The 230,686-nt window shown below is 59.9% G+C and carries 183 protein-coding genes and 2 pseudogenes (1 of these 185 running past the window's edge); 97 read left to right on the top strand and 88 right to left on the bottom strand.

Annotated elements, in window-relative coordinates; translation table 11 throughout:
• Nucleotides 1-384, top strand: partial view of a histone deacetylase family protein gene (locus tag OZ911_RS16970; protein WP_023047754.1) — the final stretch only. Its footprint begins 648 nt before the window's first position; the window shows 384 of its 1,032 coding nt (coding positions 649-1,032); its start codon lies off the left edge, out of view; the stop codon is at nucleotides 382-384.
• Nucleotides 385-471: 87 nt separating this feature from the next.
• On the top strand, nucleotides 472-1,878 hold the full coding sequence (locus tag OZ911_RS16965; RefSeq protein ID WP_023047753.1) for an amino acid permease: 1,407 nt from the start codon (nucleotides 472-474) through the stop codon (nucleotides 1,876-1,878).
• A 115-nt stretch (nucleotides 1,879-1,993) separates the two neighbouring features.
• On the opposite strand, the gene catR is transcribed toward OZ911_RS16965, so the two are convergent.
• Entirely contained in the window at nucleotides 1,994-2,866 is an 873-nt protein-coding gene (gene catR, locus OZ911_RS16960; RefSeq protein ID WP_016487551.1) for an HTH-type transcriptional regulator CatR, read from the bottom strand.
• Nucleotides 2,867-3,001: 135 nt separating this feature from the next.
• Here catR and OZ911_RS16955 point away from each other — a divergent pair, with 135 nt between their 5' ends.
• The 5 genes from OZ911_RS16955 (at nucleotide 3,002) to OZ911_RS16935 (ending at nucleotide 8,415) form a co-directional block, all read left to right on the top strand.
• A complete protein-coding gene (locus OZ911_RS16955) occupies nucleotides 3,002-4,123 on the top strand; it encodes a muconate cycloisomerase family protein (RefSeq protein WP_023047752.1) in 1,122 nt (373 codons plus the stop codon).
• A gap of 21 nt (nucleotides 4,124-4,144) precedes the next feature.
• Nucleotides 4,145-4,435: a muconolactone Delta-isomerase gene (gene catC, locus OZ911_RS16950; protein WP_016487549.1), complete on the top strand. Its 291-nt coding sequence runs from the start codon at nucleotides 4,145-4,147 to the stop codon at nucleotides 4,433-4,435.
• 43 nt (nucleotides 4,436-4,478) lie between these two features.
• A complete protein-coding gene (catA, locus tag OZ911_RS16945; protein WP_016487548.1) occupies nucleotides 4,479-5,414 on the top strand; it encodes a catechol 1,2-dioxygenase in 936 nt (311 codons plus the stop codon).
• Nucleotides 5,415-5,660: 246 nt separating this feature from the next.
• Complete coding sequence (locus OZ911_RS16940) at nucleotides 5,661-6,155, top strand: GNAT family N-acetyltransferase (protein ID WP_016487547.1); 495 nt, start codon at nucleotides 5,661-5,663, stop codon at nucleotides 6,153-6,155.
• Between the two features lie 163 nt (nucleotides 6,156-6,318).
• On the top strand, nucleotides 6,319-8,415 hold the full coding sequence (locus OZ911_RS16935; protein ID WP_016487546.1) for a putative bifunctional diguanylate cyclase/phosphodiesterase: 2,097 nt from the start codon (nucleotides 6,319-6,321) through the stop codon (nucleotides 8,413-8,415).
• Nucleotides 8,416-8,565: 150 nt separating this feature from the next.
• Here the strand turns inward: OZ911_RS16935 and OZ911_RS16930 are convergent, their stop codons facing one another.
• Nucleotides 8,566-9,390: an aldo/keto reductase gene (locus tag OZ911_RS16930; RefSeq protein WP_016487545.1), complete on the bottom strand. Its 825-nt coding sequence runs from the start codon at nucleotides 9,388-9,390 to the stop codon at nucleotides 8,566-8,568.
• Between the two features lie 247 nt (nucleotides 9,391-9,637).
• Between OZ911_RS16930 and OZ911_RS16925 the strand changes: the two genes are divergently transcribed.
• From OZ911_RS16925 to OZ911_RS16910, 4 genes are all read left to right on the top strand, one after another.
• Nucleotides 9,638-10,516 (top strand): DMT family transporter, encoded by an 879-nt coding sequence (locus OZ911_RS16925; protein ID WP_016487544.1) that lies wholly within the window; start codon nucleotides 9,638-9,640, stop codon nucleotides 10,514-10,516.
• 244 nt (nucleotides 10,517-10,760) lie between these two features.
• Complete coding sequence (gene katG / locus OZ911_RS16920; RefSeq protein ID WP_023047751.1) at nucleotides 10,761-13,016, top strand: catalase/peroxidase HPI; 2,256 nt, start codon at nucleotides 10,761-10,763, stop codon at nucleotides 13,014-13,016.
• Between the two features lie 154 nt (nucleotides 13,017-13,170).
• Nucleotides 13,171-14,382, top strand: coding sequence for a creatinase (creA, locus tag OZ911_RS16915; RefSeq protein ID WP_268968376.1), 1,212 nt, complete (start codon nucleotides 13,171-13,173; stop codon nucleotides 14,380-14,382).
• A gap of 180 nt (nucleotides 14,383-14,562) precedes the next feature.
• Nucleotides 14,563-15,897, top strand: a complete 1,335-nt coding sequence (locus tag OZ911_RS16910) for an MFS transporter (protein WP_023047750.1) — start codon at nucleotides 14,563-14,565, stop codon at nucleotides 15,895-15,897.
• 129 nt (nucleotides 15,898-16,026) lie between these two features.
• Here the strand turns inward: OZ911_RS16910 and cahR are convergent, their stop codons facing one another.
• On the bottom strand, nucleotides 16,027-17,034 hold the full coding sequence (gene cahR / locus OZ911_RS16905; RefSeq protein ID WP_016487540.1) for a transcriptional regulator CahA: 1,008 nt from the start codon (nucleotides 17,032-17,034) through the stop codon (nucleotides 16,027-16,029).
• 181 nt (nucleotides 17,035-17,215) lie between these two features.
• On the opposite strand from cahR, the gene pssA reads away from it, so the two are divergent.
• Nucleotides 17,216-18,544, top strand: a complete 1,329-nt coding sequence (gene pssA, locus OZ911_RS16900; RefSeq protein WP_268968375.1) for a CDP-diacylglycerol--serine O-phosphatidyltransferase — start codon at nucleotides 17,216-17,218, stop codon at nucleotides 18,542-18,544.
• 275 nt (nucleotides 18,545-18,819) lie between these two features.
• On the top strand, nucleotides 18,820-19,965 hold the full coding sequence (locus OZ911_RS16895; protein WP_031312520.1) for a GGDEF domain-containing protein: 1,146 nt from the start codon (nucleotides 18,820-18,822) through the stop codon (nucleotides 19,963-19,965).
• A gap of 742 nt (nucleotides 19,966-20,707) precedes the next feature.
• Here OZ911_RS16895 and ppnN read toward each other — a convergent pair.
• Both ppnN and OZ911_RS16885 read right to left on the bottom strand, forming a co-directional pair.
• The gene (gene ppnN, locus OZ911_RS16890; protein ID WP_268968374.1) at nucleotides 20,708-22,081 is read right to left on the bottom strand and encodes a nucleotide 5'-monophosphate nucleosidase PpnN; all 1,374 of its coding nucleotides are present in this window, start codon (nucleotides 22,079-22,081) and stop codon (nucleotides 20,708-20,710) included.
• 148 nt (nucleotides 22,082-22,229) lie between these two features.
• On the bottom strand, nucleotides 22,230-23,291 hold the full coding sequence (locus tag OZ911_RS16885; protein ID WP_016487536.1) for a YeiH family protein: 1,062 nt from the start codon (nucleotides 23,289-23,291) through the stop codon (nucleotides 22,230-22,232).
• A 111-nt stretch (nucleotides 23,292-23,402) separates the two neighbouring features.
• On the opposite strand from OZ911_RS16885, the gene OZ911_RS16880 reads away from it, so the two are divergent.
• Nucleotides 23,403-24,290 (top strand): LysR family transcriptional regulator, encoded by an 888-nt coding sequence (locus OZ911_RS16880; protein ID WP_016487535.1) that lies wholly within the window; start codon nucleotides 23,403-23,405, stop codon nucleotides 24,288-24,290.
• Between the two features lie 56 nt (nucleotides 24,291-24,346).
• Here OZ911_RS16880 and OZ911_RS16875 read toward each other — a convergent pair whose 3' ends face one another.
• The gene (locus OZ911_RS16875) at nucleotides 24,347-24,967 is read right to left on the bottom strand and encodes a response regulator (protein ID WP_023047051.1); all 621 of its coding nucleotides are present in this window, start codon (nucleotides 24,965-24,967) and stop codon (nucleotides 24,347-24,349) included.
• A 278-nt stretch (nucleotides 24,968-25,245) separates the two neighbouring features.
• Here OZ911_RS16875 and OZ911_RS16870 point away from each other — a divergent pair, with 278 nt between their 5' ends.
• Nucleotides 25,246-26,796, top strand: a complete 1,551-nt coding sequence (locus tag OZ911_RS16870) for a PAS domain-containing protein (protein ID WP_023047052.1) — start codon at nucleotides 25,246-25,248, stop codon at nucleotides 26,794-26,796.
• Between the two features lie 30 nt (nucleotides 26,797-26,826).
• Here OZ911_RS16870 and OZ911_RS16865 read toward each other — a convergent pair whose 3' ends face one another.
• Nucleotides 26,827-27,420 carry a helix-turn-helix domain-containing protein gene (locus OZ911_RS16865; RefSeq protein ID WP_016487532.1) on the bottom strand — a complete coding sequence of 198 codons (594 nt, stop codon included), beginning with the start codon at nucleotides 27,418-27,420 and terminating at the stop codon, nucleotides 26,827-26,829.
• Nucleotides 27,421-27,764: 344 nt separating this feature from the next.
• On the opposite strand from OZ911_RS16865, the gene glnT reads away from it, so the two are divergent.
• From glnT to OZ911_RS16845, 4 genes are all read left to right on the top strand, one after another.
• Nucleotides 27,765-29,099 carry a type III glutamate--ammonia ligase gene (glnT, locus tag OZ911_RS16860; RefSeq protein WP_016487531.1) on the top strand — a complete coding sequence of 445 codons (1,335 nt, stop codon included), beginning with the start codon at nucleotides 27,765-27,767 and terminating at the stop codon, nucleotides 29,097-29,099.
• Nucleotides 29,100-29,164: 65 nt separating this feature from the next.
• Nucleotides 29,165-30,070 carry a class II glutamine amidotransferase gene (locus tag OZ911_RS16855; protein ID WP_070086917.1) on the top strand — a complete coding sequence of 302 codons (906 nt, stop codon included), beginning with the start codon at nucleotides 29,165-29,167 and terminating at the stop codon, nucleotides 30,068-30,070.
• A gap of 27 nt (nucleotides 30,071-30,097) precedes the next feature.
• The gene (locus OZ911_RS16850) at nucleotides 30,098-30,772 is read left to right on the top strand and encodes a GltB/FmdC/FwdC-like GXGXG domain-containing protein (RefSeq protein ID WP_023047053.1); all 675 of its coding nucleotides are present in this window, start codon (nucleotides 30,098-30,100) and stop codon (nucleotides 30,770-30,772) included.
• Between the two features lie 15 nt (nucleotides 30,773-30,787).
• Nucleotides 30,788-32,113, top strand: a complete 1,326-nt coding sequence (locus tag OZ911_RS16845) for an FMN-binding glutamate synthase family protein (RefSeq protein ID WP_016487528.1) — start codon at nucleotides 30,788-30,790, stop codon at nucleotides 32,111-32,113.
• A 188-nt stretch (nucleotides 32,114-32,301) separates the two neighbouring features.
• Here OZ911_RS16845 and OZ911_RS16840 read toward each other — a convergent pair whose 3' ends face one another.
• Together OZ911_RS16840 and OZ911_RS16835 are read right to left on the bottom strand one after the other, a co-directional pair.
• Nucleotides 32,302-33,714: a purine-cytosine permease family protein gene (locus tag OZ911_RS16840; protein WP_016487527.1), complete on the bottom strand. Its 1,413-nt coding sequence runs from the start codon at nucleotides 33,712-33,714 to the stop codon at nucleotides 32,302-32,304.
• A gap of 351 nt (nucleotides 33,715-34,065) precedes the next feature.
• On the bottom strand, nucleotides 34,066-34,518 hold the full coding sequence (locus OZ911_RS16835; protein ID WP_016487526.1) for an Lrp/AsnC family transcriptional regulator: 453 nt from the start codon (nucleotides 34,516-34,518) through the stop codon (nucleotides 34,066-34,068).
• Between the two features lie 111 nt (nucleotides 34,519-34,629).
• Between OZ911_RS16835 and OZ911_RS16830 the strand changes: the two genes are divergently transcribed.
• Nucleotides 34,630-35,244 carry a LysE family translocator gene (locus tag OZ911_RS16830; RefSeq protein WP_016487525.1) on the top strand — a complete coding sequence of 205 codons (615 nt, stop codon included), beginning with the start codon at nucleotides 34,630-34,632 and terminating at the stop codon, nucleotides 35,242-35,244.
• On the opposite strand, the gene OZ911_RS16825 is transcribed toward OZ911_RS16830, so the two are convergent.
• From OZ911_RS16825 to OZ911_RS16780, 10 genes are all read right to left on the bottom strand, one after another.
• The gene (locus OZ911_RS16825; RefSeq protein WP_268968373.1) at nucleotides 35,237-37,438 is read right to left on the bottom strand and encodes a GAF domain-containing hybrid sensor histidine kinase/response regulator; all 2,202 of its coding nucleotides are present in this window, start codon (nucleotides 37,436-37,438) and stop codon (nucleotides 35,237-35,239) included. The two genes, OZ911_RS16830 and OZ911_RS16825, sit on opposite strands and share 8 nt — an antisense overlap.
• 122 nt (nucleotides 37,439-37,560) lie before the next feature.
• Complete coding sequence (locus tag OZ911_RS16820) at nucleotides 37,561-38,124, bottom strand: NUDIX hydrolase (protein ID WP_016487523.1); 564 nt, start codon at nucleotides 38,122-38,124, stop codon at nucleotides 37,561-37,563.
• A gap of 2 nt (nucleotides 38,125-38,126) precedes the next feature.
• The gene (locus OZ911_RS16815) at nucleotides 38,127-38,879 is read right to left on the bottom strand and encodes a GntR family transcriptional regulator (protein WP_016487522.1); all 753 of its coding nucleotides are present in this window, start codon (nucleotides 38,877-38,879) and stop codon (nucleotides 38,127-38,129) included.
• 88 nt (nucleotides 38,880-38,967) lie between these two features.
• Nucleotides 38,968-39,357 (bottom strand): carboxymuconolactone decarboxylase family protein, encoded by a 390-nt coding sequence (locus tag OZ911_RS16810; RefSeq protein WP_023047056.1) that lies wholly within the window; start codon nucleotides 39,355-39,357, stop codon nucleotides 38,968-38,970.
• Nucleotides 39,358-39,419: 62 nt separating this feature from the next.
• Nucleotides 39,420-39,905: a flavin reductase family protein gene (locus OZ911_RS16805; protein WP_016487520.1), complete on the bottom strand. Its 486-nt coding sequence runs from the start codon at nucleotides 39,903-39,905 to the stop codon at nucleotides 39,420-39,422.
• Nucleotides 39,906-39,917: 12 nt separating this feature from the next.
• Entirely contained in the window at nucleotides 39,918-41,399 is a 1,482-nt protein-coding gene (locus OZ911_RS16800; protein WP_070086915.1) for an aldehyde dehydrogenase, read from the bottom strand.
• On the bottom strand, nucleotides 41,396-42,229 hold the full coding sequence (locus OZ911_RS16795; RefSeq protein ID WP_016487518.1) for an alpha/beta fold hydrolase: 834 nt from the start codon (nucleotides 42,227-42,229) through the stop codon (nucleotides 41,396-41,398). The genes OZ911_RS16800 and OZ911_RS16795 overlap by 4 nt, the downstream gene beginning before the upstream one ends.
• 68 nt (nucleotides 42,230-42,297) lie before the next feature.
• On the bottom strand, nucleotides 42,298-42,894 hold the full coding sequence (locus tag OZ911_RS16790; RefSeq protein ID WP_003256068.1) for an amino acid synthesis family protein: 597 nt from the start codon (nucleotides 42,892-42,894) through the stop codon (nucleotides 42,298-42,300).
• Between the two features lie 323 nt (nucleotides 42,895-43,217).
• Complete coding sequence (locus OZ911_RS16785; protein WP_016487517.1) at nucleotides 43,218-44,258, bottom strand: LLM class flavin-dependent oxidoreductase; 1,041 nt, start codon at nucleotides 44,256-44,258, stop codon at nucleotides 43,218-43,220.
• A 75-nt stretch (nucleotides 44,259-44,333) separates the two neighbouring features.
• Entirely contained in the window at nucleotides 44,334-44,819 is a 486-nt protein-coding gene (locus OZ911_RS16780) for a flavin reductase family protein (RefSeq protein ID WP_023047057.1), read from the bottom strand.
• A 317-nt stretch (nucleotides 44,820-45,136) separates the two neighbouring features.
• On the opposite strand from OZ911_RS16780, the gene OZ911_RS16775 reads away from it, so the two are divergent.
• Nucleotides 45,137-46,540: a purine-cytosine permease family protein gene (locus tag OZ911_RS16775; RefSeq protein WP_023047058.1), complete on the top strand. Its 1,404-nt coding sequence runs from the start codon at nucleotides 45,137-45,139 to the stop codon at nucleotides 46,538-46,540.
• Nucleotides 46,541-46,678: 138 nt separating this feature from the next.
• On the opposite strand, the gene OZ911_RS16770 is transcribed toward OZ911_RS16775, so the two are convergent.
• Together OZ911_RS16770 and OZ911_RS16765 are read right to left on the bottom strand one after the other, a co-directional pair.
• Nucleotides 46,679-48,304: a methyl-accepting chemotaxis protein gene (locus tag OZ911_RS16770; RefSeq protein ID WP_023047059.1), complete on the bottom strand. Its 1,626-nt coding sequence runs from the start codon at nucleotides 48,302-48,304 to the stop codon at nucleotides 46,679-46,681.
• Between the two features lie 229 nt (nucleotides 48,305-48,533).
• Nucleotides 48,534-49,733 (bottom strand): NAD(P)/FAD-dependent oxidoreductase, encoded by a 1,200-nt coding sequence (locus tag OZ911_RS16765; protein ID WP_023047060.1) that lies wholly within the window; start codon nucleotides 49,731-49,733, stop codon nucleotides 48,534-48,536.
• A gap of 544 nt (nucleotides 49,734-50,277) precedes the next feature.
• Between OZ911_RS16765 and OZ911_RS16760 the strand changes: the two genes are divergently transcribed.
• The gene (locus OZ911_RS16760; protein WP_023047061.1) at nucleotides 50,278-51,657 is read left to right on the top strand and encodes a trimethylamine monooxygenase; all 1,380 of its coding nucleotides are present in this window, start codon (nucleotides 50,278-50,280) and stop codon (nucleotides 51,655-51,657) included.
• Between the two features lie 209 nt (nucleotides 51,658-51,866).
• Here the strand turns inward: OZ911_RS16760 and OZ911_RS16755 are convergent, their stop codons facing one another.
• The 6 genes from OZ911_RS16755 to OZ911_RS16730 all read right to left on the bottom strand — a co-directional run bounded on the left by OZ911_RS16755 (nucleotide 51,867) and on the right by OZ911_RS16730 (nucleotide 59,524).
• Entirely contained in the window at nucleotides 51,867-54,413 is a 2,547-nt protein-coding gene (locus tag OZ911_RS16755; RefSeq protein WP_158246729.1) for a TniQ family protein, read from the bottom strand.
• Nucleotides 54,406-55,353, bottom strand: a complete 948-nt coding sequence (locus OZ911_RS16750; RefSeq protein ID WP_012314154.1) for a TniB family NTP-binding protein — start codon at nucleotides 55,351-55,353, stop codon at nucleotides 54,406-54,408. The genes OZ911_RS16755 and OZ911_RS16750 overlap by 8 nt, the downstream gene beginning before the upstream one ends.
• Before the next feature lie 93 nt (nucleotides 55,354-55,446).
• A complete protein-coding gene (locus OZ911_RS16745) occupies nucleotides 55,447-57,327 on the bottom strand; it encodes a TnsB C-terminal domain-containing protein (protein WP_012314155.1) in 1,881 nt (626 codons plus the stop codon).
• Nucleotides 57,324-57,959, bottom strand: a complete 636-nt coding sequence (locus tag OZ911_RS16740; RefSeq protein ID WP_042111387.1) for a hypothetical protein — start codon at nucleotides 57,957-57,959, stop codon at nucleotides 57,324-57,326. Before OZ911_RS16740 ends, OZ911_RS16745 begins: the two co-directional genes overlap by 4 nt.
• A 432-nt stretch (nucleotides 57,960-58,391) precedes the next feature.
• Complete coding sequence (locus OZ911_RS16735; protein WP_012314157.1) at nucleotides 58,392-58,643, bottom strand: hypothetical protein; 252 nt, start codon at nucleotides 58,641-58,643, stop codon at nucleotides 58,392-58,394.
• Between the two features lie 179 nt (nucleotides 58,644-58,822).
• Nucleotides 58,823-59,524, bottom strand: a complete 702-nt coding sequence (locus OZ911_RS16730; protein ID WP_012314158.1) for a hypothetical protein — start codon at nucleotides 59,522-59,524, stop codon at nucleotides 58,823-58,825.
• Between the two features lie 1,015 nt (nucleotides 59,525-60,539).
• Here OZ911_RS16730 and OZ911_RS16725 point away from each other — a divergent pair.
• From OZ911_RS16725 to OZ911_RS16715, 3 genes are all read left to right on the top strand, one after another.
• Nucleotides 60,540-61,688 (top strand): hypothetical protein, encoded by a 1,149-nt coding sequence (locus OZ911_RS16725; protein WP_012314159.1) that lies wholly within the window; start codon nucleotides 60,540-60,542, stop codon nucleotides 61,686-61,688.
• A 1,572-nt stretch (nucleotides 61,689-63,260) separates the two neighbouring features.
• Complete coding sequence (locus tag OZ911_RS16720; RefSeq protein WP_012314161.1) at nucleotides 63,261-63,449, top strand: antitoxin Xre/MbcA/ParS toxin-binding domain-containing protein; 189 nt, start codon at nucleotides 63,261-63,263, stop codon at nucleotides 63,447-63,449.
• A 135-nt stretch (nucleotides 63,450-63,584) separates the two neighbouring features.
• Nucleotides 63,585-63,743 (top strand): hypothetical protein, encoded by a 159-nt coding sequence (locus OZ911_RS16715; protein ID WP_173857510.1) that lies wholly within the window; start codon nucleotides 63,585-63,587, stop codon nucleotides 63,741-63,743.
• A gap of 136 nt (nucleotides 63,744-63,879) precedes the next feature.
• Here OZ911_RS16715 and OZ911_RS16710 read toward each other — a convergent pair whose 3' ends face one another.
• Both OZ911_RS16710 and OZ911_RS16705 read right to left on the bottom strand, forming a co-directional pair.
• Nucleotides 63,880-64,302, bottom strand: a complete 423-nt coding sequence (locus OZ911_RS16710) for a hypothetical protein (protein ID WP_042111389.1) — start codon at nucleotides 64,300-64,302, stop codon at nucleotides 63,880-63,882.
• Between the two features lie 340 nt (nucleotides 64,303-64,642).
• Nucleotides 64,643-65,617: a DNA-binding protein gene (locus tag OZ911_RS16705; RefSeq protein ID WP_012314163.1), complete on the bottom strand. Its 975-nt coding sequence runs from the start codon at nucleotides 65,615-65,617 to the stop codon at nucleotides 64,643-64,645.
• A gap of 172 nt (nucleotides 65,618-65,789) precedes the next feature.
• Here OZ911_RS16705 and OZ911_RS16700 point away from each other — a divergent pair, with 172 nt between their 5' ends.
• The 5 genes from OZ911_RS16700 to OZ911_RS16680 all read left to right on the top strand — a co-directional run bounded on the left by OZ911_RS16700 (nucleotide 65,790) and on the right by OZ911_RS16680 (nucleotide 76,684).
• Nucleotides 65,790-66,698, top strand: coding sequence for a site-specific integrase (locus tag OZ911_RS16700; RefSeq protein ID WP_042111950.1), 909 nt, complete (start codon nucleotides 65,790-65,792; stop codon nucleotides 66,696-66,698).
• Between the two features lie 404 nt (nucleotides 66,699-67,102).
• Nucleotides 67,103-69,265: a DEAD/DEAH box helicase gene (locus tag OZ911_RS16695; RefSeq protein ID WP_012314165.1), complete on the top strand. Its 2,163-nt coding sequence runs from the start codon at nucleotides 67,103-67,105 to the stop codon at nucleotides 69,263-69,265.
• Entirely contained in the window at nucleotides 69,262-69,942 is a 681-nt protein-coding gene (locus tag OZ911_RS16690) for a DUF2290 domain-containing protein (protein ID WP_012314166.1), read from the top strand. Before OZ911_RS16695 ends, OZ911_RS16690 begins: the two co-directional genes overlap by 4 nt.
• A gap of 415 nt (nucleotides 69,943-70,357) precedes the next feature.
• Nucleotides 70,358-72,442, top strand: coding sequence for a hypothetical protein (locus OZ911_RS16685; protein WP_146018917.1), 2,085 nt, complete (start codon nucleotides 70,358-70,360; stop codon nucleotides 72,440-72,442).
• Between the two features lie 30 nt (nucleotides 72,443-72,472).
• Nucleotides 72,473-76,684: a DEAD/DEAH box helicase gene (locus tag OZ911_RS16680; RefSeq protein WP_012314168.1), complete on the top strand. Its 4,212-nt coding sequence runs from the start codon at nucleotides 72,473-72,475 to the stop codon at nucleotides 76,682-76,684.
• Nucleotides 76,685-76,746: 62 nt separating this feature from the next.
• Here OZ911_RS16680 and OZ911_RS16675 read toward each other — a convergent pair whose 3' ends face one another.
• Nucleotides 76,747-77,688 (bottom strand): SMEK domain-containing protein, encoded by a 942-nt coding sequence (locus OZ911_RS16675; RefSeq protein ID WP_012314169.1) that lies wholly within the window; start codon nucleotides 77,686-77,688, stop codon nucleotides 76,747-76,749.
• Nucleotides 77,689-78,192: 504 nt separating this feature from the next.
• On the opposite strand from OZ911_RS16675, the gene OZ911_RS16670 reads away from it, so the two are divergent.
• Nucleotides 78,193-79,113, top strand: a complete 921-nt coding sequence (locus OZ911_RS16670) for a hypothetical protein (protein ID WP_012314170.1) — start codon at nucleotides 78,193-78,195, stop codon at nucleotides 79,111-79,113.
• A gap of 3 nt (nucleotides 79,114-79,116) precedes the next feature.
• Entirely contained in the window at nucleotides 79,117-82,779 is a 3,663-nt protein-coding gene (locus OZ911_RS16665) for a DEAD/DEAH box helicase (RefSeq protein ID WP_012314171.1), read from the top strand.
• Nucleotides 82,780-83,366: 587 nt separating this feature from the next.
• Here the strand turns inward: OZ911_RS16665 and OZ911_RS16660 are convergent.
• From OZ911_RS16660 to OZ911_RS16645, 4 genes are all read right to left on the bottom strand, one after another.
• Entirely contained in the window at nucleotides 83,367-85,328 is a 1,962-nt protein-coding gene (locus OZ911_RS16660; RefSeq protein WP_012314172.1) for a methyl-accepting chemotaxis protein, read from the bottom strand.
• 1,168 nt (nucleotides 85,329-86,496) lie between these two features.
• Nucleotides 86,497-87,888 (bottom strand): aspartate aminotransferase family protein, encoded by a 1,392-nt coding sequence (locus OZ911_RS16655; protein ID WP_012314173.1) that lies wholly within the window; start codon nucleotides 87,886-87,888, stop codon nucleotides 86,497-86,499.
• A gap of 21 nt (nucleotides 87,889-87,909) precedes the next feature.
• A complete protein-coding gene (locus OZ911_RS16650) occupies nucleotides 87,910-89,382 on the bottom strand; it encodes an NAD-dependent succinate-semialdehyde dehydrogenase (RefSeq protein ID WP_102667722.1) in 1,473 nt (490 codons plus the stop codon).
• A 124-nt stretch (nucleotides 89,383-89,506) separates the two neighbouring features.
• On the bottom strand, nucleotides 89,507-90,097 hold the full coding sequence (locus tag OZ911_RS16645; protein WP_012314175.1) for an amino acid synthesis family protein: 591 nt from the start codon (nucleotides 90,095-90,097) through the stop codon (nucleotides 89,507-89,509).
• A gap of 142 nt (nucleotides 90,098-90,239) precedes the next feature.
• On the opposite strand from OZ911_RS16645, the gene OZ911_RS16640 reads away from it, so the two are divergent.
• The 12 genes from OZ911_RS16640 to OZ911_RS16585 all read left to right on the top strand — a co-directional run bounded on the left by OZ911_RS16640 (nucleotide 90,240) and on the right by OZ911_RS16585 (nucleotide 103,181).
• Nucleotides 90,240-92,033, top strand: a complete 1,794-nt coding sequence (locus tag OZ911_RS16640; RefSeq protein ID WP_012314176.1) for a helix-turn-helix domain-containing protein — start codon at nucleotides 90,240-90,242, stop codon at nucleotides 92,031-92,033.
• Nucleotides 92,034-92,192: 159 nt separating this feature from the next.
• On the top strand, nucleotides 92,193-93,164 hold the full coding sequence (locus OZ911_RS16635) for a flavin reductase family protein (RefSeq protein ID WP_012314177.1): 972 nt from the start codon (nucleotides 92,193-92,195) through the stop codon (nucleotides 93,162-93,164).
• Between the two features lie 25 nt (nucleotides 93,165-93,189).
• Nucleotides 93,190-94,701 (top strand): aldehyde dehydrogenase, encoded by a 1,512-nt coding sequence (locus OZ911_RS16630; RefSeq protein ID WP_012314178.1) that lies wholly within the window; start codon nucleotides 93,190-93,192, stop codon nucleotides 94,699-94,701.
• 39 nt (nucleotides 94,702-94,740) lie between these two features.
• Nucleotides 94,741-95,805, top strand: a complete 1,065-nt coding sequence (locus tag OZ911_RS16625) for an LLM class flavin-dependent oxidoreductase (protein WP_012314179.1) — start codon at nucleotides 94,741-94,743, stop codon at nucleotides 95,803-95,805.
• Nucleotides 95,806-95,823: 18 nt separating this feature from the next.
• Entirely contained in the window at nucleotides 95,824-96,651 is an 828-nt protein-coding gene (locus tag OZ911_RS16620) for an alpha/beta fold hydrolase (RefSeq protein ID WP_012314180.1), read from the top strand.
• A gap of 233 nt (nucleotides 96,652-96,884) precedes the next feature.
• Nucleotides 96,885-98,063 carry a quaternary amine ABC transporter ATP-binding protein gene (locus OZ911_RS16615; protein WP_012314181.1) on the top strand — a complete coding sequence of 393 codons (1,179 nt, stop codon included), beginning with the start codon at nucleotides 96,885-96,887 and terminating at the stop codon, nucleotides 98,061-98,063.
• Nucleotides 98,056-98,970, top strand: coding sequence for an ABC transporter permease (locus OZ911_RS16610; RefSeq protein ID WP_012314182.1), 915 nt, complete (start codon nucleotides 98,056-98,058; stop codon nucleotides 98,968-98,970). Before OZ911_RS16615 ends, OZ911_RS16610 begins: the two co-directional genes overlap by 8 nt.
• Before the next feature lie 75 nt (nucleotides 98,971-99,045).
• Nucleotides 99,046-100,059, top strand: a complete 1,014-nt coding sequence (proX, locus tag OZ911_RS16605) for a glycine betaine/L-proline ABC transporter substrate-binding protein ProX (RefSeq protein WP_102667721.1) — start codon at nucleotides 99,046-99,048, stop codon at nucleotides 100,057-100,059.
• Between the two features lie 61 nt (nucleotides 100,060-100,120).
• Complete coding sequence (pcaC, locus tag OZ911_RS16600) at nucleotides 100,121-100,492, top strand: 4-carboxymuconolactone decarboxylase (protein WP_012314184.1); 372 nt, start codon at nucleotides 100,121-100,123, stop codon at nucleotides 100,490-100,492.
• Nucleotides 100,493-100,589: 97 nt separating this feature from the next.
• Nucleotides 100,590-101,609 (top strand): aldo/keto reductase, encoded by a 1,020-nt coding sequence (locus OZ911_RS16595; protein ID WP_012314185.1) that lies wholly within the window; start codon nucleotides 100,590-100,592, stop codon nucleotides 101,607-101,609.
• Between the two features lie 451 nt (nucleotides 101,610-102,060).
• Nucleotides 102,061-102,462 carry a CidA/LrgA family protein gene (locus OZ911_RS16590; protein ID WP_012314186.1) on the top strand — a complete coding sequence of 134 codons (402 nt, stop codon included), beginning with the start codon at nucleotides 102,061-102,063 and terminating at the stop codon, nucleotides 102,460-102,462.
• A complete protein-coding gene (locus tag OZ911_RS16585) occupies nucleotides 102,459-103,181 on the top strand; it encodes an LrgB family protein (protein WP_042111395.1) in 723 nt (240 codons plus the stop codon). The genes OZ911_RS16590 and OZ911_RS16585 overlap by 4 nt, the downstream gene beginning before the upstream one ends.
• 14 nt (nucleotides 103,182-103,195) lie before the next feature.
• Here the strand turns inward: OZ911_RS16585 and OZ911_RS16580 are convergent, their stop codons facing one another.
• The 7 genes from OZ911_RS16580 to glcD all read right to left on the bottom strand — a co-directional run bounded on the left by OZ911_RS16580 (nucleotide 103,196) and on the right by glcD (nucleotide 113,002).
• Nucleotides 103,196-104,440: a malic enzyme-like NAD(P)-binding protein gene (locus tag OZ911_RS16580; RefSeq protein WP_004577328.1), complete on the bottom strand. Its 1,245-nt coding sequence runs from the start codon at nucleotides 104,438-104,440 to the stop codon at nucleotides 103,196-103,198.
• Nucleotides 104,441-104,501: 61 nt separating this feature from the next.
• Nucleotides 104,502-106,187 (bottom strand): lactate permease LctP family transporter, encoded by a 1,686-nt coding sequence (locus tag OZ911_RS16575; RefSeq protein ID WP_012314188.1) that lies wholly within the window; start codon nucleotides 106,185-106,187, stop codon nucleotides 104,502-104,504.
• Between the two features lie 216 nt (nucleotides 106,188-106,403).
• Entirely contained in the window at nucleotides 106,404-108,581 is a 2,178-nt protein-coding gene (locus OZ911_RS16570) for a malate synthase G (protein WP_012314189.1), read from the bottom strand.
• Nucleotides 108,582-108,626: 45 nt separating this feature from the next.
• Nucleotides 108,627-109,025: a heme-binding protein gene (locus tag OZ911_RS16565; RefSeq protein WP_004577331.1), complete on the bottom strand. Its 399-nt coding sequence runs from the start codon at nucleotides 109,023-109,025 to the stop codon at nucleotides 108,627-108,629.
• Nucleotides 109,026-109,223: 198 nt separating this feature from the next.
• Nucleotides 109,224-110,441 (bottom strand): glycolate oxidase subunit GlcF, encoded by a 1,218-nt coding sequence (glcF, locus tag OZ911_RS16560; protein WP_012314190.1) that lies wholly within the window; start codon nucleotides 110,439-110,441, stop codon nucleotides 109,224-109,226.
• Between the two features lie 9 nt (nucleotides 110,442-110,450).
• A complete protein-coding gene (gene glcE, locus OZ911_RS16555; RefSeq protein WP_012314191.1) occupies nucleotides 110,451-111,503 on the bottom strand; it encodes a glycolate oxidase subunit GlcE in 1,053 nt (350 codons plus the stop codon).
• Nucleotides 111,503-113,002 (bottom strand): glycolate oxidase subunit GlcD, encoded by a 1,500-nt coding sequence (glcD, locus tag OZ911_RS16550; protein WP_004577334.1) that lies wholly within the window; start codon nucleotides 113,000-113,002, stop codon nucleotides 111,503-111,505. Before glcD ends, glcE begins: the two co-directional genes overlap by 1 nt.
• Before the next feature lie 259 nt (nucleotides 113,003-113,261).
• Here glcD and glcC point away from each other — a divergent pair, with 259 nt between their 5' ends.
• Entirely contained in the window at nucleotides 113,262-114,041 is a 780-nt protein-coding gene (glcC, locus tag OZ911_RS16545) for a transcriptional regulator GlcC (RefSeq protein ID WP_012314192.1), read from the top strand.
• Nucleotides 114,042-114,089: 48 nt separating this feature from the next.
• Here the strand turns inward: glcC and pyk are convergent, their stop codons facing one another.
• The 5 genes from pyk to gcl all read right to left on the bottom strand — a co-directional run bounded on the left by pyk (nucleotide 114,090) and on the right by gcl (nucleotide 120,483).
• Nucleotides 114,090-115,511: a pyruvate kinase gene (gene pyk / locus OZ911_RS16540; protein WP_004577336.1), complete on the bottom strand. Its 1,422-nt coding sequence runs from the start codon at nucleotides 115,509-115,511 to the stop codon at nucleotides 114,090-114,092.
• Nucleotides 115,501-116,781: a glycerate kinase type-2 family protein gene (locus OZ911_RS16535; protein WP_004577337.1), complete on the bottom strand. Its 1,281-nt coding sequence runs from the start codon at nucleotides 116,779-116,781 to the stop codon at nucleotides 115,501-115,503. Before OZ911_RS16535 ends, pyk begins: the two co-directional genes overlap by 11 nt.
• 181 nt (nucleotides 116,782-116,962) lie before the next feature.
• The gene (locus tag OZ911_RS16530; RefSeq protein WP_004577338.1) at nucleotides 116,963-117,847 is read right to left on the bottom strand and encodes a 2-hydroxy-3-oxopropionate reductase; all 885 of its coding nucleotides are present in this window, start codon (nucleotides 117,845-117,847) and stop codon (nucleotides 116,963-116,965) included.
• A 76-nt stretch (nucleotides 117,848-117,923) separates the two neighbouring features.
• Nucleotides 117,924-118,694 carry a hydroxypyruvate isomerase gene (gene hyi, locus OZ911_RS16525; RefSeq protein ID WP_012314193.1) on the bottom strand — a complete coding sequence of 257 codons (771 nt, stop codon included), beginning with the start codon at nucleotides 118,692-118,694 and terminating at the stop codon, nucleotides 117,924-117,926.
• A 13-nt stretch (nucleotides 118,695-118,707) separates the two neighbouring features.
• Nucleotides 118,708-120,483 carry a glyoxylate carboligase gene (gcl, locus tag OZ911_RS16520; RefSeq protein WP_004577340.1) on the bottom strand — a complete coding sequence of 592 codons (1,776 nt, stop codon included), beginning with the start codon at nucleotides 120,481-120,483 and terminating at the stop codon, nucleotides 118,708-118,710.
• A 112-nt stretch (nucleotides 120,484-120,595) separates the two neighbouring features.
• Here gcl and OZ911_RS16515 point away from each other — a divergent pair, with 112 nt between their 5' ends.
• Complete coding sequence (locus tag OZ911_RS16515; RefSeq protein WP_004577341.1) at nucleotides 120,596-121,501, top strand: LysR family transcriptional regulator; 906 nt, start codon at nucleotides 120,596-120,598, stop codon at nucleotides 121,499-121,501.
• Between the two features lie 43 nt (nucleotides 121,502-121,544).
• Nucleotides 121,545-122,450 (top strand): LysR family transcriptional regulator, encoded by a 906-nt coding sequence (locus tag OZ911_RS16510; RefSeq protein WP_004577342.1) that lies wholly within the window; start codon nucleotides 121,545-121,547, stop codon nucleotides 122,448-122,450.
• 16 nt (nucleotides 122,451-122,466) lie between these two features.
• Here the strand turns inward: OZ911_RS16510 and OZ911_RS16505 are convergent, their stop codons facing one another.
• Entirely contained in the window at nucleotides 122,467-123,537 is a 1,071-nt protein-coding gene (locus tag OZ911_RS16505; RefSeq protein ID WP_268968372.1) for a cupin domain-containing protein, read from the bottom strand.
• Between the two features lie 363 nt (nucleotides 123,538-123,900).
• On the opposite strand from OZ911_RS16505, the gene OZ911_RS16500 reads away from it, so the two are divergent.
• From OZ911_RS16500 to OZ911_RS16480, 6 genes and pseudogenes are all read left to right on the top strand, one after another.
• Nucleotides 123,901-125,316: a sensor histidine kinase gene (locus OZ911_RS16500; protein ID WP_012314195.1), complete on the top strand. Its 1,416-nt coding sequence runs from the start codon at nucleotides 123,901-123,903 to the stop codon at nucleotides 125,314-125,316.
• Nucleotides 125,313-125,942: a response regulator transcription factor gene (locus OZ911_RS16495; RefSeq protein ID WP_004577345.1), complete on the top strand. Its 630-nt coding sequence runs from the start codon at nucleotides 125,313-125,315 to the stop codon at nucleotides 125,940-125,942. Before OZ911_RS16500 ends, OZ911_RS16495 begins: the two co-directional genes overlap by 4 nt.
• An 81-nt stretch (nucleotides 125,943-126,023) precedes the next feature.
• Complete coding sequence (locus tag OZ911_RS16490) at nucleotides 126,024-126,401, top strand: response regulator transcription factor (protein WP_004577346.1); 378 nt, start codon at nucleotides 126,024-126,026, stop codon at nucleotides 126,399-126,401.
• A gap of 160 nt (nucleotides 126,402-126,561) precedes the next feature.
• Nucleotides 126,562-127,296, top strand: a pseudogene (locus tag OZ911_RS29035) (MCP four helix bundle domain-containing protein); the annotation flags it as partial.
• Between the two features lie 33 nt (nucleotides 127,297-127,329).
• A complete protein-coding gene (locus OZ911_RS29030; protein WP_371918318.1) occupies nucleotides 127,330-128,202 on the top strand; it encodes a methyl-accepting chemotaxis protein in 873 nt (290 codons plus the stop codon).
• A gap of 4 nt (nucleotides 128,203-128,206) precedes the next feature.
• Nucleotides 128,207-130,459, top strand: a complete 2,253-nt coding sequence (locus OZ911_RS16480; RefSeq protein WP_102667719.1) for a putative bifunctional diguanylate cyclase/phosphodiesterase — start codon at nucleotides 128,207-128,209, stop codon at nucleotides 130,457-130,459.
• Here OZ911_RS16480 and OZ911_RS16475 read toward each other — a convergent pair.
• Nucleotides 130,456-130,590, bottom strand: coding sequence for a hypothetical protein (locus tag OZ911_RS16475; RefSeq protein ID WP_256587412.1), 135 nt, complete (start codon nucleotides 130,588-130,590; stop codon nucleotides 130,456-130,458). The genes OZ911_RS16480 and OZ911_RS16475 overlap by 4 nt on opposite strands.
• Nucleotides 130,591-130,675: 85 nt before the next feature.
• On the opposite strand from OZ911_RS16475, the gene OZ911_RS16470 reads away from it, so the two are divergent.
• Together OZ911_RS16470 and OZ911_RS16465 are read left to right on the top strand one after the other, a co-directional pair.
• Nucleotides 130,676-131,332 (top strand): DUF6791 domain-containing protein, encoded by a 657-nt coding sequence (locus OZ911_RS16470; RefSeq protein WP_233100425.1) that lies wholly within the window; start codon nucleotides 130,676-130,678, stop codon nucleotides 131,330-131,332.
• A complete protein-coding gene (locus tag OZ911_RS16465; RefSeq protein ID WP_052293016.1) occupies nucleotides 131,325-132,308 on the top strand; it encodes a DUF2220 family protein in 984 nt (327 codons plus the stop codon). Before OZ911_RS16470 ends, OZ911_RS16465 begins: the two co-directional genes overlap by 8 nt.
• A gap of 69 nt (nucleotides 132,309-132,377) precedes the next feature.
• Here the strand turns inward: OZ911_RS16465 and OZ911_RS16460 are convergent, their stop codons facing one another.
• The gene (locus tag OZ911_RS16460; RefSeq protein WP_012314205.1) at nucleotides 132,378-132,740 is read right to left on the bottom strand and encodes a histone-like nucleoid-structuring protein, MvaT/MvaU family; all 363 of its coding nucleotides are present in this window, start codon (nucleotides 132,738-132,740) and stop codon (nucleotides 132,378-132,380) included.
• 580 nt (nucleotides 132,741-133,320) lie between these two features.
• Here OZ911_RS16460 and OZ911_RS16455 point away from each other — a divergent pair.
• A protein-coding gene (locus OZ911_RS16455) for an IS5 family transposase (protein ID WP_085984877.1) occupies nucleotides 133,321-134,177 on the top strand; the annotation gives its coding sequence in 2 pieces (ribosomal slippage) (nucleotides 133,321-133,662 and nucleotides 133,665-134,177; 855 coding nt in all).
• A 69-nt stretch (nucleotides 134,178-134,246) separates the two neighbouring features.
• Here OZ911_RS16455 and OZ911_RS16450 read toward each other — a convergent pair.
• Entirely contained in the window at nucleotides 134,247-135,005 is a 759-nt protein-coding gene (locus tag OZ911_RS16450) for an SIR2 family NAD-dependent protein deacylase (protein WP_012314208.1), read from the bottom strand.
• Between the two features lie 191 nt (nucleotides 135,006-135,196).
• Complete coding sequence (locus OZ911_RS16445; RefSeq protein WP_173857497.1) at nucleotides 135,197-135,658, bottom strand: hypothetical protein; 462 nt, start codon at nucleotides 135,656-135,658, stop codon at nucleotides 135,197-135,199.
• A gap of 142 nt (nucleotides 135,659-135,800) precedes the next feature.
• On the opposite strand from OZ911_RS16445, the gene OZ911_RS16440 reads away from it, so the two are divergent.
• Nucleotides 135,801-136,076 (top strand): helix-turn-helix domain-containing protein, encoded by a 276-nt coding sequence (locus OZ911_RS16440; RefSeq protein ID WP_012314210.1) that lies wholly within the window; start codon nucleotides 135,801-135,803, stop codon nucleotides 136,074-136,076.
• Between the two features lie 354 nt (nucleotides 136,077-136,430).
• Here OZ911_RS16440 and OZ911_RS16435 read toward each other — a convergent pair whose 3' ends face one another.
• A complete protein-coding gene (locus tag OZ911_RS16435; RefSeq protein WP_012314211.1) occupies nucleotides 136,431-136,871 on the bottom strand; it encodes a hypothetical protein in 441 nt (146 codons plus the stop codon).
• 872 nt (nucleotides 136,872-137,743) lie between these two features.
• Between OZ911_RS16435 and OZ911_RS16430 the strand changes: the two genes are divergently transcribed.
• The gene (locus OZ911_RS16430) at nucleotides 137,744-138,070 is read left to right on the top strand and encodes a hypothetical protein (RefSeq protein WP_102667843.1); all 327 of its coding nucleotides are present in this window, start codon (nucleotides 137,744-137,746) and stop codon (nucleotides 138,068-138,070) included.
• Here the strand turns inward: OZ911_RS16430 and OZ911_RS16425 are convergent.
• Nucleotides 138,008-138,145: pseudogene (locus OZ911_RS16425) on the bottom strand (NAD(P)-dependent alcohol dehydrogenase); the annotation flags it as partial. The gene OZ911_RS16430 and the pseudogene OZ911_RS16425 sit on opposite strands and share 63 nt — an antisense overlap.
• A 526-nt stretch (nucleotides 138,146-138,671) precedes the next feature.
• On the opposite strand from OZ911_RS16425, the gene OZ911_RS16420 reads away from it, so the two are divergent.
• The gene (locus tag OZ911_RS16420; RefSeq protein WP_012314214.1) at nucleotides 138,672-139,526 is read left to right on the top strand and encodes a glycoside hydrolase family protein; all 855 of its coding nucleotides are present in this window, start codon (nucleotides 138,672-138,674) and stop codon (nucleotides 139,524-139,526) included.
• 624 nt (nucleotides 139,527-140,150) lie between these two features.
• Nucleotides 140,151-142,175 carry a CHAT domain-containing protein gene (locus OZ911_RS16415; protein WP_190273322.1) on the top strand — a complete coding sequence of 675 codons (2,025 nt, stop codon included), beginning with the start codon at nucleotides 140,151-140,153 and terminating at the stop codon, nucleotides 142,173-142,175.
• 201 nt (nucleotides 142,176-142,376) lie between these two features.
• Here OZ911_RS16415 and OZ911_RS16410 read toward each other — a convergent pair whose 3' ends face one another.
• The 3 genes from OZ911_RS16410 to OZ911_RS16400 all read right to left on the bottom strand — a co-directional run bounded on the left by OZ911_RS16410 (nucleotide 142,377) and on the right by OZ911_RS16400 (nucleotide 146,193).
• Nucleotides 142,377-143,600, bottom strand: coding sequence for a S1 family peptidase (locus tag OZ911_RS16410; RefSeq protein ID WP_158246725.1), 1,224 nt, complete (start codon nucleotides 143,598-143,600; stop codon nucleotides 142,377-142,379).
• A gap of 133 nt (nucleotides 143,601-143,733) precedes the next feature.
• Nucleotides 143,734-144,516, bottom strand: coding sequence for a CHAP domain-containing protein (locus OZ911_RS16405; RefSeq protein WP_012314217.1), 783 nt, complete (start codon nucleotides 144,514-144,516; stop codon nucleotides 143,734-143,736).
• A gap of 759 nt (nucleotides 144,517-145,275) precedes the next feature.
• Nucleotides 145,276-146,193, bottom strand: coding sequence for a hypothetical protein (locus OZ911_RS16400; protein WP_012314219.1), 918 nt, complete (start codon nucleotides 146,191-146,193; stop codon nucleotides 145,276-145,278).
• A 202-nt stretch (nucleotides 146,194-146,395) separates the two neighbouring features.
• Between OZ911_RS16400 and OZ911_RS16395 the strand changes: the two genes are divergently transcribed.
• Complete coding sequence (locus tag OZ911_RS16395) at nucleotides 146,396-147,442, top strand: hypothetical protein (RefSeq protein WP_146018910.1); 1,047 nt, start codon at nucleotides 146,396-146,398, stop codon at nucleotides 147,440-147,442.
• A 58-nt stretch (nucleotides 147,443-147,500) separates the two neighbouring features.
• Here OZ911_RS16395 and OZ911_RS16390 read toward each other — a convergent pair whose 3' ends face one another.
• Nucleotides 147,501-148,055, bottom strand: a complete 555-nt coding sequence (locus tag OZ911_RS16390) for a hypothetical protein (RefSeq protein ID WP_012314220.1) — start codon at nucleotides 148,053-148,055, stop codon at nucleotides 147,501-147,503.
• 836 nt (nucleotides 148,056-148,891) lie between these two features.
• On the opposite strand from OZ911_RS16390, the gene OZ911_RS16385 reads away from it, so the two are divergent.
• Entirely contained in the window at nucleotides 148,892-149,431 is a 540-nt protein-coding gene (locus OZ911_RS16385; protein WP_023047062.1) for an RrF2 family transcriptional regulator, read from the top strand.
• 155 nt (nucleotides 149,432-149,586) lie between these two features.
• On the opposite strand, the gene OZ911_RS16380 is transcribed toward OZ911_RS16385, so the two are convergent.
• A complete protein-coding gene (locus OZ911_RS16380; protein ID WP_023047063.1) occupies nucleotides 149,587-152,448 on the bottom strand; it encodes a hypothetical protein in 2,862 nt (953 codons plus the stop codon).
• Between the two features lie 650 nt (nucleotides 152,449-153,098).
• On the bottom strand, nucleotides 153,099-154,010 hold the full coding sequence (locus OZ911_RS16375; protein ID WP_016487508.1) for an AraC family transcriptional regulator: 912 nt from the start codon (nucleotides 154,008-154,010) through the stop codon (nucleotides 153,099-153,101).
• A gap of 102 nt (nucleotides 154,011-154,112) precedes the next feature.
• On the opposite strand from OZ911_RS16375, the gene OZ911_RS16370 reads away from it, so the two are divergent.
• The 5 genes from OZ911_RS16370 (at nucleotide 154,113) to OZ911_RS16350 (ending at nucleotide 158,602) form a co-directional block, all read left to right on the top strand.
• A complete protein-coding gene (locus tag OZ911_RS16370) occupies nucleotides 154,113-154,673 on the top strand; it encodes a carboxymuconolactone decarboxylase family protein (RefSeq protein ID WP_024717863.1) in 561 nt (186 codons plus the stop codon).
• A 99-nt stretch (nucleotides 154,674-154,772) separates the two neighbouring features.
• Nucleotides 154,773-155,837, top strand: coding sequence for an acyl-CoA dehydrogenase family protein (locus OZ911_RS16365; protein ID WP_070086790.1), 1,065 nt, complete (start codon nucleotides 154,773-154,775; stop codon nucleotides 155,835-155,837).
• On the top strand, nucleotides 155,834-156,655 hold the full coding sequence (locus OZ911_RS16360) for an ABC transporter ATP-binding protein (protein ID WP_016487505.1): 822 nt from the start codon (nucleotides 155,834-155,836) through the stop codon (nucleotides 156,653-156,655). Before OZ911_RS16365 ends, OZ911_RS16360 begins: the two co-directional genes overlap by 4 nt.
• Entirely contained in the window at nucleotides 156,642-157,847 is a 1,206-nt protein-coding gene (locus tag OZ911_RS16355; RefSeq protein ID WP_016487504.1) for an ABC transporter substrate-binding protein, read from the top strand. The genes OZ911_RS16360 and OZ911_RS16355 overlap by 14 nt, the downstream gene beginning before the upstream one ends.
• Nucleotides 157,847-158,602, top strand: a complete 756-nt coding sequence (locus OZ911_RS16350) for an ABC transporter permease (protein ID WP_016487503.1) — start codon at nucleotides 157,847-157,849, stop codon at nucleotides 158,600-158,602. Before OZ911_RS16355 ends, OZ911_RS16350 begins: the two co-directional genes overlap by 1 nt.
• Before the next feature lie 224 nt (nucleotides 158,603-158,826).
• On the opposite strand, the gene OZ911_RS16345 is transcribed toward OZ911_RS16350, so the two are convergent.
• Complete coding sequence (locus tag OZ911_RS16345; RefSeq protein WP_016487502.1) at nucleotides 158,827-159,513, bottom strand: GNAT family N-acetyltransferase; 687 nt, start codon at nucleotides 159,511-159,513, stop codon at nucleotides 158,827-158,829.
• Nucleotides 159,514-159,594: 81 nt separating this feature from the next.
• A complete protein-coding gene (argC, locus tag OZ911_RS16340; RefSeq protein ID WP_016487501.1) occupies nucleotides 159,595-160,533 on the bottom strand; it encodes an N-acetyl-gamma-glutamyl-phosphate reductase in 939 nt (312 codons plus the stop codon).
• Between the two features lie 120 nt (nucleotides 160,534-160,653).
• Here argC and OZ911_RS16335 point away from each other — a divergent pair, with 120 nt between their 5' ends.
• Nucleotides 160,654-161,535: a LysR family transcriptional regulator gene (locus tag OZ911_RS16335; protein ID WP_070086789.1), complete on the top strand. Its 882-nt coding sequence runs from the start codon at nucleotides 160,654-160,656 to the stop codon at nucleotides 161,533-161,535.
• Between the two features lie 111 nt (nucleotides 161,536-161,646).
• Entirely contained in the window at nucleotides 161,647-161,919 is a 273-nt protein-coding gene (locus OZ911_RS16330) for a PA2433 domain-containing protein (RefSeq protein ID WP_016487499.1), read from the top strand.
• A 47-nt stretch (nucleotides 161,920-161,966) separates the two neighbouring features.
• Here the strand turns inward: OZ911_RS16330 and OZ911_RS16325 are convergent, their stop codons facing one another.
• Nucleotides 161,967-162,617 carry a TIGR04211 family SH3 domain-containing protein gene (locus tag OZ911_RS16325; protein ID WP_016487498.1) on the bottom strand — a complete coding sequence of 217 codons (651 nt, stop codon included), beginning with the start codon at nucleotides 162,615-162,617 and terminating at the stop codon, nucleotides 161,967-161,969.
• A gap of 271 nt (nucleotides 162,618-162,888) precedes the next feature.
• On the opposite strand from OZ911_RS16325, the gene OZ911_RS16320 reads away from it, so the two are divergent.
• Together OZ911_RS16320 and OZ911_RS16315 are read left to right on the top strand one after the other, a co-directional pair.
• A complete protein-coding gene (locus tag OZ911_RS16320) occupies nucleotides 162,889-164,232 on the top strand; it encodes an OprD family porin (protein ID WP_070086788.1) in 1,344 nt (447 codons plus the stop codon).
• Between the two features lie 125 nt (nucleotides 164,233-164,357).
• Nucleotides 164,358-164,837, top strand: coding sequence for a VOC family protein (locus OZ911_RS16315; RefSeq protein WP_016487496.1), 480 nt, complete (start codon nucleotides 164,358-164,360; stop codon nucleotides 164,835-164,837).
• A 128-nt stretch (nucleotides 164,838-164,965) separates the two neighbouring features.
• Here OZ911_RS16315 and OZ911_RS16310 read toward each other — a convergent pair whose 3' ends face one another.
• Nucleotides 164,966-166,714, bottom strand: a complete 1,749-nt coding sequence (locus tag OZ911_RS16310) for a BCCT family transporter (RefSeq protein ID WP_070086787.1) — start codon at nucleotides 166,712-166,714, stop codon at nucleotides 164,966-164,968.
• Nucleotides 166,715-167,024: 310 nt separating this feature from the next.
• Between OZ911_RS16310 and OZ911_RS16305 the strand changes: the two genes are divergently transcribed.
• From OZ911_RS16305 to OZ911_RS16290, 4 genes are all read left to right on the top strand, one after another.
• Complete coding sequence (locus OZ911_RS16305) at nucleotides 167,025-167,342, top strand: hypothetical protein (protein WP_016487494.1); 318 nt, start codon at nucleotides 167,025-167,027, stop codon at nucleotides 167,340-167,342.
• Nucleotides 167,343-167,350: 8 nt separating this feature from the next.
• Nucleotides 167,351-167,548, top strand: a complete 198-nt coding sequence (locus OZ911_RS16300; RefSeq protein ID WP_016487493.1) for a DUF1289 domain-containing protein — start codon at nucleotides 167,351-167,353, stop codon at nucleotides 167,546-167,548.
• A gap of 51 nt (nucleotides 167,549-167,599) precedes the next feature.
• The gene (locus OZ911_RS16295) at nucleotides 167,600-168,241 is read left to right on the top strand and encodes a LysE family translocator (protein WP_016487492.1); all 642 of its coding nucleotides are present in this window, start codon (nucleotides 167,600-167,602) and stop codon (nucleotides 168,239-168,241) included.
• A gap of 169 nt (nucleotides 168,242-168,410) precedes the next feature.
• Nucleotides 168,411-169,199, top strand: a complete 789-nt coding sequence (locus tag OZ911_RS16290) for a substrate-binding periplasmic protein (protein WP_023048921.1) — start codon at nucleotides 168,411-168,413, stop codon at nucleotides 169,197-169,199.
• A gap of 1,332 nt (nucleotides 169,200-170,531) precedes the next feature.
• Here the strand turns inward: OZ911_RS16290 and OZ911_RS16285 are convergent.
• The 3 genes from OZ911_RS16285 to OZ911_RS16275 are packed head-to-tail and all read right to left on the bottom strand — an operon-like array spanning nucleotide 170,532 to nucleotide 174,598.
• Nucleotides 170,532-171,875, bottom strand: coding sequence for a c-type cytochrome (locus tag OZ911_RS16285; protein ID WP_070086986.1), 1,344 nt, complete (start codon nucleotides 171,873-171,875; stop codon nucleotides 170,532-170,534).
• Nucleotides 171,876-171,893: 18 nt separating this feature from the next.
• On the bottom strand, nucleotides 171,894-174,143 hold the full coding sequence (locus OZ911_RS16280) for a xanthine dehydrogenase family protein molybdopterin-binding subunit (protein ID WP_070086985.1): 2,250 nt from the start codon (nucleotides 174,141-174,143) through the stop codon (nucleotides 171,894-171,896).
• Nucleotides 174,143-174,598, bottom strand: a complete 456-nt coding sequence (locus tag OZ911_RS16275) for a (2Fe-2S)-binding protein (RefSeq protein ID WP_023048054.1) — start codon at nucleotides 174,596-174,598, stop codon at nucleotides 174,143-174,145. The genes OZ911_RS16280 and OZ911_RS16275 overlap by 1 nt, the downstream gene beginning before the upstream one ends.
• 343 nt (nucleotides 174,599-174,941) lie before the next feature.
• Between OZ911_RS16275 and OZ911_RS16270 the strand changes: the two genes are divergently transcribed.
• Both OZ911_RS16270 and OZ911_RS16265 read left to right on the top strand, forming a co-directional pair.
• Entirely contained in the window at nucleotides 174,942-177,128 is a 2,187-nt protein-coding gene (locus OZ911_RS16270) for an OsmC domain/YcaO domain-containing protein (protein ID WP_023048053.1), read from the top strand.
• A 283-nt stretch (nucleotides 177,129-177,411) separates the two neighbouring features.
• Nucleotides 177,412-178,224, top strand: coding sequence for a class I SAM-dependent methyltransferase (locus tag OZ911_RS16265; protein WP_023048052.1), 813 nt, complete (start codon nucleotides 177,412-177,414; stop codon nucleotides 178,222-178,224).
• Here the strand turns inward: OZ911_RS16265 and OZ911_RS16260 are convergent.
• The 4 genes from OZ911_RS16260 to OZ911_RS16245 all read right to left on the bottom strand — a co-directional run bounded on the left by OZ911_RS16260 (nucleotide 178,211) and on the right by OZ911_RS16245 (nucleotide 183,774).
• Nucleotides 178,211-179,089 (bottom strand): DUF6708 domain-containing protein, encoded by an 879-nt coding sequence (locus tag OZ911_RS16260; protein ID WP_031312006.1) that lies wholly within the window; start codon nucleotides 179,087-179,089, stop codon nucleotides 178,211-178,213. The genes OZ911_RS16265 and OZ911_RS16260 overlap by 14 nt on opposite strands.
• A 196-nt stretch (nucleotides 179,090-179,285) precedes the next feature.
• Complete coding sequence (locus OZ911_RS16255; protein WP_031312005.1) at nucleotides 179,286-180,179, bottom strand: DUF6708 domain-containing protein; 894 nt, start codon at nucleotides 180,177-180,179, stop codon at nucleotides 179,286-179,288.
• A gap of 2 nt (nucleotides 180,180-180,181) precedes the next feature.
• Nucleotides 180,182-183,172, bottom strand: a complete 2,991-nt coding sequence (locus tag OZ911_RS16250; protein ID WP_268968371.1) for a T6SS effector BTH_I2691 family protein — start codon at nucleotides 183,170-183,172, stop codon at nucleotides 180,182-180,184.
• A 314-nt stretch (nucleotides 183,173-183,486) separates the two neighbouring features.
• Nucleotides 183,487-183,774, bottom strand: coding sequence for a DUF4189 domain-containing protein (locus OZ911_RS16245; RefSeq protein ID WP_016487480.1), 288 nt, complete (start codon nucleotides 183,772-183,774; stop codon nucleotides 183,487-183,489).
• Nucleotides 183,775-183,940: 166 nt separating this feature from the next.
• Between OZ911_RS16245 and OZ911_RS16240 the strand changes: the two genes are divergently transcribed.
• The 3 genes from OZ911_RS16240 (at nucleotide 183,941) to OZ911_RS16230 (ending at nucleotide 186,391) form a co-directional block, all read left to right on the top strand.
• Nucleotides 183,941-184,369 (top strand): DUF2231 domain-containing protein, encoded by a 429-nt coding sequence (locus OZ911_RS16240; RefSeq protein ID WP_016487479.1) that lies wholly within the window; start codon nucleotides 183,941-183,943, stop codon nucleotides 184,367-184,369.
• Nucleotides 184,366-185,658 carry a PQQ-dependent sugar dehydrogenase gene (locus tag OZ911_RS16235; protein WP_023047721.1) on the top strand — a complete coding sequence of 431 codons (1,293 nt, stop codon included), beginning with the start codon at nucleotides 184,366-184,368 and terminating at the stop codon, nucleotides 185,656-185,658. Before OZ911_RS16240 ends, OZ911_RS16235 begins: the two co-directional genes overlap by 4 nt.
• A gap of 151 nt (nucleotides 185,659-185,809) precedes the next feature.
• Nucleotides 185,810-186,391 carry a hypothetical protein gene (locus OZ911_RS16230; protein ID WP_016487477.1) on the top strand — a complete coding sequence of 194 codons (582 nt, stop codon included), beginning with the start codon at nucleotides 185,810-185,812 and terminating at the stop codon, nucleotides 186,389-186,391.
• A gap of 4 nt (nucleotides 186,392-186,395) precedes the next feature.
• On the opposite strand, the gene OZ911_RS16225 is transcribed toward OZ911_RS16230, so the two are convergent.
• Nucleotides 186,396-187,160 (bottom strand): hypothetical protein, encoded by a 765-nt coding sequence (locus OZ911_RS16225; protein ID WP_023047720.1) that lies wholly within the window; start codon nucleotides 187,158-187,160, stop codon nucleotides 186,396-186,398.
• Between the two features lie 220 nt (nucleotides 187,161-187,380).
• Here OZ911_RS16225 and OZ911_RS16220 point away from each other — a divergent pair, with 220 nt between their 5' ends.
• Nucleotides 187,381-187,899 carry a DMT family transporter gene (locus tag OZ911_RS16220; RefSeq protein WP_016487475.1) on the top strand — a complete coding sequence of 173 codons (519 nt, stop codon included), beginning with the start codon at nucleotides 187,381-187,383 and terminating at the stop codon, nucleotides 187,897-187,899.
• Here OZ911_RS16220 and OZ911_RS16215 read toward each other — a convergent pair whose 3' ends face one another.
• Nucleotides 187,900-188,808 (bottom strand): LysR family transcriptional regulator, encoded by a 909-nt coding sequence (locus OZ911_RS16215; protein WP_016487474.1) that lies wholly within the window; start codon nucleotides 188,806-188,808, stop codon nucleotides 187,900-187,902.
• A gap of 168 nt (nucleotides 188,809-188,976) precedes the next feature.
• Here OZ911_RS16215 and OZ911_RS16210 point away from each other — a divergent pair, with 168 nt between their 5' ends.
• A complete protein-coding gene (locus OZ911_RS16210; protein ID WP_024717475.1) occupies nucleotides 188,977-190,191 on the top strand; it encodes a YeeE/YedE family protein in 1,215 nt (404 codons plus the stop codon).
• Nucleotides 190,192-190,357: 166 nt separating this feature from the next.
• Here the strand turns inward: OZ911_RS16210 and OZ911_RS16205 are convergent, their stop codons facing one another.
• Complete coding sequence (locus OZ911_RS16205; protein WP_016487472.1) at nucleotides 190,358-190,687, bottom strand: hypothetical protein; 330 nt, start codon at nucleotides 190,685-190,687, stop codon at nucleotides 190,358-190,360.
• Nucleotides 190,688-190,761: 74 nt separating this feature from the next.
• Nucleotides 190,762-191,412, bottom strand: coding sequence for a DUF998 domain-containing protein (locus OZ911_RS16200; RefSeq protein WP_070086702.1), 651 nt, complete (start codon nucleotides 191,410-191,412; stop codon nucleotides 190,762-190,764).
• A gap of 198 nt (nucleotides 191,413-191,610) precedes the next feature.
• On the opposite strand from OZ911_RS16200, the gene OZ911_RS16195 reads away from it, so the two are divergent.
• The gene (locus OZ911_RS16195) at nucleotides 191,611-192,360 is read left to right on the top strand and encodes a FadR/GntR family transcriptional regulator (RefSeq protein WP_016487470.1); all 750 of its coding nucleotides are present in this window, start codon (nucleotides 191,611-191,613) and stop codon (nucleotides 192,358-192,360) included.
• A gap of 141 nt (nucleotides 192,361-192,501) precedes the next feature.
• On the opposite strand, the gene OZ911_RS16190 is transcribed toward OZ911_RS16195, so the two are convergent.
• The 11 genes from OZ911_RS16190 to OZ911_RS16140 all read right to left on the bottom strand — a co-directional run bounded on the left by OZ911_RS16190 (nucleotide 192,502) and on the right by OZ911_RS16140 (nucleotide 205,178).
• A complete protein-coding gene (locus tag OZ911_RS16190; RefSeq protein WP_070086701.1) occupies nucleotides 192,502-194,082 on the bottom strand; it encodes an aldehyde dehydrogenase (NADP(+)) in 1,581 nt (526 codons plus the stop codon).
• 159 nt (nucleotides 194,083-194,241) lie between these two features.
• Nucleotides 194,242-195,795: a galactarate dehydratase gene (gene garD, locus OZ911_RS16185; protein ID WP_070086700.1), complete on the bottom strand. Its 1,554-nt coding sequence runs from the start codon at nucleotides 195,793-195,795 to the stop codon at nucleotides 194,242-194,244.
• Between the two features lie 79 nt (nucleotides 195,796-195,874).
• Nucleotides 195,875-197,239 (bottom strand): MFS transporter, encoded by a 1,365-nt coding sequence (locus tag OZ911_RS16180; protein ID WP_016487467.1) that lies wholly within the window; start codon nucleotides 197,237-197,239, stop codon nucleotides 195,875-195,877.
• Nucleotides 197,240-197,343: 104 nt separating this feature from the next.
• Complete coding sequence (gene kdgD, locus OZ911_RS16175) at nucleotides 197,344-198,255, bottom strand: 5-dehydro-4-deoxyglucarate dehydratase (protein WP_023047718.1); 912 nt, start codon at nucleotides 198,253-198,255, stop codon at nucleotides 197,344-197,346.
• Between the two features lie 388 nt (nucleotides 198,256-198,643).
• Nucleotides 198,644-199,453 carry a gamma-glutamyl-gamma-aminobutyrate hydrolase family protein gene (locus OZ911_RS16170; protein ID WP_016487465.1) on the bottom strand — a complete coding sequence of 270 codons (810 nt, stop codon included), beginning with the start codon at nucleotides 199,451-199,453 and terminating at the stop codon, nucleotides 198,644-198,646.
• Between the two features lie 440 nt (nucleotides 199,454-199,893).
• Nucleotides 199,894-200,676 (bottom strand): amino acid ABC transporter ATP-binding protein, encoded by a 783-nt coding sequence (locus OZ911_RS16165; protein WP_016487464.1) that lies wholly within the window; start codon nucleotides 200,674-200,676, stop codon nucleotides 199,894-199,896.
• 22 nt (nucleotides 200,677-200,698) lie between these two features.
• A complete protein-coding gene (locus OZ911_RS16160; RefSeq protein WP_268968370.1) occupies nucleotides 200,699-201,943 on the bottom strand; it encodes an NAD(P)/FAD-dependent oxidoreductase in 1,245 nt (414 codons plus the stop codon).
• Nucleotides 201,944-201,959: 16 nt separating this feature from the next.
• Nucleotides 201,960-202,670, bottom strand: a complete 711-nt coding sequence (locus OZ911_RS16155; RefSeq protein ID WP_016487462.1) for an ABC transporter permease — start codon at nucleotides 202,668-202,670, stop codon at nucleotides 201,960-201,962.
• Nucleotides 202,667-203,386, bottom strand: coding sequence for an ABC transporter permease (locus OZ911_RS16150; protein ID WP_016487461.1), 720 nt, complete (start codon nucleotides 203,384-203,386; stop codon nucleotides 202,667-202,669). The genes OZ911_RS16155 and OZ911_RS16150 overlap by 4 nt, the downstream gene beginning before the upstream one ends.
• A 144-nt stretch (nucleotides 203,387-203,530) precedes the next feature.
• Nucleotides 203,531-204,283, bottom strand: coding sequence for a transporter substrate-binding domain-containing protein (locus OZ911_RS16145; RefSeq protein WP_016487460.1), 753 nt, complete (start codon nucleotides 204,281-204,283; stop codon nucleotides 203,531-203,533).
• Nucleotides 204,284-204,305: 22 nt separating this feature from the next.
• Nucleotides 204,306-205,178, bottom strand: a complete 873-nt coding sequence (locus OZ911_RS16140) for a MurR/RpiR family transcriptional regulator (RefSeq protein ID WP_016487459.1) — start codon at nucleotides 205,176-205,178, stop codon at nucleotides 204,306-204,308.
• Between the two features lie 143 nt (nucleotides 205,179-205,321).
• Between OZ911_RS16140 and OZ911_RS16135 the strand changes: the two genes are divergently transcribed.
• The 9 genes from OZ911_RS16135 to OZ911_RS16095 all read left to right on the top strand — a co-directional run bounded on the left by OZ911_RS16135 (nucleotide 205,322) and on the right by OZ911_RS16095 (nucleotide 221,696).
• Nucleotides 205,322-206,347, top strand: coding sequence for an Ldh family oxidoreductase (locus OZ911_RS16135; RefSeq protein ID WP_023047932.1), 1,026 nt, complete (start codon nucleotides 205,322-205,324; stop codon nucleotides 206,345-206,347).
• Nucleotides 206,348-206,580: 233 nt separating this feature from the next.
• Nucleotides 206,581-207,777: an amino acid aminotransferase gene (locus OZ911_RS16130; protein ID WP_016487457.1), complete on the top strand. Its 1,197-nt coding sequence runs from the start codon at nucleotides 206,581-206,583 to the stop codon at nucleotides 207,775-207,777.
• A 242-nt stretch (nucleotides 207,778-208,019) separates the two neighbouring features.
• Nucleotides 208,020-209,300 (top strand): serine/threonine transporter, encoded by a 1,281-nt coding sequence (locus OZ911_RS16125; RefSeq protein WP_016487456.1) that lies wholly within the window; start codon nucleotides 208,020-208,022, stop codon nucleotides 209,298-209,300.
• Between the two features lie 167 nt (nucleotides 209,301-209,467).
• The gene (gene tpx, locus OZ911_RS16120) at nucleotides 209,468-209,968 is read left to right on the top strand and encodes a thiol peroxidase (protein WP_016487454.1); all 501 of its coding nucleotides are present in this window, start codon (nucleotides 209,468-209,470) and stop codon (nucleotides 209,966-209,968) included.
• A 341-nt stretch (nucleotides 209,969-210,309) separates the two neighbouring features.
• Nucleotides 210,310-211,620, top strand: coding sequence for an MdtA/MuxA family multidrug efflux RND transporter periplasmic adaptor subunit (locus OZ911_RS16115; protein WP_023047931.1), 1,311 nt, complete (start codon nucleotides 210,310-210,312; stop codon nucleotides 211,618-211,620).
• Complete coding sequence (locus OZ911_RS16110; RefSeq protein WP_016487452.1) at nucleotides 211,617-214,715, top strand: MdtB/MuxB family multidrug efflux RND transporter permease subunit; 3,099 nt, start codon at nucleotides 211,617-211,619, stop codon at nucleotides 214,713-214,715. The genes OZ911_RS16115 and OZ911_RS16110 overlap by 4 nt, the downstream gene beginning before the upstream one ends.
• Complete coding sequence (locus tag OZ911_RS16105) at nucleotides 214,712-217,819, top strand: efflux RND transporter permease subunit (protein ID WP_023047930.1); 3,108 nt, start codon at nucleotides 214,712-214,714, stop codon at nucleotides 217,817-217,819. The genes OZ911_RS16110 and OZ911_RS16105 overlap by 4 nt, the downstream gene beginning before the upstream one ends.
• Nucleotides 217,816-219,306, top strand: a complete 1,491-nt coding sequence (locus tag OZ911_RS16100; RefSeq protein ID WP_016487450.1) for an efflux transporter outer membrane subunit — start codon at nucleotides 217,816-217,818, stop codon at nucleotides 219,304-219,306. The genes OZ911_RS16105 and OZ911_RS16100 overlap by 4 nt, the downstream gene beginning before the upstream one ends.
• Before the next feature lie 302 nt (nucleotides 219,307-219,608).
• On the top strand, nucleotides 219,609-221,696 hold the full coding sequence (locus OZ911_RS16095; RefSeq protein WP_016487449.1) for a putative bifunctional diguanylate cyclase/phosphodiesterase: 2,088 nt from the start codon (nucleotides 219,609-219,611) through the stop codon (nucleotides 221,694-221,696).
• Here the strand turns inward: OZ911_RS16095 and OZ911_RS16090 are convergent.
• Together OZ911_RS16090 and OZ911_RS16085 are read right to left on the bottom strand one after the other, a co-directional pair.
• Nucleotides 221,693-221,953: a DUF1652 domain-containing protein gene (locus OZ911_RS16090; protein WP_016487448.1), complete on the bottom strand. Its 261-nt coding sequence runs from the start codon at nucleotides 221,951-221,953 to the stop codon at nucleotides 221,693-221,695. The genes OZ911_RS16095 and OZ911_RS16090 overlap by 4 nt on opposite strands.
• A 273-nt stretch (nucleotides 221,954-222,226) precedes the next feature.
• Nucleotides 222,227-222,874: a DUF1345 domain-containing protein gene (locus OZ911_RS16085; RefSeq protein WP_023047929.1), complete on the bottom strand. Its 648-nt coding sequence runs from the start codon at nucleotides 222,872-222,874 to the stop codon at nucleotides 222,227-222,229.
• Nucleotides 222,875-223,056: 182 nt separating this feature from the next.
• Between OZ911_RS16085 and pgm the strand changes: the two genes are divergently transcribed.
• From pgm to OZ911_RS16065, 4 genes are all read left to right on the top strand, one after another.
• A complete protein-coding gene (gene pgm / locus OZ911_RS16080) occupies nucleotides 223,057-224,694 on the top strand; it encodes a phosphoglucomutase (alpha-D-glucose-1,6-bisphosphate-dependent) (protein ID WP_070086541.1) in 1,638 nt (545 codons plus the stop codon).
• Nucleotides 224,695-224,771: 77 nt separating this feature from the next.
• On the top strand, nucleotides 224,772-225,284 hold the full coding sequence (locus tag OZ911_RS16075) for a sigma-70 family RNA polymerase sigma factor (protein WP_016487445.1): 513 nt from the start codon (nucleotides 224,772-224,774) through the stop codon (nucleotides 225,282-225,284).
• The gene (locus OZ911_RS16070; protein WP_268968368.1) at nucleotides 225,281-226,240 is read left to right on the top strand and encodes a FecR domain-containing protein; all 960 of its coding nucleotides are present in this window, start codon (nucleotides 225,281-225,283) and stop codon (nucleotides 226,238-226,240) included. Before OZ911_RS16075 ends, OZ911_RS16070 begins: the two co-directional genes overlap by 4 nt.
• A gap of 66 nt (nucleotides 226,241-226,306) precedes the next feature.
• Entirely contained in the window at nucleotides 226,307-228,712 is a 2,406-nt protein-coding gene (locus OZ911_RS16065) for a TonB-dependent receptor (RefSeq protein WP_145914084.1), read from the top strand.
• A 45-nt stretch (nucleotides 228,713-228,757) separates the two neighbouring features.
• Here the strand turns inward: OZ911_RS16065 and OZ911_RS16060 are convergent, their stop codons facing one another.
• The gene (locus OZ911_RS16060) at nucleotides 228,758-229,687 is read right to left on the bottom strand and encodes a LysR family transcriptional regulator (RefSeq protein WP_016487442.1); all 930 of its coding nucleotides are present in this window, start codon (nucleotides 229,685-229,687) and stop codon (nucleotides 228,758-228,760) included.
• Between the two features lie 146 nt (nucleotides 229,688-229,833).
• Between OZ911_RS16060 and OZ911_RS16055 the strand changes: the two genes are divergently transcribed.
• Nucleotides 229,834-230,661 carry an amidohydrolase family protein gene (locus OZ911_RS16055; RefSeq protein WP_023049345.1) on the top strand — a complete coding sequence of 276 codons (828 nt, stop codon included), beginning with the start codon at nucleotides 229,834-229,836 and terminating at the stop codon, nucleotides 230,659-230,661.
• Nucleotides 230,662-230,686 lie beyond the last annotated feature (25 nt).

Genomic DNA, 230,686 nt, shown 5'->3' with positions numbered 1-230,686 from the left:
CTGCATGGCGACCCGCACGTGTCCTACCCGTATTTTTCCGGCTACGCCCATGAACAAGGCGCAGGCGCTGGCGAAGGTTTCAACGCCAACTACCCGATGGGCAAGGGCACCCGCTGGGCCCAGTACCAGCCGGCTTTGCAGGATGCACTCAAGCGCATTGTCGCGCACAAGCCGCAGTTTCTGGTTGTGTCGCTGGGGGTCGACACCTTCGAGGATGACCCGATCAGCCACTTCAAGCTTACCAGCGACGACTTCCTGCGCATGGGCGCCGAGATCGCCAGTGCCGGTATCCCGACCCTGTTCGTGATGGAGGGCGGTTACATGGTCGACGAAATCGGCATCAACGCAGTGAACACCTTGCAAGGTTTTGAAAGCGCGCGCTAACCCGCCTGAGAAGCCGTGACGAAGCCAGTAATGGGCGTCGCCACGGCACCGCGACATGTGACAGGCCAACAATAACAAGAGGTCGCCATGCAAGACATGCCCGCAAGCCTTGAGCAAAGCAAACCGGTAACGCCCGACCGTGACGGGCACCTGCAACGCACGCTGGAAAACCGCCACATCCAGCTGATTTCCATAGGGGGCGCCATTGGCACCGGCCTGTTCATGGGCTCGGGCAAGGTGATCGCGCTGTCCGGCACCTCGATCCTGTTGGTCTACGCCATCCTCGGGTTCTTCGTGTTCTTCGTCATGCGCGCCATGGGCGAGTTGCTGTTGTCCGACCTGCGCTTCAAGTCGTTCGCCGATATCGTTGCCCATTACCTGGGCTCGCGCGCCGGCTTTGTGCTGAGCTGGTCGTACTGGCTGAGCTGGAGCGTGGCGGTGGTGGGGGACGTGGTCGTGGTGGCCGGTTTTTTCCAGTACTGGTACCCCGATGCACCGGCCTGGCTACCCGCGTTCTTCACCCTGTTCGTGCTGCTGGGGCTGAACATGCTGGCGGTGAGGATTTTTGGCGAGGTAGAGTTCTGGTTCGGCATCATCAAGATCGTCGCCATCGTGCTGTTGATCATCACGGCAGCGGTCATGATCGCCACGTCCTATACCTCGCCCAATGGCGTGGTTGCCTCGCTGTCGCACGTGGTCGCGCCGGGTGCGGTGCTGCCCCATGGCATCAGCGGTTTCTTTGCCGGGTTCCAGATTGCCGTGTTTTCCTTTGCCGGTACCGAGCTGATCGGCACCACCGCAGCGGAAGCGAAGAACCCTCATCGCTCGCTGCCCAAGGCCATCAACACCATCCCCTTGCGCATTCTGCTGTTCTACATCCTGGCGCTGGTGTGCATCATCAGCGTGGTGTCGTGGGCCGAGGTGCCGGCCAACCGCAGCCCCTTCGTCGAACTGTTCCTGCTGGCCGGCTTTCCGGCGGCGGCCGGCATGATCAACTTTGTGGTATTGACCTCGGCTGCCTCTTCGGCCAACAGCGGTGTCTACTCGGGCTGCCGGATGCTGTTCGGGCTGGCCGAGCGGCGTAACGCGCCGGCCCTGTTCGCCAGGCTTTCGGCACTGAGCGTGCCGGTGTACAGCCTGGTGTTTTCCGGCGTGTGCATGCTGATCGGGTTGAGCCTGCTGTTCATCATCCCGGAGGTGATGACGGTGTTCACGCTGATTTCGACCGTGTCGGCAATCCTGGTGATCTTTACCTGGTCGATGATCCTTGCTGCGTACCTCGCCTATCGCAAACGCAACCCGGCTGCGCACAATGCTTCGGTGTTCAAGTTGCCGGGCGGGGTGCCGGTGGCGGTCACGACCCTGGGCTTTCTCGGCTTTGTGCTGGTGTTGCTGGCACTGCAGCCGGATACCCGCCTGGCATTGTGCGTGATGCCGTTGTGGTTCGTGTTCCTGTTGCTGGCCTACCGCCGCCGCGCTCAAGCGCATTCCTGAGCACAACACATACTCTGTGGGAGCGGGCATGCCCGCGAAGCAGGCGACGCGGTGGATGGCACGGGCTCTGCCCGTGATCGCGGGCGCGCCCGCTCCCACAGGGTGCAAGTTTTGTTCATAGTGCCTGTTGCTCGATCAACCCCAGGCACCGCTGCACGATCGGGCTCACATCACCCTTGCGCCGGCTCAGAATGATCGGGCTGACGGCGCTGCTATCGAGCAAGCCGACATATTCGATATCGGTGCGGTGTTGCTGTTGTACCGACGCCGGCACCAGCGTTACCCCCACGCCGACGGCCACCAGGCCGATGGCCGTCTGCAATTCGTTGGCCCACTGGCTGACGCGGATGCTCATGCCATGCTGGGCAAACAGCGCCAGCACGTGGTCGGCATAACTGGGCCGGGGGTTGGCCGGGTAGAGGATGAACGCCTCGCCAGCCAGCTGCGCCAGGCTGACCGGGCTGCCCGCCAGCGGGTGGCCCTTGGGCAGCACGGCCACCAGCGGGTCCTCCCGCAGAACCTCTTGGTGGATGGCCGCGTCGTCGATGCGAATGCGCCCGAAGGCGATGTCGATGCGCCCGCTCTTCAAGGCTTCCACCTGCTGCAGCGTGGTCATCTCGCTCAGGCCCAGTTCCAGCTCGCTGTCCTGGCGCAGCTCGCGGATCAGCTCTGGCAACACGTTGTACAGGGTCGAGGGGGCAAACCCGATGCCCAGCCACTGGCGCTGGCCCTGGCCAATGCGGCGGGTGTTGTCGCTGATGTTCTGCAGTTGCTGCAGCACGGTGCAGGTCTGTTCGTAAAAAAAACGACCGGCCTCGGTCAGCCGCAGCGGGCGTTCGCGCACGACCAGCAGGGTGCCGAGCTGGTCCTCCAGCTGGCTGATCTGCCGGCTCAAGGGGGGTTGGGCAATGTGCAGCAGCTCGGCGGCGCGGGTGAAGTTCAGGGTCTCGGCCAAGACTTTGAAGTAACGCAGGTGGCGCAGCTCCATCAGACCTCCAGGGTATGGTGGGAGATTCATTTGATATTGGACGGTCATCAGGGTCTCGCGCAATCCTTGAGCAATCAAGTAAATGCACCATTCGGGCCTGCAGCTGGCAGCCCGACCTGACGGGACCTGGCCACAATGACAAGCGCGCTGATTGAACGTATTGATGCAATTATCGTCGACCTGCCGACCATTCGCCCGCACAAGCTGGCAATGCACACCATGCAGCAGCAGACCTTGGTGGTATTGCGCGTGCGCTGCAGCGATGGCGTGGAAGGTATCGGCGAGGCCACCACCATCGGTGGCCTGGCCTATGGCTACGAAAGCCCCGAGGGCATCAAGGCCAACATCGACGCGCACCTGGCTCCGGCGCTGATTGGCCTGGCGGCAGACAACATCAATGCGGCCATGCTCAAGCTGGACAAGCTGGCCAAGGGCAACACTTTTGCCAAATCGGGTATTGAAAGCGCCTTGCTCGACGCCCAAGGCAAACGCCTGGGGCTGCCGGTGAGCGAGCTGCTGGGCGGCCGAGTGCGTGACAGCCTGGAAGTGGCCTGGACCCTGGCCAGCGGCGACACCGCCCGTGATATCGCCGAAGCGCAGCACATGCTGGAAATTCGCCGTCACCGGGTGTTCAAGCTGAAGATTGGCGCCAACCCGGTGGAGCAGGACATCAAGCACGTGGTGACGATAAAACGCGAACTGGGCGACAGTGCCAGCGTGCGGGTCGACGTCAACCAGTACTGGGACGAGTCCCAGGCCGTGCGTGCTTGCCAGGTGCTTGGCGACAACGGTATCGACCTGATCGAGCAACCGATCTCGCGCATCAACCGTGGCGGCCAGGTGCGCCTGAACCAGCGCAGCCCGGCCCCGATCATGGCCGATGAGTCGATCGAAAGCGTCGAGGACGCCTTCAGCCTGGCCGCCGACGGCGCGGCCAGCATCTTCGCCCTGAAAATCGCCAAGAACGGTGGCCCGCGAGCTGTGTTGCGCACTGCGCAAATCGCCGAGGCCGCCGGTATAGCGCTGTATGGCGGCACCATGCTCGAAGGCTCTATCGGCACCCTGGCCTCGGCCCATGCCTTCCTTACCCTGCGCCAACTGACCTGGGGCACCGAGCTGTTCGGCCCGCTGCTGCTGACCGAAGAAATCGTCAACGAGCCGCCGCAGTACCGCGACTTCCAACTGCACATCCCCCGCACCCCAGGCCTGGGCCTGACCCTGGACGAACAGCGCCTGGCGCGCTTCGCCCGTTGCTGATCAGCCAACAAGGAGATAATCATGCTGTTCCACGTGAAGATGACCGTGAAACTGCCGGTCGACATGGACCCGGCCAAGGCCACCCAGCTCAAGGCTGATGAAAAGGAACTGGCCCAGCGCCTGCAACGTGAAGGGACCTGGCGCCACTTGTGGCGCATTGCCGGGCACTACGCCAACTACAGCGTGTTCGACGTGCCCAGCGTCGAGGCGCTGCACGACACACTGATGCAGCTGCCGCTGTTCCCGTACATGGACATCGAGGTCGACGGCCTGTGCCGGCATCCCTCGTCGATTCACAGCGACGACCGCTGATCCGCACCTGTCTGCCTGACAAGAACAATATGAGGTACGCACGATGACCGTGAAAATTTCCCACACTGCCGACATTCAAGCCTTCTTCAACAAAGTGGCTGGCCTGGACCACGCCGATGGCAACCCGCGCTTCAAGCAGATCATCCTGCGTGTGCTGCAGGACACCGCGCGCCTGGTCGAAGACCTGGAAATCACCGAAGACGAGTTCTGGCACGCCATTGATTACCTCAACCGCCTGGGGGGCCGTAACGAGGCTGGCCTGCTGGCCGCAGGCCTGGGTATCGAGCACTTCCTCGACCTGCTGCAGGACGCCAAGGATGCTGAGGCCGGCCTGAGCGGTGGCACCCCGCGTACCATCGAAGGCCCGCTGTACGTCGCCGGGGCGCCGTTGGCACAAGGCGAAGCGCGCATGGACGACGGTACCGACCCCGGCGTGGTGATGTTCCTGCAGGGGCAGGTGTTCGATGCCGACGGCAAGCCGCTGGCCGGCGCCACCGTCGACCTGTGGCACGCCAACACCCAAGGTACCTATTCGTACTTCGACTCGACCCAGTCCGAGTACAACCTGCGCCGCCGCATCATTACCGACGCCGAGGGGCGCTACCGTGCGCGCTCCATCGTGCCGTCGGGTTATGGCTGCGACCCGCAGGGCCCGACCCAGGAGTGCCTTGACCTGCTCGGCCGTCATGGTCAGCGACCGGCGCACGTGCACTTCTTCATCTCGGCACCGGGGCACCGCCACCTGACCACGCAGATCAACTTCGAGGGTGACAAATACCTGTGGGACGACTTTGCCTACGCCACCCGCGACGGTTTGATCGGCGAGCTGCGGTTTGTCGAGGACGCTGCTGCGGCGCGTGATCGCGGCGTGCAAGGCGAGCGTTTTGCCGAGCTGGCGTTCGACTTCCACCTGCAGGGGACCACGGCGCCGGAGGCCGAGGCCCGCAGCCACCGGCCGCGTGCGTTGCAGGAAGGCTGAGACCTTTGGGGCTGCTGCGCAGCCCATTCGCGGCACAAGGCCGCTCCCACAGGGATCGCGCGCGACAGTGCCATCGTGCAATCCCTGTGGGAGCGGCCTTGCGCCGCGAATGGGGCGCGTAGCGCCCCCACAATGCTGACCATTTTTCGCTGTGTTTTTGCCTGGGCCTTTCCGTGCGGGGAGGGCCCGGGCTTTTTGCTGCCGGGGCCGGTGATCTAGAATCGATCTTTTGCCCGAGCCCCGCCCATGCTGCCCATCGCGCTGCTGCCAACCACCGCTGACCAGGCTCCGCTGGTCCGCAACCTCTACCAGTTCTATGCCTACGAGTCCTCCGACTGGGAGCAGGAAGACGTCGAAGTGGATGGTCGTTTCTACATCCACGACGAGCACCTGCAACGCTACTGGCAGGACGAGGGCTGGGGCGCGTACCTGGTGCTGGCGGACGGTTTCATCGCCGGTTTCGTGCTGGTGGAACGCAGTGAGCTGCCGGGCATTCACGCGCTTGAACTGGCTGACCTGTTCATCCTGAAAAAGTACCGCCGCCAGGGCATCGGCCAGGCGGTAGCGTTGCAGCTGCTGGGCGGCGAGGGCGACTGGTTGCTGCGGTGCTACGCACACGACGCACCGGCCGTGGCGTTCTGCAGCGCCGTACTGGCGAACCTGTCGCGCCCGGCACAGGCCATTACGCTGACGGATGAACCGGACCTGCTCAGTTTCCTGGTGAGCGGCGCCCGGCATTGAGGATTGGCCGGCCGTTGTGCGACGTTGAAGCGGAATAGCGACATTTTTGTGAGCTACTTCACAAAATCGTCATGGGCGGCATAATGCCATCAACGCCTCCCTAGACCTGGCAACCGCTTGCCGGGGTCCTTTTTCTTGCGCTTCGAAGGTTCAGGTAAAGTTCATGTCGCTAGCTGCAAACCCCGACATCATGTACCGGCTGTTGATTCAGAGCGTGGTGGATTACGCCATCTACCTGCTCACCCCCGAGGGTATCGTCGCCAACTGGAACCCCGGTGCCCAGCGCGCCAAGGGCTACCTTGCCGATGAAATCGTCGGCCAGCATTACTCGTTGTTCTACCCCGATGCCGAGCGTGCAGCCGGGCGGCCAGCGCTAAACCTTGAACAGGCGCGGCGCACGGGGCGTTTTGAAGAAACAGGCTCCCGCCTGCGCAAGGACGGCACGGCGTTCCACGCCCATGTAGTGATTGAAGCCGTGTACGACGATGCCGGGCAACTGGTGGGGTTCGCCAAGGTCACCCGCGACATTTCCGAACGCCGCCGCCAGGAACTGGAGCTGCTGCAGGCCAAGGAGCTGGCCGAGCAGTACAGCCAGGAAATGGCCAAGCTGTCGCAATTCCTGGACTCGGTCATTGCCAATATTCCCGCCAGCGTCATTGTCCAGGACCTGGAAAGCCAGCGCATCCTGTTGGCCAACCAGCAGGCCGAGCGCCTGTTCGGCGGCCCAGGGCGCAGCATGATCGGCCAACTGCCTGGCGAATGCCTGAGCCCGGCGGCCGCCGACTACCTTGAGCAGCAGCTGGCCCGTGGTGCCCGTAACACCAAAGGCCATGCTGCCGAGACCCGGGTCGAGACCGCCCGTGGTCCACGGACCCTGCGCAGCCGTACCTTGCTCAGCCAGCACTCCGAGGGCCAGGCGGATTACGTGCTGTTTGTCGCCGAAGATGCCACCGAGGAACTGGCGGCCCACGCACAGATTCACCACATGGCGCACCATGATGCGCTTACCGGGCTACCCAACCGCACCTTGTTCCACGAACGCCTGCGCCAGGCGCTGGTGCGTGGCAGCGAGAACGCCAAGCTGACCGCCGCCCTGTGCCTGGACCTGGACAACTTCAAGAACATCAATGACTCCCTTGGCCATGCCTTCGGCGACAAGCTGCTGCGCGAGCTGGGCAAACGCCTGCGCCGCGAGCTGCGCGAGCACGACACCCTGGCCCGGCTGGGTGGTGACGAGTTTGCCGTGGTACTGACCGGGCTCGATGGCCGCGATGCTGCGTGCAACACTGCGCAGCGGCTGATCAACGCGATCAGCCCGCCGTTCCGGATCGAAGGGCACCAGTTCTCCGTGGGGGTAAGTATCGGCATCGCCATCGCCCCGGATGACAATGATCAGGCCGAGCAGCTGCTGGGCTACGCCGACATGGCGTTGTACGAGGCCAAGCGCAACGGCCGCAATCGCTACGAATGCTTCGACGTGGAGCTTGACGTCGCTGCCCGCCAGCGCCGCCTGGTGGAAACCGACTTGCGCACAGCGCTGCACCTGGGCCAGTTGCAGCTGCATTACCAACCCGTGGTGGACCAGAAAACCAGTAGCGTGACCGGTTATGAGGCATTGCTGCGCTGGGAGCACCCGACCCGGGGCATGGTCATGCCCATGGACTTCATCCCTATCGCCGAGGAAACCGGGCTGATTCATGAACTGGGTATCCGGGCCTTGAACCTGGCCTGCCAGGAAGCGGCCAGCTGGGACAGTGAGCAGACGGTGTCGGTCAACCTGTCGCCGGTGCAGTTCAAAAATGCCAACCTGGTGCAGCTTGTCGCCTTGGCCCTGGCCGACTCGGGCCTGCCGGCGCAGCGCCTGGAGCTGGAAATAACCGAGTCGGTGTTGCTGGGTAACAGCGACGAAAACGTGCGCACCTTGCGCGCGCTGAAGGACTTGGGGGTATCGATTTCGCTGGACGATTTTGGAACCGGCTATTCATCGCTCGGCTACTTGCGCTCGTTCCCGTTCGACCGGATCAAGATCGACAAGTCGTTCGTGCATGACATGTGCGACAGCCGTGAAGCAATGTCGATCATCCGCGCCATTACCGACCTGTCCAACAGCTTGATGATCAAGACCACGGCCGAAGGGGTGGAGTCGCAAGAGCAGATGCGCCGGCTGGCGGCGGAGGGGTGCTCGCATTTCCAGGGCTACCTGTACGGGCGGCCGGCACCGGCGAGCGAGCGGTTGAAGCAGGTCATTACGCCAGGCTGATGGCTCACGCAGCCTCAAATTTTAAGAGCTTGTGCAATCCTTGTGGGAGCGGCCATGCCCGCGAACACCGGCGCAGCCGGTGCCAGCCACCGAGTTGGCTTCTTCGCGGGCACGCCCGCGCCCACAAGGTCCGTGTCGCGCTTACGAATTTCAGCTATTCCAGTCTGGCGCAAACGGCGGGCTTACCACGCGCTGGTCTTTCGGCAATTGGGCAATCGCCGTGCGGTCTTCGTCGTCCAGTTGCACGTTCAATGCAGCCAGGTTGGCCAACTGGTTCTCGCGGCTGCTGGCTTTGGGGATCGCCGCCACACCGTCCTGGTCCAGCAACCACTTCAGTGCCACCTGGCTGGGCAGCACGCCATGCTTGCGGGCAATCGCCTGGATCACTGGCTGCGCCGCCGCCTGGCCCCGGGCCAGCGGGGTGTAGGCGGTGAGCAACAGGTCATGGCGGCGGGCGTAGTCGAGCAGCGGTTGCTGGCCGAGCAGCACGTGGTATTCCACCTGAATCGCCGACAACGGCGCACCCAGGGTTTCCACCACCTGGCGCAGCAGGCCCAGCGGGAAGTTGGCCACGCCAATATGCCGTGCTTTGCCCTCGTCACGCAGCGCAACCAGGGTGTCGATACTGCGCGCCAGGTCCCAATCCTTGCCGGGCCAGTGGATATGGAACAGGTCGACCTGCTCGGTGCCCAATGCGCGCAGGCTGTCTTCCAGCGACTGGCGCATGGCCTTGGGCTCCAGGCGGTCCCACCACACCTTGGTGGTGAGGTGGATCTGTTCGCGTGGTACGTCGCTGTCGCGCAGGGCCTGGCCAACGGCCGCTTCGTTTTCGTAGGCTGTGGCAGTGTCGATGTGCCGGTAACCCAGGTCCAGCGCCTGGTGCACGGCCTGGGTGCATTCGGTGCCGGTCATCGGCCAGGTGCCCAGGCCGATTGCAGGCAGGTCCAGACCGTTTCGGGTGGTGAGCCTTTGCATGTAAATTCCTTGTAGGGTGTGCAGGGTTCGCACTCGATGGTCGGCGATCAGCGAAGCGCGGGCCATGCGTTCGAGGCACAAACTGGTCGATCAGCGAACAGTATTTGCCGTCAGCGTGGGCAAGCGGCAATTGAACTTCCTTATCCTGCGGCATCTCTTCTAGAATTCGAGCTGTTGCATCCGCCGGGCCACGCCTGCGCGGCCTTCCCTGGGCGTGGCATGTCGCCGCGCCGTCATCGAGAGAGCCATGAGTTCCAGCACACCGCTGTCCGGCGTCAACCAACCCTTGCGGGGTATCGCACTGGTGGTGGGAGCGACGTTCCTGTTCGCCAGCCACGATGCCCTGTCCAAATTCCTCGGCGGCCTTTACCCGATCGTGATGGTGGTGTGGGCACGTTATGTGGTGCATACGCTGCTGATGGCCGGCATTTTTCTGCCCAAGTCTGGCCTCAACGTATTGCGCACCCGCCGGCCGGTATTGCAGACCTTGCGGGCCTTGAGCCTGCTGAGCACCAGCTTGCTGTTCACCAGCGGCCTTCAGTACCTGCCGCTGGCTGAGGCGACGGCGGTCAACTTCCTTGCCCCGGTGCTGGTCACCGCGTTGTCGGCGCCGCTGCTCAAAGAGCGGGTGACGGTGGGGCAGTGGGTGGCGGTAGTGCTGGGTTTCATCGGCGTGCTGGTGGTGGTGCACCCGGGTGGTGCGATGTTTACCCCGGCCATTCTGTACCCGTTCGGTTCGGCGTTGGGCTTCTGCTTCTATCAGCTGCTGACGCGCATTCTGGCTGCACATGACAGCCCGACTACCAGCAACTTCTATGCAGGGCTGTGCAATACCCTGGCAATGAGTGCACTGGTGCCGTTCTTCTGGGAGGTGCCGCGGTGGGACCATGCCCTGCTGATGCTGGCACTGGGCGGCTTTGGCATGACTGCGCACCTGCTGCTGACCCAGGCCTTCCGCCATGCGGCACCGGCGTTGCTGGCGCCGTTCAGCTACTGCCAGATCGTGTTTGCCGGTTTGCTTGGGCTTGTATTCTATAGCCAGGTGCCGGATACCTTGAGCCTGGTGGGGATTTCGGTGATCTGCCTCAGTGGGCTGGGGGCGGCGTGGATGCAGCGGCGCAAGTAAAACCTGTACCGCCTGTTCGGATTGATGCGCGGGTTTACCTGCGAAGAGGCCGGTACAAGCAAACCTGACAGAGCCAGCCTATCACCCTCTAACAGCCACTCTATTAGAACTCTGCCCAAGCTCGTCTAGTCTTTCCCGTGGCCCCGTGTAGACCTGATGAGGGGTAGCACGACCCCCTCGCTCGGCTGAAAGAACACCTGGCATAGACCGGAAATCTGGATAACCGACCCAAAGGTACCCGCAGATGTCGAACGAATCGAAATGCCCGTTCCATCAAACCGCAGGTGGCGGCACCACCAACCGTGACTGGTGGCCTGACCAGCTCAACCTTCGAATTCTTCACCAGCATTCGTCGAAGTCCAGCCCCGATCCGGACTTCGACTATGCCAAGGCGTTCAAAAGCCTCGACTTCCAGGCCCTGAAGAACGACCTGACTGCCCTGATGACCGACTCGCAGGACTGGTGGCCTGCCGACTTCGGCCACTATGGCCCGCTGTTCATCCGCATGGCCTGGCACAGCGCCGGCACCTACCGCATTGGCGATGGCCGCGGCGGCGCGGGCTCGGGGCAGCAACGTTTCGCCCCGCTCAACAGCTGGCCGGACAACGTCAGCCTGGACAAGGCCCGGCGGCTGCTGTGGCCGATCAAGCAGAAGTACGGCAACAAGATTTCCTGGGCCGACCTGATCGTGCTCACCGGCAACGTTGCTCTCGAATCCATGGGCTTCAAGACTTTCGGCTTCTCGGGCGGGCGCGCTGATGTATGGGAGCCGGACGAAGATGTGTACTGGGGTTCGGAAAAGGTCTGGCTGGGTGGCGATACCCGCTACGGCAAGGAACAGGTCAAGGCGCAGCCACCCGGGCAGGGTGACCTGGTGGCCGAGCCGGCCAAGCATGGTGAAGAGCAGAACCGCGACCTGTCGGCTGAGCGTAACCTGGAAAACCCGCTGGCCGCCGTACAGATGGGCCTGATCTACGTGAACCCGGAAGGCCCGGAAGGCAACCCAGACCCGGTGGCCTCTGGCCGGGACATCCGTGAAACCTTTGGCCGCATGGCCATGAACGATGAAGAAACCGTGGCGTTGATCGCCGGTGGCCACGCCTTCGGCAAGACCCACGGTGCCGGCCCCGCCGACAACGTCGGCCCCGAACCCGAAGCGGCAGGCCTGGAGTTGCAGGGCCTGGGTTGGCCCAACAAGTTTGGTTCAGGCAAAGGTGGGGATACCATCACCAGCGGCCTGGAAGTGACCTGGACCTCCACCCCGACCAAGTGGAGCAACGAGTACCTGAACAACCTCTTCAACTTTGAGTGGGAGCTGACCAAAAGCCCGGCCGGCGCGCATCAGTGGCAGCCGAAAGAGGGCAAAGGCGCAGGCACAGTGCCAGATGCCCACGATCCAGGTAAAAAACATGCACCGTCCATGTTGACCTCTGACCTGGCGCTGCGCTTCGACCCCATCTACGAGCCGATCGCTCGCCGCTTCAAGGACAACCCTGACCAGCTGGCGGATGCCTTCGCCCGCGCCTGGTACAAGCTCATCCACCGCGACATGGGCCCACTGGCGCGCTACCTGGGCCCGGAAATGCCCAATGAAGAGTTGCTGTGGCAAGACCCGTTGCCCAAGGCCGATCCAGCCGCGATCAGCGAGCAAGACATCGCAGACCTCAAAACCAGGATTCTGGCTTCGGGCTTGACTGTGGGTGAGCTGGTCTCCACCGCGTGGGCATCCGCGTCGACCTTCCGTGGCTCCGACAAGCGCGGGGGGGCCAATGGCGCACGTTTGCGCCTGGCGCCGCAGAAAGACTGGGCTGCCAACCAGGGTGTAGACAAGGTGCTGGCGGCGCTGGAGAAGATACAGGGCGAGTTCAATAGCGGCGGCAAAAAGGTCTCCCTGGCCGACCTGATCGTACTGGCCGGTACTGCAGCCGTTGAAAAAGCTGCCCGGGATGCTGGCTACAGTGGCAGCGTCGGGTTCCGCCCGGGCCGCGTCGATGCGTCCCAGGCGCAGACCGACGTCGAGTCGTTCGCCGTGCTGGAGCCGTTGGCCGATGGCTTCCGCAATTTCGCCAAGGCTCGCTACAGCGTCAAGGCCGAAAAGCTGTTGCTGGACAAGGCCCAGTTGCTGACCCTGACTGCGCCGGAACTGACCGTGCTGATCGGCGGCCTGCGGGTGCTGGGTGCCAACCATGGCGGCAGCCAGCAGGGCGTGTTCACCGACAAGCCCGGCACCTTGAGCAACGACTTCTTCCGCAACCTGCTGGACATGGGCGTGGAATGGAAGTCGACGTCGCCGGACGACGAAACCTTCGAAGGCCGCGACCGCAAGACCGGGCAGGTTAAATGGAACGCTAGCCGGGTTGACCTGGTGTTTGGTTCGCATGCCCAGTTGCGGGCGCTGAGCGAGGTGTATGGCAGCAGTGACGGGGGTGACAAGTTCGTTCGGGACTTTGTGGCCGCCTGGCAGAAGGTCATGGAGCTGGACCGTTTTGACCTGAAGTAAAGGTGTTATGGGGGGCGCAAAGCGCCCCCTTGGCCCTGGTGATCCCGCCAATTCCAGGTCGGATAGGTACAAAAGCGTCCTCGTCGGTTCTGTTGCAATGCTTCTCAGGCAGCCAGCCTGAACAGCGTGCTTACAACGACAAGGAACCCCGACCATGCAAATGCCAAAGACCCTCAAAATCCGCAATGGTGACAAGGTGCAGCCGACCTTTTCGGCGCAGGAGTATGCGGCTCGACATGCGCGGCTGCGGGCCTACATGGCAGACCAGGACATTGAGGCGGCGATCTTCACCTCGTACCATAACGTCAATTACTACAGTGATTTCCTCTACTGCTCGTTTGGCCGTCCCTATGCGCTGGTAATCACCCAGGACAAGGTTGTCTCTATCAGCGCCAACATTGATGGCGGCCAGCCATGGCGGCGTACCGTCGGCACTGACAACATCGTCTACACCGACTGGCAACGCGACAACTACTTCGTTGCCATCCAGCAGGCGCTGCCGCTGGCCTCGCGTATTGGCGTCGAATACGACCACCTCAACCTGCAGAACCATGCCAAGCTGGCCGCCTGCTACCCCAAAGCCGAGCTGCTGGACATTGGCGCGCCTTGCATGCGTATGCGCATGATCAAATCGGCCGAGGAACAGGCGCTGATCCGCCATGGTGCACAGGTCGCGGACATTGGCGGCGCGGCAATTGTAGAGGCGCTGCGCGACCAGGTGCCTGAGTACGAGGTGGCGCTGCATGCCACCCAGGCAATGGTCCGCGAAATCGCCAAGCGCTTCCTCGATGCGGAGCTGATGGACACCTGGACCTGGTTCCAGTCCGGGCTCAACACCGATGGCGCACACAACCCAGTGACCAGCCGCCGCGTCGGCAAAGGTGAAATCCTGAGCCTCAACTGCTTCCCGATGATCGCCGGCTACTACACCGCGCTGGAGCGCACACTGTTCCTCGACCACTGCCCGGATGAATACCTGCGCCTGTGGCAGGCCAACGTGGAAGTGCACGAGGCGGGGTTGAAACTGGTACGCCCGGGCATGCGCTGCAGCGACATCGCCCGTGAACTGAACGAAATCTTCCTGCGCCATGACCTGCTGCAGTACCGCACCTTCGGTTATGGCCATTCGTTCGGCACCCTGAGCCACTACTACGGGCGCGAAGCGGGGCTGGAGCTGCGCGAAGACATCGACACAGTGCTGGAGCCTGGCATGGTGGTGTCGATCGAACCGATGATCATGCTGCCCGAAGGGCGACCGGGGGCGGGTGGGTATCGCGAGCATGACATCCTGATCGTCAACGACAAAGGCGCCGAGAACATCACCAAATTCCCGTATGGGCCGGAGCACAACATCATTCGCAAATAAACACCGAAGCTGGCCTCATCGCCGGCAAGCCAGCTCCCATAGCTACTGCATAGCACGCAATACCTGTGCAGTCCCTGTGGGAGCGGGCTTGCCGGCGATGAGGCCAGCCCGGACAACAAAAATATCACTGTATGACCACCAGACCCTGCCTCCAATTAAAAGAACCAGAGGGTACCCGTCATGTCCAGCACCACACTTGACCCATCCGCCGTCGCCGGCCCCACATACAACGCCGAACGCCAGGCCCTGCGCAAGGCCGCCCGGGCCAGTTTCATGGGCAACTTCGTCGAGTGGTTCGACTACGCCGCCTACGGCTACCTGGCCACCATCATCGCCGCCACCTTCTTCCCGCAAACCGACAAGACCACTGGCCTGCTGGCAACCTTCGCTGTGTTTGCCCTGTCGTTCCTGGTACGTCCGCTGGGCGGCATCGTCTGGGGGCACTTTGGCGACCGCCATGGTCGGCGCAACGCACTGTCGTGGTCGATCCTGATCATGTCGGTATCCACCTTCTGCATTGGCCTGTTGCCAGGTTATGCGCAGATCGGCTTGTGGGCGCCGGGCTTGTTGCTACTTATCCGCCTGGTGCAGGGCTTTTCCGCCTCCGGTGAGTACGCTGGTGCTGCGGCGTTTCTGGCTGAATACGCGCCGCCCGGCCGGCGTGGCCTGTACACCAGCATCGTGCCGGCCAGTACGGCGGCGGGGTTGCTGTTTGGTGCGGCGTTCGTGGCGGTGCTGCACGAACTGCTCAGCAGCCAGGCCCTGCACGAATGGGGCTGGCGCCTGCCGTTCCTGCTGGCGGCACCGTTCGGCCTTGTAGGGCGCTATATCCGCATGAGCCTGCAGGACACACCCAAGTTCCTGGAGATGGAACAGCGCCTGGAAAACAAGGCCGGCATGACGCCTATGCCGCTGCGCGAGCTGCTGGGCCAGCACCGCCGCAGCCTGGCCATCGGCATTGGTGTCACCTGCCTGAACGCGGTGGCGTTCTATTTGCTGCTCAGCTACATGCCGACTTATCTGTCCAGTGAAATGGGCATGAGCGAGCGGGATTCATTCATTGCTTCGACCGTGTCGCTGGCCACTTACATCGGCTTGATCTTCCTGATGGGGCGGCTGTCTGACCGGTTTGGCCGCAAGACCATGCTGGTGGTGGCTTCGCTGTTGTTCCTGGGGCTGACCGTACCGTTGTTCCGCCTGCTTGACGGTCAACCGCTGCTGGTCATCCTGGCGATCCAGATTTGCTTCGGGGCGATTCTGGCGATGAATGACGGGACGTTGCCGTGCCTGCTGGCCGAGATTTTCCCCACCCGGGTGCGTTTCAGCGGGTTTGCCCTGAGCTTCAATGTGGCCAACGCGCTGTTTGGCGGGACTGCGCCGTTCATTGCCACCTGGCTTATCCAGGTGACTGGCAGCAAGCTGGCGCCGGCGGGGTATTTGCTGGCGGCAGCACTGGTGGCGCTGGTTGCCATGCTTATGTGTCGGGAGACCGCACATTCCGCCCTGGAGGATTAACTACCCTGTACCGGCCTCTTCGCGGGCGCGCCCGCTCCCACAGGGACCCCACAGATTCGAATACTGTGGGGTCCCTGTAGGAGCGGGCGTGCCCGCGAAGAGGCCGGTAAAACCAGTACAAACCTTGAATTAATGCAGCGAAGCCTGCCGCCGCTCCCCCAGCGGCGACAAGCCAAAGAACCGGCTGTAGCTCTTGGAAAAGTGCGCCGGCGAGCTGAACCCGCAGGCCAGCGCCACCTCGCGCACCTGCACGTCACTGCGCAGCAGCAACTCCCGCGCCCGCGACAGCCGCAGCTCCAGGTAGTACTGGCTGGGCGTGCGCTGCAGGTATTTATGGAACAGCCGCTCCAGTTGGCGCACGGTGACCTCGTTGAGGCTGGCAAGCTCCTCGAGCCCCAATGGTTCCTCCAGGTTGGCCTCCATGATCGCCACCACCTGGCTCAGCTTGGGTTGGGCGCTGCCAAGCAGGGTGCGCAGCGGTACCCGCTGGCGATCACGCTCGCCCCGCACCCGGTCGCACAGCAATAACTCGGCCGCCTTGGCCGCAATGTCCTGACCCCCGGGCTCGCGCGCCACCAGTTGCAGCATCATGTCCATGGCTGCCACACCGCCCGAGCAGGTATAGCGGTCGCGGTCCAGTTCGAACAGCTGGCTGGAAATGACAATGCCGGGGAAGTGCGCCTGCAGTGTCGGCAGGTCTTCCCAATGGATGGTGCAGCGGTAGCCTTTGAGCAGTTCGGCCTTGGCCAACAGGTAGCTCCCGGTGCAGATACCACCCAATGGCAGGTGCTGGCGGGCCAGCTTGCGCAACCAGTCGATCAGCGGGCGGCTGCTACGGCCCCGGTCGATCGGGTTGGCCCCGACCACCAGCAGCGCATCCAGCTGGGGGGCGTTGGCGATGCCGTAGTCAGGCAGTACCCGCATGCCGTTGCTGGCGACCACTGGCGCCTCGTCTGCGGCAATCAGCACGCTGCGAAACAGTGGTTTGCGTGCGGCCAGGTTGGCCATGCGCAGGGTTTCCACCGCCGACGCCAGGCCGATGGTGGTGAAGTTGGGCAAAATCAGAAAGCCGAACGTCTTTACCGAACAACTCTTTACAATAGAGGGCGATAGGTTTGCAGAAGCGGGGTAGACCATTGCGCTGTTCCTGTGCAAGCTGAGGCATAGTTCGTCAGGGGCAGTGAGAAAATACAGCCTCGCGTGGTTCTTGTTGTTATAGGTCGTTGCCGGCTCGATCTTACACCCCGGGCGCAGCGGCCAGGAATGGCCCCGCCGGCTGGCAGGGCCGACAGTGATTGCACAGAGAAGGTGATCGTTCGTGAACCCCGAAACCATGCTGGCGGCATTGCCAGGCTACGCCATGTCGCCCGAGTCGATCCAGGTGCTGCCGGATGCCAAGGCATACCGCGCCTGCTTGCTCGAACGCATCCACGCCGCGACCCGGCGCATCGTCATCGTCGCCCTGTACCTGCAGGAAGACGAGGCAGGCCAGGAAGTGCTGGATGCGTTGTACCAGGTCAAGGCCGAGCGACCAGGCCTGGAAATCACCATTGTGGTCGACTGGTTTCGTGCCCGCCGTGGTCTGCTGGGGGGCGGGCCCCAGCCGGGTAACGCCGCCTGGTATCAGGCCCAACGCCAGTTGCGTGGGCTGGATATCGTGATTCATGGGGTGCCGGTGCAGACCCGCGAGCTGTTCGGCGTGTTGCACCTGAAGGGCAGCATCATCGACGACTGCGTGATCTACACCGGCGCCAGCCTGAACAACGTGTACCTGCACCGCTTCGACCGTTATCGCCTGGACCGCTACCACCTGTTCCAGTCCCCGGGGCTGGCCGATGCCATGGTCGACCTGGTGCGGCGCCTGCTGCACCACACCGCCACACCGCGCCTCGACTTGCCTGCGCCACCTGCCACCCGTAGCCTGCGCGGCGACATCCGGCGCTTGCGTGCGCGGTTGCGGCGCATGGCATACGAGGCACCGGCCAGCATGGCAGGGGAAGGGCTGCGGGTTATTCCGCTGTTGGGCGTGGGCCGTGGCAACCCGCTGAACCGGGCGCTGTGCGCCTTGTTGGCGGCGGCGCGCACGCAACTCATCATCAGTACGCCGTATTTCAACCCCCCGCGGGTGGTGATGCGCGAGCTTGACCATGCGCTGGAGCGTGGTGTGCAGGTTGAGCTGATTGTCGGCGATCGCACGGCCAATGACTTCTATATCGCCCCTGGCGAGCCGTTCAGCGCCAGTGGCGCCTTGCCTTATCTGTATGAAGACAACCTGCGTGCCTTCGCCCGGCGCCGCCATGCCGCCATTGCCAGCGGCCAGTTACAGGTACGCATCTGGAACGATCCTGGGCATACCTTTCATGCCAAGGGCGTGTGGGTCGACCAGCGCTATTCGTTGCTGACCGGCAACAACCTGAACCCGCGCGGGTTCAACCTGGACCTGGAGAACGGCCTGCTGATCGATGACCCGCACGGGCAATGGCTGACGCCGAGGGAAGCGGAGTTGAACGCGCTACGCCGGCATGCGCCGAAGATTGGTTCGGCAGAGGCGCTGGGCGTGAAGGCCGAGCATCCCAAGGAGGTCCGCAAATTTCTGCGGCGCTTGCGTTTCAGCCGTTTGGAACCGTTGATCAAGCGCGTGCTCTGAGGCACTGCGCCAGGCACTGCCGTGCTTTTTTGGGGGCAACGGGTGAGTTTGCTTTCAGGCATCAAGGGGGCGAGGGCACCGCGATTTCGGTGGTGCACGCGGTGCCTTGATGTCAATATGATGTTACCTGCGTGAGCCCTCCGTTGGGGGCTGGGCTATCATTTGCAGTCAACCGTACAAGGCCCCTCTGAAAAATCATCACGAGCGCATACAATCGGGCCCTTTCTTCGTTAACCAGATAGGCCAAAGCGTATATGGCGCTAGATCCACCCACGATGCTGACCATCTCGGTCGCCCTGGCAGCGGCGGCTGCCCTGTACCTGGCGATTGAGTGGCGCAGTGTCCGCGAAACCTCCTTGCTGTTCTGGAGCGCCGGCTTTGCCACGATTACTGTCGGTTGTGTTTTGGCCTTGTTGCGCGGGTCTGGGTTGTTGTTCATCGGCATCTGGTTCGCCAACGGTTTGCTGGTGGTGGCGCACGGGTTCTTCCTGACGGGCGTATTGCGTTTTACCCAGGACCGCTTGTCGCGGGGCTGGCTAATGATTGTGGTGGTCTGGTTCGCCTTGCTGTTGCTGCCTGTAGGGCCGCAGTGGTCGAAGGTGATGCTGATGGTCAACTCGTTGCTGGTGGCGTCGCTGACGCTCAAGGCCAGCTCCCTGCTGCGGCCCCATGGCAAGTCGCTGAGTGTGGGGGCAGTACAACTGCGCTATGTGTTGCTGATCCATGGGCTGTTCTATGTGGCCAAGGCGGGCATTGCCATCACGCCGGGGACGTTGATTGACCTGGCCACCTTTGGTGGCCTGATCATCCAGATCTCCTTGGTCGAGGGGGCGATGGCGATCATGCTGATTGCCTTGTCGATGACCGGCACCGTGCGCTATCGGCGCGAGGAGCGGATTGCCCGGCTGGCAGCCCGCGACCCGTTGACCGCGTTGTATAACCGGCGTGCGCTGGAGGTGCGGGCCGGGCATTTCTTCAAGGACGTGAGCCCGGCGCAGCCTGGGGCGTTGCTGCTGATCGACATCGACAACTTCAAGCTGGTCAACGACCTGCACGGGCATATTGCCGGGGACCGCTTGCTGGTTGCCTTGAGCGAGATGATTCGCACGGTGCTGCCGGAGCGGGCGCTGGCCGCGCGGTTGGGCGGCGATGAGTTCGTCATCTTGTTGAATGGGGCGAGTAGCGAGCAGGTAATGGAGCTGGGCGGGCTGTTGCGCGAGCAATTCCAGCAGTATGCCGGCAAGACCGTGCCCACGCCGCACGCGGTTACCTTGAGTATTGGCGTGAACCTGTTCGACCAGCCGCCGGCGAGCCTGGCGGCATTGATCGAGCAAGGGGATGTGGCCTTGTACCAGTCCAAGCGCAGTGGGCGCGACAGTATTCGGTTTGTGGAGCGTCCGATGGCTGACATTAATCACTAGGCTGCTTTTTGCTTTTTGCTTTTGCTTCTAAGCGCGCGACAGTTCAGGCAACGCAGATTGCGACTTCAGGAGGCCGAGCGCAGGGCTTGCGGAGGGAGGTGACGGGCATGGATGCCCGTCAAGCGCTGGGCCCCAGGATGGGGCCTGCAGCGCGGTCCTCCCGGGAGCAAGCCCGGAGCGAGGGGACCCCGGAGCGCAGCGTAGGGGCCGGATGATGGGAGCGCAGCGTTTTTTGGTTACTTTTTGTCGCGTTTGACAAAAAGTGACCCGCCGTAAGGGCGGAAAGGTGATTTGGCGCCACCTTTGAAAATGAATGTTGACTCATTGTTGATGCCCACACCTGAATGCGAACAGCGAACAGCGAACAGCGAACAGCGAACAGCGAACAGCGAACAGCGAACAGCGAAACAGTGCTGGTTTTTAGCTCGCGCATAGGCCATTTGCGATGGCGACACTAACTCACCTTTTCGCCCTTACGGCGAGTCACTTTTTGTCAGACGCGACAAAAAGTAACCAAAAAACGCTGCGCTCCGATCATCCGGCCCCTGCGCTGCGCTCCGGGGTCCCCTCACTCCGGCCTCGCTCCCGGGAGGACCGCGCTGCAGGCCCCATCCTGGGGCCCAGCGCTTGACGGGCATCCATGCCCGTCACCTCCCTTCGCAAGGCCTGCGTTCGGCCTCCTGAAGTCGCGAAGATCAAGATCAAGATCAAGATCAAGATCAAGATCAGAAGTATCAGGCCGTCAGGTCACCACTTGATAGCAAGGTACATACGCCGCGCCGCCGGGCAACTTCATGCGATGCTGGTCAACGAAGGCTTGCAACAGCCGGCCCAGCGGGTCCAGCACGGCGCTGTCGCCGCGGATCTGGTACGGCCCATGCTCTTCGATCAGGCGGATGCCCTTGTCCTTCACGTTACCCGCTACCACGCCAGAAAACGCCCGGCGCAGGTTGGCAGCCAGCTCATGGGGTGGCAGCTCGCGGCGCAGGTCCAGTTCGGCCATTGCCTGGTGGGTCGGGTCGAACGGGCGCTGGAAACTCTCCTCGATCTTCAGCAGCCAGTTGAAGTGGAAGGCATCATTGCGCTCGCGGCGGAACTGTTTGACCACCTTGAGCCCTTCGACCATGTGCCGGGCAACTTCTGCCGGGTCATCAATGATGATTTCGTACAACCGGTGCGCCGCCTCGCCCAGCGTGGCGCCCACGAAGGCATGCAACTGTTGCAGGTAAGGCTCGGCGCTGCGCGGGCCGGTGAGCACCACCGGGAACGGCACGTCCTGGTTATCGGGGTGCATGAGGATGCCCAGCAGGTACAGGAACTCCTCGGCTGTGCCGGCGCCGCCGGGGAAGATGATGATGCCGTGACCGACACGCACGAAGGCTTCCAGGCGCTTCTCGATGTCCGGCAGAATCACCAGCTCGTTGACGATCGGGTTGGGCGCCTCGGCGGCGATGATGCCCGGCTCGGTCAGGCCAAGGTAGCGGCTGCCATGCATGCGTTGCTTGGCGTGGGCAATGGTGGCGCCCTTCATCGGGCCCTTCATCACGCCCGGGCCGCAACCGGTGCACACGTCCAGCTTGCGCAGGCCCAGTTCGTGGCCGACCTTCTTGGTGTACTGGTACTCCTCGCTGCTGATCGAGTGACCACCCCAGCACACCACCATCTTCGGCTCCACACCCGGGCGCAGGGTGCGCGCGTTGCGCAGCAAATGGAAAACGTAATCAGTGATGCCCTGGGAGCTTTCCAGGTCGATACGCTGGCTGGCCAGCTCGCTTTCGGTGTAAACGATGTCGCGCAGGGCGCTGAACAGCATTTCACGGGTGCTGGCGATCATTTCGCCATCGACGAAGGCATCGGCCGGGGCATTCAGCAGCTCCAGGCGCACACCACGGTCTTGTTGATGGATTTTGACCTCGAAGTCTTTGTAGGCCTCGAGGATCGTCTTGGCATTGTCGACATGGGCGCCAGTGTTGAGGATGGCCAGGGCGCACTGGCGGAAAAGGGTGTAAAGGCTACCAGTACCGACTTCACTCAGTTGCTGAACTTCACGTTGTGACAGCGTTTCCAGGCTGCCTTTGGGGCTGACGGATGCATTGATGACATTGCGTTGAAGCATCTAAGTCTTTCCTGTGCGGGTAAAACATCCTTCTTTGACAACACCATACCGAGAAATGTGGGCGGCAACGAGGGGGCTGGTGAAAAACCTTGAGACCGAGTTGGCTTCTTCGCGGGCAACCCCGCGATGAAGCCAACCCGGTCCCGATTCAGCCCAACAGCTTTTGCACGCCCAGGGTAATCGCCAATCCACCCCCTACCAGCCACAGGTTCAGAATCGCCCCGGTAGCCAGCGCCTTTGGCCCCGCCTGGCGAATCTGGCTGAAGCGGGTTTCCATACCCAGCGCAGTCATGGCCATGGTCAGGGCAAAAGTGTCGAGGCTATTGACCGCTTGCGTCACGCTACCCGGCAGTACCTGCAGAGAATTCACCAATACCAGGGCGAGGAAGCCAAAGGCGAACCAGGGCATCGTAATGCGCCCATTGCCTTGCGCCTGATCAGCCTTGCGCGAGCGGCTGATCCACAGGCCGACTACCAGCAGTACCGGCACCAGCAGCATCACCCGGGTCATCTTGACGATGGTGGCGATATGGGTGGCTTCAGGGCTGACATTACTGGCTGCGCCCACCACCTGGGCGACTTCGTGGATAGTGCCGCCCAGAAACAGCCCCGCTCCCAGGGTGTCCAGGTGCAGCCAGCCGGCGTTGATGGCCAGCGGGTACAGGAACATCGACAAGGTGCCGAACAGCACCACGCTGCCGACGGCCATGGCGCTCTTGTGCGGGGCACTGCGCAGTGCCGACTCGAAGGCCAGCACGGCGGCGGCACCGCAGATGGCGCTGCCAGCGGCGGTCAGCAGGGCGGTATCGCGGTCCAGCTTGAACAGTTTCATGCCGCACCACAGGCCGATCAACAGGGTGCTGGACACCACCAGCAGCGACACGATAAGGCCCGACCAGCCGACTTCGGCAATTTCCTGCAGGCTGACCCGCAGGCCAAAGAAGGCCACGGCGATGCGCAGCAGGCCGCGGGCCGAAAAGTTGATGCCGGCTGCCCAGCTGGCCGGTACACCATCGCGCAAGGCATTGCCGTAGAGGGCGCCGGCGACGATGCCGACAATCAGCGGGCTGATGCCCAGATTGGCGATGGCGGGCAGTGCGGCCAGCTGAGTGACCGCAAGCGCGAACAGCGCGACGAACAGGATGCCATTGAGCCGCCCTCGGGTAGAGAGGGTAGGCGTAAAAGCGGGGTTGGACGGAACCGTGGCCATGTGTGTCCTCCGGAAAGGTGTTTCGACAAGGCCTACGTTAATCGGGTTATAAGCTTATAAAAAATCGTAATTTAAAATGGCAAATATCCGTTTAGCTGATATTTTTAAATCATGACCCCAGAACAACTGATAACGTTTGCCACCGTTGCCGAGCACGGCAACATCAGCCATGCGGCCCAGGCGCTTCATTTGTCGCAACCGGCGGTGTCCGGCCAGCTCAAGCTGTTGCAGGAGGCTTTTGGCGAGCCGCTGTATCAGCGCGCCGGGCGGGGGGTGCGGTTGACGGCAGCCGGCGAACAGCTGTTGGCCCATGCCGAGCGCCTGCGCGAAACCTTCCGCCAGGCCCAGGCACTGCGCGACGCCATGCGTGGCCTGGAGCGCGGTACCTTGCGCATCGGTGCCAGTACCACGCCTGCCAGTTACCTGCTGCCGTACCTGATCGCCGATTTCCATGCCAGTCACCCGGACGTGCTGGTGACTACATCACACGGCAACACGGCGGAGATCGTCGCTGCGCTGGGCAGTGTCGACATCGCCCTGATCGAAGGGCCGCCTGGGCAAGAGCTGCCGTTGGGCACGCAAGTGACAGCCTGGCGTGAGGACGAGATCGTTGCCATCGTGCCCAGCGGTCATCCGCTGGCTGGCAGTGGTCCGCAGACCTTGGGGGCGCTGGGCACTTACCCGTTGGTATTGCGCGAGAGCGGCTCGGGTGTGCGGCAGGTCGTCGAGCGCGCGTTTGCCCGTGAGGGTGTGGCGATGCGCGTAGCGCTGGAGATTGCCGGGGTGGAAGGGGTGAAGGAGGCGGTGCGTGCGGGGATGGGGGTTGGCTTTGTGTCGGCAATGTCGATCCGCCATGAGGATGGGGCCCTGCACCGACTGCAAGTTGCCCCTGAGCCGTTGGTCAGGCGGTTTTCCATATTGATGCCACATGCGGCAACGCCCTCAAGGGCGGCAGCGCGGTTTCTCGAGTTGTGTGTCGGCTTGCAGGCGGTGGGGTAACGGCCCCGGCCTGTTTGCGGGTGAACCCGCTCCCACAGGTCGAGAGTGCTGGCAGATCATCCCTCACATTGATGGGTCCAGCTGAGGTAGGCTGCCTTGAGTGATTGCGGAAGGTTGGGCAGGTTGCGTCCTAAATCCGGCACGGTGCCTGGCTGCCGCGCCCACTCCGTTAGCCATGCGATCACCAAAGGCCTGGTTACGGGGCTGGGCGATATTTGGCGTTCAAGCTCGTCTGCGACCTGGCCGAGTATCGCCATGTCCACATCCAGTTGGGCAATTTTGTCCACCCTGTAGTCACCCCTCATCAAGTCGTTTGCTTTGAAAGATAGCGTTTGCTCGATAGCAGTCAGCAACTGGCCAACCGTCCAAGGTTTTGAGAGGAACGTAGCAGACCCGGGTAAGCGGGAGCCGGCATCACGTTGGCCGGCCGACATCACGATCACGGCGGTGCCCGGCCATCGGTCAATGACCAGGTGCGCGAGGTCCACTCCATCGAGCTGGCCTGGCATCTGGATATCGGTCAACACGAGATCCAGGCGGGCCGTGGTTTCCAGCACCGTTATCGCCTCATCGACGCAGCCGCAGCTGCGCACGTCGAGGTCGAGCGATTCCAGCGCTTCGCAGGCGAGCATTCGAATCAACGCGTCATCCTCTACTACCAATACACTGCGAGCCATAACAAAACCCCGATCATGTAGCCATTCGGCGGGCGGCTATGATCTGTGGTTTCATGCAACTGACGGGTGGCGCTTGGGTTGTTGGCAAACCGAGCGATCTATACTTTCCCATTGCCGCCGGGCTTAGATGGTTTTCGTCATTGCCATCGATGCTGGATCGTTGGTAAATGAAGCCACGAAAAGTTTTCGATCCCTGCCTGGCACGTCCGCAGGGGCCATGGTGTCGAACGGCGCGCCCGAAAGTAATCTTCCCAATTGCCAGCTGTGGATGAGAACCCATGCATCAACTGCCTCCCGATGAAATGATCAGGCTTGCACTGCAGAAGTCACAGGCCCGTTTACACAAGCAGCATCAGTTGGTGGTGGAGTATGGCGTGTCGTCGCTCAGGTCGACGAGTCTCGATACTTTGCTCACGCAGGCTTGTACCGTTGTGGCCAAAGGCATGCACACGCGTTTTGCCAAGGTGTTGATGCCATTGCCTGGCAGCGATGATTTTTTGCTGACCCACGGTGTCGGTTGGGATCCCTCTGATATCGGCCACGCCAAGGTCGGTGGCGATGTGGCCAGTCCGGCGGGTTATGCCCTCTCTACGTACCGCCCGGTGCTCTCCAACCATCTGGGCCAGGAGCAGCGCTTCCGCACGCCGGATCTGTTGAAAAAGTATGGCATCGAACGCGCCATCAACGTGCCCATCCGGGGGGCGCTACAGCCGTTTGGTGTGCTGGAGGCGGACAGCACCGAGGGTGACGATTTCATCGAAAGCGACCTGGTGTTCCTCGAAGGTATCTCCAACGTCATCTCCATGGCCGTGGAACGCCTGGCAAATGGGGCAGATGAGCAGCTACCGGATCGCTATTCGGAAAGCATGCTCAATGCCAGCCCCGATTGCGTAAAGATCCTCACCACGCATGGCGATATCGAATTCATGAATGATGCCGGAATGTACCTCATGCACATAAGCGAGCTGGCAGAGGTGCGCGGCAAACCCTGGACCCAGCTGTGGCCTGACGACTCCAAACCCGTCGTGCGTGATGCCATGGCGCGGTCCGTGGCCGGTGAATCGGCGAGGTTTGAGGCCTATTGCCCCACGGCCGGCGATGAGCCGAGATGGTGGGATGTAACCATTGCGCCCATTCTGAGTGCCGAGGGCAGGGTGGACAGGCTGATCGCAGTGTCGCGGGACATCACCGAGCGGCACCAGCACGAGGCTCAGTTGCTGTCCCTGATTGCTGTGCAAAACACCAAGCTGAGCGACAGCGATCTCTATCTTGAAGAGATTCACCATCGGGTAAAGAACAGCCTGCACCTGGTGAACACTTTGCTCCAGCTTCAGGCCAACCTGTCGGCGGATGAGGCGGTCAAGGTCCAGCTGCAGACGGCAGCGAGCCGCGTGCTGACGATTGCCAGTGTGCATGAGCGCCTCTATCAGACTGCAGAAACCCAGGGCGTCCTGGCATCGGAGTATCTTGGCGCCTTGTTGAGTGACCTGGGGTCGGCGCTGGCTGAACGTAAGATCGTGCTCAACGCCGATGCTTTCATTCTCCCCCCACAGCGGATGGCGCCGTTGGGCCTGGTCATTTCCGAGCTGATCACCAATGCCCTCAAGTATGGCAAGGGCACGATTGGGGTGAGCGTCCAGAACGCAGGCGACCATGCTGTGATTACAGTAAGGGACGAGGGGGAGGGCTTTCCGGAGTCTTATCCCGAACCAAGCGGAACAGGCTTGGGTATGCGGCTGGTGAAAAGCTATTCAGGGTATGGAGCTGATGCAATCACGCTGGATCGGCTAGCCGAAAACAGTACGATTTGCGTGAAGTTCAAGCTGTAGTGCCCACTGCAATTCGCCCTGTGCCGCGCGTCACTCGTCGCCGTAGTTCATGATCGAGAGCAGGCGTATGGGCACCTGCACCAGTTTCTCCGGGCCGTGCGGGGTTTCGCCGTCGAATGTGAGGCTGTCGCCGGCGTGCATGTGATAGAGCTGGTTGCCATGGCGGTACACCAGCTCGCCCTCCAGCAAGTGGAGGAACTCGGTGCCGGGGTGGGCGAAGGTGGGGAACTCTTCGCTGGCGTCATCCATGCTCACCCTATAGGCCTCGAAGTTTTTCTTCGGCCCCCTGGCGTGATTGAGCAAGTGGTAGGTGTGGCCCTTCTCGGTGCCGCGGCGCACCACTTCCAGACCTTCGCCAGCCTTTACCAGCAGAGCATTGCCGTCGGGCTGGTCATATTGGCTGAACAGCTTGGCCATCGGCATGCCCAGTACGTCGCACAGGCGGCTGAGGGTGTCGAGGCTGGTGGACACCTGGGCGTTTTCGATCTTGCTCAGCATGCCCTGGCTAATGCCGGCAATGCGCGCCACATCGGCGAGCTTGAGGGACTGGGCCTGGCGCTGGCGCTTGATCTGCAGGCCCAGGTACTGCTCCAGACGAAGGCGCGGTTCGGTTTCGGTCGACATCGAAAGTCCTGCACGGTTTCAGTTCAAGAATAAAGTTTTCGCACTGGGAAAGTGCGAAATGCAGCTGCGCTGGCCGCTTCTTTCCTCAGGTGAAAACAAGTTTCCCACAAATAGAACAGAAAATCCTGCCTGGGTTTTGTCTTGCCTGTGCCGGCCTCTTCGCGGGCAAGTCCACTCCCAAGCGGCTTTGCGGCGAATCCTGTGGGAGCGGGCTTGCCCGCGAAGAGGCCCGAACAGACACCCAAGGGCGCACCTTGAACAAACTTGGCAAGCGCATTGCATTCCTGTGAGGAAAGTAAGTTTCCTTTGCGGAATCGTCGCCCTTGCCCAGGAGTGTTCAACCCATGTTGCCAGCAGAAACCCAGCGCACCCTCGACCAGCACGGCATCAAGTACGTGCTGGCGCAGTTCGTCGATATCCATGGCTCGGCGAAGACCAAATCGGTGCCGGTATCGGGCCTGAAGATGGTAGCCGAGGAGGGCGCCGGCTTTGCCGGGTTCGCCATCTGCGGCATGGGCATGGAGCCGCACGGCCCGGACTTCATGGCCCGCGGCGATCTGTCCACACTGGTTCCGGTGCCGTGGCAGCCAGGCTATGGCCGGGTGGTGTGCGTGGGCCATGTCAACGGCCAGCCTTGGCCCTATGACAGCCGCTACGTATTGCAGCAGCAGGTGCAGCGCCTGGCCGAGAAGGGCTGGACCCTGAACACCGGCCTTGAGCCCGAGTTCAGCCTGTTCCGCCGCGACGAAGGCGGCAAGCTGCAACTGGTTGACGCCTCCGACAACCTCGACAAGCCCTGCTACGACTACAAGGGCCTGTCGCGCTCGCGGCTGTTCCTCGAACGCCTGACCGAGGCGCTGCAGCCGGTGGGCTTCGACATCTACCAGATTGACCACGAAGACGCCAATGGCCAGTTCGAGATCAACTACACCTACAGCGACGCCATGGAGTCGGCCGACCGCTTCACCTTCTTCCGCATGGCTGCCGGTGAGATCGCCAACGACCTGGGCATGATCTGCTCGTTCATGCCCAAGCCTGACCCCAAGCGCGCCGGCAACGGCATGCACTTTCACCTGTCGCTGGCCAGCAGCACCCACAAGAACCTGTTCCACGACCCGTCCGACAGCAGCGGCATGGGCCTGTCAAAGCTGGCCTATCACTTTGCTGCAGGGCTCATGGCCCACGGCGCGGCGTTGTGTGCCTTTGCGGCGCCGACGGTCAACTCCTACAAGCGTCTGGTGGTTGGCCGTTCATTGTCGGGCTCGACGTGGGCCCCGGCCTTCGTCGCCTGGGGGGCCAATAACCGTTCGGCAATGGTGCGCATTCCTTATGGTCGCCTGGAGTTCCGCCTGCCGGACGCCGGCTGCAACCCGTATCTGGTCACCGCCGCCATTATCGCCGCCGGCCTCGATGGCATCGACCGCCAGCTGGATCCGGGCGAGATGTGCAATGAAAACCTCTACAACCTGAGCCTTGAAGAAATTGCCGCGCGCGGCATCAAGACCTTGCCGCAATCGCTGAAGGAGGCCGTCGACGCGCTCGAAGCCGACCCGTTGTTCCGCGAGGTGCTGGGCGCCGGGATCGTCGACGAGTTCATCAAGCTCAAGCGCATGGAGTGGGTGGAGTACTGCCGCCACGTCTCCGACTGGGAAATCCAGCGTTACACCGAGTTCTTCTGACCGCCCCAATCCCCTGGGCGGCAGACACGAAAGCGCTCGCCCACTGCCTAGTAAGGAGCATCACCATGTGTGGAATCGTAGGTCTGTACCTGAAAAAGCCCGAGCTGGAAGGCCAGCTAGGCAAGCTGTTCGAACCCATGCTCCAAGCCATGACCGACCGTGGGCCGGACAGCGCCGGCTTTGCCATCTACGGCGATGAAGTGGCCGAAGGCTGGGTCAAGCTGACCCTGCAAGCGACTGACACCAACTACCCCTGGACCACCCTGCTGGGCCAGCTGGAAGGGCACCTGGGTTGCTCGCTGGACTGGTACCAGAACGCCAGCGCCGCTGTGCTCAAAGTGCACACAGATGAGGCCGCAGCCCGCGGCGCCTTGGCCGAGCTAGCGCCCGATGTGCGCATCATGAGCGCCGGGCAGAGCATCGAAATCCTCAAGGGCATGGGCCTGCCGGCGGAAATATCCAGTCGCTTCGGCCTGGCCGGCATGAAGGGCAGCCACATCATCGGCCACACCCGCATGGCCACCGAAAGCGCCGTGACCATGGAGGGCAGTCACCCGTTCTCCACCGGCGCCGACCTGTGCCTGGTGCACAACGGCTCGCTCTCCAACCACTTCCGCTTGCGCCAGGTACTCAAGCGCGAAGGCATCAGCTTCGAGACCGATAACGACACCGAAGTGGCCGCCGGCTACCTGACCTGGCGGCTACAGCAGGGCGACAGCCTGGCCCAGGCCCTGGATGGCGCGCTGGAAGACCTGGACGGCTTCTTCACGTTTGCCATCGGCACCCGCAACGGCTTTGCCGTGATCCGTGACCCGATTGCCTGCAAGCCGGCGGTGCTGGCCGAGACCGAAGACTACGTGGCCATGGCCTCGGAATACCAGGCACTGGCCGGCCTGCCCGGCATCGAGCACGCCAAGGTCTGGGAACCGGCGCCGGCCACCCTGTACGTCTGGGAGCGCGAAAGCGCCTGACCTGCCACCGAACCCCTGGAGAACCTTATGAAGACGATCGACCTATCCAGCACTTCGGTGCGTGTGCTCAACCAGTCACTGCACGGCGAGGTGCAGGACCTCGAATGGCAAGTGACCCATCCCGGCGGCAAGCACAACCTGGCGGTGGGCATCAACGCCGCCGTGGCGGTGGATATCGAAGGCCATGCCGGCTACTACTGCGCCGGCATGAACCAGCAGGCCAGCGTGACCGTGCACGGCAACGTGGGTGTCGGCGTGGCCGAGAACATGATGTCCGGCCTGGTGAGGGTCAAGGGCAGTGCCTCGCAGGCCGCAGGCGCCACCGCCCATGGCGGGCTGCTGGTGATCGAAGGTGATGCCGGTGCCCGTTGCGGTATTTCCATGAAAGGCGTGGACATTGTGGTCGGCGGCAGCATTGGCCACATGAGCTGCTTCATGGGCCAGGCCGGACGCCTGGTGGTGTGTGGCGATGCCGGCGACGCGCTGGGCGACTCGTTGTATGAGGTGCGCATCTACGTCAAGGGCTCGGTGCAGTCACTGGGCTCGGACTGCATCGAGAAAGAAATGCGCGCCGAACACCTGCAAGAGCTGCAGGAACTGCTGAACAAGGCTGGCCTGGACCATAAGGCCGCCGATTTCAAACGCTACGGCTCGGCCCGCCAGCTGTACAACTTCAAAGTCGACAACGCCAGCGCGTACTGATCCAGGAGCATTCCCATGAGCGAGCAATTCCCCCCGGTACTGCGTGAGTCGGCCACCTTCGATCGCCTGACCATCCAGGAAATCCAGCGTGCCGCCGAAACCGGCATCTACGACATCCGCGGCGGTGGCACCAAGCGCCGTGTGCCGCACTTCGACGACCTGTTGCTGCTCGGCGCCAGCGTGTCGCGCTATCCCCTGGAAGGCTACCGCGAGAAGTGCGGCACCGACGTGGTGCTGGGCAACCGGTTTGCGAAAAAGCCGATCCACCTGAAAATCCCGGTGACCATCGCCGGCATGAGCTTCGGCGCGTTGTCGGCCAACGCCAAGGAAGCGCTGGGCCGTGGTGCGACCATCGCCGGCACCAGCACCACCACCGGTGACGGCGGCATGACCCCGGAAGAACGTGGCCAGTCGCAGCACCTGGTGTACCAGTACCTGCCTTCGCGCTACGGCATGAACCCCGACGACCTGCGCAAGGCCGACGCCATCGAGATCGTCCTCGGCCAGGGCGCCAAGCCGGGCGGTGGCGGCATGCTGCTGGGCATGAAGGTAACCGAGCGGGTAGCCGGCATGCGCACCTTGCCGATCGGCGTCGACCAGCGCAGTGCCTGCCGCCACCCGGACTGGACCGGCCCGGATGACCTGGCGATCAAGATTGCCGAGATCCGCGAGATCACCGACTGGGAAAAACCCATTTACGTGAAGATCGGTGCCAGCCGCCCTTACTACGACGTCAAGCTGGCGGTAAAGGCTGGTGCAGATGTGATCGTGCTAGACGGCATGCAGGGCGGTACCGCAGCCACTCAGGAAGTGTTCATCGAGCACGTTGGCATCCCGATTCTTCCGGCCATCCCGCAGGCGGTGCAGGCGCTTCAGGAAATGGGCATGCACCGCAAGGTGCAGCTGATCGTCTCTGGCGGTATCCGCAACGGTGCCGACGTAGCCAAGGCCATGGCCCTGGGGGCAGACGCAGTGGCCATCGGCACGGCGGCATTGATTGCACTGGGTGACAACCATCCGCGGCTGGACAGCGAGCTGAAGAAGATTGGCTCGGCTGCGGGCTTCTATGACGACTGGCAGAACGGTCGCGATCCGGCTGGCATCACCACCCAGGACCCAGACCTGGCCGGGCGCCTGAACCCGGAAGAAGCGGGTCGCCGGCTGGCGAACTATCTGCGGGTGCTGGTGCTGGAGGCGCAGACCATGGCGCGGGCGTGTGGCAAGTCGCACCTGCACAACCTTGACCCGGAGGACCTGGTGGCGTTGACCGTGGAAGCGGCCGCGATGGCGCGGGTGCCCTTGGCGGGGACGGCCTGGGTGCCGGGGCAGGCGCAGTACTGATCCACCGTTTTTGGGGCTGCAAAGCAGCCCCAGGGCACCCCAATCGCCCATATCAGCGCCATCGCTGGGAGGCTATGTCGAGGGCGTATCGCCCATTGGGCAGGCACTGGTGCAGCTCAAGGGGGTGGCGTTCACCTTCGTGTAATGCTTCGTGGTGAGGCTGGGCGATAGGGCCGTTACAGGTTGAATCAGTGTCCCATGGCCAACTTGGCACTTGTCTGCCGACGACGGTAGGCACTGTCACGGCTGGCCAGCCACCAGTACAGCGGTGAGGTAATTGCCAGCCCTACCAGCCACGACAGGTCAGCCCCGTTGATGTGCTCGGAAATCGGCCCGACATACAGCGGCGTGTTCATGAAGGGGATCTGCACCACGATACCTACCGCATAGGCTATCAACGCCTGTGGGTTGTAACGCCCGTAGATACCGCCATCGACCTGGAAGATCGACTGGATGTCGTAGTCACCTTTGTGGATGGCATAAAAGTCGATCAGGTTGATCGCCGTCCACGGTACCAGCACCACCAGCAGCACCAGCACCATGTCGACGAAGTGGCCGATGAAGTCTGCCGAGGCGAACACCGCCACCACGCAGCAGGCCGACAGCACGATCAGCGACAGCACCGCACGGCTTTTGGCGGTGGGGATCCAGCGATAGGCGAAGGTTTGCACCAGGGTGATGATCGACAGTACAGCGCCATACAGGTTGAGGGCGTTGTGGCTGATGACGCTGAGCAGGAACAGCACCAGCATGATCGGGCCCAGGGTACCGGTGGCCAGCTTGACCGCATCCATGGTGTCCATCCCGGCCGGAATCGCCAGTACCGCCACGGCGCCGAAGATGAACGACAGGCTCGAACCCAGGGCTGAGCCCAGGTACGTTGTCCAGAACGTCGAGCTGACTTTCACATCTGCCGGCAGATAACGCGAGTAGTCCGACACATAGGGCGCAAAGGCGATCTGCCACAGCGCCGCCAGCGACACGGTGGCCAACCAGCCGGCCAGGTTGAAGCCGCCGCGGGTGAGGAAGTCGTCGCTTTGCACGTGGCTGAAGATGTAGCCGAAGCCGACCACGATACCGATGCCCAGTACCCAGGTGCCAATGCGGTTGAGCACGTGGATGAAGCGATAGCCGATGATGCCGATGATGCCTGAACCCAAGGCACCGATGACGATGCCCACCGGCACCGGTACGGCATCGACCACACCGTGCAGCGATTTGCCGGCGAGCACGATGTTGGAGGCGAAGAAGCCGATGTACATGACGCCGGCGATTACCACCACCAGCAGCGCGCCGAGCGTGCCGAACTGGGCGCGGCTCTGGATCATCTGCGGGATACCCATTTGCGGGCCCTGGGCCGAGTGCAGTGCCATCAGCACCCCCCCGACCAGGTGACCGACCAGGATGGCGACGATGCCCCATATCAGGTTCAGGTGGAACAGCTGCACGCCCAGCGCGCCGGTGACGATGGGCAGCGGGGCGATGTTGCCGCCGAACCACAGTGTGAACAGATCCCTTACCTTTCCATGGCGGTCTTGCGGGGGCACGTAGCCGATTGTGTGTTTTTCTATCAGGGGTGCCGAATTGGCTGCACTGGTCATGACTGACTCCAAGGCAAGGTAGGGCATCGGGAGCTGCCCGGGGGCGTGCCGGCGATGGGCAACGCGTTCTTGTTGGAGGGATGATGCGGGGCGCGGGGATAACGAGAAATTAGTAAATATGTACCCATAAACCTTAAAAAACCTAAGGCTGACAAAAGCTTAAGCGGGGGACGGTAGCAAGGACGGTGCCAGTTGGCGGCAGGGCTTGAAGTAGAGGGGTTGAGCCCTGTTTCGGCAGAACGCGGCGGGCGTTGATGGTGCGTCGTGCGCATTTGCAGGGCAGCTGAATGGTTGCCTGCATCGGCCCTTTCGCGGGGCTAGCCCGCGAAAGGGCCAGTACAGGCAATAGAGCTACATCGGCAACAACCGGTCCTGGATCACTTCCTTCATCACCAGGGTTGAGCTCAGGCGTTTCACATTGGGAATGCTGGTCAGGTGCTCGTCATACAGCTTCTGAAACGCCGGCAGGTCCTTGGCCACCACATGCAGCAGGTAATCCGGGTCGCCGAATAACCGCTGTGCTTCGACAATCTGCGGAATCTCCGAAAGTGCCGCTTCAAAATCCGCCACCGGCTGCCGGGTCACCTCGCGCAGGGTCACGAACACCAACGCGGCAAAATTCAGCCCCAGGGCGCTCGGCGCCAGGCGGGCGTGATAGCCCAGAATCGCCCCGGATTCTTCCAGTGCCTTCAAGCGCCGATGGCAGGGCGACAGGCTGAGCCCTACGCGGTCGGCCAGTTCGGTTACCGATAGCCGACCGTCTTTTTGCAGCTCGGCAAGCATTTTTCTATCAGTTCTGTCCATTGAGAAGGATCTTCCAGTCATTGAGCGATTGCAGGGAATATACGAAAGAAAATCCCCGGGCGGAATCCGTAATCTTTCGACATCCCAAGGCAGTAGATAAGGAAGATTCAAGTGGCTATCAGTGTGCTGACGGCGTTTTGGGCCGTGTCGATGCTGTTCGTGATTACCCCGGGCGCAGATTGGGCTTACGCCATTTCGGCAGGCATGCGTGGGCGCTGGGTAATGCCCGCGGTGGCGGGCATGTTGTCGGGGCATTGCCTGGCGACGCTGGTGGTGGCGGCCGGGGTAGGCAGCCTGCTGGCAGGCCACCCATTGGCACTGACCTTGCTCACCCTGGCGGGGTGCAGCTACCTGCTTTGGCTGGGTGGTAACCTGTTGTTGAGCCCGGCATTGCCGGCAGCCGGGCAGGGCGGTGCGGGGGATTCGGGTTCGCGCTGGGCGTTGAAGGGCTTTTGCGTCAGCGGCCTGAACCCGAAGGTTTTCCTGCTGTTCCTGGCTTTGCTGCCGCAGTTCACCGACCCTCAGTCGAACTGGCCAGTGCCGTTGCAGATCTTGCTGCTGGGGCTGGTGCACCTGTGCAGCTCGCTGGTGATCTACTCACTGGTCGGCTATGGCGCCAAAGCCGTGTTGAGTACCCGGCCGGGGGCGGCGAAGCTGGTCGGGCGGGTGTCGGGGGTGGCGATGATTACGGTGGCCCTGGGCTTGATTGCCGGGCAAATCAACTGACACCGTGAGGCAAGGGGGCCAGGACGTTCCCGAGCGTCTGGCACAGCTGTTCTGCCGAGTAAGGCTTGGCCAGAAAGGTAAACCCTTGGTGCCCGCCTTCGGCAATTGCATCGCTGTAGCCCGAAGTAAGGATCACCGGAAGCTGCGGGCGCTGACGGCGCAGCTCCAGGGCGAGTGCCAACCCACCCATGCCGGGCATGACCACATCGGAAAACACCGCATCAAAACCGCCCGCCGGGCCAGTCAACTGCGCCAGCGCCTCTTCCGCCGAGCGTGCACAGCTGACCTGATAACCATGGTCCTCAAGGATCTGCGCGCTGAAGCGGGCCAGGTCGGAATTGTCCTCTACCAGCAGTATCCGTCGCCGCTCGCTCTGTGCTTGCAGCAGGCTGCCGGCCGAGGCGTCTTCCGACGGGGCAGCGGGCGGATCCTCCTGCGGCAGGTAAAGGGTAAACGTTGTGCCTTGGCCGGGGGCACTGGTCACTGCTACATCCCCCCCGGACTGCTTGGCAAAGCCGAACACCTGCGACAGCCCAAGCCCGGTCCCTTCACCTGCAGCTTTGGTTGTGAAAAACGGGTCGAAGATGCGCTCCAGCAAATCGGCGGCAATACCGGTACCACTGTCGCTCACGGATATCGCCGCGAATGGGCCTGGCAGGGACGGCTGGCCGCGCAAGGCCGGCAGGCGCTGATCGGCCTGCAGGCGCAGTTGCAACACACCTTCGCCGGCCATGGCATCCCGGCCGTTGAGCATGAGGTTGATCACTGCGTTCTCCAGCTGGCTGAGGTCGGCGCGGATGTGGCACGGCGCAGGCGGTAACTGCAGCTCGACCTGGATGCGTGCGCCGGTGGCGGTGTCGAGCATGTCAGCCATCGCTTCCAACCGTGGTCCTGCCTCGAACACGTGTGGGCTGAGGGCCTGTCGGCGGGCGAAGGCCAGGAGCTGACCGGTTAGTTTGGCACCACGGTCGACGGTGTCGGATATGGTCTTGAGGTAGCGTTCGCGACGCTTCTCGTCGAGGTCGGGGCGTTGCAGGAAGTGCAGCGAGGAACGGATGATGGTCAGCAGGTTGTTGAAGTCGTGGGCAACGCCACCTGTCAGCTGGCCGATGGCTTCCAGCTTTTGTGCCTGGCGCAGCACGGCTTCGGTGTGCAGCAGCTGGGTCGTGCGTTCTTCCACGCGGTGCTCAAGGTTGGCGTTGAGCGCCTCCAGCGCTGCCATCGCCTCACGCACTTCAGCATTGGCCTGAACCCGCTGGATATGCGCCCAGCAACGTTCGGTAACCTCGCTGATCAGCGCTTGCTCGTAGTCGGTCCATTCCCGGGGAAAACGGTCGTGAATCGCCATCAGCGCGGTCAGCCTGCCAGCCTTGATCAGCGGCATGCAGACAGTAGCGGTGATGCCGATGGCCTGAAATGTCGCCGCTTCGTCAGCGGCCAGTTCGCGAAGATTGTCATTGATCACCAACGCCAGGCCGCTGCGCAGGCGGCTGACCGCCAGGCGGCCGAAATCATGCAGGTGATATTGGCCCACCAGGCGTGGGGAGCCGGGTGCTACGGCATCGCCGCAGATGGTGAAGCCATTCTCGTCCGGCTCCATTACCGCATAGGCGCAGCTGGACAAGCCAAGGTGCTCGACCAGCATGCGCGTGGTGATGGCCATGATCTGGTCGGGGTCGGTGGCGTCGGCCACGGCGCGCCCGAGGCTGTCGAGAAAGTTAAGGCGCAGGTTGGTGACCACACCGGCGGTGGTTTCGGTAACCGTATCGAGCATGCCAAGCACTTCGCCATCCAGGCCGCGAATCGGGCTGTAGCAGAAGGTGAAATAAGCCTGCTCCGGGCCGCCGTTGCGGTCGATCGTCAGTGGGAAGTCTTCGATGTACACCGCTTCGCCGGACAACGCACAGTCGGCCATTTTGCTGATATCGGCCCAGGCCTCATGCCACACGTCGCGGAAGGGGATACCCAAGGCCGAGGGCTTGCGCCCGAGAATCGGGATGAAAGCATCGTTGTGCAGGGTGATGAGGTCAGGGCCCCAGAGCACCGCCTGCGGAAAACGCGAAGCCAGGCACAGGGCCATGGTGGTCTTCAGGGCGTCAGGCCAATGTTCCAATGGCCCCAGGGGGGTGGCGGCCCAGTTGTGGTTGCGGATGCGTTCGGCCATCAGCCCGCCGCCGTCTAGCCATTTCGCCATTTGTTCTGTCGGTCCTTTAACACAAGGCCTTAGGGTGCACCGAGAATAGACGGTTGGCGAGCATTTTGTGGTGGCCTGTGCCGGCCTCTTCGCGGGTTCACGCGCGAAGAGGCCGGCACAGGCTAGCGCATGAAGTGCACCTTGCCAGTGTCGTCATTGCCCATGTAGATCCCGTAGACCCCGGCCTGCCGTTCAAGGATGTAGCGCTCGAGAATCTGCCGGATAGCCGGATAGTAGATGTCGTCCCACGGAATCTCGTCGGGCTCGAAGAACTTGTATGCCAGGGTCTCCGGCCCGTAGTGCCCGGTTTCTTCGGCGACGACGGCGCGGAAGATGATGTACACCTCGCTGATCCTGGGTACGCTGAAGATGGAGTAGGGCGAGACGATGTCGGCACGCACCCCGCTTTCTTCCCAGACCTCGCGCAGTGCAGCCTGCTCGGTGGTCTCGCCAGCTTCCATGAACCCGGCCGGCAAGGTCCAGGTGCCGGGGCGCGGCGGGATGGCGCGCTGGCACAACAGGTACTTGCCATCGCGCTCGATGATGCAGCCGGCGATGATCTTCGGGTTGATGTAATGGATGTAGCCGCAGCCGGTGCAGTGCAGGCGTTCGTGGGTGTCGCCTGTGGGAACGCCCCGGGCCAGTTCCGTGGTGCAGTGCGGGCAGTAGCGGGGGGCGTTGGGCATGATCAGCGGCCTATGCGAGGTTCCTTCAGGGCCAGGGGCTCGACGATGTCGCGCACCTTGGTGTTGTCATCCTGCTTCTGGCGCAGGTAGTCCAGGGCCACCTTGGCGGCAGCGCGGACGTGGTCGACCGAAGCTTGGTGGGCCACCAGCGGGTCACCACCCTTGATGGCTTCGACGATCTTTTCCATTTCGCGGTTGCTGGCGCCGCGGCGGTTTTCTTGCGACACCGAGGTGGCGCGCAGGTAGCTGATGCGCGCCTGCAACTGGCGCAGTTGCTGGGCCGCCACCTGGTTGCCGGAGCCTTCCAGCAGCACGTCGTAGAAACCTTGTACCGAATCCAGCACCTGTTGCAGCTCGCCTTCTTCCAGCGCTTCGCGGTTCACCTCCAGGGCGCGTTCCAGGGCACGGATGTCCTTGGCCTTGGCGTTGAGGGTGAACAGCTGCACGATCAGGCCTTCGAGCACACAGCGCAGCTCGTAGATGTCGCGGGCGTCTTCCAGGGTGATGATGGCGACACGCGGGCCTTTGGCGTCGGCGAATTCCACCAGGCCTTCGGACTCCAGGTGGCGCAGGGCTTCGCGCACCGAGGTACGGCTGACGCCGAGGCGGTCGCAGAGGTCGCGCTCCACCAGGCGGTCGCCGGGCAGCAGATGGAAGTTCATGATTGCGGCGCGCAGCTTGTCTAGCACGATTTCGCGCAGGGTAACGGGGTTGCGGTTGACCTTGAAGCTGTCGTCGAGTGGCTGGCGTTTCATCAGGAGCGCTCTTTATGAGGCTGTTGCGCCAACATCGCGGAACGCCCCGAACCGAGGCTTTCCATGCAGTGGTTCGAACAGCCCGTTGTTAACGGGTTGACTCCGCATCGGCTTCGGCAAACGCTTCACGGGCCAGGCGGAAACTGTCCACCGCCGCGGGTACGCCGCAATAAATGCCGACCTGGAGCAGAATTTCGCGAATCTGTTCACGGCTCAGGCCATTGCGCAATGCGCCGCGGATGTGCAGCTTGAGCTCGTGGGGCCTGTTGAGCGCGGAAATCATGGCCAAGTTTATCATGCTGCGCTCTTTGAGCGACAAGCCTTCGCGGCCCCAGACGTGGCCCCAGCAGTATTCGGTGACCAGTTCCTGCAATGGCTTGGTGAACTCGTCGGCGTTCTGGATCGAGCGGTTGACGTAGTCCTCGCCCAGCACCTGGGTGCGGATGGCCAGGCCTTTGTCGTACTTCTCGTTACTCATGTGCCGTACTCCGGAAGAAAAAAGGGAACGGGGGCTGCAAAGCAGCCCCGGCGGTCTCAAGGTCAGCCCAGGGGCGGCAGGGCGCCCAGTTTGCCTTTGTGGTACACCATCGGCGTCACCGGCTCGGCCGGCAACACCAGGTTCTTCACTGCACCGACGATGATCGCGTGGTCCCCACCGTCATACTCGCGCCACAGTTCGCACTCGATGATCGCGGTCGCCTTGGCCAGCAGCGGGTTGCCCAGTTCGCTCAAATGCCACTCAACGCCCTTGGCCTTGTCCTTGCCCTTGCCGGCGAAGGCGTAAGCTTCAGCGGTCTGTTCGGCAGACAGCAGGTGAATCGCGAACTGCTTGCTGTCACGCAGGATCGGGTAGGTGTCGGAAGCGTAGTTGGGGCAGAACAGTACCAGCGCCGGGTCGATCGACAATGCGCTGAAGGCGCTGGCGGTGATGCCGACGATGGCGCCGTCGGCGTCCAGGGTAGTCACTACCGTGACGCCGGACGGGAAAGAGCCCATCACGTCTTTGTAGATGCCGGGTTCGATCATCTTGTGTTCCTCCTAGCGCATCACGAACGGGTCGGGCATCGGCGCGGTGGACAGGTTGATCCACACGGTCTTCAGCTCGGTATAGGCCAGCACCGAATCGATGCCGCTCTCACGGCCGTAGCCGCTGTTCTTGAAACCACCAATTGGCGCCATGGCCGACACGGCGCGGTAGGTGTTGACCCAGATGATCCCCGAACGCACGTCGCGGGCCAGGCGATGAGCACGGCCCAGGTCACGGGTCCAGATGCCGGCGGCCAGGCCGAACTGCGAGTCGTTGGCGATTTCCAGGGCCTCCTCCTCGGTCTTGAAGCGGATGACCGCGGCGACAGGGCCGAACACTTCTTCCTGCATGATGGTCATCGAGTTGCTGTCGCACTCGAACAGGGTCGGCTCGTAGAACCAGCCGTCACCCTCGACCTCGGCACGCTTGCCGCCCATGTGCAGCTTGGCACCTTCAGCCTTGGCCGCAGCCACCAGGCCTTCGACTACGGCCAACTGCTGCGCGGTGGCCATAGGGCCCATTTCGCTGGCGTCGTCCTGCGGGTTACCGATGCGGATGCGCTTGGCGCGGGTAATCAGGCGCTTTACGAATTCGTCGAAAATCTCGTCCTGCACCAGCAGGCGCGAACCGGCTACGCAGCTTTGCCCGGAGGCGGCATAGATGCCGGCCACGGCACCGTTGATGGCGCTGTCCAGGTCGGCGTCGGCGAAGATGATGTTCGGCGACTTGCCGCCCAGCTCCAGCGACAGCTTGGCAAAGTTCTCGGCACTGCTGCGCACCACATGGCGGGCTGTAGCGGCGCCGCCGGTGAAGGCGATCTTGCGCACCAGCGGGTGGCGGGTCAGTGCCGCGCCGGTGGTCGGGCCGTAGCCGGTGACCACGTTGACCACACCGGCCGGGAAGCCGGCTTCGAGGGCCAGACGGGCCAGCTCGAGGATGGTCGCCGAGGCATGTTCGGACGGTTTGAGCACGATGGTGTTGCCGGCAGCCAGGGCTGGGGCCAGCTTGATCGCGGTGAGGTACAGCGGGCTGTTCCACGGGATGATCCCGGCAACCACGCCGATGGGCTCGTGCACGGTGTAGGCGAACAGGTCGGGCTTGTCCAGCGGCAGGGTGCCGCCTTCAAGCTTGTCGGCCAGCCCTGCGGTGTAGTGGAAGAACTCTGGCAGATAGCCGACCTGGCCGCGGGTTTCGCGGATCAGCTTGCCGTTGTCACGGCTTTCCAGCTGGGCCAGGTGTTCCTTGTTCTCGCTAATCAGGTCACCCAGGCGACGCAGCAGCTTGCCACGCGCGGTGGCGGTGATGCTGCGCCATTCCTTGCTGTCGAAGGCACGCTGGGCGGCCTGCACGGCCAGTTCGACGTCGGTTTCGTCAGCGTCGGGAAGCTGCGCCCAGGCTTGGGCGGTGGCCGGGTTGAGGCTGTCGAAGGTCTTGCCGCTCTGCGCATCGCGCCATTGGCCGTCGATGCACATCTGGAAACGAACGAGGGTCATGCAACAATCCCCTTGGCGGATTCGGTGAGGGTGCGGGCTTGCGCGAGGAAGTCCAGCAGCATCTTGTTGACTTCACGGGGTGCTTCTACCGGCATCATATGCCGTTGCTCGGCGAGGACCACGCTGTGCGCACCCGGAATGCTGGCGGCAAGCTGGCGGGTCATGGCCGGGGTGGAGCCCGAATCGAGTTCGCCCGTGGCGATCAGCGTCGGCACCTGGATGCTGCCCAGGTCGTCAGCGCGGTACATGTCCTGAGTGGCGAACAACGAATACGTGGTGTGGTAGCCCTGCGGGTCGTTGCTCGCCAGCACTTGGCGAATGGCGGCGACCTGCGCCGGGTTGGCAGCCTTGTATTCACGGCTGAACCAACGATCCAGGGCGGCATCGACGTTGGCGTCGGGGCCCAGCTCCGCTGCCTGGGCAGCGCGGGCGATCACGCCGGCACTTTGCTCGGGGGTGCGGTTGAACACGCTGTTGAGCACGACCAGTGCAGTCAGGCGCTGCGGGTAGTGCAGGGCGAATGCACGGGCAACCAGGCCGCCCATGGAGAAGCCGATCACGGTCGCTTGTTGAATTTGCAGGTGGTCGAGCAGCTCGGCGAGCTGGTCGGCGTAGGCTTGCAGCGGCGTGTCGGCAGCCGGCACGCGGCTTTGACCGTGGCCGAGCATGTCGTAGGCGATGACACGGTAGTCGTTGGCCAGGCCAACGATCTGGCCGCCCCACATTTCCTTGTTCAGGCCCACGCCGTGGATCAGTACCACGGGTTGGCCCTGGCCTACGGACAGGTAGCTGGTGCCGGCAGGTGTACGTTCAGCGACAGGCTGAATCATGGAGGGCGCTCCTTGAAGGTCGGGCGCGGCGGGAAAGCACGCCACGCCCCGGCCCGTCTTGGTTGTTGTTATTGAGCGTTGGCTTTTTCGGCAGCCAGTTCTTCCAGGTCGATGTAGCGGTTGCCGATGCGCGGGTGCAGGCGGCCGCCGTCGGCAGCGCCCAGCACCACAACGATTTCATCGGCCCGCGGGGCGTCTTCGATCTGCATTTCCAGAGTGATGTAGTGCGAACGCAGGCCTTCGTCGTCCTTCTGCATCATCGGGATCTGAATCGAGGTGCCGGGGCCGCCGCGCTTGTTGGTGAAGCTCAGGTAGCTCTTGGCCTGCACCGCTTCGCGGTAGTGGTTGCCGAAGCGCAGGGTGTGGATCACAGCCGAGGCGTGCTCGATTTCGCCGTCGGCGCCGACCACGGCCGCTTTACCGTAGGCTTCGATCTTGTCGGCACCGCCAATGGCAGCGGTCAGGCGCTCGACCATCAGTGCACCCAGCTCCGAGCAGTTGGCGCGGATTTCCGGCTTCAGATCTTCAACAAAACCGCGACCGGCCCATGGGTTCTTGATCACGACGGCCAGGCCGACCATGGTCACTGGTTTGTCGGTGGCCTTGCCGCCTTCGATGCGGGTCTCTTCGGAGTAGGTGACGATCTTGCGGATTTCGAAACTCATGGAGGGCTCCTGGTGAGGGTTATCAGCTCTTGTTGTCTGATGGTATACCATAATATTTGTTGTGCAAGAGGTGTCAGGAAATTTCTCTTGTCGGGGGACGAAAGGTGGCCTGATGCCTTGATTTCGCTGCTGTCTGTACTGGCCCTATCGCCGGCAAGCCAGCTCCCACAGGTACCGCGCTGCATTCAGAGCCTGTAGTGGCAATGTGGGAGCTGGCTTGCCGGCGATAGGGCCAGTAAAGGTTTCAAAAAAAAGCCCGCTCACGCAGGCTGAAGGGGCCCACGTGAGCGGGCGCGTCCCGCAATGATTCAGGCAATGGGAATTCAGGCGAACGCCGGCACCACTTCCTTGATGAACAGTTCCAGCGACTTCTTCTTCTCGGCGTGGGGCAGGCTGTTGTCGCACCAGAAGCTGAACTCGTCGACGCCGAGCTCCTGGTAGTACTTGATGCGCGCGATGATTTCTTCCGGCGTGCCGATCATGGTGTTCTTGCGAATGTTCTCCAGCTGGAACGCCGGCACTTCGGCAAACTTCGATTCCGGGCTCGGCTCCAGGAAGCCGTTGACCGGAACGGTCTTGTTACCGAACCAGGCATCGAAGGTGCGATAGAAGCGCGAGATGGCCTGCGCGCCGACTTTCCAGCCTTCCGGCTCGGCCGGGCTGTGCACGTGGGTGTGGCGCAGCACCATCAGTTGTGGGCGCGGCACGTCCGGGTTGTTGTCCAGAGCGGCCTGGAACTTGTTCTTCAGGTCCAGTACTTCTTCGTCACCCTTCATCAGCGGGGTGACCATGACGTTGCAGCCGTTGGCCACGGCGAAGTTGTGCGAATCCGGGTCGCGGGCGGCGATCCACATCGGCGGCGTCGCGTTGAACGGTTTCGGCACGCTGGTGGAGGTGGGGAACTTGTACACTTCGCCGTCATGGGCGTAGTCGCCTTCCCACAGCTTACGTACGACCGGCACCATCTCGCGCAGCGCCTTGCCGCCGTCGGTGGCTGGCATGCCATTGGCCATGCGGTCGAACTCGAACTGGTAGGCGCCACGGGCCAGGCCCACTTCCATGCGGCCGTTGCTGATCACGTCGAGCAGGGCGCATTCGCCGGCGACGCGGATCGGGTTCCAGAACGGCGCAATGATGGTGCCGGCACCCAGGCGAATCTTGTCGGTGCGCGCGGCCAGGTAGGCCAGCAGCGGCATCGGGCTCGGCGAAATGGTGTATTCCATGGCGTGGTGCTCGCCAATCCACACGGTGCTGAAACCGCCGTTTTCGGCCATCAGGGTCAGTTCGGTCAGGTCTTCGAACAACTGGCGGTGGCTGACCTGTTCATCCCAACGTTCCATGTGTACGAACAACGAAAATTTCATGGGGCTTTCCTCAACGCTTGAAAGGGGCTGGCGCCTGGCAGGGGAGGCGCCAGTGGTCTCGAGTCAGAACAGGCTTCAGGCAAAGGCCGGCAGGCTGGCCATCTTGCCGCGGCAGTACACCATCGGCCGGGGCGCTTCTTCGGGCACGATCAGGTTATGCACCTTGCCGACCATGATGGCGTGGTCGCCACCTTCATATTCACGCCACAGTTCGCATTCGATGACGGCGGTGGCGCCGGCCAGGATCGGGTTACCCAGTTCGCTCATGGACCACTCGATGCCGCTGGCCTTGTCCTTGCCCTTCTTGGCGAACGCATAGGCTTCGGCTTGCTGTTCACCCGAGAGCAGGTGAATGGCAAAACGCTTCTGTTTCATCAGCACCGGGTAGGAGTCGGAGGTGTAGTTGGGGCAGAACAGCACCAGCGGCGGGTCCATCGACAGGGAGGAGAAGGCGCTGGCGGTCAGGCCGACAACCGAGCCGTCATCGTCCAGGGTGGTGATGACGGTAACGCCGGACGGGAAGGAGCCCAGGACGTTCTTGTAGACGGTTGCGTCGATCATCGGGAATACCTCTAAAAGGCTGCGGTGGTCCGCGGTTTTTATCGTTGATGTGTCTGATGGTATACCGTAATACCTATTTTGCAAGCGGAATTTTAATGCCCGAGGTTTACACGATGAACGGCTCAAGGCCACGTATAACGTGGCTTATAGCAGTGAGTGGATTTGTGGTAGGGCTTTCCAAAGCAGATCAGTGGACGATTTTTACTGCGGATCAGTGTTGTCAAAATCTTGGAATACCATAATATGGTCCGCAGCTGAGAGGCCGCCTAGATGCGGTTTCCTTACAACGATAAAAACGACCTTTCGAGCTGAATCCTATGTCCCAACCGTCATCGCAACACCAGTTTGTCGAGAATCACACGGTCGATTACGTTCCACCTGCCGAGCGCCACGGGAAGGCGCGCGACCTGTTCACCCTCTGGTTCAGTACCAACATCGCGCCACTGCCAATTGTCACCGGCGCCATGGTGGTCCAGGTGTTCCACCTGAACCTGTTGTGGGGGCTGATCGCCATTGTGCTGGGCCATCTGGTCGGGGGCGTGGTCATCGCCCTTGCCTCTGCGCAGGGACCGCAGCTGGGCATTCCACAGATGGTGCAAAGCCGTGGCCAGTTCGGCCGCTACGGCGCCTTGCTGATCGTGTTCTTCACCGCACTGATCTATGTCGGCTTCTTTATTTCCAACATCGTCCTGGCGGGCAAGACCATTCACGGCATTGCCCCGAGCATGCCGATGCCGGGCGCGATCGTGATCGGTGCCCTGAGCGCCACGGCCATTGGCGTGATCGGCTACCGCTTCATCCATGTCCTGAACCGCATCGGTACCTGGGTGATGGGCTCTGCGCTGCTGGCGGGGTTCATCATGATGTTCGCCCAGGAGCTGCCGGCCGACTTCTTCAGCCGTGGTGCATTCAATCTGTCGGGCTTTATCGCCACCGTGTCACTGGGCACCATCTGGCAGATCAGCTTCTCGCCGTACACGTCCGACTATTCGCGTTATCTGCCACGTGAAGTGGGCATTGCCAAGCCGTTCTGGGCCACTTACTTTGGCGCGACCCTGGGCACCATCCTGTGCTTCAGCTTTGGTGCCGTGGCGGTGCTGTGCGTGCCGGAAGGTACTGACGCCATGGACGCAGTGAAGCAGGCTACCGGTTGGCTGGGCCCGATCCTGATGGTGCTGTTCCTGCTCAATATCATCAGCCATAACGCCCTTAACCTGTATGGCGCGGTGCTGTCGATCGTCACTGCTATTCAGACGTTCTTTGCCGAATGGACGCCAAGCATCAAGGTGCGGGTAATCCTGGCCTCGGTGATTCTGCTGGGCTGCGGGATGGTCGCGCTGAACGCCTCGGCGGACTTCATCGGCCACTTCATCGGCCTGATCCTGGCGTTGCTGCTGGTGCTGGTGCCGTGGGCTTCGATCAACCTGATCGACTTCTATCTGATCAAGAAGGGCCAGTACGACATTCCTTCGATCTTCAGCGCTGATGGCGGCATCTATGGTCGCTTCAATCACCACGCGATCATTGCCTATGCCTGCGGCATTCTGGTGCAGTTGCCGTTTGCCAACACCGCCCTGTATGTGGGGCCGTATTCGAGCATTGTCGAAGGGGCGGACTTGTCCTGGCTGTTCGGGTTGCTGGTGACGGTGCCGTTGTATTACTGCCTGGCGACGCGGGGGCAGGCGGTCAACAGTGCGCGGGTTATCAGCGTCAACGACTGACAGTTGCAATGGGGGCCGCCTTGCGGTCCATTCGCGGGGCAAGCCCGCTCCCACAGATTCAACCAAAGCAATGGAGTGAACCTGTGGGAGCGGGCTTGCCCCGCGAATGGGCTGCAAAGCAGCCCCGGCTATATCCGATCAAACCTTGAACTGCGCCACCATGCCATTCAGGTCCACCGCCAACCGCGACAAGTCCTGTGCCGCCGCGCTGGTCTGGTTGGCCCCCGCTGAGGTCTGCATCGCCAAATCACGAATGTTCACCAAATTGCGGTCCACTTCGCGCGCCACCTGCGCCTGCTCCTCTGAAGCACTGGCAATCACCAGGTTACGCTGGTTGATCGACGCAATCGCCTCGGCAATCACCTCCAGCGCCTGACCGGCGCCCTGGGCCACTTCCAGCGTGCCCGTCGCACGCCCCTGGCTGCTGTGCATCGCCGTCACGGCCCGCTCGGTACCGTTCTGGATGCCGGCAATCATCTGCTCGATCTCTGCGGTCGACTGCTGGGTGCGGTGGGCGAGGGCGCGGACTTCGTCGGCCACCACGGCAAAGCCACGGCCTGCCTCGCCGGCGCGGGCTGCTTCGATAGCGGCGTTCAGTGCCAGCAGGTTGGTCTGCCCGGCAATCGCGCCGATCACATCCAGCACACGGCTGATCTCATTGGCATTGTTGGCCAGCTGTTCGATCTCGACCGAGGTGCCGGTCACATCGGCCACCAGGTGCTGGATGGACGCCAGTGCCTGGTTGACCCGGTCACGGCCATCGCGGGTGGTCTGGTCGGCACCTTTGGAGGCGTCCGCAGTGCTGACTGCATTGTTCGCCACTTCCTCGACTGCTGCGGTCATCTGGTTGACAGCCGTGGCGGCCTGGTCGATTTCGGCGCTTTGCTGATGCAGGCCGCGGCTGGTGTCTTCGGTGACGGTGTGGAGTTCTTCCGAGGCTGAGGCCAACTGGTCGGACGAGGCGGCGATCTTGCGGATGGTGTCGCGCAGGCTGCCTTGCATGCGGCTCAGGGCGCGCAGCAGCAAGGCGGGCTCGTCGCGGCCGGTGACGCGGATTTCCTGGGTGAGGTCGCCCGTGGCCACACGTTCGGCCACGGCCACTGCATCGGCCAGAGGCACCACGATGCTGCGAGTCAGCACGGTAGCCATCGCGGCCAGGGCAAGCATGATCACAAGCAACGAGAAGATGATGGCGTTAAATGCTTCGTCCGCTACATCGCTGCTGCGCTGCGAGGCATCTTCGGCACCCTTGCTGTTGTAGTCGATCAGCGCCGTCAAGGCCTTCATCATGCTGTCGGCTCGTTGGGTGAGCGGGCCGCTGATCTGCTGCTTTGCCTCGTCCATGCGGCCTGCAGCAATGTCCTGCAGCACTTTCAGCTGCAGTTCGAGGTACTGGTGATACCCGTCGTTGAAGGTGTTGAAAAGGGCACGGTCGTCGGCCGCGATGATGGTGTCGGCGTAGTCCTTCAGGCCACCTTTGAGCTCGGCATTGATGGCTTCGAGCATCTGCAGGTTACGTGTGCGCTCGCCGGGGTTATCGTCCAGCGCGGCCCGCAGGGTAACGGCGCGGGCGCGCCCGAGGTTGCTGCTGATGTCACCCAGCGCTACCACAGCGGGTATCCAGGTGACCCGGATCTCGTCGGTGGCCGTGTCCATCTGGCGGGTTTCGTAAAGTGCGATAAGGCCCATGATCAGGACCAGGACGCCCAGCAGGGCAAACACGCTGGCAGCGCGAATGCCGATTTTCAAATTCCTTAACTGCATGGAATGCTCCTTGACGGTGGCGTGCAGGCGTCAGGAGCTGGCTGCAAAGCCAGGACACCGAGGTGGCGCCAGGCTCTTGATGCACTGCGGGTTAGTAGATTTTTCTCACCCTCTTGCATGGTTTTCTTTGAATGATGCCATATGGCCATCATTGTTGAACAGTCATTCAATGTAACGAAATAATTGACAAAACCGACGTTTTTTGACGGTTTTGTCAGGTTTTCTCGCATCAAACGATGGCAATCATCGGGTCGGCAGCTGCCAACGCCAAGGTGCGGTCAGCTGCCGGCGGGTAGATCCACACCGAGTTGATCTGGCGCTTGAGGTGCTTGCCTTCCTGGCCCTGCAGTTTCAATTCTCGTTCCCAGCCTTCGCTGTACGCCGCCCCCCACTCACCCAGGTCGAGGCAGGTGACGTACTTGGGCTGGCGGTACACCACAGGTGCCAGCCCCAGCAGGTCGGCCATGGCGTTGTTGCCACTGTGGCGACCCATCGGGATGGCGTGTTGGCAGGTCATCAGGGCGTGGTTGCCAGCTTCGTCCACAGCAGCCCAGGCAGTATCGCCGGTCGCATAGATGTGGTCCTGGCCAATGACCTTGAGGTGCCCGTCGACCTTGAGCCTGCCGAAGTTGTCACGCTCGCCGGCAACCTGAGCGGTCAGCGGGCTGGCCTTGACACCGACGGTCCAGATCACGGTGTTGCTGGCGATGTACTCGCCGTTGTCCAGGGTGACGCCACCGGCATCGACAGCCACCACCGAGGTGCCAGTCAGCCACTGGACGCCGGCAACCTGCGAGGCGGCAACAATCGACGGCTTGATGCCTGCACCCAATGCCGCGCCGATGCTGGCGCCACGGTCAACCAGCAGCACCTGCACATCGGCGCCTGCGAGGATGGCGCGCAGCCGGGCGGGCATTTCGGTGGCCGTTTCGATGCCGGTGAAACCACCACCGCAGACCACCACGGTATTGCGGGCAGGTGAAGGGGGCAGGGCAGCCAGGCCCGTCAGATGCTGCTCAAGGCGTACGGCCGACTCCATCTTGTCGACGTCGAAGGTGTACTCGGCCAGCCCCGGGACTGCTGGGCGCGCTACCTGACTGCCAGCGGCGAGGATGAGGCGGTCGTAGCTGATCTGGTGGCGCTGGCCTTGGCTGTCGATGTAGCTCACGGTGCGCGCATCGGCGTCGATGGCTTGGGCGTTACCGGTGATGAAATGCACGCCCACCGCAGTGAACAACTCACCCACGGGGGCCTTCAACGTGTGTGCGTTGGCCTCGTAGAAGCGCGGGCGAATGTGCAGTTCCGCTTGCGGCGCGAGCACGCTGATGCTCAGGTCGTCGCGCTGGGCCTGGTCGAGTAGCCGGGCGGCGCTCAGGGCGCTCCACACACCGGCAAAGCCGGCACCGATGATCAGGATGTTGGATTTCATGCAGGTGCTCCGAAGGTCGGGGATGAAAACGGTGGCTTCGATCGCACGAGAGGTGCCGCTCGAATAACTACGACTCTATTGGTCGTAGTTTGTCTCTGCAAGTTTTTTTCATCGTTGCGATGAGGCGAGCCCGAGGACGAACGTACGCAAAGGCCGTACTTCGTGCTGTCTTGGCTGCCGGGGGCGGGGCCGCAAACCTTGCTATCCCCACCCCCATCCGTTATAGATAAAAAAGAAACCATAAAGAAAAGAGGCCATTTCAGCCCCCCATGCACGAGATCACACGTATCTTCCGCCCTTCAGGCCCCCATTTCGCGCCTTGCGCAGATGGATACGGGCCCGCCCCCATGACCCTCTCTCCGCTTTCGAATCTGTACCACGTGTTGTCGATTCCGCCGGTCAACATTCTGCTGACCCAGATGCGCAAACGCCCCGTCCCCCCACCTGCACCGTAGCGCCTGAATTTCACCACCCCCCGGTCTTTTGCCGTTTGGGGTTGGGGAGCCTTTGCATTTTTTCAGCGTTCAACTGTTCAGGAATCACTATGACTCTTCGTGTCGCTATCATCGGTGCCGGCCCGTCCGGCCTTGCGCAACTGCGTGCCTTCCAATCCGCCCATGCCCAGGGCGCGCCCATGCCCGAAATCGTGTGCTTCGAAAAACAGGCCGATTGGGGCGGTATGTGGAACTACACCTGGCGCACTGGCCTCGACCAGCATGGCGAGCCGGTGCACGGCAGCATGTACCGCTACCTGTGGTCCAACGGCCCCAAGGAATGCCTGGAGTTCGCCGATTACAGCTTTGATGAGCATTTTGGCCGGCCGATTTCCTCGTACCCGCCGCGCGAGGTGCTGTGGGACTACATTCAGGGCCGCGTAAACAAGGCTGGGGTGCGCGACTACATCCGCTTCAACACGGTGGTCAAGCATGTCAGCTTCGATGAAAGCACCCGCGAGTTCACCGTCAGCGCCCACGACTACGGCGCGGGGCTTGGCATCGAGCAGGTGTTCGATTATGTGGTGGTGGCCAGCGGGCACTTTTCTACCCCGCACGTGCCGGAGTTCGAAGGCTTCGAACGTTTCACCGGGCGTATCCTGCACGCTCACGACTTTCGCGAAGCCATGGAATTCCACGGCCAGGACCTGCTCATTGTCGGCAGCAGCTACTCGGCCGAAGACATCGGCTCGCAGTGCTACAAGTACGGTGCGCGCTCGATCACCACGGCCTACCGTACCCAGCCGATGGGCTACAAATGGCCCAAGGGCTGGGAAGAGCGCCCGCAACTGGTCCGCGTCGAAAACGACCTGGCGTTCTTCGCCGATGGCTCGAACAAGCGCGTAGATGCGATCATCCTGTGCACGGGCTACCAGCATCACTTCCCGTTCCTGCCCGATGAACTCACCCTCAAGACCAACAACCGCCTGTGGCCTGCCGGCTTGTACCAAGGCGTGGTGTGGGAGCAAAACCCGCAACTGCTTTACCTGGGCATGCAGGACCTGTGGTACAGCTTCAACCTGTTCGATGCACAGGCGTGGTTTGCTCGTGACTACATGCTGGGGCGCATCAAGCTGCCGGCCAAGGCGGTCATGCAGGCTGACAGTGCGCGCTGGCGCGAGGATGAGGAGCGGCTGGCAACTACTGCTTCGATGTATGAATTCCAGGGCCGATACATCAAGCACCTGATCGAGCAGACGGATTACCCGCGCTTCGACATCGATGCGGTGAACCGCATCTTCCTGCAATGGAAGACCGACAAGAAGCACGACATCATGGGCTACCGTGACAAATCCTACCGCTCGGTCATCACCGGCACCAAAGCAGTGCCTCACCATACCCGCTGGATGCAGGCCATGGACGACTCGATGCAGGAGTACCTGCGCGAAACGGACGGCAAGCAAGCAGAGGTGAAGGTGCTGCGCAGGTAGCCGCCGAGCCTGACCTCGTGATCAGGATGCGCGGCTAGCGGGGAAGTCCCCATTTTTCAATCTGACGGTGAATTTTGCCCTTTGAATTACATAGGAATGCCAAAATGACTTAACAGTTGACTGTCAAGTTTCTCTGAGTTTTGTCGAAAACAGTCACAGTAAGAGCCAAATCATGCCAAAGATTTGAGATCTAAAATTAAGAGAATTAATTATTTTTCTGAGGATTTAAGGGACTTGATGTAGTCATGTACATCTTTTTTTGACAGCAAAGGGGTCGTTGTGGCAGAAGATAACGGGTAGCGCGCGATGAGTTTACCTGTTTTAATTAGAGCTTCTGCAAACTTAGGTTTTAGAATGAGATTGGCTTGTGGGCAAGTGTAATAGTTACTAAGGATTTCATCAATTTTATTTTTGTCGATAGGGGTGATGAATTTTAATTTGTTAATGGTGATAATTTTAATAGTGCCTGGCTTGCTGAATAAGTTGTAAAATGCAAGAGGGCTTATGTTGTGGGATTTGATAACGCTCTGTAAATTGTGTAGATTTAGTTTGAGGCAGTGATCTAGGCCTGCTCGGTGTTTTGCAGGTGGTTGGTTCTTTTCGGGGGAGGTATTTCTAATGAAAAAAGGAGAATTTGTTAAGGATTCAATAGAATATAAGCGCGAGCGCGAGATGTCCAGTGGACTTCCTGTGATTGGCGCAATTCCAAGCTGAGAAAGAGCTTTGACGATTTTTGAAGGGGTAATGCCTAACCAATCGGCTAAAGTAGCTGCTCTCACATAAAGCTCATAAAATTCATTAACTGACGAGCTGGTTATTAGCCGACGTTTACGTGTCAGGTGATAAATAGACTTCAAAAGGTTGCGATTTGCCATTGAAGCTATTGCTGCGGCGTCTACGTGAAGAAGTTTGGCAGTTTCAGTGATCGTTAGGCCATTTCCATCTTCTATAGTTGCTCCTTTAGCGGTCTTGTTCTGCAAGTTCTTGAAACTGTCTTTAGAATAAAAGATACAGGGCGTGCCATCTACCTCAGGACTGCGGACTGGAACTATATTGAGTTCAGCTGCTTTGCTAGATTGGCGATTTATAGCGCATCCAAGTAGGTTTGCTGCATCGCGTGAGTTGAAATGTTTATCAAGAAACGTATCAATGGATTCTTTGCTAACCGAGAAGCCATTTTTGGTTTCGAAAGTATAAGCGCCTTTTAATAGCCCCTTCGAAACTAGACTTCGTATTACCATTCTGCTCCTTCCCATGTAGCACGCACCCTCTGTAACCGTAAGCCAAGTTTCGGTGGGTGAGTCTGAAATCATGGGAAGGTTAAGTGTGCGTACAGGCGGAGGAGTTACGGAGGAGTTGCAGTAGGCTATGATTGCTGAATGATCTTTCCGGTGTATCAATTTTTCTTGTAATAGCCGACTTCTGCAGCTAGGGGGCAAAATTCTAAGCGCTGCTCGCGCCTTGAAGATGCGTGATGTTGTAAGGTTGTGGCTGGCTGCTAATAGCTCAATTGACGTTAAGTCATCGTCAAACCGAGATACGGATTCGGTAGTGATAACTAATTTGCTGGTCGGAGTTCGCAGTCCGGTTAAAAGACCTTCGTTCAAGATCTCGCGGAGCATCTTTAGGCTAATGCATAATTTTTGCATTGTCTCGTATCTTGACAGATGTAGCGGTAGTGCTGGGCTTGCCTTTAGTTTGCCGATGTTGAGACGGAATTTTAACGCCGCGTCAGAAATAGCGAGCGCCTGACGCCAAGTGTACGGGCCACGGTCACTAACTTTTACAACAGATGAGACGAATGCAGGCCAGTGTGGCATCGGGATTTTAAGCCACGCCATGAGTTGTGAGCTGATAAGTATGAACTCTATAGGTTTACCTTTCTTAGCATTTAAGCTGTTATCTTTGTATTGCAGGGGCGGTTTTTCCTCACTGCAGCGGTGGCGTAATACGCGTAACACTGAGTTCTGCATCATAGGGTGTGGGATTCGAGAGAATTTAGCGAACAGCACCCGGGCGGGTATGTCTGGATAAAGGGTGCGAAATTTCTTAAGGTTTTCTTCTATCAGTGATTGGCATTCGTCGATAACGCCTATTGCAATACCCAAAATGGCTCGGCCTGTTGAGCTCTGCCAGTCACACGCAAATGAATTTGTAATGGATATTAAAATTTTTTGCAATGCGTCGAATTTTTCCTGGTCATGGGTTCGGAATATTTTAAGCAAAAATTGCTCAATCACCGTGTCCGCTGGGTCGCAGGGAGGCGACTTGAGGACGCAACCGCATTGGCATTTGTCCTCTATCGGCTTCCACCATTTAATTGATTTTTTGCAGCGTGGGCATATCAGAATGTATTGAGTGTGGTGGAATGGGCAAAATGTGCTTAGTTTTATGTCTATTATGAAGTGTTCCTTGCCTTCTTTCCAGCAGTTAGAGCAAAATGCATTGTTGCGTGCTCTTATGTACTTTCTAGGCACTTTTATGCCGCTGATTATCAATGAAGATGTCACTACCTCATCTGGTGCGGGCGGGTAGAAACCATTGAGGACTAGGTCTCGAAGATGGCCAGCCTCCTCAGCCATTTTCATTATTGCTGGATTGTCTTGACAAATAGGAGCAGAGCTAATGGAGGTAGTGCCCAAGATTTTGAAAATTTCACGCCCGTAAAAACATCCATGTTTAAATGCCATGCGTTTAAGTATGCTGGTGGGGCTTTCTTCCGCTTGTGGGATAGGAATAAATAGTAAGTTATTCATCAGGGTCTCCATCTTTTTCGTTTATTATTTCTTTGAGCTCCGAGTAGCTGAGTGTGAAAGGGTTGGTCGCGCTTAGGCGTTCGGGCAGATCAATATATTCAGTGGCGATTAGGAAGTCATTTGCAGTAAGGGACATGGTTCCGTTACGATTGAGGCAATATTTTAGGGCGTCGCTGATAATAAGGCGCAGTGTCCCGATGTTACCATTGGTGGCAACGTATAACGCCGATGCAATAGCTCGGTCGTTCAGATGCGCCCCAAGACCGAGCGGTGTTAGCTGGTACATACTGGAGTCAAGTTTTTGGAGCATCGAATAAAACTCAGAATCCGGCCCTTCTGAGTAATGGAAGTTATTCAACTCTACTAGGTATGGATAACGGCGTGCAAAAGCTCTGTTGTTGTCACGAATATTTATGCACTCTTCGGTGCCCGAAAGAATAATTGGAATCCGGAGTGTATTCAAAAGAGAAACTATCCATGCTAACGAGTCAACCCGAACGTTTTCCCCGGCGGTGACGCACAGGCGTTGAATTTCGTCGAGAAAAATTACTTTGACACCTGCTGTGATCAAGCACGTGACGAGTTGGTGCGTCAGCTTTTCTCGTGTGCCCCCAGGTGTCCGATTGATCAACATGCGCAAGATATTAGTTATAAGGCCTTTGACGGTTGCTTGGGCAGGAACTTCGCAGTAGATTACTGGCATCCGTGTGTAGACACCGTCTTCCCTAACATCGTCGGGTTGGTGAAGGGTGCGAAAATAGTTGAGCAGCGTCGATTTTCCAAGCCCGCTAGGGGCAGAAAGTAAAGCACAAACTGGCCTCCCCAATGTTTGTGTGTTTTCAATCGCGTTCTGGATTTGCGAAAACGCTCGGCGAAAGCTTGGGTAGAAAATGATGGTTTTATCAAATGCGTGCAAGGCACTGGCCATGTCCGGTGTCATGATGACCTCCAAGGATATCTAGCCCTCACTGATCCACTGAAAGGTAGTGAAGGTAAATGCAGGTTTTTTCCCTTAATTTGATTTGCTGCTGCGTTAAATTCCAGGTGCCGAGTAATCATCTGGTGTGTCTTGATGATAGGGGTAATCCACTACAGGTTTCGTGCGTTGGATCAACTTACTTTTCTTCGGCTTGAGTTGCATTCCCTCTTTGCACTCTTCAATACGATGACGTTTGAGCCGATTTTTCTTGTTCTTAATATCGGAGATCTCACGCAGGATTTTGACCCTGGCTCTCCGTGCTACGCGAGAGTTAAATTTCTGCCGGTCTTCGCGCACGCGTTTTTGTATGAGCTTATGGAGGTGCAGGGTAAGGCCGTCTTGATAGTCAGCGTCTACCGCTTCTAATTCGAATACCTCTTCACGGTGATCAGGGTGGCAGACCCAAGCTTTTCCTAAATTGCTACGGTCGTAATAAACCAGTAGTTTCTTCTCTGTGGAATACTGATTAGCAAGGTAGCCGACCGCTGGGCCTGTCCAAAACAGCGAATCAAAGCGTAACCTTCCTTGGCTTGGCGTCGCTCTGAATGCTTGCCAAAAATGTTTGTTTAGTTCATCCGATGAGTATCGTTTTGGTTGAAAAAGAGCGTTGCTGTATTTCTCCCAGGCTTGCCGGGGTGAAATTCCGATGGTGCTGTGTCTCCGTTCAGCGTAAACCTCTGAAATCCATCGGCCAATAAATTCGACTAACTCGTCAAGTTGCAACATTGCTCGCTCCTCGGAGTCGTACTCGCCGCGATCAGCAGGGGCGGCAAAAGTCGTCCCTGGCATCAGGTGAATTAGCTCTTTGGAAAGAGTTCCGAAAAAAGCTTCGATGTGGGGCTTTTGGTTGGGAGAACCTGGTTCGCAGTAGCAGATTTCCCCGCCCAGCATCATGATAATGCGTTGTAAGTTTTCAGCTATGTACTCAGGTCCACCATCAAAAACGTAACGTTGGCCTACACCGCCATATGGATTGTCGCTAGACAAGGACAAACGAAGCGCTCTTAATGTGGTGTCCAAAGAGGGTGGATTGAATGATACAGCCCACGCGCAGATCATTCGGCTACAAACGTCCATAAAGGCGGTCAAGTATGGTCGCCCAATTACCTGGCCAAACTGATCGACTAATATTACATGCAGCATTTGGGTGTCGGCCTCTATCAGTTCCAAGACATGTGTTGCCCTACTGTGTTTAACGGACCAGTGGTGCTGCCGGCGGGCATACTTAACACCCTTCTGTGCGAGATCTTTTTCATAGCTATCGACTTCCCGTAAGATTCGATTCAAGGTCGAGCAGGACGGAGCTTTTAACTTGTCGTAGAGGGGGCGGGTCTCATTAACTTCGTCGAGTGTCTCGAGAATCGTGTCGATCACTTCGGTTTTTCGGGCAGGTTCCTCATTTAAGTAGTGGAGCTTAATTTCCGCCTCAATGATTTGTTGTACCTCGTGAGGCTGATTGTCTATCCGTTGCTTGAGTCTGGTTCGGGTCTTCGGTACTAGGCTAATATAGTTTTCTCCGCCGAGTCGCAGTTTGCGGACCCATCCCCGTACGGTATTCAGGCTTGGCGCGCTGATATCATTGATCTGTTGAGCAAGTTTGTGAATCAATGCTCGTGTCAGGACACTAGGCAGCCTGCCTGGGAAGCGATCATTGACCGGCTTCGTATAATGCTGCCGGCGGTTATATCCTTCTGCAATACGCTTGGGTAATCCAGCCAGAACAGCTGTAGGTTCATGTTGGATAGGTGCTTCTTGAACTTTTACAAGTCGACCACTTTTCCATGCCCCATAGAGTAGGGGCAAAGTGTTCCGCAGTATAGTTTTGGTGCCTTCGGTCGCTCGCAATTGGATGTGTTCACCGCGAATCTGGGTAACTTCGTAGCGGCAGCCGCGGTACTGGTAGCGCTCCCCGACTTTCATTTCGAACGCGTTCATGATTGCCTCCAAATGTGGGTCGACAGTGTCAACTTTTGATTGAGGTTGACCGACAGATGGCCTTGAAAAATTGCGTAACAGATATCTGAGGTGGCCACATCCATGTCTATAAGGGTCTTTAGATCCGTTCGGTTAGGTTGTACGTCACTCACCAATTGGCATACCCGCTGTGCAGAGCTTTCACTTCCAGCCAAGCTATGGTGGTAGAGGTACTGCAAGTTTTGGGTAATGATGGAATTGGGTAGTTGGGCATGCTCAATCCAGTGAAAGAAGTAGCCGCTATCCAGCAGCATGGTCTCCACTGCATTCATTGCTTGCTGTGCGTCAGGCATCTCCCGAAAACGCGGACTGAGCACCTTGTAATACACCCTTGATCCCGTTTTTAGATGAACCAGGAAGTCAGCATTGAACACGGTTGTGCCTCGGCAAAGGGTGGGCGGGCGGCATTCGTAGGCGATGACGTCCTTACGGTATTCAAGGTAAATGCACTGCTCGGCTTGCAGGACGTTGGCGCAGGCCACAGGGGTGTCATTCTTACGCGAATACAACAAGGTCACTCGTTTACCATGACAGCCCCTACGTAGTTCCTTGCGAGGCAAAAACTTGATTGCACTTTCGGCGGAGGTAATCATTGCTTGCTCCATTTGAGTGCGTTGACTCAAATCAATTGGGGGCAGCCGGTTGTGATGGCTGGTTCGCCAACGCAGTGGCTACAGTGGAGGCTGTGGTGCGTCCCTATGGCGAGACAGGTGATCACGATCGTAGAACGCCTGGCGGCGAGGACACCTCTATATTGCTGTCGAAACACACTTGGCATAGCCGTAGAAGTCTGCGAACTTCGGGATCGTACATCTGTTCAGACGTGGTCAACTGATAGCTCGGACCAGTAACATCAGTTGGTTGAGAAAAGTCGTTTGGTTACACAGTGAGTTGCTGTTCGACCAAATAAAAGCCAAACTGGTGGCAGTTAATTAGGCGGCCATGCCTGGTCGCCTTTGGCGATGTTCGTAGGCGCGTGATCTGCGCATGGACTGTATCTTCACAGTCGTCGGGATCAGCAGAAGCTAAAAAGTTGACCTTATCATCAGAGCCTCTAATTCTTTGGGTAGGACGCGGAAAAATGATTCTATGTAAGGTTTTTGATTGGGTGGAGCTGGTTCGCAGTAGTAGATTTCACAACCCAGCATCATGATCGTGCCTAGTATGTTTTTAGGTACATATTCAGCTGCTCTATCGACAATGTAATGTTGGGGTGCACCGCCATCTAGGTCGTCGCGAAGCACAGACTTTAATGCATGTTCAGAAGAGATAATCATTGTTTGCTCCTTTTGAGTGTGTCGATTCACATGAATTTTTGGGGGCAGGCGGCTGCAATAGCTTGCGTCACCGCCGTGACCGGAGTCGGCTCTGAGGTGCGTCCCAAAAGCGATACAGTTGCTCTCGATCGTAGAAGGTTTCTGTTAACGACCGCGTCCATCAGGTCAAGCCAGGCCCGTTAGGCTGCGCTTGACAGCAAAGGGGCATCACTAGCAGGCGAGCCGGTGGGGAGATGAGGCGGCATAGCTTTAGCTGTTGCGATTTCAGTTTCCGCTGTCAGTGGCCGGGTCAGGTCTGCAGCCAGGAAATGATGGAAGAGACCGTAGGCGACATCGTATTTTTGCATGCCCTGATGGAGCAGATAGTCAAGCGTCGCCCGCCCATGGGGTTGCTCTTTCAGCAATTGCTGAATGGCCGGGATCTGTGAGGCGGAACCGAGAGTGGCTTCGTGGTACAGGCGACGAAGTGAAGGGCAGTCCAGGCCGACATCGACCTGTTTCAAGGTGAGTCCAACATCTGCAAAACAGACGCGGCACTGCCGCAGAAGGCTGCGGATTTCGGGATCGTACCTCTGCTCGCGCGTGGTCAACTGATAATGCAAACAGGTCCCATCAGTCAGGCAAGCAACGTAGGTTGGATACACGGTGTAATGCTGATCGGTGAAGTGGAAGGCAAACGGACGGTTGGTATAAGCGTTAATTCGCCAGTCACATTCGAGGCGGATACAGAAGGAGGCGTGCCTTGGGTTGCAGGACATGATCAGGCCATTTTTCATGGACCGGAAATGCGCGAGGCGTGGTGTTGAGAGAATGCTCTTCCAAGAGGGGGGCTGAGTTACCGAGACACCGTTTGGAAGCATGCTGAAAGGATAAGTGAACATAGCTACCTCCTGATTTCTACGCACCAATCAATGTTGGCCGGTCGTTGTATGAAAGGGATCACCGCAATGAGCAGGACTGACCACAGAGAAGTTTGCTCCAGGACTCATCGCAGGATCCCTATGCGTTTTTGCATAGACTTCGCGTCTTCAGGAGAACGAGAGCACGTGCGTCCTTCGAAAGACGGTCAAAGCGGAAAAAATCATGCGGCGACGAGTAGCCGTCAGGGCTATGCACCCATCAGCGTCGGCACACGACCTGCCTACTTGCAACCGCGCCCACTTACGGAAGTGGGAAGGGAACGCGGGCATGGGCCTAATAAGGAGGCAGGGAGCGCTAAGTGAGGAGCCGATTACGAGAGAATTGAATGAGTAATGTTTCTTGGAATGGATATGTGCTCGGCGCTGCATGAGACAACGGGGGTCAACGACCCAAGGAGTCTTTCTCAAAGTTGCGAGTGTTTCTGCGAAGCGATAGGCCCAAATCACGTGTGAGCGTGCAGCCCAAGCAATTTGGGATGCGTAAATATCGGTACACGTTTCATCCCCTATCACCAGCTCCGCTCCAATTTGGTTCCGCTCCCAAAGGAAAGCTGCCTCAAATTGCGTTGCGGACGCTTTAGCGGTGGTTTGAGACGCTTTAAAGGACCAACGGCGCTCAGGAACACCCTGGCGCTGGCAAGCAGTTTTCCGGAGTGCAGGCATGTAGAGGATCTTATCGCGGCGCACCATGATGGTTCTCCAGGCTGGTCAAGTTAGGGTCGTTTTCCGCTTCGGATTCGTATTGTGGCTCACCCTGCTGGAGTTCTCGCAACGCAATATTTGGGAGTTTTGCGAAATCTTTTTCGTAGAAATGCCCAAATGATCGGGTTATGCTGTTTAAATATATGTATCGAGCTTTTTATTTTTAATTATTGTTACCGATTTTGAATTAATTTTTCCGGCCTTCATTACTTGGCTCTATCAATGGCCTCAAAAAGGTGTTTAATAAAGTGAACATCTAGTAGGGGGCGACGTCGTGAAGGCTACCGAGGGTGACGGCTTACCTTCCAATCTGCGAGGCACGATCAGAAGCATTTACGCGCGCATAGTGGCTCAAACACTGGCCAGCGCAGCGGATATCGTTGCGGCTCCAGCGCCATACGACGCCTTTGGGGAATATGGGAAGAGATTTGAAACGGTAGTTTTTGGCTTTGCCAGTGAAGGCTGTCGGGGTAAGTGGTCTCGCTTTTGCAGTGGAGTGATGATGTCGCTAAGGGTGCGTGAAGCGGCCTGCCGTGCCTTTCCCATCGTGTTGATGACACTGGCTAGCCCATTGTGGACTGTTCTGCTACATCTGGAGCAGGCAGCGCGGCTGCTAGATGCCTTGGGAAGAGGGAAGCGGCGGCCGAGTCGCCGATATCTGATCAAGATGCTTAATCAGCCATTACGCCGACTGCACATTAACCAGCGACCTTTTCTTGAAGCTTCGCCAACAGCGCGCCAGCGGTTGATGCTCCTTGGCGAGTGGCCGGTACTGTCCATCCAACTCGCCGTACTGGCGAGTCGGGCGCCTCAATACCAAACAACGCGGTGCTGGCTTGCTCGGCGATTCGCACTCGTCTTTTTACTGCACTGCCTGCATCCGAATGTGAGTTCAAGTGCCACTGCGTTATTTCTGGTGATCGATCAATTGATGCGCCGCGGTGTTCTATGGCCGGTACCGGGATGGCCGCAAGATGTGAAAGAATTTGAGGGCCGCCTGGCTCGCTTGGCCACATTAGAAGCGCAACTGCGTCTCGAGTATTGTTTGAGCGAAGCTGCAGCATTGCGCACGCTGCGCTTGATGTTTCATGATTTGAGTATCTTCAACAACCCCAAACCAGGCCAGCATTGTTGCGTACCGTTCGTTTCAGACTTGGCTCTGTTTAGTGCAGAGGGGGTGGAAGACTTAGCGGCTCCCGCTGTCGACGAATTGCTTGCGCGATGCGCGCGGCAACGACGATGGCGAGCTGACGCCGTCTTTACTTTCAAACGGTTGGCTTACACGACGGCATTTACACGCGTGCTGGAATACTGGCTGGAGCATGATGCATTAGCCCGGCAGGTGGATTGGAGTCAGCTTCGCCCTGGGGGTAAACGACGTCGCGGCAGCCCTCGACTTGTTGGTGGTCAGGGCCCACCTTGAAGGGGCGTGATGCCTAGATCAATTTGGGGGCAAGACTGCACATTTTTTCGCGCCGCTTTCCAGCCCTTATAGCTCAACAGGGGCGGGCCTTTCGTGGCTTGGCCAGGGATTTTTGGTGACGGGGTTCTGCACATTTTTTTTGCAGATATGTTCAGACCTTCATATGGGCATATCCCGGTAGTCATCTACTAGGCGTACACGGTTGACCAATTTGGCTTGGGCGGTGCTGACCTAGCCGGCTTTAGAAACCCGATCAGGAGTGCACAGCGATCAGGATTTCGTGAAACGGTACGACAACGCTATTCAACGATCGCTAGCGCCACATTAGGTGTCAGGCCATGCCTGCGCTGATGGGTGACCCTGTGGTGTTAGCTCTATCGTCTGTTGCTGACCGAGGAAAAACCCCTCGTTGAAGTCAACGCCAAGTGATGAATCTGCTCGTCAATTGAATAGCGTCCCATGCGCATCGCTTCAGGCTGCATCCAGTACCCACGCCAGGTCGTCCATCATGACATCTTGGAATCAGGCCTCTCAGGTAGCTATTGGATGAGCTGAACCAGAGCGCCATAGCGCAGTCATGCTGGCTGGGGACTAGCGTCGAAATGATGGCTGCCAATGGCGAAAACTGAGTTCGCCGTCGACCCCTTGATTATGTGGCTATGAACCTGTTTGTTCAAAGATCGATTACTCGAACCCAGGTGATCCCGAGAACATTGTCGAGATGCATGCGCTTATGGATGCTCTTGCCGCCCGCAGAATCTTCAAGCGTAATGGGACCACAAATCCCTCGCCGGTAGATAAAACCGCTCTCCTTACGGGGAACCGTGTCGTGCTCACTCCAGGCTTACGCCAAGGTTTCCAGATGCTCCAATCATCTGATGAACCGATCACAGGCAACCGTCTGTCTAGCGGCGAACAGTCCTCGGAAAACTCGCCCGGTTGGCCTGGGGTTCGGCGCCTGGAATGCGCATAGTTTTTTCTGTCGGATCACAGAGTCCTCAGGTTGAAACCCTTTTAAAATGTTCTTGCCTTTCACCAGCGCCGAACCCAACCTATCTCATCGCTGACTCGCTGGTGTCGTGAGTGCGTCAGCTGTTTAATGGCGCTATAGGAATTTAGAAATTAGCGATCAAAAATTGCCCCAGAGCTCCCGTGATGCAACGCTCGTTTACCACTTTTGTTATGCAACTGTGCTCAAAGCGGCGGATGTGCGTTACGACGTCCGTGGCTACCTCTTATCTGAGCTGGTCAGCCTTTGCTTAGGCAACCGCGCTACCTTACCTTGGGCCTATCGCGCCCGTTACGAACGCTACGTGCAAAGGGAGGCTATTGCGTTCGTGGAGTCGTTCACCGCTCAGTTGCTATTTGGCTCGGGACGATTCTCTCCCCATGAATACCGTTACAGGGTAAAGGACCGGCAGCCCTTGGGAGACATCTCCAATCGCAAACCAGACCTCCCCGATGCAGTTGGGGTTTACCACTCGGGCGTTATGCAGCATGACTGTATTTAGAATCCTCGTACTCAGCTCGCCATTTCCTGACAGGTGTTGGAGCCTAAAGCACCGCTGCTTCATGAGGCGTCGCGAACAAATTTTGATGACAGCTGAGCAAGTGTTCGGCAATCCTGAACTGGCTGAAGCATGGCTCACCAAGCAGGCGATTGGACTTAGCCGGCGTCTGCCGTGCATGCTCTTGGAAACTGATCAGGGGTACATGGAGGTTGCGGATTTCCTGGTACGGCTCGATTACGGTGTCTATTGATCACCACGTAAATTCTAGGTAGCAGTTGCTGCCTGTCCCGAGGCTGCCGCATTCGAGTAGCAGGCGACGAAGCGCTTGGGCAGGGTCGCTGAGCGTAATACTATCCACCTAAATGTCATGATACGCGGGGTGCCCATGAAGCAGATCAAACACGAACCCAAGCCTCTGATGACCGCCCGTTTGCAAGCAGAAGCACGCCAAGCACTGGCCAAGCGTAGCAACCAAAGTCGCTTTCTCGACATTGCTGCCTCCAAAGACCGTAGTTGGGAGCCTGTAGGGCGTCTGGCAGGTTAAGTCTACCTGCGAAAAAGCGCTTTCCCGGGTCCAATGCTGAGCCTGTTGTGTCAGCTGCTTCGCTTACGCTGGTAAACGTTTCGTAGTCTGGTGTGCCTAAGAATCGGGCGAGGCAGGGCAAACCGTTGGGCTCCAATCAACCCTGTAGCGCCCCATACGTCTCGCTTCGGGCGGCATCCAGTACCCGCCCCGGGTCGTTCATCATCACATCTTTCGGCATCTGGCCCCCCAGGTAGCTATTGGAAGAGCCGAACCAGAGCGCCATAGCCCAGTCAGGCTTGCAGGAGCCGAGCGTCGTGATGATGGCTGCCAATGACGAAAATGGGCGGAAGCTCGAAGCGGGGTCAAAGGCATAGAGGGGAAAGTATTCCTTGTCTTCATGAGCCAGCGAAAAGATGTTGCCCGCGCGCTTCCACTCCTTGAGTTCAAGAGTGCATTGCTCCGTGCTCAGCTGAGCCAGCACGGCAAACGCATCGGCAGTCAAGAAATCACCGCTTCTCAGGAGGCGTACTTTGCCCTTCTCCAGCATGGCCGTTTCACGGGAAAGGGTAGGGCGCATACACATGGATTTCCGTCTGGTGATCAGTGGCCGCCTACCACCCAATTTAACGATTTGATCCGTAAGCCCACAATCCGGCCTTGTGCGGGCAGGACCCAGTGTCGTGAGCAGGGACCGCCAGGTCGCTGTGACAGGCTAGCCTAGTGCTTGAGTGGTATGAGGCTATGCGGGAATTTTCTGTTCAAAAAGACTCGGTCGTCAGTTTTTTCTTCAGCGGCCCATGAAAATCTTCAGTTTTGAGTTTTTCCTGCATTTTTTCTTAACTTTCCTACCGAGTATGCGCTGAGGCACACACCTACGCTCGCCTGAGGGACGACTCCGCGCCAGGCTTGATCCGTCATTAAGGAATTGGACTGTCGGATGACCCCGGCTCGACCAAGCCTTGCAGGCGTGCCAGTTGTTGCGCCTGCGCACGCAGAAGGCGCTGGTCATGTCGGTGGGCGAGGAGGTAAGACCTGGACTTCTCGCGTAGCAAGGTGATCTCGCTCGCCATTATTTCTGCCTGCTGATGCGCCTGGTTCATGAGCAGCTTTTCGGCCGCCAAGTGCTGTTGCGCGGCGTTCAACTCACGCTCGAGCTGACGGAGCTGTTGCTGCTGGTAGCCCTGAGCGCCGGTCGAACGTTCCAGATCTCGGTAGAGTTGAGTCAGTTCTTCCTGGCGGACAGCGAGTTGTTCACGCAATCCCCGCACCTCGGTTTGTAACTGACTTAACTGCTGATCATGCCGCTGCAGTTCTTCCTGGCGTTGCAGTTGATGCTGTTGGCGAAAGTGCTCCAGCGATTCACGTGCCTGCTGGTGTTTGGTCTCGAGCGAGTGGATCGTCGTCGCACGCTCCTCGAGGAGCTGAAGCTGTTGCCGGCAGGCTTCTTCAAGGCGCCGTCGCTCGCCTTCGGCCAGTTGCAGTTGGCCCGTCAGTTGCACTTCCCGCAGACGCAACTGCCGATGGGCCTCCATCTCTGCGGTATGTGCCACTTGCAACTGCTCGAAGCGCGCGCCCTCTACCGCGCGCTGTTGCTGATAGGCCGCTTGTTGCCGCTCCAGGCGGGCGCGGTCGACGGCGACCGTCGCCTGCGCTTCACTCGCCAAACGCTCAGCTAGACTCTGCAGCAGCGCCTGCAATTCTTCCGACAGGTTCACCTGTGGCGGATGGGGTTCTGCCACGTCCAGTTCACGCAGGTAGCGAAGGATGGTGGTCTTCGAGCCCGTGTGGCCGAGTTCTGCACGCACGGCCTCGATACTGGGTGACAGACCACGGGCGAGGAGGGCATCCCGTGCTCGCTGCACGAGGGCTTTGTTGATTCCGGCGCGGGCCATGGGTCTGCTCCCACTTTTTCGTACTGTTCAAACAGTATGGAAGTACACGTGTACAGGTGCCCGATTCGGTACCAATAATCGGACAGACTGACGTTTGAGAAGCCCAGATTCTCGAACGTGATCACGCTGTTCAGGTTTTTTGGCAGTGAACGGGGTACAGCGGGAGGAAGGTGTGGACACTTTGCCCGAGCGCTATCTCCGGGCCGCGCGTCGCGCCAGTACCGAGCGGCGCTATGCTCAAGCCATTGCACACTTCGAGGCGGAGTGGGGCGGGTTGCTGCCGGCGTCCAGCGAAAGTGTGGTGCGCTACCTGGCCGCCTATGGGGCGCAATTGAGCAGCGGGACATTGCGCGTACACTTGGCGGCCTTGGCCCAGTGGCACCGGGCGCATGGTTTTAGCGATCCGACTAAGACGGCGCGGGTGCGCGATGTTTTGCGTGGCATCCAGGCACTGCACCTGCAGCCGCAGCAGCAGGCCGAGGCTCTGGCGTTAGAGGATTTGCAGGCCTGTGTCGACAGCCTTGAGGAGGCGCTGGTCAGTAGCGAGAAGGCGGTACGCCTGCGCGCCGCGCGGGATCGCGCCCTGCTTTTGCTGGGCTTTTGGCGGGCCTTACGCGGCGATGAACTGTGCCGGCTGCAGACTGAGCACCTACAGATACGCCGGGGAGAGGGGCTCGTGGTATTTTTGCCCAGCAGTAAAACTGATCGCAGCAATCGGGGTCGTCAGCTGAGTGTGCCGGCGCTGAAGCGACTGTGCCCGGTAACGGCCGTTGAGCAGTGGCTGGAGTGCAGTGGCATCCAGCACGGTCCACTGTTTCGCGCTGTCGATCGGTGGGGACACCTCTCGGCACAGGCGCTGAATCCCAACAGTATTTCGCGGCTGCTGCGGCAAATCATGTTCAGCAGCAGCGTTGATCCGCAGGGCTATTCGGGGCACTCCTTGCGTCGAGGCTTTGCCACCTGGGCGAGTGCGAATCAGTGGAATAGCAAAGCTCTGATGGACTATGTTGGGTGGCGCGACATCCAAACGGCAACCCGCTATATAGATAGCAAGGCGCCATTTGGCGCGTGGGCGGAGTAACGCGGTCAAAACGCTGCCTGCGGTACTCTGTTGCTGGGTCGTCGGCCCATCATTTCAGTGAGCACCACCTGGAACGGTACGCGCAATCTGGTAGTCGCCCTGAACACGGCTGACGGCTATGCCTCGGCCCAGGGCGACAGTCTTGAAGCGTGCAACTTGGCCAGGGACTGAGGGGCTCGGCTCTGTCTGCGTGGCGCTCTAGTGGTAGGAACCTCTTCCGTTCGCTTGCTCCAGTGCATCGTCCACCGTGTGATGCGCAGCAGGGTAATGGCCGTTTTAGCTGATTCAGCTACTCGCTTAGAGGCAGGGGAGGGGGTCGCTGTAGCCTTCTATTGTTCGTATACTCCTCGGCATGATTGTGTGAAGCAGTGTGCGACACTCACCCCTTTAGTCTGGATGCCTTTATGAATACAGTGGAGTTCACCCGAGGTACGAATGGCAAACCCGCTGCGTCTGCCGCCCTTGAAGACTGTTTGGCAAATACCATTGGTCTTGATGGTAGTTGTTTCTTCGGTTACCCATTGATTGCAACTCCCGAAGGCAAGTATTTCGTGGATGCGACTTTTTTGAATCCCGATAAAGGCGTCATTCTCTTCGATATAGTAGAAGGGCAGAATCTAGGCGACTATGCTGATCGTCAAGATGATCTCGTCAACAAGATCGAATCGAAGCTGAAACTGCATAAAGACCTGATGAAGGGGCGGAAGCTCCTGCCGCAGTTGCATGTCATCACCTTCGCGCCATCGTTGATCAATCTTGCAAGTCATGCGCAAGAAGATTACCCGCTGGCGAATGAGCACAATCTCGCGTCGCTGATACAGAGTTTGGAATGGGACAATGCGGATGATGAAATTTATCGCCTGACGACGTCGGCCATCGAGAGCCTGTCGTCAATCCGCAAGAGCCGCTCAAAACGTGAAGTGACGCGCGTCGACTCGCTCGGTGCGAAGCTGAAAAAGCTGGAAGACTCCATTGCCACCCTGGATTACCGGCAGAATCGTGCTGTCGTGGAGACCGTTGAAGGGGTACAGCGTATTCGCGGCTTGGCGGGCTCGGGTAAAACCATCGTGCTAGCGCTAAAAGCCGCTTACCTGCATACCCAACAGCCCGATTGGCGAATCGCCGTAACCTTTAACACTCGTTCTTTGAAGGGGCAGTTTAAACGGTTGATCAACAATTTCTGTATCGAGCAGAGTGGTGAAGAACCCGATTGGACCAAGCTTCGGATCTTGAATGCTTGGGGCGCTCCTGGCGGGGCGGAGCGAGATGGGATGTATTACGAAGCGTGCCGCCAGAGTGGCACTGATTTCTACGATTTTCGCACTGCCAGTAGCCACTTTGGTGGCAGCAATCGGGCGTTTGACGGCGCCTGTAAGGCCGCGCTCAGTAAAATCAACAAGTCGTTAGATGTCTACGACACCATTCTGGTAGATGAGGCGCAAGATTTTTCGCCGAGTTTCCTGCAGCTGTGCTATTCCATGCTTAAGGCGCCGAAGCGGCTGGTTTATGCGTACGATGAATTGCAAAACCTGTCCGGTACATCGCTGCCACCGCCTGAAGATCTGTTCGGAGCGGATGAAGAAGGGAATGCCCTGGTCTCGTTCGCCGGAGATCACCAGCAACGGCGAGACGTGATTCTGCAAAAATGCTATCGGAATTCGCGACCGGTGCTGGTCACCGCACATGCCTTGGGTTTCGGAGTCTACCGTGCTCCCCCAAAAATGGCGGAGACTGGCCTGGTGCAGATGTTTGAACAGCCTGCTCTATGGGGGGAGATCGGTTATCGCGTCCACACGGGCGACCTGAGAAAGGGCGCACGAGTGTCGTTGGAGCGAACCGATGAAACCAGTCCTCTGTTCCTCGAAACCCACTCGTCCATCGATGAGCTGGTGCAGATTATCAAGTTCAACAGTGAAGCCGAACAGAATGACTGGGTTGCCCAGCAGATCGAGAAGAACCTGAGTGAGGATGAGCTGCGTTACGATGATGTCATCGTGATCAACCCTAATCCAATCAACGCTCGTGAGCGCTGTGCCGCAATACGAAAGACCTTATTTGGTCGAGGTATTCAAAGCCACCTGGCCGGCGTCGATACTGACCAAGATGTCTTCTTCCGCTCTGATTTGGGCTCGGTGACCTTCACCGGTATCTATCGGGCCAAGGGTAACGAGGCCGGGATGGTGTACGTCATTAATGCACAGGAATGTGATGGCGTGGGTGCTGGATTGTCGACGCTGCGCAATCGACTGTTTACCGCAATTACCCGAAGCAAGGGTTGGGTACGGGTGGTTGGTCATGGACCTGGCATGGATGCGTTGGTGCAAGAGTATGCGCAGTTGAAGCAGCATCAGTATCGATTGGACATGGTCTACCCCACCGACGCGCAACTGAGTAAATTGCGTATTGTTCATCGTGATTTGTCGGAGCATGACAAGCAGCGCTTGGAGCAAAAGAAGTACAATGCGCAGGAGCTGACTCACGCCCTAGAAACGGGTGAACTGAATCCTGAGGATCTTGACGGTGAAACGCGAGCGAAATTGCTTGCGCTGTTGAGTGGCAATAAATGAGTCGACATGCGCCGGCGCGTGAGAAGGTCAGGCACGATCTGGAGTGTCTGACGGCTGAGCTCATAGGGCTCGGGCTAGCGGATGATCAAAATTTTCCTGCGATGAGACAAATCGGCCCTGATGTGTGGGAAGTTACTTTTCATGGTGCCGAGGCGATTTCTCTCGCCATGGGCGATATTGACTATGGTGATCTGTATCAGGAGCTTTTTGCCAACCGATCATTTTGCCTGAAGCTAATCGATGGTGGCCTGCTGCAGTTGTCGTATCGGTTTGACAGGGACTCTTTGGTCAAGCATCGGCTCGCCTACTATCCCTCGCCGAGCTTGCGTCCGTTTCAAGATGATCCGGAGGTTTATTTGCGCGAGGAGTTGTACGTGGATATTGTCAGTCGTCGCTTGGTTCCCTTTCCCATACGTTTCGATTATGACTTGGGCGCTACAAAGGATGTAGCGCATCCTTCCTGTCACCTGACGCTTGGGGATGTTGAAGGATGCCGTATCCCCGTGCACTGCCCACTCACGCCACGACAATTCATTGAGTTCATTGTCAGGAATTTTTATCAAACCGATAAGCACGAATTCATTTCGCGGTTTCCTGGTCACAAGCATTTTTTCGATGCCAGTATCAGTGTCAACGAGCAAAAGCTGATTCACTTGACCGTACCGGGAGCAGAATAGTCCGAAGGTTTCACTGCCCGTAGATCCCGGCAGCGTTCAGTTAGCTCTGGCCGTCTTCGGGCAAGATCACGCTGAGGATGCTGGCGCGGATTGATGCCCGAGCTCGGTCTGTCCTCAAGTGAGTGCAAACCAAGGCGTCCTCGATGGGAGGCAGGTGGTGCCAGTTAAACGCAGCTGGCGACCGAGCTCAACGGCAGGCCCGGCACGAGGGCAGGGTGGCTGTTCTGTTGGGCCAGCCTGCGTGAGGCTGCACCAGCCTTTCATGAGGCTCATCCGAAGGACTGTTTGGGTGACCCGAAGCGGTCAACAGGGTACTATCGCCGGTCATCTTATTAGCGGACGACCTGCCCGGTCTAGTCATTGTCTCAGGGCAATCGGCTACCGCAGTTGTCAAATTTAAAAGCGAGAATTTTCAGTGGGTGATGTAAGCACTCCGAATCCTGCGTTGGCGTTACTTGCCCCAGCTAAGCAACGTTTGACCATCCCTGCGCTAACCCTTGCTGAAGCTGACGAAATTCCAGTTGAGACACTGATACGCTTTGCCATGCGAGACGGTCGGCGTCCGCGTCCTATCTACACCGCCCATAAGTGGTTTGCCCGCCGCCTGCCCTCCGTGTTTCGAAGCTTGCTAATTGGAGTGACGAGTGCGCCGGGGGCTGACTTTGAATCGCTGTATTACGGAGCTGCTGACCTACAAGGGCTTACCGTATTGGACCCGTTTGTAGGTGGTGGCACCTCGGTATTTGAAGCCTTTCGCTTGGGTGCTAACGTCCACGGCTGCGATGTCGATCCAGTCGCGTGTGCAGTCAGTCAACTCGAGCTCGATGCTGCCGACATGCCGGATTTGCAACCGGCCCTGGAGCAACTCAAGGCACGCGTGGGACAAAAGGTGCTCGAGTTCCATCGCTCCGGTGATGATCTCGTACTGCATCATTTCTGGGTGCAGCATGTCAGTTGCCAGCAGTGTTCGACTAGCTTCGATGCTCACCCCAGCTACATCCTCGCCGATGACGGAAAAGTGCGTCATGCTGTGTGCGCGCACTGTGACGAAGTGGCGACGCTTGTCTCTGGCACGCGGGCGTTTGATTGTACCTCCTGCGGTCAACACACAGTGTGTGACGCAGGTCCGGGCAAGGGGGGGCGAGCGGCGTGTCCGAACTGTGGGCATGCGGAACCGTTGATTGACCACGGTCGTCGTAGCGGTGTCCCCGCTTGGCGGCTTTTTGCCGTCGAGACGATACCCCGCACCGATGACCGTCGGGTAGTGCCAATTGCCAATCGGGTGTTCAGGCGCGCCAGTGACGATGACCGTCAGCAGTACGCGGAGGCTTCCATGGTATTGCGCCGCGGTCTGGCCGAGGGCAGTCTCGCCTTACCGGCGGACCCGATTGAAGCTGAGGGTTGGTCTGATGAACGCTTGACCGCGTACGGCTACCGTCAATGGTCTCAGCTGTTCAATGACCGGCAACTTTTGCATTTGGCGTGGCTATTGAAAGAAATAACCGAATTGCCGGACCCGGTTCGATCATTCATAGCCATGGCATTCAGCGACCATCTGACGACTAACTGCATGATGGCTTCCTATGCTTATGGCTGGCGTCGTCTGACTCCACTCTTTTCTGTCCGCGCGTTTCGTCACATTCAACGGCCAGTGGAATTGAATCCTTGGGTCGAGCGGACGGGGCGAGGAAGCTTCCCTAACACTGTTCGTAAGTTGGGGCAGGCCGCCGCTTATGCTAGGTCCCCTAAAGAACCAAAGGCGACAGCGGAGTTCATTTCTGTTACGCGTCGATTGTCGAAGCGTCCAGGACGCATCCACCTCGGCAGCGCACGTGCACTGAGCTTTCTCAAAAGTGGCTCTGTCGACGTGGTCATGACAGACCCGCCTTACTTCGACAACATTGCGTATTCCGAGCTTGCTCAGTTCTTCACCCCTTGGCTGAAAGCACTGGGGGTGATCGGCAGTTTGCCCCGTGATCATGTCATGAGCGAGAGCCTGGTCGCACGCAAGCACCAGCCACAGAGTGTTCAACACTTCATCACCGGGCTGGGCGAGGCGTTCGCAGAGATTGAACGAGTACTGCGCCCCAAAGGGGTGGTAGCATTTAGCTATCGGCATACCGAAGCACCTGCGTGGTTAGCGCTAGCAGAGGCCATTGCTGCTACCGGCTTACACGTTACTCGTGTTCTGCCAATGCCTGGTGAAGTGGGTATGGGTTTGCATGGACAGGGCGAGCGCGGGCTGTGGGATGCCATCTTCATCCTGCGACGTGGCCGGCGTCTTGTGGGTGAGACGCAGGAACTGCTTGTCTCCCCAGCTGACCTCTTGGCCGCAGATGTGGCGGTTGCTGAATGGCGCGATCGATATGGTTGCCTGTCGATAGCCTTTAATGCAATTGACGCGATTGCTCTGAGGAGGGCCTTTCTTGTGGGGCAAGCCTTGGCCAAGAATAAAAAAGTCGGGCTTGATCACGTACCGCTCAAGGAGGCGTTGCGTTAGACAGCTCAATTGAAGTGGAAGGAAACGCCAGTGCCTTATCTCAGTAAGCGGGTTATCAGCAACTATTTTCGTACCGATTGTCCGCGCCAGCTGGCGTTGATGCTCTATCCCCACAACAAACAGTACGAGCCTGCGCGCAGCGTGCTTGAAATGCCGCCCAAGGCGGTGGGGCGTACGGGCATGAACGCGCTGACTGAGGAGGGTGGGCGTTGGGAGCAGGCCAAGCTCCATGACCTCGAGGTAACCTTTGGTGGTAGGGCGGTGCTTGGTATAAAGACCAATAACGACTACCAAGACCAAAAACTGTCGACGGTCATCGCGCACGCATTGCCCGGTATGTTCCTCGTACGGCCGGAATTCCAGGTTGGTGAGACGTTTACGCGAGCGTTGACCATTGACGAGATGAGTGTCACTAACGAACTCGCCTTTGCAAACCTCATTCCCGATTTGATCCAGGTGATTGCACCGGAGGACATTGAGCGGATCGTTCACGCTGATGGCACCGTGCATCCTGCCGATGGTCGGGTAGGGCTTCGGGTCATTGACATCAAAATGACAGCCGAACCTAGTGCCTCGTATTTTGCCGAGATCACCTACTACTCGCTTGCGCTCGCCGGCTGGCTGCAGGATCAGGGATTCGCCGACCGATTCGCCGTGGTTGCCGAGGCGGCGATCTGGCCTGGTTCGCACGATGCGGCTGAGATCGTCAAGCTACAAGCGGCCAGGCGCGAGGAGGGTAGGCAAGCCTCGGATGCGGAGCTGCGAGCAGCTCTGCAACTGGACATCGAAACCCTGGAAATCGAAGTATTCGCTCCGCGGCTGCGTTACTTTTTCAACGTTGAACTGCGTACCGCCCTCCAGAGGCCTTGGCGCGGCCAGGACTATCACGTCAGTACCGCTTGCAGCGGCTGTGAATATTTGGGCTACAGCTGGAACCCGGATGTTGTGCCTCATGCTGAGCATTGCATACCGCGTGCAGCATCGGATGGTCACCTGAGCTCGATTGCTTTCTTGCCTCGGGGTGCACGACGGGCCTTGGGCGATCGTGCAGTGACCCAGGCAGAAACCTTGGCGGGCCTATCTGCTGATGATGAGGCGTTTGATTGTCACCCGCGGTTACGAGCGGCGCGCACGGTCGTGGCGGGCAGGGCACAGGCCCTCTCTACTAAAGTCAGCAGTATCCCTTCAGGCTCGGGTACCTCTGCAGTGCTGCCTAGCTGGTCGGACCTCAGCCTGTACCTCTCCGCAGACTTTGACGTCGGAAGTGGTTTGACGCTGGCGTTCGGCATAGGCGGTTTCTCCAGGATTAATGGCGAGACCGAGCGCGTCGATGCGCAGGTATTCGTGAATGACATTCGCAGCATTGAGAGCGAGCGCCGAGAGCTGCTGAACTTCCTGACTTACCTGAGCAAAGCGCTGAGCGCTGCGCTGAAGGCAGAGCCCAAGGCTACTGTCCAGATCTACCTCTGGGACTCGGTGACGTATGAGCACCTAATCCGGGTCATTGGCCGCAACTTGCAGTACATCATGGCCGATAGCAACCTTAAAAAGCTGGCCTGGCTGTTCCCTGGCGACGAGTTGATCGAAAACGCAAGCTACCGCTCCGCAAATGCGCCCATCACCATCGTGCGAAACGCGGTGCAAGCCTTGGTCGCGGCCCCGATTCCCCATTACTACTCGTTGTTGGCTCTGGCGCGCGAGTTCCGGCCGCCGATCAAGCCTGACCAAACACCCTTCGAGTTCCGAGTTCCCACCATTTTCGAGGATCCCTTATCCGACCAAGTGCCGTCAGAGCGGGCTCATGAAATTTGGACCCGGATGGGTGCCCCCCGCCCTTGGAGTCAGCAGGTCACCCAGCTCAGATCGACGGTCATTACCAAGTTGCGCGCGACGGCGTCGATTGTTAATCGCTTGCGCGTGGAGCTAAAAGGTGCTCTGCGCAGCCGATCGCCGAAGATCGCCGATATCAAAGCACCGTCTATGTTGGACAAGGTCAGCGCGGATGGGCAGGTCTGGTTTGCTTACGCCAAACTGAACGCTCAGGTGGCGGCACTTGAACAAACCATCACCATGGCCACTCCGGTACACGAGCGCGAGGCGCGCTACCTGGCGGCCCGACTCGAGCGCGAGCTGGTGGGGACTGAGGCTCATCAGGCAGCAATGTCGCTGGGGGTCGCTCAAGCGCCCGGCGTTCGGATTTATCGGCTTGGTCAGCATTCTCGGGAAGCGAAGTTCGAACCGGGCGACTTCCTCTGCGCTCTGTCGCCGGCGTCCATGGGCGATTTTCATATGAAGCGGGTGGGTGATGTGACCGGCGGTCAACCGTTGCCACCCGGGATCAAGCTGAACCCGTACGGTTACGCAACATCGTTAACCCGAACCAAGATTCTGGCGATTGACCGTGACAAGCGTTGTATTGCAGTGTATCTGGACCCGGAGGTTGATGATTTTCTGCGCTCGATCGAACCGAATCTAGATTTGAGTCGAGACGTGGTGTTGGACAAGTTGGTGACCGACTACTTGACCAAACGCTTGGAAACGGCACTGAAGGCAATTGGTAATCCCCCGCTCGCCGTAAAGGCGGGAATCTCGACTTTGCAGGTACTGGGCAAGCCGGCCGTCAAGAAAGTCAGCGCTTCGGTCCCGGTCGAAGAGGTGTTGTGGAATACCGCAACGCTGGCACATACCCCGACGGAGCGAAGCGTAACCAGGATTCGACCGCGCCTCGAAGGCTATGGCGTCAGATTGAATGACAGCCAGTGGGTTGCCCTGCGTCAGGCGGTGGAGCAGCGCCTGGCATTAATCTGGGGGCCTCCGGGTACTGGAAAGTCCGAGACGTTGCGGGCGATTCTGCTCGGACTGCTAGTGGACTCGCAGCAAACGGAGAATCCAATACGTATTCTGGTCACCAGCAATACCTACGATGCCACCGACAACGTCGTGGTGAAGGGTTTCAAAAGGATCTTGGAGTTAGGGGCGCAAGAGACCGGGGCGGTGCAGTTGGTACGCTTGCGTTCTGGTGCTAAGGCGGCGTCGAAGGAGCTGGCAGCGGAGATTGATCTGCTGAATGATCCTATGGATCCCAAAGTTCGCGAGTTGCATGCGACGCTGCGAGCGAAACTCTGCAGTGTCATCGTGTCGGCACCGCCGCAGCAGGTCACCAAGTTCGCGGCTGTCAACAACAATGCGGCAGAACCATTGTTTGATGTTGTGTTGATCGATGAAGCTTCGCAAATGGATATGGCGAATGCAGTCCTCGCCCTGGCTCCCATTGCATCCAATGGCGCCGTGATTGTAGTGGGTGACCCTAAGCAATTGCCGCCTATTCAGCAAGTTGAACCGCCCGTTGGTCTCGAGAAACTGGTGGGTTCGATTTATGACTTTGTGGCTGATCATCGCGGTGTTAAACCGGCCAGTCTGTTGGAAAACTACCGTTCCAATGCGGCCATTGTGGGGTTCAGCCGCTTTGCGGGGTACCCGGCAGAATTGAATGCATTCTTCCCTGATTTGCGGATCGCAACAGACGTACCGCTACCGAAGGTGCGCCCCCAGGATTGGCCACCCAGTATTGAGTTCGCCGAAGAATTGTCGATGCTGCTGGATCCGGCGCAACCTATTTCCGCATTTATTTACCCTGAGGGTAGAAGCAGTCAATGGAACGACTTCGAGGCGCAAACGGTCGCGGCAATGCTCGTGCTGCTGCGGCGGCATCTTATGAAGAATTTGGCCAACCTACCGGATGCAGTCGGGAACGATCTGCATGATGCGGAAAGTTTTTGGAAGAGCGGCGTCGGCGTGGTCACGCCACACCGAGCACATAAGGCACTGGTGGTATCTCGTTTGCAGGCATTATTCGGACCAATGGGTGACGACGCTCAGTTGATTCGTGATGCCGTGAACACCGTCGAACGTTTTCAAGGCCAGCAGCGAGATGTCATCATTGCCAGCTATGCATTGGGAGACCCCGATGCCATTGCCGACGAAGACGAATTTCTACTGTCACTCAATCGCTTCAATGTTATGTCGTCCCGACCGCGAGCGAAGTTGATCGTACTGGCCAGTCAGGAGGTCATCAACCATCTGCCGGGTGATATCAAGATCATGCGCGACTCCAGATTGCTCAAGTACTTCGCCGAGACTTTCCTCGACAGCCGCGCGGACATGTCGATACCATTTAAAGAGGGCGAGGGGATCATCAACCGACGTCAAGGCTCGTTCCGCTGCAAGCAGCCTCAGTCGTAAGCTCACCAGGCAGGCGGATTCATGCTCCGCCTGCTGCCGCGGCATATGAGAAAGCGCTGAAGCTAGCCGACCGCAGGAAGTGCGGGATGATTGAACTGCGCCAGCAATACATTGAATTGAGCATTAATAGCATTACGCTGAGCATCAAATGCCGCGCCCGCCTGAGCCGTTGCGAACATGCATCGATTGGCGAAAGGGTCAATTTCGCCAGAGGCGACATGTTTACGGAAAAGCTGACGAAGCAGGCGCAATTGGTGGTAGATCGCTGCCAACTGACTAGCCATAATTTTGTCACTGTACGAAAATCTAGGCTTCGTAGATAGGGTGCCGCTGATATGGCCCGTGTTGATGGCCTCGATTAAATCAGTAATGGCATCTTGGAAAGCATTGAGGTTAACTTCCCATTGCCACGGGTCTTGCAGCGCAGGGCGATCCATCAAATTACGAAGCTTAAGAATAGCGTCTTCATCAGACATCTGCTCAACCGCTGAAGCATTCTGACAGTAAGTGATCTCACGCTTCATCACATCCACGATGGCTTGTAGGGCTGTCGTGGACTGTTTGGTGATGTCGTGGACCAGTGAAGCGAGATCAATGACGTCTGTTTTTCCATTAAAAGTAACAGTTGGTGGAACTGAGATTGTACTGTAAGTTCCAGTTCGCTTCCCAATAATAAGTACTTTTAGTGTCGAGTAGGTGCTGCCCAGCCCATGGTTGGCGAAATTATCTACGGTTTTCTGAATTTTTGCCGCCTGGCGTTGCGCTGTGACTTGAATCGCCAACTTGCGGTGAGGATCGCAAAGGTCAATGGCTGCGGCGTTAAGCCGGGTGTGGTTCGCATTCGTGAGCTGGTAGCCGTAGACCTGGTTAAGAAGCTGTTGGAAGAAATGTTCAGATGCAATGTGATGATCGAAAAAATGGACTTTTCCCAAGAGTTCTGCTTGTACACTGATTCTCGTCAGATTCTCAATGATGTACTTCATTAGTTTTTCATGGGCCAGCATGGAGCACCTAAGTCGTAGTGTTGAGAAACGCTCAGATTAACATCGCCCCGCTCTAGTGCACAGTCTTGATTGGAGCAATGCCGAATGGATCGTTCTAGATAATGCATGTGAGCGAAATTTTTAATGTGCGGGGAAGCCTTGTGTTCGAAAACTACGGCTAGTCATCGAGAGCTAGGTGTGCTTTCCATTTGGTTGTCAAGGATCGATAACCGGCTTATCACTCATCGTTGGCTGCTCAGACTGGCTTGAGCATATGCCTCGCCGGTGTAGTTTGGACAGACGTTCACCAGCTACTAGCAAGTCAGGACAAAGCGACCAGATCCGAGCGGAACAGCCGCTACGAAGCCCGGATCGACTCAATTGTGAACCACCGGGCTGCGCGACCTTCGATGACTGCTCGTTTGTTAGCTCATTTGCTGAGCAAAAAAATTCCCAATCTATGTACAATTTGGATCGGTAACATACGCGCCGCAAAGCCCATTCCGTTGCTCATGGAGAGAACAATTGCATACATACAAACTGCCCAAAAAGGTCCTCAAAAACTGGTTGGTCGGGTACCCGTCTACAAAGGGCAGCTATGGTCATTTGTTGCTTGAGCAGGTTGGAGCTAGCGACGCAGCGTTGGCAGCGGCATTTCGGCCATACTTTGAATCGGCACACCTGGACGCAAGAAAGCACTTTCACGAAGAAATTTGTATCGATTTACACCCTGATGCGGGGAGCGCCGGTTCTCACGCTACTTATCCCAAATGCTTGCCTATCGTTGCGCGAAGAGGGCTGTTCGGTGAGGTGATGGCGGGGATGCTTACTGAGCACTACACCTACGTCGGTAAACACGAATGGCAGGTCCCGATCTTCCTCTTTCGTCACCATGAGGACGCCAAACAGTATCTTTTTGCGCTGGCACGAGACGCTCAGCTTACGCGCCAGATGCTGGGTCGCCACGGATCAGACTTCCTGGCAATAGCCTTGGATGCTGACGGAAAGGTGAAGCGGTACCTTGCTGGTGAGGCTAAATGGCGAAAGACGCTTGGTAAAGCTGTCGTACAGAGCTTATTGAAAGACGCCGATGGCAAGGGAATTTGGTACCAGCTCAGTGAGCGCGACAAGAACATACCGCATGGAATGCGACAGCTTCAGAAATTGCTCAAGGAATCCGATCCGAAAAAGTTCCAGGCCGCTATTTTTTCGATCGATCAGGCCTTGCTGCTCAACAACGCAACCCCCATTCCACGAACAAATCTTGTCTTCATTTGTGGTAACGACTTCAAGGGCAGGGAGTCAGCGACCCCCATAATCGACTGGAAAAAAATGCCCAAAGACTATAAATCGGAGCACGATCTTCAGGTAGTCGAGCTGATTTTGTCGGGTGGAGGTGAGGACCTGATAGATATGATTTATGAGAGCCTTTGGAATGGGGTCTAAGGCATGACTGATTTTGAGGAAAAACGACTAAATCTTGCGGAGCAAGTACGCCTCGGTATAGCGAGCGAAAACCGTCTCCACCCTGAGCATGCTCGGGCTTTCGTTCGTGGGTTACAAACGACTTGGCGTGTACCGCCCATTCAGTGGCATGAGGGCGAGTCGGAAAAGCTAATCCATGACGCAAATAGGCTGATACACGCCGCCGAGATTTGTCGCGAACTGGATGGACCAGAATCAGAATCTGCCAAAGATTGCTTTCGTAGAGCCGCTGAACTACTTGAATGGCTCACACGGATGCAGGAGGAGCCTTCAAGCTTTGCTCCTGCAGGGCTGCTGGCTGCTGCGGCATTTCAGCTCGGGGGGCTGCCAGCGATGGCAACGGCCCTTTTAGGGCAGTTGGAGATTGCTGATGATGGCACTCGGTTACTTTCGAAGTTTCTTAGCGGAGATTTTAATGGGGTTGTTGAGGGGGCTTTAGCTTTCTGGCGGCAGAATCCCCACTTGACAGAGCGTGAATCTTCTATGCGGTTGTTAGCGGATAGGGAACCAGCGGAAGCAGAGGCGTCAGGAGAACTTGGGACCTCCCGCGAAGCTGGAAGCCTTGAATGGTACTTTGTTGTGGAGCTGGTGCGCAGTTTGGGTGTCATAGCATCCTCGCTGATGCAAGGCGACAGCGGTCGCACGCAGCAGGGCCTTCGAAAGTTAAAGGCGCTCGACAAAATGGCTACCCGAGCATATGGCGATGAGCTCTCTATGCTCATTTCGCTATTGGCAACCGTCGCCGAAAGCTACAGCTCTTCGAGCATTTATGGCCCAATTTTGCAGCTGGCCGAGATTAAGCCGGAGCGAGTGGATCGCCTGCGCAGATTTGCTCGTGACCAGTTCGGACGGGGGCGCGGCATCCTGTGGCCTTCCCAGATCCGCGGATTGGAGCGTTTGCTCAATTCTGCCTCGTTCGCCCTCTGTACTCCGACAGGCTCAGGGAAGACGTTGGTGGCCAACCTTGCGCTGGTTAAAGAACTGATGCTTGCGCCGGACGATCAGTCTGGGCCGCTTGCCCTCTATCTGGTGCCTTCCAGAGCTCTAGCGGGAGAGGTGGAAGCCAAGCTAGTCAGTGAGCTGGGTAGTGATCTTGTTGTTACAGGTCTTTATGGTGGTTCCGATTGGGGGATTACTGATTACTGGTTGAGGGCCGACAAGCCAACAGTCCTGATCGCCACAGTCGAGAAGGCTGACGCCATAATGCGCTATGTCGGCCCATTGATCGTTGCTCGCCTGCGGCTTCTGATTGTTGATGAGGCACATCAGGTCGTAGTCGCTGATCGCGATAGAGCAGAGGTGGACTTCGCGGAACATAGCAGTCGCACGTTGCGTCTAGAGAGTTTTGTTTCGCGACTGTTAGCTCGAGCGCCGAAAATTGCGCGCGTTGCTCTGACTGCTGTCGCCGGCGGGGCAGCAACGCCTGTCGCCTGTTGGGTTGAAGGAGTAAGGGAAGCTGAGCCTATTGGCGCAAACTACAGAAGTACGCGACAACTCATAGGAACGCTCGCTGCAACTTCGGGCGAAGCGGGGCAGATGAGCTTCGACTTGCTGAACGGGGCAGAACTCCAGGTTCGAGGTCGAGATGAGTCAGTTTACATTCCACTGCGCATAGCCCCGATGCCGCAGTTGCCAGCGACGATGCGTAACAGCATCGCTCGCTATAACGAAGTGAATGTCTTGTGGACCGCAATGCATTTGGTGGAGGGAGATCGTCGCGTCTTGATTTCCATAGCCCAGCAGCCTGAACTGACAATGAAGTGGTTTAAGGAAGCACTTGAGTTACCTCAATGGCGTGATGCCTGTCGATTCTCGGGCCCGACAGACCCTGAAGCAATCCTTCTATTTAAAGCAGCCAGAGCAAGCTGCGTGGATTACTGTGGCAAAACATCCTATGAGGTCTCATTGCTGGATCATGGCATTGCTACAAGCCACGGTCAGATGCCTCAGCGCCTTCGAAGACTGATGACGGCCCTTATCGATCGCAGGATCTGTACGATTACAGTTGCTACTGCAACCCTGACGGAAGGCGTTAATCTGCCGTTCGATCTTATTCTAGTTCCATCGATAACGCGGCGATCGTTTGACCCGACCAAAAACCAATCCAAAGTTAACCCCTTATCTGCGGCAGAATTTAGAAATCTCGCCGGCCGCGCCGGCCGACCAGGAGCATCTCAAGGTCAGGAGGGTATAACGCTTGTGGCGCTACCCACCAAGCCGTCAACGACAGCATCAGGGCAGATCCGAACTCAGCTGGGGCAGATAAAGGAGTTGCGAAAGCACTATAATGATTTGCTGGATAGACTCCGCTCAGAAGAGAAGGAGCGCAATGAGGTGCTGAGTCCTCTGACGTTGTTACTGGAGGCGATTCGGGAAAAAGCGCAAACTTTGCTTGGAGTTGATGAGGAGTACTTCCTGGACTGGCTCGAAGAGACGGCGCCTGACGATATCAGCGTAAAGGCTGGTTTAGTTGATGCTGATGATGAGTCTAGGCTTGCGGATTCTCTAGATGAGCTTGATGGCGTATTGCTGACGGCTATAGAAGAGCTGGCAACAGTTGGGGCGCGGGTGGACTCTCCTGCCAAGACAGAAGCTTTGCTTAAAAAAGTATGGAAGTACACGTTCAGCAAGGTTGTGAGCGCTGAAGAAGCTTGGCTAGAGCGGGCATTCGTACGACGTGGGCAAGGTATTGTTGGCACGCTATATAGCGATACCGATGAAAGGCGACGTCTATATCAGTATGGCTTCACTCCGTACGTGGGTCGAAGGTTTGAACGCATTGCGCCGAAAATTAGTGAGATACTGAAGATGGCGCAGGGCTATGGCTCCTCCGGTCCAAAGCAGCGTCTTGATCTCTTTAAGCGCTTGGGGCTTTTAGTATCCAAGGATCCTGGGTTTGGCTTCCGGGTACGTTCCAGTGTGGCCGATCAAGGACTACTCAAAAGCTGGAAGTCTCTGCTTGCGTGGTGGATGTGCGCGCCAGATGCAAAGGTACCATCTGCTGAGAACCTACGATCGTGGCAGCGTTTTGTATCGGATAACTTGGAGTTTCGACTAGGGGTTGCGATAGGCGCCGTAGTAGCGCGTGCATGGTCCGAGGGTGCCGACGATCCGAGCTCCGTCCCGTCTCTAAAAGAGTGGAAAGAGATCACGGGACTGCCGTGGTTCGGTTTCTGGGCTAGAGAGATGTTGCGATGGGGAACACTTGAGCCGTTCGTCGCGTTCGCTCTAGCGCAGGGTCTAGCGGGTACGCGCGATGAGGCTCAGGTTCTTCGACAAGAATTCAAAAACTGGATGGAGGAAAATTATACGGATATCGAGTCGGAAGACTGGATTGACCCTCAGTACTTTCTACAGTGGCAGCAGAGCTTACCGTTGTCCATGAAAGAGTCCTCTCAGCCTCAGAAACTAGGGGCCCAATTAACTGGGACCGACGGCCACAAAGGCCTTTATAGGGTGTTGCCATTGCCAAACCGTGAGGAAATAATCTGGCTCGATGCCTCTGGATTTGAATTGGCTAGGAGTACGACGCGTGAGGACATAGCTGGTATTTCGTATCGCGATGATTACGAGCTGAAAGTTTCACGAGGTATGAGTTACGTGCGTCGAGTTTTCCGAAGCTCCTGACATGCCCAATGCTGCTAATTGATCACTTTGATGGTTGCCGTCTGAACTCTGTGCGTGGGGGTTGGATTTCAAGGCAAATGCTGATGTGCTGGTGATGCGATCCCGCGCCGAGTACGTGAGGGTGCAGCGGGATGAACGCCGGCTGAATAGCCGCGGTTTTCTGATTGTGCAGCCGAATCTTTTTGTGGACGGGGTTGGCATTGAGGCTGTAGACCAAGGCGATGTCTGAACGACCTGGGCTTTGAGATTTGCTGTAGGTGCGGCGCTAAGGTGGCACGGGAAATCCGCTTGATGGGCCAGAAATGGTGTCCACTTAATTAGGTGGACACCATGGCCTTCGGCGGTCGCGACAGGAAGATGTGTTGGCCGGACGGATACGCTTATCACTCTTCGTTGGCTGCTGGGGCTAGCTTCAGCATAACTGCCGCCAGCCCTTGGGACCTAGGCACGACTCACTCAGAAACCAGGGGCGCTCTGGTTTCTGAATGTTCAATGCGCCTCACTCCAGGACCGACTAATAGCCGTAAACAGCCAGGGGCTTCGAACCGCTGGATATGAATGCTTGCACACCGGGTGACTTCCTTGCGTCAAGCCAGCCTGAAACGGCTGACCAGCACCTGCTGATGCTCGGCGAGTCGCGCCAGTTCCTGGCTGGTGACAGCAGTCTGCTGTGCGCCGGCGCTGACCTGGATCACCAGGTCGTTGATGCCCGTGACGTTACGGTTAATATCTTCGGATACGGCGCTCTGTTCCTCGGCGGCTGACGCGATCTGAATGTTTCGGTCGTTGATGCTCGCGACACCTTCGTTTATCGCAGCAAGCAGTTCACCGGCACGGCCGATTCGGCGGGCTCCGTCCTGAGCCTTGGCCAGGGTCACGTGCATGGACGTGCTCGCTCGGTCGGACCCGGCTTGCAGGTTGCTGATCATTTGCTGGATGCTGCCGGTCGATTCTTGAGTCTTCTGGGCCAGGGTGCGCACTTCCGATGCGACAACGGCGAAGCCTCGGCCATGGTCACCGGCGCGCGCCGCCTCGATGGCCGCATTCAAGGCCAGCAGGTTGGTTTGCTCGGCAATGTCCCGAATGACATCCAGTACCGAGGAAATCGTATCGCTCTCCTGTTTCAGTTCGCCGAGGATGGTCGCGGTATGCTGCGCTTGTGCCGACAACTCACGAATCAATCCTACGGTGCTTTCGATCTCGCTGCGTCCCTGGGCCGTACTAGCATGAATTTGTTGCGACAGGTTCGCAGCAGCGCTAGTGCTCTGGGCCACTTCACGTACTGTGGCGCTCATCTCGTTGATGGCGGTCGCCACCAGTTCGGTGCTCTGACGCTGTTGCTCGACGCTGCGGCTGGTCTGCAGGGTGACCGCAGAGGACTCATCGGCAGCAGTGGCCACTTGAGCGGTCGCGTGACCGATCTCCTGGATGATGTCGGTGATTTCGTGGGCCATGCGGTTGAGGTTGTCAGCGATATGGCCAAACTCATCCTGGCTGCGATAGCGAGTCCTGGCGGTGAGGTCACGTTCGGCAAGGCTTGCCAGTACAGCATTGATGTCCCGTACGGCCCCGCCGATCGTGCGGATGATACGCCACGAGAACAGCCCGGCTAGCAGCACTGCCGCCAGTGTACCGGCAAGCGTCAGCCACAATGCGCGCTTGGCATGCTGGAGCGCCTGGTTGGCCAATGCGGCGACATTGGCCGCCAATGCATGTTCCACCGTGCTCATCTGGTCGATGCGTCGGGTCGAGGTTTCAAACCAGCTGTCGGGCTTGATGCCGAGGGGTTGACCCAGCGGTGTCTCGATGGCCACCCGCTGTAAGCGAGCTACTTCAAGGGCATCGGCTGTGTGCAGAACCGTCTCGAACTGCTTCAGGGAGGCTGCGGATGCTTGGCGACGGAAGCCGTCGGCATAGGCGGAGAACTCTCCCAGGTTGCGACTGAAACGGGACAAAAGCACTTCATTGAAATGGTCCTGGCTGAACACGATGCCAAGCAGCGCACGTTCCCGACCGGCGCGCTCCTTCAGTTCGATGAACTGGTTGAGTGCTGCGAGGGCATGCACGACGGCAATATCATTGACTTGGTTCTCCAGTGCCTGGGTAAAGCTGATCAATTGCTGGATCATGTTCGTGTAGCGGGTGCCGGATTCGCTACTATCGATCGCCAGTCGATCTATCTGTTCGCGGGTGTCGGCCAGGTGCTCGATAGCCGCAAGTAACTTCTCGTTATCATCCTGTTTTGCGTCGGGCAGGCGGCGCACAGCAGCAATGGCCTGGTCACTGTTCTTGCGCAGTTGTTGCAGGCGATCCTGCAGGCTGGTGCCGCGGCTACCAATGAAGATGCCACTGGCTCCCCGTTCGCGCTGCAGGGCGGTAATCAATTGACTCAGGCCATCGACAGTACTGCTCGCGCTGACGGTGGACTGCATGTCGCGCACGGCACGGTAGTTGTCAGTGGCATACAGGCTGGAGAGACACAGGAACCCCAGGAGTGGAAAGATCAATATCAGCAACAGCTTCAGGCGAAGGGGGGCATTGGACAGCATGCTTATGGCCTCAAAAAGAAGGAGAGCTATTCAGTAGGCATCTGAGCGTTCGGTCTCATACAAAGAACGTCTGCCTGGACAGCAACTGATGCCCGGTCGCGAGACCACTACTGGCCCTCCAATGGGGGACTGGCGGGAGTCCGGGACGCCGCTCGCAGCTACCAGTTCAGTGATGCAGGCCAGCCCGCAGGCGTTGGTCAAGGGACGCCCATGTCATGTCGGGGACCTAACTCACCTCTGCAAATACCTCGCCACCGATAAGCGTCAGCAGTGGGTCGGAGCTAACCGTGAGACCGATCATTGATCGAGTTGAAATGGTCGAGGTCCAGCAACATCGAATCGCCTCTGATTTCGCCATGACCCTTCAATTTTGTGCGACCTACAAATTCCCCTCAGGAGTCGCGCCAAGGATTGGCTGCGAAGTGCACGTTCGGATATGCACATCAAGCTGACTGATCTGGGCTGTTCGACGATGGTCGGCCCCCAGCCTTACGAGAAGCGGCTATGTGGCTACTTGTAGAAGCCTCAATATCACTCGACGAGGTCATCCACGATCTTGTGTGGAGGCCAAGTAGCGTCGTGCGATTCGATATGGCGAGCTCGTTCGCACCACAAACAGTGCACGCCGATAGGGGCAATATGTTCGCCTACGCGATGTGCAATGCCGGAGAGCGATCATTCGTCATCAGTTGGTGCTGTTCCGATTGGATGGAACGTGTTGCTGGCGAAAAGAGAGAATCGGAAAAGCTCGCTTGGTCCCTAAAAAGGGGGGGGCGCTGCAGTTTTGTGCATCGATCAGAGCAGTTGCACCTTTGGGGCGCAATAGGCTGGTGTATGTCTAACTCTTAGGCTCCCACGATCGGAGGCCGAGAGGCACTCGCCATCTAGGTAGTTACGCTGCAACTGAAATTTGAATGGCCTAGCCAATCTGGTCATAAGTCGGAGGGTGATAGCTTCATCTGGATTGCGCTTGCATTCGAGGAGCATGGTTCGGCGCGGCTTTTGCGCTGATGTGAGCGACGAAGAAATTCGCTGCATTCTTCGTCGCTCACATCGATCAGAGCAGTGGCTCAGTCAGTTGTCATACCATTGCTTCAGGCATTACTGATGCTACGAGCGGTGTTTGAGAAGCGCCACACCAGGTCAGACTATTCTGATCACATCAAGGTCAAATCTTGAGCTCGCCCATAACACTTAAGACTGCACGGTGAGCAATGTCGATTATCCGGTCGACTTCTTCTCGGGTGGTGACCAGTGGTGGTGCGAAGCCAAGGATTTCGCCATGCGGCATAGCACGGGCGATCAGACCGCGATCACGGGCCGCCTTGGAAATACGCGCACCGACTTTCAGCGACGGGTCCAGGCGCGTCTTGGTGAGCGGGTCGGCGACGAACTCTATGGCCGCCATCAAGCCCACGCCACGCACCTCACCCACGATCGGCAGCGCGCCGAAGGTTTCCTGCATGGACTTCTGGAAGTACTCGCCGACCCTTGCCGCGTTGCCCGGAATGTCTTCCTGCTCGACGATGTCCAGCACCGCATTGGCAGCTGCGACCCCGATGGGGTGACCGGAATAGGTGTAGCCGTGGGAGAACGCCCCCACTTTGTCCGCACCTTCCTCCATGACCTTGTAAACCTTCTCACCCACGATCGAGGCGGAGAGCGGCGCATAGGCTGAGGTCAGGCCCTTGGCTACCGTGATCAGGTCAGGCTCGATGTCGTACTTATCGCAGCCGAACATGGCGCCGGTACGGCCGAAGCCGGTGATGACTTCATCGGCAATCAGCAGGATGTCGTACTTTTTCAGGATCGGCTGAATGGCTGCCCAGTATCCAGCGGGTGGTGGGGTGATGCCGCCGGTACCCAGCACCGGCTCGGCAATGAATGCACCGATGGTGTCGGGGCCTTCGCGCAGGATCAGTTCCTCCAGCTCGTTAGCTCGACGCTGCGAGAACTGTTGTTCGGTCTCACCTGGTTCGGCACCCCAGTAGTAGTGCGCAGCGCCGGTTCGCAAGATACCGGAGACCGGCAGGTCCATGAAGTCGTGGTAGAACGACATACCGGTCATGGAGCCCGAAACGACTGAGCAGCCATGGTAACCGCGATCACGGGAAATGATCTTTTTCTTCTTCGGCAGACCACGCAGGTTGTTGTAGTACCAGACCAGCTTGGCTTGGGTTTCGTTGGCGTCGGAGCCCGACAGGCCGTAAAACACCTTGCTCATCTTGCCCGGGGCCATTTTTACCAGCCGATCGGACAGCCGCGCCAACTCGTCGGTGGTGTGCGCGGCATAGGTATGGTAGTACGCGAGCTTGTGGGCCTGGCGGGAGATGGCTTCGGCTACCTCGGTGCGGCCGTAGCCGACGTTCATGCAATACAAGCCGGCGAAGCCGTCGATGTACTCACGGCCGGTCGCGTCTGTGATGGTGATGCCTTTGCCGGTCTCGACGATTGTTGGGTCTCCCAGTTTCCCGGAAGCGAAGTCCTTCAGGTGGGTGAACGGGTGCAGTACCGCGCCACGATCCTGGGCCGAAACGAGGTCGATCTTTTGCTTATCCATGGTTGTTCTCCTGTTATTTGATCAAAGGCCGCCGACGCAGACGTATTTAAGTTCCATGTACTCGGCCAGGCCATGTTTGGAGCCTTCCCGGCCCAGGCCGGACTGTTTCCAGCCACCGAAAGGAATCGGTGCTCCGGTGAATTTCGCCGTGTTGAGCGCGACCATGCCGTACTCCAACTGCTCGGAGACGCGCGCCGCGCGCTTCAGATCATTGGTGTAGACATAAGCCGCCAGGCCGTACTCGGTTTCATTGGCGCGCTGAACGACCTCATGCTCGCTGTCGAACGGTAGGATCGCCGCGACCGGGCCGAAGGTTTCTTCAAACGCGATGTCCATTTCATCGGTGACATCCGCTAGCACGGTCGGCAGGACGAAACTGCTGCCCAGGTTGTGATCCAGGCCACCGCACATCAGCCGTGCGCCCAGCGAAATCGCATTGCCAATATGGTCACGGCATTTGTTGGCAACGCTGACACGCGTCATCGGGCCGATATCCACACCCTCTGCCAGGCCGTGACCGACACGCAGTGACTTGGCCAGCCGAGTGAACTCGGTGACGAAGGCGTCATAGTGGCTGCGCTGCACGTAGATGCGGTTGGCGGCCAGACAGTCCTGGCCAGAAGTGGCAAACTTGGCGGCGATGCACGCTGTGGCGGCTTCGTTCACGTCGGCGTCATCGAAGACAATGAAAGGCGCGTGCCCACCCAGTTCAAGCGAGACCTTTTTCACCGTGTCGGCGGACTGGCGCAGCAGAATCCGGCCGACTTCGGTAGAGCCAGTGAAGCTGAAGGCTCTCACCTCGGTGTGCTGAAGCAACTGCTTGGACAGTTTCGGCGCGTCGCCGGTGACCACCTGGAATACCCCGGCCGGGAGCCCGGCTTCTTCGGCGAGCCTCGCCAAGGCGAGCGCGGAAAGGGGCGTTTCTGGCGCCGGCTTGATGATCATCGGGCAGCCGGCTGCAAGTGCCGCGCCGGCTTTGCGGGTGATCATAGCGTTCGGAAAATTCCAAGGCGTGACTGCTGCAGTGACGCCAATGGGTTGCAGCCGGGTAGTGAGCTGACTACCCGGCAGATGGCTAGGGATCGATTCTGCGTAGCTGCGCTCGCCTTCTGCTGCGAACCACTCCAGGAAGTTGGCACCGTAGTCGATCTCACCGAGGGACTCGGCGTAGGGCTTGCCTTGCTCGGCCGACATGATGGTCGCAAGGTCCTGGCAATGCTCACGGGTCAGCGCTGCCCATTTGCGCAGCAGATTGCCGCGCTGAGCTGGCAGCAGTGCACGCCAACTGACGAAGGCTTCGCTGGCCGCCTCCACTGCACGGTCGATCCAGTGCTCGTCGCAATGGGCGACGTGGGCAATGACCTCGTCGGTAGCAGGATCGGTGACGGCCAAGTGTCCTTCGCCATGAATCCATTGCCCTGCTATGTAGGCACGCAGTTCCAGGAGATCTGGACGGCTCAACTGTTGTAACGCTGCCGTTGCACGATTTTTCATTATTTTTTGCCTCGGTTTTTCCGGCGTGAGGGTTTGCTCATGCGGCGAGCATTACGCGGGATGTGGATCCCGCGTGTGGAACTGCCGACGCAAAGGAACAGTCGTCAGATGTTCATGCGGGATGTCAGGCACGCTTGCGTTCTGCGGCAATATCTTCCAGGTCCTTGAATCGATCGCCGATGCGTGGGTGGACACGCCCGCCATCACTGGCACCAATGGCGATGACAATCTCGTCAGGGCCAGGTGCGTCGGCGATCTGGAAGGTGGAGGTGATGAAGTGCGAGCGCTTACCCGTCTCGGACTTGTGGATCATCGGTACGCTGAGCAACGCGCCCGCGCCAACCCGGGTGTTGATGAAGCTGAGAAACGCCGTGCCATCCACCGCCTCGCGGTACACGTCGCCAAAGCGCAGGGTGTGGATCAGTGCGGCGGCGTGCTCGATCTCGCCGCTGGTGCCCACCACCGCGGCTTTCCCATAGGCCTGTACGTGCTCTTTGGGCAGGTGGGCCACCAGCGCCGCGGACATCATTTTGCCCAACTCGGGTGCCAGGCGAACGATCTCGGGACTCAGGTCTTCGACGAAACCTTCGCCGGCCCAAGGGTTGCGCAGCACGGCCGCGACAACCACCGAGGTAATCGGCCTGGGTGCGTCCTTGCCGCCTTCCTGATGGGTAGTTTCGATAAACGTCACGATCTTGCGGATATCAGCGGGCATCAAAGCCTCCAGGACAGTGGGCCATGTGGAATTGAAGGCCATGCTAGTCACTGATTCGGAGCGAATCTTCCGTCGAACCATCGCAAGATTCTGTTATTTTTCCTCTGATTCGATTAATCCTTATCGGTGGAAGGGGTCCCCGATGCCTGAACAACAAGAAAAAATCACGGCGTTGCGGCGGGTGGCGAGCCAGATCAGTTCCGACGAGGACCTGGAATCGTTGCTCGGTGAGTTGACCCGCTCAGCCTGCCAGCAAGGCGGCTGGGATCTAGGGTCTGTGATGTGCATTGATCTCGCTCACGGTTACGGTGTGGTCATGGCACGGTATGAGAGCAGCCGTTTGCCGCAGAAAATGCAGGACCGCTGGGAACTGGCGACCAGTCCCTCGCTAATCGCGTTGCAGAGTGGGGAGCCGGTCTACATCCGCGATGCCCAGCACACGACACGCTTTCCGGGCTATCGGCGTGACGCCCTGGCACGCAACTACCGAACCGTACTGGCCCTGCCGATGCCCAGCAGCGACGCTGAAGGACGTCCGATGGTGCTCACTGTCATTTCTCGCTCGGTCAGGGAGGTGGCCGAGGAGGACCTGACCTTCATGGCCGCGGTGGTTGATCTGGGGGCGATCGCGGTGGACCGTGCCCATCGACGCCGTGCGCAACTGGAAGCCAATGAGCAGTTACAACGCATCCTCGGTTCGCAGCGTTCGCTGTTACGCAACGTGCTGGCGGGCGACTCGTTGCAAGCCTTGGCCGCCACCCTGGGAGAGTTGCTCGGTGGTGCGGTACTGGTGGCGGATTTCTCCGCCGGCCACGTGGTCGGCTCGGCTTCGGCCTTGCCGGCGCTGTACGACGACACGCAATGGACACGCTGGCTGGCTGGCAGCGGCGGGCGCGAACTGCTGGGCTACATTCACGACACCTTGCAGCATCAGCGTGACGGTCAGGTGATGCTGCCGCTTGAGGGAGAGCATCGGCTCGCGGCGCACATCGAAGCGCTGACGGTGGATGATGAACAGGTCGGTGCGCTGCTGGTCGTGGGTGATGCGCCGCCCGACACCCTGCGCAAGCTGCTCCTGGAGAACGCCTGCTTCGCCTTGAGCGTGCAATTGATGCGCAGCGTGATCCGCTACCGCTTTGAGACCCGCACCCTGACCGAGTTGTTTTCCGAGATCGTCGAGCGCCGCTTCCGCGATTCGGAGGATGTCCTCGCGCGCGCCCGGCGCCTCGGCTTGCCGTTGGCCGCGCCGCTGCGCATGTTAGTCGTGGATTTTGCAGGTCATGGAAGCCATCGAAACAATCTGATGCTCGAATGCAGTCGGCAGGTTTCCGGCCTGGCCAAGCAGTTGCAAGTGCCCATGCACATGGTCACCCTAGGTAGCGGCCTGGTTTGTCTACTGCCGGTAGACGCCGAGCAGGTGGCGGTGCAAGCGCGGTTTGGCCGGCGTATCGCCGATGCCCTCGGGCGTGTGCTAGGCCATGAGCCGATCGTGGTGCTGGGAGAAACGTTCGAGGGGCTCGAGCCTTTGGCCATCGAGTGGGAGCGCTGTTGGCGGATGATCCGCGTGGCCCGTGACTACGGGCGCAGCGGCATGCTCGAAATGCCGGACCTGGGTGCGCTACCGCTGCTCATCGGCGCCGCCGACGCCACCGATGTGCGGCACTTCATTAGCGGCACTCTGGGCAAGCTGATCGAGTATGACAAGCGCAACTCTGCACCTTACCTGGAGACCGTGACGGCTTACCTGCGCTCAGGTTGTCGCAGCCAGTTGGCCGCCGATGCGATGGGCTTGCACGTGACCACGCTGCGTTACCGGCTGGCACGGATTCAAGAGCTGTTCGGTCTGGACTTCGATACTCCTGAGCGGCGTTTCGCCCTTGAACTAGCGCTGCAGTTACACCAACTGACTACCGGCGCAGAACTCGGCAAAAGATGAGGGGCAGGACTACCTCGGGTGAGGCGCAGGGGTAGTCTGCTTTGCTCTTAAACCGAGAATAAATAACCGATTATTCCTCCATACCTAGGAAGAACCCTGCCTGTCACCGTCCCTATAGTTGACCTCAATCAATGCAACGGCATTCTTGAGGTGAGTGACATGCAGACCGTTGAACACGAATACAAGACGATAGACCCAATGGCCCTGCGCCGTGCCTTCGGTACGTTCGTCACCGGGGTAACCGTGGTCACAACCCGTGACGAGCAGGGCAGCCCAAGGGGCATGACGGCCAATTCGTTCACCTCCGTTTCGCTTGATCCGGCGTTGCTGCTGGTGTGCATTGGCAAGGGTGCAGCGAGCTATCCGGTGTTCCTGCAGGCCGACAGCTTTGCCGTCAACCTGCTGCACGAAGGGCAGGTCGCGCTTTCCAACGTCTTCGCCTCCAAAGCCCCCGACAAATTCGACCAGGTTAGCCACGTCGCGGTGCACACCGGGGCACCGGTGCTGACCGATTGCCTGACCTGGTTCGACTGCACGGTGCACCAGTGCATCGATGCTGGTGACCATATCATCCTGCTCGGCCAGGTCCAGGCGTTCGGTACCAGCCCAGAGGCGCCGTTGGGTTTCTGTCGCGGCCGCTATGCCCAGGTCAAGGACCCGCTGCCACCGGGCTGGCTCTCGGCGAGCGACATGATCACCGGCTACCTGATCGAATCCGAAGGGCGCTTGCTCCTGGCCGAGGATGGCAAGGGCGGCTGGGTGCTGCCGACCGCTTCGCGTCGACTCAAGGACGGCCGTCTGCCGCTGTCCGTGGGCGGCGAGTTGGCTCTGTTGCCCGATGACACCTTCCTCTATTCGGTGTTCGACACCGCCGATAACGACCCGGGTTATCTGATCTATCGCGCCAAACTGGGCGAGTCGCTGCTGGAGGGTGCGTTGCCGCCTTCGCTGCACTTCTTCTCCCTCGATCAACTGCCCTACGAAACCATTATCTCCCACGAGATACGCGCCATGTTGCAGCGCTATGCGCGTGAGACCGAGCGCGGCAGCTTCGGCATCTACATGGACTCCCAGGAGGGCGGGCGTGTCGCGATGGTCGGCAGCGCGCAGAGCTGGGACAAAGCCTACTGAGTCAGAAATCAGGAGTTGATCACACATGCAAACCACACTGCAAAGCCTGCAAGGCTCCCGGCAGCAACTGTTCATCGACGGCCAGTTCACCGTCGCCCAGAGCGGCGAGTTCCTGCCCAGTTTTGACCCGACCACCGGGCAACCCTGGTACGAATTTTCCCAGGCCGATGCTCGGGACGTTGATGCAGCGGTACGTAGCGCACAGGCCGCATTGAAAGGCGCTGCCTGGCGTCGCATGACGCAAACTGAGCGCGGCAAGCTGGTGCGCCGACTGGGTGAGCTGGTTGCGGTTCATGCCGACGAGTTGGCGCGCATCGAGTGCCGCGACAACGGCAAGCTGCTCAAGGAAATGGTGGCGCAGATGCGCGGCCTGCCTGACTCGTTCTACTACTTCGCCGGCATGGCCGACAAGCTGCAGGGCGACACCATCCCGGTCAATAAGCTCGATGCGCTGAACTACAACCTGCGTGAGCCGATTGGCGTGGTGGCCATGATCACGCCTTGGAACTCGCCGTTGATGCTGCTCACCGGCACCCTGGCACCGTGCTTGGCGATCGGTAACACCGTCGTCATCAAACCGTCCGAACACACCAGCGCATCGACCTTGGCGTTGGCCGAACTGGCGATCCAGGCCGGTATTCCGCCGGGAGTGATCAACGTGGTGACGGGCGACGGCCCGACGACCGGCGAGGCGCTCAGTCGCCACCCCGGCGTTGCCAAATTGGTGTTTACCGGCAGCACTGCCACTGGCCGCAAAATCGCCGCCAATGCGGCGCAGAACCTGGTGTCGTGCCAGATGGAACTGGGCGGTAAATCACCCCATGTGGTGTTCGCCGACGCCAACATCGAATATGCGGTCAACGGCGTGGTCGCCGGTGTGTTCGCCGCCGCCGGGCAGACCTGCGTCGCTGGCTCGCGCTGCTTTGTCGAGTCCTCGATCTATCCCGCGTTCGTCGATGCGCTGGTCGAGCGCGCACGGCGGATCAAGGTCGGCCACCCGACCATGGAAGACACCGATATCGGCCCGCTGGCGCTGGCCGCGCAGTTGGAGAAAGTCGAGCACTACGTCGATTCAGCGATCCGAGAAGGGGCCCGGGTCGCCGTGGGCGGTCGGCGCGCGGCTGAAGCGGTGCGAGACGGTGGCTGGTACTTCGAACCGACGGTCATCGTCGATGCGCGCAACGACATGCGCTTCATGCGCGATGAAATCTTCGGCCCGGTGGTCGGGGTCGTGCCCTTCGATACCGAGGCGCAACTGATCGAACTGGCCAACGACACCGAGTACGGCCTTGCCGCCGGTGTTTGGACCCGAGACATTAGCCGCGCCATGCGCTTTGCCCGTGACGTCGACGCCGGCACGGTCTGGATCAACACCTATCGCTCGACGGCCTATATGTCGTCGAACGGCGGCATGAAAAACAGCGGCTATGGCATTCGCGGCGGTTTCGAGGTGATGCGTGAGTTCTCGCGCCTGAAGAACGTGCTGGTGGACTATTCCGAGACCTTGCAAGACCCATTCGTCATCCGCCTGCGCTGATTGCGCTTGCCCAACCCCACACGACTGGAGACAACAACAATGAAATTCGCAGTTTCCCTGAGCATGGAGCGCTTCAACCCCGAGGAGCGGATGAGCGACAAGATCCACAACTTCCTCAAGCTGGTGCGCATGGCCGATGAGGGTGGCTTCGAGACCCTGTGGACCGCCGAGCACCATACGCTCGAGTGCACGATCTCGCCCAACCCATTCATTACGCTGACCTGGCTGGCCCAGCACACGCAGAACATTCGTCTCGGCACCTCGACGCTGGTGGCGCCGTACTGGTCGCCGATACGCCTGGCGGGTGAGTCCGCCTTGTGTGACCACCTGACAGGTGGGCGCCTGGAGTTCGGCATCGCCCGCGGTGCCTACCAATACGAGTTCGACCGCATGGCCGGCGGCATCCCGCAGCAAGAAGGGGTGGCCTACATGAAAGAGTTGTTGCCGGCAGTGAAAAAGCTCTGGCAGGGAGATTATGCCCACGACGGCCATTACTGGAAGTTCCCGGTCGCGACCTCGGTACCCAAGCCGCTGCAGCAGCCACACCCGCCAATCTGGGTAGCCACACGTGATCCGGCAAGCTTTGACTGGGCCGTCAGTGTCGGCGCCAACATCCTCTCCACGCCGTTGTCAGCACCGGCCAGCGAAGTCGTCGTACTGGGTGAGAAGTTCCGCAAGGCGGTGGCCGACCATCCCGAGGTACCGCGCCCGCGCTTCATGATGCAGCGCCGCACCTGTGTCTACGACCGTGAGCAGGACTGGGAAGTGGCCGTGCGCCACAGCATCGACTACGGGCGCGCCTTCGAGAACCTGATGCAGAACATCGGCACCGTGAACAACGGCTTCCCCGAGGCGGTACCCTATGAACTGGTGGCCAACCGCGATAGCTACAACCCCGAGGCGATCCGTGAGAACCTGATGTTCGGTACCCCTGACGAGATCATCCGCAAGCTGGAATTGTACGAGGCGCAAGGGGTCGACCAGTTCTGCCTGGGGTTGGCCTTCAACCTCCCGTTCGAGTTGCAGGAGAAGACGCTGCGCCTGTTCATCGACGAAGTCATGCCGCATTTCGCCCGTCGCGCCGCCGCGCGTCAGGCCGATTGAGACGGACAGGGAGCGCATATGCTGACGCAAACCTCCGACCCATCGGGCATGATCCAGGGCACCCTGGCCACCGGCGGCATCGAACTGAACTACCGCCTGCAGGGGCGCGGCCCGCGCCCGCTGGTATGCATCCACGGTGTGGGCTCATACCTGGAAGCCTGGGACGCGGTTGCCAGCCACCTGGTCGAGGACTTTCGCATCCTCACCTTCGACCTGCGCGGCCACGGGCGTTCCTCGCGGGTGTACGGCCGCTACGAGATCGACGACTTCGTCGGCGACACCTTGGCGTTGGCCGCTCACGTGGGCTTCGACACCTTCGACCTGGCCGGTTTCTCCCTGGGCGGCCTGATTGCCCAGCGCCTGGCCTTACAGCACCCGCACCGGCTGCGGCGCCTGGCGCTGCTGGCCACGGTCTCTGGGCGCACCCGCGAGGAACGCACGCGGGTACTGGAGCGTCTGGCGGCGTTGCAGGAGGGCGAACGCGGCTCGCACCATGATGCCTCGCTGTCTCGCTGGCTGTCGGAGGACTTCCAGGCGCGCAATCCGGAACTAATCGCCTGCCTGCGCCAGCGTGACGCCGAGAACGACCCTCAGTGCTATGCGGCAGCGTACCGGGTGCTGGCTGAGACCGACTATGGCGGTTTCATCGACCAAATCCAGGTACCTACCCTGATCGCCACCGGCGAGCAGGACCAGGGCTCTAACCCGCGCATGGCGACTTTCATGCACGAATGCATCCCAGGCTCCAGGCTTGAAATCCTGCCGGGGTTGCGCCACTCGATCCTGATCGAGGCACCGCAGCAGGTCGCCGGCCTATTGCATGAGTTCTTCATGGACGATCAGTGAGTGGACGGACACGCCACCAAACTCGCTGCGGCGGGGGGTGTCGGTCCGGTCAGTGAGATTCTGTTTGCTACGAGAGTGCTGGCAATGAACATCGAAAAACGCATCCCCCGAATAAAAAGCGGTTCGATATCCCTCCACCTGGCCGCCTTGCGTGAGGCCGGGCCTTCATCGACTGCCGTGTCCCCGCGAACTCAGTTCGCGGGCCATCCGAACTTGCACGAGGAGTCGCAGCCATGACTGACCGACTGGTCATTGAGAATCTCTACAAGGTGTTCAGCGACAAACCCGGCCCAGCGCTAGCGATGCTGCGCGAAGGCAAGGGTCGCGCCGAGGTGCTGGACACCCTGAGCCAGGTGGTGGGCGTGGACGACGTGTCGCTGCGCATCCCGTCCGGCTCGATCTACATGATCATGGGCCTGTCCGGCTCGGGCAAATCTACTCTGGCGCGCTGCATCAATCGCCTCAACGAGCCCAGCGCCGGACGCATCCTGCTTGACGGCGAGGACCTCTGCGCGCTGGACGAAGCGGGCCTGCGCGAGGTGCGCCGCTCCCGGATCTCCATGGTGTTCCAGCACTTCGGCCTGCTGCCCAACCGGCGGGTGATCGAGAACGTCGAGTTCGGTCTGAAGATGCGCGGCACCGCGCCGGCCCAGCGCCGCGCCCGAGCCGAGGAAGTGTTGGCGGTGGTGGGCTTGAGCAAGTGGGCCTACCACATGCCCCATGAGCTCAGCGGCGGCATGCGTCAACGTGTTGGCCTGGCCCGGGCACTGGCCACCGACGCCGACGTGCTGATCATGGATGAGGCGTTCAGCGCCCTCGATCCATTGATCCGCACCGAGATGCAGGATGAACTGCTGCGCCTGCAACGCACCCTGAACAAGACCATCCTGTTCATCACCCACGACTTCCAGGAAGCGCTCAAGCTCGGCTCACGCATTGCCATCATGTCCGAAGGCCGGGTGGTCCGCGAGGGCACGCCGCAGTCAATTGTCATGGAACCGGGCAGCGAGTACGTGGCCGGCTTCACCCGCGAGGTCGACCGCGCCCGGGTGTTCGACGCCGCTTCCGTGATGACCGTGCTTACGCCGGTGTGGCGTGGCGAAGGCCGCACCTTGCTGGGTGCCAACAGCCAGGGACCGGGGTTCCTGGTCGATGGCGAGCAGCGGCTACTGGGCATCCTCAGCCAGCAGCAGGTTGCCCTAGCCCGCAGCGGCCAGCAGGCGCCGCAGCCGGCTGCAGGCTTCACTTGCGTGCCGAGCACGGCACGGCTGGTGGACGTCGCACCGCAGTGCATTGGTGGCCAACCAGTGGGAGTCACGGACGAGTCCGGGCGACTGCTCGGGTTCCTGGATGCGGGGCATATTCTCGCCCGTATTGGCGCCGCACAGGGCGTGGAGGTGCGACATGCTTGAAGCCAACGACCTGGCGGTGTTCCCCATCGCCGACTGGATACAAAACGGTGTGCAGTGGCTGGCGGAGAACTTCCGTCCGCTGTTCTCCAGCCTGAAGTGGCCAATCGAGCAGTTGCTCAACTTCGTCGACGGCGCCTTCCATGCCATGCCGTTCCCGGTGATGGTGCTGTTGACCTTCGTGCTGTTCTGGCGCCTGGCCAACCTTCGCGTGGCGCTCTTTAGCGTTGCCGCTTACGTGACCATCGCGGTGCTTGGGGTGTGGTCGGAGGCGATGACCACACTGTCGCTGATCACCACCGCCATCGTGTTCTGCGCGGTAATTGGTATCCCTATCGGCATCTGGTGCGCACGCAGCCCTGGGGCATGGATGGTGGTGCGTCCAGTACTGGACGTGATGCAGACCACGCCGACCTTCGTGTACCTGGTACCGGTGGTGATGCTGTTCGGTGTCGGCAATGTTCCCGGTGAAGTAGCGGTGGCCACCGCGGCGATGCCGCCATTGATCCGCTTCACCCAGTTGGGCATCTGCATGGTCGACAGCGAGATCGTCGAGGCCGGCCAGGCGTTCGGTGCCAACAAGTGGCAGCTGTTGTGGGAGGTGCAACTCCCGCTGGCGATGCCGACCATCCTCGGCGGCCTGAACCAGACGGTGCTGACCGCGATGGTGATGTCGGTGGTGATCTCGATGATCGGCGCCGAGGGCTTGGGCCTGGTGGTGCTGCAGGGCATCGGCCGACTCGACGTCGGTGGCGCGGCGGTCGGCGGCATCGCCATTGTGCTGCTGGCGATCATGCTTGACCGGTTCTCCCAGGCACTGGGCGCGCCCCGGTCAGGCAAGGCCCTGACCTTTAAAAGCGTGCTCCGCCGCTGCCTGCGCGGAGAGCGCCTGCTGTCCCAGGGGCGCTGAGCCGCAGCACCTTGCTTGATGCGTTTGCGTGTGTGTCACAACCCGATAACGAGCATAAAAAGAAGGTAGACAACGATGAACATGTTTCACAAGACGCTCGCCTGTGCCGCCGTACTATTGGCCCTGACGGGCACCGCCCGAGCCGAGGGGTTGCCTGGCGATGGCCGGACCATCCGCTATGCCCAGGACAGCAGCTTGGGCGGTAACTATGTGGTGGCGCAGATCGTCTCCGACGCCTTCAAGGCGCTGGGATACAAGGTCAAGCTGGTCACCCTGGACAACACCCTGTTCTTTCCCGCCGTAGCCCAACGTGACATGGACATCGGCACCGATATCACCCTGCCGCAGCGCGAACCAGGTTTTCGCGCCGTGGCAAAGGACGCCGAACTGGTGGGAGAGGGGATGATCATTGGCGGTGGCATCAACGGCTACTTGATCGACAAGAAGACCGCACTGGCCAACAACATCACCACCCTGGAACAGTTGAAAGATCCAAAGGTCGCCGCGTTGTTCGGCTCCAGTGGCAAGGCCGAGCTGACCAGCTGCGACCCGGCGTGGAGCTGTGGCAAGGTGATCGACTACCAGATGAAGGCTTTCGAGCTGACCGGCACGGTGCGCCAGGTGCGTGGCAAGTACGAGGCGCTGATGGCCGACGTGGTGACCAAGGTCAAGGGCGGCAAACCAGTGTTCTTCTACGCCTGGAGCCCGTCGTGGGTGACCAATGCGCTGGTCCCAGGTAGCGACGTGCTGTGGCTGCCTACGCCCAAGGACGCGCTGCCGCCGGACATTCCCAACGACGGCTCGGCGCTGGTCAAGGACGTCGAGGGCTGCGCCGGCGATGCCAACCCGTGCCGTATGGCCATGGGGTCGTGGAACTACCACACGGTGGCGAACAAGCAGTTCCTCGCCGATAACCCGGCGATCCGGCAACTGATGCAGCAGGTGCATTTCCCCACCGCCGTGTGGTCGCAGTGGGAGGCAGCGATCGGCAAGGAGGGCGGCTCGCCGGAAATGATCCGCAAGCTTGCCGACCAGTGGATCGGCGCCAACCAGGCGCAGTTCGATCAGTGGATCGCCGCGGCCAAGTGACAGTCACGCCGGGGCGGCTGGCGCCCCGGCGCTTATCCAGTATCGAAACGGAGAACCTTGCATGAATCAGGAATTGTTTGAACGCGGGCTGCAGACCCGTCGTGAAGTGTTAGGCGACGCCTACGTGGACGCCGCCCTGGCCAACGCTGATGAGTTCGGCATGCCGATGCAGGAACTGGTGTCGCAATACTGCTGGGGCGATGTATGGAACCGACCGGGCCTGGACCGGCGCACCCGTAGCCTGCTCAACCTGGCCTTCATGACTGCGCTTAACCGGCCTCATGAGCTTAAGCTTCACATTCGTGGTGCGCTGAATAATGGGGTGAGCAAGGAGGAAATCCGCGAGGTGTTCCTGCAGGCGGCGATCTACGCAGGGGTGCCGGCGGCGGTGGACAGCTTCCGCTGTGCCCGTGAGGTATTCCAGCAGGGTTGATGCCCTGGCACGGGGCTCTCGCGTCAGCGCTATCGCGAGTTCGCCCCGTGACTCAGCCGCTGCAGGCACACTTCCAACCCTTCCCACGGTGATATTCATGGACTACCGCTACTTGGGCCACAGCGCCCTGAAGGTCTCCCCCTTGTGCCTGGGTACCATGATGTTCGGCGGCGCGACCGACGAACCGACCGCCCAGCGCATCATTGCCCACGCTCATGCCCAGGGTGTCAACTTCATCGACACCGCCGACGTTTACACCGGCGGTGCCGCCGAGTGTATCGTCGGCCGGGGCATCGCCTCCCAGCGCGACGACTGGGTGCTGGCCAGCAAGTTCGGCTCACCCGTCGATACTGCCCCGAACCGCCAGGGCCAGTCGCGCAAGTGGATCAACCAAGTCGTCGAGGCGAGCCTCAAGCGCCTCGGCACCGACTACCTCGACATCCTTTACTTCCACCGTGCCGTTCCCGGTGTGACCTTGGAAGAAGGCGTGCGCGCCGTCGGCGACCTGATCCGCCAGGGGAAGGTACGTTATTTCGGGGTGTCAAACTTCCGCAGTTGGTACATTGCCGAAGTGGTGCGTCTGGCCGACGATATGAGCCTGGACCGGCCGGTGGCCAGCCAGCCGCTGTATAACCTGGTCAACCGCAGCGTTGAGATCGAGCATTTGCCTGCCGCCCATCACTACGGTTTGGGTGTTGTGCCTTACAGCCCGCTGGCGCGAGGTGTTCTGACCGGCAAGTACGCTCCAGACGGCCCGCCACCGTCGGACAGCCGGGCAGGGCGCGGCGACCAGCGCATCCGCCAAACCGAATGGCGGCGCGAATCCCTGCACATTGCCCAATCGGTCGCCGCCCACGCCGCCTCACGCGGCACCAGCAGCGCTGCCTTTGCTCTGGCCTGGGTCCTCAACAACCGCTGCGTGAGCTCGGTCATCGCCGGGCCTCGCACCGAGGCGCAGTGGTACGGTTACCTAGAAGCATTGCAGGTGCGTATCGAGGAGCAGGACGAGTGCTTCGTCGACAGCCTGGTACCGCCCGGGCATTGCTCCACGCCGCACTACACTGACCCTAGCTATCCGGTCGAGGGGCGTTTCAGTTCTCCCTTGCCTGGGCGCTAATGTCCCGCCGATCGTAAGCTTCACTTGGATGGCGAGCAGACCAACTTGCTGGCGTTCAATGTCGATATTGACGCTACCCGGCCAGGCCACCGTGGCCGGGGGTATGAGGCGAAGTAGGGTAGCAAGCAAGCGATTGGCCAGCGGGCTGTGGTGGTAGCGATCAACCCTGCAGCGTTGCCTTTGAAAGGTCAGAAAGCGTGCTCGCCAAAGTATCCATGTCTTCTCCACAGCGGATACCCATTCAAATACCCTTTCCGCACAAATCATTTGCCAGTCGGGTGGTTTTCAGCGCGCCCCCGAAAGGCCAGCATGACCTCGTCGGTCCTTCCAGATGCAAAGGGGAACGGGCCATGTTCTGACTCTGTTCGGTCCATTGTACTGGTCTTCAACCTCTGGGTGGCTCAGGTTTTTAGACTGGTCGCGGGTCGCAACTTCTTAGACTGAGGTTCATATGCCCGCTGCTTTCGCCATGCTCATCGGTGCACAACTGCTGGGGGAAATTGCCCGGCGCCTGTTCCATCTGCCGTTACCTGGGCCAGTGATTGGTATGTTCCTGCTTGCAGTGGCACTGGTCACTTTTGCCAACCATTGGATTGTCCCAAGTGATGGGGCACCGGCGCCGTTGACGCAAGTGGCGCAGTCGCTGATCGGTAACATGGGATTGCTGTTTGTACCGGCTGGCGTAGGTATTGTGGCCGAGTTGGGTGTACTCGAGCGAGACTGGATACCGATTGTGGTCGGCCTTCTAGTTTCTACACTGCTTGGCCTGGTGGTCACTGGCATGGTGATGCATCACCTGACGCGTCTGGCTGAACGGCGTCAAGCATCGGCGAGTGAAGAGGATCGGGCATGATTAGTTCATTGCTTGCGTTATGGACACCATTGGCAGTCTCTCCTCTGTTATGGCTGTCACTGTCGTTGTTAGCCTTCGTGGTCGGTCAACAGGTGCAACGCCGATGTGCAGGGGCCGCCTGGGCGAACCCCGTGTTGATAGCCATCGTATTGATGGTCGTGGTATTGCAAGCGACCGGGACCGACTACGACACCTACTATGCTGGTGCGCAGTTCATCAATTTCCTCTTGGGACCAGCAACTGTCGCACTTGCGGTACCACTCGCACTTAACCTCAGCCATGTGAGGCGCAGCTTGAGTGGGGTGGGGTTGGCCCTCCTGGCCGGTTCGCTCACCACGACGCTCAGCGGTGTTGTGCTGGTCTGGTTACTGGGAGGGGATCGGAGTGTGGCGCTTTCTATGGCACCCAAATCGGTCACTACGCCAATCGCCATGGCATTGGCGGAGGAAGTTGGGGGAGTCCCCGCATTGACCGCCAGCCTGGCCATTGCCGGGGGAATCGTAGCCGCAGTCTTGGGGCGGAGTGTGTTGGGTTGGCTACGTGTCGACGACTGGCGTGCCCATGGGCTGGCTGCTGGGGTCGCCGGCAGTGGGGTAGCCGCCGCGCAGATTGCTCCGCTCAGTGGGTTGGGGGCTGCGTTCGCGGCGGTCGGCATTGGCCTTAATGGACTGTTGACCGCAGTGATCGTCCCCCTGATCAGTTCCCTGTGGCCTGCCTGAGTGTTGCTTTACCCCTATACGGGGTAATGCGCCGGGTATGGCAGGCGGGCAACGCCTGACTCGACTGCAGCCTTGGCGACTGCGCTCGAAATCGCTACCAGCAAGCGGGCATCCATCGGTTTGGGCAAGATGTAATCCCGGCCAAATGCCAGACTGTCCAGTTGATAGGCCTGCAGTACGTCACTTGGGACCGGGGTTTTGGCCAACTGTCGCAGTGCCTCTACCGCCGCAATTTTCATCGCTTCATTGATATGTCGAGCCCTCACATCCAGGGCACCACGGAAGATGAATGGGAAGCCCAGCACGTTATTCACTTGGTTGGGGTAGTCAGACCGACCGGTGGCGATGATCAGATCGTCACGCACGGATTTGGCCAACTCAGGGCTAATCTCTGGGTCAGGGTTGGAGCAGGCAAACAGGATTGGCCTCGCTGCCATATTGCCGAGTGCCTCAGGGGTCAACAGGTTCGCACCAGACAGACCCAAGAATACATCGGCGCCTTGCAAGGCCTCGTCCAGGGTGCGTGCTCCTGAGTCATTGGCGAATGCCAACTTGTGCGGATCGAGACCTTCACGACCAGAGTGGATCACGCCTTGACGGTCCAGCATATACAGCTTGTCGCGACGGGCGCCGAGTGCAACCAGCAGGTTCATGCAAGCGGTTGCTGCCGCACCGGCACCAAGACAAACGATGCGAGCGTCCTCTAAGCGCTTGTCCTGGATTTCTAGCGCATTGAGTAGACCGGCCGCAGTCACGATCGCCGTGCCATGTTGGTCGTCGTGGAAGACAGGGATGTCGCACAGCTCAATCAATTTCTGCTCAATCTCGAAGCAGTCCGGCGCCTTGATATCTTCAAGGTTGATGCCACCGAACGTGTCGGCTATGCGTGCCACGGTATCGATAAACGTCTCGGGCGTCGTGGCCTTGACCTCGATATCTACCGAATCGATGTCCGCAAAGCGCTTGAAGAGCAGTGCTTTACCCTCCATCACTGGCTTACTGGCCAGCGGGCCGAGGTTGCCGAGGCCGAGGATCGCCGAACCGTTGCTGATAACGGCGACCAAGTTGCCCTTGCTGGTATAGCGGTACGCATCATCTGGGCAGGCAGCGATAGCCCTTACTGGCTCGGCGACGCCTGGGCTGTAAGCCAAGGCAAGATCGTTGGCGGTGTTGGCCGGCTTACTCAGTTCGATACGGATTTTCCCTGGCGTGGGATGTTCATGATAGTCCAGGGCTGCTTGCTTGAAATTGGAGGTCATGGGTTCTCACCGATCATGATTGGGGTGGAAAGGCGCCGGTGAACCCGGCGCCCGGTGGGTATCAGTGCACCAGCATGCCGGTGAACACGTATGCCTGGGACAGGGTGATCAGACCGATGATGGCGGCAAAGATCAGGCTGTGCTTCAAGGTGAAGCGGAACAGATCCGACTCCTTGCCGACGATGCTGGTGGCAGCACACGCCACAGCGATCGACTGCGGCGAGATCATCTTGCCGGTTACGCCGCCACTGGTATTGGCAGCGACCAGCAGGGTGTCGCTGACGCCAATCTGGTGCGCGGTGGTGGCTTGCAGCGAGCCGAACAGGGCATTGGACGAGGTGTCGGAGCCGGTCAGGAATACCCCCAGCCAGCCCAGGAACGGCGAGAAGAACGGGAACGCCGCGCCAGTACCGGCCAGCACCAGCGCCAAGGTGGTAGACATACCGGAATAGTTGGTGACGAAGGCGAAAGCCAGCACCATGCCGATGGACAGGATCGGTAGCTTGAGTTCGACCAGGGTCTCCTTAAAGCTGACCAGTCCGGTCTTCCAGTTGATGCGCAGGACAAACATCGAGACCAGCGCCGACAGTAAGATTGCACTACCACCCGCCGACACCAAGTCGAACTTATACACCGCCGCCATTGGGGTAGGTTGGGCGACGATGGGTGCGGCCTTCATCACCAGTTGGTCCAGGTGCGGAATCTTGAACATCAGCACCAACTGCTCGAGCGCGCCACCTGGGGCGAACATCGCCTTGAATGGTTTGAGCGTCCAGATGGTTACCAGCACAGTGAGGATCAGGAACGGCGACCAAGCCTTGAGGATCTGCCCGAAGCTATACGGCGACGGCGTACTGCCGCGAGGGCCGGAGAAACCGCCCATGACCGCCGCACCGCCGGACACGCTGACCACCTCACGATCGGCGGCACGGGTCGGCTGCCAGACCTTGAGGAACAGCGTCAGCGAGACGATGCTGACCAGCGCCGAGGTGATATCCGGCAGTTCCGGGCCGATGTAATTCGAGGTCAGGTACTGAGTGATGGCAAAGCTCGCACCGGCCACCAACGCGGCAGGCCAGGTTTCTTTGACGCCGCGCCAACCATCCATGATCGCTACCAGCCAGAACGGTACGATGACCGACAGCAGCGGCAGTTGGCGTCCGGCCATGGCGCCAATCTTGAACGCGTCGATGCCAGTCACTTGCCCAGCAACGATAATCGGCACACCTAAAGCACCGAAGGCCACCGGTGCGGTGTTGGCGATCAGGCACAGCCCGGCGGCGTACAGCGGATTGAAACCCAGCCCCACAAGCAGGGCGCCGGTGATCGCCACTGGCGCGCCAAAGCCGGCCGCACCTTCGAGGAAAGCCCCGAAGGAGAAGCCGATCAGCAGTACCTGCAGGCGCTGGTCATCGGTGATCGAGAGCACCGAGCTGCGAATCACCTCGAACTGACCGCTCTTGACCGTAAGCTTGTAGAGGAATACGGCCGCGACAATGATCCAGGCGATTGGCCACAGACCATAGGCGAAGCCGTAACCGGCAGCGGCAAAGGCCATGTCCAGGGGCATGTCGTAGGCCAGGGTGGCGACGAGGATCGACAACACCAAGGTGATGGTGCCGGCGATATAGCCTTTCATGCGAAAGACGGCGAGAGCAATAAAGAAGAAAATGATCGGGATCAGCGCGACCAGGGCTGACAAGCCCAGGCTGCCGAGGGGAGTGTACATCTGTTCCCAAGTTTGCATGTTAAAAGCCTCTTTTTATTGTTGATAGCTTGTAAGGGTGATGCGGATGTTTCGACGGGGTTAGCTGGTCGAATGTGTATGACGGTGAGCAATGCCTCCTCGCTGGCAAGCCAGATCCTGTCGGTACTGGATGCTGCGAAAACGTTATTTGGGATCTCCCACAGACGCGGTGCAGTCATGTGGGAGTGAGCTCATCAGCGACGGGCAGGTACGGGTTCAGCGAGCCTGTTTGAAGCGCAACCGCCAGGCATGAAGCAGCGGCTCTGTGTAGCCACTTGGCTGCTCACGTCCCTTGAACACCAGGTCACAGGCGGCTCGGAAGGCATGGCTGCTTTCAAAGTCCGGCGCCATCGGGCGGTAGGCTTGGTCCCCAGCATTCTGCCCATCGACCACCTGAGCCATGCGCTCCAGCGCTGCACGGACTTGGCCAGTGCTAACCACACGATGGTGCAGCCAGTTCGCAATATGCTGGGCGGAGATACGCAGGGTGGCGCGGTCTTCCATCAAACCTACGTCGTGGATATCGAGCACTTTGGAACAACCAACGCCCTGTTCGATCCAGCGCACTACATAGCCAAGGATGCTCTGGCAGTTGTTATCCAGTTCTGCCTGGATCTCGGTCGGGCTCCAATTGCGATCGACACTGACCGGCACACTGAGCAGGCCTTGCAGCAACTCGGCGCGCTGGCTGTCTAGGTCGATGCGTTCCAACTCTTGTTGCACTTGACGCACGTCTACCTGGTGGTAGTGCAGCGCGTGCAGCGTCGCGGCGGTAGGCGAAGGTACCCACGCGGTGTTGGCACCGGCCTTGGGGTGAGCAATTTTCTGTTCAAGCATGGCTGCCATCAGGTCCGGCATGGCCCACATGCCCTTGCCGATTTGCGCACGTCCACGCAGGCCACAGTCCAGCCCCACCAGTACGTTGTTGCGCTCATAGGACTGGATCCAGGGAGTCGACTTCATGTCGCCCTTGCGCAGCATGGCGCCGGCTTCCATGGTCGAGTGCATCTCGTCGCCCGTACGGTCGAGGAATCCGGTATTGATGAACACCACGCGATTGGCGGCTTCGGCGATGCACGCCTTGAGGTTGATGCTGGTGCGGCGCTCCTCGTCCATGATGCCCATCTTCAAGGTATGAGGGGCCAGGCCAAGAAGATCCTCAACTCGACCAAACAGCCTGTTGGCAAATGCTACCTCAGCAGGGCCGTGCATCTTGGGCTTCACAATATAGACGCTGCCGCTACGCGAGTTGCCGCGGCGGCGCAGGTCGTGAACGGCTGCAAGGCTAGTGATTACGGCATCGAGAATTCCTTCGGGAATCTCCTGACCTTCCTGATCGAGGATGGTTGGGGTGCTCATCAGATGACCAACGTTGCGCACGAACAGCAGCGAGCGCCCCGGCAGGGTTACTGGTTTACCGTCGCGGCCCTGGTAGGTGCGGTCAGGGTTCAGGGTACGCGTGAATGCCTTCCCGTTCTTGCTCACGGTTTCAGTCAGGTTGCCCTTCATCAGGCCCAGCCAGTTACGGTAGACAGCCACCTTGTCATCGGCATCGACCGCGGCCACTGAATCTTCGCAGTCCATGATGGTGGTCAAGGCCGACTCCAGCACCAGGTCCTTGACGCCAGCGGCATCGGTGCTGCCGACTGGGCTGGTCGGGTCGATCTGGATCTCCACGTGCAAGTCATGATGCACGAGCAGTACGACGGTCGGTGACGATGCTTCGCCCTGGTGACCAACGAATTGATCCGATTGGGCCAAACCGATCGCTTCACCGCTATGCAGCGATACCCGCAATTGACCATCCACTACCTGGTAGGCGCTGGCATCGACGTGAGAACCGCCCTGCAGGGGGAAGGCCTGGTCGAGGAAGGCGCGGGCGAACGCAATGACTCGAGCGCCACGCACCGGATTGTATCCAGGCCCCTTGCTGGCGCCGCCGTCTTCGGCGATGGCGTCGGTGCCATACAGGGCATCGTACAACGAGCCCCAACGGGCATTAGCGGCGTTGAGCGCATAGCGTGCGTTCATCACCGGCACCACCAACTGCGGGCCGGCCTGCACTGCTACCTCACGGTCGACATGGTCCGTGCCGACCTTAACCTTTTCAGGTTGTGGCAGCAGATAACCGATGCTGCCAAGGAAGCGCTGATAGGCCTCCATGTCCGTTACCGACCCGGGGTGGGCGCGGTGCCAGGTATCCAATTCGCCCTGCAAGTGAACACGCTCGGCCAGCAAAGCGCGGTTGCGCGGCGCCAGATCGTGCACCAGGGCATCGAGCCCCCTCCAGAAATGATCCGACGTAATCTCGGTGCCGGGGAGCACCTCATCCTCGATGAAGTGCTTGAAGTTCTCAGCCACCTGCAAACGCTGGCATGGCACGCGCTCGGTCATTCTCGTCTCTCCTATCGCTTGGTTCATCTGTTCTTGAAGCCGCGCTCAGAGCGCAGCGATCCCGGCTGCAGCCACTTGGGCATCCTGTTCGGCCTTCACTCCGGAAACGCCCACGGCAGCAACCACTTGCCCGTCCACCCGCAGCGGAAGGCCCCCTTCGAGCGATGTCAGCAGCGGTGCGCTGACAAACGCGGTGCGCCCGCCGTTGACCATTTCCTCGTAACCCTTGGTGTCGCGTCGGCCGAGCGCTGCGCTGCGAGCCTTTTCGGTGGCGATGTAAGCAGCGATGGGGGCGCAACCATCGAGGCGCTCGAGGGCCAGCGGGTGGCCGCCGTCATCGACTACGGCGATACACACCGCCCACTGGTTACGCTGCGCCTCTTCGCGTGCGGCAGCGAGGATGCGGGCGACTTCGGCTTGTTCGAGCACAGCTTTGCGTTGCATGGTGTTCTCCTGGCTAGTGCTTCTTGCATACTGCTATGCGTTGCATGGCACTAGGTTTTCTGTGGCTATCAGTCTGGATGAGGCTTGTTAGCGGCAGAACACTTGGAAAGCGTTTTCTGCCGATACAAAAGGTATCGAATGGCACTTCGGGAACTCCCACGGACGGAACGTAGCGCCGTGGGAGATCATCGGAGTCACCTAAACGAGTGCTTCTTCCACCAGTTCAATCCAATGGCGCACAGGTGTGCGTCCAGCGCCGTCGAGGTGGGTCTGGCAGCCGATGTTGGCGGTGACGATAACTTCCGGATTGCCGCTTTCCAGGGCGTTGAGCTTGTTGTCGCGCAGTTGAAATGACAGTTCCGGCTGAGTCAGCGAATAGGTGCCTGCCGAACCGCAACACAGGTGACTGTCAGGCACGGCGGTTAGGCTGAAGCCCAGTCGCTCAAGCACACCTTCAACAGCGCCACCGAGCTTTTGTGCATGTTGCAGAGTGCAGGGGCAGTGGAAGGCCAAGCGACGATCGCCGTGGATACCCAGCCGTTCCAATGGCTCGTCGCGCAACACCTCGACCAAGTCACGAGCCAGAGTACTGACCCGCGCGGCCTTTTCGGCGTATGCAGGGTCGTCTTCGAGCAGATGGCCGTAGTCGCGCACAAAAGCGCCGCAGCCACTGGCCGTCTGTACGATGGCTTCGGCACCTGCCTCGATAGCTGGCCACCAGGCATCGATATTGCGCCGGGCGCGTTCCAAGCCCTTTTCTTGAGCATTGAGGTGGTAGTCCACTGCACCACAGCAACCGGCCTCGCGGGCCGCAGTCACAGAAATTCCCAAGCGGTCAAGCACACGTGCTGCCGCCGCATTTGTGTTGGGCGAGAGGGCAGGTTGCACGCAGCCTTCGAGCATTAGCACACGACGTGCATGCAACAGTTGAGGACGAGGCTTGGCCGGGTGCGGATGGCGCGGTAGCTTGGCTTGCAGGGTTTGCGGCAGCAACGGACGGAAGGCTTTGGCGGTGCTGGTCAAGGCCTTGAACAGTGCAGGACGCGGTACCACTGCACGCAGGCCCTCACGCAGTAGCCGCTGGCCCAGCGGGCGAGGCACCTGTTGCTCAACCACGGCGCGGCCGATGTCGAGCAGGTTGTGGTATTGCACTCCGGACGGACAGGTGGTTTCACAGTTGCGGCAGGTCAGGCAGCGGTCCAGGTGAGCTTGGGTCTTGGCCGTGACCGGCTGTCCTTCGAGCACCTGTTTGATCAGGTAAATGCGTCCGCGCGGACTATCCAACTCATCGCCCAGCAGTTGGTAGGTGGGGCAGGTGGCCGTGCAGAACCCGCAATGCACGCAGGAGCGCAGAATACGTTCGGCTTCCTCGGCACGGGGAAGACTTTTGGCTTGTTCGCTCAGATTAGTTTGCATGGTGCACTCTCAGACTTCGGCGTACAGGCGGCCCGGGTTGAAGATGCCCTGGGGATCGAGTTGCAACTTGAGATTGCGGTGGTAGCGCAGCAGCGGTGCCACCAGCGGATGGAACGACGCCGGATCTGATTTATAAAGAGTCGCATGACCGCCGATGCGGGCTACCGCCTGGCGAATCAGTTCTGCGGGGACGTCGGATTTCAACCAGCGCTGTGCGCCACCCCAGTCCAGCAACTGCCTGCCCGGCAATTCGATCGGCGCGCTGTTGTGTGGCAGCGAAAGGCGCCACAGCGGTTGAGGGGCCTCGAAGAAGCCCAGGCGTTGCTCACGCAGGTCAGTCCAATAACTACCATCGAGGTCCTCACCTCCCAGACGCTCGACCGCGGAGGCCACCGAGCCTTCGCCGCCTTCCAGGCGCAGGTGCAGGGCATGCCCGTCGTAGGAGGCTGCACTGATCGGTATCGGTTGCTGGCCCCATTCGGCCAGCTCGCCCAAGGCCTGGTGCAGGTCCATTTCCAAGCGCAGGCTCTGGCACTTGCGCGGCTTGGGTAGCACCTTCAGCGACACTTCGGTCAACACCCCCAGGCACCCGAAACTACCCGCCATCAGCCGCGAGAGATCGTAGCCAGCGACGTTCTTCATTACTTCACCACCGAAGCGCAGCAGTTTGCCGTGACCGGTGATAACGCGGGTGCCCAGTACATAGTCCCGTACCGAGCCGGCCCAAGGGCGGCGTGGGCCGGAAAGTCCGGCGGCGACCATGCCGCCGAGGGTGGCTCCAGGGCCAAAATGCGGTGGCTCGAAAGGCAGCATCTGGCCGGCGGCGTCGAGCGCGGCCTCGATGTCCACCAACGGCGTACCGGCGCGGGCGGTTAGTACCAACTCGGTGGGGTCATAGCTGACAATCCCGCGGTGGCTGCGGGTATCAAGCACCTCGCCCGTGACCGGACAGCCAAGCATATTCTTGCTGTTGCTGCCCTGAATGCGCAGAGGCGTGCGTTCGTTGAGCGCCTGATTGACCTGCTCCAGCAGGGCAGCGCTAGCGTCGTGATCGTGTCGCATCAGAAGCGCTCCAGTTCAGGGAAGGGCAACTTGCCGTGGTGCACGTGCATCGAGCCAAATTCGGCGCAGCGGTGCAGGGTAGGGATATTCTTGCCGGGGTTGAGCAGGCCCTGCGGGTCGAAGGCGTGCTTGACGGCGTGGAACAGGGTCAGCTCATCGCTGTTGAATTGCGCGCACATCTGGTTGATTTTCTCGCGGCCCACACCGTGCTCACCGGTGATGCTGCCACCGACTGCCACGCACAGCTCGAGGATCTTCCCGCCCAACGCCTCGGCACGTTCCAGTTCACCAGGCTGGTTGGCATCGAAGAGAATCAGCGGATGCATATTGCCGTCGCCGGCATGGAATACGTTGGCGACACGCAAACCGTATTGTTCCGAAAGCTCCGTGATGCCATTGAGCACGCCCGGCAACTCACGGCGTGGAATGGTGCCGTCCATGCAGTAATAGTCTGGAGAGATGCGCCCCACCGCCGGGAAGGCGTTCTTGCGTCCGGCCCAGAAGCGCGCGCGCTCGGCTTCATCGCAGGCCAGACGCACGTCGGTCGCGCCCGCAGCCCGAAGCACTGCCTCGACGCATTCGCAGTCCTCCTGCACGTCGGACTCTACGCCGTCAAGCTCGCACAACAGGATGGCAGCAGCGTCCACGGGGTAACCGGCGTGAATGAAGTCCTCCGTGGCGCGGATAGACAGGTTGTCCATCATCTCCAGCCCCCCGGGGATGATGCCGGCGGCGATGATATCGCCAACTGCGCGCCCGGCTTTTTCCACCGAGTCGAAGCTAGCCAGCAAAACGCGTGCGACCTGGGGCTTGGGCAACAGTTTGACAGTCACCTCAGTGACAATGCCCAACATGCCTTCAGAACCAGTAAACAGCGCCAACAGGTCAAACCCTGGGGCGTCTAGCGCATCGCTGCCCAAGGTCATGTACTCGCCTTCGATGGTGAGAATCTCAACCTTGAGCAGGTTGTGTACGGTTAAACCGTACTTCAGACAATGCACGCCACCTGCGTTCTCGGCGACGTTGCCGCCGATTGAGCAAGCGATCTGTGAGGAAGGATCAGGTGCGTAGTACAACCCATGAGGCGCAGCCGCCTGAGAAATCGCCAGGTTACGAACACCGGGCTGAACCCGTGCGTAACGACCTTCGGGATTGACCTCAATGATTCGGTTGAAGCGGGCCATTACCAACAGAATGCCTTGCTCCAGTGGCAGGGCGCCTCCGGATAGACCTGTGCCAGCGCCGCGTGCGACCACCGGGACCTGACGGGCATGACAAATCTTTAAAAGGGCTTGGACGTGCTCGATCCGCTTAGGCAGTACCACCAACAGCGGAACCACACGGTAGGCGGAAAGACCATCACACTCGTAGGGAAGGAGATCTTCTTGGCTGTGGAGGATTTCCAGATCTGGAAGGGACTCTTGTAGCTCAAAAAGCAGGGCAGCCTTGTCGACCCGCGGCAGGGCACCGTCGACTCGCTCATCGTAGAGAATATTCATAAGGCTCACTTGTATTTTTGTTGTTTTTTGGCGTGGCCGGGGCGCCTGGGGGGATCACCCATACGACGCTGGCTCACCAGACCGAAGTCGAGATTAGGCTGCTCGTTCTATCGCGGGGAGTCGATGAGCACGCCAACTGGTAGGACCACTTTTTTGCCGCATGGCTAAAATGAATGTGGTGGTAGAGAGGTTTTTGCGTGAAAATCTTTCTCTAACGAGATAACAATAAGAAGCTGGTCCTACCAGTTGAGAGGTGGCAATGGACACCGTGGTTTCGCAGAAGCATGAAAAAGTACAGATCGCCGATCAAGTGGCCGAACGTATCGAAAAGCTGATCGTCGATGGTGTACTCAAGGTTGGCCAGGCATTGCCTTCTGAGCGACGTCTGGTGGAGAAGCTGGGATGCTCGCGATCAGCATTACGGGAAGGTTTGCGAGTGCTACGTGGCAGAGGCATTGTTGAGACCGAACAAGGGCGGGGTTCATTCGTTGCAGATTTGAGTAGGACAGGTAATGCGACCCCTTTGATGCACCTTTTTAGCTCACAACCGCGGACGCTGTTCGACCTGCTGGAAGTGCGAGCACTTCTTGAAGCAGAGTCGGCCAGACTGGCCGCACTACGTGCGACTGATATTGATCGGGTGCTGATCAAACGTCGCTACGACGAGATGGTAGACGCCCATGAGAATCCAGAATCCCATGACCCACGTGAGCACGCCCGGCGCGACCATGCCTTCCACAGAGCGATTAGTGAGGCTTCGCATAACCCGGTCTTAGTGCACACCTTGCAGTCACTCAGCGATTTGACGCTCAGCACGGTGTTTGCTTCCGTCAATAATCTCTACTGTCGGCCAGCGCAGAAACGGCAGATCGATCGCCAGCACTCTCGGCTCTACCATGCGGTGATGGAGCAGTTACCCGAACAGGCCCAACGAGCTGCTCGAGAACACATCACTAGCGTCCGTGACAACCTGCAAGAGATTGAGCAAGAAGAACAACGCCTGGTTCGAGCGACTATGCGCCTGGAAGGTTGGAAATAAAAACAGGCGCTTGTAAGCGCCTGTGCTCGGGACTATGGCCTGAGGGTCCTAGCTCATGGGAATTTGTTCTATGCGTAACGTGTTGGTGCTGCCAAGGCGTCCAAACGGCATACCGGCGGTTATGACAACCGTGTCGCCGGGCTTGGCCATTTCCAGCAATTGCACTTGAGAGAGTGCTGTACTCGTAACATCCTCGACCTTCCGCAACCGTTGATTGACGACCGAATAGACGCCCCAGGCGACGCTCAGACGTCGACCTGTGTTCAGATTTGGTGTCAGGTTGAGGATAGGAGCTCTCGGGCGCTCACGGGCGGCACGCAGGGTCGACGCCCCTGATTCGCTATAATTCACCAGCACCGCCACCGGCAGAATGCCGCTGATCCGGCGGATCGCACAACTGATCGCATCCGAGACAGTGGCCTCGGCCTGAGGCCGTCCAACGTCTAACTGCACCTGGTAATCCGGGCCCGCTTCAACCTGGCGGATGATCTTACTCATCATCTGCACCGCTTCCAGTGGGTAGTCACCCGAGGCAGTCTCGGCCGACAACATCACCGCGTCCGCACCTTCGGCCACGGCGTTGGCTACGTCCGTGACCTCAGCGCGGGTCGGGGCAGGGGAGAATCGCATGGACTCGAGCATCTGGGTCGCAACAACCACCGGGCGGCCCAACTGGCGGCAGATGGTGATGATGCTCTTCTGGATCTGCGGCACGCTTTCGGCCGGCACTTCCACACCTAGGTCACCACGGGCGACCATGATCGCGTCGCTCAGTTCGGCGATCTCGCGCAGTTGGGTAACGGCCGACGGTTTCTCGATCTTGGCCATGAGGAAGGCACGGTCGCCGATCAGTTGGCGCGCCTCGACGATGTCCTGCGGGCGCTGCACGAACGACAGCGCCACCCAGTCCACGCCCAGTTCCAGGCCGAAGGTCAGGTCGCGGCGGTCTTTCTCGGTGAGCGGAGAGAGGTCGAGCACCGCCTGCGGCACGTTCACGCCCTTGCGGTCGGACAGCTCGCCACCATTGAGCACCTCGGTGTCGATAGCATCAGCGTGCTTGGCGGTCACCCGCAGGCGCAACTTGCCATCGTCCAGTAGCAGATCCATGCCCAGCTCCAGGGCGGCGATGATCTCAGGGTGCGGCAGATTAACTCGACGCTCATCGCCCGGCGTGCCATCCAAGTCCAGGCGTAGAGACTGGCCACGTTGCAGATGGACCTTGCCTTCGGCAAAGCGGCCAACGCGCAGTTTCGGACCTTGCAGGTCCATGAGGATGCCCAGTGGGTAGTTCAGTTGGCTTTCCACTTCGCGGATCCACTTGAAACGCATCGCATGGTCGGCGTGCTCGCCGTGGCTGAAGTTGAGGCGGAAGATGTTCACCCCGGCCTCGACCAACTGGCGTACGTCGTCGATGCCCTTGATCGCAGGGCCCAGGGTGGCAAGGATCTTTACTTTTTTATCAGGCGTCATGTTGGGCAGTCTCGAGGATCAGGATGGCGCGGAAATCGTTGACGTTGGTGCGGGTCGGCTCGGTGACGATCAGCGCATCCAGCGCGGCGAAGTAGCCGTAGCCGTTGTTGTTGTCCAGCTCGTCGGCGGCCGACAGGCCCAGGGCCTGGGCGCGGGCGTAGCTGTCGGGGGTCATGATCGCCCCGGCGTTCTCTTCCGAACCGTCGATGCCGTCGGTGTCACCGGCCAGGGCGTAGACGCCCGGCAGGCCCTTGAGGCTTTCGGTCAGGCTCAGCAGGAACTCGGCGTTGCGCCCGCCACGGCCGTTGCCGCGCACGGTCACGGTGGTCTCGCCGCCGGAAAGGATCACGCAGGGCGCGGCCAGCGGCTGGCCATGCAGGCGGATCTGCCGGGCGATGCCGGCGTGCACCTTGGCCACTTCACGCGACTCGCCTTCCAGGTCGCCAAGGATCAACGGGCTGAAGCCGTGCTTGCGGGCGATCACGGCGGCGGCGTCCAGCGACTGCTGGGGCTTGGCGATCAACTGGAAGTGGCTGCGGGCCAGGGCCGGGTCGTTTTCCTTGACGGTTTCCGAAGCCGGGTTGTTCAGCCAGTCGATCACCGCTTTTGGTGCGGCGATGTTGTAGCGCTTGATGATCGCCAGGGCTTCGGCGCTGGTGCTCGGGTCGGCCACGGTGGGGCCGGAGGCGATGACCGTGGCGAGGTCGCCCGGTACATCGGAAATCGCATAGGTGTAGACCGTGGCCGGCCAGCAGGCCTTGGCCAGGCGGCCGCCCTTGATCGCCGAGAGGTGCTTGCGCACGCAGTTCATCTCGCCGATGGTGGCGCCGGACTTGAGCAGCGCCTTGTTGATCTGCTGCTTGTCGGCCAGGGTCAGGCCTTCGGCGGGCAGGGCCAGCAGGGCAGAGCCACCGCCGGAAAGCAGGAAGATGACACGGTCGTCTTCGGTGAGGTTGCTGACCATCTCCAGCACGCGCTTGGCAACGGCCAGGCCCGCGGCGTCCGGTACCGGGTGGGCGGCTTCGACCACCTCGATCTTCGAGCAGTTGGCGCCGTGGCCGTAGCGGGTGACCACCAGGCCCGAGACGTCGCCTTGCCAACTGCGCTCGACCACTTCGGCCATGGCTGCGGCGGCTTTGCCAGCGCCGATGACGATGACGCGGCCGGTGCGGTCGCTGGGCAGATGGGCTTCGAGCACCTGGCGGGGATGCGCGGCGTTGATGGCTGTATCGAACAGCTTGCGAAGGATTTTTTGCGGATCGACCGACATGGCAGGCTCCCAAAATTCTTGTTGTTCTGCAGAATCGAAAACGCCCCTGGAACTGCCTCCGTGCAGGCCGAACCAAGGGCGGGTATTGCTCATTGCCGCTGCCTGACCCGTGGTCGCAAGTCAGACAGTGCTGGACGCTTTGCGAACTTCCAGCGAAGAAACCGCTGTAGTCGCTAGGGAATCACTTCTCGTCGCGGATCGAGAAGTTGGCCATGTGCTCAAGGCCTTTGATCAGTGCGGAGTGGTCCCAGTTGCTGCCACCGATGGCCGCGCAGGTGCTGAACACCTGTTGCGCGTTGGCAGTGTTGGGCAGGTTGATGTTCAGTTCCTTGGCGCCTTGCAGGGCCAGGTTCAGGTCCTTCTGGTGCAGGCTGATGCGGAAGCCTGGGTCGAAGGTGCCCTTGATCATGCGCTCGCCGTGCACTTCGAGGATCTTCGAGGAGGCGAAGCCGCCCATCAGTGCTTCACGTACCTTGGCAGGATCTGCGCCGTTCTTGGCGGCGAACAGCAGCGCTTCGGCGACGGCCTGGATGTTCAGGGCGACGATGATCTGGTTGGCGACCTTGGCGGTCTGGCCGTCACCGTTACCACCGACGCGGGTGATGTTCTTGCCCATGGCCTGGAACAGCGGCAGAGCGCGTTCGAAGGCGTTCGGGCAGCCACCGACCATGATGCTCAGGGTCGCGGCTTTGGCACCGACTTCGCCGCCGGACACTGGGGCGTCGAGGTAGGCAGCGCCGGTGGCCTTGACCTTCTCGGCGAAAACCTTGGTGGCGGTTGGTGAGATCGAACTCATGTCGATCACCACCTTGCCTTCGCCCACGCCCTCGATTACACCGTTTTGACGAAACAGAACATCCTCAACGTGAGGGGTGTCGGGCACCATGACGATGATGAACTCAACTGCTTCGGCCACCGCTTTTGGGCTGGGCAGTGGTGTGGCGATGAGGTCGGCGGGCACCGGGTCATGGTGGGTAGAAACGAACAGTTCATGACCTGCTTTTTGCAGGTTTTGGGCCATGGGCTTGCCCATGATACCAGTGCCGATGAAACCGATTTTAGCCATGAGAAATTGCCTCTTTTCTATTTGTTGACCCCATACAGTTACGTGTCACGGAACTGTATGGGGGCTTTGGTCTCGATCAGGCCTTGAGCCAGCCGAGCCCCGCTTTGGTTGTTGTCAGTGGTTTGTATTCCGCGCCCACCCAGCCTTGGTAGCCAATGCGGTCCAGGTGTTCGAACAGGAACGCATAATTGATCTCGCCAGTGCCGGGCTCGTTGCGCCCAGGATTGTCGGCCAACTGGATGTGGTTGATCGCAGCGAGGTTGGCTGCCATCGTGCGTGCCAGGTCCCCTTCCATGATCTGCATGTGGTAGATGTCGTACTGCAGGAACAGGTTTGGGCTGCCGACCTGTTCACGAATCTCCAGCGCTTGCTTCGTGGTGTTCAGGTAGAAACCGGGGATGTCACGGGTATTGATCATCTCCATCACCAGCTTGATGCCCACCGCTTCGAGGCGGTCGGCAGCGTACTCGAGGTTGTCGAGCAGGGTGTTTTGCACCATGAACGGGTCTACACCCTGCGGCGTGATGCCAGCCAGACAGTTAACCTGGGTGTTACCCAGCACCTTGGCGTATTCAATGGCAATGTCGACGCCGGCACGGAAATCCTCGACCCGTTCCGGCAGGCAGGCGATACCACGCTCACCCTTAGCCCAGTCGCCAGCGGGCAGATTGAAGAGCACCTGTTGCAGTTGGTTGGCATCCAGGCGGGCGCGGATCTCCTCTACGGGGTAATCGTAGGGGAACAGGTACTCGACACCACGGAATCCGGCCTGGGCGGCGGCTTTAAAACGGTCCAGGAAGTCCACCTCGGTGAACAGCATGGACAGGTTAGCGGCAAAACGAGGCATGATCGGCTCCGGGTCAGTCCAGTGGCAGGATGGAAGTAGGGGCGTCGGCTCGACTGGTAGCCAGCGCCTCAAATTCGTTAATGGCGTTGATCTCAGTACCCATGGCGATGTTCGTGACGCGCTCCAGGATTACCTCGACCACCACCGGTACGCGGAAGGTTTCCATCAGTTCGCGGGCCTGGGCGAAGGCGGCGGGCAACTGGTTCGCGTCGAATACACGGATGGCCTTGCAGCCTAAGCCCTCAACCACGGTCACGTGGTCCACGCCGTAGCTACCCAGTTCTGGCGCGTTGACGTTTTCGAACGACAGCTGCACGCAGTAGTCGATGTCAAAGCCACGCTGGGCTTGGCGAATCAGACCGAGGTAGGCGTTATTCACCAGCACGTGGATGTACGGCAGGTTGAACTGTGCGCCCACCGCCAGTTCCTCGATCATGAACTGGAAGTCGTAGTCACCAGACAACGCGACGACCTGGCGCTCTGGATCGGCTTTCACTACGCCGAGAGCAGCGGGGATGGTCCAACCCAACGGCCCCGCCTGGCCGCAGTTGATCCAGTGACGCGGCTTGTACACGTGCAGGAACTGGGCGCCGGCAATCTGCGACAGACCGATGGTACTGACGTAGCAAGTATCCTTGCCGAAGAAACGATTCATTTCCTCGTATACCCGTTGCGGCTTGACCGGCACTTCGTCGAAGTGGGTCTTGCGTTGCAGGGTGCGTTTGCGTTCACGGCAGGCTTCAGCCCAGGCTTTGCGGTCCTTGAGCTTGCCAGCGGCCTGCCACTCGCGAGCTACCTCGAGGAATACATCGAGGGCGGCGCCTGCGTCGGAGACGATGCCGAGGTCCGGGGTGAACACACGACCGATCTGGGTCGGCTCGATGTCCACGTGCACAAACGTGCGGCCTTCGGTGTAGACGTCGACAGAGCCAGTATGGCGGTTGGCCCAGCGATTGCCGATGCCGAACACCAGATCCGACTCGAGCAGGGTAGCGTTGCCGTAGCGGTGCGAGGTCTGCAGGCCACACATGCCCGCCATCAACGGGTGGTCATCGGGCAGGGTTCCCCAGCCCATCAGGGTAGGGATTACCGGCACGCCGGTCAGTTCGGCGAAGGCCACCAGCTTGTCACTGGCGTCGGCGTTGATGATACCGCCACCGGCGACGATCAGCGGGCGCTCAGCGGCATTGAGCATGGCAAGAGCCTTCTCGGCCTGAACGCGACTGGCTTGGGGCTTGTGCACCGGTAGCGGCTCGTAGGCGTCGATGTCAAACTCGATCTCGGCCATCTGCACGTCAAATGGCAGGTCGATCAGTACTGGACCGGGCCGGCCGCTGCGCATTTCGTAAAAAGCTTTCTGGAAGGCATAGGGCACCTGACCTGGCTCCAGCACAGTAGTGGCCCACTTGGTCACCGGTTTGACAATGCTGGTGATGTCGACGGCCTGGAAGTCTTCCTTGTGCAGTCGAGCTCGAGGGGCTTGCCCTGTGATGCAGAGAATCGGAATGGAATCTGCCGAGGCGCTGTACAGGCCAGTGACCATGTCGGTGCCAGCCGGGCCGGATGTGCCGATGCACAGGCCGATATTACCTGCGTGGGTACGGGTGTAGCCCTCGGCCATGTGCGAGGCACCCTCGACATGGCGGGCCAATACATGGTCGATTCCACCAATTTTTTTCAAGGCAGCGTAGAACGGATTGATTGCGGCTCCGGGGATACCGAATGCGGTATCGATACCTTCACGGCGCAGCACCAGAACGGCGGCCTCGATTGCTCTCATTTTGGCCATTGTGTACTCCTTCGCACGGGTCGATAATTTTTGTAGTGGAGGTCAGTCTGTATTAGGCTTGCGTGCGTTAGAACACCTGAAAAATGTTTTCTGTCGATATGAAAGGTATCGAATGGCACGGTACACAGAGCTACATAGCTTCGTTCAGGTTGCCCAGAAGGGCAGCTTCGCTTCTGCCGCGCTGAGCGAAGGCGTGACCCCGGCAATACTCGGTAGGCGACTAGATGCGTTGGAGAAACGCTTGGGCGTTAAACTGATGCACCGATCGACTCGGGGTTTGCGCCTGACCGAACTTGGGGAGCAATTGCTGGAGCGCGCTAGGTTACTGCTGCGTGATTTTGACGACATGGAGGCCGATATCAGTGGCTGCGGCTCTATGGTCAAAGGCAACCTGATGGTTTCGGCGCCCGCTTCTTTTGGCAGAGTTCACGTTGCCCCGCACGCATTGGGGTTTCACCAAGAGTTTCCCAACTTGAAGCTCTCGTTCAACCTCACCGACAGCCTCGTCGATCTGGTTAGCGAGGGCTACGACATGAGCATCCGCATTGGCGGGGTAACCGACCCGAACTATGTAGCGGTCAAGTTGTTCAGCAATCGTCGGGTAGTTTGTGGCACCCCTGAATACTTTGCCCGGAATGGCCGTCCGACCACCCTGGAGGACCTGGCCGACCACAATTGCTTGGCATTTACTTTGCAGGGCGGCCAGCAACGGGGCTGGGTATTCCAGCGGAATGGCCGACAGGTAGCGATGCGGGTCAGCGGCAGTCTCGCGTGTAACGATGGCGAACTGCTGTTCTCATGGATGCGCCAAGGCTTGGGGATCGGCTGGCGCTCGACGTGGGAGATTCAGAAGGAGTTGCTAAGCGGCGAACTGGTCACGGTTCTGGATGACTTTGCCCTCGATGACTACGATATCCAAGCGGTGTATCCACAGCAGCGCTTCTTGCCAGCCAAGGTGCGGCATTTTATTGAGTACCTGAAGCTGGTGTACCAGAGCCCCGGATATTGGGAACAGTGATAGGGGCAGCGATGCACCCTATGGATGCTATAGAGGTCGCGGTTTGGATTATTTCAGTGCTTTGAATGCCTTCGTCGAGGCGGCGCGGCAGAGCAACTTCTCACGGGCGGCAGAACGACTGGAGGTGAAGGCCTCAACTATTTCTCGGTACGTAAGAGACTTAGAGACGGACCTGGGTATTGCTTTGTTTAATCGCTCAACCCGCGCGCTGAGGCTGACAGAGGGCGGGAGAACATTCCTGGTACATGCTCAGCGCGTGCTGGATGAACTGGAAGTCGCGCGCGCCGCAGCCTCTTCGTTGAATGACGAGCCCCGTGGCGTGCTCCAACTTAACGCACCACCGGCGTTTGCCCGGCACCACATCGTGCCGGCGCTGAGCGAGTTCAGGGCGCGATTTCCACAAATCCAAGTCGATCTCACCTGTGAGGAGAGTCAGGTCAATCTCATCGACGCCGGAGCCGATTTAGCAATACGTCTCGGTTGCTTGCCGGACTCCTCGCTTAAAGCCAGGAAGATTGCTGACGAGCAGTGGGTGCTGTGCGCCGCGCCCTCATTGTGGCATGAGCCGAGCGGACCAGAGCATCCAGAGGCCCTGGCGGATCAAGGCTTCATTGCGTCCAGCCAACGTCTGGACCTGTATTGGAGCCACGCTGGCGAGACAGTCCGGCAAAGTCACACGGTTACGTTGCGAACCAACGACCTTGAGGCTCAGCTAGTCGCCGCGCAGGCGGGGCAGGGCCCCGTCCTGCTGCCGGCTTGGCTGGTCGCTACGGCGATCCGCCAAGGCACGTTGGTGCGCTGGTTATCAGCATGGCAGTGCCAGCCTGGAGAGGTAGGTACCTCGCTGTGGTTTATCTATCCGCCGAAACGGATCGTTTCCTCTAAGGTGCGCAGCTTCATCGACTTCATGGTGCAACGCATTGGCGAGGCTCCATACTGGCGTCTTTGAGTGCCGGCCACAGTACTCAACTGAAACGGATATCTAAGGCGCGCAACCAGGTCTGCAGCCCTGCGTCCTGGATCGGGATCAGCAGCGCCTCACGATCGGAAGTATTGTAGTGGGCATGCCAGTAACCGGGCGGGGTGACGAAAGCCAGGCCTGGGGTCCAGTCGACCCGAGTCGGGTTAACGATTTCACCGGCTTCGTCGAGTTGTGTACCGACCAGACTGTAGCAACCTGGCGGGCAGTCGACGATAAAGTCCAGCGCGAGGGACTGGTGTCGGTGGGGTTTCTGCACGGCACCAGCCGGGACCAGGCCATACATCGCCCAAAGCACGTGGGTGACGGTGCGAGTTTGCGGGAAGTTACGATTACCGAGCAGAATGCTGACTCGGCTGCGGTCCTTGGCCCGCGGGTCGGCGGCGGCTTGGCGCAAGTGGGCGTTGGCGACCTCGCTGGCATACAGCGTCGGTGCAAAACGGTCCTCACTGCGTGTGGCGCCCAGGTAACGAAGCAGCGGTTCGTCGTGCACATAGTAGAATCGGCTGTCGCTAGACGCCTGAAGGATGCTCGCATGCATGGCCGGCAGCGCAACGAAGCAGCCTTTATGCCACTCGAAGGTGGATTTGTCATAGGTCAACCGACCCTCACCCTCGATGACGTAGAGCACTTGCGAGGTGGCGTTAGGAGCTAGACGCAAGCTGTCGCCAGCAAGTACTCGTACGAAGTTAGCGCACAGCCCCGGCCCCGTGGCAGGTCCTTCGCAACCCAGTGCTTGGCTTAAGTCCAGTGGTATGACTCGAGACTCGCCCTCCTGACATAGGGACGCCGGAAACGTATGGTACGGCACCCGAGAGATCAGCTTCGCGCCAATGGGATTGGCAGCTTTGCTGTACTCGAAGAATTTGGCTTCGGCTAAGTAGCTCGGACGTGCTGAGATGATCTGCTCGTTCAGGGGTTTGTTCACGGTATGACCTCTTGATAAACGATGAAAGCGGTGGTGCGAGGTCACTGTACAAACGTGGGGGAGGAGGATTAAGCCCCCAAAGAGCATAGGTGTTGTGCCAGTAGGGGATGTGAACAGCCTTACCATCATTGGATAATGACACCCCCACATATTGGACGGCACCTTCGTATGCAGACGAGGCCGTGCTCTTGCTCGATGGCGAAGGATTCAAAAACAGCTATAGCGCCGTATGCCTTTGTCAGCCCCCGGAACCAGTGAGGATCAAGCCCAAGTATGTATGCGCCATCTTCGAAGGTTGTACCTTCATCCTATTGCACTGAGCTTTGGGCTGTGAGGACCTGCAAAAACGAATACCAGTTCCGGTGTTACCAATCCGGATTTTTTTTGCTGTAAAAGCGCGGATATCACTCGTTTCCGTAGCGACGTCGCCGTTACCCTTCTTCATTAGTGGATTTGTCTATGCAGGGCTTTCCTGGCCAGGAGATCGATGCAATGGCGCCAGAGCGTGGCGCGTTCAACGATCTGCTTTTGCGCTTCATCTGCCTCATCACCCTGGCGATCTTCATTGTCGACACTCTGACTTCGTTCGAGATCGCCGTTGCCGTCCTCTACGTACTGGTCATCATGATCGCCACGACCCGTCTTTCGGTGAGGGGCATACGTCTGCTAGCAGCGATTTGTAGTTGCCTGACGTTGGCGGCTTTCCTGCTTTCGCACCACAACCAGTTCTTCAGTGAGGCTTTGGCCCGCTGCCTAGTCAGCCTTGTTGCCATTGCAGTCGCTGGCTGGCTTGCCGTGAAAAGTCGGAAGGTCACCGACCGTTTACGAGAGCAGTTTGCACTGCTGTCGCAGACCCATGATGCGATTATCGTCTGTACGTTTGACAGCCGTATTCGCAGTTGGAATTCCGGTGCCGAGGCACTCTACGGCTGGACCGCCGATGAAGTAATCGGACGAGACTGCTGGGATTTGCTCTGCAGTCGTTCATCACAGGCACCGCAGGCAATCAAGGCCGAGCTGTTGGAAAAAGGTGTTTGGGAAGGCGAACTGATCGAGACAACACGCGCCGGCAAAGAGGTCACAATCCTCAGCCGATGGTCGCTACACCGAGACCAACTTGGCAATCCCAGGGCGATTCTGGCCAGTAACAACGATGTGACCGACCGGCGCCTAGCCGAGGTCGCACTACATCGCTCCCAGGCTGAACTGGCCCACGTAAGCCGAGTCAGCATGTTGGGCGAGTTGGGCACCTCAATAGCTCATGAAGTTAACCAGTCACTGGCTGCCATCGTAACCAATGCCGAAGCGGCCCAACGTTGGCTGGACCGTGCCGACGCACATGAAGCGCGCGTGGCAATTGGCAGGGTGGCCAGCAATGCCCGACGGGCGAGCGATGTGATACAGCGGATTCGCGAACATACCCGCAAGGCCGAGCCACGGCATGAATGCCTGGATATAGAGAGTGTTGTGAGCGAATCCCTGACCCTCCTTGAGCGGGATATCCAGCATCGCCGGATACAACTCTTTCGAAGCCCGGTCCGTCGTCTGACGGTACGCGGTGACCGGATTCAACTGCAACAGGTCATGATCAACCTGTTGATTAACGGCATCGACGCTATCGACGAGCGTGAAGGCTCAGCTCGCCATTTGTACATCGAGGTTTGTGAGCAGGATCAGCAGGTGCAGGTCACGGTCAGAGACAGTGGTAAAGGTATAGAGGAAGAGCACCTCGACATGTTGTTCAACGCATTCTTCACCACCAAGGATGAGGGGATCGGTATTGGCCTGCCCATCTGCCGCTCAATCATCGAGGTGCATGGCGGTCGCATCTGGGCCGACAGCCGAGCGGGAGAAGGCGCGACCTTGTCGTTTGTACTGCCTAGAGTCTGCGAGGAGGTAATAGCATGAAAAACACCTGCATCTACATGGTGGACGATGATCACGACCTGTGCGAGGCCGTAGTTGGGCTTCTGCGTTCGGTTGATCTGGCCGTGAAAACCTTCGCTTCGCCGAATGAGTTCCTCCAGTTTCCGCGTCCGGAGGTTCCTAGTTGTTTGATTCTCGATGTGCGCCTCAAAGGCGCTAGCGGCCTGGACTTCCAAGCTCGTATGGACGATTTGCGGGTGAACATTCCAGTAATCATGATGACTGCCTACGGGGATATCCCAATGAGCGTCAGGGCCATGAAGGCCGGCGCCTTGGGCTTTCTCACCAAACCATTTCGCGATCAGGATCTACTCGATGCTGTAGTAGAGGCTCTTGAGCATGATCGTCAACGCCGAGTGAGCGAGGAAGGCATCATCGAGTTGCGTGAGCGCCACAACCGCCTAAGCACACGTGAGCAGGAGGTGATGGCCATGGCCACGACTGGCCTGTTGAACAAGCAAATTGCAGCCGAGCTAGGGATTAGCGAGGTCACGGTGAAGATTCATCGAGGCAGTGCGATGCGCAAGATGAACGCCGGCTCGTTCGCCGAATTAGTGCGCATGGCTCAAGCGTTATCAGTGCAATGGCAAGCACAAGGTCAAGCCTAGGGGCATACCAGAGCATGATTTGCAGCAGGCCAAGTGCAGCATAGTCTAAAGCTCGGTCTTTGGCTTTTCAGGTAGTACGTCTTGTCTCCCTACCATATTTGTATCGTCGATGACGATGAAAGCGTCAGGATGGCGCTCGATGGGCTGGTCCGTTCGATGGGCCATTGCGCTGACACCTTTGGGTCGGCAACTGAATTCCTGGCGTCGCAAGCATTGCACACCTGCGATTGCCTAATCCTTGATGTGCAGATGCCAGGGCTGTCCGGGCTCGAGCTGCAACAGCAGCTACTGACCTTGGGCGTATGCCTGCCGCTAATTTTCATTACCGCGTTTCCTGAGGCTCGCTGGCGTGAGCAGGCTCTGGCCGCCGGGGCTCTGGAGTTCCTTGGCAAACCCTTTGATGGTCGCACGTTGGTAAGCCTGATCGAGCGGGCGGGCCGACTTGGACGCGGGCGTTAATACCAAGGTATGAGTCGTTAGCACCATGATATGACGCCGGCTCGTCCAAGGTGTGGCAGGCGTGATCGTGACGTTGCTCCATCATTGAGACTCATCCGGAGATGGCATCTGGCTATCTCACGGCAGAAGAGTAGGAGAGGTATCTCCTGGGTTTATCTGGATGGGGGTCGCAGTGCTTTTGAGCAATCTTACGATAGGCAAGCGTGCGGCCTTGGGCTTCGCGGTGGTCACACTAATCTTCCTGCTCACTGGAATCTTCAGCTTGTCGCGCATGGCCGAGCTAAATCGAGTAGCACGACATGTGAATGATACTTGGATGTCGGGAATGAGCATCCTGCAAACCTTCAGTGCTCAGGTTGCCGTTATGCGAATTGAGAGCGTGCGCATTCGGTCGACATCTGATCCACAGGCCTTGGTTCGCAGTGAAGACTTGATCATCTCTGCCCGGCAGCGGCTGACCGAAGAGCTAGCGCGATACAAGAACCGCGGGATTTCGGCGCTAGAGAAACAAATGGTCGAGATGCTAGAGGTAGAGCTAGCAAATTACGTGGGCAATCTGGACCGGTTGCTTCGGCTCTTGCAGGTTGGCACCCCAGATGCTTCGCAACAGGCGGAAATCAATGCGGCCCTGGCACAAAGTGGGAGCCTGATCGGCGAACAGATCGACGCACTTGTTTCGCAGAACCAAGCAGGGGGGGCGAAGGCCATCACTCAGGCCCAAGCGCTGTACGAACGAGTGGTCGTGGTCGTCGCCTCTGCCTTGTGTGCCTCGATTGCGGCCACCGTACTGCTTGCGTTGCTACTCACCCGCAGCATCGTCAGGCCGTTGCATACCGCGCTGCAGGCGGCACGTGCCATCGCTGACGGTCACCTAGACAGGCCGATCGTACCCTCCGGCAAGGATGAGCCCGCGCAGTTGCTGCATGCGATGGCGGAAATGCAACATAGCCTGCGCACAACTATCGGCCTGATCAGTGACTCTGCCGGTCAATTGGCCACCGCCTCGGAGCAGATGAGCACGGCGATGGACGAGAGTACTCGAGGCCTTCAACAGCAAAGCGAGGAAATCGAACAGGCCGCGACCGCGATCACCCAGATGAGCAGCGCCGTGGATGAGGTGGCGGGCAATGCTGTTTCCACCTCCGAGTTGTCCCGCGAGTCGGACGAGGAGATGCGCAATGGTCACAGCCAGGTCGCCAACATCGTTGACCAGATTCAGGTTCTAGCCGAGGGCATCACGCGTTCCTCCGGGCAGGCAAGTGGACTGTCGGATCAGGTACGAGACATCAGCATGGTTATGGAGGTCATCCGTGGCATTGCCGAGCAGACTAATCTACTGGCCTTGAACGCCGCGATCGAGGCAGCCCGCGCCGGAGAGGCGGGGAGAGGCTTCGCGGTAGTAGCCGACGAGGTTCGCTCACTGGCTCAGCGTACGCAGAGTTCAACTCTGGAGATTGAGAGCATCATCACTGCGATCCAGCAGGGCACAGTCGTCACAGTTGAGGCCTTGCAGATGAGTGTTGGTCAAGTGGCTCAGACCCTTGAGAGGGCCCAGGCTGTGAGCGGTTCGTTACAGCGAACTACGGAGGCCGTTTCAATGATCAACGAACGCAATTTGGTCATTGCCAGCGCCTCCGAACAACAGGCCCTCGTGGCCCGTGAGCTCGACCGCAACCTGGTCAGCATCCGCACCTTGTCCAACCATTGCGCCACGAGTGCGACCCAGACGTCTGTGGCAAGCCTGCAGTTGTCACAACTGGCGGTCCAGCTCAAGGGTATGATTTCGCGTTTTTCGGTGTAACCCCATGATTTCGACCCGTGACAGCGCACGCTCGGCACTACAAACATGGCGTGGACATCTGTGGAAGGTATTCGGCTGCGGTCTGTTCGTGCTGCTCGCAGCCCTCTTGGTGGTGGCTTACCGACAGACAGAGCGTCAGGCGCGGCTGGATGTTCGCAATCTGGGGCTCGCACTAGAGGCGCGGCTTGATTCTGGCTTGCTACAACCTCTACACGCCAATCTGCGTACTCTGGCTACCCGGCTATCGGGCGGGGAGGTAAGTAACCACGGTTTGGATGCCACGTTGATCAGGCGCTTTCACGAAGAGGCGGCTAGCCTGCCAAGCCAGATGCCCTTCGAACTGATCGACGAAAAGGGGCGCCTGGTTGCTAGCAGCTTCGATGGCACCGCCGCGCCTTCCTTCGACCAACTTCGATACTGGTCACTGCTTGCTCGGCAAGCGCAAGACGGTGACTCGCTGGTGATCGAGCAAGATCCTAATCAACCGCGGCTGCACTTCGCCATACCTATCTTTGATCGCTTGGGAAGCAGGCAGGGTTGGGTCGCCACGTCGCTAAATTTGGCAACGGTGCTCGAACTGTTCCACGAGGTAGACGTCGGGCTCCACGGCGTCATCAGTGTACGTCGAGTGGATCGGCCGGAAAGCGTGCTGCGCGATCCCCCTCTGGCCAATCCTCTTGATCCTCAGGAACGCGTCGCCCTGGACGAGCAGCATGTGAGCGGACGCCGTGACGGTGACTTCTATATGCGTTCACCGCTGGATGGCATTGAGCGCCTGTATGGCTTTAAACGTATAGGCGAGTATCCGCTGGCATTAACTATCGGCCTTGCCACCGACGATTACCGAAAGGAATGGCACTACACCTTCGGTTGGGCCTGTGCGCTCAGCGCCGTGTTCTTTTTGGTGATCATCTCTCTGGACCGTCGTCTGCATCGTGCGCAACGGCGTGAGTCACGAGCGACAGCCGACCTCGCATTTATGGCGTACCACGATGCCCTGACCGGGCTGCCGAACCGGCATCGCATCAGTGAGCGCATTGAAGAAGCCATTGTCGACGCAGAAGATTTCCACCTGCTGTACCTCGATCTGGACAATTTCAAGACCATCAATGATTCCCTCGGTCATGTGGCCGGAGACCAGGTGCTGTGCGAACTGGCGCAGCGTCTTACAAGTCTGCAGGGCATCGATACTACTGCCCGCTTGGGGGGAGATGAGTATCTGATGTTGGTCAGAGCCACGACCAGAAAACAGTTGGAGCAGTTGCTGCGCGACCTTGACAGTCGTCTGCGAGAGCCTTGGCTGGTACATAACTGCTTGTTGGAGGTGCGGACTTCCATTGGTATTGCCTGTCATCCTGATCACGGGACGAGCTTTGACGACTTATTCAAGGCTGCAGACATTGCGCTGAATCAGGCAAAGAAATGCGGTCGGGCCCGGCATACCTTCTACACCCCAGCGATGGGAGAGCGAGCGCTGAAGTCACTACAACTGCAAGTTGAGTTGCGGGTTGCACTACACAACGATGAGTTCGAGCTGCACTACCAGCCGCAGGTGAATCTAGACAGCGGGGAGGTAGTCGGAGCAGAGGCATTATTGCGCTGGCGCCACCCTTCTCGAGGAATGATATACCCGGGGGAGTTCATTGCTGAAGCGGAGTCCAGTGGATTAATCGTGCCCATCGGGCGTTGGTTGCTTACCACTGCATGCGAACAGGCCGTGGCTTGGCAACGCATGGGCCTTGGAACACTCATAGTGGCGGTGAACTGCTCTGCTATTGAGTTCAAACAAGGCGATTATGTCGATAGTGTCGCCCTGGCATTAAGCACATCCGGTTTAGAGTCGTCTTTATTGGAGCTAGAACTCACCGAGTCGATTCTCATCGAGGACACCGAGAGGATGATCGCTTGTTTCCGGCGGTTGAAGGCTATGGGCGTACGGTTGGCAATCGATGATTTCGGTACCGGCTATTCGAGCATGGCTTACCTCAAACATCTTACGATTGATCGGCTGAAGATCGATCGCTCATTCGTCCAGAATCTGGCCGACAATGCCGATGACAGAGCTATCGTCGGCACAATGGTAACCTTGGCGCACAATCTCAATTTGCAGATCGTCGCGGAGGGTGTGGAAAGCGACAATGTATTACCCATATTGAGTCGTATGGGGTGCGACGAAGCTCAGGGCTATTACTTCTCCCGACCAGTGCCGGTGAAGGAATTCGAGTTGTTCATGTCATCTGCTTTGGGAGCAGTCTAATCAACCATGGCCGCGACATCCTGGTCGGTGACAAGGACTACGTCGACCTGACCAAACCGGGCGTTGAGCACTTCGTGGTCATGCCCTTCAAGGCGACTATCGTCATCAACGCCAAGCCTCGCGTGGTGCACACCCGCTACCTGACCTACCAACAATTGGTTGAGCTGGCATTCCCTGGTAGCCAGCATCCTCCGTAGACGGTTTACACGATTGATTATGACCACGGCCCTCACGACCAACCGGAGGGTTCGGTGGCAGACGGTCAACAAGTTCGTGTCAAAGAGGGGATGGAATTCTATGTCTCGGTCAGTGATAAGTCTTAATCAAACGCTCCTCGACCTCCGCAATGAGGGGTTCGAACTGGAAGTGCGCGAGGGTCATTTGGTCGTGCACTCCATTCCCTACCTCAACGCGCAAGGAGAGGTGAAGCGCGGTACGTTCTTCTGTCCGCTCGATCAGCCCAGCCCTGACGTGGTGGGGACTCCGAGCACTCATGTCATGCACTTCATTGGTGAATCCCCCCACAAGCACAATGGCGGCAGGATTACCGCAATTGAGTACTCGGCTGGAACATTACCCTTGACGTCGAGCCTGGTCGCGAACTTTGCCTTTTCAAACAAGCCGCAAGGTACCAATGGGTTTGCAAGCTTTTACGACAAGGTCTGGCATTACACCCGCATCCTCTGGAATGAGGCTCGGGCTGCGGACCCCGACGTCACACCCCTGACGTATAAAGTGGTGGAGGCGGAGTCACCGGATTCCGTGTTCCATTACGAAGATACGGCTTCGGCGCGTTACGGTACCACGGCGCTCAACGCCAGGTTTAGCTCACTGCGTATTGCCATTATTGGTCTGGGCGGTACAGGTGCTTAGCCTTTTCGTCGATAAGCTCATCCTCCAGCCCGGCAAGCGCGTCGCGTTGACGACTCTGAGAACTCTTTGGTTGGACGCGTATCCGGAACAGGTCGCAACGCCTGATAGGGATCAGCAGCTACTTGCAGCTTTAGCTTTGGCGCAGACACAGGGAGTTCTGCGCCTGCCCGGGCCAGCAAGCTTCGAGAAGCTGGGCAATCCCCCCATGCCAAAGGCGGTGACTCTGATTCGGGAGGAGAGGCGTCCTCAAGCAATTGATTACGGCGCTGTTTCCTGGCTTCCTGAAATGGGTTTCTGGCCGAACCTTTCGCCAGGCGAGCAAGCGACCGCCTTCATGATCAACGAATGGCTCATCCGGCGGCGGGGGCGCTTCATGCAGGTGCCGCTTCGGGAGCGTTCACTCGATATCTTGGGTGATGAGAAATTCCTGGATTCGCGGGCGCGCAATGGCGCGCTGTTCAACGGGCGCATGCCATTAAGTGCTATCGGGGCAATGCGGGTTGAGCATCCACTTGCATATCGGCCAGCCGATGCCATTGGGTTACCCGTGCTTGTGGTCGAAAACCACCACACTTTATGGAGCCTGGGGGAGTGGAATGAGCAGGCTAAGCGCTACAGCGCCATCGTTTACGGGAGTGGTAACACTATCTGTGCCTCAGGATTAGCACTGGTTGAGGTCATGCGCGAACGAGAGGCCCAGCGAGCAGAATATTTTGGAGACATTGACCCCGAAGGACTGAGCATTCCGCTGAAATTTAATCGACTGCACGAACTACAGTTGAGTCCGGGCGTCTTCTTCCAGATGCTGCTCGAGGTGGGGCGGCGGCGAGAGCTTGTGATGCTTCCTAGCGGCTATGAAAGTTTGGCGACGGCTTGGCTGCCAGACTTGGCTGAGGAAGTGAATACCCTGTGGGGCGAGGGCTTCTGGTTGCCCCAGGAGGGTTTGGGTCTAGAGCAGCTCATGAGGACTAGCTGAAAGGCGAGGAACAAGGGCAGCAATATTGCCGCCCATGCTATCTAGATGACCAGACTACCGCTTAGGAGCTCAGTGGGAAGCCCAGGATTCAACGGTTTCTGCACCGTACTGGGATTTCCACTCTTTCAAGGTTTTGTGGTTGCCGCCCTTGGTCTCGACGCGCTCACCGGTGTGGGGGTTTTTGTAGATTTTGAGCTGGCGAGGCTTTCGGCTAGCCTTCTCTACCGTTGGGGCAGAGCGGCGTGAGGCTTCCGGATCCAGCAGGTCAATCACATTGCGCAGGCTGAAGCCGTACTCGCCCAGCAGGCCACGAAGTTTGGTCTCAAACTCGATTTCCACCTTGAGACCGTCATCATTCTTGAGGCTTTCAAGCTCGGCGAGCTGCTGGGCCAATTGTTGTTCGAGTTTCCTAAATTCTGCGAGACGGGACATTTTGCACCTCTACCATGGGAGTGAATCACTATACATGACGAGCGTCATCCAGCGTGATGCGGTGCTAGGTTCTATACCTGAACTATGGAGGGTCGTACTGAATTTGGTTATCCATGAGTCCAGCTTCGCCAAGGATACCAGAGCTCCGATGTGACAGGAGCTCCGCTGTTCGTTGTCCCTGTCAGTATCGGTATTGCCGTATTTACTCTTTTGTGTAATCGACTATTGCCTGAGCCACAGATACCCGCCGGACGTTTAACGCACGAGTCTGGTGAATGGTGGAATGAGCATGCCCGCTTTCAAATTGTCGAGAAGGGAGTAATGTGCAGAATTTGCACATTGCAAATCCATACGAACCCATCAGCCTCTAGGGCCAGGCGGACTATAGTGTGCTAAGGCTTCTCACACCAGCCTTACTCAAGGCAGCACTAAGTCAGCCTGATGTCGAAAAACGGGTGAATTGGCTTCAGGGTTATCCCTGAACTTAGGCTCTGTACGAAATCCCGAGAAACCCAATCGCCGCCCCTCGAACGCTGAGATTTTGTAGAGTCCCCCGTCATCAACGGAAAGGAATCCTGTGATGGCAAAGCGTTACGAACTCTCGGACGAGGCCTGGGAGGTGGTGTCCGATCTCTTCATCGAAACCCATGGCCGAGGGCGCCCGCGCCTGAGCGACCGGCTGATGCTCGACGGCGTGCTCTGGGTACTCTGCTCGGGTGCTGCGTGGCGAGATATGCCGGAGCGCTTCGGCCCATGGTCAACGGTGTATCAACGGTTTCGGGGCTGGCGAAATCAGGGCACGTTCGATCAGATGCTCAAACGTCTGCACCTGAGATTGAATGAACAGGGCTTGATCGATCTGCAAACCTGGATGATCGATTCAACCGCAGTGCGCGCAACCCGAGCCTCATCTGGCGCCGGGAAAAAAGGGGGCCTGACGAGCCTGCCGATCACGCTCTAGGGCGCAGTCGCGGTGGTCTGACGACCAAAAACCACATGCTCTGCGACGCCAACGGGACACCGTTGCGCTTTCTCCTCTCTGGCGGTCAAGCCAGTGACATCAGCTATGCCCAGCCACTGCTGGACGAAGTCCGCATTCCGTCGAGCCAACGAGGCCGCCCGCGCAAGCGCTGTAAATGGCTGCTTGCTGACAAGGGATACGACGCCGAAGCGCTACGCCGCTACTGCGATCAGTATCGAATGCAGCCCGTCATCCCGCTGCGATCAATGAAGCGCAAAACCAAGCCTGGCTTACCCAGGCTGTTTGATCGGCCCAAGTACCGACAGCGCAACATCATCGAACGGATGTTTGGCTGGCTGAAAGAGAACCGCCGTATCGTGACACGCTTCGACAAGCTCGCGAAAAGCTATGCAGCTATGGTCTCGTTGGCTTGTTCCATGCAGTGTTTGCGACATCTTTTTTCGTACAGAGCCTAGTCCTTTGCACAGCTAGTTATAAAGGTTTAGAGCGTTTCAAAGCTTTCTCCTTGCCCGGGTAGTGGATGGTCATGTCAACGCCAGAGCAATCAGCTGTGGCAGTATTTTCTCAGCAGGGCCTATCAGCATGATCTCGTTCGGCCCATTCATGGATACATCTACGTTATTGACGTGTATGACCACTGCACCAGACGCTAAGGCGATATCTGGTAAGTCAGCAGCAGGCCTGACCACACCGGAAGTCCCGATAGAAAGCAGGATGTCACACTGTCGTGCTGCTTGGCTGGCGGCTTTCCATACACCTGGCGGGAGGTACTCACCAAACCACACGATAGCTGGACGCAAGCGGCCGTTGCATCGGCGGCAGCGGGGCGGTTCTATCAAAGCGCCTTCCGCTGGAATAATCGGAAACACCAGCGGTTCCACGACGAATCGATGACAGGCGAAACACTTGGGGCGCATCAGGCTGCCATGGAGATGAAGCACCTCCTGATTACCTGCCCGCTCGTGCAAATCATCAATATTCTGAGTGACCACGGTGACACTCCGGCCGCTGCCAGATAACCGATGGATCGCCTGATGTGCCGCATTAGGCTTGGCTTGCATTACTTGCTGGCGCCGCCATAGGTACCAGCCCCAAACCAGCGCCGGATTTTCGCGGAATGCCTGCGCCGTTTCTAAACGCTGCGGGTCTTGGCGCTCCCACAACCCGGTCAGCTCGTCGCGGAAAGTCGGAATCCCGCTGCCGGCAGAAACGCCAGCGCCGGTAAACACCATGATATGTTGCGCGGACCGCAGTGCCTCAGCGGCTTTTGCTAGGTTGTCCATGGGTATTCATCAGCCTAACGCGGGGCAGAGAGATCTGTCAGGATAACGGCCGCGAGCGGCATCGGAATTGACTTTATTAAGTGCACAGTTGTGACGGGCGCCTCGTGCCGAAATAGCCAGGCTCGCACTCGCAGAACCCAAACCGCATTCCAGTGGGGTTTTATCGGCCAATGACGGTGTGCGCTTCTGCATCAAAAGTGTGCGTACAACTGCGGTTCGTCAGCAGGTTTAGGTGGAAGGGCCACGCAGGTCGTTCGCGCTTTCAGGGTTCGCGCCGAGTACAACGCATGTGACCGTTTCCGCAGGCGTAAGTCGAGATCTCCTAATTTGTAGGTGGCCACCGCAGTCTCGTAAATCACCGCGCTTTGCGAGCACTCAAGCCCACGGTGAATCACAATCTTACGAAGCTCTTCCAGGCTCCAGTGCGGACGTCCGCTGATGGATGGAGGGCATAGCATTTGCACCTGCGCGATCTCGACGCCCGTTGCCTGGGTGAGGAAAACGTTGAGTTCGTAGGCATCTTCCACAACAGCTGCTCGCTCGCTCTCATCGTTGAAAAGCGACCGCAAGGTTACCCAAAAGCACATCCCCTCAATTTCACAATAAGAACCTGTACGGACAGTACGGGTGTGAGATTCGGACAAATAGATCAAAACGGGCTCCACTGAGCGCTGTATACCCCTTGGCGAACGGCCACCAGGGCTGGAAACCTCAAATTATCCCACAATGAACACTATAGATTGTAGCCCTATCGTGTTCGATAGCGCTTCATCATTCCTTTTCAGAGGAATGATGATGGAAATCCGTGAATCCCTGGGTGAGGCACTGCGGCGCATGCGCATTCTTCACGACCTGACCCAGGAAGATTTCGCCGTAGTCAGTAGCCGAACCTACGTGAGCTCACTCGAACGCGGACTCAAGTCGCCGACGATTCAAAAAATTGAAGAGCTGGCCGGCCGCATGGGTATCCACCCACTCAGCCTCATCGTGTCTGCATACCTTATCCAAGATCCCGATGTGGGCTTCGACGGGCTGATCAAGCAGGTGAAAAAGGAAGCGCTCAAGCCTTGAAAGTCGATCCAATGCCCAAAATGAGCGCTATAGTGTTCATGCCATCCTGAATCGACTACTATCGCGCTGCTCACTGAGAACCAGCTTCGGGGAGCAGCGTAGCCATGCGTAGATCATTCCATGGCTAAGGTGACCCCTTCTACATTCAAATGCCTATGGCCACCGCCGCTGCTCTCCGTTTTTCAATTGGCTTGTACAGGCGACCGTATCGAGAATCGTGGAGGATTCCTGACTAGCACTGGCGAAAGGCTGCAGGCAGGGAGCCTGGATGGAGGAGGGCATAGCTAAATAATGCTGTTTTGTCTCTCGGGTATAGCGAGCGAGGCGCGAGGATGGGCCTAGCCACGAGCAGCGCTAGCCATGCGAGACCCCATCTATCTCCTCCTGTGCGGCTTGAACAACCGCGTCGGGCTCGGAGGATATGAAGTCCTTCGGCAGCTTACCCCCCAAATACGAATTGGACGATTCGAACCATAAAGCCATGCCCCAGCCATTCACCCTGGTGGCCAGCACAGCGATGACGCGCTGCATTCCCTGGGCCGCAATGGCCAAGGTGCGTGCTTCGATGGCGAAACGTGGAAAGTACTCCACACCCTCGTAGTTGATAGAGAAGATCGCACCGTCTAAATACCGGTCAGGAGCGCCGTCGCTGCGTTGCTCAGCCACCGCCGGCAACAGGGCATTCAGCTCTGGCCAGGTAAGCCAGTCTCCGCTGGCTATGACCCTGGCTTGTGCCTTGGACTGGAAAATGGCCTCTCGGCGGGAAAGGTTCCTCACCTTTGGAGTTGCACGCATTCTGCAAGACGCTCCTTAAGCATTAGGGTGAGGGGATGTCACCAGCCAGTTCTGGTCTGCCCGCCGAGAGACAGATCATCGCTAATTCGGATTTTCAACGCTGGTCGTGGTCGACGTATGCCCAAAGTGACAGGCACACCCGGAAGTCCGCTTATAAGAGCGGGGCCAGGCAGAGCCTGGGTAACAGGTCGCTCATTGTTGAGTCTGCTAACCGCATGCGCAGAAACCTCTCCGTTGGCTGATTGATGCCAATTTATCAACGGCAGCCCGTGTCCTGGAAGTAATCGTCCTGGGCAACCAGGCCCAAATCACCGCTCTCAGCAGTCGGCTCATCACTGAACAGCTGTTGAACGCGTCGCTCTTGCTTCAGGTACGCCAAGGTCTGAAAAAAGCAGTGCTCACAGAGGTTTACCTCAAATCGCTGACCATCGTGCTCACTGCCATACCCCCAGTGGGCTTGTAGAGTTCCATACTGGTAACCACCCGCGGCCCTGCGCGTTGTCGGAAAACGCGCGCATGAATGCACGCACCGCCGCCTAGCCACGATCAGGTTCCAAAGCAGCTTCACACTCATCCAAAAAGGAAGCGACGCAGGCGAGCGATGAGCCCTGCAAACTGAAGTCTTGCTCGATAAAGTTATCGTAGGTTTCGAACAAGGGTGTGGGTGCGCGCGCCATGAAATACCAGCCAGAGTTTTGAAGACAATAGACTTCCAGTTATGACAGTAATCGGAAGTTAGAGGCATTATATGCGCCAATTTTACTGCCGCGTACTGAGGCCTTAGGCCTTGATGGATGAATCCAAATCACCTACAATCTCGTTACAAGCCACTTGGTTAGGAGTCAGCATAGGAGCTGGTTTCGCCTTGGGATATGCGAAAGCACAAAAACCACCTTTTAGGTGGTTTTTTTGTGCCTGCTGTTTTTGCTCCTGACGGACACGTCCAGCCTGGAGCAAAGTACACGCTCCATGAAAGCCACATTCAAAGCGCTTCGCTGGTCCCTAGTGCTGTGCTCTCGATCTTCTGGAGCCCGCACGCCATGATGCGACCCGACGCCAAAGTCGAAAAAGTGTACCTCTACCCCAAACAGGTGGACTTTCGAAAATCCATAGATGGCCTGCTCCTTGCGCGCTTAGTGGATGCCGGTGTGGCAAACGCGGCAATACAGGATTTCGATGGCCACGTCGTCAGCTCGTGAGCTGCGACCGTTGAAAGTCATGGGGCGAGGGGAGCTGTGGCCGACTGGGCCGGCATAACCGATAGCTGTGTACATGTGATGCCTCGCTAAGTGCTGAGTGTTGAGGCGGCGCATTGTGCGCACCAGGCCGGGGTGCGGGCATGTCCGTTCCCGCGTAAGTAATGCCTAATCCTCCGGAGGTGTACGGCCGGGGAAACGCACAGGCACAGATCTGCGGTCATGTCATTGTCTAATCCTCTGTATGATCGCCCATGCTTCTGACTTCCCACACTACCGCCCACCGGCTCAACGGATGCTGTATGGGCGATCTGCACTTAGCATCTAGCGGTAGCGGCCTAAAGTGGGCGAAGCTGTTTACCATTACAAAGGTTAGGTCCCTTGGAATCTTCGCGTTCTTGTGCACATGCTCAGAGAATTCATTCTGCGTAGAGGCTGGTGTGCTCATCGTGAGCGGTGCCGGCACATCATGACCGTGATGGTGCAAACTCTCTCCTCACCGTCGTGGATCTCCTATTCTCTATTTGTAAAGCCATAGTCGGCTGCTTCTCAACCGTTCATAAAACGGGGTTGCCCCGCCAATTTGTGCTCTCGGGAGAAATGTATGGAGAATCAACGCGAACACTTCGGTTTGAGCCGGCGTGAGATGCTGATTTTTCTAGGGGCTATGGCGTGGGCGACCACAAGACGAGCGCAAGCGGCGCCGACCCCTTTTGACACAGAGTTAGCCCAGGCCATTGCTTCAAACGACCTGTCTTTCACTGGTGCAGACCGCGAAAAATTCATGGTCTACCCGGGCGATCAGCCCCGCTCTCAGGGAGGGTATCGTGGTCACCCGAGTGATCGGCAGATCTCGACATCAGCCAGGAGCCTAATTGTTGCTTGCGAGGTGACTAGCGAAGCCAACTACCGCTCCAAGCTCCAGAGCCCTATCTGGCCTGGTGGTGAGTCGGGCGTGACCATCGGCATTGGATACGATCTTGGGTATACCACGGCAGCTAACTTCCGATCGGACTGGGCCCGGCTGCTGCCTGAGCCTACAGTCGTCAGGCTCGCAAGGTGTTGTGGAACCAAAGGAAGACCGGCATCACAGAAGACTAGAGAACTCCGCGACGACAAGGTTGGCTGGACAGAATCAAATACCCAGTTCGATGCGTACCTTCGGTATGTGGTTGGCCAGACGGAGGATACGTTTAAGAACTGCAGCCATCTCCATCTGGACTCTTTCGGTGCATTGGTCTCACTGATTTATAACCGTGGAGCCAGTCTTTCTCGCACGTCGGATCGTCGCCGCGAAATGCGCGAGATCTACGCACTTATGCGAGACCGCGATTTTGGCGCCATTCCAACCAAGTTTCGTGACATGAAACGACTCTGGAAGGACGATCCTCAGGCACGAGGACTGCTGAAGCGGCGGGAACTTGAAGCGCTCCTTTTTGAGCAAGGCTTGAAGGCCTAACCTGGGAGCTCAATCATGTGGCACTATCGGCTCACAGCGGGGTTGCTTACTGTCTTCGTAGTGTTGCTGGCTGAATCCGCGATAGCGGCAAAATCTACAGACCAAGCGCGAAGTGTCGCCCAGCTAGTACACACGGGCGAATGGGAACTTGCGGCCGAGGGGGCGCGGATCGCACTCCAGTACCAGATGAGTCATCGCCGCGCTCCGGATGCGGTGCCCGCGGCAATCCTGTTGGCTCCCGCGCTCACTCTGCTAGATCGACATGCCGAGGCACTGCGCCTTCTGGCGCCATTGGGGAGCAGACCGGCAGTAGTAGCTGCACGGGGCACTATCCTATTGGATCAAGGCGACTATCAAGGAGCTACAGAGGCCTTTACGTTGGCACTACAAGATCCGGCGTCCCTGCCCAGAGTTACGCGGGCTCGGGTCATCTGCGAGCGGGCTTATGCTGACGAGCAGACCGGTGATACCAGTGCAGCTGCGGCGGGATATCTCGAGTCTTTGAAGTTGTACGCCGCGGCTGGACACGAACAAACCTTCTTCATGGATCGGCCCCGTGTCAGTGGCACCTTATGGGACCCGGTTGCCCCGCAACCAATCAAAGTACCTGGGCCCGTAGGAGACGTGATTACTGAGCTTGATGCGCTGGGCGAACCTAATGCGCAGGCAGGTTATTACTCTGAAGCGTTCTCAGCGTATTTGGAGGAAGAGTACCTAGACTCGTACCCGCGTGCTGGACCATTCGTGGACTGCCTTGTCCGGGTGGCCCAATATAAAGAAGCGACCGGCGAGAAGGAGCTGGCGCACGCGATCCTGCAGACCGCGATTGCGCAGGCCAGCGTATTGGAAGGGTTGGGGTACACGTATCGCCCAGCCCTTGTTTTCAGCGCGTACTTTGAATTTTTGGAACGGGCAAATTTCGAGCCCAAGCGGCTGGATCAGATGGCACAGTTTGCCCTGTTCGCAGCTGGGCAAATCAGTCCTGCATACAGTGAGGGCGACATCCGATCGCCAACGTCGCCGACATCCAGCCCGCGAATGAGGGCGTACCAGGCACTTGAAGCGGTACGACTGCGCTCGCTATTCAGGTCAGGTGAAATGTCTGACTCTGTCCGTGATGAAGCGTTTGTTGTAGCACAGGACTATCAATCGTCGATTGCGGCGCTTGCCGTTCACCGACACTCAGAAGGGAGAGTGCACCCGCGTGACCCTGCCGTTTTCACAAAGGCTGAGCACAAGGCGTTTTGGGAGCAGTTCGACCGGGACACGCCAAATAGCGCCCAACTGTCAGAGTTTCAGCTGAAACCTGGGCAGCTCTTTCTCATGATCAGCCCTGGTGCAGGTACAGGTGCCGGGCGCATTTGGGCGCAAGATACGCAGGGAACTGTGTGGGCCGCCCTCGGCACTGACCGCGAGACGTTACGTACAGACATCGAGACCCTTCGTTGCTCCCTGGACGTGAAGATGTGTTGCACGTTCCCTGCTAACTCACGAATGGGGGCTGCGTACCGCCGTCTCAAAGACGCATACATCGCCGAGTACAACCTTGATTCAGTCGAGGACTGCCCGTTACAAGAGGAGGACTTTGAGGCTTCAATAGCTTATCGAGTGTTCGACGAGATATTCGCCGATTCGACAATTCGAGGCATGGCTTCGAAGGCGGAAGAGTTGATCATTGTGCCTCAAGGGGAGTTAGCCTCGGTACCGTTCGGCGCGCTACCTTTTGAACGGCCGAGGGCAGGGCGCGGACCTGTCGCGGCGGCATCAACTAAGTGGTTGGGCTTAGAGAAGGCCATCCAGATCTATCCATCGGTCAACAGCTACTTAGAGGCGGATGTAAGTGAGCAGGCCCTCGACAAAATCCGCCTGTTTGGAGTGGGCGATCCGACCTTGGGTGACAATCTCGCTACAGGGCGTAAAGTCGATTGCACGCAGTTCACTCCCCGTAGCCGACGTGACCGCGGCGAGTCTTTTGGCGATCCGATGCGGGCGCTAGCGCCATTGCCAGGAACCCGGTGCGAGCTGCTGGCCATGTCCAAGCTCAAAGGCGTCGCGTCAAACAAAGCATCCCGTGTTCTCTTATGGGAGAGCGCCACAGAAACTGGGCTACGCGCCGCATCCAGAACCAAACGGTCCATGAACCAAGCGGAGGTTTTGGTATTCGCCACCCATGGGCTCATGCGAGGGGATTTTGGGCTCAAGAAGTCTGCCCTCGTGCTGTCCAGGCCAAGACTTAAAGGACCGACTCATTCAGACAGCTTCCTTACGTTGAGCGAAATCATGCAGCTGCAGCTGAAAGCGAGGCTTGCCATTCTTTCAGCGTGTAACACTGGCTCGAGTGGTGATGCTGCAGGTGATGCCTTGGCCGGCTTCGCCACTGCGTTCTTTCGAGCCGGCGCAGAGTCTGTATTACTGTCTCAGTGGACAGTACGTGATGATGTGGCCGCTTTCGTTACGCCAAGGATAGTTGCGCTAATGATGGGAGATCCCACGATCAAAGAGTGTGAGCGGGGAGGCCAAGCAGACCGCAACGCTGCGGAGGCCATGAGGATGGCGCTTTGCGAGGCTCGGCGCAGCCAGGCGCTGGTTGCCGACTTACCAGGCGATTGGGCCCCTTTCGTGTTGGTCGGAGGGCGTTCCAAGCTATAGAAAGACTCGGCCCGGGAATTAAGAGTTGTTCGGACTATCGCATCCAACTCTAAATTCCCAGCTCTCCAGCTACCCCAACTCGGGGGAGGACGATCGCACTCTCTATTACACCATGCAGGAGGAGTTCATCGACCCCATTATCGAAGTAACGGAGCCGGAGACCTGACCTGCCGGCAGCACATCGATCGCCTCGAACCTCTGTTATGGTTTCGGTTCCAGCTTTGCAGTAATGAAAGCATCTATCCAGCCGCGCCATTGATCATAGATGGGCCCACTTTGGAGGCTGTAGCTTACTAGCAGGGCTTTTCCATCTGGGCTTATTTGAACATTGGCTCCTTTGCTAGGAGAGTGGTTGAGGCTTACGTAATCTATTTTCAGGAATTCCTTGAAGACAAACCCTTCCGGCGCAGGAATGGTGTCTTTGAAGTCCTTTGATGTAATCTCTATGTTATGCGTATCAAGGGTTTTTGAGTAAGGGAAGGTTTGTACTCGAAAGCTGGGGGCTGCGTTTTTTGGTGATGTCGGCTCCAGCAATACTTCGATATTTGCGTTTACTGATGTTGGCAATTTGGGTTCTTTGCTAGTCCCTTTCACAAATATTTTAGAGCCATCCTTTGGAACGAATATTTCTGTTTTAACCCCTGGTTGATCGACTTTAATCGATTTGTAGGCCACGACCTTGTAACCTGTCGGTGGCGGTATTTCCTTCACAACTTTCGAGTAATCGATTGTTTCAGTGGTTATCACCTCAGCTGCTACTGGGCGTGGCTCCCGGCCCACCTTGATCGGTGATTCAATGAGGGCTGTGAACTGTGGCTTCAACTGTTTACCACAGTCAGGGTCGTAACTAACCCCCGCGAGTGGTTTTGAGGCATCACCAAGCGTCTGCATAACTTTTGACATTGGAACAGCTATGGAGGTTGATTGCATGCGCTCTGAGCCAACAGTTTTTTCACCAATTGCAATACCAAATACCATTCCTAGCTCGTTGAAGATTGGACCACCACTATTTCCTTTGTTTAACGGTATTTGCACCAGAATACTCGATGTCGCCCCAGCGCCAGCCATAACTGGTCCGTAATTACTCGTTAGTATTCGGTCTCCACCCTGGTAGCCCAATACCACGAAGTCGAAATTTCCGGCTCGTTTGTAGTTATCGCATAAACGCAAAAAGGGTCTCACTGTGTCTGAGTTCTTGATGCGTAGTAATGACACATCGTAGGGTGATTGAGTGGCAGTGATCACCTCCAACTCAACCGGCGGATCGACTGCGCTCAGTGCATCCTGATCCTTAGCGGGAAAATACCCTTCAATGAAGAAGCCATCTTCATCGAACAGAGATTTATCTGGGATATTGTGGCCGGCTGAGAGCACCAACCCATCCGGAGAAGCAACGAAGCCGGTACCGCGCTCATGGAAGTCCACTGATTGTTCGTTGGGAAGAGGCCGCTTGAGTGTGCCGTAGACATGGAGCTGTATAACGGCAGGCCCAGCTTCAAAGTATGGCTCGCCTAGCGCCGGCATTGCTGTGAGCGCTGCAGCGAAGGAAATTAGCCCCCTAAACATGCAATTGAGGCTCTGTTCGATAGGAGTGGAGCTTTAGCACTGGACCATCCTTGAGGAGCGACTTCCGGTTTATCGTATGCCTGGTTGGCGTCCCCTCAAACTGATTACCGCCAAGCACTAACACCTTGTCACCTTGATCAGCCAGAAAAAAACCGACGTGCCCCTTACCTTGTGACCTCATGTTTTTGAAAACAACAATGTCACCCGGGTTAGGTGATTTTGTCTCCTTTCCCCAGTCTCTGAATGAAAGCGCAGCAGCACTCTTGGTCCGGGGGCTTGCATCTGGCGGAAGCGTTTTGCCAGTCGAGGCCATCATGAGGCAGTAGTTCATGAACGCCGCGCACCATGCTGTCGTGTCTCCACTGGGCTGAAGCCTTGTGGCCTTGAAAAACTCGACGATCACTGGGTTCCATCGTACCGGCCAAGCAGTGATGTAGGGTTTGCGGTCCTCTCCGTACTTGCCTTGACCCACGTCGTGGAAGTACAGAGCGATCTCAATTGGAGTACAATTCATGGGCACCGCCTTAAGCACCTCACGGGCAAGTCTCTCTTCCGCGCTCGTTGCCGCCTGGGTGCCCATCGGTGTGTAGTCTGTGAGCACGCCTTGGTTGAGGGACGGCTGATCCTTGAAGGCTTCCAAACTTGATGGAATGAGTGGTGCTTCATCGTCTTCCTGCGCGAGGGCACTCCAGTTCGGCCCGTCTGCCAATACGAATCGTGGTACGACTGCAGCGAGGCAGGTAGCTACCAAGATGTCGCGTCGTGATAGAGACATGGGAGTGCCCTCAAGTATGTTGCTGTGTACGCCCTGTCCCAAGTGGGGCGGGCTCTAGTGTCGGCAAAGTCAGCACAATTACTTCAAGTTGAAATAACACCCAAGAACGGAACAACCCTAGCTAAGCATTCTCGATGGGGGAGTACGGATCAAACTGGTCACAGTTAGTAATAGTAGCTCGCTAACCTATTCTCGCTACTTGTGGCACTCAGTGAGTATCCCGGCAGGGGACATACTGTCGCCTTCAGCTTCGGTCCGCCATACGTGCGGCTCACGCGGTTCCACAAGAATTGGTGGCTCGTAAAGATCAGCTGCTTGGCTTGGGAAGCCGGCGGATGCTCTACCCGATAGGACACAGAGTAGCCCTGGGAGCTCAGATTGTGAGATTTGGCGAAGGGTGTTGATGATCACGATGCAATTCTTCGGAAATACTGTATTAATAAACAGCCTTGGCTTACCCGTCAAATCCTGGTAGAAGGAGTTGTTCATCATTTTGCTGCTGCGCAAGGCAATGTGCCGGCACCGGCTCCTTGCATGCTCCGGGTCAATGCTGCCTTCAGCGGTGAAACTGCGCATCGCTGTACAGCCTAAAAGTCAATGCTCTCGAGTCCGTGCGAAGTCGGGGGATGGTGTCGGCGAATATATGCCTCCAGCCGCAGAATATCCTTTAGTAGGCGTTTGAAAGCCGTGAGGCAGCTCGGCCACCACTCGACCGCGTGCGCCCGTCAGGTCCGGTAGTAGAGAGCGCCGGCGCCTGATCTACTTCGGTTGGTGTTTCAGCAGAAACTGGTACGGTTTGTTCTCGGTCCCGGATCCGTCAAAAGATGTTGATGACCAGTAGGAATACCCTATCACACGTGGATCATTGGCCATTATTTCCTCGGTAGCAGATAGGGCTTTCCCCATCGCCTCGTCCCAAGTGTATCTACTCCATTGCTGTCCGTAGGCTGCAAGACCGAGCAAAATGGGGCCTCTGATACCCTTCATTATTCCTGCTATGTAATGCTGCCTGTTACCCGGGCCTGTCCTGCTGTCATCGAAAGGTTTGCAGTCTTCTTGGCACTTGCTGTAGGCCTGCATAGAGACAAAGTCGGCCGCCGACAGCGGAATCTCTTTAGCTCCAATGTGGCCCCCATGGGTTGTAATGCCCACTGATACACCTGGCTTCAGAGCCTTCACCCTATCCTTCAGGTCTTGAAATGCCTCGGCATGGGTTTTGTAGCCGCAAACTGCGTTACGCCTCCACTTGCCCTCAAGATCAAGCTCAACTGCATCGATGCCACCGGTAACCAAGGCGGGCACTAGGTCTGAGCTTGAATCGAGAAGGTCATCAATGGCGACCTTCGTTGGTGGCAAGTACACAGTCGCTATGACATGCATCTGCTTAGCTCGAAGAGCTTTCACCAGCTTCTCTACTTGGTCCAACGTGGCAAGAGGTATTGGTCTCTCGGCTTTGGAGGCAGGGATATGGGGCGGACATTTAGTTGCTTCTGCAGGGTCCTTCGTCAGCATGATGTGGACACGGCGGACACCAATGTCTTCGAGCTTTTGGATCAACGCGTCTGAGTAATTTGCAGGGCTTTTCCACCACACGCCACGCCCCTTGAGCACATCCTCGATATCAGCTGCTGACACACCCATTGAGAGCATTATCAGCAGGAACAGCGCTTTATTCATGTTGGGTCCACCGGGCTGATTGGTTGGATCAGCTTAGATTAGCCTCTGTGCGCCGTCCAATGAGCTCGGAGGCAAATTCGCGATATGCCTTATTATGGAATTAAATTTGATCCTCCTTGACGCGGGGCCGGAATGCGTCTGCACTGAGAGCTATAGCGTTCCCTCGAATTAATCATTGTTCAAGCGTCCTAGGTGAATGTACATGAGAGTCCACTCGAAGATAGCTAGTGTGTTGTTACTATTAGGTGCTTCAATGTCAATCTTTGCAGACGACTGTGGAGTGCCGGGGGCGATAGTAGGAAAATTAGATAAGAAGAAAATCGATTTAAAGGCTCGTTTCTTTCAAGACGGATCAATAGCTGTGAGAGCACGGTTATCTGTAAACCCAGATGGTGGTCCTGGTTCGTACACAGTTGGTGATCACGGATTCACCTATATTGCGAATGGTCTATCTGCCTGGCGGAATGGTAAGCGCCATGAGTGCGACATACCGTGCTCAAAAGAGTTTAGAAAAGCTGAATCGAAAGGCTTCGAAACTGGCACCACCGAGTTCTGCGTCTTCGCGATGGAGGTCGAGCCGTTGGAACCAGGCCGTGGACTTGTGTCATGCGGTGACGGACGACTTGTAATTGGGAACGGTAAGGGGAAACCAAAATTGGGCGGTATGCTAGATACTGTTACCGGCAAGCAAGTCAGATCTTATGTTTCTACAACATCTAGTAGGCATACTATTGAGGGGGTTGTTCAGCATTTGGATTCTGAAACACTCCCGATCGCCGTTACGCCAAGGACTGATCTGCTTGGAAAGGTTGTTTGGATAGGTGGTACGGGTTACAGAAGCACGTACGCCATAATCGGGGACAAAGGTCCTGCATTCGGTGAGGGTTCTATAGCGCTCCACCAGCTGTTGCGTACTGGAGTAATTTCAGAGCAGAAGTCAGGACCTATCGCTTTAGAAGATCGTTGTGGGGCTGGCGAACTAGGATTGCGGCCACCGTTTCAATCAAGACCGGACCGTCCTAGTGACAAATGCAGACCTGGTTATACGGCTAAGTCACCAAGCGATATTCGAGCCTACACAGGTATAATAGAAGAGTTGGATTTCGTGGTTCTTGGCGATGCCAAATTTCAAATGGATGGTAGAATAATAACAGAGGCAGTTTCTGCTGAGTCGATAAAGTCGACGGCGGACAAAGCTGGCTACACAAAAGAGGCAATTGATAAAATGCTCGCATGCCTTCCAAGGTGAATTTAAGTGCTTGTGATTAAATCCGTTCAAAAGTGATCACAAGCACTGCTTAGTTGAATTAGAACTGCTTGGTGCACGAATCGAGCCGAGCAAGAACCAAGGTTTCTTCTTCTTGCGCAAGGTTCGCGCTTGCAGCTTTTGCAGCAGCTCCATTTTTTATATATATATCGAATTTTGTATTGGCATCCATCTCAGCTCTCAGAGCTTCTTTTAATTGTTTCAAGTCTGGGTCCTTCAGAACCACAGTAGACTGAGCCTGATACAGCTTTCGGCGAACTTCTTCGATATTTTCAGACGCTGTTGTTATGCCCGGATTGGAGAGAGGGGTTACATCTGGGAGGGGAGCGACAACACCCAGCATGCAGTCCATGGCGATACTGGCTTTACGGTAGTTCAATGCCTGAATCGTAAAATCATAGCGCTGGCCGTAGATGGAAGAGCCGGCCGCAATGGCACTCCCGGTGTAAACGGTCGAGGCTGATTTAGTTAAACCTCCGATAACACCGATGATCCCACCAGCCACGGCCGTGTCCTTGGCAGCGTTATTCGCGGTGACAAGGTCGTTATGGACCTTGAAATAATGATCGCGGTAGATCATCAGGTTGAGCTTCAAGTCGTGTTGAGTCTCTGGTTTCTTTAAGGCCGCGGCGAGTGCACCTAGTCGTTCTGGGTTTGCTTCTCGCTGTGTACGTGCAGGCCTAGTCTTTCCACCGCCCCCCACGCCGGTTTGAGGCTGGAGAACGGAGTCATTCTCTGTTGGTTCATTGACGGGGAGGGGGTAGGGGTTAACACAACCTGTGAGCAAGCTAATCGATAGCACAGTTGCAGGGCCTAAACCTAAGCGCATACACGTCCCCTAATAATCGGTGATGAGGATACTCAATACCTGGATGATAGCTTAGGGCCACGATAAGTCATTCCTAGCGTAACTAGGAGCGATCGATATCGGCGGAGCCGTTATTTTGGCGTAGGTCATCAAACGATCAATGGCGTCTATAGCATGGCACTCCGGCCATCTAGACACCGCCTGAGCATTCCGCTCTCATACGTCACGCATACCAATGCGTTGGCATAATAATAAGAGTTCTGGGCTGTCCTTGGGTTGCTGTGACGCATGTCTTCTGCACTTCTTTGGGGCCGGAGTTTTAAGCTCGGCCGAGATGTGACAGACTGAAAAGGAACAGTTTTTGCTGATGGTCAGTCGTTAGCCATTCGCTTGTAGTGCATGGTAACTCAGCTAGGGCTGCTCCTGTTTAAACCTAAAGAACACCTTTTTCGTAAATAATAATTGACGAAAAATTACCCGCTTGAGTGCGGTTGAATGCAGGCTCATCATTCGTGTCAAGTCATCCTGACATCGTGTCAATGTTTCGTGACAAGTGGGGGAAGTGTTTTGCCGTGCTGGCACTCCCCGCGTATCATTTGCGACAAAGCTGGTCGGAGATTGATATGTCCCTTTACAGTGCTGGCGTCGAATACGGCATCCATTGCCTGCTGTTTCTGGTAGGCGAGGGCGGTGAGAGCCGTGATTCCAGCGTGCGCGACCTGGCCGAGTTGCAGGGCGTACCGCAGGAATACCTGGCCAAGGTCTTCACCAAGCTGGCACGTGCCGGGTTGGTGGCCGCCACCGAAGGCGTGCGCGGTGGTTTCCGCCTGGCGCGGCCGGCGGCTGAAATCAACGTGCTGGATATCGTCAACGCCATCGACGGGCCGAAGAAGATTTTCGATTGCCGCGAGATTCGCGAACGCTGCACATTGTTCGAAGGCTCGCCGCCCGCTTGGGCGACCGAAGGCACCTGTGCGATTCATGCAGTGATGCTGGGGGCGCAGAAGCGCATGGAAGAGGCGTTGGCGCAGCAAACTGTTCTGGCATTGGCAATGCGCTTCGGGCGCAAGGCCCCGGCCGAGTTCGGGCAGCAGGTCGATGCCTGGATGGCCGAGCGGCGAGAGAGTAAAGGGGCTGGGGATATTGCAGTGGATCAGCTTTGATTTTGATTCCCACATTGGCGCCGGTGTCGAGGCCGGTGATGGCTTATCACGTCCAGGGCACCGCCGCCAATGTGGCGAAAGTTACACAGGCTCTTGCGCTGCTGGCGCAAAAAAAACGCTGTATGCATCATTGCTGGTCATACGTCTCATTATCGCTAAATGGGTCTGACGGTTATCGGAGTATGCATATTAAGCCGTGGCGGAGCGCCGTTAAATTGTCCGTGATAACCTGATGCCGTAATTTGCACGGGCAAGCTTTGACTTCTGACAGTAATAACCCAATTGCCTTGGGCTTCGTTTGGGTATTTTTTATATCGCATGGATATAAAGCCACATGCGTCCTGCGAGGGATGCAAGCTATCAGCTGTTGGCCGGTGCAAGAAGCTGTATTCTGTATGTGGTATGTACGCGACCTGCCCTTTCCCGTGTTCTTTCAGTAAATTGTACTGTTCGTTTTCTTTTTTACTGAAGACGTGATAAACACGATACTGCGTGTCATTTATCTGGTCCACAACAAAACTGCAGCCGCTGAAATTATCTGTGAATAGAGTGGTTGGCTCCGTGCCTGTGGGGTGAATCGGAATGTCATAATACTTGTTCTGAGGCACCCAGTACGCTGAAATGAGTTTGTTGTTGTCACTGGCTCGTTCAGTGCTCGTGGGTGTGACATTAATAAAATCGTGTAACGTATTGCTCCTTGGGGAATCAACCATAAAACGTCGCGTTTCAAACAATAAAATACCTGGCTCTCGGTCATTTCCCATCCACCTCGGATCTGACGGGAGTCTTGCATCAGCACCGATAGCGATCGGCAAGGCACTATTATCGGCCTCTTCAAAAGTTATAGGGAGTTTAAGTCGGATGGCGCCTTGGCCCACATAATTAGGGTCGTAGGATAACTGTGGCTCGGGGTTGTACCCAGAACGGATGTTTTGATAAAGAGGAATGGTCTTTTCGCCTACGCCTCCCCTTAATTTAAGTACGGTCCAGTTTCCATTACTGTCTTTTACAATATCGGTCGGCAAGTTGGTCACGGATGTGCCGTTTTTATCTGCCGGGATGGGTGAGCCATTTTTCCTGAAACCATTAATCCTTACCCATCTGCCATCGACATAGATATAGTCTTTGTTGGTGGTCAAGTTTCTATAATAACCGCCTTGATAGGTAATGCCTCTGAGCTCCAAATCGTCTGCAACAATTCTGGCTTCATGTGAAAAATTACCGTACAGTGGAGTTAATGGTTTGGATGTTATGATGAAGTCGCGAGATCCCCTGCTGTCGATGGTTGTATTTTCTATTAATTTTTTTTCATTAATTAGATTTCCATATTTAGGTGTTGCAAGGTTGGCCAGATCTCCAAAGCCCTTCATGAGACTGCTAATGTCAATAAGGTTGTCGTGTGTGATGGTGCCTGAATCAGTTACTTTGATAACTTCCTGAATCACAGCGCCAGCCATGGTTAATCCTGCAACTACCGGGCCCACAACAGGAACTCGCATAAGCAGGGTTTGTAAGATAAAGCCGATGGAGGAACCGATGTTATAGGCGATGGTAACACTTTCCCTGTTGGAGGTGAAAGGCAGGGTAATGACCGTTGCAAATACTCCCACAGGGTTTTTTAAAGCTTCGGCGGCTACATAAGCGGCTTTCGCCCAATTGAATGAACTGTACAAGGTGCCAATAAAATTCATTTGACAAACGGTGTTTATTTTGTCGTTGATTTTTTGAAAATCAGCTTCTGTATAGACAGCGTGAAGGGGTATCTCAGGCTTTGCTTGTCGCTTGTATCGGCTGACTGTCAAAGTGCCATTTAGACGTGAAGTTGTCAGGGTGTCCGCTAATGGGTGATAGTAAAGATTGTTTCTCAGGTGCAATGGGATATGTCCTCTGACCTCAACCCAAACACCTTCATCGTTTTTAGGCGGCTCGAAAGCGCTGTATCGATATTCGGCAATACGGAAACCTGCTTCGCTATCTTGTTTTGGGTAATATTTGAGCCACAAGCTAACGACTTTGAAGTCGTGGCCCCATGTGCAGACATTGGATTTGCCCTTGTTGTATTTCGCGGCGATTTTGTGATCACCATTTTCCACAGTTAAGGATGCTTTCCACTTACCCTCGCTGTCCGAGGTGGTTAAAGCAGAGAAATATATCGCTTCTCTCTTCCAACCGTTATGGCATAGCCAAATAAGTGTATTTGCTGGGGCGTTTCCTTTAAGGGTTATGTGTCGTCTGTTTATTTCGCGGTTTTTCAATGGGTGATAAATATGAATGTCAATCGCGTATGGCTTGCTGCATCCATATGGAAGTGTCTCGCCGGCGCTTATTTCCTCCTCAGTATCCTCAGCCTCCTCTTCGATGATGTCGACTTCTTCCTGTTCGACGGTGCCCTCATTCGGTTCTGCGGCCTCATCGTTGCCTTCTAGCGGTAAGTCATCCGAATGCATGATGACGCTTTGTAAAATCATTTCTGTTTCAGGGTCAAGCTGTGCATGCTCGCATATGAGCGTGTGCAACGCGTCGTCCGTCGTTGATGTCGTGTCAACTATAACTTTGAGGTCGTTGAGGGTTTTGCAGAGTGTGTTGAATTTGTCGATAAACTTTTTATTTCCAGTCACGATGAGATTTTTGTCAGGCGATATGCCAACATTTAGGACTGAGATTTTTGCCATTGGTTCATTGGGTAGAGAGATGTGCGTACTTAAGATGGATGGTGCAGAGGCTATAAATAGTTCTTCCAAATCGTTTTTTACGAAGTCATCAAAATGAAATGACTTTCCATTAAAGCTGTGCGTTTTTTTCAGGTCTATTGATTTGGTTTTTTTGTTGGTGTCGTTAAATATTTTTATTTTTCCTGTCTTCCAATTTATCTCTTTGATGGTGCCCTGTTCCAAGACAGGGTTGATAGTGTTTTCAGCTTTTATCCATAGCCTCACATGGCTATCTTTTGCGAAATCGCTCAAGTTAAGGCTTTCATTCCCACTATGGGAAGGGTCAAACTGCTGATAAAGTTCCATGGGGTATCCTCAGATTATGCATTTATCCTGGTAGCTGACGGCCGTATCCATAACGGGGCTGCGCCGGAATTATGCAGGCGGGCCATCGGCGAGACTTATACTGCGTAAGCCATTGCTCATGTATGACGATCTTCCGTTAATACCGCTTTGCGCTTGGTACGTTTGTCCTGCTTTTGACCGGGCGACCAGCGCCCGTGTTGATGGACGTTGTTCTATCTTCCAGCGTGGATTTTTTCTGAGGTCTTCAGGCTTGATTATGCAGGCACACTAATCCTATTGAAACTGGTAAAAATGTCAGGTCATAGGGGCAATTCAACTCTCAGTAAACCACTCGTCGTCCCTCGGGTATTTTGGCTTGTGAAGCCTCAGCAACGCTCTAGCTTGCGGCCACGGCTGTCCAGACACACCTCAAACCAATAGAAGCATGCGCCCATACTGCCGAGTTCTGTATTAAATCCCGCAAATCCAATTACTGCCGTTTGAATGTCAACGGGTGTTGTTTTGATTTCTTCTCTATGGCGGGCAAGGTAGGGCGTAGCAGTTACGCCTCAGCATGGCGGAGGGTGTCCTTATCCCGACAACCCAACCTGCCTGCCTTCCAAACGCTGCTCGCTCTAGGCGGTGAATGCACCCCCCTTTTCAGGCAGAGCCTAGCGGCCCTCATGTCGCCGCCGATAAGCCCCCGGCTGCTGGCCCACCGCCTTGGCAAAGGCCCGGGTAAACGCCGCCACCGATTGGTACCCCACCTGCGCGCCCACCTGTTCGACGGTATTGCCCGCCTGCAACAGCTGGCAGGCAAGGCGCATGCGCAATGCCAGGAGCACCTGCCCAGGTGACTGCCCGGCCAGCTCACTGAAACGCTTGAAGAAAGCCGAACGCGAAAGCCCGGTGCAGGCTGCCATGCGCTCCAGCGTCCAGGCCTGGCCCGGCGCTTCGATCAGCTGTGCCAGCAGCCCGGCAAACGCTGGCTGGCGGGCGAGGGCGACCAGGCCGCCCAGTGACTGCCCGGCAATGACCTGCTGGCGCAGCACGTACAGGAACAACAGGTGGGTCAGGCGCTCCAGCAACGTCTGCGACGGGCCAGCGGCCCGCCGGCATTCTTCCAGAATGAGCTCGAACAGCGCCCGCGCCGCACTGCCGGCGGGGTCTTCGGCGCGCAGCAGGATCCAGTCGGCCAAGCCTTCGACAATCAGTGAAGACAGGCCGGACTGGAAATGGAAGAAGCCACAAACCAGCCCGACGCCGTCGCTGGCTTCGCTATCCAGCGCCTGCATGGCCTGGCGCGGTTGGGCACAGGCGTCGACCGGGTCCTGATCGCTGGACAATCGATAGGCAAGGTCGCGCAACAGGAACACGGCATCTCCCTTTTCCAGGCGCACCGGCTGCGGCTGGCCGTCGATGTGCAGCCAGCAATGGCCCTGCACCACCAAGTGGAAGCTGGCGCGGCCCATGCCCTGGGTGCTGGCGTGCCAGCCACCGCAGTAGCGGCCGACATGAAACAGGCTGGCATCGAGCTCCAGGCCCTCTAATAACCAATCGACAAGGTGGCTGGACGAAATCATCTAATACAAAGACTCAGGAACAAGGAAAGGCGACTGATGAATATGGAGGGTAATTCTTATAACCAACAGACTGTAGTGACACCCATCAAAGGAGACCACTCCATGTCCTCGCGTATTACTTTACACACGCTGCAGAGTGCTCCGGAAGCGGCCCGGCCGTTTCTCGAGAATGCCCAGAAGAATTCGGGCTTCATCCCCAACCTGCTGGGCGTGCTGGCCAACGCCCCGGCGGCGCTGGAAACCTACGTGACCGTTTCGGCACTCAATGGCAAGTCCGAGCTGAGCCTGGCCGAGCGTGAAGTGGTGCAGCTGATTGCCGCCACCCGGCATGGCTGCGACTTCTGTGTGGCCGGCCACACCGCCGTGGCGCTGAACAAGGCCAAGCTGCCGCAGGAAGTAGTCGATGCCCTGCGTGCCCGCGGCGAACTGCCCGATGCCCGTTACGAAACCCTGGCCGCCTTCGCCCGTGAAGTGATCGACACTCGCGGCAACGTCGGCGAAGCCACCTATCAGGCCTTCCGTGAAGCTGGCTTCAGCGAAGGCAACGCGCTGGAAGTGATTTTGGGGGTAAGTCTCGCAACCCTCTGCAACTTTGCTAATGTTTTCGCCCAGACGCCGCTCAACGAAGAGCTTGGCAAGTACCGCTGGCAGCCTTCTGCATAGCCCACGTGTGAGCGCGGACCTGACGCGGTCGTTGTAGGAGCGGCCTTGTGCCGCGAATGGGCCGCAAAGCGGCCCTGGCGTTCAAAAAGGAGCAAGACCATGCAAGATTGTGCATTTCGACACTGGCTGGATGCCAATGCCGAGGCCATCGACCGGGGCCTGTGCGAACCGCAGCAGGTGCTGGCGCAGATCGCCGAATCTCAGCTGCTGCGCGTGGGTGTCGACCCGGCGGTGGGCGGCACGGGCGGGCAGGTGACCAACGCGGTCGAGGCGATTGCCGCTATCGCCAGCCGCTCGTTGGCCGCAGCCTTCGTCTGCTGGGGCCAGCGTGCCTTTATCGAATACCTGTTGCACAGCCCCAACCAGCCCCTGCGCGAGCGCCTGCTGCCGCGCTTGCTGACAGGCGAGCTGGCCGGCGCCACCGGGCTGTCCAACGCCATGAAGTTCCTTTCCGGCATTGAAGCGTTGCAGGTGCGTGGCCGGCCGGCAGCCGATGGCTGGCACTTGGAAGGGCGCCTGCACTGGGTGACCAACCTGCGCAAAAGCGGCTTCGTGGTGGCGGCGGCCATCGAAGATGAAGCCGGCGGCGCGCCGTTCGTACTGGCCATTCCTTCTGACGCCCAGGGCCTGGAACGCTCCGACGACTTGCAACTGATGGGCCTGCAGTCGAGCAACACGGCGGCACTGGCCTTCCACCAGGTGCCGTTGGCGCGTGACTGGCTGCTGCACGAGAATGCGCGCGAGTTCCTGCCACGGGTACGCCCGGCATTCCTGGCGCTGCAGTGCGGCATGGCCATCGGCCTGGCGCGACGGGCGCTGGAAGAGGTTCAGGCGCACCTGCACGGTCGCGCCTCGTTCCTCGACGAAGCCCGGCAGGTGCTCAGCGAGCGCCTGGAAAACACCGTCAGCGAGCTCAAGCAGGGCCTGCTCGAAGGCCGCTTCCAGCAACAGCCGGCGGCCTTGTTCAAGCTGCGCATCACCTTGGCTGAATGTGCCGCCGATGCAGTCCAGCTAGAGTTGCAGGCCAGCGGCGGCAAGGCCTACCTCAGCGAGTATGGAGAAGGCTTCGCCCGCCGCTGGCGCGAGTCGGCATTCGTGCCGATCGTGACGCCGAGCCTGGTGCAATTGCGCGCCGAACTGCAACGCCAGGCGGGCGCGGCATGAGTGAAGTGTTGCTCGAAGCCCGCGGCATCAGCCTGGGCTACCCGCGGGAGGGTGGCTGGCAGCAGGTGCTGGCGCAGTTCGACTTGCAGTTGGCGCCGGGCGAAGTGGTGAGCATTCTTGGCCCCAGTGGTGTCGGTAAATCCAGCCTGCTGCGGGTGCTGGCCGGCCTGCAACAACCCGGGGGCGGCAGCGTGAGCCTGCACGGCCAGCCCCTGCAAGGGCCGCACCCGCGCCTGGCGGTGGCCTTTCAGGACCCGAGCCTGCTGCCCTGGCTGAACCTGGAAAAGAACGTCGCCTTCGGCCTGGACTTTGCCCGCCAGCCCAAGCTGGCCGCTGACGAGCGGCGCGCGCGCATCGACCATGCGATTGCCGCCGTGGGCCTGGCCCACGCCCGTGGCCAGTACCCGGCGCAGTTGTCCGGTGGCATGGCCCAGCGCACCGCACTGGCCCGCTGCCTGGCCCGCCAGCCCGAGGTGCTGCTGCTGGACGAGCCGTTCGGCGCCCTGGATGAAGTGACCCGCGCCGACATGCAGCAACTGCTGCTGCAACTGATCGCCACCCACAACACTGCGGCGGTACTGATCACCCACGATATAGACGAAGCCCTGCTGCTGTCCGACCGGGTCCTGCTACTGGGCAACCACCCAGCGCACATCCTCGGCCAGTGGCACATCGACCTGCCGCAACCGCGCGCCCAACGGGTCGAAGAACTGGGCGCGTTGCGCATCGAAATCCTCAAAACCCTTCGGCGGGCAAGCCGCACAGGCGAACCTACCCCAACCCCGTTGCCCTCGGAGGCTGTCCATGTGCATGGATGACTGCTGTTCCACTTCTTCGCGTCGTGATTTTCTAAAGCTTGGGGCCATGCTCACCGCCGCCGGTGCGCTGCCGTTGCTGTCGAGCTTGCAGGCGCGCGCGGCTGCCGAGCCGGATGCGCCGGTGCGCATCGGTTACCTGCCGATCACCGACGCCACGCCGTTGCTGGTGGCCCATAACAACGGCCTGTTCGAGGCCGAAGGCATCAAGGCCGAGCGCCCGGTGCTGCTGCGCAGCTGGGCACAGGTGATCGAGGCGTTCATCTCTGGTCAGGTCAACGTCATCCACCTGCTGTCGCCGATGACTGTATGGGCGCGCTACGGCAGCAAGGTGCCAGCCAAGGTAGTGGCCTGGAACCATGTGGGCGGCTCAGGCCTGACCGTGGCGCCCGACATAAGCGACATGAAACAGCTCGGTGGCAAGACCGTGGCCATCCCGTTCTGGTACTCGATCCACAATGTGGTGCTGCAACAGATGCTCAACGACAACGGCCTGACGCCGGTGTCGAAGCCGGCCAATGCGCAGCTGGCCGCCACCGAGGTCAACCTGCTGGTGCTGCCGCCATCCGACATGCCGCCAGCACTGGCCAGCAAGCGCATTGCCGGCTACATCGTCGCCGAGCCGTTCAACGCCCTGGCCGAGAACCTCAAGGTTGGCCGTGTGCAGCGCTTTACCGGCGATGTATGGCGCAACCACGCCTGCTGCGTGGTGTTCATGCATGAGCATGACCTGAACAACCGCCCGGAGTGGTCGCAGAAGGTGGTCAATGCCATCGTCAAGGCCCAGCACTGGACCCGCGACCACCGCGCCGAAGCCGCTGCGTTGCTGTCCAAGGCCGGCCCCAACAAGTACACCCCGCACGAGCCCGCGGTGCTGGCCAAAGTGCTGGCGCCGGCCGCCGAGGACCGTGCCGGCTACGTTGCCAGTGGCGCCATTCGCCACCAGCAGTGGGACGAAAAGCGCATCGACTTCCAGCCATACCCGTTCCCCAGTTACACCGAAGAGCTGGTCAAGCGCCTGAAAACCACCCTGATCGAGGGCGACAACGCGTTCCTTGCCGGGCTGGACCCGGTGCAGACCGCCCGCGACCTGGTCGACGATCGTTTCGTGCGTAATGCCATTGCTGCGGTTGGTGGCCCGTCGGTGTTCGGTATTGCCGACAACTTCGAGCGTAGCGAGGAGTTCGCCGTCTGATGCGCACGCATGTCGTACACGCCAGCCTTGGGCTGGCTGGGTTGCTGGCTTTGATGCTGCTGTGGTGGGCCGGTGTTGCCGTGTTTGGCCAGGCCGAAGGGCTGTCGGCGCGCTTTTCGCCGGCGGCAACGTTGGCCAGCCTGGTCGAGCTGTTGGGGCAGGGTGAGGTTTACGGGCACATCTGGGTCAGCCTCAAACGTATTCTGGTCGGGCTGCTGCTGGCGCTACTGATTGGCGTGCCGTTGGGCTTGCTGGTGGGCAGCTATCGGCACCTGGAAGCGGCGACCACGCCGGCGTTTCAGTTTCTGCGCATGATCTCGCCCTTGTCGTGGATGCCGGTGGTGGTGATGCTGATGGGCGTGGGTGACCAGCCGATCTACTTCCTGCTGGCGTTTGCCGCCTTGTGGCCGATCTTGCTGAACACGGCGGCAGGGGTGCGGCAACTGGACCCACGCTGGCTGCAACTGAGCCGCAGCCTGAGCGCCACGCGCTGGGAAACCTTGTGCAAGGTGATCGTGCCGGGGGTGATCGGCCACGTGCTGACCGGCGTGCGCCTGGCCATCGGCATTCTTTGGATTGTGCTGGTGCCGTGCGAAATGCTGGGCGTGAGTGCGGGGCTTGGCTACTTCATTCTCGATACCCGCGACCGGCTGGCGTACTCCGAACTGATGGCGATGGTGCTGCTGATTGGCGTGCTGGGGTTTGTGCTGGATGCCTTGGCGCGTGGGTTGCATCGGCGCTGGGTGCATGGCTGACAGGTGTCATTGTGGGGGATTGCTCAGCCCCTTGGGCTGCGCTGTCCGGCAGAGAACACCGGTCATTGTGGGAGCGGGCTTGTCCCGCGAAGGGGACCGCACGGTGCATGGCACCGGCTTTGCCGGTGTTCGCGGGGCAAGCCCGCTCCCACAGAGACACTGCTGATTCAGTAAATCAGCGGTTTTTCCAAAACGGCAGGTTTACCCGCCAATCGGTCCTTGGGTCAATGCACGGTCTTGCGCTGGTGTACGCACTCCAGCGCCTGGGCGGCCAGTTCATCCAGCCGCTCATCGCGCATCTGCTCCGCTTCGATCATTGCATCCTCTCCCTGCTGATTAAGCAGGTAGGTATGAATCTGCAACACTTCAGCTGCCTGATAAATCGGCGCAATGTCCAGGCGCCCGATCAGCGCACCACTGGCCTGGCCGGTACTGCTCATCAGCACCTGCGGCCCATTGGCGGCCACCACTTGCATGCCCATCGTCTCGAACCACGGCACCTGGCTGGCAAAGGCATTCAGTTCCACACAGGCATGACGTGCCTGCAGGTCGCTCAGCAGGGCACGGGCGATGCCCTGGCGGCGATGGCTGGGGCGCACGGCAAGAAATGCCAATGAACACGCCTGTTCATCGTCCTCGGCCGGCAACGACAGGGCAAAGCCCAGCAGCTGGTCCGGCGCCTCGGCATCCAGGGCAAGGGTCAGCGCCACGGCAAGGCCGCGGGTGCCATCCAGCGCTTGCAGGTATTGGTGCACCTCCATGCCTACGCCGTACTGGTACAGCGGGTACAGCGGGTTATCGGCGGTGATGGCGACACTGCTCAGTTCGCCGACATGGTGGATCACCAGCTCGCGGATCTGGTTCTGGAAGGATTCGGGCGGCACGCTGTCGAGGCGGCTCAGGATGAACATCTTGGGGGTGGGCTCCGGCGGGTGGGAATACAGCCCGGGCCAGGTTGGCGCGGGCTGTACAGTTTAACCGGTTTTGCCGTGTCAGCCTTGTTGCTGTATTGCACCGAGCATCAGGTCGAGGTTTTGCACGGCCGCACCGGAGGCGCCTTTGCCCAGGTTGTCGAACACCGCGGTAAGCAGCACCTGGCCATGCTCGGGGTTGGCATACAGCGCCAGGCGCAGGTCGTTGCTGTCGTTCAATGCTTCGGGGTCAAGGTTGGCGGCTGTGCCTTGCTGATGCAGCGGCATAACCTGGACGTGGCGGGCACCCTGGTAGTGCTGTTCCAGGCAGGCCTGCAGCTGTTCGGCGCTGACCTGGCCGGGCAGCAGGCGCAATTGCAGCGGGATACTCAGCACGATGCCCTGGCGGTAGGCACCGTAGCCGGGCATGAACACCGGCCGCGCCGACAGCCCGGCGTGTTGCTGGATTTCGGGTACGTGCTTGTGTGCCAGCTCCAGCCCATACAGTTGCAGGGCCGGGGCATTGCCGGTACTGGTTTCGTGGCGCTCGACCGCCGCGCGGCCACCGCCGGAGTAGCCAGAAATGGCATGTATGCCCAGTGGGTAGTCGGCTGGCAGCAACCCGGCCTTGACCAGGGGGCGGAGCAGGGTGATGGCGCCAGTGGGGTAGCAGCCCGGGTTGCTGACACGCGTGCTTCGGGCGATGCGCTCGGCTTGCTGCTCGTCGAGTTCCGGCAGGCCATAGACCCAGCCGGGGGTGGTGCGGTGCGCGGAGCTGGCGTCGATCACCCGCACCTTGGGGTTGTGGATCGTCGCCACGGCCTCGCGGGCGGCATCGTCGGGCAGGCACAGCAGGGCGATGTCGGCGCTGTTGATTGCCTCGCGGCGGCGCCGCAGGTCTTTGCGCTCAGCCTCGGGCAGGGTGAGCAGGTGCAGGTCGCTGCGGCCTTGCAGGCGAGCATGGATCTGCAGGCCGGTTGTGCCTTGGTCGCCGTCGATGAAGACAACAGGAGTGTGCATGTTCGGGTCCGGTTGGGTAAGGATGGCCTATGCTCGCCTATGGCTTTGGTAATGAAAATTTGAATATGATGACGGTTACATTCAGTTTTTCTGAACACGTCACTCAGGCCGGTACTGACCATGCGCGAAATCAGCCTCGACCGCCTCCGCACCCTGGTGGCCATCGCCGACCTGGGATCTTTTGCCGAGGCCGCCCGCCAGCTCAACCTGGCAGCGCCTACCATCAGCCTGCATGTGGCCGAACTGGAAGCACGTATCGGCGCCCCGTTGCTTGGTCGCGCCCGCGGCCAGGTGCGCCCCACGGCCATTGGTGAAACGCTGCTGGCCCGTGCCCGGCGCCTGCTGGCCGACGCCGACCTGGCGCTGGACGAAGTGCGCCGTCAGGTTGAGGGGCTGACTGGCCGGGTACGCCTTGGCGCGTCTACCGGTGCTATCGCCCACCTACTGCCACAGGCGCTGGAGCACCTGCGTGTGGACCACCCGGGGATCGACGTGCAGGTACAAGTGCTGACATCCCAGGCGTCGCTGGGTCGATTGCGTGAGGGGACGCTGGATATCGGCCTGGTGGCCTTGCCGCAGGTGGCCGGCAAGGGGCTGACTGTTACCCCCTGGCGGCGCGACCCGATCCTGGCCTACGTACCGGCCGACTGGCAGCCGCCGGCGAAGGTCACGCCGGCCTGGCTGGCGCAGCGGTCGTTGATTCTCAACGACAGCAGTACCCAGCTGTCACGGGTTACCGGGGAATGGTTCGCGGCAGCGGGGTTTTACCCCGAGCCGCGGATCGAGCTGAATTACAACGATGCGATCAAAAGCCTGGTCGGCGCCGGGTATGGGGCGACGTTGTTGCCGCAGGAAGGCGAGGCAGGCGAGTTGGACCGGCGGATTGCGCGCCGGCCCCTGCGACCAGGGTTGTGGCGGCAATTGGGTATTGCCTGTCGGGAGGGGCAGATGGAACGGGCCACGGGGTATGTGTTGCAAGCATTGGAGCGGTTGCGGCAGTAGGTTTACCGCTGGGCTGAAGCGCTGCGCTGCAGGTGATGGCCAACTATGCTTTTTGCTGCGTCGAGCCGAATACACCTCGACGAACCCCACGGTTTTCCAGGAGAACGTTCCATGAAGCCTATGAAATGCATACCTTTACTGGTGATTGCTTCAGTATTGAGTGTTGCCGCCCATGCTGACCCGGCAAGCAACTGTGCAGCCAAGATCAAGGAACTCGAGGACTTCCACAAAGCGAGTGGCCAGGCGATGCATGGCGGCATGGCCCATGATTTCAAAGTCCACCTGCAAAACGCAAAGGAGGCCCAGAGCAAGGGGGACATGGCTCAGTGTCAGGCGTCGGCGGACCAAGCCAAGACCATCTATAACAAGGCACGTAGCAAGTAAGCCCCTATCGGCCTTTTCGCGGATAGGACCGCGAAAAGGCCGGTGCGTCAGAACCAGCGGTCGTTCTTCCTGCGCCCCCGGGTCAGTGCCGGCAAGATCAGCCCCGCCAGCAAGCCCGCGCCGGCAATGCTGCCGCCATACACCATGTAGCGCATCATCACCTGCTTGTTCTCGTCACCCAGGCGCGCCTGGGTATCGCGCAGGGTCGACTGGCTCTCGTCGAGCTGCTCGTTCAGCGCTTTGTTGCGCGCCTCCAGTTCGTCGATCAGCTTTTTCCGTGAGTCGAGGGTTTCCTGCATGCCCTGTACGCGGCTCTTCCAGCTGTCATCGATGGTTTTCAACTGCCCTGTCAGGTCTGCCACCTGGGCATCGAGCTGCGGCAGGCGCTCGTTCTGGCCCGGCACCGCCTGCAAGTCGTTGCTGAGTATCCATACCACATCGCCATTCTGCCCACGCACCTGGCTGTAATTGCCCTGAGTGCCGAGCAGGGTCAGCGGTTGCCCGGACTTCAGGGTACCGACAATGCGGTGGCCGTCGGTGGGGCCGCTGCGCACATAGGTGCTCAGGCTGTCGCTGACCCAGCGTGCGTCGCTGGCGGGCTCTTCGGCGTGCACCGGCGCGGCAAGGGCCACCAGGGCGGCAATCAGGCCGCCGCGCAGGGCAGGGAGGACGAAAGCGGTTGGGCGGGATTCGGGCATGTTGGGTCTTCGCTGAAACAGGACAAAAGTAGGCCCGGTGACTGGGCCGATGAACCGGTCGGTGAGTTGACCGTCAGCCAATGACCCTTTTTTTGTCAGCAGGTTCACTACCTGATGTCGGAAATATCTGCAGGATGTTGCAGAACTCGCCCTCCCAGCGCTTCGCCGCCGATGACGCAATTGTAATGCGCCGATCACCTTGCCGTTATCTGCCGGCCGTCAATCTCGGCCAGCCGACACCACTATAAAGACGACGTACAAGGAGCATCGGATGACCTGCAGATCACCCCTGAAACTGGCTGCGTGCATGGCGCTCTCCGGCGTCGGCAACCTGGCGATGGCGTCGGACGAACCCGCGCAGGGTTTTGCCGAGGGCAGCACGCTCAGCGTGCTCAACCGCAACTTCTACTTCAACCGCGACAACCGCGATGCCGCAGCCCCCACGCGCAACCCCGGCAAACAACCTGATAACGGCTATTCCGAAGCTTGGGCGCATGCTGTCATTGCCCGTTTCGAGTCAGGTTTCACCCAGGGCACCGTAGGCGTTGGCCTGGATGCGTTCGCCATGCTCGGCCTCAAACTGGACACCGGGGGCGGCCGCAATGGCGGGCGCAGTTCGTTCGATGTTTTGCCGGTAGACCACGACGGTCAGGCCCGTGACCAGTACACCAAATTCGGTGGTGCCGCCAAGGTGCGCCTGTACGACACGGTGCTGAAGGTAGGCGATGTGTTCCCTGCTAACCCGGTGGTGGCCGCTGGCGACTCACGGCTGCTGCCGGAAAGCTTCCGGGGCGTAACCCTGGAGAATACCAGCATCAAGGACCTTGTCCTGCAGGCCGGGCGCCTGCATGCCATGAGCCAGCCGGTGTCCAGTGACCTGCGGGAAAACTTCATGACCTTCTACGGCGGCCCGGTCGATTCGCCATGGATCGCCTACGGCGGCGGTGACTACACGCTGAACGATTATGTCAGTGTCAGCCTGTTCAGCAGCCGGCTCAAGGATGTGTGGAATCAGTATTACGCCGGCACCAGCCTGAGCTGGCCCCTGAGTGATGAGCTGGCGTTGATTGGCGGCTTCAACTATTACAAAGCCGTTGATGAAGGGCAGCAGCGCCTGGGCGCCTTCGACAACAACATCTGGAGCGCCAAACTGGGGGTGCGCTTCGGCGCCCACACCCTGGCGCTGACTCACCAGCGCAACAATGGCGACGATGATTTCGACTACCTGCGCCAATCCGACTCGATCTTCCTCGACAACTCCATCCAGTACAGCGATTTCAACTCGCCCAAGGAACGTTCGTGGATGCTGCGCTATGACCTGAACATGGCCGCCTATGGTATTCCCGGGCTGTCGTTCATGACGCGGTATGGCAAAGGCACCGACGCCGACTATTCCAATGCCAACGCCTTCTACATGCGCCGCGATGCCGACGGCAACCCGCTGACCGACCAGAAGCGCTGGGAGCGTGACATCGAGGTCAAGTACGTGGTGCAGACCGGCGCAGCCAAGGACCTGTCGTTGCGCGTACGCCAGGCTACCACCCGGGCCACGGCGTTCGAGTCGGACCTGGACGAGGTGCGGCTGATCGTGGAGTACCCGTTGTCGGTCCTGTGAATTCACCTGGGTAGCCTTGCTCCTTTGGTTTGGGTGGATGTTTTGGCGCTCCGTGCGGGGCGCTTTTTTTTGCGCTCAAGGGTGCGGCTAGACTCAAGGGTTCATACCCTTCATGGAGCAAGGCCATGACTGCCAAGAACACCCTCTGCCTCTGGTACGACAATGATGCCGAGCAGGCTGCCAACTTCTATGCCAGCATTTTCCCGGACAGCAAGTTGATCGCACTGCACAAGGCCCCGGCAGACTACCCCTCGGGCAAGGAGGGCGATGTCATTACCGTCGAATTCACCGTCATGGGCATACCCTGTGTGGGGCTTAATGGCGGCGCTACGTTCAAACATTCTGAGGCGTTTTCATTCCAGGTCAGTACCGAAGACCAAGCCGAAACCGACCGTTTGTGGGAGGCGATTATCGCAAACGGTGGCGAGGCCAGCGTTTGTGGCTGGTGCAAGGACAAATGGGGGATTTCCTGGCAGATCACCCCCCGTATCCTGATAGAGGCCATCGGCCACCCTGACCGCGCTGCGGCAAAGCGGGCGTTCGAGGCCATGATGCAGATGGGCAAAATCGATGTGGCCAAGATTGCAGCGGCATTGAAGGGGTGATCCCTCATCTGTTTGCTGCCCTTTGGTTATCGGCTTGGTTGGGCGATCTATCGTTGATCGAGGGGGCCGTTTTTTCTGGATCCAAGTGGCGGCCCCCGAATCAAGCGGTGAAGCGCGAGGCTAGCGTGTCAGGTTTCGGACACCTCGCTCGCTGCTGCTGCCACTTTCACCGAAGCCTTCTTCTCCTGCACCACGATGTAGAACTCCTCACCATGTTTCACAGCCCCGTACAACACCGCCTTTTCGATCAGCTCGTTGCCGCGCAGGTGGCGCAGCATCATCGGGTCTTTGCGCAGGTCGCGGTACAGCGCCAGGCACAGCAGCACCATCACCACGACAAAGGGCAAGGCCACGACGATGGTCAGGTTCTGCAGCCCGGTCAGCGCCTCGCCAGGGTCGCTCGGGTCGCCGATCGCCAGCATGATCGCTGCCACCGTTCCGGTGAGCGCGCCCCAGAAAATCACCGTGCGCCGCGAGGGTGCGGTGGTGCCGTGTTCCGACAGCGTGCCCATCACCAGTGACGCCGCATCGGCACCGGAGACAAAGAAGATGCCCACCAGGATCATCACCAGTACCGAGGAGGCCGATGCCAGCGGGTAGCTGTCGAGCAGCTGGTACAGCGCGTGGTTGCTGTTGACTGCACCGTTGGCCAGCTGGAAGGCGCCTTCGCGCAGGGCATCGATGGAAGCACCGCCAAAAATGGTGAACCACACCAGGCTGACCAGGCTGGGCACCAGCAGCACGCCGGTGACGAACTGGCGGATGGTACGACCGCGGCTGATGCGGGCGATAAACATGCCTACGAACGGTGTCCAGGAAATCCACCAGGCCCAGTAGAACACGGTCCAGCCGGCCAGCCAGCTGTTCATCTGATCGCCGTCACTGGCGTTGGTGCGGGCCATCATTTCGGGCAGCATCTTGATGTAGATACCGATCGAGGTCGGCAGCAGGTTGAGCATGAGCAGGGTAGGGCCGACCATGAACACGAACGCTGCCAGCACCAGTGCCAGCACCATGTTGGTGTTGGACAGCCACTGGATGCCCTTGCCGACACCGGACACCGCCGAGGTGACGAAGGCAATGGTCAGCAGGGTGATGATGGCGATGTAGAACAGCTTGCCGGGGCTTTCGACCCAGCCGTTGTATTCCAGCCCGCCGGCAATCTGTAGCGCACCCAGGCCCAGCGAGGCCGCCGAGCCGAAAAGCGTGGCGAAGATCGCCATCATGTCGATCAGGCGGCCGAGGGGGCCGTTGGCGTGCTTGCCGATCAACGGCCGGAAGGCCGCGGAAATCAGCTGCGAGCGGCCGCGGCGGTAGGTACCGTAGGCAATCACCAGGCCCACGATGGCGTACATGGCCCAGGGGTGCAGCGTCCAGTGGAACAGGGTGGTGGCCATGGCCACCTGCATCGCCTCGCTGGTCTGCCCGGTGGCCGAGCCGGGGGGCGGCGTCACATAGTGCGACAGCGGCTCGGCAACGCCAAAGAACATCAGGCCGATGCCCATGCCGGCACTGAACATCATTGCCACCCAGGACACCGTGCGGAATTCTGGCTGTTCGCCATCACGACCCAGTGGCACCCGGCCATAACGGCTGGCAGCCAGCCACAGCACGAATACCACGAAAAGTGTGGAGGTGAGCACGAAGAACCAGCCGAAGTTGAGAATGACCCAGGACTGCGCGCTGGAGGCGCTGCTGGCGAGGCTGGCCTGGTTGAGGAAGCCCCAGAGGACGAACGCGACAGCCAGGAGGCTGGTAAAACCAAAGACGATCCAGTCGAGCTTGCCCTCGAAATGCCTGTCCTGGCGGGCTTCTGCGGTTTTCGAGGGGTCCGTCACGCCAAGGTCGAGTGTTTCGGTGATGTGTTCCTTTGCCATGAATGTTGAGGCCCTTTGAGGATTACCTGGACGCGCAGGCTTGTTGTTGTGTGGGCTACCGAGTTCGATGACGGCCTCGGCGGGGAAATTGCCGGCCGATTATCCAGTGCCCGAAACCGCTGTGCCTGTCCCGTAAACGTCCTGGGGCGTCCATTGCGCGACCTGCCAAATACTTTTAGTTCTGGGGGCGATGGCCCTTTCTGCCCCGCGTTCTGGTACCCTGTTGGCATTACCCTGGCCTGCACATCCGAGCACCGTAGAAGCGCTGCTGCCCGTGGGCCAGGCCGCACCAGGAAACGGAGATTCGTCAATGGCCACTGACCGTGTGAGCCTGATTCATTTCGATAAATTGAGCATGAGCCCTGCCGCCGCCGACCGGTTCCAGAAAGCCCTCGACGCGCTGGCAGCGCTCAAGCTGCAGGACCGTTACGTGTACCTCATCGCTCCTTATCTGGGTGATATCGCTGACGCCTCCGACGCCGAGCAACTGGACACCGCCAAGGGCCAGTGCATTCGGGTGATCGATGAACTGCTGGATGCCAGGTCGGTCAGCAAGGCCAAGGCTCAAGAGCTGCGCGAGGTGTTTGACAGTGCCGTCGAACGAGCACGGGCAGACATGGCCGGCTGAGTGGTGGCATGGCCAAAGACATCGATAACCCCTGCGTCTCGTTATGCCAGCTCAACAGCGAGCTGTGCGTGAGCTGTGGTCGCACCCGCGACGAAATTCGCAAATGGCGGGGCATGAAACGCCCGGAAAAGATGGCCACGGTGCAGCGCGCGGCGACGCGGATGAAAGCTATCGCCAAGAAGGCAGCCAAGCGGCAGAATGACTGAACCTGCGTGCCCTGCGCACGGCCTACCCTGATCTGCTTGAAGAGCCTGAAAATGGATGCTCACTCGCTGTTTGCGTTTACCCTGGTCGCCGCCATCGCGATTGCCAGCCCCGGTCCTGCCACCCTGATGGCCATCAACAACAGCCTTGCCCACGGCCAGCGCAGTGCGATCTGGTCGTCGCTGGGCAATGGCTCGGGCCTGTTCTGCCTGTCGGCTGCGGCCATGCTTGGGCTGGGCGCCTTGCTGGCCAGCTCCGAAGTACTGTTCAACGCTGTGAAGATCCTGGGGGCAGGTTACCTGTTCTACCTCGGTGCGCGGCAGTTGCTGAAAAAGAACCCGATGCTGGAGCAGGGCGCTGCTGAGGGGGCTGTCAAGGTACGGCCCACACCGCTGAAGTTGTACAAATCGGCTTTCCTCACAGCAGTGACCAACCCCAAGGCGACCATGTTTTTCACCGCGCTGTTCCCGCAGTTCATCGACCAAGGGGCGGCGTTGTTGCCGCAGTTTCTGACCCTGACCGGGATTTTCGTGAGCTTGTCGCTTGCATCTCTGAGCTTGTATGCCGCACTGGCCGCGCGGGCCAAGGGCGTACTGACCCGGCCGTCGATGTCACGCTGGGTGAGCCGCGTGGTGGGTACCACCTTTATCGGCTTTGGCGCGGCGATTCTGGCAATGCGTCGGCAGGGCGCCTGAGGCGTTGCTCGGCCGGTTCGTTGCTGAGCGATAAAAGGCCGCGGCTCCAAGCGTTCCTGGTCCAGACTGTTTGAGCACGCGCAGACCAATGCTGCGTTCGAGCACAGGGCGTGGCGGCCTTTGGCCGCTTCGCCGGGTCGCCAGAGGTTCCATGTGCCGAGGGTTGTAGATGATCGAGCGTTGCTTGCGTCAAGCCTTGCTGTTGTTGCCTTGCCTGTTGCTGGCTTTTCCGGGCGCAGCGCAAGAGCCCTGCCGACGGCTGACCGCTACCGGTAACCCTGAGTATCCACCTTACCTATGGCGCGATCCGCAGAACCCTCGGCAACTGATCGGTGCCAACGCCGACCTGCTCAAATACCTGGGCAAGCAGCTGGGGCTGGAAATCGAGGTGGTGTACGGTGGGCCTTGGTCGCGTGCCCAAGAAGAAGTCCGCACAGGCCGGATCGACCTGCTGGCCGGGTATTTCATCACCCACGCCCGGCAGCAACAGATGGACTTTGTCGCCCCGCCATTCCTGCACACCCCGAGCGTAGTCTGGGTACGCCAGGACAATGCCTTTGCCTACCATCAATGGGCAGACCTCAAGGGCCGCAAAGGCGGGACCCTGGTCAACAACAGCCATGGCCAGCAGTTCGATGAATATGCCCAGGCAAACCTCACCCTGGAAGCGGTGCCCGGCGCCCGGCAGGCGTTCGAGAAGCTGATGCACAAGCGCAGTGACTACGTGGTGTACGAGCAGTACCCCGGGATGGCGCTGGCCCGCACGTTGGGTATCACTGATACCGTGCAGGTGTTGCAGCCGCCTGTATCCAGTGAAGGGTTGTACCTGGCTATGTCACATGAATCGCCCTGCAACAAGCCACAGCTGCGTGAGGCGCTGGCGCGGGAGATGGCGAAGGTCGTTGGCGGGGCGCTGCCTGAGCAACTGCTGAAGCAGAACCTGGAGCGGTGGCAGTAACAGCCCTGGCACGTACCTGCAGGGACCGCGCTAGATTCTAGAAATTGAGCAAGGCAGTTGCTCCCACAAAGTCACCGCTAAATCAGCAAATCAGTTAGGTTGCGCTGTCGCGTAGAGAACAAGTGCCATTGTGGGAGCGGGCTTGCCCCGCGAAGCAGGCGACGCGATGGATGGCCCCGGCTGCGCCGGGGTTCGCGGGACAAGCCCGCTCCCACAAAGTCACCGCTAAATCAGCAAATCAGTTGGGCTGCGCTGTCGCGCAGGGGGCAAGTGCCATTGTGGGAGCGGGCTTGCCCCGCGAAGCAGGCGACACGATGCATGGCCCGGCTGCGCCGGGTTTCGCGAGGCAAGCCCACTCCCACAAAGTCACCGCTAAATCAGTAAATCAGTTGGGCTGCGCTGTCGCGCAGGGAGCAAGTGCCATTGTGGGAGCGGGCTTGCCCCGCGAAGCAGGCGACGCGATGGATGGCCCCGGCTGCGCCGGGGTTCGCGAGGCAAGCCCGCTCCCACAAAGTCATTGCTAAATCAGTAAATCAGTTGGGCTGCGCTGTCGCGCAGGGAACAAGTGCCATTGTGGGAGCGGGCTTGCCCCGCGAAGCAGGCGACGCGATGGATGGCCCCGGCTGCGCCGGGGTTCGCGGGACAAGCCCGCTCCCACAAAGTCACTGCTAAATCAGTAAATCAGTTGGGCTGCGCTGTCGCGCAGGGAGCAAGTGCCATTGTGGGAGCGGGCTTGCCCCGCGAAGCAGGCGACGCGATGGATGGCCCCGGCTGCGCCGGGGTTCGCGGGACAAACCCGCTCCCACAAAGTCACCGCTAAATCAGCAAATCAGTTAGGTTGCGCTGTCGCGCAGGGAGCAAGTGCCATTGTGGGAGCGGGCTTGCCCCGCGAAGCAGGCGACGCGATGGATGGCCCCGGCTGCGCCGGGGTTCGCGGGACAAACCCGCTCCCACAAAGTCACCGCTAAATCAGCAAATCAGTTAGGTTGCGCTGTCGCGCAGGGAGCAAGTGCCATTGTGGGAGCGGGCTTGCCCCGCGAAGCAGGCGACGCGATGCATGGCCCCGGCTGCGCCGGGGTTCGCGGGACAAGCCCGCTCCCACAAAGTCATTGCTAAATCAGTAAATCAGTTGGGCTGCGCTGTCGCGTAGGGGACAAGTGCCATTGTGGGAGCGGGCTTGCCCCGGGAAGCAGGCGACACGATGCATGGCCCGGCTGCGCCGGGTTTCGCGGGGCAAGCCCACTCCCACAAAGTCACCGCTAAATCAAATCAGAGTTTGTCCGATGGGAGCGGGCGCGCTCGCGAAGAGGCCGGTGCAAGAACCACGTCAATTCAGCGCATATGCAAGATGATCGGGCTGCTGCTGGCCGGGTCGGTATGACCACGCAACTTGCCTACCGCCTGCGCATCCACCGCACCACCCTGGTTGCCCCAGGCCGTACGCACAAAACTCAGCACTTCGGCAATCTCCTGGTCACTCAACTGCTGGCGGAAAGCTGGCATGCGATAGGCATCCGGCACCCCGGCAGCCACCACCCGCTGCGAACCATTGAGGGTGATATTGATCGCTGAGGCGTTCTCCCTGGCCAGTGCCGAGGTGGCCCCTGCCAATGGCGGCATCCACTCGGCTTGGCCTTTGCCGTCCAGGCCGTGGCAAGACGCGCAGCGGGTCACATAGGTGTGCGCCCCCGGGCTGTCGAGCCGTGCCGCTGCCGATTCGACCCGGTACTGCCATGGCGCGCCGTCACGCTGTGGATCGCCGGGCAGTGATTTCAGGTAATGGGCAATGGCGGCCAGGTCATCGTCATGCATGAATTGCGTGGAGTTGTTGAACGCCTCAGTCATCGAGCCGAACACCACGGCATGCCGGTTGCGCCCGGTTTTCAGGAACTGCGCGATTTCTGCCTCGCTCCAGCGCCCCAGCCCGGTGTTAGGGTCGGCGCGCAGGCTCGGTGCGTACCAGCCGTCGAGCAGGGCGCCGGCCAGGAAGGGTTTGCCGCCTTCATCCAGGGCCTTTTCGTTGAACGCCAGGCCGCGTGGGGTGTGGCAGCTGCCGCAGTGACCTGGGCCCTGGACGATGTAGGCCCCCCGGTTCCACTGCGCATCCTGGCCGGGCTTGTCGGCGTATGGCGAGGTGGCGGCGAACAGGCCATTCCATAAGGCAATGGGCCAGCGCAGGTTCAGCGGCCAGGGAATGTCGCTGGGCAGATTGGCCTGCCGGGCGGGTTGCACGTTGTGCATGAAAAACGCATACAACGCCCTGACATCATCATCGCTGAGTTTGGCGTAGGACGGGTAGGGCATGGCCGGGTACAGCCGCCTGCCACCAGGGGCGACACCCTGGCGTACGGCACGGTCGAAATCGGCCAGGCTGTAGCTGCCGATACCGCTGTCGCGGTCGGGGGTGATGTTGGTGGCGTGGATGGCCCCCAGCGGGGTGGCCATTTCCAGTCCACCCGCGAACGGCTTGCCGTCCGGCAGGCTGTGGCAGGCCACGCAGTCGCCGAGGCGGGCGACGTACTCGCCGCGGCTGATCAGGGCCGGGTCAGCGGCAGTGGCCTGTGCGTCGGCAAACGGCGAGGCCGGCTCGCGGGTCACATACCAGGCCAGCAGGCCTGCCGCGACAAGGCACGGCAGCGCCAGCCAGCCAGCGGTTCTTGCGAAACGATGGGTCATCGGGCTTCCCTTGTGCAGTCAGCTGAAGGTATGGCGGCTCAGTGGCAGGCTACGCACGCGCTGGCCGGTAAGCTGCGCGACCGCGTTGGCCACAGCCGGGGCTACAGCGGGTAGCGGTGGCTCGCCGATACCGCCCATCTTCGCCCCGCTTTCGACAATGCGTACATGCACACGTGCCATCCGTGAGGGCGGCAGGATCGGGTACAGGTCGTAGTTGCGTGCGCGCGGCTTGCCATCCACATAGACCGCTTCTTCCACCAGCGTCTGCGACAGGCCAAGGGCAACTGCGCCGTTGACCTGGTGTTCGATGATCGCCGGGTTGACGATGCTACCCGGGTCGATGGCCTGCCAGATGTCGTGCACCTTGACCTGGCCGTTCTCGATCGACACCTCGGCAATGACTGCCGCTTCCGAGCCAAAGGGTGAGGCCATTGCCACGCCGCGTGCCCGTTTGCTGCCATCCTCGGCAGTGAAGGGCCCACGTTTCCAGCCACCGGACAGCTCGGCGACCGCGTTCAGCAGGGTGGTCAGGCGCGGATTGTCGCGCAGCAGGTGCAGGCGCAGTTCGAACGGGTCCTTGCCGCCTTTGTCTGCCAGTTCATCGAGGAAGGATTCATAGAAGAAGTCGTTCAACGAGTTACCCACCGAGCGCCAGTAGCCGAGCATGGCCGGGCCTTTGACGTAGATCTGGGCAATGCGCTTGTTGGCGATGGCGTACGACTTGCCTGATAGCCCCTCAACCGCGGTCGGGTCGATCTTTTCCCCTTGCTTGCCAGCAAGAGCCTCGGTTGGGCCTTCGGTGGCGCTGACCGCTTCGAAGGCCACTGGCATGCCATCGGCATCCAGCCCGGCGCGGAATTTCACCACTGCAACCGGGCGCAGCACATCACGCAGGAATTCCTCTTCGCGGCTCCAGATGAGTTTTACCGGCCGGCCAACCGCTTTGGCCAAGGCAATGGCCTGCGGGTAGGGGTTGGCCGAGTCGTACAGGAAGTGGCGGCCAAAGAAACCGCCCAGCAGCGGCGAGTGCAGGTTGATTTGCGCAGGTTCCAGGCCGGTACGCTTGGCAATGTCATCACGGAACATGTCCGGGGCCTGGTTGGGCAGCCAGACGTCCAGGCTGCCGTCCGGGTTGAAGCGGGCGAGGGCGGACGGTGGCTCGAGCTGGGCATGGTTCAGGTACTGGTTGTGGTAGCTGGCCTCGACCTTGGTCTTGGCATTGCTCAGGGCGCCAGCGATATCGCCTTCGTTTTCTTCGTCCCGCGCCGGGCCCTTGACGTTGGCGAGGTGTTCCCGCCATGCGTCGCTGGAGAAGTCGGCCGGCATCGGTCGCACGTTGCTGTCGGCGGCCGGCTCTTTCCAGTCCACCTGAATCGCCTCTACCGCACGCTTTGCGTGCCACCAACGCTCGGCAACCACGGCCACTGCGCCCGGCAGTTGGTGCACGGAGTGCACGCCTTTCATGGCCTTGACCTGATCTTCGTTGCGCACGCTGCCCACGGTCATGCCCAGACGTGGTGCGTGTTGCACGGCGGCGTGCAGCATGCCGTCGACCTTTATGTCGATGCAGTACTGTGCCTTGCCGGTGGACTTGTCGTAGGCATCCAGGCGGCGAACAGGCTTGCCGATCCAGCGGAACTGGCTGGGGTCACGCAGCTTGACGCTGGCCGGGTCGGGTACCGGCAGGTCCATGGCGCGCCCGGCGAGGTCACCGTAGGGTATCGAACGCCCCGTCGTGGTATGTACCACGTTTCCTGGCGTGGTCGAGAGTTCGTCGACCGACACGCCCAGTTGTTCAGCGCCGGCCTGCAGCAGCATGGCCCGGGCAAGGGCACCCAGGCGGCGCATGGTCGGGTAGCTCATGCGCACCGACATGCTGCCACCGGTGATGCGCATGCCGTTTTCCATCACCACGTAAGCTTCGCCCGGTGGTGCGCTATCGACCACGAAATTGACGGGGTCGACATCCAGCTCTTCACCCACAATTTGCGCCATGGCGGTGAAGGGGCCTTGCCCGCCTTCCATAAAGGGGCTGAGCAGGCGTACCGTGCCGTCTGGGCGAATCTCCAGAAAAGCGGGCACCTGGGTACCGCGTTCCGGGGTGGCTGCAACCGCTGCCTGCACACGGCCCGACCCCATTGGCAGGCCGAAACCCAGCACCAGGGCACCGACAGCCGTGCCGGCAAGAAAGCGCCGGCGCGACAAATTGACTGTCTCGCCCAGTTGCAGCCTGAGCAGTTCGCCAGGGGTCTCTACGGGCGTATTCATCAGGCCTGCTCCCCTTGCGCCAGGTCATGCACGGCAGCGTGAATGGCGTTGTAGGTGCCGCAGCGGCACAGGTTGATCATGGCCGCGTCGATTTGCGCGTCGCTTGGCTTGGGGGTGTGCTTTAACAACGCCGTGGCGGCCATTACCTGGCCGGACTGACAATAGCCGCACTGTGCCACCTGGTGCTCGACCCAGGCCGCAACCACCCGTTTGCCAACGGCATCGGCTTCGATGGCCTCTATGGTGGTGACCTCGCGCCCCACCACACCGGCCACCGGGGTGACGCAAGCGCGTACTACGTTGCCGTCCACCAGTACCGAACAGGCGCCGCACTGGGCCAGGCCGCAGCCATACTTGGTGCCGGTCAGCCCCAGATCATCGCGGATCACCCACAGCAAGGGCGTGTCGGCGTCCGCCTCGACCTGGTAGGTCTGCTGGTTAATGCGTAGTTCCATGGTTCACCTGCCAGTCATCGGTTGCTGTTGCCATGTTTTTCTATGCGGGGAATACGTTGTTCCCCAGTGCAGAAAAGCTAGCACAGCGGTGTGACCGCTGGTCTGGTGGTTGGGCCAGGTTCAGAGGATCAGGCAAGCAATCCGGCGGAATACGCAAGCCTGTACTGGCGCCATCGCCGGCAAGCCAGCGCCCACAGGTCGGCGTAAGAGTTGAAAGATATGCAGTCCCTGTGGGCGCTGGCTTGCCGGCGAGGGGCCAGGCAGGCAAACAGGACTTCTGGCGTAAAAACCCGGATAATGCCGGCCAATTTCGTTTTACACGCTTAAATCACGGTAATCCCGCATGGAAATCAAGGTCAATTTTCTCGACAATCTCCGTCTCGAAGCCAAGTTCGATGACTTCACGGTGATCGCCGACCAACCGATCCGCTACAAAGGCGATGGTTCGGCCCCAGGCCCGTTCGACTATTTCCTGGCGTCTTCGGCCTTGTGCGCGGCTTACTTCGTCAAGCTGTACTGCCAGGCCCGCGACATCCCAACCGAAAACATTCGCCTGTCGCAGAACAACATCGTCGATCCGGAAAACCGCTACAACCAGATCTTCAAGATCCAGGTCGAGCTGCCCGAGGACATTTCCGACAAGGACCGCCAAGGCATCCTGCGCTCCATCGACCGCTGCACGGTCAAGAAGGTTGTGCAGACTGGCCCTGAGTTCGTGATCGAAGTGGTCGACAACCTTGATGCCGATGCCCAGGGCCTGTTGATGCCGGTGGCAGACACCAGCACCTACATCCCCGGCAAGGACCTGCCGCTGGAGCAGACCATCGCCAACATGTCGGGCATCCTCGCGGGGCTGGGGATGAAGATCGAGATCGCTTCGTGGCGTAACATTGTGCCCAATGTGTGGTCGCTGCACGTGCGCGATGCGCAGTCGCCGATGTGCTTCACCAACGGCAAGGGCGCCACCAAGGAGGCGGCGCTGGCCTCGGCGCTGGGCGAATTCATCGAGCGCCTGAACTGCAACTTCTTCTACAACGACCAGTTCTGGGGCGAAGAGCTGGCCAACGCGCCGTTCGTGCATTACCCGAACGAGCAGTGGTTCAAGCCTGGCCCGCGCGACGCGCTGCCGGCCGAGATCCTCGACGAGCATTGCCTGGAAATCTACAACCCGGACGGTGAGCTGCGTGGTTCGCACCTGTATGACACCAACTCGGGTAACACCGCCCGGGGCATCTGCTCGCTGCCGTTCGTGCGCCAGTCCGACCAGCAGGTGGTGTACTTCCCGTCCAACCTGATCGAGAACCTGTTCCTCAGCAATGGCATGAGCGCCGGCAATACCCTTGCCGAGGCGCAGGTACAGTGCCTGTCGGAAATCTTCGAGCGTGCGGTGAAGCGCGAAATCCTCGAAGGTGAGCTGTGCCTGCCGGATGTGCCGCAGGACGTGCTGGCCAAGTACCCGGCGATCGTCGCCGGCATCCAGGGCCTTGAAGAGCAGGGCTTCCCGGTGCTGGTCAAGGATGCTTCGCTGGGGGGCGAGTTCCCGGTCATGTGCGTGACGCTGATGAACCCTCGCACCGGCGGCGTATTTGCCTCGTTCGGCGCTCACCCGAGCCTGGAGGTGGCGCTGGAGCGCAGCCTCACCGAATTGCTGCAGGGGCGCAGCTTCGAAGGCCTCAACGACCTGCCGCAGCCGACCTTCGAAAGCCATGCGCTGACCGAGCCGAACAACTTTGTCGAGCACTTCATCGACTCCAGCGGCGTGGTGTCGTGGCGCTTCTTCAGCGCCAAGGCCGACTTCGAATTTGTGGAGTGGGACTTCTCCGGCCACGGCGAGGATTCCAACCAGCAGGAAGCCGCTACCCTGTTCGGTATCCTCGAAGCGCTGGGCAAGGAGGTGTACATGGCGGTGTACGACAACCTCGGTGCCACGGCTTGCCGCATCCTTGTGCCGGGCTACTCGGAAATCTACCCGGTCGAGGACCTTATCTGGGACAACACCAACCGCGCCTTGTCGTTCCGTGCCGACATCCTCAACCTGCACAGCCTCGACAGTCGCTCCCTGAAGTTGTTGCTCAAGCGCCTGGACAACTGCGATGTGGATGACTACACCACCATCACCACGCTGATTGGTGTGGAGTTCGACGAGAACACCGCGTGGGGTCAGTTGACCATTCTCGAGCTGAAACTGCTGATCTGCCTGGCGGTGCAGCGTTTCGAGGATGCCAAGGAGCTGGTCGAGGCGTTCCTGCAGTTCAACGACAACACCGTCGAACGCGGCCTGTTCTACCAGGCGCTGAACGTGGTGCTGGAAGTGCAGCTGGATGACGAACTGCAGCTGGATGACTATGAAGCCAACTTCCGCCGCATGTTCGGGAATGCACGCATGGACGCGGTGCTGGGTTCGGTGAACGGCAGCGTGCGTTTCCATGGCCTGACTCCGACCAGCATGAAGCTCGAAGGCCTCGACCGCCACCTGCGCCTGATCGACAGCTACAAGAAGCTGCATGCGGCCCGAGCCAAATTCGCCTGAGAGCGGCGGTCCCACTCGTTATTTTGTGCTGGCTGTACCGCCGTCATCGCCGGCAAGCCAGCTCCCACAGGTACTGCACCGTTCTTGAGCGTTGTGCTGAACTTGATGGGGCTGGCTAGCCGGCGATTGGGTCAGCAGCTCTCATATAGCACTTTGAACCTGGCGCTATCCCCAAAGCGTCTTTCCGCTTCGCTTGAAAGGCGCGTAATTTTTTCTTCCCCCAATATATGGCGCGTTAACCGCCAGAAGGACCTCGGCCGCGCACAACAAGAAGGCGCAGACCATGAGCACCCCTTTGGACACCAACGCCCTTAAAGCCCGTCAGCAGGCCGCCTGGGCCAGCGGTGACTACGCGGTAATCGGCACCACCCTGCAACTGGTTGGCGAACGCCTGGCCGAGGCCTGCGACTTGCGCTGGGACGAGCAGGTGCTGGACGTTGCTGCCGGCAACGGCAACGCCACCTTGGCCGCTGCCCGCCGCGGCTGTCGCGTCACCTCCACCGACTATGTGCCCGAATTGCTCAAGCGAGGCGAAGAGCGGGCGCGGGCCGAGCACTTGAATGTGTTGTTCCAGGCGGCCGATGCCGAAGCGTTGCCGTTTGCCGACGGTACCTTCGATGCCGTGCTTTCCACCTTCGGCGTGATGTTCGCCCCTGATCAGGCGCAGGCCGCACGCGAGCTGGTCCGGGTGTGCCGGCCCGGTGGCCGCATCGGCCTGGCCAACTGGACCCCGCAAGGCTTTGTCGGGCTGATGTTCAAAATGCTAAGCCGGCATGTGCCGCCACCCCCCGCTGCCTTGCCGCCTTCGCGATGGGGCGATGAGGAGCAGTTGCGCGTGATGTTCGAAGGGGCGCTCGGCGAACTGAAAGTCAGTCGTCAGCAGTTCAACTTCCGCTATCGCTCGGCGGCGCATTTCATCGAGGTGTTCCGCACCTGGTATGGGCCGGTACACAAGGCGTTTGCCTCATTGGAGCCAGAGGCGGCCAGTGCGCTGGAGCGGGATCTGACCCAATTGCTGGAGGAGAACAACGTCGCTGGACCTTCATCGTTGGTGGTGCCGAGTGAATACATTGAGGTGGTGGTCATTCGGGGCTAGCAGGCGCTCCTTCCAATGCCTCCGCGGGTGGGGGGGCTGCACGGACATTGAAAAGCTTGCAGACGAAGTACCAAGCGATCGCGACCGTTAGGTTGTAGGGGAACAACACAGCCCAGAACGGCAGTTGCCAGTTTTTCTTGCCCTGCATTTCACCGGGCTCGCCGGTACGCCAGGGGGCATAGTGGCGCCAGGCTTCAGCCGGGGTCAGGCAGATGGCGTAGAGTGGCTTGTGCCACCAATTGGGCTCGCCGGGAGGCGGAAGCTTGTCCGGACCGTGGTTCATGAAATGGCGGAGGTACTCCCACACTTCGGCGACGTGTCTGACCCCGGGCTCGGTGGGTTCGTTGCTGTCGACCCAGAGGCAGTCTTCTTGGTGGAGGCTGCCATCCGCTCGGCGAGGGGCGAAGGCGAGGGCGTAGCTGGTGCTGAAGGATGAACCACCGTACTCGGTGCGTTTGAAAACGCCTCCGCCAGTGTTACTCCACTCAAAGACGAATATCTTGCTCAAGCGTTGATAGTAAATCTTCTGAGTTGATCGGTTGAAACATATGCTCGATAAGCGCTTTATGAAGTATATTCGATAAACTAGGAACGGGAGGAATGTGAAGGGCGTGAGTGCGAAGCTGGTCATTAAAAGTGGGTGGGATTTAAAGTACTTCATGAACTCCCCGTCAAATAGATAAGGGTAGAAGCCGATCATTGAGATGATTATTATTGCACAGTACAGTTTCCCCATGAATGCCGAGTCTGTTACCCATGGATTTCTCAAACATAAAAAATTGTCGGATGAGCTTAATAGCTGCCCAGTGATAGCGGGCTTGTGTCCTGAACCTGTCTTTGAATTGAACATCCAGATGGTTGCCATGGTCAGCGTTCCAGACGAAAAGTTGCGAGGCTCTCATTGTCTTCGTCCAACCCTTGATTGGCGCTGCAAGCGAGATGCAGTGAGACATGATTTTGGTTGGCTAGCGTGTTCTCGAAATGCAGAACTCAGCCAGCACCTACAGAGATGCGTGCGCTGCAGGCATGGCCGGAGGTGGCACTGCTGATGGAGGCGTCAGTCATGCGCGCTTCCCTTTGGCCGAATGTGCCGGGCGCTCCTCAAACGCTTCAGGCGGTGGTGACGCGACGCGAACATTGAATAGGCGACAGATGCCGTACCAGCAGATGGCGACGGTGAGGTTGTAGGGGAACAGCACCGCCCAGAACGGCAGTTGCCAGTTCTTTTTGCCCTGCATTTCACCGGGCTCGCCGGTTCGCCAGGGCGCATAGTGTTGCCAGGCTTCTGCCGGGGTCAGGCAGATGGCGTGCAGCGGTTTGTGCCACCAGTTGGGTTCGCCGGGCGGGGGGAGATTGTCCGGGCCGTGATCCATGAAATGGCGAAGGTATTCCCAGACTTCAGCGACGTGTTTGACACCAGGTTCGGAGGGGGCGTTGCTGTCGACCCACAGGCAGTCTTTTTGGTGGAGGCTGCCATCCGCTCGGCGAGGGGCGAAGGCGAGGGCATAGCTCGTGCTGAATGATGATCCGCCGTATTCGGTGCGTTTGAAAATGCCTCCGCCGGTGTTGGCCCATTCAAAGACGAATAGCTTACTCAACCGCTGATAGTAAATCTTCTGAGTTGATCGGTTGAAACATAAGCTTGATAAGCGCTTTATGAAATATATTCGATAAGCTAAGAAGGGTAGGAAAATGAAAGGTCCAAGCACTGTGAGGGTAATGAAAGTATAGCTAAAGGTGTATGGGTTCCAGGCTTCGCTGGATAGTAGGTAGGGGTAGAAAACTATTAATGATGCGATAATCATTGCGCAATAAATTTTTCCCATAAAAACAGAGTCCGTTACCCATGGATTTCGCAGGCATAAAGTGTTCTCGGATACGCTTGCCAGTTGCCCTCCAATTGCAGGTTTGTGCCCAGAATTTGACGTTGAATTGAATATCCAGATGGTTGCCATGGTCAGCGTTCCAGACGAAAAGTTGCGAGGCTCTCATTGTCTTCGTCCAACCCTTGATTGGCGCTGTAAGCGAGATGCAGTAAGACATGATTTTGGTTGGTTAGCGTGTTCTCGAAATGCAGAACCAAACCTGCACCTACGAGGTGGCCGGTTGGGGCGATTGGGAAAACGTCCATTCCTTGGTTATCTCGCAGGGCGCTCAAGCTCCCTGACCATTCGCTTACGCCTAGCCTGAAACCAGGCAGTAGCACTGTGAATTCAACGGTGGGTTGAGGTGTGGCTACTTCGTTATGGGTGATAGCAGTCCAGTTGGGCGGAGACCACTGATCATTCCGATGCCATTTAGTGTCAACTTTAGTTATGCCCAGTGACAGGGCCTGTTCGGCCATTAGTAGTTTTGGTCCGTAATGCTCGTTGTGCCAAGCTTTGATTTCAGTTTGTAGCGAGGCGAAGGCAGGAAGTTTATTTTCAAAATCCAAGGTGATGCCAGGGCGCCCCTCCCCATCATTGATGCGATTACCGAAGACGGTGCGTGCTGCCCACAGCTCAATTGGGCTGTGAAGGTGCTCATGTGCCTTGGCGTGCAGGTACAAACCTCCTGCAATGATGGCTACGCCTACGAGGACAAGGGCAGCCGCAGCCCATCCGGCAAAGGGTACTAATGTTGTCGCGCCCGCAACGGCAAGCCCTGCTTCAAGGGCGACAGCAGAGCCGATGGCCATAGTTACCCCTCCGGCCAAGGTGTATCCGCCTGCAGTTGAACCACCACTTTTCAGCTGACGCATTCCCTTTGATATGTCTGAAAATAGGCTGAATGCTATTGCAGGGTATCCGGCCAAACGCGCGAACAAGTTACTGCTTAAGAACTTGATGATTCCATTTCCAAAGGCCATGCCTGGTGCGGTCGGACTCAATCTCAACATCACGGCCTTCTGCGTTGCCCGCACGCTGACCATCGTCGCCGCCGCTGCACCGATCACCCCAAAAATCGATGAAGCAAAGCCCAAGGTGTATTCCGGTGCATCGTTCTTTTGCAGGCTGTTATAGGCCGTCTTCAGCGATAAGATGTTGAACCACAGCATCCCCGCGTTCAAACCACCCCCACCGCCCGAGGTGAGCAACCCGAGAAAGTTGGGCTTCACTCGCGCAGTGGTGGTCAGTTCTATCGATATTGTCCGGCTACCCGAGATGCGCAGTTGTTTCATTTCCTCAACCTGCGCCATGCCGCTCTTCAAATACTTCTGTGCCTCCTGGCTGAATGGATTTTCCGTGATGGCCTGTTCGGTGATTCGATAGCGCGCTGCCAACAGCCCCAACGCCTTCTCGGCATTCGCCTCCCGCGCCGCCAACAGCACCTGCTGACGCAGGCCATGACTGGCATCCCAGCGGGTTTGCCCGCGCAGGCGCTTGAGCACTACGGTATTGACCGCCTGGGCGGTAAGGTCGGTGATGTCGGCCATGGCCGGGAAGCGACCCACCAATCCTTCGATCACGTTGTCGCTGGCACCGAACAAAGAGCCGGTCGAATCCGCCTTGTCCTTGAACGGATTGAACGGCGCCAAGGCGGTGTAAAGCGGGCTGTCGTGCTGGTCCAACCATTGCTCCAGGCGTTTGAAGCGTCGGTCATGCTCTTCGGTGCCGGGTGTCGGTTGGCCCATCGGGTGAATCAGCAAAGCCAGCGAGATTTCCAGGCCGCGGGCGGAGGTGCGTTCGTCGCGGTCGTAACACGCCAGGGCGGCGGCCAGGCTGTGGGGGTTGTCGATATGTTGCGATTCGGCAGTGGCCAGCCAGGCGTCATGATCATTGCTGGCTTGCAACGCCAGGTTGCGCAGGGCTGCAATACGCCGTTCGACCTCGTCGCGTTCGGCAAGGAAACGCCGGTATTTGGCGATATCGATGCGCTTTGCCAGGCGCGCGCCGTTGGGGGAGTAATCCTCATGGGTGAGGGCCTGGAAATGTGACTCGGCCGCAGACAGCGCAGGGCCACGCCGCTCCGTGCCCAGCCTGAACGCGGCCAGTTCCGGTGAAGGCGCATCGGCCGGGTACATGCTTTCCAGCGTCTTGTTCAGCAGCATGCCCACCAGGTTGCGATGGTGAAAATCGCGGCTGTGCACGCTCAGTTGCTCGGCATCCAGGCGGTAGCACGCCGGCACGGGTTCCTGCTCGGGAGGTTGCGCGGGTTTTGTGTGTGCCAGTTGTTCGGCGGGCATCAGGTCGCGCATTTGATGCTGGTAGGCCGAGACCGACAGGCTCAGGTCCAGGGCCATGCCTTCGGCGTCGGCGAGTGCTACTACCACCGGTACCTTCGGTTGGGTCCAGGGGTAGTGACGCGCCACGGCGACCAGGTTGCCGATAGGCAAGGTTTCGGTGATCGGGTCGCTGCTCCAGGTCAGCGGCATGCGCCGTTCGGTTGGCTTGAAGTCTTCGACCCAAGTTTGCAGGGCACTGACCGGCAACACATGGGGCTGGGTGGATGACGCCTGGCTGCTGGCGATCAGTTCGGCCATGTCCAGCTGGCGCATATGCCGTTTGCGCAGGGCTGATGAACCGGTGATGCGGGCGGTCACGGCGTTGGTCCACAGGTGGGGGCTGTAGCCGATCCACACTTGCCTGGCGGTATCGGGGCAGGTATCGGCCCACACCCAGCCCATGCTCCGGCTGGAGAGATAGCGATCACGCAGGTGGTAGTTTTCCAGCCCTTTGTAACTCAGTTCCTTGTAAAGACCCGCGCCAACGTACTCATGGATGACCAGCTTTTCGCCCTTCGGACCTTTCATGAACACGTAGACATAACCCGGGCGCAAAGCGCGCAGGGTGTAGGCAGAGTGTTGCAGCGGGGGGAAGCTTTGTTCCAAATTGAAACCCGCACTGGCATAGCGGCAGGCGGGCGTGTCGCCGATGCGTGGCACGATGGCATAGCGCACTGGCAGGATGGGGATGCGTGCAGTACAGGCGGGACCGGAAGTGGCGCTGCTAACGGAAGAATTGCTCATGCGAGTTCCTTGCTCAGAGAGCAGTCTTTTCAGACCAAACGCGTAGAACGGCCTGTTCCAGTGCAAATAACGACTGGAAGAGTTGGCTGAGGCTAATGCTGTAGGAAATATCTTCCTTGTTTCAGGAGATGAAAAAACGATCGGCTTGTTAAGGCTCAGGCGACAGACAATGCCTCGATTTCTGCTTCTTGGTCGAGGCTGAAAGTGTAATATTTTATTTGAATTTTTTTGTGTTCCGCGAGTGTGGTTTTATAAGTGGAAAGTTTGACCTTTTCTGTAGGAGTTGTCTTACATATTAGGCGGTCGTTAAACTTTCAGTTCTTGCACTTGGCCATCACTACTTGGCAAGTTCGAGGTGCGCCCCCCGAGCGGCCGGCATAGCGTATGCAATTGTTCATGGATTTTTGCCGCGCAATGCTCAGGGTATTGCCCCAGGCCAGTCCGCCTTCGCCAGTCGTGGGTACGGCTTTGGCGAAGCAGTTGGAGCCTACTGCAGGCGTGGCGTAGCGCGCCTTGCTGCCTTTGCTGGAGCAACCAGCGGTGAGCGCCAGGCTGAGGGCGAGCAGGGTGGTCAGGGCCCAGTATGCGTTTGGTCTGCTCACGTGTTCCCCTTCTGCGCTTGGCAGCAAATGCCTTGCAGGATATTTCATTGTAGCGAAGCGGTGAACTATCGCGTCGCGAAGGGGCTCCTTTGCTAAGCGCACCTTGCGCTCACCTGATGGCGCAAGCCCATCAGCCCCCTGGGTCACTGAATGAAAAGGAGGCACTGTGACCGCTACTGACCAAACCCTCTACCGCTGTACGCCCAGCCCGCTGCACGCCCTGCTGCTGGCAGGCAGTGTGCCGTTGTTCCTTGGCGCACTGCTGAGCGATATCGCCTACTTCAACAGCTACCAGATCCAGTGGAGCAACTTCGCCGCCTGGCTGATTGCCGGTGCCTTGGTGTTCTGCGGGCTGGCACTGTTGTTCGCGCTGGCAAACCTGGTCCGCGCCGAACGCAAGGGCGGGCGCGCCACGCTGTACTTCGTGCTGCTGCTGGTGACCTGGGTGCTCGGCTTGATCAATGCGTTCGAGCACGCCAAGGACGCCTGGGCGGTGATGCCGTCGGGGCTGGTGTTGTCGGTGATCGTGACCGTGCTCTCGGTAGTGGCTGCCTGGACCGGCTTGAGCAACCTGCGTTCGGGAGGTGCAGCATGAAGCCTTTGCATGCATTGAGCCTGTTGAGCATGGCGGTGTTGCTGAGTGCCTGTGGTGGTGACGGCGAGCGTACCCAGGCCCATGGTCCGGACCCCAAGTTGCCCGAGCCGCAGCGCGGCTTGTTGCCGAGCATGAAGATTGCCCAGCCGGTGGCCTGGGGCGAGCAGAAACCGACCGTGCCGGAGGGTTTCAACGTCACAGCCATTGCCACTGACCTGAAGATTCCGCGGCAGAGCCTGGTGCTGCCCAATGGCGACATCCTGGTGGCCGAGGGCAGGGGCGGCAGCGCGGCCAAGCTCAAGCCCAAGGATGTGATCGCCAGCCAGATCAAGGCCAAGGGCAATACGCAGGTCAAAGGTGGCAACCGCCTGACCCTGTTGCGCGATGCCGACGGCGATGGCACCTATGAGGTGCAGACCGTGTTCGTGGAAAACCTCAACGCACCGTATGGCCTGGCCTTTGCCAACGGCAAGCTGTATGTGGCCAACCAGGATGCGCTGGTGCGTTTCGACTACAAGGATGGCCAGACCCAGGCAGACGGCCCGCCATCCAAGGTCACCGACCTGCCGGCCGAGATCAACCATCACTGGACCAAGGCGCTGACGATCAGCCCTGATGGTCGCTACCTGTATGTGGGGATCGGCTCGAACAGCAACATCACCGAGCGCGGCCTGGAGGTGGAGATCGATCGGGCGATGGTCTGGCAGGTCGATGCCGAAACCGGGGCGCACCGGCCTTACGCCACCGGCTTGCGCAACCCGACGGCATTGACCATTCAGCCGCAGACCGGGCAGTTGTGGACGGTGGTTAACGAGCGCGATGAGCTGGGCCCCGACTTGGTACCGGACTACCTCACTTCGGTGCGCGAAGGTGGCTTCTATGGTTGGCCTTACAGCTACTGGGGGCAGAATGTAGATGATCGGGTGCGGCCGCAAAACCCGGCCAAGGTGGCTGCGGCGATCAAGCCGGACTACAGCCTGGGCTCGCATGTGGCTGCATTGGGTGTCGACTTCTCGATCCCGGCCATGGGCAAGGAGTTTGCCGACGGGGTGTTCGTGGGCGAGCACGGCAGCTGGAACCGGCCCGATCCGGTGGGCTACAAGGTGATATTCGTGCCGTTCAGCAATGGCAGGCCGGCAGGGGCGCCCATCGACTTTGCCACGGGCTTCCGCGGCGAGGATGGCAAGACGCGTGGGCGGCCGGTGGGCGTTACTGTGGACCCGCGTGGGGCGTTGATCATTGCCGATGACCTGGCCAATACGGTATGGCGGGTGACGCGTAACCGTTGAGCAGCGGTGTGACCGGATCCACCCCCGTGGGGTGGGTTCACCCAGGAGCCGGTGAGGTAACTGGCGCCGGCAGGGTGGCGGGCACCGTCTATGCTTGTTGGCGCGTGAACAATTCGCGCCCTTTTTTGCTTGATCACATGGAAGCAGATCTATGAACCCGATTCGCTCTCTCGCTCGTGCTGTTGCCTTGGCCACGCTGGCATCCGCTGCCAGCTTTACGGCGTACGCTGCCGATATTCCGATTGCCAGTGAGGCACTGGAAAGCCATGTCACCACGCAGGTTACAGCTATCGACCAGGCCAACCGCCAGGTCACGGTGAAAGGCCCTGATAACAAAGCGGATGTGACGTTCCAGCTCACGGATCAGGCCAAGGCCCTGCCTAACCTCAAGGTCGGGGACAAGGTCGATATCTTTGTTACCCGCGCCGTGGCCTATGTGCTCAACACCGATGTGGGTGGGGCGCCGAAGGCCACCGAGGAGTCCGGCACCATTCGCGCCACAGCGCAGAACCCCAACCCGGGTGGCGAGGCATTCCGCCAGGTCCGGGTCACCTCGCAGATCAAGAAGATCGACCTCAAGACGCACGAAGTGAGCCTGCTGCCACCTGAGGGCAAGCTGCAGGTGGTCAAGGTCGAAAACCCGGAATTACAGGCGCGCATGAGTAATCTCAAGGTCGGCCAGACGGTCGATGCGATCTTTACCGAAGTGCTGCGCGTCGAAACGTCGCGCTGACTATTTACCGAGACAGGCTACGGGTTGCCCGTAAATGGATCCGTCGTGATGCCTTGCATGACGGCGGATGCTGTACGAACAGCTGAATCACCCAGTCCGGGCGGGTCTTGCTGGCGTCATTGAGCCAGTTGGCGACTGAGTCCTGGGCGTACTTGTCGGCTTCTGCCAGGCGCGGTACCAGCATTGGCTCGGCCGCTTCAGGCGTCTGCTTGAGTGCGGTGATGTGCTCGCACCAGACCCCACGGGGGCGCAGCACCTCGATGCAGAAGCGCCTTACCAGCGGGTCCGCATCGCCGGCATGCTGGCCGAGCAGGGTGAGCGCAGTCCCCAACTCCTGGACCAGGCGCGGACGCAGGGCGATCCAGGCCCACTCGCGCACGCCAAAATGCTCATCGCGGGCAAACCGCAACTGAGCCAGTAGCGCTGGCTCCAGCGCCTGCGTGCGCGACAGATGCACTTGGGCAAAGGCGGCCCAGCTGCGCACGGTATCGGAAACATGCGAGCTGCATTGTTCGAATACGTGCTGGCGGATTGGCGAGGAAGCTTGTTCCAACCAATGCCCCAGCTCAAGGCCAATGGCTGCGATTTTCTTGGAAAGGCCCAGCGTCGCTGCTGCTTCAGCACAGGCGAGCAACTGTTCGACCAGTGTGTCGGGTAGCAGGCTGGCCAATGAGCCGACCAGGGTGGCCTGATTTACTGCCAGGCATTCGGCGAGGTTGCGGGTTGGCAACTGCCCGTGATCAATCAGGTTTTTGCGTTCATCAGTCATCGAATGTGTTCCATCACATCAGGTGTTTGTTTTTTCTTGCTGCTGTGACCCGTGCCCGTATGGCCCCTGGGGTTTCGCGACAGCACAGTATCCTAGCTCATGGGCAAAAAACGAACTCGCATATGCGCCTGGCGAATAAGGTGTGTGCAGGGTTTCGATTTCCATAGATGGAGGGAATTTTCGATCATGGCTTCAATATGTTTCAGCAATGAGGACTGCCATGTTCAGTAAAACCCTGTGCCTACTGCTGCTTCCCTTTGCCTTGGCGTTGCTTGCCGGGGCGGTATTGCCGTTTCAGGCCGCAGGTAATGCTGCCGTGGGCCGTGCCCTGGGGCATTGGTTGTGGGGGGCATTCACATCGTTGACCGTGAGTTCGCTAGTGGTAATCGCCGCGCTGCTGATCCTCAGGGTTCCCGTACCAGAGCTGGGCAAGGCCCTGCAGGGGCCGTGGTGGCTATGGATCGGGGGTGTGCTGGGGGCCATGTATGTGGCGGGCGCTGCGGCGCTTACGCCCAGGCTGGGCGCAGCGGGTTTTTTGGTGCTGGTGGTGGCTGGGCAGATCATCACGGCAGTGCTCGCCGACCACTACGGGGTGATGGGGCTGGGTGGCAAGCCGCTGAGCCTGGCCAGGGTGGCAGGTGTAGTGCTGATCCTGTGTGGCGTGCTGTTGGTTCAAGGCACCTGGGCGACGGCGCCAGCGACCAGTGCAATCACCACGGTAAAGCAGCCAGAAGGCTGATCAGCGTCCCGGCTGGCTGCAGGCCCACACGGTTTCGCGCAGCCAGCGGTGCCCGGGGTCGCTGTCCTTGCGGCTGTGCCAGGCCTGCTGGTAGTCGAACGAGGGAATGGTCAGTGGCGGCGTGAACTGGCGCAGCGTCTTGTGCTGGCGCAACGACCCTACCGCGCGGCTGGCCACTGTGAGGATCAGGTCGGTGCCAGCGAGTACCTCTACTGCCGCGCTCCAGTGTGGCAAGGCCAAGGCGATACGGCGGCGCAGGCCTGATGCTGCCAGAGCGCGCTCTATTTCGTCGAAGGCATCCGGGCGCATGGCCATCAGCACATGCGGGCGTGCCAGCCAGTCTGTCAGGGCCAGGCTGCCGCTGGCGGGCAACACCTGGCGATCGGCAACACTGATGAAATGGTCGGCAAACAGGGGCTGGGCGGTGATGTCCTGAGGCAGCTCCGGGAACAGGCCCAGTGCCAGGTCCAGTTCGCCATCGAGCAGTTGGGCCAGCATGGTTTCACGGCTGGCCTGGCTGATGGCCAGGTCCACCCCAGGTGCGATCTGACGCAGGTGGCGCAATAGGGGTGGCAGGATGATGCGTGAGGAGTAGTCGGACAGTGACAGCCGGAAACGGCGCTGGGCTCTGGCTGGGTCGAACTGGGGGGTGGCCAGCAGGCCGTTGAGATGGGTCAACGCATCCTGCAGCGGTTTTACCAGCGACTGGGCACGGGCGGTGAGGGCCATGCCGCCGCCTTGGCGTACCAGCAAGGGGTCGTCGAAGTGTTTGCGCAGCTGCGCCAACGCGTGGCTGACCGCCGGTTGGCTGCGGTGCAGCCGCAGGGCGGCACGGGTCACGTGCTTTTCGCTGAGCAGGGCATGCAGGGCGAGCAGCAGGTTGAGGTCGATCTTGCGCAGTTCATCCATGGGGTAAATGGCCTTGGTGCATTCCAGGGGTCTTTATTAGCTTAACAAGCCTTGCATATCGCCGGGGTCGCGTTGCGGCCCATCGCGACACAAGGCCGCTCTTGCAGGGATTGCGTTAACCGTTAGGGTTATACTCCTCGCCCGTTTTACTGTTATCCGAGTACTCCGATGGGTCTTTGCGCAACTGCCACACCTGAACCGCGTCGCCAGGGCGCGCCTATGATCGCCTTGGCCTTACTGTTGGCTGGCGCCTGGTTCCTCAATTTGAATGCCGGCTTCAAGCAGGTATTGCTCCTGCTGGTCGGCGCAGCGCTCGGCCTGACCTTGTATCACGCCGCCTTCGGCTTCACCTCGGCCTGGCGGGTGTTCATCACCGAGCGTCGCGGAGCAGGCCTGCGGGCACAGATGGTCATGCTGGCCCTGGCCGTGCTGCTGTTCTTTCCCGCATTGTCAGCTGGCAGCCTGCTCGGTAACCCGGTCACCGGCCTGGTGGCCCCGGCGGGTGTTTCGGTAGTGTTCGGGGCGTTCATCTTCGGCATCGGCATGCAACTGGGTGGTGGTTGCGCATCGGGCACATTGTTCACCGTGGGCGGTGGTAACGCGCGCATGCTTGTGACCTTGCTGTTCTTCATCATGGGTTCTGTAACCGCCACCCATCATGCCGACTGGTGGTTTGCCTTGCCGTCTTTCCCGGCAACCTCGCTCGTGCAGGTTTGGGGTATGGGGCCGGCGCTGCTGGTGAGCCTGGCAGTGTTCGGGCTGATTGCCTGGGTCACCGTGCTGCTGGAAAAGCGCCGGCACGGCGCGCTGGAAGCGCCAGTTGCCAGCGAGCACCAGGGCCTGCGGCGCTTCCTGCGTGGCCCCTGGCCGTTGCTGTGGGGCGCCATTGCCCTGGCACTGCTCAACTACGCGACCCTGGCGCTGGCGGGGCGGCCGTGGGGCATTACTTCGGCCTTCGCCTTGTGGGGGGCCAAAACCCTCAACGGCCTGGGCGTGGATGTCGGCAGCTGGGTGTTCTGGCAGGCGCCGGCCAATGCCAAGGCGTTGGCCTCACCGTTGTGGCAAGACATCACCACGGTGATGGACCTGGGCATCGTGCTGGGTGCGCTGCTGGCGGCTGGCCTGGCGGGGCGCTTTGCGCCAAGCCTGAAAATCCCGTTGCCGTCGCTGCTTGCCGCAGTCATCGGCGGCCTGCTGTTGGGCTACGGTTCGCGGCTGGCCTATGGCTGCAATATCGGTGCGTATTTCAGTGGCATAGCCTCGGGCAGCGTGCATGGCTGGCTGTGGCTGGTGGCGGCTTACGCCGGTAATCTGATCGGGGTGCGTCTTCGCCCGTTGTTTTTCGCGGGTGAGCGGCGCCCGGCGGTGCTGACGGGCTGCTGAGGCACTGCGTGAATTGCTGCAAGCGGTGTAGAAATCATCTGCACTTCGCCTGAGTATCCAACGTCTGCTGCCCAGTCGTGTGGCTGGGCAGCGTCACACTGGTCGCGATCGAGGGTGCTCGAAAACCACTTTATATTTCGTCGATAACCTATTGATAAATAGAAATTTATCTTTTGGCAAGAGCGTGCTGGACACACTGCTCATAGTAAGTCTGCCTGATCGCGGCAGGCTTGAGCCGCGAGCGGCTGTTGTAGGTCTGCTCGGTAATACCGAAGGCGGTCATGCGCATCCAGGGTTTGGGGAATTTGCGTACCTGCAGCTTCTTGCGCGTGGCATACAGGGTCACCCCGGAAAGCTTGGCCTGCTGGGCGTCGGCGGCGATCTGCGCACCCCAGCCGCAGGTGTGGCGATCGTTCTGGCTCAGCGCCCGGGCCTGGGCGCCAAAAGCCAGCGTGGCCAGCAGGCACCCGGCCATGGTTGCTAGAATTACTCGCATGTTGCTGTCCTAAGCATCTGAAGGAGAACGAAGTTTGCCTTCGCTTTGCGATGCAGGGGGCCAGCAATTTGCCGTCAGATCACCCCCATGCGCAGCGGGCTGGCGGCTGGCGTGCGCAGGCTTGCCCAGGCCAAGCTGGCCGCCCAAATCACCGACACACCATAGTTCAGCCGTTGATACAGGCCGAACAGCTGGCCGTTTTGTGCTGCCTGGCCCATCAGTGCGACGGTAATGATCGCCAGCACCACGCAGGCCAGCGAGCACAGCGCCAGGGCCCGCGAGCCTGCAATGCGATTGCCCAGCCACGCCCACAGGGCACTGGCCAGGGTCAGCGAGAGGAACATCAGCAAGCCAAACAGGTTATGCAGTTGCTGCGAGATGGACGGCTGCGCCGGTGCGCAACCCTGGTCACAGGGGAACCAGCCGGTGCCCAGGCTGCCAACACCATGCAGCAACACCAGGGCCGCACTCAACAGTGCCAGTTTCGATCCACGCCAGCGCCGCGCCAGGCCCCAGGCAAACAGCGCGAACAGGGCCGCCAGGGGGAAGTTGTTGGCCAGTGGTGACCAGCTGTGGGTGGGCGCGCCTACGGCGCCGAGCTGGCTCATGGCCTGTTGCAGGTGGTCATAGCCGGGGTAAGCCTGGGCGGTGAGCCACACACCTGCCAGCAACCACAGGGGTATCAGCAGGCCGCTGGCGAGCAACAGACGGTCGAGAGGTTTCATGCTGCATTTTCCTTCCATGGATGAGTGAGCGCAAAGGCGCACAGTACAGGCTTGTGCGGGCTCTGGGCCAGCGCTTGTACCGGTTTTTCCATGGGCGAGGGATGCAAGCAGGAGCAATAAATACCGCACCGGGTGTATGTGATCGTACAACTGCTTGCGCTATGATGAGCGCTGTCTTCCAAGGTGAAATACAGGGCAATGACAGAGCAGCAGGTACAGGCAAGGACCCGGCGCAAGCCGCGTAGTCTGGCCCAGGAACTGGTCACAGTGCTGACCGAACGCATTCGCAGTGGCCAGCTCAAGCGTGGCGACAAGCTGCCGACCGAATCGCAGATCATGGTTGAAGAGGGCGTGAGCCGCACCGTGGTGCGTGAGGCGATCTCGCGGCTGCAGGCGGCCGGGCAGGTCGAGACACGCCATGGGATCGGTACGTTCGTGCTGGACGCGCCCGCTTCGGGGGGCTTTCGCATCGACCCGGCGACTGTGGTCACCCTGCGTGAAGTGCTGGCGGTGCTGGAATTGCGTATTGCGCTGGAGATCGAATCGGCGGGCCTGGCGGCGCAGCGGCGCAGTGATGAAGAGCTGGCGGGCATGCGCGCGGCGCTGGACGAACTCAACGAAGGGGCGGCCCATGCCAATGATGCGGTCTCGGCGGACTTCCAGTTCCACCTGCGCATTGCCCAGGCCAGCGGCAACCACTACTTTGCCGATATCATCAACCACTTGGGTACCAGCATCATCCCGCGTACCCGGGTGAACTCTGCGCGGTTGGCGCATGATGACCAGGCGCACTACATGAGCCGCTTGATGCATGAGCACGAGGCCATTTATGAAGCAATCGCCCGGCGTGACAGTGAAGGGGCAAAAATGGCCATGCGCATGCACCTGAGCAATAGCCGTGAGCGCTTGCGTCAGGTGCATGAAGAGGCTGAGGCGCAGGGGGTCTGAGACCTTTGGTCGCCGGTACTGGCCTCTTCGCGGGCACGGCCGCTCCCACTGGGACCTGCATATCCTTGAGGGTGTAGCAGGGCGCTAAAGCCCAAAGAAAAGCCCCGCCATATGCGGGGCTTTGTTGTTTCAGGCGTTCGGTCAGATCGCCTGGTCACTCCATTGCCCATTCACCAGGCGGCGCAGCCCCAATGGGTTTCCGTCGCGCAAGGCTTCAGGCAGCAGGGCCTGCGGGTAGTTCTGGTAACACACCGGGCGCAGGAAGCGGTCGATGGCCAAGGTACCCACCGAGGTACCGCGGGCATCCGAGGTCGCAGGGTAAGGCCCACCGTGGACCATGGCATCACTTACTTCGACACCAGTCGGGTAGCCATTGATCAGGATGCGTCCGACTTTCTCCTCCAGCAGCGGCACCAGCCAGGCGTAGGCCTCGAAATCTTCCGCTTCGCCGATCAGGGTAGCGGTCAGCTGGCCACGCAGGCCCAGCAGGGCGTTGCGCAGTTGGTCGTTGTCCTGCACTTCTACGGCCACGGTGGTTGGGCCGAACACTTCCTCCTGCAGCAGCGGATCAGACTCGACCAGCAGGCGGGCATCGGCCTTGAACAGCTGGGCGCGGGCCTGGTTGCCTTCTTGCGGCTGGCCGGCCAGGTGCTCGATACCGGCATGGGCCTGCAGGTGCTCAAGCCCTCCCACGTAGCTGCGCAAGCCCCCTGCGTTGAGCATGGTTTGCCCAGCCTGCTGGTCCAGATGCTGGCCAAGGTCGGCCAGTAGCTGGCTGTACTGTGGTGATTGCAGGCCGATCACCAACCCAGGGTTGGTGCAGAACTGGCCGGCACCCATGCACACCGAGCCTGCCAGTTCGCGGGCGATGGCCTCGCCACGTTTGGCCAGGGCGGCTGGCAGGATGATGACCGGGTTGATGCTGGACATCTCGGCAAACACAGGAATCGGCTGTGGGCGCTCGGCGGCCATGCGGCACAAGGCGTCGCCGCCCTTGAGCGAGCCGGTGAAGCCGACGGCCTGGATGGCCGGGTGCTTGACCAGCCACTCGCCTACACCGCCACCGAATACCATGTTGAACACACCCTTGGGCATGCCGGTGCGCTCGGCGGCGCGCACGATGGCGCACCCGACAAGGTCGGCAGTGGCCATATGGCCGCTGTGCGCCTTGAACACCACCGGGCAACCGGCGGCCAGCGCCGCAGCGGTATCGCCGCCGGCGGTAGAGAAGGCTAGCGGGAAGTTACTGGCACCGAACACGGCGACCGGGCCGACGCCAATGCGCATCTGGCGCAGGTCCACGCGCGGTATCGGCTGGCGCTCTGGCAAGGCCAGGTCGATACGTGCACCGAGGAAATCGCCACGGCGCAATACCTGGGCGAACAGGCGCATCTGGCCACTGGTGCGCCCACGCTCGCCTTGAATACGGGCGGCGGGCAGGGCGGTTTCGCGGCAGACGATGGCGACGAAGGCGTCGTCCAGCTCGTCCAGTTCGGCGGCGATGGCGTCGAGGAATTCGGCGCGGCGGGCCGGGGCCAGTTGGCGGAACTCAGCGAAGGCGGCAGCGGCGGCCTTGGCGGCCTGGTCTACTTCAGCTTCGCTGGCTTGAGCGAAGCTGTAGGGCAGGGCTTCGCCAGTGCTGGCGTCCAGGCTCTGCAGGCGCTGAGTGCCAGCGGCGCTGCGCTGGCCGGCGATGAAGTTGTGGCCGAGGATTTCAGGCATTGGGGTGCTCCTGTTGGCTGACGGGGAATTGGACTGTGGGAGCGGGCGTGCCCGCGAAGCAGGCAACCCGGTGTATGGCACCGGCTTTGCCGGTGTTCGCGGGCATGCCCGCTCCCACAGGGAAGGGGTTGGTTCTATGGTCCAGCAACCCCTGGGGCATCAGGTAATCGGTGCCGGGTTGAACAGGGTGATGTCGTTGTGCAGGCGGTGCTGCTCGGCCCAGGTCTGCTTGCGGCCGCTGGCTACGTCCAGGTAGTAATGGAACAGTTCCCAGCCCAGCTCTTCGATGCTCGAACGCCCTGTGGCGATGCGCCCGGCGTCAATATCGATCAGGTCGGGCCAACGCTGGGCCAGTTCGCTGCGCGTGCACACCTTGACCACTGGTGCCATGGCCAGCCCGTAGGGCGTGCCTCGGCCAGTGGTGAACACATGCAGGTTCATGCCGGCGGCCAGTTGCAGGGTGCCGCAGACAAAGTCGCTGGCCGGGGTGGCGCAGAAAATCAGGCCCTTGCGCGTTACCCGCTCGCCTGGGCCGAGCACGCCCTGAATAGCGCCACTGCCGGACTTGACGATCGACCCCAGCGACTTCTCGACGATATTGGACAGGCCACCTTTTTTGTTGCCCGGCGTCGTGTTGGCGCTGCGGTCGGCGGCGCCTTGTTGCAGGTAGCGGTCGTACCAGTCCATTTCGCGGATCAGGGCGCCGGCGACCTCCTGGTTTTCGGCACGTGAGGTCAGCATGTAGATGGCGTCGCGCACCTCGGTCACTTCGGAGAACAGCACGGTGGCGCCGGCGCGTACCAGCAAGTCGGCGGCGTAGCCCAGCGCGGGGTTGGCGGTGATGCCCGAGAAGGCGTCGCTGCCACCGCACTGCATGCCAAGGATCAACTCGCTGGCCGGTACGGTTTCGCGGCGGCGCTGGTCAAGTTTCTTCAGTCGGGTTTCGGCCAGCGCCATGATCTGCTCGATCATTTCCACAAAGCCCAGGCTGGCGTCCTGCAGGCGGTACAGCCACGGGTCGCTGAGGTCTACCGAAGGGTCGTTTTCGTGCATCACCTGGCCGGCCTGCAGCTTTTCGCAGCCCAGGCTGATGACCAGCGCCTCGCCACCCAGGTTGGGGTTGCGCGCCAGGTTGCGCACGGTGCGGATCGGGATGTAGGCATCGCGCGCGTTGATGGCCACCCCGCAGCCGTAGCTGTGGGTGATGGCTACCACGTCATCGACATTGGGGTACTTGGGCAGCAGTTCACTGCGAATACGCTTGACCGCATGCTCGAGCACGCCGGTCACGCACTGCACGGTGGTGGTGATACCGAGGATGTTGCGGGTGCCGACGGTGCCGTCGGCGTTGCGGTAGCCTTCGAACGTGAAGCCTTCGAGCGGCGGCAGCGGGTGTGGGACGGCATCGCAGCGCGGCAGGCTGTCCAGCTCCGGGGCGGACGGCATGGCCAGTTGGCTTTCCTGCACCCAGCTGCCCTGGTGCAGGTCTTCCAGCGCGTAGCCAATGATTTGCCCATAGCGGCGCACCGGCTCACCTTTGGCGATGGCCACGGTGGCCACCTTGTGGCTTTGTGGCACCCCTTCGACCAGAGTCAGGCCGTCGGCAAAGCGGGCACCTTCGCCCAGGCCGCCGTCGTTGACCACCACCACGACGTTATCGTCGTCGTGCAGGCGGACGTAGCGGGGCGAGTCGGAATGTTCGATCAACTGCATGTTTGGGCCCTACTTGTCAGGTTCTCAGGCTTTTTTGTACATCCGCCCGCACCGGTTGCATCGGTGCGGGCGTGTTCACTCAGTGACGCGAGCTGGCCAGTTCGCCGTTGGCGGCAGGCTCAGCCTGTGGCTTTGGGGCATCGTCGCGCAGCTCGATACGCTTGATCGGGCCGACGATCACCAGGTAGCTGAACACCGCTACCAGGGCGTTGGCGCCCACGTACACCAGTGCCCACTTGAACGAGCCGGTGGCGCTGATGATGTAGCCGATCACGATAGGGGTGGTGATCGAGGCGATGTTGCCGAACGTATTGAACAGGCCACCGGACAGCCCGGCGATCTGCTTCGGCGAGGTATCTGCCACCACCGCCCAGCCCAGCGCGCCAATGCCTTTACCGAAGAACGCCAGGGTCATGAAACCAACCACCATCCACTCGGCATCCACATAGTTGCAGAACACCATGGTGGTCGACAGCAGCAGGCCGCACACGATGGGCAGTTTGCGCGAGAAGGTCAGCGAGTTGCCCCGGCGCAGCAGCCAGTCGGAGATCACGCCACCCAGCACGCCACCAATGAAACCGCAGACCGCCGGCAGGGAGGCGATGAAGCCGGCCTTGAGGATGGTCATGCCACGTTCCTGCACAAGGTACACGGGGAACCAGGTGAGGAAGAAGTAGGTGATGGCGTTGATGCAGTACTGACCCAGGTACACGCCCAGCAGCATGCGGCTGGTCAGCAGTTGCTTGATGTAGCCCCATTTCGGGCCGGCGTTGCCGCGCTTCTGGTCCATGTCCACCAGGCCACCGTTCTGCTCGATGTGTTCGAGCTCGCTTTGGCTGATGCGTGGGTGTTGGCGAGGGTTGTAAATGGTTTTCAGCCACACCATCGAGAAGATGATGCCCAGCACACCCATGACCACGAACACGTGCTCCCAGCCGAAGCTGAACACGATCCAGCCCATGATCGGGGCGAACAGCGCAGTGGCAAAGTACTGCGCCGAGTTGAAAATGGCTGAGGCAGTGCCGCGCTCCTGCGTCGGGAACCAGGCGGCGACGATGCGCGCGTTGCCCGGGAACGACGGGGCTTCGGCGAAACCGACCAGAAAGCGCAGGGTGAAGAGGGTGACGACAGCCCAGGCAACCGGCAGGCCACCGACAAACCCCTGCAGCAGGGTAAACAGCGACCAGGTGAAGATGCTGAAAGCGTAAACGTTTTTGGAACCGAAGCGATCGAGCAGCCAGCCACCAGGAATCTGGCCAGCCACGTAAGCCCATCCAAAGGCGGAAAAGATATAACCGAGGGTTACGGCGTCAATGCCGAGATCTTTCTGCAGGCTGGAACCTGCGATAGCAATGGTAGCGCGGTCGGCATAGTTGATCGTGGTCACCAGAAACAGCATGAACAGGATCAGGTAGCGCACATGCGTCTTCTTAGTCGCTTGCATGCTGGCAATACTCCCACTAGTTATTTTTGTGCGGGCTCACGAATTGTAACCGGAGCGGGGCTGGCCCACTCCGGGCGCGGCATGTGGCAGGCCGCGGGCAACGCTTACTGCGGGCCCATCTTGTCCATCAGCGCGGCGAGCATCTCGTACTCTTCTGCGGTGAGGTCGGTCAGCGGCGTGCGCACCGGGCCAGCGTCGTAACCGGCAATTTTGGCACCGGCCTTGACGATGCTCACGGCGTAGCCGGCCTTGCGGTTGCGGATGTCCAGGTACGGCAGGAAGAAATCGTCGATCAGTTTGGCCACGGAAGCGTGGTCGTCACGGGCGATGGCGTTGTAGAAGTCCATGGCGGTCTTCGGCACGAAGTTGAACACGGCGGAGGAGTACACCGGTACGCCCAGGGCCTTGTAGGCGGCAGCATACACTTCGGCGGTCGGCAGGCCGCCCAGATAGCTGAAACGCTCGCCCAGGCGGCGACGGATCGACACCATCAGCTCGATATCACCCAGGCCATCCTTGTAGCCGATCAGGTTCGGGCAGCGCTCGGCCAGTTTTTCCAGCAGGTCGGCATTCAGGCGGCAGACGTTGCGGTTGTACACCACCACGCCGATCTTCACCGATTTGCACACTGCTTCGACGTGGGCGGCGACGCCGTCCTGGCTGGCTTCGGTCAGGTAGTGCGGCAGCAGCAGCAGGCCTTTGGCACCCAGGCGCTCGGCTTCCTGTGCGTATTCGATGGCCTGGCGGGTGGAGCCGCCCACGCCAGCGAGGATAGGGACAGAAGTGGCGCAGGTGTCGACGGCGGTCTTGATCACCTGGCTGTATTCGCTGGCGGCCAGGGAGAAGAACTCACCGGTACCACCCGCGGCGAACAGGGCGCTGGCGCCATACGGGGCCAGCCATTCCAGGCGCTTGATGTAGCCAGCCTGGTGGAAATCGCCCTGGGCGTTGAAGTCGGTGACCGGGAAAGACAGCAGGCCGTGGGAGAGGATGGATTTAAGTTCTTGTGGATTCATTGTTGTAGGCATCCTGTGGCGCTTGGGTGAAGGTGTTGTTCTGTGCTGGAGGTAAGTTATCGTACAACCTGAGCGATGACTAGTCCCCTTTGCGAGATTTTTTGCAGTGAGGCAAGGAGGAAGGGGGATTACCTGTACTGGCCTCTTCGCGGGTTTACCCGCGAAGAGGCCAATGCAGGCGAACCATGGCGCAAGGCAAGACACCGATGGCAGACTATCCGCTATCAGTCATCGTATCTCTTTATGGGGAAGGAAAAAAACGATCGCGGAGACAGGCACAAGGCCGCCGCCCGATTCCACGGGAAGTGTTCTGGGACCAGCAGAGGGTGACCGGGGATACGGGGGCGGCCTTGCGCCGCCCCGCGATCAAAGCAGAGGAAACTGAAGGTCAGGCCGCGTGCTGGCGCTTGATTTGCGCTTTGCGTACCTGGGCACGGCAAGCATCGCCGAAGGCCTGGAACATCTTGATCGAATCCGGGTTCTTCGCAGCTTGCCACTCCGGGTGCCACTGCACAGCGAACAGGAAGGGCGAAATGCTCGGGGCGTGAATGGCCTCGACCAGGCCGTCTTCGGCCAGTGCGATGGCTTCGATGCCGGCGCCGAGCGTGCGCAGCCCTTGGCCATGCAGCGAGTTGACGCGAATTTCGTCGGTACCCAGGGTGTCACGCAGCCAGCTGCCCGGCTTGATCTTCACACCATGTACCTGGGCGTACTGCACTTCAACCGGGTCTTCAGGGTTTTCCCGGTGGTCGTTGAAGCCAGGCTCGGCGTAGACCTTCTGGTAGATGTCGCCACCCAGGGCCACGTTGATTTCCTGCATGCCACGGCAGATACCGAAAATCGGCAGGCCACGCTTGATCGCCGCTTTCACCAGCGGGATGTCGAACAGGTCGCGGTTCTGGTCCTGGCCCTTGCCTGGGGTTTCATTCTCCTGGCCGTAAAGGGCCGGGTCGATGTTGCTGCCAGCGCCGGTCAGGTACACGCCGTCGGCCATGTCCAGGTAGGTGTCGAGGTCTTCAGTGCCGCAGCAGGTGGGCACCAGTACCGGGACGCAATCGGAGAATTCGACCAGCGGGGTGATGTATTTGTGGGTCATGACCTGATAGTCATGGCCTTTGCGCTCTTGGCTGCCCATGGTCATCAGGACGACGGGTTTGCGCAGGGAAGGTTGCTTGTTGCCAATGTTGCTGTTGGACATATGTCACCTTGGGACAGGTTCAGCCTGTCGTTGTTGTGCAGGTGCACGGCGCGGGGCCCTGGGTGCAGCCTGAAGCTCCGAGCACTGCCGGCTCGTCAGAGGCGACGATTCCGGTCGGGGCTTGTAGATAGCTTGCCAGAGCCGTTCGATATGTCAAACGACGGAAGCGGGCTTTAGTGCGGGGAATGCACCGGTTTTTGGGGGCTGAAACCGATGCGGGCCTGTGGCGGCGTGGGTTTGGCGGGGGTGTTGGTCAATAATATTTAACGACGCAGTTGGGTCTTTGCAGCGGTGCAATGAAGGGGGCCTGGAGTTTGTGCTACTGGCCCTATCGCCGGCAAGCCAGCTCCCACAGGTACTGCATCGGCCTTGAAAGCTGCAGACATCCTGGGGAGCTGGCTTGCCGGCGATAGGGTCAGCACAAGCATCAAATATTTTGCTCAGTGCAGTATCTGCGCCAGGAACGCCTTGGCCCGCTCGGTACGCGGCTGGTTGAAGAACACCTGCGGCGGGCTGTCTTCGATGATGTGCCCACCCTCAAGGAACAGCACCCGCTCGGCTACCTGGCGGGCAAAGCCCATTTCATGGGTGACGCAGAGCATGGTCATGCCCGTGCCGGCCAGTTGTACCAGCACATCCAGCACTTCAGCGACCATTTCCGGGTCCAGCGCCGAGGTGGGCTCGTCAAACAGCATGATCCGCGGCTTCATGCACAGTGCCCTGGCAATCGCGACGCGCTGCTGCTGGCCGCCTGATAGCTGGCTGGGGTACTTGTGCGCCTGGCTCTCGATACCCACCTTGCTCAGGTACATGCGCGCCCGCTCTTCGGCGTCCTTGCGCGACAGCCCGCGCACGCTGGTGGGGGCCAGCAGGCAGTTGTCGAGCACGCTCATGTGCGGGAACAGGTTGAAATGCTGGAACACCATGCCGATGTCGCTGCGCACCTGCGCCGCTTCCCGGGTGGTGGCGGCCAGGTCGATGCCATCCACCTGGATGGTGCCCTGCTGGGCCACTTCCAGGCGGTTGATGCAGCGGATGAGGGTCGACTTGCCCGAGCCGGACGGCCCACACAGCACGATGCGTTCGCCTTCGCGCACCTGCAGGTTGATGTTGTGCAGCACGTGGAACGCGCCGTAGTGCTTGTTCAGGCCTTCGATGCGGATCAGCACCGGGCGTGGGTCGGGCTCGGGGGCAAGGCTTGCAAGGCTCAGGGGGGCGGTCATGTTGTTTTTCTCCCGCGTGGGTTCAGTCGAAACGAGTCGCGCTGTAGGGCGCAGGGTCGGTGAAAGGGGGCTCGCCGGTGATCAGCTCGGCCACCAGCCGGCCGCTGACCGGGCCCAGGGTAAGGCCGTGGTGGGCGTGGCCAAAGTTGAACCACAGCCCGGGGTGGCGCGCTGCGGGGCCGATGACCGGGCGCATGTCGGGCAGGCACGGGCGGCGGCCGAGCCAAGAGGTATCGTCCAGGCGCTCACCCAAAGCCGGGAACAGCTTGCGCGCCAGCGCCTCGCAGCGGCCCAGCTGGATCTGGTTCCCTGGTGCGCTGCTGGCGTCGAATTCGATGCCGGTGGTCAGGCGCACGCCGCGCGCCATCGGTGCCAGCACGTAGCCGCCCTGGGTGTCGCAGATTGAATGCTCAAGCGTTGCGCCGTCACGGGTGCTGTAGTGCATGTGATAGCCCCGCTTGATCGCCAGCGGAATCTGGTAGCCCAGGCCGCTGAACAGCTCGGCCGATTGCGGGCCGAGGCAGGCCACCACCTCGTCGGCGGTAATCGGGCCACGGCGGCTCTCTACCCGCCATTGGCCGTCGGCCTGGCGCAGGCTGCGCGCATCACCGTGCAGGAACTGCCCGCCGCGCTGCAGGAACAGCGCCGCGTAGCCGCGTGTGAGGGCGCCGGGGTTGTTCACGGTCTTGGGGTCGAGCCAGTGGATGCCGCCGACCACGGTGGCATCCAGTTGATGCTCGCGAGCCTGCAACTGCCCGCATTCCAGGATTTCGAATTGCAGGCCATAGCGGCTCAGGCCCTTGGCGTCGGCCTTGGCCTGCTCGAACAGGGCAGGGTCACGGAACACTTCGATCCAGCCTTTGGCCTGCACCAGCCCTTCCAGGCCAGCGGCTTCGATCAACGCGTCGTGTTCTTCGACGCAGCGCTGCACCAGCGGCAGCATGTCGGCGGCGGCCCCGGCCAGGCGCGCCGGGGCCGACTGGCGCCAGTAGCGCCATAGCCACGGCGCCGCCTTTGGCAGGTGCGCCAGGCTGTAGCGCACGTCGGGCTGGCGGTTCAGGCCGTAGCGCAGCAAGGCACCCACCTGCCGGGGGAAGGCATAGGGGATGACGCTGGAGCGCTCGATCAGCCCGGCGTTGCCGTGGCTGGTACCGCTGCCGGGTTCGTCGCGGTCGATCAGGACTACCTGGCGCCCGCGGGCCTGCAAGTGCAGGGCGGTGCTGACGCCGACGATGCCGGCGCCGAGGACAAGGGTCTGGCAATGCATGGAGCGTATCCTTCGGTCAGTTCAGGTGGCGGCCCAGTCGGCCTTCCAGGTGTTTCAGCAGGCGCCGCACCAGTTCGACGATCACCAGGTAGAGCACGGCGGCCCATAGGTAGATCTGGAAGTCGAAACTGCGCGAGAAGGCCAGTTTGGTCACGCCCATCAGGTCGTAGATGGTCACCAGCGAGGCAATCGCGCTGGCCTTGATCATCAGGATCAGTTCGTTGCCCAGCGGGCCGATGGCCACCAGCAACGACTGCGGCAGAATCACCTTGAAAAAGGTGGTAGAACGCTTCAGGTTCAGCGCCCGCGCCGCTTCATGCTGCCCCGGCGCGACGGCCATCAGGCTGCCGCGGAAGATCTCCGCCTGGTAGGCGGCGGTGTTCAGGGTGAAGGCCAGCAAAGTGCAGAACCACGCCTCGCGGAAAAACCACCACAGGCCGACGTCCTGCCAGAAGCCCTTGAGCGAACCCAGGCCGTAATACAGCAGAAACAGCTGGGCCAGCAGCGGCGAGCCGCGGAAGAAGTACACATAGCCGGCGGCCATGCGTTGCAGCAGCAGGCTGCGCGACATGCGTGCCAGGGCCAGTAACAGCCCGAGGACGGCGCCCAGGCTGAAGGAAATGGCTACCAGTTTGGCGGTGACCAGCAGGCCATCAAGAAAGCGTGGCCCATAGCGTTCCAGCAGGTCGGGGTCGAGCACCAGTGCCAACAGTTGTTCGAAGCTCATGCCCGTGCTCCTTGCAGGTGGCGGTTACTGCGCCGTTCGATGAAAGCGAAGACGCGCCCGGAAAGCGCTGCGAACAGCAGGTAACCCAGGCAGGCGACGCCATAGAAGAACATTGGCTCCTTGGTCACGCTGACGGCCAGGTTGGTCTGACGCATCAGGTCGACCAGTGAGATGGTCGACACCAGCGAGGTGTCCTTGAGCAGCGACAGCCAGTTGTTCGACAGGCCGGGCAGGGCGATGCGGGTAAGTTGTGGCAGCAACACCTTGAAAAAAGCGGTGCGCTTGCTCAGGCCCAATGCCGAGCAGGCCTCCAGCTGGCCCTTGGGCAGGGTCTTGAAGGCGGCCAGCCAGATCTCGCTTGAGAACGCGGCGAACACCAGGCTGAAGGCGATCATCGCGGCGAGGAAGGTGTTGATCAGGAATTCACCCTGATAGCCCATGGCCGCGAGGATTTTCTGCGCGGCGATCTGGCAGCCGTAATAGATGATCAGCAGTGTCAGCAGTTCGGGCAGGCCGCGGAACACCGTAGAGAAGGTGGTGGCCCAGGCCCGTGGCAGGCGCTTGCGCGAACGCGCCGCCAGCGCTACCAGCAGGCCCAGCGGCAGACCGATGGGCAGGCAGGCCAGTGCCAGTGAAACAGTCACCAGGGCGCCGGCCAGCAACGCCTGGCCCCAGCCTCCGCTGGCGAAGGACAGCAACGACAATTGATCGAGCATGACGAACACCTTGTGTTGACCTCACCGGCCTCATCGCCGCCAAGCCAGCTTTCACAAGAGACTGCACATCTGTCAGGCCTTGTGCGTCCTGTGGGAGCTGGCTTGCCGGCGATAGGGCCGGATCAGGCGAGACGGGCTCTAGGATCAGTTGTAGATATCGAAAGCAAAGTACTTGCTGGCGATCTTCTGGTATGTGCCGTTGGCCACGATCTGTTGCAGCGCGGTGTTCAGGCGCTGGCGCAGGGCTTCGTCATCCTTGCGCACGGCAATGGCGGCGTCGGCCTTGGTATCGGCCACGTCGCCGAGGATCTTGCAGCAGTCCCCGCCGTTCTTGTTCATCCACTCGTGCAGCGGGAATTTATCGGCAATCACCCCGTCCAGGCGCCCGGCGGCCAGGTCGGCGTTGGCTTCGTCCATGGTCGGGTACAGCTTCACATCGGCCCCGGCCTTGCCATACACGTCTTCGGCGTAGATAGCCTGGGTGGACGACGACTGAGCCCCGACGGTGTAGCCGACAAAGTCGGTCTGTGCGCTGTCGATCTTGCTGTCCTTGGCTACCGCCACGGTCAGCGGGGTGCGGTAGTAGTGGTCGGTGAAAGCAATTTTCTTGCGCCGCTCTTCGGTGTTGATCATCGATGCGACGATGGCGTCGTACTTGCGCGCCATCAGGGCGGGGATGATGCCTTCCCAGTCCTGGGCCACCAGCGTGCACTCGACTTTCATCTGTTCGCACAGGGCATGGGTGATGTCGATATCGAAGCCATGCAGCTTGTTATCGGCGTCTACATAGTTGAAGGGCGGGTAGGCACCCTCGGTGGCGAAGCGCAGGGTTTCGGCACTGGCGGCGCCCGTCAGCAGCAGGGCACACGCTCCCACCAAGGCCATGGTCTTGTTCATCTCGCACCTCATTGCACTCTTGCTATTGTTGTTTTCCCGTCGGCCACGAGGTGTAGCCGACGAACTCGTTATGTAGAGCGGCAGTCGCTTCCAAGCGTTTTTCAACATCAGGCCCGAGCTTCTTGCAGACCTCGTTGACCATCAGGTGCACCCACGACAACATCGTCGAGGTGGATTCCCAGAACAGATTGAACTCGGTGGGGATGCGGAACACCTCGTCGGCGTTGGCATCAGCCCAGTCGCAGAAGGTGTCGGTCACCAGGGTGACCGTAATGCCTGCCTCACGTGCCTTTTGGCACAGCAGCAGGGCGTGACGGGAGTAACGGCGCGCCTCGAACACCACCAAAGCGCTGTCTTCGGCGCGGCCCAGCAGCACGTCACCGAAGTGCCCGGCACTGAGATCGACCAGTTGCACCCCATCGCGCAGGTACTGCAGCAGGTGGCTCATGCACATGGCGATGCCGCGCTCGGTCTGGAAGCCGGCGATGAACACCCGCGGCTTGCTCGCCAGGCGTTGCGCTACGCTGTGCCAGGTCGGGCTCTGGCGGTACTCGTGGACGCGCATCAAGGCCGCGATTTCCAGCTCCAGGCTGCCGGCGTTGTCACCAGCGTCCTGGTTCTGGCGGTAATCCTGCAATCGGTCGCCCACCAGCCATGGGCCATCGCCCAGGTCGTTCTGCAGGTCTTGCTTAAGTGCCTTGAGGTGGGCATAACCCAGTGAGCGGCAGAAGCGCCCGACGCTGGATTCGCTTACCTGCAGCTTGGCGGCGATGCTGGCCGAGGTCTGGAAAGGCAGTTCGTGCAGGTTGGCAAGCATGTAGGTGGCGATCTTGCGACCCGAGGCAGCGGCCCCTTCGAGGCTGTTTTCCAGGCGTTGCTTGATCGGTTGGCTCATGCTGCGGCTCCAGGGGGTAAGGCTTGGGAAGAAAATGAATGTTTTCTGTCATCAAGTCAACATTTGACAGATTGCTGTCACATGCAGGAAAGTTTTTGTCGTTGCAACGCTGTAGCCATTCCAATACCAACAAGGAGCTTCAGATGTCCGCACCTTCCACCAGCACCGTCGTGCGCGTGCCTTTTACCGAGCTCCAGAGCCTGTTGCAGGCCATCTTCCAGCGCCATGGGTGCAGCGAGGCCGTGGCCCGGGTGCTGGCCCACAACTGCGCCAGCGCCCAGCGTGATGGCGCCCATAGCCATGGGGTGTTCCGCATCCCCGGCTATGTTTCGACCCTGACCAGTGGTTGGGTCGATGGCAATGCCACCCCAAAGGTCAGCGACGTGGCCGCCGGCTACGTGCGTGTCGATGCTGCTGGCGGTTTTGCCCAGCCGGCACTGGCGGCAGCCCGTGAGCTACTGGTGGCCAAGGCGCGCAACGCTGGCATTGCGGTGCTGGCGATCCACAATTCGCACCACTTTGCCGCGTTGTGGCCGGATGTAGAACCGTTCGCCGAAGAGGGCCTGGTGGCCCTGAGCGTGGTCAACAGCATGACCTGCGTAGTGCCGCATGGCGCGCGCAAGCCACTGTTTGGTACCAACCCCATCGCTTTTGCAGCGCCTTGTGCCGAACACGACCCTATCGTCTTCGACATGGCCACCAGCGCCATGGCCCACGGCGACGTGCAGATTGCCGCGCGTGCCGGCCAGCAACTGCCCGAAGGCATGGGGGTGGATGCCAATGGCGAACCGACCACCGAGCCCAAGGCGGTTCTGGAGGGCGGCGCGTTGCTGCCGTTTGGCGGGCACAAGGGCTCGGCGCTGTCGATGATGGTCGAGTTGCTGGCGGCGGCGCTGACCGGGGGGAATTTCTCCTGGGAATTCGACTGGTCGGAGCACCCGGGGGCGAAAACACCCTGGACCGGGCAACTGATCATCGTCATCGACCCTAGCAAGAGCGAGGGCGAGCGCTTTGCCCAGCGCAGTCGCGAACTGGTGCAGCAGATGCAGGCGGTGGGCCTGACGCGCATGCCGGGTGAGCGGCGCTATCGTGAGCGCGAGGTGGCCGAGGAGGAGGGGGTGGCGGTAACCGAGCAGGAGTTGCAGGGCCTGAAGGCGCTGCTTGCCTGACCCGGCCTATCGCCGGCAAGCCAGCGCCCACCGGTACATCACCCACCTCAAGGCCTGTGGTGTACCGGTGGGCGCTGGCCTGCCGGCGATGAGGGCATCACTGTCAGCGCCAATCTCCTGCCATGCAATGTTGCATAGACAACCTTGCACAATAGTGGATGTTCCTGAGCACACACTCCGGGTATGCTCAGGTCTGCCTTTTCGAACTGTCCTGATTCAAGGAGCTGCACGCTGTGTTCAAACATGTCGATGCCTATGCCGGCGACCCGATCCTCTCGCTGATGGAAACCTTCAAGGCCGACCCGCGCGCCGACAAGGTCAACCTGAGTATCGGCCTGTACTACGATGAGGCCGGCGTGGTGCCGCAACTGGCGGCTGTGGATGCGGTGGAAAAACGCATTGCTGGCCAGGACCATGAAGCGTCCCTTTACTTGCCAATGGAAGGCCTGGCCAGCTACCGCCAGGCTATTCAGGCGTTGTTGTTCGGTGCCGATCACCCGGCCGTGACCGGCGGTCGCGTGGCCACCGTACAGACTGTGGGTGGCTCCGGCGCCCTGAAAGTCGGTGCCGACTTCCTCAAGCGCTACTTCCCGCAGTCCGAAGTCTGGGTCAGCAACCCGACCTGGGACAACCACCGCGCCATCTTCGAAGGCGCCGGCTTCAAGGTGCACACCTACCCGTACTTCGACCAGGCCTCCCGTGGCGTGGACTTCGACGGCATGCTGGCCACCCTGCAGACCCTGCCGGCCAACAGCGTGGTATTGCTGCACCCTTGCTGCCACAACCCCACCGGTGCCGACCTTACGCAAAACCAGTGGCAACACGTGGTCGAAGTGGTCAAGGCACGCCAGCTGATCCCGTTCCTCGACATTGCCTACCAGGGCTTTGCCGAAGGCCTGGTGGAAGACGCCTACGCCATCCGTGAAATGGCCCGCGCCGGCGTGCCGTGCCTGGTCAGCAACTCGTTCTCGAAAATCTTCTCGCTGTACGGCGAGCGGGTAGGTGGCCTGTCGGTGGTCTGCGACGACGACGCCACGGCCCAAAGCGTGCTTGGGCAGCTCAAGGCAACCGTGCGCCGCAACTACTCCAGCCCGCCCAATTTTGGCGCCCAGCTGGTGGCAGGCGTATTGAGCGATGCAGCGCTCAATGCCCAGTGGGCCGATGAAGTCGAAGTGATGCGCAAGCGTATCCTCGACATGCGTCAGGCGCTGGTCGATGCCCTGGCCGTGTTGCTGCCAGGCCAGGACTTCCAGTTCTTCCTTCGCCAGCGTGGCATGTTCAGCTACACCGGCTTCAGCGTCGAGCAAGTGCGGCGCCTGCGTGACGAGTTCGGCGTGTACCTGATCGACAGCGGCCGTGTGTGCATGTCCGGCTTGCGCCCGGCCAACCTGCAACGGGTTGCCGAAGCGTTCGCTGCTGTTCAGAAGTAATCGCTCAAGGGGCCCTGCGCGGCCCTGCCTGTGGGAGCGGCCTTGCCGCTCCCACAATTATCTTCTTTACCCACCGGTGTAGCCTGCTTGTAAAGACAAGTGCAACCGCCCCTCGGAAAAGGGCTTCGCAAGTGCAACCTTTCGGTGCACAATCGCGCCCCTCTTTTCCGGTTGAGTTGGGCGAAGGCACTGTTTCGCCATTCTCAGCCTGTTACAGTCTTGCGAGTGGAGCTTCACCCGGAATGAATGAGCAGGCCCCAAGCGTTGAACAACGCTTTGTAGAATCGACCCCCGCCACCCTCGGCAGCTGGGCGCGTCACGACACCACCTGGATGCTGGGCCTGTTCGGCACAGCCATTGGCGCCGGAACCCTGTTCCTGCCGATCAACGCCGGCCTTGGCGGTTTCTGGCCGCTGCTGATCCTGGCTGTACTGGCCTTCCCAATGACCTACTTCGCCCACCGCGGGTTGACCCGCTTCGTGCTCTCCGGGCGCAATGGTGGCGACATCACCGAAGTGGTCAAAGAGCACTTCGGCAGCAACGCCGGTGCCGCGATCACCGTGCTGTACTTCTTTGCGATCTTCCCCATCCTGCTTATCTACAGCGTGGCGCTGACCAACACCGTGTCCAGCTTCATGGAGCACCAGCTGCACATGGCGCCGCCACCGCGGGCCATCCTGTCGTTTGTGCTGATCCTCGGCCTGTTGGCCATCGTGCGCTGTGGCGAGCAGGCCACGGTCAAGGTCATGAGCCTGCTGGTGTACCCGTTCATCGTCGCCCTGGCGCTGCTGGGCCTGTACCTGGTGCCGCACTGGACCGGTGGCATCCTCGACAGCGCCACCCAGGTGCCGCCGGCCTCGGCCTTCCTGCACACCCTGTGGCTGGCCATTCCGGTAATGGTGTTCTCGTTCAACCACTCGCCGATCATTTCGGCCTTCGCGGTCGACCAGAAGCGCCGCTACGGCGAGCATGCCGACGAGCGTAGCGGCCAGATCCTGCGCCGTGCCCACCTGCTGATGGTGGTGATGGTGCTGTTCTTCGTGTTCAGTTGCGTGCTCACCCTGAGCAGCGCCCAGCTGGCCGAAGCCAAGGCACAGAACCTGTCGATTCTGTCGTACCTGGCCAACCACTTCAGCAACCCGACCATCGCGTTCGCTGCGCCGCTGATCGCCTTCGTGGCCATCGCCAAGTCGTTCCTGGGCCATTACATCGGTGCCAGCGAGGGCCTGAAGGGCATTATCACCAAGACCGGCGCGCGCCCGGGCGCCAAGGCACTGGACCGCGTAGTGGCCGCGTTGATGCTGGTGGTGTGCTGGATCGTTGCCACCCTCAACCCGAGCATCCTCGGCATGATCGAATCGCTCGGCGGCCCGATCCTCGCGGTGCTGCTGTTCCTGATGCCGATGTACGCCATCCGCCGTGTACCGTCGATGCGCAAATACAGCGGTGCAGCCTCCAACGTGTTCGTTGTAGTGGTCGGCCTGGTTGCGCTGACCTCGGTGGTATACGGCCTGCTGGGCTGATTCGCTGCTTTAGATGAAGAATGCCCAGGTCGCTTGTCGCAACCTGGGCATTTTTTTGTCCACAAAAATTGTCCGGCAATAGAACAATTTCATCTGCCCCCATAGGCACCCGGCCGCCTTCATGCTTAACTCACTGTCCTTTTCAAACCCAGCATAAGGATTTCGTCATGGCTCAAGTGACTCTCAAAGGCGGCCCGGTTCAAGTCAACGGCGAACTGCCGAAAATCGGCGCCCAGGCTCCGGCATTCTCCCTGGTCGGTGAAGGCCTGGCTGACAAGTCGCTGAAGGACTACGCCGGCAAGCGCAAAGTGCTGAACATCTTCCCGAGCGTCGACACCCCAACCTGCGCCACCTCCGTGCGCAAGTTCAACGCTCAGGCCAATGATGTGGCCAACACCGTGGTGCTGTGCATCTCCGCCGACCTGCCGTTCGCCCAGGCGCGTTTCTGCGGTGCCGAAGGCCTGGAAAATGTTAAGAACCTGTCGACCCTGCGTGGCCGCGAGTTCCTCGAGAACTACGGCGTCGCCATTGCCGACGGCCCGCTGGCCGGCCTGGCTGCCCGCGCCGTGGTGGTGCTGGATGAAAACGACAACGTGCTGCACAGCGAACTGGTTGGCGAAATCGCTGACGAGCCGAACTACGATGCAGCGCTGGCAGTACTGAAGTAAGGGTTGCGGGGCAGGGCGGCTGAGTCCTGTGGTGGCCTCTTCGCGGGTGAACCCGCTCCCACAGGTAAAGCACAGCTTTTGAAATCTGTGCGGTACCTGTGGGAGCGGGTTCACCCGCGAAAGGGCCAGTCCAGGCAACCGAAACCTTTCAGCCCGCCACTCCTCCAAGCAACACCCTGTAACGGCCCGGAACGCTTTCCGGGCCGTTTTCATTTAAAGTTCAGCGTCTTGGCAACGTCAGCCAAAGGTAAACCTCTGGTAAAGGCCCTTTGCTAAAACGATACCATTGCTTATCGTTCATCCTCCCCAAGCCGCCATTCCGAACAAGGTTCGTTCAACCCATGCAAGTGTCCAATTCCCGTTCCCCCCGTCGCTGGCTCGTCGGCCTGCTGATCCTGCTGCTGGTGGCTGCACTGGCCTGGTGGCTGTGGCCTGCAGCAACGCCTGCGCATAAAGAAGCCGGCGGCGGCGGGCGCGGTGGCAAGGGCATGGGCATGATGGGTGGCCGCCCAGGGTTCGGCGGCTCCAGCGAAGCGGTGCCGGTACGCGTCGAACCGGTACGCGTAGGCGACTTCCCCCTGTATTACAAAGCCCTGGGCACCGTCACCGCCACCAATACGGTGAATGTGCGCAGCCGCGTGGCTGGCGAACTGGTGAAGATCCACTTCAAGGAAGGCCAGCAGGTCAAGGCCGGCGACCTGCTCGCCGAAATCGACCCGCGCTCGTACCGCATCGCCCTGCAGCAGGCCGAAGGTACGCTGGCGCAAAACCAGGCGCAGCTGAAAAACGCCCAGGTGGATGTAGCCCGCTACAAAGGCCTGTACGCCGAAGACAGTATTGCCAAGCAAACCCTCGACACCGCCGAAGCGCAGGTGGCGCAGTTCCAGGGGCTGGTCAAGACCAACCAGGCACAGGTCAACGACGCTCGCCTGAACCTCGACTTCACCCAGATCCGTGCCCCGATCAACGGCCGCGTGGGCCTGCGCCAGCTCGACCTGGGCAATCTGGTTGCGGCCAACGACACCACTGCATTGGTGGTGATTACCCAGACCGAGCCGATCAATGTCGCCTTCACCCTGCCGGAGACCGAGCTGAGCACCGTGCTGGAACGCTACCGCAGCGGCGCCAGCCTGCCGGTCGAGGCCTGGGACCGCAGTGACAGCAAGTTGCAGTCCACCGGCGTGCTGGGCAGTATCGACAACCAGATCGACACCACCACCGGTACCCTCAAGTTCAAGGGGCGCTTCGAGAACAAGGACCTGGCCCTGTTCCCCAATCAGTTCGTCAACGTGCGCCTGCTGGCCGATACCCTCAAGCAGGTGGTGTTGGCCCCGGCAGCGGCCATCCAGTTTGGCAATGACGGCACGTTTGCCTATGTGGTCAACGCCGAAAACACTGTGAATGTTCGCAAGCTCAAGGTCGGCGCCAGCGATGGCGAGAACAGCGTCATCCTCGAAGGCCTGAAGGCCGGCGACCGTCTGGTGCTGGAAGGCACCGACCGCCTGCGTGAAGGCACCAAAGTGGAAGTGGTCGAAGACAGCTCGCAAGTGCCGACCACCCCGGGCCAGCATCTCCAAGGGCAGGACACCAAGGGCGCGGCGCACACCGGTGAAGCACAGCCAGGCAAAGCAGCAGGCAAGGCGGGCGCATGAACCTCTCGCGTCTGTTCATCCTGCGGCCGGTCGCCACCACGCTGAGCATGCTGGCCATTGTCCTGGCCGGCCTGATCGCCTACAAGCTGCTGCCGGTCTCCGCTTTGCCGCAGGTGGATTACCCGACCATCCGCGTCATGACCCTGTACCCCGGCGCCAGTCCGCAGGTCATGACCAGCGCCGTCACCGCACCCCTGGAGCGCCAGTTCGGCCAGATGCCTGGCCTGGAGCAAATGGCTTCGACCAGTTCCGGTGGTGCATCGGTGCTTACCCTGCGCTTCAACCTCGACATGAACATGGACGTTGCCGAGCAGCAGGTGCAGGCTGCGATCAACGCTGCCAGTAATCTGCTGCCCAGCGACCTGCCTGCGCCGCCGGTGTACAACAAGGTCAACCCGGCTGACACCCCGGTGCTGACCTTGGCCATTTCGTCCAAGACCATGCCGCTGCCCAAGCTCAATGACCTGGTCGATACGCGCGTGGCACAAAAGCTTGCACAGATCAGCGGCGTAGGCATGGTCAGCATTGCCGGCGGCCAGCGTCAGGCGGTACGCATCAAGGTCAACGTGGACGCCCTGGCGGCCAACGGCCTGAACCTGGATGACGTGCGCACGCTGATCGGCGCCTCGAACGTGAACCAGCCCAAGGGCAATTTCGATGGCCCCACCCGGGTGTCGATGCTCGATGCCAATGACCAGCTGCGTTCCCCCGAGGAATACGCCAACCTGATCCTGGCTTACAACAACGGTGCCCCACTGCGTCTGAAGGATGTGGCGGAAATTGTCGATGGCGCCGAAAACGAGCGGCTGGCCGCCTGGGCCAACGAAAACCATGCGGTGCTGCTGAACATCCAGCGCCAGCCTGGCGCCAACGTCATTGAAGTGGTCGACCGTATCAAGGAACTGTTGCCGTCGATCACCGACAACCTGCCGGCCGGCCTCGATGTGTCGGTGCTGACTGACCGCACCCAGACCATCCGCGCCGCGGTCAAGGACGTACAGCATGAACTGCTGATTGCCATTGTCCTGGTGGTAATGGTTACCTTCGTCTTCCTGCGCCGTTTCAGCGCTACCCTTATTCCGTCGATTGCCGTGCCACTGTCACTGATCGGCACCTTCGGCGTGATGTACCTGGCCGGTTTCTCGGTGAACAACCTGACGCTGATGGCCCTGACCATTGCCACCGGCTTTGTGGTCGACGATGCCATTGTCATGCTGGAGAACATCTCCCGGCACATCGAGGAGGGCGAGACGCCCATGCAGGCGGCGCTCAAGGGCGCCCGGCAGATCGGCTTTACCCTGATCTCGCTCACCTTCTCACTGATTGCGGTACTGATCCCGCTGCTGTTCATGGCTGACGTGGTCGGCCGCCTGTTCCGCGAGTTCGCCATCACCCTGGCAGTGGCCATCCTGATTTCCCTGGTGGTGTCGCTGACCCTGACGCCCATGATGTGCGCGCGCTTGCTCAAGCGTGAGCCCAAGGAAGAGGAACAAGGCCGCTTCTACCGCGCCAGCGGCGCCTGGATCGACTGGCTGATCAAACACTACGGCAACGCCCTGCAGTGGGTACTCAAGCACCAGCCGCTGACCTTGTTGGTGGCGGTGGCCAGCCTGGTGCTGACCGTGTTCCTGTACATGGTAGTGCCGAAGGGCTTCTTCCCGGTGCAGGACACCGGCGTGATCCAGGGTATCTCCGAAGCACCGCAGTCTACCTCGTTCGCCGCCATGAGCGAGCGTCAGCAGGCCCTGAGCAAGGTGATCCTGCAGGACCCTGCCGTGCAAAGCCTGTCGTCCTACATCGGCGTCGATGGCGACAACGCCACCCTCAACAGCGGCCGCCTGCTGATCAACCTCAAGCCTCACGGCGAGCGCGACGCCACCGCCAGCGAAGTGATCAGCCGCCTGCAGCCGCAACTTGACCGGCTGGTGGGCATCCGCCTGTTCATGCAGCCGGTGCAGGACCTGAGCATCGAGGACCGGGTCAGCCGAACCCAGTACCAGTTCAGCCTGTCATCGCCGGACGCCGACCTGCTGGCGCAATGGAGCGGCAAGCTGGTGCAGGCGCTGCAGCAACGCGCGGAGCTGGCCGACGTCGCCAGTGACCTCCAGGACAAGGGCCTGCAGGTGTACCTGGTGATTGACCGCGATATGGCCAGCCGCTTGGGCATCAGCGTGTCGCAGATCACCAATGCCCTGTACGACGCCTTCGGCCAGCGGCAGATTTCTACCATCTACACCCAAGCCAGCCAGTACCGCGTGGTGCTGCAGTCGAAGGACGCTTCAGTGATCGGCCCGCAGGCGCTGGAGTCGATCCACGTCAAGGCTACCGATGGCGGCCAGGTGCGGCTGTCGGCGCTGGCGCGCATCGAGCAGCGTCAGGCCCAGCTGGCCATTTCCCACATTGGCCAGTTCCCTGCAGTGACCCTGTCGTTCAACCTGGCCCATGGCGCCTCGCTAGGTGAAGCCGTGCAGGTGATCGAGCAGGTGCAGAAGGACATCGGCATGCCGCTGGGGGTGCAAACCCGCTTCCAGGGGGCTGCGGAGGCCTTCCAGGCGTCGCTGTCGAGCACCTTGCTGCTGATTCTGGCGGCGGTGGTGACCATGTACATCGTGCTGGGCGTGCTGTACGAAAGCTACATCCACCCGGTGACCATCCTCTCGACCCTGCCGTCGGCGGCGGTGGGGGCCTTGCTGGCCTTGCTCATCAGCGGCAACGACCTGGGCATGATCGCCATCATCGGCATCATTCTGCTCATCGGCATTGTCAAGAAGAACGCGATCATGATGATCGACTTTGCCCTTGAGGCCGAGCGCCACCAGGGCATGAGCCCGCGCGATGCGATTTACCAGGCGGCGCTGCTGCGCTTCCGGCCGATCCTGATGACCACCCTGGCCGCGCTGTTCGGTGCGGTGCCGCTGATGCTCGCCACTGGTTCCGGCGCCGAGCTGCGCCAGCCGCTGGGCCTGGTCATGGTCGGCGGGTTGCTGGTCAGCCAGGTGCTGACGCTGTTCACCACCCCGGTCATCTACCTGTATTTCGACCGCCTGGCCCGCCGCTGGCGCCCGGGCACAGACGTGAAGCAGGCCGAGGCATGAACCTGTCCGGTCCTTTCATCCGTCGCCCGGTAGCGACCATGCTGCTGAGCCTGGCGATCATGCTGCTGGGCGGGGTCAGCTTCGGCCTGTTGCCTGTGTCACCGCTGCCGCAGATGGACTTCCCGGTAATCGTGGTGTCGGCCAATTTGTCCGGGGCCAGCCCGGAGGTCATGGCCTCCACCGTGGCCACGCCACTGGAGCGCAAGCTGGGCAGCATCGCCGGCGTGACCACCTTGACCAGCAGCTCCAACCAGGGCTCCACGCGGGTCATCATCGGTTTCGAGATGGGCCGCGACATCGACGGCGCGGCGCGCGAGGTGCAGGCAGCGATCAACGCCACCCGCAACCTGTTGCCCAGCGGCATGCGCAGCATGCCCACCTACAAGAAGATCAACCCGTCGCAAGCACCGATCATGGTGCTGTCGCTGACGTCGGACGTGCTGCAGAAAGGCCAGCTGTACGACCTGGCCGACACCATCCTGTCGCAGAGCCTGGCCCAGGTATCGGGGGTAGGGGAGGTGCAGATCGGCGGCAGTTCGCTGCCGGCGGTGCGCATTGCCGTCGAGCCGCAATTGCTCAACCAGTACGGTGTGTCACTGGACGATGTGCGCACGGCCGTGGCCAACGCCAACCAGCGTCGGCCCATGGGCTTTGTCGAGGATGCCGAGCGCAACTGGCAGGTGAGGGCCAACGACCAGCTGGAAAGCGCCAAAGATTACGAGCCGGTGGTGATCCGCCAGCAGAACGGCACCATCCTGCGCCTGTCCGACGTGGCGAGCATTACCGATGGCGTGGAGAACCGCTACAACAGCGGTTTCTTCAATGACCAGAGTGCGGTGTTGCTGGTGGTCAACCGCCAGAGCGGTGCCAACATCATCGAGACGGTCGACCAGATCAAGGCGCAGTTGCCCGCCCTGCAGTCGTTGCTGCCGGCCAGTGTGCAACTGAACGTGGCGATGGACCGCTCGCCGGTGATCAAGGCCACCCTGAAGGAAGCCGAACACACCCTGCTGATCGCTGTGGTGCTGGTGATCCTGGTGGTGTACCTGTTCCTCGGCAGCTTGCGCGCCTCACTGATACCCAGCCTGGCAGTGCCCGTATCGCTGGTGGGCACTTTCGCGGTCATGTACCTGTGCGGGTTCTCGCTCAACAACCTGTCGCTGATGGCGTTGATCCTCGCCACTGGCCTGGTGGTGGACGACGCCATCGTGGTGCTGGAGAACATCTCGCGGCACATCGAGGACGGCCAGCCGCCGATGAAGGCGGCCTTCCTGGGGGCCAAGGAAGTGGGCTTCACCTTGCTGTCGATGAACGTGTCGCTGGTGGCGGTGTTCGTCTCCATCCTGTTCATGGGCGGCATCGTGCGCAACCTGTTCCAGGAGTTCTCGATCACACTGGCGGCGGCGATCATCGTGTCGCTGGTGGTATCGCTGACCCTCACGCCAATGCTGTGCGCCCGCTGGCTCAAACCACACCAGGCCGAGCAGACCCGCCTGCAGCGCTGGAGCGACAACGTCCACCAGCGCATGGTCAACGCCTACGACCGGAGCCTGGGTTGGGTCTTGCGCCACAAGCGCCTGACCCTGCTCAGCCTGCTGGCGACCATTGGTATCAACATCGCCCTGTACGTGGTAATACCCAAGACCCTGATGCCACAGCAGGACACCGGCCAGCTGATGGGCTTTATCCGCGGTGACGACGGCCTGTCGTTCACCGTGATGCAGCCGAAGATGGAAATCTACCGCCGCGCCTTGCTGGCTGACCCGGCAGTGCAGAGTGTGGCCGGTTTCATCGGTGGCAACAGCGGTACCAACAATGCCATGGTGTTGGTGCGCCTCAAGCCGATCAGCGAGCGCAAGATCGATGCGCAGAAGGTGATCGAGCGGCTGCGCAAGGAAATGCCCAAAGTGCCCGGTGGTCGGCTGTTCCTGATGGCCGACCAGGACCTGCAGCTGGGTGGCGGCGGGCGTGACCAGACCTCGTCACAGTACCTGTATACCCTGCAAAGCGGCGACCTGGCGGCTTTGCGCCAGTGGTTCCCCAAGGTGGTTGCGGCGCTGCGTGCACTGCCGGAGCTGACCGCCATCGACGCGCGTGACGGCTCCGGTACCCAGCAGGTGACGCTGGTGGTCGACCGTGACCAGGCCAAGCGCCTGGGCATCGACATGGACATGGTGACCACGGTACTGAACAACGCCTACAGCCAGCGGCAGATTTCCACCATCTACGACAGCCTCAACCAGTACCAGGTGGTGCTGGAAATCAACCCGAAATACGCCTGGGACCCGAGCACCCTTGAGCAAGTGCAGGTGATTACTGCGGACGGCGCCCGCGTGCCGCTGTCGACCATCGCCCGTTACGAGAACAGCCTGGCCAATGACCGGGTCAGCCACGAAGGCCAGTTCGCCTCGGAAGACATCGCCTTCGACGTCGCCGAGGGCTACAGCCCCGACCAGGCCATGGCGGCGGTGGAGCGTGCAGTGGCCAAGCTCGGCCTGCCCGAAGAGGTGATCGCCAAGCTTGGTGGTACGGCCGATGCCTTTGCCAAGACCCAGCAGGGCCAGCCCTTCATGATCCTTGGCGCACTGCTGCTGGTGTACCTGGTGCTGGGCATTCTTTATGAAAGCTACATCCACCCGCTGACCATTCTGTCGACACTGCCTTCGGCAGGGGTCGGTGCCTTGCTGACGCTGTATGTCACCGGTGGCGAATTCAGCCTGATCTCGCTGCTGGGGCTGTTCCTGCTGATCGGTGTGGTGAAGAAGAACGCCATCTTGATGATCGACCTGGCCTTGCAGCTGGAGCGTCACCAAGGTCTGTCGCCGGAAGAGTCGATCCGTCGGGCCTGCCTGCTGCGCCTGCGACCGATTCTGATGACCACCCTTGCAGCCATCCTTGGCGCCTTGCCGCTGCTGCTGAGCCATGCGGAAGGCGCGGAAATGCGCCAGCCGCTGGGCCTGACCATTATCGGTGGCCTGGTCTTCAGCCAGGTCCTCACCCTTTATACGACGCCGGTGGTCTACTTGTACCTGGACCGCCTGCGCCACCGTTTCAACCGTTGGCGCGGCGTGCGCACCGACGTCGCCCTGGAAACCCCGCTATGACTTTCGCCCAGACCCCACTTCACCGTGCGCTGCAAGCGTTGACCAAAGGGCGAGGCTCGCGCCTGCTAGGCGCCGGGCTGTGCGTGGCCTTGCTCAGTGCCTGTACCTTGAGCCCGGACTACCACCGCCCCGAGCTGAACAGCACGGCGGCGCAGTTCAAACACGCCGAAGGCTGGACCCAGGCCACGCCGTCCGATGCCATCGCCCGCGGCGCCTGGTGGGAAATCTACGGCGATGCAGGGCTCAATGCGCTGGTTGAAGAGCTTAACCGCAGCAACCAGACCGTGGCGCAATCGGAAGCGCAATACCGCCAGGCCCAGGCGCTGGTGCGCAGCAGCCGTGCAGCGTTGTTCCCAAGCCTGGACCTGAGCGCAAGCAAAAACCGCTCCGCCCAAGGTACCGGCAGCTCCAGTTCCAGCCTTTCCAACAACAGCAGTGGTATTCGCAATACCTACAACGCCCAGCTCGGTGTCAGCTGGGAAATCGACCTGTGGGGCAAGCTGCGCGAAACCATGAATGCCAACGAGGCCAGTGCCGAAGCCAGCTTTGCCGACCTCGCCTCGATCCGCTTGAGCCAGCAATCAGAGCTGGTGCAGAACTACCTGCAATTGCGGGTTATCGATGAGCAGAAACGCTTGCTGGAAGCCACCGTGGCAGCCTATGAGCGCTCGCTTCGAATGACCGAAAACCAGTACCGGGCTGGTGTCTCCGGGCCGGATGCCGTGGCCCAGGCCCGCACCCAGCTCAAAAGCACCCAGGCTGACCTGATCGACCTGATCTGGCAGCGTGCGCAGTTCGAGAACGCCATCGCTGTGCTGCTGGGCAAGACCCCGGCCGACTTCGCTCTGGCCGACAGCAAGGCCATTCCGGCATTGCCGCAAATTCCGGTTTCGCTGCCGTCGCAACTGCTGGAGCGTCGCCCGGACATCGCTGCTGCCGAACGCAACGTAATGGCGGCCAACGCCAATATCGGGGTCTCGCGGGCGGCGTACTTCCCGGACCTCAGCCTGAGCATGAGTGGTGGCTATTCCAGCAGCAGTTTCAGCAACTGGATCGAGTTGCCCAACCGGTACTGGTCGGTAGGCCCGCAGCTGGCGCTGACCCTGTTCGACGCCGGCAAGCGCAGCGCCGAGGTGGACCGCACGGTGGCGGTGTATGACCAGACCGTGGCCCAGTATCGTCAGACGGTGCTGGACGGCTTCAAGGAAGTGGAAAACCTGCTGGTGCAGTTGAAGGTGTACGGCGATGAAGCGGGGGTGCGTCAAGAGGCGCTGGATGCCGCACGCGAGTCGCTGCGCCTGACCGAGAACCAGTACCGCGCCGGGTTGATCGGCTACCTGGACGTAGTCAACGTGCAGACCACGGCACTGAGCAACGAGCGCAGCGTGTTGAACCTGCTGCAAGGGCGCCTGGTGGCCAGTGTGCAATTAGTGGCCGCATTGGGTGGCGGCTGGGATGCCGAGCAGGCGTTCGCCGAGCAGGACTGACCGGCACGTACAGGCCCTTGGAGGAGCGGCCTTGTGTCGGGATCGGGCCGCAAGGCGGCCCCGGCGATCTCTGTGTGCGCACCTGGTTTTGCAACCTCTGTGGTAGCGGGCTTGCCCCGCGAACACCGGCACAGCCGGTGCCATGCACCGCGTAAACCCCTTCGCGGGACAAGCCCGCTCCCGCAATGGCCATGGGCCTTATTGGATCCATTCCCATTCGCAAAAACCCCGTGCGTTTCGCTTAAGCTTGAGTACAATCGTCAGCTTTTGCCGGGCCCCCTGTCCCGTCGCTGGAATTCCCAATGCTGACCGGTAGCTACTCCTCTTCACTGGTGTTGATTTCGCTGTGCGTGGCGATTCTGGCGTCCTATACCGCCCTTGACCTGACTGGCCGCATCGCCACCGCCAAGGGCCGGGCTGCCTACCTTTGGATGGGCGGCGGCGGGCTGGCCATGGGCATCGGCGTGTGGTCGATGCACTTCATTGGCATGCTTGCGTTCAGCCTGCCCATCGATCTGGGTTACGACCTTGCCTTGACCGCGTTCTCGCTGTTGATCGCCGTGCTGTCCTCGGGGTTTGCCTTGTGGCTGGTGAGCCAGCCGAGCCTGCCGGGGCTGCAACTGGGGTTCGGCGCACTGATCATGGGGGCCGGTATCGCTTGCATGCACTACACCGGCATGGCGGCGATGCGCATGCTACCGGGCATCGATTACGACCCCACATTGTTCGGCGCCTCGCTGCTGATTGCCGTGGGGGCCTCGGCGGCGGCGTTGTGGATCGCCTTCCGTCTGCGCAGGCACACCCCTTATGTGCGGCAGATCCGTGGTCTGGCGGCGGTGGTGATGGGCATTGCGATCGTGGGCATGCATTACACCGGCATGGCGGCGGCGAATTTCCCCGTAGGCAGCTTCTGTGGTGCGCTGGGCGGCGGGCTGCAGGGCGACGGCCTCGTCTATCTGGTGCTGATCACTACCCTGGCGGTGCTGGCGGTGGCCTTGCTGACCTCGGTGCTGGATGCCCGCCTTGAGGCGCGCACAGCCGAGTTGGCCCGTTCGCTGACACTGGCCAACCAGGAACTGACCCAGCTGGCCCTGCACGACACCCTTACAGATCTGCCCAACCGTACCCTGCTGGCCGACCGCATCGAGCAAGCCATCGCCAAGGTGGCGGAGCAGGGCGGCTGTTTTGCCCTGATGTTCATCGACCTGGACGGTTTCAAGCCGGTCAACGATGCCTTTGGCCACCATATAGGTGACCTGCTGCTCAAGGCCGTAGCGGCACGCCTGCGCGGCCACCTGCACAGCCAAGACACCCTGGCGCGCATCGGCGGAGACGAATTCGTGCTGCTGGTAGAGCTGCACGAGCCTGACGATGCCATGGACGTGGCGGTCAAGCAGGTGAATCTGGTGTCGCGGCCATTTCGCGTGGCCGAGCACGACCTGCAACTGTCGGCGAGCCTGGGCATCGTCCTGTACCCCGGTAATGGCCAGGACCAACACGAACTGTTGCGCAATGCCGATGCCGCCATGTACCACGCCAAAAGCGCCGGCAAGAACGGCTACAGCTTCTTTGACGCGTCGATGAACAGCAATGCACGTCAGCAACTTCAACTGCTGCAGGACCTGCGTCAGGCGCTGGAACAACGCCAGTTCCGGTTGCATTACCAGCCCAAGTTCGACGCCCAGGCCTGCCTGCCGATTGGTGCCGAGGCTTTGTTGCGCTGGGAACACCCGCAGCACGGTCTGTTGCTGCCCGACCGCTTCATCGGCTTGGCAGAAAAGACCGGCCTGATCATCCCGATCGGTGAATGGGTGCTTGACGAAGCCTGCCGGCAGATGCGCCATTGGCTGGACCAGGGGCACGCGGGCTGGCGCATGGCGGTGAACCTGTCGGCCATCCAGTTCTGCCATGCAGGGTTGGTCGAGAGTGTGGCCCGGGCCCTGCGGGAGAACGGCCTGCCGGCCAATTGCCTGACCCTGGAAATTACCGAGACCACCGCCATGCACGATGCCGATGCCAGCCTGACCGTGCTGCAACGCCTGTCTGACATGGGCGTGGACCTGTCCATCGATGATTTTGGCACCGGCTACTCCAGCCTGATGTACCTCAAGCGCCTGCCGGCCAACGAGTTGAAGATCGACCGTGGCTTTGTGCGAGACCTGGAGCAGGACAGTGACGATGCAGCGATTGTCTCGGCAATCGTCGCGTTGGGCCAGGCGCTGGGCCTGCGCATCGTTGCCGAAGGGGTGGAAACCGACAGGCAGCAGGACTTCCTGACCCGTCTGGGTTGTGATTCGCTGCAAGGTTATCTGCTAGGGCAGCCGGTACCGGCCGAGCAGTTCATGGCCAAGTTGCAGGCGTTGCACCAGGACAAGAGCGCCGCAGGTTAGCCAGCGCTGCGCAAGGAGAGGGCGGGTATGAACGCGTCCATTTCCGCTTCGACGGCTTCGATGATGCGCTCCACATCGGCTGCGGCCATGATTGCGGCACACGGGATGCCGGCGATGGCCATCAGGGTTTCGCCGGTGGTGCGGTCGAACAGCCGCGCGACCATGCTGCGGGGCGCATCCATGTTGGCTTCGAAGCCCAATGGATGGAAGTGCCAGCGCATCACCTGGCAGGCGTTGGGGAACGTCATTTTGTTCATGCCAGCCTCCTTGTCCGTGCCTGGACGTGGTGAGCAGCCAGCCACACCCATGTGGCTGCCGGGAATGTAAACATAGCAGTTGCTACGGGTGATTCTCGGCTGCAAACATGACAAATGTAGCAATCCATGACTTGGCTCACATCCGTGGGAGCATGCCCATAAGCCAGCTGCATTCAGGCAAACGTTTACATCGCGCGATAGCAGCGGTTATCCGCGTCAAGCCGTACGTTTTCACGGGGTATCGGCGAAACACTTTTCGGACGAGCGGCAGGCTCACCCCAGCAGCCCGGCCGCGATGTTGATGGTGAACCCTAGGATCGCCGTATTGAACACGAAACCCACCAGCGAATGTGCCAGTACCACCCTGCGCAGTTGCCTGCCGGCAACGCCTACGTCGGAGGTTTGCACGGCCACGCTGATGGTGAACGAGAAGTAGTGAAAGTCCCAATAATCCGGGTTGCGCTCGCCGTCGGCGAAACGTAACGGTGTTTCATGGTTGCGTCCGGTGTAGAACAGGCGGGCGTAATGCAGGCTGAAAATACAGCCGATCAGCAGCCAGGAGCCGGCCACGGTCAGGCCGGTGTAAAGGTAGTGCAGGGCCAGTGCCGTGCCCTGCAAGCCTTTGCTGGACACCAGTTGCAGGGTGACCGCGGCGAGGCTGGCGATGGCAGCGATGCACACCGTGAGCAGCACCATGCCTGCGTTTTCGTCTTCGACACGGGCCACCCTGCGGACTTTTTCCGGGCTGGCGCCCCAGGTGAGGTACAGCACCAGCAGCAGGTACAGCCATACGCCGAGGTTCCAGCCGGCGAGGATGTGCTGGACGGTGTCACCGGCGGGGATCAGCCAGGCGCCGACAAGGCCGACTGCGGCGGCGATGCTCAGGCGGGGGTGGGTTCGGGTCAGGCGGTGAAAAGCCATGGGGCCTCATTTACTGGGGGGGTGGCTACTACTCTAGACCGTTTACGCGCTGTCTCTGCTTCACGCGCCTACAAGGGCACGGTGCACATGCTGATTCTTTGATGTCGCCCGTCGCGCGACATTGCAACTCTCAGTACACTGCATGCTCCAACACCAACATCCGTTGAACTCGAGGTTTTTGCATGACGCTCAGTCCTTTGGCAGGCAAGCCGGCTCCGGCAAGTGTGCTGGTCGATATTCCCCGACTGCTCACCGCCTACTATACCGGCCGCCCCGACGCTGCCGTGGCGGCCCAGCGAGTGGCCTTCGGCACCTCAGGGCACCGGGGCACTTCGCTTGAATTGAGTTTCAACGAATACCACGTGCTGGCCATCACCCAGGCCATCTGCCTGTACCGCCAGGAAAAGGGCATCGATGGGCCGCTGTTCATCGGCGCCGACACCCACGCACTGTCGGCGCCGGCCACTGCCAGCGCGCTGGAAGTGCTGGCAGCCAATGGTGTGCAGGTGATGCTGTCCAAGGACGACGAATACACGCCCACCCCGGCCGTATCCCACGCCATTCTTTGCTACAACCGTGGCCGCCAGCAGGGCCTGGCCGACGGCATCGTCATCACCCCGTCGCACAACCCGCCGCAAAGCGGTGGCTTCAAGTACAACCCGCCCAATGGTGGCCCTGCCGACAGCGACGTGACCAAATGGGTCGAGGCCAAGGCCAACGAGTTGCTGGCAGCGAACCTGGCAGGCGTCAAGCGCATGGACCATGCCCAGGCGCTGAAGGCGCCGACCACCCAGCGCCACGACTACGTGAGCAGCTATGTGGCGGACCTGGAAAACGTCATCGACTTCGACATCATCCGCAGCGCCAAGCTGCGCCTGGGCGTCGACCCGTTGGGCGGGGCAGGGGTGCGCTACTGGTCGGCCATTGCCGAACACTACAAGCTGGACCTGGAAGTAGTGAACACCGAGGTGGACCCGACCTTCCGCTTCATGACCGTCGACTGGGACGGCCAGATCCGCATGGACCCTTCCTCGCCATACGCCATGCAAGGCCTGATCGGCCTGCGCGAGCGCTTCGACGTGGCCTTTGCCTGCGATCCGGACCACGACCGCCACGGCATCGTCACCTCGGACGGCCTGCTGGCGCCGAACAACTACCTGGCCGTCGCCATCGACTACCTGTTCCGCCACCGCCCGCAATGGCGCACCGACGCCGCCGTGGGCAAGACCGTGGTGTCCAGCGGCCTGATCGACCGCGTCACCCAGCGCCTGGGCCGTGAGCTGTACGAAGTGCCGGTGGGCTTCAAGTACTTTGCCCAGGGGTTGTTTGACGGCTCGCTTGGCTTTGGCGGCGAAGAGAGTGCCGGTGCGTCGTTCCTGCGCCGTGATGGTTCGGTCTGGGCGACCGACAAGGACGGGCTGATCCCGGCCTTGCTGGCCGCCGAGATGACCGCCCGCACCGGTCGCAACCCGAGCCAGGCCTATGCCGACCTGACTGACGCGCTGGGCAAGCCGTTCGCCACCCGTGTCGAGGCCAAGGCCGATGCGCGGCAGAAGGCGTTGCTGAGCAAGCTGGCGCCGGAGCAGGTGAAATCGACCGAACTGGCCGGTGAGCCAATCGTGCAGATCCTCAGCCACGCACCGGGCAATGGCCAGGCGATTGGCGGGCTGAAGGTGATGACTGCCAACGGCTGGTTCGCCGCGCGGCCGTCGGGCACCGAGGACATCTACAAGATCTACGCCGAAAGCTTCATCGACGAGGCGCACTTGCAGCGCCTGGTACAAGAAGCGCAGGTGTTGGTGGATGCGGCGATTGCCTGACCGGTAACAAACCGCTTGGTGCTGCGGCGTAACGTAAATTAGAATTAATACTGTTTACGCCGCCGCAGGGCCATTCCATGATTGACGTTGCGCCGCCACCGGAGCCTAGCCTGCCTGCCCTGTACCGGGAGCACCGCAGCTGGCTTGAAACCTGGCTACGCCGGCGCCTGGGCAATGCCTGGGATGCCGCCGACCTCAGCCAGGATACCTTCCTGCGGGTGCTGGCCAGTGCACAGCCACTGGCAGACATTCGTGAGCCACGCGCCTACCTGCTCACGGTGGGCAAGCGGCTGCTGAGCAACTTCCACCAGCGGCGCAGCCTGGAGCGGGCCTACCTTGATGCCTTGGCGCATCTGCCCGAGCAGCACGTGCCCTCGCCCGAGCAGCGCTGGCTGTTACTGGAAACCCTGCAAGCCCTGGATGAGCTGCTTGATGGCCTGAAGGCGCCGGTCCGCAAGGCTTTTCTCTGGAGCCAGCTCGAAGGCCTGGGTTATGCCGAGATCGGCACGCGCCTGGGCGTGTGCGAGCGCTCCGTCAAACGCTACATGGCGCAGGCTTACGAACATTGCCTGCTGGCCGAGTTGCAATGACCACCCACTCCCCCGAAACCCGTGAAGCGGTGCGTGCTGCCGCCCGCTGGCTGGCGTTGCTGGATTCTGGCGACGCCAGCGAGACTGATTTGCTGCGCCTGGCACAGTGGCGGGCCAGCAACAGCCTGCACGAACACGCCTGGCAAAAGGCATCACTGCTGCGCGAGCGTTTTTCCGGGTTGCCCGGGGCGTTGGCCATGGCCACCCTTGACCGCCCGGACGCCGGCCGCCGCGCGCTGCTCAAGCAAGCCTTGGGTGTCGCGGCGCTGCTACCGGCCGCCTGGTTGGCAAGCCGGGAGCTGCCGCTCGAGGCCTGGACGGCCGACATGCGCACAGGGGTAGGGGAGCGCCGGCAGGTGCTGCTGAGCGATGGCACCTTTGTACAGCTGAACACCGACAGTGCGGTGGATATCGACCTGCGCGCGCGCCGGCTGGCGCTGTTGCGCGGCGAAGTGGCGCTCAGGGTACCCGATAGCCTGAGCCTGGCCGTGCAGGTGCCTTACGGGCAGGTTGCACTCAGCGCTGGCGACTTCAATGCAGGTGAAGTGTGCTTGCGCCTGGTCGATGAGGCCTGCCGGGTTTCAGTGGTCAAGGGGCTGGCCAGCCTGCAGCCACTGCGTGGCGCGGCCCAGGTGCTGCAGGCCGGGCAGCAGGCCAGTTTGCAGGTGGCTGGCGTCGGCCCGGTTACCGCCCTGGACGAATGGCTGCTGGGCTGGCGCGAAGGCGTGCTGCGCCTGGATGACCGCTCCTTGGGCGAGCTGTTGCATGAACTGCGACGGTACCGCCCCGGTGTGCTGCGCTGGGCCCCGGAACTGGAACAGCTCAGGGTCACCGGCACTTTCCGCCTTGACGATACTGATCGGGTGCTGGCCTTGCTTGCCGCCAGCCTGCCGTTGCAGGTACAGGCACGCACGCGTTTTTGGGTGAGCCTAGTTGGGCGAGAAAATCGTGCATGAGGCTGTCCCCTTTTTTTCACTCGCCGGTCATTACCGGTAGAAGAAACTAAAGGGGAGCCTTGTTCAATGCCTGCAGTAATGTCTTGCCGCTTGCGCCCACTGGTGCGCGCAGTGCGTCCGTTGTTTGCCATGAGCCTGTTGTTGTCTGCACCCACCTGGGCTGATGAGGCGGAGCGACGTGCCTATCAGGTACCGGCCGCCAGCCTGGGCGCCGCGCTTACCCGGTTTGCCGACCAGGCCGGCGTCAGCCTATCGCTGGACCCGGCACTGGTCCAGGGCCGGCAGAGCAATGGCCTGTCGGGTCGCTACAGTGTCGAAGAAGGGTTCTTGCAGCTGCTGAGTGGCAGCGGCCTGCAATTGCTGCCCGTGGGGGAGGGCGCTTTCACTCTGGTACCGGCACCCCAGGCGGGTGGCGCGCTGGAAATTGCCCCTACCAGCATTGTCGGCGGCCTGGCGGCAGCCGGTGAAGCACAGCCATATGCCGGTGGGCAGGTTGCGCGCCAAGGTGCACAGGGCCTGCTTGGCGCACGCGATTTCATGGAAACCCCGTTCAGCATCACCAGCTACACCAGCGAGCTGGTGAAGAACCAGCAAGCACGCACCTTGGGCGAGCTCATCGCCACCGACCCCTCGGTGCGTGCGACCAACCCGGCGGGTGGGCGTTTCGAGCAGTTCACCATTCGCGGCTTCAGCCTGTTCAACAGTGACGTGGCGTACAACGGCCTGTACGGCATCTTGCCGACCTACTCGATCGACATGGAAATGGCCGACCGGGTCGACATCATCAAAGGCCCCAGCCAGTTGATCAACGGCATTTCGCCGCGTGGCAGCGTGGGCGGCGGTATCAACGTGCAGCCCAAGCGGGCCGGCGACAAGCCGATCACCGAGTTCACCGGCAGCTACGCGTCGGCTGGTCAGGCAGGCGGCGCGGTGGACGTTGGTCGGCGCTTTGGCGAAGGCCAGCAGTTTGGCGTGCGCTTCAACGGTGTGAAGCAGTCGGGTGATACCGAATGGGACCACCAGCGCGTCGAGCGCGAGATGGCGGTGCTGGGCCTGGATTTTCGTGGCGAGCGCCTGCGGTTGTCGGCAGACCTCGGCCACACCCAGCGTGACACCGATGCGCCGCAAGAGCGTGTGCTGGTCGGTGCCAACGCCAGAGTGCCGGATGCCAACGATGTACGGCGCAACTATGCCCAGGCCTGGAGCAAGGCGCGCACCAACGACGCCTTTGGCGCACTGCATGCCGAGTACGACGTCAGCGAGTCGCTGCTGGCGTATGGTGCAGTCGGCGCGCGCAAAAGCAACCATGACTTCCTGCGGCACAACGTGTCCATCACCAACGATGCCGGCGACTTCAGCGTGCAGCCTCGGGATTTTACCCGCGATGAAACGGTGCGCACCGCCATGGCGGGTGTGCGCAACTGGTTCCACACCGGGCCTGTCAGCCACGAGCTGAACCTGGCCGCCACCTACTTCTACATGGACTTCACCAACGGCGGCGCCCGCTATGCTTCGGCGCCCAGTAACCTCTACAACCCGATAGCGACGCCGACACCGGGTACGCCGACGCGCATCGATCCAGAGGTCTACACCGAGAACCGCTTCTCCGGCGTGGCGCTGGCCGACACCCTCGGGTTTTTCGATGACCGCCTGCTGCTGACCCTGGGGGCGCGCTGGCAGCGGGTGCAAGTGGATGACTGGAGCGACGGCGTCAAAGGCGACACCGCCTACGATGAAGAAAAGGTCTCGCCTTCTGGGGGCGTGTTGCTCAAAGTCACCGATCAGCTGTCGCTGTACGCCAACTACATGGAAGGCCTGAGCCAAGGCAAGATCGCACCGTCGACCTCGATCAACGAAGACCAGATCTTCCCGCCTTTCACCAGCCGCCAGGTCGAGGTAGGGGCCAAGTACGACCTGGGCCAGGTCGCCTTTACCGCCAGTGCCTTCCGCATCCGCCAGCCGGCGTACGAAACCAACGCCACTTCGCGGGTGTTCGGCCCCAATGGCAAGCGTGACAACCGCGGTATCGAGTTGAGCGTGTTCGGTGAACCCATGCAAGGGGTGCGGGTGCTGGGCGGGGTGATGTACATCGACAGCGAGCTGACCGATACCGTGGGTGGCGCCGTTGATGGCAACCGCGCGCCGGCCACCCCCGAGTACAACGTCAACCTCGGCGCCGAATGGGATGTGCCGGGGGTGCACGGCCTGACCCTGACGGCGCGGGGCATTCACTCCAGCTCGCAATACCTGGACCAGAACAACAGCAAGCAGATCGATGGCTGGGAGCGTTACGACCTGGGGGCGCGTTATGCCTTCAACGTGGACGCTACCGAGGTTACCTTGCGGGCCAGTGTCGAGAACGTGCTGGATGATCGCTACTGGAGCTCGGCCGGGGCCTCGGATGACAGTGAACCGGGGCTGACCCTTTCCACGCCGCGGACCTACCTGCTATCGGCAACCGTAGGTTTCTAGCTCAAACAGCCGGGGCTGCACAGCAGCGCCAATGGACTGATCAGCCTACATCGCCCGCCCAAGCTTTTGCGCCTGGCCCTGCAACACGCGCATCAGGTGCATCGCCGCATGCGACGGCGGCTCGAAGCGCGAATAGACAAAGCTGATGTCGAAGTGAATTTCGTCCGCCAGCGGCACCACCGCCAGGCCGCTGTCCTGCGCCACGAATTCGTCGATCACGCTGATGCCCATGCCTTGCTTGACCAGCGCCACCGCCTCGTTGGCATTGGTAAACGACAACAGCGACGGCAACTGCACGCCGTGCCGCTCGATGTGCCCGGCCAGCAGTTTGCCAAAGGGCATGTCGGGCCTGAACAGCAGCAGCGCATGGCCTTCCAGTTGCTGCAAGGTCAGCGAGGTATGCCTGGCCAAAGCGTGATCGGGTGGCATCACCACCACCATACGCCCGCGCATGAAGGCCTGCGAATGCAGGTGATCGTGTACCACGGGCAGGGCGGCAATCGACAGGTCGACCTTTTTCGACAGGATCTGGTTGGGCATCTCGCCCATCAGCGAGGTTTGCCACTCGATGTTCAGCGAAGGTGCCTCCCGTTTGAGTTGGGCCAGGGCAATCGGGATCACCACTGTGGACAGCGAAGCGCTGCACGAGATGCGCAGCTTGCGGTGGCCGCCTGCGCCCAGTGACAGGGCGCATTCGTTAACCTCCAGCGCCGCCTGGTACACCCGCTCGACTTCGCGGAACAGCACCTGCGCCTCGGCCGTGGGCACCAGGCGGTTGTTGATGCGCTCGAACAGGCGGTAGGTCAAACGCCCCTCTATGTACTGGATCAGCTTGCTGACAGCTGGCTGCGATACGTACAGCAGCTTGGCCGCCGCGCTGATCGAGCCGGTCAGCATCACCGCACGGAACACTTCCATGTGCCGCAGTTTGAACACCATGGGGCTCGTGTCTGCGCCTTCGTTGCCAAGCAGCATGTGTATTACCTTCGGTTATGGTCTTGGCCATCTGGGTATGAGCGTCAAACCCGGCCACGCAGTATCTTGAACCCAGCCAAATCGCCTTGCGGCGCACAATAACAAGATCTGAAGGCCAGTGCAGTGGCGCTTGCCGGGAGTGTTGCGTGAACATCTTTGACGAACCGAAGATCGATTGCCATAACCATTTGTTTGATCCCGCCCGTTTCCCTTACCACCCCGACGCACCCTATGCGCCCTCCGGGCAGGAAGTCGCCACCCAGGAACAGTTCACCCAGGTGATGGATGCCTACGGCGTGCAACATGCCTTGCTGGTAGGCCCCAACAGTGGCTACCACACCGACAACCGCTGCCTGTTGCATGCCTTGGCCACCGGGCAGGGGCGGTTCAAAGGCGTGGCCGTGGTCGAGGCGGGTATCCACCTCGATGCCCTGGCTGCGCTGCAGGCGCAGGGCGTGGTCGGCATCGCCTTCAACCCCGCGCTTTACGGGGTAGCCAGCCTCAAGGACGTTGACGGGCTGTTCGGCAAGCTTGCCGAGCTCGGTCTGTTCGCCCAGGTGCAGGTATGCGATGACCAGCTGCTTGAACTGCGCCGCCTGCTCGAGGGCTCACGTGCACGCTTGCTGATCGACCACTGCGGTCGGCCGGACGTGGCGGCCGGCGTGCAGCAACCGGGCTTTCAGGCGTTGTTGCAACTGGCTGACAGTGGCCGCGCCAGTGTCAAGCTGTCAGGCATGCAGAAGTTCGCTGCAAGTGAGGCATTGCTGGAGCAAAGCAGCGCCTACGTGCACGCCCTGCTCGAAGCCTTTGGTGCGGATGCCTGCGTATGGGGCTCGGACTGGCCGTTCATCCGCCAACGCTCGCGGGTGGACTACGGCCCGCTGCTGAAACTGGCCGAGCGCCTGATGCCGGATGCCCGGCTGCGCCGCACGGTGATGTGGGACACCCCCCGACGCTTGTTCGGGTTCGCCTAGAACCTGGTTTTTGCCATTCCAATAA

The organism is Pseudomonas fortuita (assembly GCF_026898135.2).
Taxonomy (GTDB): domain Bacteria; phylum Pseudomonadota; class Gammaproteobacteria; order Pseudomonadales; family Pseudomonadaceae; genus Aquipseudomonas; species Aquipseudomonas fortuita.
Note: the sequence above shows the minus strand (reverse complement) of the source record. Positions and strands in the feature narration are given on the sequence as shown.

Coding starts and splice junctions, on each gene's coding strand:
- OZ911_RS16640 (WP_012314176.1), top strand. CDS start 90,240: ATGCCTGAACAACAAGAAAAAATCACGGCGTTGCGGCGGGTGGCGAGC.
- OZ911_RS16935 (WP_016487546.1), top strand. CDS start 6,319: ATGTCGCTAGCTGCAAACCCCGACATCATGTACCGGCTGTTGATTCAG.
- OZ911_RS16255 (WP_031312005.1), bottom strand. CDS start 180,179: ATGGCAACCATCTGGATATTCAATTCAACGTCAAATTCTGGGCACAAA.
- OZ911_RS16925 (WP_016487544.1), top strand. CDS start 9,638: ATGAGTTCCAGCACACCGCTGTCCGGCGTCAACCAACCCTTGCGGGGT.
- OZ911_RS16225 (WP_023047720.1), bottom strand. CDS start 187,160: ATGACTGATGAACGCAAAAACCTGATTGATCACGGGCAGTTGCCAACC.
- OZ911_RS16695 (WP_012314165.1), top strand. CDS start 67,103: ATGAATACAGTGGAGTTCACCCGAGGTACGAATGGCAAACCCGCTGCG.
- OZ911_RS16595 (WP_012314185.1), top strand. CDS start 100,590: ATGGACTACCGCTACTTGGGCCACAGCGCCCTGAAGGTCTCCCCCTTG.
- OZ911_RS16570 (WP_012314189.1), bottom strand. CDS start 108,581: ATGACCGAGCGCGTGCCATGCCAGCGTTTGCAGGTGGCTGAGAACTTC.
- OZ911_RS16930 (WP_016487545.1), bottom strand. CDS start 9,390: ATGCAAAGGCTCACCACCCGAAACGGTCTGGACCTGCCTGCAATCGGC.
- OZ911_RS16135 (WP_023047932.1), top strand. CDS start 205,322: ATGTCCGCACCTTCCACCAGCACCGTCGTGCGCGTGCCTTTTACCGAG.
- OZ911_RS16480 (WP_102667719.1), top strand. CDS start 128,207: ATGATTTCGACCCGTGACAGCGCACGCTCGGCACTACAAACATGGCGT.
- OZ911_RS16430 (WP_102667843.1), top strand. CDS start 137,744: ATGCGAAAGCACAAAAACCACCTTTTAGGTGGTTTTTTTGTGCCTGCT.
- OZ911_RS16075 (WP_016487445.1), top strand. CDS start 224,772: ATGATTGACGTTGCGCCGCCACCGGAGCCTAGCCTGCCTGCCCTGTAC.
- OZ911_RS16505 (WP_268968372.1), bottom strand. CDS start 123,537: ATGATGGTAAGGCTGTTCACATCCCCTACTGGCACAACACCTATGCTC.
- OZ911_RS16405 (WP_012314217.1), bottom strand. CDS start 144,516: ATGTCTCTATCACGACGCGACATCTTGGTAGCTACCTGCCTCGCTGCA.
- tpx (WP_016487454.1), top strand. CDS start 209,468: ATGGCTCAAGTGACTCTCAAAGGCGGCCCGGTTCAAGTCAACGGCGAA.
- OZ911_RS16840 (WP_016487527.1), bottom strand. CDS start 33,714: ATGACCAGTGCAGCCAATTCGGCACCCCTGATAGAAAAACACACAATC.
- catR (WP_016487551.1), bottom strand. CDS start 2,866: ATGGAGCTGCGCCACCTGCGTTACTTCAAAGTCTTGGCCGAGACCCTG.
- argC (WP_016487501.1), bottom strand. CDS start 160,533: ATGCACACTCCTGTTGTCTTCATCGACGGCGACCAAGGCACAACCGGC.
- OZ911_RS16440 (WP_012314210.1), top strand. CDS start 135,801: ATGGAAATCCGTGAATCCCTGGGTGAGGCACTGCGGCGCATGCGCATT.
- OZ911_RS16235 (WP_023047721.1), top strand. CDS start 184,366: ATGAAGCCTTTGCATGCATTGAGCCTGTTGAGCATGGCGGTGTTGCTG.
- OZ911_RS16275 (WP_023048054.1), bottom strand. CDS start 174,598: ATGGAACTACGCATTAACCAGCAGACCTACCAGGTCGAGGCGGACGCC.
- OZ911_RS16620 (WP_012314180.1), top strand. CDS start 95,824: ATGCTGACGCAAACCTCCGACCCATCGGGCATGATCCAGGGCACCCTG.
- OZ911_RS16305 (WP_016487494.1), top strand. CDS start 167,025: ATGGCCACTGACCGTGTGAGCCTGATTCATTTCGATAAATTGAGCATG.
- OZ911_RS16495 (WP_004577345.1), top strand. CDS start 125,313: ATGAAAAACACCTGCATCTACATGGTGGACGATGATCACGACCTGTGC.
- OZ911_RS16940 (WP_016487547.1), top strand. CDS start 5,661: ATGCTGCCCATCGCGCTGCTGCCAACCACCGCTGACCAGGCTCCGCTG.
- OZ911_RS16100 (WP_016487450.1), top strand. CDS start 217,816: ATGACTTTCGCCCAGACCCCACTTCACCGTGCGCTGCAAGCGTTGACC.
- OZ911_RS16675 (WP_012314169.1), bottom strand. CDS start 77,688: ATGCTGGCCCATGAAAAACTAATGAAGTACATCATTGAGAATCTGACG.
- pgm (WP_070086541.1), top strand. CDS start 223,057: ATGACGCTCAGTCCTTTGGCAGGCAAGCCGGCTCCGGCAAGTGTGCTG.
- pyk (WP_004577336.1), bottom strand. CDS start 115,511: ATGACGCCTGATAAAAAAGTAAAGATCCTTGCCACCCTGGGCCCTGCG.
- OZ911_RS16395 (WP_146018910.1), top strand. CDS start 146,396: ATGAGAGTCCACTCGAAGATAGCTAGTGTGTTGTTACTATTAGGTGCT.
- OZ911_RS16760 (WP_023047061.1), top strand. CDS start 50,278: ATGACTCTTCGTGTCGCTATCATCGGTGCCGGCCCGTCCGGCCTTGCG.
- OZ911_RS16160 (WP_268968370.1), bottom strand. CDS start 201,943: ATGCATTGCCAGACCCTTGTCCTCGGCGCCGGCATCGTCGGCGTCAGC.
- OZ911_RS16230 (WP_016487477.1), top strand. CDS start 185,810: ATGAACCCGATTCGCTCTCTCGCTCGTGCTGTTGCCTTGGCCACGCTG.
- OZ911_RS16260 (WP_031312006.1), bottom strand. CDS start 179,089: ATGGCAACCATCTGGATGTTCAATTCAAAGACAGGTTCAGGACACAAG.
- OZ911_RS16140 (WP_016487459.1), bottom strand. CDS start 205,178: ATGAGCCAACCGATCAAGCAACGCCTGGAAAACAGCCTCGAAGGGGCC.
- OZ911_RS16500 (WP_012314195.1), top strand. CDS start 123,901: ATGGCGCCAGAGCGTGGCGCGTTCAACGATCTGCTTTTGCGCTTCATC.
- OZ911_RS16195 (WP_016487470.1), top strand. CDS start 191,611: ATGACAGAGCAGCAGGTACAGGCAAGGACCCGGCGCAAGCCGCGTAGT.
- creA (WP_268968376.1), top strand. CDS start 13,171: ATGCAAATGCCAAAGACCCTCAAAATCCGCAATGGTGACAAGGTGCAG.
- glnT (WP_016487531.1), top strand. CDS start 27,765: ATGTTGCCAGCAGAAACCCAGCGCACCCTCGACCAGCACGGCATCAAG.
- OZ911_RS16790 (WP_003256068.1), bottom strand. CDS start 42,894: ATGAGTTTCGAAATCCGCAAGATCGTCACCTACTCCGAAGAGACCCGC.
- OZ911_RS16450 (WP_012314208.1), bottom strand. CDS start 135,005: ATGGACAACCTAGCAAAAGCCGCTGAGGCACTGCGGTCCGCGCAACAT.
- ppnN (WP_268968374.1), bottom strand. CDS start 22,081: ATGCTTCAACGCAATGTCATCAATGCATCCGTCAGCCCCAAAGGCAGC.
- OZ911_RS16635 (WP_012314177.1), top strand. CDS start 92,193: ATGCAGACCGTTGAACACGAATACAAGACGATAGACCCAATGGCCCTG.
- OZ911_RS16955 (WP_023047752.1), top strand. CDS start 3,002: ATGACAAGCGCGCTGATTGAACGTATTGATGCAATTATCGTCGACCTG.
- OZ911_RS16180 (WP_016487467.1), bottom strand. CDS start 197,239: ATGCAAGCGACTAAGAAGACGCATGTGCGCTACCTGATCCTGTTCATG.
- OZ911_RS16910 (WP_023047750.1), top strand. CDS start 14,563: ATGTCCAGCACCACACTTGACCCATCCGCCGTCGCCGGCCCCACATAC.
- OZ911_RS16145 (WP_016487460.1), bottom strand. CDS start 204,283: ATGAACAAGACCATGGCCTTGGTGGGAGCGTGTGCCCTGCTGCTGACG.
- OZ911_RS16070 (WP_268968368.1), top strand. CDS start 225,281: ATGACCACCCACTCCCCCGAAACCCGTGAAGCGGTGCGTGCTGCCGCC.
- garD (WP_070086700.1), bottom strand. CDS start 195,795: ATGCAGTTGATCGAACATTCCGACTCGCCCCGCTACGTCCGCCTGCAC.
- OZ911_RS16125 (WP_016487456.1), top strand. CDS start 208,020: ATGAATGAGCAGGCCCCAAGCGTTGAACAACGCTTTGTAGAATCGACC.
- OZ911_RS16655 (WP_012314173.1), bottom strand. CDS start 87,888: ATGGATAAGCAAAAGATCGACCTCGTTTCGGCCCAGGATCGTGGCGCG.
- OZ911_RS16265 (WP_023048052.1), top strand. CDS start 177,412: ATGAGCACCCCTTTGGACACCAACGCCCTTAAAGCCCGTCAGCAGGCC.
- OZ911_RS16400 (WP_012314219.1), bottom strand. CDS start 146,193: ATGAATAAAGCGCTGTTCCTGCTGATAATGCTCTCAATGGGTGTGTCA.
- OZ911_RS16165 (WP_016487464.1), bottom strand. CDS start 200,676: ATGACCGCCCCCCTGAGCCTTGCAAGCCTTGCCCCCGAGCCCGACCCA.
- OZ911_RS16420 (WP_012314214.1), top strand. CDS start 138,672: ATGGAGAATCAACGCGAACACTTCGGTTTGAGCCGGCGTGAGATGCTG.
- OZ911_RS16200 (WP_070086702.1), bottom strand. CDS start 191,412: ATGAAACCTCTCGACCGTCTGTTGCTCGCCAGCGGCCTGCTGATACCC.
- OZ911_RS16060 (WP_016487442.1), bottom strand. CDS start 229,687: ATGCTGCTTGGCAACGAAGGCGCAGACACGAGCCCCATGGTGTTCAAA.
- OZ911_RS16095 (WP_016487449.1), top strand. CDS start 219,609: ATGCTGACCGGTAGCTACTCCTCTTCACTGGTGTTGATTTCGCTGTGC.
- OZ911_RS16435 (WP_012314211.1), bottom strand. CDS start 136,871: ATGCGTGCAACTCCAAAGGTGAGGAACCTTTCCCGCCGAGAGGCCATT.
- OZ911_RS16290 (WP_023048921.1), top strand. CDS start 168,411: ATGATCGAGCGTTGCTTGCGTCAAGCCTTGCTGTTGTTGCCTTGCCTG.
- OZ911_RS16875 (WP_023047051.1), bottom strand. CDS start 24,967: ATGGCTCGCAGTGTATTGGTAGTAGAGGATGACGCGTTGATTCGAATG.
- OZ911_RS16345 (WP_016487502.1), bottom strand. CDS start 159,513: ATGTTCATCCTGAGCCGCCTCGACAGCGTGCCGCCCGAATCCTTCCAG.
- OZ911_RS16565 (WP_004577331.1), bottom strand. CDS start 109,025: ATGCAACGCAAAGCTGTGCTCGAACAAGCCGAAGTCGCCCGCATCCTC.
- OZ911_RS16580 (WP_004577328.1), bottom strand. CDS start 104,440: ATGACCTCCAATTTCAAGCAAGCAGCCCTGGACTATCATGAACATCCC.
- OZ911_RS16660 (WP_012314172.1), bottom strand. CDS start 85,328: ATGCTGTCCAATGCCCCCCTTCGCCTGAAGCTGTTGCTGATATTGATC.
- OZ911_RS16870 (WP_023047052.1), top strand. CDS start 25,246: ATGCATCAACTGCCTCCCGATGAAATGATCAGGCTTGCACTGCAGAAG.
- OZ911_RS16720 (WP_012314161.1), top strand. CDS start 63,261: ATGAGGCGTCGCGAACAAATTTTGATGACAGCTGAGCAAGTGTTCGGC.
- OZ911_RS16155 (WP_016487462.1), bottom strand. CDS start 202,670: ATGAGCTTCGAACAACTGTTGGCACTGGTGCTCGACCCCGACCTGCTG.
- OZ911_RS16110 (WP_016487452.1), top strand. CDS start 211,617: ATGAACCTCTCGCGTCTGTTCATCCTGCGGCCGGTCGCCACCACGCTG.
- OZ911_RS16460 (WP_012314205.1), bottom strand. CDS start 132,740: ATGTCCCGTCTCGCAGAATTTAGGAAACTCGAACAACAATTGGCCCAG.
- OZ911_RS16745 (WP_012314155.1), bottom strand. CDS start 57,327: ATGAACGCGTTCGAAATGAAAGTCGGGGAGCGCTACCAGTACCGCGGC.
- OZ911_RS16515 (WP_004577341.1), top strand. CDS start 120,596: ATGGCACGGTACACAGAGCTACATAGCTTCGTTCAGGTTGCCCAGAAG.
- OZ911_RS16085 (WP_023047929.1), bottom strand. CDS start 222,874: ATGGCTTTTCACCGCCTGACCCGAACCCACCCCCGCCTGAGCATCGCC.
- OZ911_RS16885 (WP_016487536.1), bottom strand. CDS start 23,291: ATGGCCACGGTTCCGTCCAACCCCGCTTTTACGCCTACCCTCTCTACC.
- OZ911_RS16750 (WP_012314154.1), bottom strand. CDS start 55,353: ATGACACCGGACATGGCCAGTGCCTTGCACGCATTTGATAAAACCATC.
- OZ911_RS16590 (WP_012314186.1), top strand. CDS start 102,061: ATGCCCGCTGCTTTCGCCATGCTCATCGGTGCACAACTGCTGGGGGAA.
- glcE (WP_012314191.1), bottom strand. CDS start 111,503: ATGCGACACGATCACGACGCTAGCGCTGCCCTGCTGGAGCAGGTCAAT.
- catA (WP_016487548.1), top strand. CDS start 4,479: ATGACCGTGAAAATTTCCCACACTGCCGACATTCAAGCCTTCTTCAAC.
- OZ911_RS16370 (WP_024717863.1), top strand. CDS start 154,113: ATGTCCTCGCGTATTACTTTACACACGCTGCAGAGTGCTCCGGAAGCG.
- OZ911_RS16535 (WP_004577337.1), bottom strand. CDS start 116,781: ATGTCGGTCGATCCGCAAAAAATCCTTCGCAAGCTGTTCGATACAGCC.
- OZ911_RS16810 (WP_023047056.1), bottom strand. CDS start 39,357: ATGAGTAACGAGAAGTACGACAAAGGCCTGGCCATCCGCACCCAGGTG.
- pcaC (WP_012314184.1), top strand. CDS start 100,121: ATGAATCAGGAATTGTTTGAACGCGGGCTGCAGACCCGTCGTGAAGTG.
- OZ911_RS16835 (WP_016487526.1), bottom strand. CDS start 34,518: ATGGACAGAACTGATAGAAAAATGCTTGCCGAGCTGCAAAAAGACGGT.
- OZ911_RS16815 (WP_016487522.1), bottom strand. CDS start 38,879: ATGAAACGCCAGCCACTCGACGACAGCTTCAAGGTCAACCGCAACCCC.
- OZ911_RS16650 (WP_102667722.1), bottom strand. CDS start 89,382: ATGAAAAATCGTGCAACGGCAGCGTTACAACAGTTGAGCCGTCCAGAT.
- OZ911_RS16765 (WP_023047060.1), bottom strand. CDS start 49,733: ATGAAATCCAACATCCTGATCATCGGTGCCGGCTTTGCCGGTGTGTGG.
- OZ911_RS16710 (WP_042111389.1), bottom strand. CDS start 64,302: ATGCGCCCTACCCTTTCCCGTGAAACGGCCATGCTGGAGAAGGGCAAA.
- OZ911_RS16105 (WP_023047930.1), top strand. CDS start 214,712: ATGAACCTGTCCGGTCCTTTCATCCGTCGCCCGGTAGCGACCATGCTG.
- OZ911_RS29030 (WP_371918318.1), top strand. CDS start 127,330: ATGGCGGAAATGCAACATAGCCTGCGCACAACTATCGGCCTGATCAGT.
- OZ911_RS16850 (WP_023047053.1), top strand. CDS start 30,098: ATGAAGACGATCGACCTATCCAGCACTTCGGTGCGTGTGCTCAACCAG.
- gcl (WP_004577340.1), bottom strand. CDS start 120,483: ATGGCCAAAATGAGAGCAATCGAGGCCGCCGTTCTGGTGCTGCGCCGT.
- glcD (WP_004577334.1), bottom strand. CDS start 113,002: ATGAATATTCTCTACGATGAGCGAGTCGACGGTGCCCTGCCGCGGGTC.
- OZ911_RS16735 (WP_012314157.1), bottom strand. CDS start 58,643: ATGATTATCTCTTCTGAACATGCATTAAAGTCTGTGCTTCGCGACGAC.
- kdgD (WP_023047718.1), bottom strand. CDS start 198,255: ATGAATCCACAAGAACTTAAATCCATCCTCTCCCACGGCCTGCTGTCT.
- OZ911_RS16795 (WP_016487518.1), bottom strand. CDS start 42,229: ATGATTCAGCCTGTCGCTGAACGTACACCTGCCGGCACCAGCTACCTG.
- OZ911_RS16800 (WP_070086915.1), bottom strand. CDS start 41,399: ATGACCCTCGTTCGTTTCCAGATGTGCATCGACGGCCAATGGCGCGAT.
- OZ911_RS16610 (WP_012314182.1), top strand. CDS start 98,056: ATGCTTGAAGCCAACGACCTGGCGGTGTTCCCCATCGCCGACTGGATA.
- OZ911_RS16250 (WP_268968371.1), bottom strand. CDS start 183,172: ATGAGCAATTCTTCCGTTAGCAGCGCCACTTCCGGTCCCGCCTGTACT.
- OZ911_RS16585 (WP_042111395.1), top strand. CDS start 102,459: ATGATTAGTTCATTGCTTGCGTTATGGACACCATTGGCAGTCTCTCCT.
- OZ911_RS16775 (WP_023047058.1), top strand. CDS start 45,137: ATGTCCCAACCGTCATCGCAACACCAGTTTGTCGAGAATCACACGGTC.
- catC (WP_016487549.1), top strand. CDS start 4,145: ATGCTGTTCCACGTGAAGATGACCGTGAAACTGCCGGTCGACATGGAC.
- OZ911_RS16690 (WP_012314166.1), top strand. CDS start 69,262: ATGAGTCGACATGCGCCGGCGCGTGAGAAGGTCAGGCACGATCTGGAG.
- OZ911_RS16785 (WP_016487517.1), bottom strand. CDS start 44,258: ATGAAATTTTCGTTGTTCGTACACATGGAACGTTGGGATGAACAGGTC.
- OZ911_RS16820 (WP_016487523.1), bottom strand. CDS start 38,124: ATGCCCAACGCCCCCCGCTACTGCCCGCACTGCACCACGGAACTGGCC.
- OZ911_RS16320 (WP_070086788.1), top strand. CDS start 162,889: ATGACCTGCAGATCACCCCTGAAACTGGCTGCGTGCATGGCGCTCTCC.
- OZ911_RS16865 (WP_016487532.1), bottom strand. CDS start 27,420: ATGTCGACCGAAACCGAACCGCGCCTTCGTCTGGAGCAGTACCTGGGC.
- proX (WP_102667721.1), top strand. CDS start 99,046: ATGAACATGTTTCACAAGACGCTCGCCTGTGCCGCCGTACTATTGGCC.
- OZ911_RS16530 (WP_004577338.1), bottom strand. CDS start 117,847: ATGGCTAAAATCGGTTTCATCGGCACTGGTATCATGGGCAAGCCCATG.
- OZ911_RS16300 (WP_016487493.1), top strand. CDS start 167,351: ATGGCCAAAGACATCGATAACCCCTGCGTCTCGTTATGCCAGCTCAAC.
- OZ911_RS16170 (WP_016487465.1), bottom strand. CDS start 199,453: ATGTCCAACAGCAACATTGGCAACAAGCAACCTTCCCTGCGCAAACCC.
- OZ911_RS16615 (WP_012314181.1), top strand. CDS start 96,885: ATGACTGACCGACTGGTCATTGAGAATCTCTACAAGGTGTTCAGCGAC.
- OZ911_RS16965 (WP_023047753.1), top strand. CDS start 472: ATGCAAGACATGCCCGCAAGCCTTGAGCAAAGCAAACCGGTAACGCCC.
- OZ911_RS16740 (WP_042111387.1), bottom strand. CDS start 57,959: ATGATTACCTCCGCCGAAAGTGCAATCAAGTTTTTGCCTCGCAAGGAA.
- OZ911_RS16065 (WP_145914084.1), top strand. CDS start 226,307: ATGCCTGCAGTAATGTCTTGCCGCTTGCGCCCACTGGTGCGCGCAGTG.
- OZ911_RS16665 (WP_012314171.1), top strand. CDS start 79,117: ATGACTGATTTTGAGGAAAAACGACTAAATCTTGCGGAGCAAGTACGC.
- OZ911_RS16380 (WP_023047063.1), bottom strand. CDS start 152,448: ATGGAACTTTATCAGCAGTTTGACCCTTCCCATAGTGGGAATGAAAGC.
- OZ911_RS16805 (WP_016487520.1), bottom strand. CDS start 39,905: ATGATCGAACCCGGCATCTACAAAGACGTGATGGGCTCTTTCCCGTCC.
- OZ911_RS16770 (WP_023047059.1), bottom strand. CDS start 48,304: ATGCAGTTAAGGAATTTGAAAATCGGCATTCGCGCTGCCAGCGTGTTT.
- OZ911_RS16330 (WP_016487499.1), top strand. CDS start 161,647: ATGAAGCCTATGAAATGCATACCTTTACTGGTGATTGCTTCAGTATTG.
- OZ911_RS16360 (WP_016487505.1), top strand. CDS start 155,834: ATGAGTGAAGTGTTGCTCGAAGCCCGCGGCATCAGCCTGGGCTACCCG.
- OZ911_RS16625 (WP_012314179.1), top strand. CDS start 94,741: ATGAAATTCGCAGTTTCCCTGAGCATGGAGCGCTTCAACCCCGAGGAG.
- OZ911_RS16270 (WP_023048053.1), top strand. CDS start 174,942: ATGGAAATCAAGGTCAATTTTCTCGACAATCTCCGTCTCGAAGCCAAG.
- OZ911_RS16575 (WP_012314188.1), bottom strand. CDS start 106,187: ATGCAAACTTGGGAACAGATGTACACTCCCCTCGGCAGCCTGGGCTTG.
- OZ911_RS16630 (WP_012314178.1), top strand. CDS start 93,190: ATGCAAACCACACTGCAAAGCCTGCAAGGCTCCCGGCAGCAACTGTTC.
- OZ911_RS16285 (WP_070086986.1), bottom strand. CDS start 171,875: ATGACCCATCGTTTCGCAAGAACCGCTGGCTGGCTGGCGCTGCCGTGC.
- OZ911_RS16705 (WP_012314163.1), bottom strand. CDS start 65,617: ATGGCCCGCGCCGGAATCAACAAAGCCCTCGTGCAGCGAGCACGGGAT.
- OZ911_RS16755 (WP_158246729.1), bottom strand. CDS start 54,413: ATGAATAACTTACTATTTATTCCTATCCCACAAGCGGAAGAAAGCCCC.
- OZ911_RS16115 (WP_023047931.1), top strand. CDS start 210,310: ATGCAAGTGTCCAATTCCCGTTCCCCCCGTCGCTGGCTCGTCGGCCTG.
- OZ911_RS16645 (WP_012314175.1), bottom strand. CDS start 90,097: ATGCCCGCTGATATCCGCAAGATCGTGACGTTTATCGAAACTACCCAT.
- OZ911_RS16280 (WP_070086985.1), bottom strand. CDS start 174,143: ATGAATACGCCCGTAGAGACCCCTGGCGAACTGCTCAGGCTGCAACTG.
- katG (WP_023047751.1), top strand. CDS start 10,761: ATGTCGAACGAATCGAAATGCCCGTTCCATCAAACCGCAGGTGGCGGC.
- OZ911_RS16470 (WP_233100425.1), top strand. CDS start 130,676: ATGACCACGGCCCTCACGACCAACCGGAGGGTTCGGTGGCAGACGGTC.
- OZ911_RS16325 (WP_016487498.1), bottom strand. CDS start 162,617: ATGCCCGAATCCCGCCCAACCGCTTTCGTCCTCCCTGCCCTGCGCGGC.
- OZ911_RS16845 (WP_016487528.1), top strand. CDS start 30,788: ATGAGCGAGCAATTCCCCCCGGTACTGCGTGAGTCGGCCACCTTCGAT.
- glcC (WP_012314192.1), top strand. CDS start 113,262: ATGGACACCGTGGTTTCGCAGAAGCATGAAAAAGTACAGATCGCCGAT.
- OZ911_RS16150 (WP_016487461.1), bottom strand. CDS start 203,386: ATGCTCGATCAATTGTCGTTGCTGTCCTTCGCCAGCGGAGGCTGGGGC.
- glcF (WP_012314190.1), bottom strand. CDS start 110,441: ATGCAAACTAATCTGAGCGAACAAGCCAAAAGTCTTCCCCGTGCCGAG.
- OZ911_RS16880 (WP_016487535.1), top strand. CDS start 23,403: ATGACCCCAGAACAACTGATAACGTTTGCCACCGTTGCCGAGCACGGC.
- OZ911_RS16825 (WP_268968373.1), bottom strand. CDS start 37,438: ATGGCGAAATGGCTAGACGGCGGCGGGCTGATGGCCGAACGCATCCGC.
- cahR (WP_016487540.1), bottom strand. CDS start 17,034: ATGGTCTACCCCGCTTCTGCAAACCTATCGCCCTCTATTGTAAAGAGT.
- OZ911_RS16190 (WP_070086701.1), bottom strand. CDS start 194,082: ATGCCTGAAATCCTCGGCCACAACTTCATCGCCGGCCAGCGCAGCGCC.
- OZ911_RS16855 (WP_070086917.1), top strand. CDS start 29,165: ATGTGTGGAATCGTAGGTCTGTACCTGAAAAAGCCCGAGCTGGAAGGC.
- OZ911_RS16780 (WP_023047057.1), bottom strand. CDS start 44,819: ATGATCGACGCAACCGTCTACAAGAACGTCCTGGGCTCCTTCCCGTCC.
- OZ911_RS16210 (WP_024717475.1), top strand. CDS start 188,977: ATGGGTCTTTGCGCAACTGCCACACCTGAACCGCGTCGCCAGGGCGCG.
- OZ911_RS16715 (WP_173857510.1), top strand. CDS start 63,585: ATGAAGCAGATCAAACACGAACCCAAGCCTCTGATGACCGCCCGTTTG.
- OZ911_RS16215 (WP_016487474.1), bottom strand. CDS start 188,808: ATGGATGAACTGCGCAAGATCGACCTCAACCTGCTGCTCGCCCTGCAT.
- OZ911_RS16365 (WP_070086790.1), top strand. CDS start 154,773: ATGCAAGATTGTGCATTTCGACACTGGCTGGATGCCAATGCCGAGGCC.
- OZ911_RS16090 (WP_016487448.1), bottom strand. CDS start 221,953: ATGAACAAAATGACGTTCCCCAACGCCTGCCAGGTGATGCGCTGGCAC.
- OZ911_RS16375 (WP_016487508.1), bottom strand. CDS start 154,010: ATGATTTCGTCCAGCCACCTTGTCGATTGGTTATTAGAGGGCCTGGAG.
- OZ911_RS16355 (WP_016487504.1), top strand. CDS start 156,642: ATGTGCATGGATGACTGCTGTTCCACTTCTTCGCGTCGTGATTTTCTA.
- OZ911_RS16895 (WP_031312520.1), top strand. CDS start 18,820: ATGCTGACCATCTCGGTCGCCCTGGCAGCGGCGGCTGCCCTGTACCTG.
- OZ911_RS16730 (WP_012314158.1), bottom strand. CDS start 59,524: ATGTTCACTTATCCTTTCAGCATGCTTCCAAACGGTGTCTCGGTAACT.
- OZ911_RS16310 (WP_070086787.1), bottom strand. CDS start 166,714: ATGGCAAAGGAACACATCACCGAAACACTCGACCTTGGCGTGACGGAC.
- OZ911_RS16220 (WP_016487475.1), top strand. CDS start 187,381: ATGTTCAGTAAAACCCTGTGCCTACTGCTGCTTCCCTTTGCCTTGGCG.
- hyi (WP_012314193.1), bottom strand. CDS start 118,694: ATGCCTCGTTTTGCCGCTAACCTGTCCATGCTGTTCACCGAGGTGGAC.
- OZ911_RS16385 (WP_023047062.1), top strand. CDS start 148,892: ATGTCCCTTTACAGTGCTGGCGTCGAATACGGCATCCATTGCCTGCTG.
- OZ911_RS16205 (WP_016487472.1), bottom strand. CDS start 190,687: ATGCGAGTAATTCTAGCAACCATGGCCGGGTGCCTGCTGGCCACGCTG.
- OZ911_RS16315 (WP_016487496.1), top strand. CDS start 164,358: ATGACTGCCAAGAACACCCTCTGCCTCTGGTACGACAATGATGCCGAG.
- OZ911_RS16335 (WP_070086789.1), top strand. CDS start 160,654: ATGCGCGAAATCAGCCTCGACCGCCTCCGCACCCTGGTGGCCATCGCC.
- OZ911_RS16295 (WP_016487492.1), top strand. CDS start 167,600: ATGGATGCTCACTCGCTGTTTGCGTTTACCCTGGTCGCCGCCATCGCG.
- OZ911_RS16350 (WP_016487503.1), top strand. CDS start 157,847: ATGCGCACGCATGTCGTACACGCCAGCCTTGGGCTGGCTGGGTTGCTG.